Source organism: Vibrio sp. Vb1166 (assembly GCF_033338695.1).
GTDB lineage: Bacteria > Pseudomonadota > Gammaproteobacteria > Enterobacterales > Vibrionaceae > Vibrio > Vibrio alginolyticus.
Window position 1 is genome coordinate 1 of sequence record NZ_JAWOTE010000008.1, and the last position, 167369, is coordinate 167369.

The 167369-nt window shown below is 44.5% G+C and carries 149 protein-coding genes, 1 tRNA gene and 1 pseudogene; 68 read left to right on the forward strand and 83 right to left on the reverse strand.

From position 1 onward, the window contains the following. Positions 1-662: 662 nt before the first annotated feature. Positions 663-1535, reverse strand: coding sequence for a Tim44 domain-containing protein (locus R7E51_RS10385; protein ID WP_206958143.1), 873 nt, complete (start codon positions 1533-1535; stop codon positions 663-665). Positions 1536-1927: 392 nt separating this feature from the next. Here R7E51_RS10385 and R7E51_RS10390 point away from each other — a divergent pair, with 392 nt between their 5' ends. The 3 genes from R7E51_RS10390 to R7E51_RS10400 all read left to right on the forward strand — a co-directional run bounded on the left by R7E51_RS10390 (position 1928) and on the right by R7E51_RS10400 (position 5450). Further along, positions 1928-2518, forward strand: coding sequence for a TetR/AcrR family transcriptional regulator (locus tag R7E51_RS10390; protein ID WP_005382308.1), 591 nt, complete (start codon positions 1928-1930; stop codon positions 2516-2518). Positions 2519-2531: 13 nt separating this feature from the next. Next, positions 2532-4406: an MFS transporter gene (locus R7E51_RS10395; RefSeq protein WP_115385834.1), complete on the forward strand. Its 1875-nt coding sequence runs from the start codon at positions 2532-2534 to the stop codon at positions 4404-4406. A 114-nt stretch (positions 4407-4520) separates the two neighbouring features. After that, on the forward strand, positions 4521-5450 hold the full coding sequence (locus R7E51_RS10400) for a YeiH family protein (RefSeq protein WP_005384270.1): 930 nt from the start codon (positions 4521-4523) through the stop codon (positions 5448-5450). Here R7E51_RS10400 and R7E51_RS10405 read toward each other — a convergent pair. From R7E51_RS10405 to R7E51_RS10435, 7 genes are all read right to left on the reverse strand, one after another. Beyond that, complete coding sequence (locus R7E51_RS10405) at positions 5447-5635, reverse strand: hypothetical protein (RefSeq protein WP_031780888.1); 189 nt, start codon at positions 5633-5635, stop codon at positions 5447-5449. The genes R7E51_RS10400 and R7E51_RS10405 overlap by 4 nt on opposite strands. Before the next feature lie 100 nt (positions 5636-5735). Beyond that, a complete protein-coding gene (menE, locus tag R7E51_RS10410) occupies positions 5736-7163 on the reverse strand; it encodes an o-succinylbenzoate--CoA ligase (RefSeq protein WP_206958145.1) in 1428 nt (475 codons plus the stop codon). Then, the gene (gene menC, locus R7E51_RS10415; protein WP_206958147.1) at positions 7148-8137 is read right to left on the reverse strand and encodes an o-succinylbenzoate synthase; all 990 of its coding nucleotides are present in this window, start codon (positions 8135-8137) and stop codon (positions 7148-7150) included. Before menC ends, menE begins: the two co-directional genes overlap by 16 nt. A 125-nt stretch (positions 8138-8262) precedes the next feature. Next, positions 8263-9129: a 1,4-dihydroxy-2-naphthoyl-CoA synthase gene (gene menB, locus R7E51_RS10420; protein WP_005382318.1), complete on the reverse strand. Its 867-nt coding sequence runs from the start codon at positions 9127-9129 to the stop codon at positions 8263-8265. After that, positions 9122-9949: a 2-succinyl-6-hydroxy-2,4-cyclohexadiene-1-carboxylate synthase gene (gene menH / locus R7E51_RS10425; RefSeq protein ID WP_206958148.1), complete on the reverse strand. Its 828-nt coding sequence runs from the start codon at positions 9947-9949 to the stop codon at positions 9122-9124. Before menH ends, menB begins: the two co-directional genes overlap by 8 nt. After that, entirely contained in the window at positions 9936-11654 is a 1719-nt protein-coding gene (menD, locus tag R7E51_RS10430; RefSeq protein WP_206958150.1) for a 2-succinyl-5-enolpyruvyl-6-hydroxy-3-cyclohexene-1-carboxylic-acid synthase, read from the reverse strand. The genes menH and menD overlap by 14 nt, the downstream gene beginning before the upstream one ends. Then, the gene (locus R7E51_RS10435) at positions 11651-12958 is read right to left on the reverse strand and encodes an isochorismate synthase (protein ID WP_206958152.1); all 1308 of its coding nucleotides are present in this window, start codon (positions 12956-12958) and stop codon (positions 11651-11653) included. The genes menD and R7E51_RS10435 overlap by 4 nt, the downstream gene beginning before the upstream one ends. Before the next feature lie 217 nt (positions 12959-13175). On the opposite strand from R7E51_RS10435, the gene R7E51_RS10440 reads away from it, so the two are divergent. From R7E51_RS10440 to R7E51_RS10450, 3 genes are all read left to right on the forward strand, one after another. Next, on the forward strand, positions 13176-14390 hold the full coding sequence (locus R7E51_RS10440) for a pyridoxal phosphate-dependent aminotransferase (protein WP_206958154.1): 1215 nt from the start codon (positions 13176-13178) through the stop codon (positions 14388-14390). A gap of 91 nt (positions 14391-14481) precedes the next feature. Continuing rightward, positions 14482-15066, forward strand: a complete 585-nt coding sequence (yfbR, locus tag R7E51_RS10445) for a 5'-deoxynucleotidase (protein WP_021707675.1) — start codon at positions 14482-14484, stop codon at positions 15064-15066. 15 nt (positions 15067-15081) lie between these two features. Then, complete coding sequence (locus R7E51_RS10450) at positions 15082-16404, forward strand: anti-phage deoxyguanosine triphosphatase (RefSeq protein WP_017819918.1); 1323 nt, start codon at positions 15082-15084, stop codon at positions 16402-16404. 6 nt (positions 16405-16410) lie between these two features. On the opposite strand, the gene R7E51_RS10455 is transcribed toward R7E51_RS10450, so the two are convergent. Continuing rightward, positions 16411-17025 (reverse strand): tRNA-uridine aminocarboxypropyltransferase, encoded by a 615-nt coding sequence (locus R7E51_RS10455; protein ID WP_017819919.1) that lies wholly within the window; start codon positions 17023-17025, stop codon positions 16411-16413. Positions 17026-17028: 3 nt separating this feature from the next. Here R7E51_RS10455 and rrtA point away from each other — a divergent pair, with 3 nt between their 5' ends. Then, the gene (rrtA, locus tag R7E51_RS10460) at positions 17029-17580 is read left to right on the forward strand and encodes a rhombosortase (RefSeq protein WP_005382331.1); all 552 of its coding nucleotides are present in this window, start codon (positions 17029-17031) and stop codon (positions 17578-17580) included. A gap of 98 nt (positions 17581-17678) precedes the next feature. Here rrtA and R7E51_RS10465 read toward each other — a convergent pair whose 3' ends face one another. The 8 genes and pseudogenes from R7E51_RS10465 to R7E51_RS10500 form a co-directional block, all read right to left on the reverse strand. Next, positions 17679-17963, reverse strand: coding sequence for a ComEA family DNA-binding protein (locus tag R7E51_RS10465; protein WP_031777211.1), 285 nt, complete (start codon positions 17961-17963; stop codon positions 17679-17681). Between the two features lie 255 nt (positions 17964-18218). Continuing rightward, complete coding sequence (ppiD, locus tag R7E51_RS10470) at positions 18219-20078, reverse strand: peptidylprolyl isomerase (RefSeq protein ID WP_017819920.1); 1860 nt, start codon at positions 20076-20078, stop codon at positions 18219-18221. 201 nt (positions 20079-20279) lie between these two features. Continuing rightward, entirely contained in the window at positions 20280-20552 is a 273-nt protein-coding gene (locus tag R7E51_RS10475; RefSeq protein WP_005382341.1) for an HU family DNA-binding protein, read from the reverse strand. Positions 20553-20743: 191 nt separating this feature from the next. Then, positions 20744-23095 (reverse strand): endopeptidase La, encoded by a 2352-nt coding sequence (gene lon, locus R7E51_RS10480; RefSeq protein ID WP_005384300.1) that lies wholly within the window; start codon positions 23093-23095, stop codon positions 20744-20746. Between the two features lie 130 nt (positions 23096-23225). Next, positions 23226-24506: an ATP-dependent protease ATP-binding subunit ClpX gene (gene clpX, locus R7E51_RS10485; protein WP_005382345.1), complete on the reverse strand. Its 1281-nt coding sequence runs from the start codon at positions 24504-24506 to the stop codon at positions 23226-23228. Positions 24507-24576: 70 nt separating this feature from the next. Further along, positions 24577-25203 (reverse strand): ATP-dependent Clp endopeptidase proteolytic subunit ClpP, encoded by a 627-nt coding sequence (clpP, locus tag R7E51_RS10490; RefSeq protein ID WP_005382347.1) that lies wholly within the window; start codon positions 25201-25203, stop codon positions 24577-24579. 105 nt (positions 25204-25308) lie between these two features. Then, positions 25309-26616: a trigger factor gene (gene tig, locus R7E51_RS10495; RefSeq protein WP_005382251.1), complete on the reverse strand. Its 1308-nt coding sequence runs from the start codon at positions 26614-26616 to the stop codon at positions 25309-25311. A gap of 274 nt (positions 26617-26890) precedes the next feature. Beyond that, positions 26891-27103: pseudogene (locus R7E51_RS10500) on the reverse strand (hypothetical protein). Positions 27104-27142: 39 nt separating this feature from the next. On the opposite strand from R7E51_RS10500, the gene R7E51_RS10505 reads away from it, so the two are divergent. From R7E51_RS10505 to R7E51_RS10515, 3 genes are all read left to right on the forward strand, one after another. Next, positions 27143-28948 carry a sensor histidine kinase gene (locus tag R7E51_RS10505; RefSeq protein WP_017819921.1) on the forward strand — a complete coding sequence of 602 codons (1806 nt, stop codon included), beginning with the start codon at positions 27143-27145 and terminating at the stop codon, positions 28946-28948. A 4-nt stretch (positions 28949-28952) separates the two neighbouring features. Next, a complete protein-coding gene (locus tag R7E51_RS10510; RefSeq protein WP_017819922.1) occupies positions 28953-30290 on the forward strand; it encodes a sigma-54-dependent transcriptional regulator in 1338 nt (445 codons plus the stop codon). A 78-nt stretch (positions 30291-30368) separates the two neighbouring features. Beyond that, a complete protein-coding gene (locus tag R7E51_RS10515; protein ID WP_021034161.1) occupies positions 30369-30551 on the forward strand; it encodes a hypothetical protein in 183 nt (60 codons plus the stop codon). A 33-nt stretch (positions 30552-30584) separates the two neighbouring features. On the opposite strand, the gene R7E51_RS10520 is transcribed toward R7E51_RS10515, so the two are convergent. The 13 genes from R7E51_RS10520 to R7E51_RS10580 form a co-directional block, all read right to left on the reverse strand. Continuing rightward, positions 30585-31946: a TRAP transporter large permease gene (locus R7E51_RS10520; RefSeq protein WP_005382255.1), complete on the reverse strand. Its 1362-nt coding sequence runs from the start codon at positions 31944-31946 to the stop codon at positions 30585-30587. A 3-nt stretch (positions 31947-31949) separates the two neighbouring features. After that, complete coding sequence (locus tag R7E51_RS10525; RefSeq protein ID WP_206958157.1) at positions 31950-32624, reverse strand: TRAP transporter small permease; 675 nt, start codon at positions 32622-32624, stop codon at positions 31950-31952. Between the two features lie 71 nt (positions 32625-32695). Further along, positions 32696-33694 carry a TRAP transporter substrate-binding protein gene (locus R7E51_RS10530; protein WP_206958159.1) on the reverse strand — a complete coding sequence of 333 codons (999 nt, stop codon included), beginning with the start codon at positions 33692-33694 and terminating at the stop codon, positions 32696-32698. 212 nt (positions 33695-33906) lie between these two features. Next, positions 33907-35376, reverse strand: coding sequence for a protein adenylyltransferase SelO (locus R7E51_RS10535; RefSeq protein WP_206958161.1), 1470 nt, complete (start codon positions 35374-35376; stop codon positions 33907-33909). A 176-nt stretch (positions 35377-35552) separates the two neighbouring features. Continuing rightward, positions 35553-36365: a sugar transporter gene (locus tag R7E51_RS10540; protein ID WP_104975968.1), complete on the reverse strand. Its 813-nt coding sequence runs from the start codon at positions 36363-36365 to the stop codon at positions 35553-35555. Between the two features lie 172 nt (positions 36366-36537). Continuing rightward, the gene (locus R7E51_RS10545; protein ID WP_165439067.1) at positions 36538-39522 is read right to left on the reverse strand and encodes a M6 family metalloprotease domain-containing protein; all 2985 of its coding nucleotides are present in this window, start codon (positions 39520-39522) and stop codon (positions 36538-36540) included. Between the two features lie 360 nt (positions 39523-39882). Next, positions 39883-41250 carry a TrkH family potassium uptake protein gene (locus R7E51_RS10550; RefSeq protein ID WP_206958163.1) on the reverse strand — a complete coding sequence of 456 codons (1368 nt, stop codon included), beginning with the start codon at positions 41248-41250 and terminating at the stop codon, positions 39883-39885. Beyond that, positions 41247-41909 (reverse strand): potassium channel family protein, encoded by a 663-nt coding sequence (locus R7E51_RS10555; protein ID WP_005388291.1) that lies wholly within the window; start codon positions 41907-41909, stop codon positions 41247-41249. Before R7E51_RS10555 ends, R7E51_RS10550 begins: the two co-directional genes overlap by 4 nt. 253 nt (positions 41910-42162) lie before the next feature. Beyond that, positions 42163-43371 (reverse strand): DEAD/DEAH box helicase, encoded by a 1209-nt coding sequence (locus R7E51_RS10560; RefSeq protein ID WP_005382264.1) that lies wholly within the window; start codon positions 43369-43371, stop codon positions 42163-42165. Between the two features lie 99 nt (positions 43372-43470). Next, entirely contained in the window at positions 43471-44211 is a 741-nt protein-coding gene (locus R7E51_RS10565) for a transglycosylase SLT domain-containing protein (protein ID WP_081008346.1), read from the reverse strand. 210 nt (positions 44212-44421) lie between these two features. Next, on the reverse strand, positions 44422-45666 hold the full coding sequence (locus tag R7E51_RS10570; protein WP_064376288.1) for an NAD(P)/FAD-dependent oxidoreductase: 1245 nt from the start codon (positions 45664-45666) through the stop codon (positions 44422-44424). Between the two features lie 7 nt (positions 45667-45673). Next, a complete protein-coding gene (locus R7E51_RS10575) occupies positions 45674-46741 on the reverse strand; it encodes a class I SAM-dependent methyltransferase (protein WP_017634791.1) in 1068 nt (355 codons plus the stop codon). 27 nt (positions 46742-46768) lie between these two features. Beyond that, positions 46769-47167, reverse strand: coding sequence for a hypothetical protein (locus tag R7E51_RS10580; protein ID WP_005382272.1), 399 nt, complete (start codon positions 47165-47167; stop codon positions 46769-46771). Between the two features lie 76 nt (positions 47168-47243). On the opposite strand from R7E51_RS10580, the gene R7E51_RS10585 reads away from it, so the two are divergent. Genes R7E51_RS10585 through R7E51_RS10665 form a run of 17 tightly spaced genes read left to right on the forward strand, consistent with a single transcriptional unit; the run spans position 47244 to position 62458 of the window. Next, positions 47244-47972, forward strand: a complete 729-nt coding sequence (locus R7E51_RS10585) for a beta-ketoacyl synthase chain length factor (protein WP_017819930.1) — start codon at positions 47244-47246, stop codon at positions 47970-47972. After that, on the forward strand, positions 47969-48736 hold the full coding sequence (locus R7E51_RS10590) for a lysophospholipid acyltransferase family protein (RefSeq protein WP_005388305.1): 768 nt from the start codon (positions 47969-47971) through the stop codon (positions 48734-48736). Before R7E51_RS10585 ends, R7E51_RS10590 begins: the two co-directional genes overlap by 4 nt. Before the next feature lie 13 nt (positions 48737-48749). Then, the gene (locus R7E51_RS10595; protein WP_005382278.1) at positions 48750-49010 is read left to right on the forward strand and encodes a phosphopantetheine-binding protein; all 261 of its coding nucleotides are present in this window, start codon (positions 48750-48752) and stop codon (positions 49008-49010) included. Positions 49011-49025: 15 nt separating this feature from the next. Beyond that, complete coding sequence (locus R7E51_RS10600; protein WP_005382279.1) at positions 49026-49283, forward strand: acyl carrier protein; 258 nt, start codon at positions 49026-49028, stop codon at positions 49281-49283. Next, a complete protein-coding gene (locus R7E51_RS10605; protein WP_132936505.1) occupies positions 49283-49843 on the forward strand; it encodes a hypothetical protein in 561 nt (186 codons plus the stop codon). The genes R7E51_RS10600 and R7E51_RS10605 overlap by 1 nt, the downstream gene beginning before the upstream one ends. A gap of 4 nt (positions 49844-49847) precedes the next feature. After that, positions 49848-51248: an AMP-binding protein gene (locus R7E51_RS10610; RefSeq protein WP_206958165.1), complete on the forward strand. Its 1401-nt coding sequence runs from the start codon at positions 49848-49850 to the stop codon at positions 51246-51248. Between the two features lie 10 nt (positions 51249-51258). Then, on the forward strand, positions 51259-51627 hold the full coding sequence (locus R7E51_RS10615; protein ID WP_021449611.1) for an ApeI family dehydratase: 369 nt from the start codon (positions 51259-51261) through the stop codon (positions 51625-51627). After that, entirely contained in the window at positions 51620-53326 is a 1707-nt protein-coding gene (locus tag R7E51_RS10620; protein ID WP_053303279.1) for a glycosyltransferase family 2 protein, read from the forward strand. The genes R7E51_RS10615 and R7E51_RS10620 overlap by 8 nt, the downstream gene beginning before the upstream one ends. Beyond that, the gene (locus R7E51_RS10625) at positions 53310-54863 is read left to right on the forward strand and encodes an HAL/PAL/TAL family ammonia-lyase (RefSeq protein ID WP_017819934.1); all 1554 of its coding nucleotides are present in this window, start codon (positions 53310-53312) and stop codon (positions 54861-54863) included. Before R7E51_RS10620 ends, R7E51_RS10625 begins: the two co-directional genes overlap by 17 nt. Then, a complete protein-coding gene (locus R7E51_RS10630; RefSeq protein ID WP_025526424.1) occupies positions 54863-55309 on the forward strand; it encodes an acyl-CoA thioesterase in 447 nt (148 codons plus the stop codon). The genes R7E51_RS10625 and R7E51_RS10630 overlap by 1 nt, the downstream gene beginning before the upstream one ends. Continuing rightward, the gene (locus R7E51_RS10635; RefSeq protein WP_025517803.1) at positions 55309-55929 is read left to right on the forward strand and encodes a LolA family protein; all 621 of its coding nucleotides are present in this window, start codon (positions 55309-55311) and stop codon (positions 55927-55929) included. The genes R7E51_RS10630 and R7E51_RS10635 overlap by 1 nt, the downstream gene beginning before the upstream one ends. After that, complete coding sequence (locus R7E51_RS10640; protein ID WP_206958167.1) at positions 55901-58243, forward strand: MMPL family transporter; 2343 nt, start codon at positions 55901-55903, stop codon at positions 58241-58243. The genes R7E51_RS10635 and R7E51_RS10640 overlap by 29 nt, the downstream gene beginning before the upstream one ends. Continuing rightward, on the forward strand, positions 58240-58851 hold the full coding sequence (locus tag R7E51_RS10645; protein ID WP_017819937.1) for a DUF3261 domain-containing protein: 612 nt from the start codon (positions 58240-58242) through the stop codon (positions 58849-58851). The genes R7E51_RS10640 and R7E51_RS10645 overlap by 4 nt, the downstream gene beginning before the upstream one ends. A 20-nt stretch (positions 58852-58871) precedes the next feature. Further along, a complete protein-coding gene (locus tag R7E51_RS10650) occupies positions 58872-60059 on the forward strand; it encodes a beta-ketoacyl-[acyl-carrier-protein] synthase family protein (RefSeq protein ID WP_017819938.1) in 1188 nt (395 codons plus the stop codon). Then, positions 60052-60516 (forward strand): hotdog family protein, encoded by a 465-nt coding sequence (locus tag R7E51_RS10655; protein ID WP_017634799.1) that lies wholly within the window; start codon positions 60052-60054, stop codon positions 60514-60516. Before R7E51_RS10650 ends, R7E51_RS10655 begins: the two co-directional genes overlap by 8 nt. Beyond that, entirely contained in the window at positions 60513-61238 is a 726-nt protein-coding gene (fabG, locus tag R7E51_RS10660; RefSeq protein WP_017819939.1) for a 3-oxoacyl-ACP reductase FabG, read from the forward strand. The genes R7E51_RS10655 and fabG overlap by 4 nt, the downstream gene beginning before the upstream one ends. Beyond that, on the forward strand, positions 61235-62458 hold the full coding sequence (locus tag R7E51_RS10665) for a beta-ketoacyl-ACP synthase (protein WP_005382295.1): 1224 nt from the start codon (positions 61235-61237) through the stop codon (positions 62456-62458). The genes fabG and R7E51_RS10665 overlap by 4 nt, the downstream gene beginning before the upstream one ends. 185 nt (positions 62459-62643) lie before the next feature. On the opposite strand, the gene R7E51_RS10670 is transcribed toward R7E51_RS10665, so the two are convergent. Then, positions 62644-62720: transfer RNA gene (locus R7E51_RS10670), tRNA-Arg, on the reverse strand. 203 nt (positions 62721-62923) lie between these two features. Here R7E51_RS10670 and folD point away from each other — a divergent pair. Beyond that, positions 62924-63784: a bifunctional methylenetetrahydrofolate dehydrogenase/methenyltetrahydrofolate cyclohydrolase FolD gene (folD, locus tag R7E51_RS10675; RefSeq protein WP_005382297.1), complete on the forward strand. Its 861-nt coding sequence runs from the start codon at positions 62924-62926 to the stop codon at positions 63782-63784. Between the two features lie 67 nt (positions 63785-63851). Here the strand turns inward: folD and R7E51_RS10680 are convergent, their stop codons facing one another. The 4 genes from R7E51_RS10680 to R7E51_RS10695 all read right to left on the reverse strand — a co-directional run bounded on the left by R7E51_RS10680 (position 63852) and on the right by R7E51_RS10695 (position 67643). After that, positions 63852-65051 carry a NupC/NupG family nucleoside CNT transporter gene (locus R7E51_RS10680; RefSeq protein ID WP_005382298.1) on the reverse strand — a complete coding sequence of 400 codons (1200 nt, stop codon included), beginning with the start codon at positions 65049-65051 and terminating at the stop codon, positions 63852-63854. A 257-nt stretch (positions 65052-65308) separates the two neighbouring features. After that, positions 65309-66253 (reverse strand): LysR family transcriptional regulator, encoded by a 945-nt coding sequence (locus R7E51_RS10685; RefSeq protein ID WP_017634801.1) that lies wholly within the window; start codon positions 66251-66253, stop codon positions 65309-65311. Between the two features lie 88 nt (positions 66254-66341). Continuing rightward, positions 66342-67313: a lytic murein transglycosylase gene (locus R7E51_RS10690; RefSeq protein ID WP_033906907.1), complete on the reverse strand. Its 972-nt coding sequence runs from the start codon at positions 67311-67313 to the stop codon at positions 66342-66344. Positions 67314-67361: 48 nt separating this feature from the next. Next, positions 67362-67643 carry a YcgL domain-containing protein gene (locus tag R7E51_RS10695; protein WP_005382303.1) on the reverse strand — a complete coding sequence of 94 codons (282 nt, stop codon included), beginning with the start codon at positions 67641-67643 and terminating at the stop codon, positions 67362-67364. A 197-nt stretch (positions 67644-67840) separates the two neighbouring features. On the opposite strand from R7E51_RS10695, the gene minC reads away from it, so the two are divergent. From minC to minE, 3 genes are read left to right on the forward strand one after another with little or no spacing between them, the layout of a single operon-like run. Beyond that, positions 67841-68503 carry a septum site-determining protein MinC gene (gene minC, locus R7E51_RS10700; RefSeq protein ID WP_005382304.1) on the forward strand — a complete coding sequence of 221 codons (663 nt, stop codon included), beginning with the start codon at positions 67841-67843 and terminating at the stop codon, positions 68501-68503. Positions 68504-68520: 17 nt separating this feature from the next. After that, positions 68521-69333 carry a septum site-determining protein MinD gene (gene minD, locus R7E51_RS10705; RefSeq protein WP_005388331.1) on the forward strand — a complete coding sequence of 271 codons (813 nt, stop codon included), beginning with the start codon at positions 68521-68523 and terminating at the stop codon, positions 69331-69333. Between the two features lie 2 nt (positions 69334-69335). Beyond that, positions 69336-69599 (forward strand): cell division topological specificity factor MinE, encoded by a 264-nt coding sequence (gene minE / locus R7E51_RS10710; protein ID WP_005388332.1) that lies wholly within the window; start codon positions 69336-69338, stop codon positions 69597-69599. A gap of 77 nt (positions 69600-69676) precedes the next feature. Here the strand turns inward: minE and rnd are convergent, their stop codons facing one another. From rnd to R7E51_RS10745, 7 genes are all read right to left on the reverse strand, one after another. Then, positions 69677-70795 (reverse strand): ribonuclease D, encoded by a 1119-nt coding sequence (gene rnd / locus R7E51_RS10715; RefSeq protein WP_206958169.1) that lies wholly within the window; start codon positions 70793-70795, stop codon positions 69677-69679. Positions 70796-70873: 78 nt separating this feature from the next. Beyond that, complete coding sequence (gene fadD / locus R7E51_RS10720; RefSeq protein ID WP_005382216.1) at positions 70874-72565, reverse strand: long-chain-fatty-acid--CoA ligase FadD; 1692 nt, start codon at positions 72563-72565, stop codon at positions 70874-70876. Positions 72566-72671: 106 nt separating this feature from the next. Next, positions 72672-73526, reverse strand: coding sequence for an alpha/beta fold hydrolase (locus R7E51_RS10725; RefSeq protein ID WP_005382215.1), 855 nt, complete (start codon positions 73524-73526; stop codon positions 72672-72674). 6 nt (positions 73527-73532) lie between these two features. Then, on the reverse strand, positions 73533-74090 hold the full coding sequence (locus tag R7E51_RS10730; protein WP_005382214.1) for a Slp family lipoprotein: 558 nt from the start codon (positions 74088-74090) through the stop codon (positions 73533-73535). Positions 74091-74131: 41 nt separating this feature from the next. After that, positions 74132-74437: a hypothetical protein gene (locus R7E51_RS10735; RefSeq protein ID WP_005382213.1), complete on the reverse strand. Its 306-nt coding sequence runs from the start codon at positions 74435-74437 to the stop codon at positions 74132-74134. A gap of 60 nt (positions 74438-74497) precedes the next feature. Further along, positions 74498-75199 (reverse strand): tRNA (adenosine(37)-N6)-threonylcarbamoyltransferase complex dimerization subunit type 1 TsaB, encoded by a 702-nt coding sequence (gene tsaB / locus R7E51_RS10740; protein WP_033906910.1) that lies wholly within the window; start codon positions 75197-75199, stop codon positions 74498-74500. Between the two features lie 29 nt (positions 75200-75228). Next, on the reverse strand, positions 75229-77169 hold the full coding sequence (locus tag R7E51_RS10745) for an ATP-dependent DNA helicase (protein WP_053303287.1): 1941 nt from the start codon (positions 77167-77169) through the stop codon (positions 75229-75231). 218 nt (positions 77170-77387) lie between these two features. On the opposite strand from R7E51_RS10745, the gene purU reads away from it, so the two are divergent. The 3 genes from purU (at position 77388) to R7E51_RS10760 (ending at position 80420) form a co-directional block, all read left to right on the forward strand. Continuing rightward, positions 77388-78221: a formyltetrahydrofolate deformylase gene (gene purU, locus R7E51_RS10750; protein ID WP_005382206.1), complete on the forward strand. Its 834-nt coding sequence runs from the start codon at positions 77388-77390 to the stop codon at positions 78219-78221. Positions 78222-78427: 206 nt separating this feature from the next. Continuing rightward, entirely contained in the window at positions 78428-80047 is a 1620-nt protein-coding gene (locus R7E51_RS10755; protein ID WP_005382202.1) for a S1 family peptidase, read from the forward strand. Positions 80048-80051: 4 nt separating this feature from the next. Then, entirely contained in the window at positions 80052-80420 is a 369-nt protein-coding gene (locus R7E51_RS10760; protein WP_005382200.1) for a hypothetical protein, read from the forward strand. A 72-nt stretch (positions 80421-80492) separates the two neighbouring features. Here the strand turns inward: R7E51_RS10760 and R7E51_RS10765 are convergent, their stop codons facing one another. Next, the gene (locus tag R7E51_RS10765; protein WP_167415073.1) at positions 80493-81089 is read right to left on the reverse strand and encodes a VOC family protein; all 597 of its coding nucleotides are present in this window, start codon (positions 81087-81089) and stop codon (positions 80493-80495) included. A gap of 220 nt (positions 81090-81309) precedes the next feature. On the opposite strand from R7E51_RS10765, the gene argS reads away from it, so the two are divergent. The 3 genes from argS (at position 81310) to R7E51_RS10780 (ending at position 84262) form a co-directional block, all read left to right on the forward strand. Next, positions 81310-83043, forward strand: coding sequence for an arginine--tRNA ligase (gene argS, locus R7E51_RS10770; protein ID WP_005388349.1), 1734 nt, complete (start codon positions 81310-81312; stop codon positions 83041-83043). A 124-nt stretch (positions 83044-83167) separates the two neighbouring features. Continuing rightward, a complete protein-coding gene (locus R7E51_RS10775; RefSeq protein ID WP_005382194.1) occupies positions 83168-83596 on the forward strand; it encodes an HIT family protein in 429 nt (142 codons plus the stop codon). 150 nt (positions 83597-83746) lie between these two features. After that, a complete protein-coding gene (locus R7E51_RS10780) occupies positions 83747-84262 on the forward strand; it encodes a YqhA family protein (protein ID WP_206958171.1) in 516 nt (171 codons plus the stop codon). Positions 84263-84370: 108 nt separating this feature from the next. On the opposite strand, the gene R7E51_RS10785 is transcribed toward R7E51_RS10780, so the two are convergent. From R7E51_RS10785 to znuA, 5 genes are all read right to left on the reverse strand, one after another. Beyond that, positions 84371-84601: a FeoC-like transcriptional regulator gene (locus R7E51_RS10785; protein ID WP_206958173.1), complete on the reverse strand. Its 231-nt coding sequence runs from the start codon at positions 84599-84601 to the stop codon at positions 84371-84373. Continuing rightward, positions 84598-86874 carry a Fe(2+) transporter permease subunit FeoB gene (gene feoB, locus R7E51_RS10790; protein WP_206953973.1) on the reverse strand — a complete coding sequence of 759 codons (2277 nt, stop codon included), beginning with the start codon at positions 86872-86874 and terminating at the stop codon, positions 84598-84600. Before feoB ends, R7E51_RS10785 begins: the two co-directional genes overlap by 4 nt. Then, complete coding sequence (locus R7E51_RS10795; RefSeq protein WP_005382190.1) at positions 86874-87101, reverse strand: FeoA family protein; 228 nt, start codon at positions 87099-87101, stop codon at positions 86874-86876. The genes feoB and R7E51_RS10795 overlap by 1 nt, the downstream gene beginning before the upstream one ends. 832 nt (positions 87102-87933) lie before the next feature. Beyond that, positions 87934-91311: an AraC family transcriptional regulator gene (locus tag R7E51_RS10800; protein WP_206958175.1), complete on the reverse strand. Its 3378-nt coding sequence runs from the start codon at positions 91309-91311 to the stop codon at positions 87934-87936. 202 nt (positions 91312-91513) lie between these two features. Then, positions 91514-92401, reverse strand: a complete 888-nt coding sequence (gene znuA / locus R7E51_RS10805) for a zinc ABC transporter substrate-binding protein ZnuA (RefSeq protein ID WP_033906913.1) — start codon at positions 92399-92401, stop codon at positions 91514-91516. A 78-nt stretch (positions 92402-92479) separates the two neighbouring features. Here znuA and znuC point away from each other — a divergent pair, with 78 nt between their 5' ends. Continuing rightward, a complete protein-coding gene (gene znuC, locus R7E51_RS10810; RefSeq protein WP_005382185.1) occupies positions 92480-93268 on the forward strand; it encodes a zinc ABC transporter ATP-binding protein ZnuC in 789 nt (262 codons plus the stop codon). Then, positions 93261-94046, forward strand: a complete 786-nt coding sequence (gene znuB / locus R7E51_RS10815) for a zinc ABC transporter permease subunit ZnuB (RefSeq protein ID WP_005382183.1) — start codon at positions 93261-93263, stop codon at positions 94044-94046. Before znuC ends, znuB begins: the two co-directional genes overlap by 8 nt. Positions 94047-94165: 119 nt before the next feature. Here the strand turns inward: znuB and sucD are convergent, their stop codons facing one another. The 8 genes from sucD to sdhC all read right to left on the reverse strand — a co-directional run bounded on the left by sucD (position 94166) and on the right by sdhC (position 103875). Further along, entirely contained in the window at positions 94166-95038 is an 873-nt protein-coding gene (gene sucD, locus R7E51_RS10820) for a succinate--CoA ligase subunit alpha (RefSeq protein ID WP_005382181.1), read from the reverse strand. Beyond that, positions 95038-96204 (reverse strand): ADP-forming succinate--CoA ligase subunit beta, encoded by a 1167-nt coding sequence (sucC, locus tag R7E51_RS10825; protein ID WP_005382179.1) that lies wholly within the window; start codon positions 96202-96204, stop codon positions 95038-95040. The genes sucD and sucC overlap by 1 nt, the downstream gene beginning before the upstream one ends. Positions 96205-96417: 213 nt before the next feature. After that, entirely contained in the window at positions 96418-97626 is a 1209-nt protein-coding gene (odhB, locus tag R7E51_RS10830) for a 2-oxoglutarate dehydrogenase complex dihydrolipoyllysine-residue succinyltransferase (protein WP_017819950.1), read from the reverse strand. A 28-nt stretch (positions 97627-97654) separates the two neighbouring features. Next, positions 97655-100480, reverse strand: a complete 2826-nt coding sequence (gene sucA / locus R7E51_RS10835) for a 2-oxoglutarate dehydrogenase E1 component (RefSeq protein ID WP_005382176.1) — start codon at positions 100478-100480, stop codon at positions 97655-97657. 171 nt (positions 100481-100651) lie between these two features. Beyond that, a complete protein-coding gene (locus tag R7E51_RS10840; protein WP_005382174.1) occupies positions 100652-101362 on the reverse strand; it encodes a succinate dehydrogenase iron-sulfur subunit in 711 nt (236 codons plus the stop codon). A gap of 15 nt (positions 101363-101377) precedes the next feature. After that, the gene (gene sdhA / locus R7E51_RS10845; protein WP_005382172.1) at positions 101378-103144 is read right to left on the reverse strand and encodes a succinate dehydrogenase flavoprotein subunit; all 1767 of its coding nucleotides are present in this window, start codon (positions 103142-103144) and stop codon (positions 101378-101380) included. Then, the gene (gene sdhD, locus R7E51_RS10850; protein WP_005382169.1) at positions 103145-103489 is read right to left on the reverse strand and encodes a succinate dehydrogenase, hydrophobic membrane anchor protein; all 345 of its coding nucleotides are present in this window, start codon (positions 103487-103489) and stop codon (positions 103145-103147) included. Then, on the reverse strand, positions 103483-103875 hold the full coding sequence (gene sdhC, locus R7E51_RS10855) for a succinate dehydrogenase cytochrome b556 subunit (RefSeq protein WP_017634811.1): 393 nt from the start codon (positions 103873-103875) through the stop codon (positions 103483-103485). Before sdhC ends, sdhD begins: the two co-directional genes overlap by 7 nt. Before the next feature lie 396 nt (positions 103876-104271). Between sdhC and R7E51_RS10860 the strand changes: the two genes are divergently transcribed. Then, the gene (locus tag R7E51_RS10860; protein WP_017819951.1) at positions 104272-105561 is read left to right on the forward strand and encodes a citrate synthase; all 1290 of its coding nucleotides are present in this window, start codon (positions 104272-104274) and stop codon (positions 105559-105561) included. Between the two features lie 91 nt (positions 105562-105652). Here the strand turns inward: R7E51_RS10860 and R7E51_RS10865 are convergent, their stop codons facing one another. Beyond that, positions 105653-106411: a Nif3-like dinuclear metal center hexameric protein gene (locus R7E51_RS10865; protein WP_005382162.1), complete on the reverse strand. Its 759-nt coding sequence runs from the start codon at positions 106409-106411 to the stop codon at positions 105653-105655. Between the two features lie 231 nt (positions 106412-106642). On the opposite strand from R7E51_RS10865, the gene R7E51_RS10870 reads away from it, so the two are divergent. Continuing rightward, a complete protein-coding gene (locus R7E51_RS10870; RefSeq protein ID WP_017819952.1) occupies positions 106643-107416 on the forward strand; it encodes a DUF1853 family protein in 774 nt (257 codons plus the stop codon). Between the two features lie 61 nt (positions 107417-107477). Here the strand turns inward: R7E51_RS10870 and pgm are convergent, their stop codons facing one another. Both pgm and seqA read right to left on the reverse strand, forming a co-directional pair. Further along, entirely contained in the window at positions 107478-109124 is a 1647-nt protein-coding gene (pgm, locus tag R7E51_RS10875) for a phosphoglucomutase (alpha-D-glucose-1,6-bisphosphate-dependent) (protein WP_025766986.1), read from the reverse strand. A gap of 92 nt (positions 109125-109216) precedes the next feature. Continuing rightward, complete coding sequence (seqA, locus tag R7E51_RS10880) at positions 109217-109759, reverse strand: replication initiation negative regulator SeqA (RefSeq protein WP_005382149.1); 543 nt, start codon at positions 109757-109759, stop codon at positions 109217-109219. A gap of 92 nt (positions 109760-109851) precedes the next feature. Here seqA and R7E51_RS10885 point away from each other — a divergent pair, with 92 nt between their 5' ends. The 3 genes from R7E51_RS10885 (at position 109852) to fldA (ending at position 111535) form a co-directional block, all read left to right on the forward strand. Next, positions 109852-110619 (forward strand): alpha/beta fold hydrolase, encoded by a 768-nt coding sequence (locus tag R7E51_RS10885; RefSeq protein WP_206958176.1) that lies wholly within the window; start codon positions 109852-109854, stop codon positions 110617-110619. Positions 110620-110731: 112 nt separating this feature from the next. Beyond that, positions 110732-110953, forward strand: coding sequence for a DUF2788 domain-containing protein (locus R7E51_RS10890; protein ID WP_005393038.1), 222 nt, complete (start codon positions 110732-110734; stop codon positions 110951-110953). Positions 110954-111001: 48 nt separating this feature from the next. Beyond that, positions 111002-111535 (forward strand): flavodoxin FldA, encoded by a 534-nt coding sequence (fldA, locus tag R7E51_RS10895; protein ID WP_005382146.1) that lies wholly within the window; start codon positions 111002-111004, stop codon positions 111533-111535. Positions 111536-111587: 52 nt separating this feature from the next. Here fldA and R7E51_RS10900 read toward each other — a convergent pair whose 3' ends face one another. After that, positions 111588-112091, reverse strand: coding sequence for a DUF4442 domain-containing protein (locus R7E51_RS10900; RefSeq protein ID WP_182016637.1), 504 nt, complete (start codon positions 112089-112091; stop codon positions 111588-111590). A 200-nt stretch (positions 112092-112291) separates the two neighbouring features. On the opposite strand from R7E51_RS10900, the gene fcrX reads away from it, so the two are divergent. After that, a complete protein-coding gene (fcrX, locus tag R7E51_RS10905; RefSeq protein ID WP_005382141.1) occupies positions 112292-112741 on the forward strand; it encodes a ferric iron uptake transcriptional regulator FcrX in 450 nt (149 codons plus the stop codon). Between the two features lie 222 nt (positions 112742-112963). On the opposite strand, the gene glnS is transcribed toward fcrX, so the two are convergent. Together glnS and nagE are read right to left on the reverse strand one after the other, a co-directional pair. Beyond that, entirely contained in the window at positions 112964-114634 is a 1671-nt protein-coding gene (glnS, locus tag R7E51_RS10910; protein WP_005382124.1) for a glutamine--tRNA ligase, read from the reverse strand. A 276-nt stretch (positions 114635-114910) separates the two neighbouring features. Then, positions 114911-116404 (reverse strand): N-acetylglucosamine-specific PTS transporter subunit IIBC, encoded by a 1494-nt coding sequence (nagE, locus tag R7E51_RS10915; RefSeq protein ID WP_005384985.1) that lies wholly within the window; start codon positions 116402-116404, stop codon positions 114911-114913. A gap of 489 nt (positions 116405-116893) precedes the next feature. Here nagE and nagA point away from each other — a divergent pair, with 489 nt between their 5' ends. From nagA to asnB, 4 genes are all read left to right on the forward strand, one after another. Continuing rightward, positions 116894-118030 (forward strand): N-acetylglucosamine-6-phosphate deacetylase, encoded by a 1137-nt coding sequence (gene nagA, locus R7E51_RS10920; RefSeq protein WP_025766987.1) that lies wholly within the window; start codon positions 116894-116896, stop codon positions 118028-118030. A 2-nt stretch (positions 118031-118032) separates the two neighbouring features. Further along, positions 118033-119247 (forward strand): DNA-binding transcriptional regulator NagC, encoded by a 1215-nt coding sequence (nagC, locus tag R7E51_RS10925; protein WP_005382105.1) that lies wholly within the window; start codon positions 118033-118035, stop codon positions 119245-119247. An 81-nt stretch (positions 119248-119328) separates the two neighbouring features. After that, positions 119329-120918 (forward strand): cation:proton antiporter family protein, encoded by a 1590-nt coding sequence (locus tag R7E51_RS10930; RefSeq protein ID WP_203346040.1) that lies wholly within the window; start codon positions 119329-119331, stop codon positions 120916-120918. Positions 120919-121148: 230 nt separating this feature from the next. Continuing rightward, positions 121149-122813 (forward strand): asparagine synthase B, encoded by a 1665-nt coding sequence (asnB, locus tag R7E51_RS10935; RefSeq protein ID WP_005382100.1) that lies wholly within the window; start codon positions 121149-121151, stop codon positions 122811-122813. A 115-nt stretch (positions 122814-122928) separates the two neighbouring features. Here the strand turns inward: asnB and rfaH are convergent, their stop codons facing one another. Then, the gene (gene rfaH / locus R7E51_RS10940; RefSeq protein ID WP_005382098.1) at positions 122929-123429 is read right to left on the reverse strand and encodes a transcription/translation regulatory transformer protein RfaH; all 501 of its coding nucleotides are present in this window, start codon (positions 123427-123429) and stop codon (positions 122929-122931) included. A 333-nt stretch (positions 123430-123762) separates the two neighbouring features. Here rfaH and R7E51_RS10945 point away from each other — a divergent pair, with 333 nt between their 5' ends. Then, the gene (locus tag R7E51_RS10945) at positions 123763-125151 is read left to right on the forward strand and encodes a peptide MFS transporter (RefSeq protein WP_005382097.1); all 1389 of its coding nucleotides are present in this window, start codon (positions 123763-123765) and stop codon (positions 125149-125151) included. Between the two features lie 49 nt (positions 125152-125200). Here R7E51_RS10945 and hemH read toward each other — a convergent pair whose 3' ends face one another. The 3 genes from hemH to htpG form a co-directional block, all read right to left on the reverse strand. Then, positions 125201-126163, reverse strand: a complete 963-nt coding sequence (hemH, locus tag R7E51_RS10950) for a ferrochelatase (protein ID WP_158157318.1) — start codon at positions 126161-126163, stop codon at positions 125201-125203. A gap of 167 nt (positions 126164-126330) precedes the next feature. Then, entirely contained in the window at positions 126331-126975 is a 645-nt protein-coding gene (gene adk, locus R7E51_RS10955) for an adenylate kinase (protein WP_005382094.1), read from the reverse strand. A gap of 320 nt (positions 126976-127295) precedes the next feature. Beyond that, positions 127296-129200 carry a molecular chaperone HtpG gene (htpG, locus tag R7E51_RS10960; protein WP_053303298.1) on the reverse strand — a complete coding sequence of 635 codons (1905 nt, stop codon included), beginning with the start codon at positions 129198-129200 and terminating at the stop codon, positions 127296-127298. 271 nt (positions 129201-129471) lie between these two features. Between htpG and R7E51_RS10965 the strand changes: the two genes are divergently transcribed. Genes R7E51_RS10965 through R7E51_RS10980 form a run of 4 tightly spaced genes read left to right on the forward strand, consistent with a single transcriptional unit; the run spans position 129472 to position 131979 of the window. After that, positions 129472-130350 (forward strand): transcriptional regulator, encoded by an 879-nt coding sequence (locus R7E51_RS10965; RefSeq protein ID WP_017819958.1) that lies wholly within the window; start codon positions 129472-129474, stop codon positions 130348-130350. Positions 130351-130361: 11 nt separating this feature from the next. Beyond that, positions 130362-130877, forward strand: a complete 516-nt coding sequence (gene toxS / locus R7E51_RS10970; RefSeq protein ID WP_005382091.1) for a transmembrane regulator ToxS — start codon at positions 130362-130364, stop codon at positions 130875-130877. Between the two features lie 46 nt (positions 130878-130923). After that, positions 130924-131679 (forward strand): sulfite exporter TauE/SafE family protein, encoded by a 756-nt coding sequence (locus R7E51_RS10975; protein ID WP_053307523.1) that lies wholly within the window; start codon positions 130924-130926, stop codon positions 131677-131679. A 21-nt stretch (positions 131680-131700) separates the two neighbouring features. After that, on the forward strand, positions 131701-131979 hold the full coding sequence (locus R7E51_RS10980; RefSeq protein WP_005382088.1) for a SelT/SelW/SelH family protein: 279 nt from the start codon (positions 131701-131703) through the stop codon (positions 131977-131979). 39 nt (positions 131980-132018) lie between these two features. Here R7E51_RS10980 and yfcE read toward each other — a convergent pair whose 3' ends face one another. The 6 genes from yfcE to R7E51_RS11010 all read right to left on the reverse strand — a co-directional run bounded on the left by yfcE (position 132019) and on the right by R7E51_RS11010 (position 135265). After that, positions 132019-132564 (reverse strand): phosphodiesterase, encoded by a 546-nt coding sequence (gene yfcE, locus R7E51_RS10985; protein WP_017634822.1) that lies wholly within the window; start codon positions 132562-132564, stop codon positions 132019-132021. Positions 132565-132639: 75 nt separating this feature from the next. After that, on the reverse strand, positions 132640-132849 hold the full coding sequence (locus R7E51_RS10990) for a hypothetical protein (protein WP_005382086.1): 210 nt from the start codon (positions 132847-132849) through the stop codon (positions 132640-132642). Between the two features lie 149 nt (positions 132850-132998). Continuing rightward, complete coding sequence (locus R7E51_RS10995) at positions 132999-133406, reverse strand: CBS domain-containing protein (RefSeq protein ID WP_005382085.1); 408 nt, start codon at positions 133404-133406, stop codon at positions 132999-133001. Then, positions 133403-133753 (reverse strand): P-II family nitrogen regulator, encoded by a 351-nt coding sequence (locus R7E51_RS11000; RefSeq protein WP_005382084.1) that lies wholly within the window; start codon positions 133751-133753, stop codon positions 133403-133405. The genes R7E51_RS10995 and R7E51_RS11000 overlap by 4 nt, the downstream gene beginning before the upstream one ends. Further along, complete coding sequence (locus R7E51_RS11005) at positions 133743-134534, reverse strand: DUF1538 domain-containing protein (protein WP_005382078.1); 792 nt, start codon at positions 134532-134534, stop codon at positions 133743-133745. Before R7E51_RS11005 ends, R7E51_RS11000 begins: the two co-directional genes overlap by 11 nt. Then, positions 134531-135265, reverse strand: a complete 735-nt coding sequence (locus R7E51_RS11010) for a DUF1538 domain-containing protein (RefSeq protein ID WP_017634823.1) — start codon at positions 135263-135265, stop codon at positions 134531-134533. Before R7E51_RS11010 ends, R7E51_RS11005 begins: the two co-directional genes overlap by 4 nt. 255 nt (positions 135266-135520) lie before the next feature. On the opposite strand from R7E51_RS11010, the gene R7E51_RS11015 reads away from it, so the two are divergent. From R7E51_RS11015 to R7E51_RS11025, 3 genes are all read left to right on the forward strand, one after another. Continuing rightward, positions 135521-136435 (forward strand): TIGR01777 family oxidoreductase, encoded by a 915-nt coding sequence (locus R7E51_RS11015; RefSeq protein ID WP_005382076.1) that lies wholly within the window; start codon positions 135521-135523, stop codon positions 136433-136435. 44 nt (positions 136436-136479) lie between these two features. After that, the gene (locus R7E51_RS11020) at positions 136480-137307 is read left to right on the forward strand and encodes an SDR family oxidoreductase (protein WP_017634824.1); all 828 of its coding nucleotides are present in this window, start codon (positions 136480-136482) and stop codon (positions 137305-137307) included. 472 nt (positions 137308-137779) lie between these two features. Continuing rightward, entirely contained in the window at positions 137780-138634 is an 855-nt protein-coding gene (locus R7E51_RS11025) for a co-chaperone YbbN (RefSeq protein WP_005388628.1), read from the forward strand. 60 nt (positions 138635-138694) lie between these two features. Here R7E51_RS11025 and R7E51_RS11030 read toward each other — a convergent pair whose 3' ends face one another. Genes R7E51_RS11030 through R7E51_RS11055 form a run of 6 tightly spaced genes read right to left on the reverse strand, consistent with a single transcriptional unit; the run spans position 138695 to position 149447 of the window. Then, positions 138695-142459: a cellulose synthase subunit BcsC-related outer membrane protein gene (locus tag R7E51_RS11030; RefSeq protein ID WP_206958178.1), complete on the reverse strand. Its 3765-nt coding sequence runs from the start codon at positions 142457-142459 to the stop codon at positions 138695-138697. Next, positions 142450-143556 carry a cellulose synthase complex periplasmic endoglucanase BcsZ gene (gene bcsZ, locus R7E51_RS11035; protein WP_206958180.1) on the reverse strand — a complete coding sequence of 369 codons (1107 nt, stop codon included), beginning with the start codon at positions 143554-143556 and terminating at the stop codon, positions 142450-142452. The genes R7E51_RS11030 and bcsZ overlap by 10 nt, the downstream gene beginning before the upstream one ends. Then, positions 143556-145841, reverse strand: coding sequence for a cellulose biosynthesis cyclic di-GMP-binding regulatory protein BcsB (gene bcsB, locus R7E51_RS11040; RefSeq protein ID WP_017819964.1), 2286 nt, complete (start codon positions 145839-145841; stop codon positions 143556-143558). Before bcsB ends, bcsZ begins: the two co-directional genes overlap by 1 nt. Further along, positions 145831-148470: a UDP-forming cellulose synthase catalytic subunit gene (gene bcsA, locus R7E51_RS11045; RefSeq protein WP_017819965.1), complete on the reverse strand. Its 2640-nt coding sequence runs from the start codon at positions 148468-148470 to the stop codon at positions 145831-145833. The genes bcsB and bcsA overlap by 11 nt, the downstream gene beginning before the upstream one ends. A 3-nt stretch (positions 148471-148473) precedes the next feature. After that, the gene (bcsQ, locus tag R7E51_RS11050; protein WP_005382068.1) at positions 148474-149253 is read right to left on the reverse strand and encodes a cellulose biosynthesis protein BcsQ; all 780 of its coding nucleotides are present in this window, start codon (positions 149251-149253) and stop codon (positions 148474-148476) included. Further along, entirely contained in the window at positions 149250-149447 is a 198-nt protein-coding gene (locus R7E51_RS11055) for a hypothetical protein (protein ID WP_021034149.1), read from the reverse strand. Before R7E51_RS11055 ends, bcsQ begins: the two co-directional genes overlap by 4 nt. A gap of 470 nt (positions 149448-149917) precedes the next feature. Between R7E51_RS11055 and bcsE the strand changes: the two genes are divergently transcribed. The 6 genes from bcsE (at position 149918) to R7E51_RS11085 (ending at position 155339) form a co-directional block, all read left to right on the forward strand. Next, complete coding sequence (gene bcsE / locus R7E51_RS11060) at positions 149918-151501, forward strand: cellulose biosynthesis protein BcsE (protein WP_206958182.1); 1584 nt, start codon at positions 149918-149920, stop codon at positions 151499-151501. Continuing rightward, a complete protein-coding gene (locus R7E51_RS11065) occupies positions 151498-151674 on the forward strand; it encodes a hypothetical protein (protein ID WP_172797322.1) in 177 nt (58 codons plus the stop codon). Before bcsE ends, R7E51_RS11065 begins: the two co-directional genes overlap by 4 nt. Next, on the forward strand, positions 151674-153299 hold the full coding sequence (gene bcsG, locus R7E51_RS11070) for a cellulose biosynthesis protein BcsG (protein WP_054576690.1): 1626 nt from the start codon (positions 151674-151676) through the stop codon (positions 153297-153299). Before R7E51_RS11065 ends, bcsG begins: the two co-directional genes overlap by 1 nt. Positions 153300-153452: 153 nt before the next feature. Beyond that, positions 153453-154370 carry an SPFH domain-containing protein gene (locus R7E51_RS11075; protein WP_005382060.1) on the forward strand — a complete coding sequence of 306 codons (918 nt, stop codon included), beginning with the start codon at positions 153453-153455 and terminating at the stop codon, positions 154368-154370. A 3-nt stretch (positions 154371-154373) separates the two neighbouring features. Next, positions 154374-154835 carry an NfeD family protein gene (locus R7E51_RS11080; RefSeq protein WP_017634826.1) on the forward strand — a complete coding sequence of 154 codons (462 nt, stop codon included), beginning with the start codon at positions 154374-154376 and terminating at the stop codon, positions 154833-154835. Positions 154836-155159: 324 nt separating this feature from the next. After that, the gene (locus tag R7E51_RS11085) at positions 155160-155339 is read left to right on the forward strand and encodes a hypothetical protein (RefSeq protein WP_086046573.1); all 180 of its coding nucleotides are present in this window, start codon (positions 155160-155162) and stop codon (positions 155337-155339) included. A gap of 336 nt (positions 155340-155675) precedes the next feature. Here the strand turns inward: R7E51_RS11085 and R7E51_RS11090 are convergent, their stop codons facing one another. From R7E51_RS11090 to zipA, 3 genes are all read right to left on the reverse strand, one after another. Beyond that, entirely contained in the window at positions 155676-157085 is a 1410-nt protein-coding gene (locus tag R7E51_RS11090; RefSeq protein WP_005382055.1) for a hypothetical protein, read from the reverse strand. Between the two features lie 510 nt (positions 157086-157595). Continuing rightward, positions 157596-159608 (reverse strand): NAD-dependent DNA ligase LigA, encoded by a 2013-nt coding sequence (ligA, locus tag R7E51_RS11095; RefSeq protein WP_064369049.1) that lies wholly within the window; start codon positions 159606-159608, stop codon positions 157596-157598. A gap of 90 nt (positions 159609-159698) precedes the next feature. Next, positions 159699-160655 carry a cell division protein ZipA gene (zipA, locus tag R7E51_RS11100; protein WP_042523140.1) on the reverse strand — a complete coding sequence of 319 codons (957 nt, stop codon included), beginning with the start codon at positions 160653-160655 and terminating at the stop codon, positions 159699-159701. Positions 160656-160906: 251 nt separating this feature from the next. Here zipA and cysZ point away from each other — a divergent pair, with 251 nt between their 5' ends. The 5 genes from cysZ (at position 160907) to crr (ending at position 165837) form a co-directional block, all read left to right on the forward strand. Continuing rightward, positions 160907-161650: a sulfate transporter CysZ gene (gene cysZ, locus R7E51_RS11105; protein ID WP_025998633.1), complete on the forward strand. Its 744-nt coding sequence runs from the start codon at positions 160907-160909 to the stop codon at positions 161648-161650. A gap of 164 nt (positions 161651-161814) precedes the next feature. Next, a complete protein-coding gene (cysK, locus tag R7E51_RS11110) occupies positions 161815-162783 on the forward strand; it encodes a cysteine synthase A (protein WP_005382045.1) in 969 nt (322 codons plus the stop codon). Between the two features lie 300 nt (positions 162784-163083). Beyond that, positions 163084-163341 carry an HPr family phosphocarrier protein gene (locus tag R7E51_RS11115; RefSeq protein ID WP_005382043.1) on the forward strand — a complete coding sequence of 86 codons (258 nt, stop codon included), beginning with the start codon at positions 163084-163086 and terminating at the stop codon, positions 163339-163341. 140 nt (positions 163342-163481) lie between these two features. Then, the gene (ptsI, locus tag R7E51_RS11120; protein WP_005389298.1) at positions 163482-165206 is read left to right on the forward strand and encodes a phosphoenolpyruvate-protein phosphotransferase PtsI; all 1725 of its coding nucleotides are present in this window, start codon (positions 163482-163484) and stop codon (positions 165204-165206) included. Positions 165207-165327: 121 nt separating this feature from the next. Beyond that, positions 165328-165837 carry a PTS glucose transporter subunit IIA gene (gene crr / locus R7E51_RS11125; RefSeq protein ID WP_005382041.1) on the forward strand — a complete coding sequence of 170 codons (510 nt, stop codon included), beginning with the start codon at positions 165328-165330 and terminating at the stop codon, positions 165835-165837. Between the two features lie 96 nt (positions 165838-165933). Here the strand turns inward: crr and R7E51_RS11130 are convergent, their stop codons facing one another. Both R7E51_RS11130 and R7E51_RS11135 read right to left on the reverse strand, forming a co-directional pair. After that, on the reverse strand, positions 165934-167058 hold the full coding sequence (locus R7E51_RS11130) for a flagellin (RefSeq protein ID WP_005382040.1): 1125 nt from the start codon (positions 167056-167058) through the stop codon (positions 165934-165936). A gap of 116 nt (positions 167059-167174) precedes the next feature. Continuing rightward, positions 167175-167369 (reverse strand): flagellin (locus tag R7E51_RS11135; protein ID WP_031855108.1); only part of this gene is annotated, 195 nt, incomplete at its 5' end.

Consider the following 167369-nt stretch of genomic DNA (forward strand, 5'->3'; position numbering starts at 1 on the left):
GAGTGGCCAAAGGGAGCAGACTGTAAATCTGCCGGCACTGCCTTCGATGGTTCGAATCCGTCCCCCTCCACCATATTGAAGAAGCCAGCTCATTGAGCTGGCTTTTTTCGTATCAGGATCTTGATAGCATAGCCCTACTACAACGAACCTTTCACTCCTAACCGAAACTCTGCTCGATTTAATACCTATCACAGTAAATAAGTGATCAGAAATAGCGTAGGGAAAATGCTTGAGAACAAGGCGCAATTTTTTGATAAGTAGTTATTCTACAATCAAAAATTGCAACGCAGTTATCGAGTATTTTAACAAGCTAGAATGACCAGTTATTTACTACGATTGGTATAACCTATACTCAATCTCACTAAAGCAACCAACCCCATGTGAAACTCCACAAACAAAAGGCTGAGGAGCAGATCTTTACCCTACAAACAATGTACTAGCTATTTTGATTTTGTTAGTTCGTATGGCCTTAATATGAATGTTCAATATAAATAGGAAAACACTTGAGGACTTACTAGAAAAAGTGGGCTCGCAAAATTACCAAACGGACTCAATTAGTGATGTTTGTATAAAAACACGTACAAGAAATATAAATGATAGATACAAAAAATCCCGCAGGGGATGCGGGATTTTTACTAGTGACTAAATTGGTTTAAAGGTGACTAGCCTTGAATACCAACGATTAACCATGGCGCATTAGGCGCAGTCAAGTCACGCTCTAGGTGCCAGATATCTTCGATTTCTTCTTCAACACCTTCTACTGTGTCACGGTAACGACCGCTAAACTGCAGACTAAGCTGTGCTTTATTTGCATCGTAATCAGCACGGACGATCTCCGCATCAACGTACATTACGTCAGTATGCTGCTCACCGTCGAGCTTCGCGCGCTCTGCTTTTAGGTCTTCAAACAAGCTTGGAGAAACATATTCTTCAATAGTTTCTAGCTGGTTGTGATTCCACGCACCTTGCAGGATTCGATAGTGTTCACGAGAACCACTAATGAACGCTGCTTGGTCAAAACCCGGTGGGTAGTTATGTGGTACGTCTGTTTGAGCGCCAAAACCACCAAAGCCACCATTATTTGTGTTTGGTTGTTGCTCAAAGTTTTGCATGTTTGGTTGCTCAAACTTAGATGCGTTGCCACCAAATGCAGGCTGTTGACGATGCTGGTTCATACTGCCCTGCTTCGCACCTAGCATACCGCGCATTAGTTTAAAGATGACAAAGGCAATCAAACCAATAATTAGGATATCCATAAACTGGATACCTTCAAAAGCACCGCCAAAGAATGCAGCAAGTAGACCACCAGCAAGAAGTCCGCCTAGCAGACCACCCATAAGGCCTTTCTTACTTGAAGACTTTGTCGTCTGATCTTTGCCGACCGTATTGGTGTTTTGTTGCTGTTGTTTCGGTGCTGGTGCAGTTTTGTAGCTCTTACCGAAAGACTTACTGCCACCAAACTTCTTCGCTTCCGCGATAGGCGTTACAGCAACAGTAAACATCAATAAAGCAACAATAGAAAATAAACGTTTCATCGTTATCCTTAAAGTTAGCTATCTAAGATAGTGCCCCATTTTCAAGACGAAACAATCGTTGTTTCAAACAGTAGCACGCCAAAGATGATTTTTAAGTCATCATACTCTGTATACCGATTGATGAAAATAGCTTATAGAAGCTGACATGTATCAGAATATTGCCAAAAATGCAGACTGCTCACACTGCTTACAATTCAGCTGAATGCGCTTGATCAATGTAAAAAAAGTATGGAATAAGTTCACTAATACTCCAGATTGTTTTACTTGAATTAGAATCAGTGACACAGCTCAGAATCCTACACCTTGAGGACACTTGGATACATTGCCTTGTTGACGGTTAATAGGTAGCTGACTATCATATTGAACGATGTTCAATAAAGTAGTTTGAGAGTATGGCGCGCAGAAACGATCACACCCGAGAAGAGTTAGTGAATTTGACGTTAACAACGGTCAAAAACTTTTTAGATGAGAATTCTTACCACGAACTCAGTCTTCGTAAAATCGCTAACATGATTGGTTACGTGCCAAGCACATTGGTAAATGTTTTTGGTAATTATAATTTGCTACTGCTTCATGTTGTCGCTCAAACTTTAGATGAGTTATCTCAAGAAGCACGCAAAGCGACTAATGACAGCAAAGATTCCCATCAAGCGCTTTTTGAACTCGCTTATTGCTACCACGATTTTGCTCAAAAACACCCATACCGTTGGCAGTTAGTGTTCGAACACAACATGAATGGAGCAGAACTTCCGGAATGGCATGCCAAACGTATCGATGGTATGACGGGAATGCTAGAGTCACTATTGGCTCAAATCGCACCACATCGTACTGAATCCGAAGTGATTCAAGCGAGTCGAGTCCTTTGGTCTGGCGTACATGGCATTACTTTACTCAGTGTTGATGATAAGTTTTTCTCTAGTGAACCGATTGATGGCAAAGAGTTGATCAGTAATCTTCTTTCTAACTATCTCACGAACTGGTAGCAAAGGATTATCCATGTCATCCGACAGACAGCCGTCGTTACTTACGCAGAGAAAGTTCCTGCCCTATTTCATTACTCAGTTTTTTGGCGCTTTCAACGACAATATTTTTAAAAACGTTTTGCTGTTGTTTGTCGCATTCGCGGGCTCCAGTGCACTGCCTATTTCGAGCAATTTGTTCATCAACCTTGCGGCAGGCTTGTTCATTCTACCGTTCTTTCTGTTCTCTGCTTCCGCTGGCGTATTAGCCGACAAATATGAAAAGTCATGGTTTATTCGTAAGGTCAAACTATTTGAAATAGCCATTATGCTGTTGGGTGCCATCGGATTCATAACCGAAAGTTATGGTGTGCTTTTATTGCTACTGTTTTTAATGGGCACACAGTCAGCATTTTTTGGCCCAGTTAAATATGCCCTTTTGCCTCAAAAGTTAAATGCTAAAGAGTTAGTGCCCGGCAACGCTCTTGTTGAAGCTGGTACCTTTATCGCCATCCTTATTGGCACCTTAGGCGCTGGGATTATAGCCTCTGCAGACAACGCAAAATACCTTGCCGCATTTTGTGTCGTGATCTTCGCATTGTTAGGCTACTTGTCGAGCCGCTCAATCCCCTTTGCTGCAGCCAGCGCGCCCAATCTCTCTTTTCGTTGGCAACCATACAAGCAAACCAAACACACGCTCTCTATCGCCAAATCCGATCGAGTTGTTTTTCAATGCATAATGGCAATAAGCTGGTTTTGGTTTTTAGGCGCCGCATATCTAACACAATTCCCGAATTTCACTAAGATTTACCTAAATGGCACCGAGAGTGCGGTGTCTTTCTTGCTCGCTCTATTTTCCATTGGTATCGCGCTAGGGTCGCTACTTTGCAATTGGATCTCAAACCATCGTATAGAAGTCGGTATTGTGCCAATTGGTGCATTTGGCATTACGGTATTTGGGTACCTAATGGCCACTTCCATTCCCAATGATCTACCTATTTTCCATAACTTTGTAGACTTCTTTAGATATGAGCCTTTTTGGCCATTATTTTTCTACCTATTGATGATTGGCGCTTCAGGCGGTTTGTTTATCGTGCCGCTTTACGCATTAATGCAGCATCGAGCAAAGGAAACCGAACGTGCTCAAGTCATCGCAGGGCTCAACATCTTTAACTCTCTGTTTATGGTCGGCAGCGCTGTCTTAGGTATTGTGTGCCTAAGTGTAATCAAGATGACAATTCCTCAGCTGTTTGCATTGTTAGCCATTTTAAATTTCTTAGTTGCCGCTTACATCTTTTTGCAAATTCCTATTTTTGTAGTTCGCTTTGTCATGTGGATGCTTACGCACACCATCTATCGAGTTAAGCATAAGAATCTACACAACCTACCCGAGCATGGTGGGGCATTGATTGTATGTAATCATGTAAGCTACATGGATGCATTGCTACTTAGTGCGGTATGCCCAAGGTTGATTCGTTTTGTGATGGAGGAAGATTACGCCAACCTACCTCCATTAAGGCGCTTTTTACGTCGAACTGGGGTAATTCCAATTTCAGCGAGTAACAGAAGCTCTATCAGACGTGCATTTAACGATGTGGAAGCTGCGCTAAGCGAAGGTCATATCGTCTGTATTTTCCCTGAAGGAAGATTAACTTCAGATGGTGAAATGAATGAATTCATGCGAGGTATTGATATCATTCTACGTCGTAGCCCAGTACCCGTCATACCTGTTGCACTTAAAGGCTTATGGGGAAGCTATTTCAGCCGCGCAAAAGGTCGCGCATGCTGTGGCTTACCGACTCGATTTTGGTCAAAGCTAGAAATTGAGGCAGGACAACCGGTGCCACCAAATGAAGCAACGGCAAAAACAATGTTCGATAAAGTGCATCAACTTAGAGGCGACTGGCGATAAATACACTTGAACACATGTTTAGGATAACTGAACATGTGTTCAAATCATTAAGACAAACTGACCACACCCAGTGCGATATACTCTCCCTTTCATTCACAACAGCGAATAAAAACCTTGAATAGAAACTACCTCCTGTTTGGATTGGCGTTACTTTTTTGTCTAACCCCTCTTGCCTCCTCTCCCATTGCTCTAGTTATCGGTTTTCTACTCGCAAGTTTTGGTTTTGTGCCTTCCGAGCTGCCCATCGCTTCTTTTACTAAAAAGCTGCTGTCTTACTCGATTATTGGCTTAGGCTTTGGCATCAACTTTGAGCAAGCACTTGCAGTCACATCGGATGGTATCGGCCTGATCATCGCCACTATTACAGGCACACTGATCATGGGCACTCTCATTGCCAGGGTAATTAAATTGGAGCGAGTAACCGCTTACTTAATCTCATCAGGTACTGCAATTTGTGGTGGTAGCGCAATTGCTGCTGTGGCACCGGCGATTAAAGCGAAAGACGAGCAGATTGGATTAGCACTGGCAACGGTATTTGTCCTGAACTCCATTGCACTCTTTGTGTTTCCTGTGATTGGACATGCTTTAGGGCTAGATCAACACACGTTTGGCACATGGGCTGCGATTGCCATTCATGACACATCTTCTGTTGTCGGGGCTGCCTCGGCCTATGGGGAAGAAGCGCTAACTACGGCAACAACATTGAAACTCGCGCGCGCTTTATGGATCATTCCTGTTGCTTTGATCAGTGCCGTCATCTTTTCAAGAGGCCAAAAAGAGAATGGAAAGAAAAAACTAGCTATCCCTTATTTCATTTTTTGGTACTGTGCAGCTATCGCGTTTAGCGACTTCTTTCCTCAATTTGAAATGGTCTATCACGGCATTTTCATTGGAGCAAAGCAAGCGTTGGTTGTATGTCTGTTCTTGATAGGTTGCAGCATTTCAATTTCAAAACTAAAGTCAGCTGGAGCTAAGCCGCTGTTGTTTGGTGTGACTCTGTGGGTGCTAATTTCTACCACTTCTCTAAGTTGGTTACTGTTTTAGATATTGGTGGTCTGCTTATCGCGTTGAGGGGGCGGTATTTCCCGTTTGCTATTTTTGTATATAACGACCAACGCAATAGCGATCAAAAATGCCGTCAGCTCTGCAAGAGAGCGGGCTAGCCCTTCACTACTTATCGCGATACCAATTTGTAGTGCTACTGCCGCAATTAAAACTAGCTTTGCCATCCTGAACCTTATGCATTTTCTCTCCACTAAGAAGCATAATTATGATTCAGAGTTATAAGGATACGAAATTCTCTTTATGACTAATACATAGCAAAATTGACTAATGCTGAAGTGATGACAACAGCCACTCTTTCACGGCCTTACGTGAAATTTTGATCCCACCTTCTAGTAGAGTTTCTGGCATTACATGGTATTCCACTGGCCATTTAAACTTCTCTAACTTTGATTGCAAGTGCTGGTCATACTCCGACTTGCTGCGCAATCCATTGGTCTGAATCACAGCTACTGGTCTATGACCAAACTCCGCGTCTTCGACTGGAACCACTATACTCTGCACTACACCATCAATTTGGTTCAAAGCGGCTTCAATCTCTTCACAATGGATATTCTCACCACCAGAGATAAACTGATTGTCGGCACGGCCGATTATCTTTAATTCATCACCTTGCCACTCGCCAAGATCCTTGCTGTCAAACCAGCCTTTCTCATCCAGAAATGGGGTAACATGTCCTTGATGGAAATACCCTGCCGCTAATGTCTTACCGCCAATAAAAATGCGTTGGTCAACTAATTTTATCTTACGGTGCTTCAATACATGTCCAGCATTACTGGTGCTGTCAATTCTCTTTGCGGTAACGGTAGAGGCCGCCTCCGTCATCCCATAACCTAACCATGTCTCAATGCCTTGCCCTGTTGCTCGTAGTGCCAACTCGTGATCAACGTGGCTGCCGCCCAGTAGCACATGTGTCAATGACAAATGTGCATCATCATCCAATAACCGTTTGAGCTGAGTCGCAACCAAAGAAGCGTGTGATACGCCCTGAATATCATCAACAAGTTTCCCTGAACCGACTTTTAGTGTTGCTCCGACATATAGCCAACGATAGACAATCGCTAATCCAGAGACGTGATACAGCGGAAGCGATAATAGCCAAGCATCTTGCTGAGTGAAAATGAACTCCTGCAACAAGCCCTCTGCAGACGCAAGATGCTGTCGATGTGTATGAACCACAGCTTTAGGCTCCCCTGTAGAGCCAGAAGTAAATACTACTGAAGCGAGCCGGTCATGATGATAGCTATCTTCAGTCAACGAATCACTCTCTTGCTGTGATACTGCAGGCGGTGAAAGCAATGTTGCCTTGAGTTTTTGTATATCATGTTCAGAAAAGGTCGAAGCGCACTCCTGAGAAAACCAGATAAACCGAGTTTGATCAGGCCTGTAAAGTGTAGCAAGCTTACCCTGCAACTTATCTAGTGGTTGTTCCATGGTCAGCGCAGCGAGCGCACCCAACTGTTTGGAGGCAAGATAAAACAACAGTGTTTCTACTTGGTTCTTGCCAACCAAAGTCAGCACATCCCCCCGAGTTACACCCAAGTCATTCAAATAGTGAGTGTATTGGTCAATACGCTTCGAGAGTTGTTGCCAGTTTAATACTTCTGTTGATGTCTTGAGTGCAATAGAAAAAGGGCTCGTTTGAGCCCAATATTTCCATGGTGCCTTCGCAATATTGTCTACGCAGAATGCCACACAATCTCCTGGTCTTTTAGAGGAAGAACGGGAAGTTCACACTTAGGCCAGCCCTGCTCTAGCTGAGCTTTGAATAAGCCAAACGTATCCAAACCTGGAACTTCATCAGGCAGCTGCCATTGGGCAAAGCGCGCTAATTGAGTTAAACCGAGACTGGATTCAATGCTAGAGCTAATCACTGCTTTCATCCCCAGTGACTTCGCTTTCTCTATCAGTGTAATACAAAAATCCACTGAACCAATGAGTGTGGGTTTGATGATGATCGTTTTCACACCAGTTAGATCTTCAAGACGGAAATCTTCACGACGAACCGCATCTTGCAATGTTTCATCCCAAGCGATAGCAATACCAGTATTAATCGCAAAAGAGAGACTATCGCCAGGAGAGCGGCACGGCTCTTCTAGAAACGTGATTCGTTGACGCAGAGACGGGGCAATGTACTTAGCGAACTGCTGCGCTTTTTCTGGTGTCCAAGCGCGATTGGCATCGAGTCGAAGTGTTAATTGAGGGATTGATTCAAGAAAAAGGTTCACAAGCATGCCATCGCGAATTGGCTCATAAAGTCCAACTTTCACCTTAGCGACTTTCTCACCTTCCATTTCGTTCAGCTTTGGAATGAGCTCATCTGGGTCGCCAGTGCATAGTGGCGCTGTTTGGTATTTACCTTGTTGTGGTAAGCCACCAGCTAATTCAAGCTGTGCCATCGATAAACCAAACGCAACCGACGGGTACATATTGGCATAATCCACATCCAACTCTGCTACCCAACGCTCCGCCTGTTCTTGTAGCTGAACACCCGCATCTTCGGTGCTCTCTAAGCTAAAACCAGGAAGAGGAGCGACTTCTCCAAGCCCTGTTTTACCATCTTCGGAAAGCGCAACAACATAACCAACACGTTCGGTTAGCTTATTGTCACGTAGGATGACACCACTATCCATGGGCAAGCTATAACGATAAATTTTCGCTTCACGCATAATTCAAGTCCTATGTAATGCCGTATATTTGAGCGTTCTGACGAGCAATCCCACCAGCCTCCCAGAGGGCGAGGCGCTCAAGAAAAAAGGAACAGAGGAGCTAACACGCTCCTCATTTAGACGGATTATGGGTTGCGAGGGAATTTATCGAAGTCTGGGCGACGCTTCTCGTTAAAGGCGTTACGACCTTCTTGGCCTTCATCTGTCATGTAGAACATCATCGTTGCGTTACCCGCTAACTCTTGCAGACCCGCTTGACCATCACAATCTGCGTTTAATGCAGCTTTCAGGCAGCGCAATGCCATTGGGCTGTGCTGTAGTACTTCACGACACCAACGAACGGTTTCTTTCTCTAGATCCGCTAGTGGTACAACTGTGTTTACTAGGCCCATGTCTACTGCTTCTTGAGCATTGTAGAAACGACATAGGAACCAAATTTCGCGAGCTTTCTTTTGGCCTACGATGCGAGCCATGTAAGATGCGCCCCAACCTCCGTCAAATGAACCCACTTTAGGGCCTGTTTGACCAAATTGAGCGTTGTCAGCTGCAATCGTTAGGTCACACATCATGTGCAGAACATGACCACCGCCCACAGCCCAACCAGCTACAGATGCGATCACTGGTTTGGGACAAGTACGAATATCACGTTGGAAGTCCAATACGTTTAGGTGGTGTGTACCTTGGTCGTCTTTATAGCCGCCGTAGTCGCCACGGATCTTCTGGTCGCCACCAGAACAGAATGCGTCTTCACCTAGACCTGTCAGAATGATCACGCCAACACCAGAGTCGTAGCGTGCATCTGCCAACGCATCAATCATCTCTTTTACCGTTTGAGGACGAAACGCGTTACGCACTTGAGGACGCGCAATGGTGATTTTCGCGATACCATCTTCAGACTTATGGTAATGAATGTCCTCGTATTTCTCGCCGCAATCTTTCCATTGAACCGGAGCGTAAAGTTCTTCTTCAGAAATGCCTACTGTTTTAGCCATGGTGATTCCCATTGTTCTCGTTACTCTCACCAAAGTGAGACTGAATTATTTGCTTGGTATGTATCGCAAACTGTTTGGGCTGCTCTTGATGGACGTTATGACCAGCGCCTTCAACTTGTCGATACGCCAACCCGCTATGTTGTGCCAGTTGGCTAAATTTTTGGTCTTTCTCACCACACAAGTAATACACTGGTATGTTCTGCTTTTGCAGTGAGGGCAACAAATATGCCTGTTTGGCTAACGATGTCGCCATCAACATATTCGCCACCGCTGAGCCAAGATTATCACTTCGCTTCGCAATGAATGTTTGTCTTTGCTCATGGTTTAGTGAAGAAAACACCGCTTGTTGGTACCAATCGTTCAAAACACGTTCAAGTGGTTCAGTTTTGAAACGCATTGCCCAACGAGCATCATTCTCTAATCTCACCTGTTTCTCTGACTCAGTTTGAAGCCCGAAGTTTCCCCCTTCAACAATCGCGCCCGCAATATTGAGATCTGGAAAGCATTGATGGGCAATACCATGCATCGCAATGCGGCCGCCCATAGAGTAACCAATCAAAATAAGTGGTTGTTGTGAGGGAAATAATAAAGATAGTGTGGAACCAAGAAGTTTGCAGCAATCATTCAGATCGCTGCAAGAAATAGATTGGCTATGCCCATGACCAGGGAGGTCAACCGTAACACGTTCATACTCGGGTAACGCGTTGATACACGATTGCCAATCTTCACCGCTACCAAGTAAACCATGCAAAAACACCAGAGTAGGCAAAGTAATACTTTGGTGCTTTTCTAATACAGGGAAACGTTCAAAGTAAAGCATTCAGACTCTTATTAAATGCCTTGAGTGTCTCAGCAGCTTGGTTAGGTGGGGTTTGAACCTCGACCAGCAACGTTCCTTGGCCGTGACATAAATGCTCTTTTACAGATGATTGGAATTGCTCCAGTGTAGAAACATGCAAATACGCCAAACCAAACTGCTTTGCCGCGTGTTCAAACTGATAACCATGAGGCATTTGATAATATGTCGTCCTGCGCTCTGGTGGTACTGGCAACATATCAAAAATCGCACCGCCGTCATTATTAGTAACAACAAGTACCGCCGGCAGTTTATTGTGAGAAAATAGCGCCAGAGAATTGAGATCATAAAGTGCTGCTGTGTCACCGATATACATCAGTAACGGATTACCTCTTGCCCGTTGCACGCCTGATGCCGCAGCAAACAAACCGTCAATCCCTGACGCGCCTCGATTAGTGAAAACCTCTACACCATCCAATTTTCCGTACATATCAACAAGCCGAACAAACAAGCTATTACCCAAGAAAACATCTACGTTCTTTGTGCGCTCGTTGATGTCTGCTGCCAACGCAATTTCGTCAATGACAGACGCTGAATCAGATAGGAAGGCTTCTTCGATACGTTGATGAACTCTCTTAACGTCATTCGCTAACCTATCAGCCCACCCAGCAAATATTGACTTCTCAAAACTAATGCGAGAAACCCACGTTTTAGGAGGCTCAACCCAGTGCATTTGCGCCAGATGATTTTGGTTATTCCGGTCCATACAAGGTGAGACATACCAATACTGAACGTCTTTACTTTGTTGATTTTTCGATACTTGTTTATCAATCCATTGGTTCAAACGTTTGGAAATGATTCGGCTACCAAATTGGATAATAAGTTCACAAGATTCAAGCTCGTTTGCGAACTCGGGAAGTTGAAGCCATACATCGTAATACGCCCAATCCGAACTCAAACCACTTTGCGGGTCTGCAAGTACTGGCCATCCCATCTTTTGTGCAAATGCCTGCGCCGACTTCGCTTGTTCAAGCGGTAAGCTGCCAATCACAACCAAGCCTTTTTTGTCCGAAAAAGGCGGGATGTTCGCCTGTGACAAATGGCTAAAACGCTGAGTATAAGTGCCGCTTCCTTTTCGCCATCCGGCGACCGAATCTAAGTAGGTTTGATAATCCGCTTTTGCGCCGTTGGAATACAAAGGCTCTGGAAATGCACAATTAATGTGAACAGCACTACCCTGCAATTGCTGAGTAAATATCACTTCGTCAACAGAGGTCAGCAACCAGTTAAGCGACGTTGCTAAATTTGGGCTTGGTAAATTCAAACTGGCCGAAACATGATGTGAAAAAATACCCAATTGATTTATCGCTTGGTTTGCACCACAGCCGACAAGTTCTACTGGACGATCTGCTGTCAGCAGCACCAGTTTTTCACCAGTAAGTTTGGCTTCGGCAACCGACGGTAATAAGTTCGCCACTGCCGTACCAGAGGTAACGATAATTGCCACGGGTTCCTGAGTAGCTTTCGCTAAACCAAGAGCCATAAAGCCCAATCCACGCTCATCAAAATGAGTATGAATGGAAAAGTCGGACTGTTCTGCCGCTTCTAAAGTTAAAGGCGTAGAACGAGATCCGGGAGCGATACAAACATGCTTAACGCCAAATCGCTGAAGCTCAATCAATATGGTTTCTGACCAAACTCGATTGAGCACCGCTTGGTCATGACTCATGATGCGACTCCCAATGGCGGATGATCAGAAATCAGCGTAAGTAACGTCGACATTTTCTTATCAAGTTCTGCCCACTCATGTTCTGCAATGGAGCCTGGAACAATCCCTGCGCCCGCAAACAGTTGTACTTGCTCACCGAGCACAAGCGCACTTCTGATTGCGACACAAAACTCTGCACGCTCATGGCTAATGTAACCCATAGAGCCTGCATACCAGCCGCGTGCAAACGGCTCATTATCAAGAATAAACTGCATGGACTCTTGTCGGGGTAAGCCAGCAACCGCCGCTGTTGGCTGAAGCGCCGATAACAACTGAACACCATTTATCCCCGCTCTTAGACTAGCGTGAATATTTCGCTTAAGGTGCTGCACTTTTCGTAGTCTGACCAAACTCGGTTCAGCTTCCACTTCAACCATTTCAGAATGCGGTGATAGACGGTCAATGATGTCGTCCACCACATACTGGTTTTCGTTGAGGTTCTTTTGGTCTTGGGATAACCAATTCGCCAACTCCATATCTTGAGTGGCATTGTCCCCCCGACCAATCGTACCTGCTAACGCTTCGGTATGTAGCTCATGCCCTACGCGAGAATACAAACGTTCTGGCGTAGACCCCATAAAACTGTGCTTACTGTCTAAGCTCAGCATGAAATGGAAGCTATGATGGTTATTTAAGTAACTTGCTTTAAGTAGCTGTGCAGCACTTAATGTGTTATCAAGCTGCACGGTAGAGCGACGCGCTAAAACCACTTTCTTAAAATCATCATTCTCTATACCAGTCAGAACCTTATGAACTAACTCATTCCATTGAGGCTGACTTGGCGTATGAACAATAGAGCGGATGTGAGACGAAATTGGAGCTAAGGTCGCGACCTCACAAACCAGTTTATTCAACCCAGCTAGAGTTCGCGATTTGTCTTCTGAAATATTAACTGCGAGAGACCACTGTTGGTCAAAACGAATTAACTCAATTTGAGGCAAAAAGAAAAAAGAAGGCATACAGCGGCGATTCTTCTCATGCTGTCCATCAAAAGAGCGCCCGCCCCAGACTCTTTGCCCTTCACCTAGAATGGTATAAGCAGGACCTGGCTCAACAAAAGCGTGCAATTGCCCTAGTGCAACGACCTCTTCACGTGTATCGCGGGACTGCCAATAAAACTTAGGGAAAAGTGGTTGTGCATCAAGCCAATCAATAAATGAGAAATTAGGTTTCTCACTAAGGGGCTCGACCAGACGTGTTTGATTGCCTTCCGATTGCTGAACTCGCTCGATAATTCTCTTTACGGCTTGATGGAACTGTGACAAATCAACCTCGTTGTATGTGAGGATAAATGGTAACTGACGGCTACTCTAAGTTTAGACCCAAAGCAAATCAAGGTCGTATGCGATCTTTTGCAAAATCCTGTGATAGCAAGCGAGCAAAACTTAACCAGCAGAAAGATTATTTACAGATATATATTCTAATAAAAAACAAATTATTGTATTTTAATAAAGAAATTAACGAATTTTTAGGAATTAAACAATGCAAAATATCGGGATGTCGTCAAAACTCGACAATGTCTGCTACGACATTAGGGGTCCTGTACTCAAACATGCTAAGCGCATGGAGGAAGAAGGGCATAAAATCCTAAAGCTAAACATTGGTAACCCTGCCCCATTTGGTTTTGACGCCCCTGATGAGATTTTAGTCGACGTGATTCGTAATCTGCCGACTTCTCAAGGCTATTGTGATTCCAAAGGTATTTACTCTGCTCGTAAAGCTGTGGTCCAACACTATCAGCGTAAAGGTATACGCTCGCTAGATGTCGAAGATGTGTATGTAGGTAACGGCGTGTCTGAGTTGATCGTAATGGCCATGCAAGCGCTATTAAACAATGGCGACGAAATGCTGATCCCAGCACCAGACTATCCGTTATGGACAGCTTCAGTTGCACTATCTGGTGGTAAGCCGGTTCATTATCTATGTGATGAAGAGGCTGACTGGTACCCAGACCTTGAAGACATCAAAAAGAAAATCACACCAAAGACACGTGGCATTGTTCTGATCAACCCGAACAACCCGACAGGTGCGGTATACAGCCGTGACTTCCTACTTGAAGTGATTGAGATAGCACGCCAGCACAAACTGATCATTTTCGCAGATGAGATCTACGACAAAGTGTTGTACGACGGTGCAACACATACCTCAGTCGCCACACTCACTGAAGACGTGCTAGTCATGACATTCAATGGCCTTTCAAAAGCCTACCGTGTTTGTGGTTTCCGTGGTGGCTGGATGTTCCTAACGGGGCCTAAACATCTGGCTCAAGGGTACGTGAATGGCTTGGAGCTGCTTTCATCGATGCGTTTATGTGCAAACGTACCAATGCAACATGCCATTCAAACCGCGTTAGGTGGATACCAGAGTATCAATGAACTGATTTTACCTGGCGGACGCTTATTAGAGCAGCGCAACCGAGCGTATGAATTGATCAATCAGATTCCTGGTGTTTCTTGTGTCAAACCTAAGGGTGCGATGTACCTCTTCCCGAAAATCGACACTAAAATGTACAACATCAAGAACGATCAGCAGATGGTTTTAGATTTCTTAAAACAAGAGAAGGTCTTACTGGTGCAAGGTTCCGGTTTTAACTGGCCAAAATCAGACCACTTCCGCATCGTGACACTACCGCACGTTGAAGATCTAGAAATCGCTATTGGACGTTTTGAAAGATTCCTATCAACCTACAGCCAGTAATGAATCACTGGTAGTAATTAGTGCTGATCTCTCATATGCTTAGAGGAACTCCTAGTGAGTTCCTTTTTTTACACCAGAAACGGAGAAAGCCATGAAAGAAAGCCATTTTTTCGCCCACCTGGCTCGAATGAAGCTGATCCAACGCTGGCCTTTAATGCGGTCCGTCTCACCAGAAAACGTTTCAGAGCATAGCTTACAAGTTGCTTTTGTCGCTCATGCCCTTGCCCTAATTAAAAACAAAAAGTTCGGCGGCAACCTTAATCCAGAACGCATCGCGATTCTTGCCATGTACCATGACTCCAGTGAAGTATTAACGGGTGATCTTCCGACTCCAGTGAAGTATTACAACCCTGAAATTGCCAAAGAATATAAGAAGATAGAATCGGCAGCGGAGCAAAAATTACTCTCAATGTTACCGGAAGAGTTCCGAGATGATTTTGCCCCCTATCTTCTTTCTCACTCTGCACATGAAGAGGACGCAAAAATCGTTAAGCAAGCCGATTCCATCTGTGCCTATTTAAAATGTCTCGAAGAACTAAGCGCCGGCAACCATGAGTTCGCTCTGGCAAAAAAACGCTTAGACGTCACTTTGCAAGAACGCAGAACGCCTGAAATGGATTACTTTCTCAATACCTTTGCCCCAAGTTTCGAATTATCGTTAGATGAAATCAGTTAGCTTACGGAGATAATCGTGTCGTTTGAATTACACCCGCAATGGCAAGAGCGCCATGATGATGAGCATAAAATCCGTCGAGACGACCATCGGAGCCCGTACCAACGAGACCGAGCGCGCATTCTTCACTCGGCTGCATTTCGACGCCTACAAGCAAAAACCCAAGTACACGGCAATAGCTTGGAAGACTTTCACCGCAGTCGGTTAACGCACTCCTTAGAAGCGTCGCAACTCGGGACCGGTATCGTCGCCCAGTTAAAGAAAAAACAACCAGAGTTCCGTGAACTATTACCATCAGACAGCTTAATTGATTCATTATGTTTGGCTCACGACATCGGGCATCCTCCATACGGTCATGGGGGAGAAGTCGCTCTAAACTACGTAATGCGCGAACATGGCGGCTTCGAGGGGAACGCCCAAACCTTTCGTATCGTCACTAAGTTAGAGCCTTATACCGAGCATTTCGGAATGAATTTATCACGCCGCACACTGCTTGGTTTGATTAAGTACCCTGCCCTCATTAGTCAAACACGCTCCGTCAAGTTGCCTCAACCAGCCGAGCATCAACGTAAACTAAAAGCAAAAGATTGGAGCCCAGCTAAAGGCATTTATGATTGTGATAAAGACTTATTTGATTGGGTAATTGCACCGCTTTCTGACAACGACAAGGCATTGCTTAGTCTGATGCGTTCAACGCCAGAATCGGAGTTTGAGCACAGTAAAACGCGTTTTAAATCACTCGATTGCTCAATCATGGAGTTAGCAGATGATATCGCCTACGGTGTTCATGATTTAGAAGATGCAATCGTACTTGGTATGGTGACACGTCAGCAATGGCAAGAAGGCGCAGCAAGTCAATTAGTGGACTGTGGCGACCCGTGGTTTGAAGCTCATATCGATTCCATCGGACAGATGCTATTTAGCGGTAAGCACCATGAGCGGAAAGATGCCATCGGTGGTATGGTTAACGCGCTACTGACCAGCATTTCAATCAAAGCGGTGGATGAGCCGTTTAATAACCCGTTACTGTCTTGGAATGCGTGTTTAGAACCACAGATGGCACGTGCACTTGACGTACTCAAGCACTTTGTCAGCACCTTCGTTATCCAAGTCCCGCAGGTCCAGATCGTTGAGTATAAGGGTCAGCAAATTATTATGGATATTTTTGAAGCGTTAACAGCAGACCCAGAGCGATTACTACCCGTTCATACAAAAGATCTGTGGTGTCAGGCGAAGAGCGAGAGCAATAAGATGAGGGTCATCGCCGATTATATTTCTGCAATGACCGATGGTCACGCGCAAAAGCTACACCGCCAACTTTTCTCTTCCATCGTTCTTTAGTAACACTCAACCTTTCAAGTAATTCTTTTCAAAAACGCCCGGAGGCATCTGGGCGATTTGGAATTCGATCATCTTTTCAAAGGCACGCATCAGCGGTGTAAAGTCTCGCTCGGGTTCAAGCAAGCGAAGCGAATGATAACCAGCCTCGACTGTCGATAAGCTATTCTCAGAGGGCGCCTTACGAATGGTGTAGTGCCCTTGTAGTTGCTTAGGCAACTGCACGGTTGGGAATGAATGTAAGTTGCTTGAGAGTTGCCACATTTTGTACGCTTTTTTCCACGTACCATCGAGCAAAATCAAACGTATTTTCTTAGATACACTATGACTCGCTTGAGTGATTTCAGAAATGCATCGTGACTCTTCTGATGGGTAAAGAACAAAATGTTGATATGACTTATCCGCTAATAAGTGATTTAAGACATCATCACAAGAAAAGTCCTCTCCTATCAAACAAATACAGTTATCTAAACTCAAATTGAGAATCCGTGCCGTACCAAGCGGACGATGTTCTTCACTCGTGTGCTGAAGAATGATAAGTTCTACCTCGCTTGCCAGCGGTACAATCCATTGGCAAATACACGCTTTTTGCGATTTTCCACAACGAGAACAATAACGAGACATAGAGTGAACCTTTATACCTTGCTGAGTATTATCAGCGTGATCTGTTTGATACTTCAATTTGAACCAATGGCAAGCCTAACCGAGTGGCACAGCTACAATATACGCCATGGTGAATGGTGGCGAATCGTAACAGGAAATCTCACACATACCAACTTTGCGCACTTAGGAATGAACCTCGCCGGATTGTGGATCATTACTTTTATTTTTCGCCCAAGCACTCGTAACTTCCTTATCGTTTTTTCAATCTTATGTGCATGTGTTGGTGCGCTGAATTTGTTTACCAACATGTCGGTATACGTGGGTTTATCCGGCGTATTACACGGATTGTTTGGATTTTGGGCGCTCAGAGAAGTCTTTGAAAGCAGAAGAAGCAGTGTGTTGTTAGTCGGAGGGCTAATCGCCAAAGTAGCATGGGAGCAGGTCTATGGCCCATCCAGCAGTACTGCTGAGCTTATCGGTGCAAACGTTGCTATTGATGCTCATATGTTTGGCGCACTCGGTGGGTTAGTAATGGCTTTACTGGAAAAAGGCCTTCGCCGTCGTTTATTCGGATAAAAAATCCCGAACCACGAAAGAGGGGCTGGTTCGGGAAAGCAGTAATAGGGAAACAGATATTGTTCTGAATTCAGACTCAATATCTGCAATACATCAAGCTACAGTAAAATGCGGTCTTCGTTTTTCTTAACTGTCGCTTCACCTATGCCTTTTACGCTCTTCAAATCTGCTGCCGTTTTAAAAGGGCCATGTTCCTCGCGGTAGTCCACTATACTCTGCGCTTTCTTCTCACCTATACCTTTCAACATGGTCGCAATTTCTTCAGCAGTGGCCGTGTTGATATTTACAGTAATTTCAATTCCTTCATATTTGTCAGTGGCTGAATCCGCAGCCATGCTAAAAGGTGCAAAAACAAATAAGCACAATGTCAAAATCCATTTCATATTGAACATACAATCTCCAAAATAGTAGGCTAAAAACAGTCGTCGAGAGCGAGTCACTATCAAGTTTGCAATGGAAAGCAATATGGTTATGCATTTAACAAACTGAGATGACCCGGAATTCACAACGGCCGCTATCACTTAAACGCGCACTAATTTAAGTAATGCCTATTGATGATTGAAGTTCATAAAGACAAAAATAAAACGGACCGCTTATGCGGTCCGTTTTATTCAACATACAAATTACACTAATTGTGCTTAGTTGCTCACAACAAAGTACTCAATGTCAGTATTTGCACGCAGTACGGCTAGTACAGATGATAAATCTTGCTGAGAAGATGCACGCTGCATTTGCATCGCAACTTGATCTTCTAACTCACTATCTAGCTCTGCGTTTACAGCATCAAGCTCGATGATAATGATGTTACCTTCAAGATCTTTAGACTGACCGTATACTGGTTTACCATCGACTGGTTTTGACATCGCGAATACCGTTGTTGCCAACGGAGAACGACGATCTACTGTCTCTTGTTCACCAAAGGCAAGATTGTTTTCAGCAAGCACGTTCGTCTTACCTTCTTTCAATGCCGCAACGACTTGTGTTCCAAGTTCCATCGCTTCTTGCTCACCTTTAACACGAGATAGCTCTGCAACAACCTGATCTTTCACTTCTTCTAATGGAAGAACTGTCTCGTCACGCGCATCTTCAACACGAACAACGATAATATGCTCAGGCGCAACTTCGATAGCTTCAGAGTTTAGGCCATCTTCTTTAACTTCAGGACTTAGGATAGCTTGCATTACCGCAGGGCTACGAAGCACTTCAGGTGCATCAACCTGAGAAATAAAGTCCGTTGTCTTCACTTCTTGGTTAACCGCTTGAGAAGCATCATACAATGAGTCTGGGTATTCAAACGCTACGCGCTCAAGCTCATTTTGCAACTCGTAGAATTGATCGATCGCTTGTTGGTCAACCATCTCTTGTTTGATTTCAGCAGCGACTTCTTCAAATGGCTTCGCCACAGAATCTTTTAGCTCTTCAAGCTTGATAATGTGATAGCCAAAGTCCGACTTTACTAGACCCGACGTATCGCCAGGATTCTTCAGTGCGAATGCCGCTTCTTCAAAAGCAGGGTCCATCACATCACGCTCAATCCAACCTAGGTCACCACCGTTTTCAGCGCTGCCAAAATCGTCAGATTTCTCTTGAGCAAGCGTCGCAAAATCTGCACCCGCGTTTAGCTCACCTAGGATAGCTTGCGCTTTTGCTTCATCGTCCCCTTCTACAAGAATGTGAGCGACACGGCGTTGCTCTTCTGAAGAGTATTTGTTTAAGTGCTCGTCGTAGTACTTTTTCACCTCAGCATCAGAAACATTAACTTGTTCCTTTAGCGCTTCAGCTGACAGTTCGATGTAAGAGACTTTAACCTGCTCTGGGCGTGTAAAGTTGTCTGGGTTTGCTTTGTAGTACTCTTGAATTTCTTCGTCGGTCAATTCAATATTTTTCGCAAACTCCGCTAAGTCGATCTGAATCGTGCGAATATCACGAGTTTGAGTGAACAGCTTGCCTTCTGCTTGTACTTCACCCGGCAGAATAAATTCACTGTTTTGTAGCGCATTCAGCAGTTGCTCACGAACCAATTCACGACGCATGTACTCAGCAAAAGAGTCTGGCGAAAAGCCTGCACGACGCAAAGAGGCTTGATAGATCTCTTGATCAAACTGACCATTAGATTGGAACTGAGGCATGTCTAGAATCATGCTACGCACTTGAGTGTCGCTGATTCGCAGACCCAAAGCTTCAGCTTGTTGGTCAAGCAACACGTCATTGATCATTCGATCTAAAACGGATTTGCGGAAAGATTCAACATATGCAGGGTCAGCCAGCATTTGAGAGAAGTAGTCACCCAACTGAGCTTGCATACGGTTACGCTCATTTTGGTATGCCATCTCGAACTCACCACGAGGAATCTCAGTGTTACCGACTTTCGCTGCAGAGTTGTTGCTACCACCAACGATGTAGCTACCTACACCTGCAAATACGAAAGACAGGATGATAAGTCCAAGGATAATTTTGACCGCGATGCTATTCACGCCTTCGCGTAGTCGATCCATCATAATTTAACTGCTCTCCACAATTGAAGCCTACTGCTTCTATCTAATAGAAATAATGGCGCAATAATATCAGAAAAAGAAATGCGCATCAGTATGATGCGCATAATTTAAGAAAGTTCGGCTCGAAGTTTGTAAATTTTTGTTCGAAACTTATTGTTTGAGCAAAAGTTAAGCAAATGGCCGGTTACAGAAAAAACGCCGTGATTAGTTACAAGCGTCTTTCAGTGCTTTACCAGCTTTGAAAGCTGGTACTTTTGCTTCTGCGATTTGGATTTCTTCACCAGTTTTTGGGTTACGACCAGTACGTGCAGCACGAGTGCGAACGCTGAATGTACCAAAGCCAACTAGAGCGACTTGATCACCAGATTGAAGAGTTCCGCTTACTGCTTCGATGAATGCATCTAGAGCACGACCCGCTGACGCTTTAGAAATATCTGCATTTTCTGCGATTTGTTCTACTAACTGAGTTTTATTCACTGTAATTTCCCCTTTGTGTCATCTGTGATTATTTTTGTGATGACTTTCGTTCCATTGTTAAGAAAATATGCTCCACCCCTTATTCATCAAGGGCTGGCAGCTATCGAAACTAACTTAGCGCCCAAAAAAAACGCTGACAAGCCTTTTTGGGCTTATCAGCGTAAACTTTTACTTATTTTTGCTACACATCACTATTTTTGAGACTCAAACTCAACGCCCGTCGGGTCTCGCTCTAGTGCGACTTTCAGTACTTCATCAATCCACTGTACAGGGATAACTTTCAGATCAGCGATAACATTATCAGGAATCTCTTCCAAATCACGCTCGTTATCTTTTGGAATTAGCACTGTCTTAATGCCACCACGGTGTGCCGCAAGTAACTTCTCTTTTAGGCCGCCGATAGGTAGAACCTCACCACGCAGTGTGATTTCACCCGTCATCGCTACTTCTGCTTTCACAGGGTTGCCTGTCAGAGAAGAAACCAATGCCGTACACATTGCTGTACCCGCACTTGGGCCATCTTTTGGTGTCGCGCCTTCCGGTACGTGTACGTGAATATCTTTCTTCTCGTAGAAGTCAGTATTGATACCTAGCTTTTCTGCACGAGAGCGAACCACTGTCATTGCTGCTTGGATAGACTCTTGCATCACATCACCAAGAGAACCCGTTTGTGTCAGCTTACCTTTACCTGGCATTGATTGAGTTTCAATCGTTAATAGATCGCCACCCACCTCTGTCCAAGCTAGACCAGTTACTTGACCAATTCGGTTACTTTCATCCGCTTTACCGTAATCGAAACGTTGAACACCTAAGTACTCTTTTAGGTTGTCCATCGTTACCGTTACTGACTTGATGTCCTTATCCAGCAAGATATTCTTCACTGCTTTACGGCAGATCTTAGAAATCTCACGCTCTAAGTTACGGACACCCGCTTCACGCGTGTAGTAACGAATGATGCCAATAATCGCAGAATCTTCAATGACGATCTCATCCGCTTTCAAGCCATTACGCTTCACTTGTTTATCAACAAGGTGACGTTTTGCAATGTTCAGCTTCTCGTCTTCGGTGTAACCAGATAAACGAATAACTTCCATACGGTCTAACAATGGGCCCGGGATGTTCATCGAGTTCGATGTCGCAACAAACATAACGTCAGAGAGATCGTAATCCACTTCTAGGTAGTGATCGTTGAACGAGTTATTCTGTTCAGGATCAAGCACTTCTAGTAGAGCCGATGCCGGATCACCACGCATATCTGAAGACATTTTGTCGATTTCGTCCAATAAGAACAGCGGGTTCTTCACACCAACCTTCGACATCTTCTGGATCAATTTGCCTGGTAATGAGCCGATGTAAGTACGACGGTGACCACGAATTTCCGCTTCATCACGCACACCACCCAACGCCATACGAACATACTTACGGCCTGTAGCTGAAGCAATTGAACGACCAAGAGACGTTTTACCTACACCAGGAGGACCAACAAGACAAAGGATAGGACCTTTTAGCTTGTTGATACGGTTTTGAACAGCCAGGTATTCAAGGATACGTTCTTTGACGCGTTCTAGACCGTAGTGATCTTCATTAAGAACCTCTTCTGCTTTCGCTAAGTTTTTCTTAACTTTTGAGCGCTTAGCCCAAGGAACGCTGACCATCCAATCGATGTAGCTACGAACCACTGTTGCTTCAGCAGACATTGGAGACATCATCTTAAGCTTTTGCAGCTCTTGCTCTGTCTTTTCACGTGCCTCTTGAGGCATTTTTGATTCGTCAATCTTCTTCTGTAGCGTTTCGAACTCGTCTGGTGCGTCTTCCATCTCACCAAGTTCTTTCTGAATCGCTTTCATTTGCTCATTCAGATAGTACTCACGCTGAGATTTTTCCATTTGCTTTTTAACGCGACCACGAATTCGTTTTTCAACTTGCAGCAAGTCGATCTCTGATTCCATCTGGCCCATCAGGAATTCCAGACGCTCAGTGACGTCAACAATTTCAAGTACTTGCTGCTTATCTACCAACTTTAACGGCATATGAGCCGCAATGGTATCCGCTAAGCGTGCGGCTTCGTCGATACCATTAAGTGATGTTAGCACTTCTGGTGGAATCTTCTTGTTTAGCTTAATGAACCCTTCAAACTGATTAATCGCGCTGCGAACAATCACTTCTTGCTCACGCTCATCCAATTCTGGCGTAACAACAAATTCAGCTTCCGCTAGGAAGAAGTCACTCTCTTTAAAGTGATTGATTTTTGCTCGCTGCTGGCCTTCGACCAATACTTTTACTGTGCCATCCGGAAGCTTCAAGAGCTGGAGAATGGTGGCTACCGTACCTACGTCAAATAGGTCGTCAACCGTAGGCTCGTCAGTATCCGCTTGCTTTTGTGCCACAAGAAGAACTTGTTTGTTGGTTTCCATCGCCGTTTCTAGACAGCTAATCGATTTCTCACGACCAACAAACAATGGAATAACCATGTGTGGGTAGACCACTACGTCACGTAGAGGTAGTACCGGGATCTCGATACGCTCGGAACGTTCCAAGTTCATATAATTCTCTCTTCCGCTTTCACGTTTAACGTATTACTTAAGGCAGTATATGGGGGCTAATTGTTTGGATTCAATAAGAGAAATAAAAAAAGGAGGTAATTACTTACCTCCTTTTTCATTATGGCTGAATTTACTCTGCTCCAGCTGCCTGATTGTCTGCGTTACTGTAAATAAGCAGTGGCTCTGACTCGCCATTAATGACGGACTCATCAATCACGACTTTACTAACGTCTGTTGCAGATGGTAATTCGTACATGGTTTCAAGTAGCACGCCTTCAAGAATCGAGCGTAAGCCACGAGCACCTGTTTTACGCTCCATTGCTTTTTTCGCGATAGCGCGCAGCGCATCTTCACGGAATTCAAGTTCAGCGTTTTCTAGCTCAAACAATGCTGCATATTGCTTGGTCAGTGCGTTCTTCGGTTCACATAGGATCTGAATCAACGCTTCTTCATCAAGCTCAGTCAGTGTTGTTGTTACAGGTAGACGACCAATGAATTCTGGAATGAGGCCATACTTCACTAAGTCTTCAGGTTCAACTTGAGTAAATAGCTCACCTACCGTCTTCGATTCATTCTTCGAACGAACTTCAGCACCAAAGCCAATACCTGTACCTGTTGCAACACGCTGCTCAATCACTTTGTCTAAGCCAGCAAAAGCACCACCACAGATGAACAGGATCTTAGATGTGTCCACTTGTAGGAATTCTTGCTGAGGATGCTTACGACCACCTTGAGGTGGAACCGATGCAACCGTACCTTCGATAAGTTTTAGTAGCGCCTGCTGAACACCTTCACCAGATACGTCACGCGTAATAGATGGGTTTTCAGCTTTGCGTGAAATCTTATCAATTTCATCAATGTAAACGATGCCGCGTTCCGCTTTAGCTACATCGTAATCACATTTTTGCAGAAGCTTTTGGATGATGTTTTCAACGTCTTCACCTACGTAACCGGCTTCGGTTAGTGTCGTCGCGTCTGCCATTGTAAATGGCACATCCAAGAATCGAGCTAATGTCTCCGCAAGTAGTGTTTTACCGCTACCTGTAGGACCAATTAGAAGGATGTTACTCTTACCAAGCTCCACACCTTCGCTCGTTGTATCACCATTGCGTAAACGCTTGTAGTGGTTATATACCGCAACTGCGAGCACTTTTTTCGCGTAATCTTGCCCGATCACATAGTCATCAAGGTGTTCACGGATCTGTTTTGGCGTTGGTAACGCTTCAGATTCTTTCTTAGGGAGAACATCCTTGATTTCTTCGCGAATAATATCGTTACATAAGTCGACACATTCGTCGCAAATGTACACTGACGGACCTGCGATTAGCTTGCGAACTTCGTGCTGACTTTTGCCGCAGAAAGAACAGTACAGCAATTTACCGCTGCCACTTTCTTTGCTTTTATCTGTCATTCGCTAACCTCTTAGCCTTTACTCTTCATGAATGAGTGTATATCAATTTTTGCCAAAATGCGCTGGCTAATTACTCGCCACGGTGGCTTAACACTGCATCCACGATACCGTATTCCACAGCCTGCTCTGATGACATGAAGTTATCACGATCAGTATCGCGCTCAATGACTTCAAGAGGTTGGCCTGTATGTTCTGCTAACAACTTGTTTAGCTTCTGTTTAATCGTCAGGATTTCCTGAGCATGGATTTGGATATCAGAAGCTTGACCCTGGAAACCACCCAATGGTTGGTGGATCATTACACGAGAGTTAGGCAGTACGTAACGCTTACCTGGCGCACCACCTGCAAGCAGGAAGGCACCCATTGAACATGCTTGACCCATACACACAGTGCTGACATTTGGCTTAATGAACTGCATGGTATCGTAAATAGACATACCAGCTGTTACGCTGCCGCCTGGCGAGTTGATGTATAGGAAAATATCTTTATCTGGATTTTCAGATTCTAGGAAAAGTAGCTGAGCCACGACAAGGTTTGCCATGTGGTCTTCCACTTGACCCGTTAAAAAAATCACGCGCTCTTTAAGCAGACGTGAGTAGATGTCGTAAGAGCGTTCGCCTCGGGAAGTTTGTTCAACCACCATTGGTACTAGCGCGTCCATAATTGGCGACATTGCATTTTTTTCTTGGTAGCTCATATTCTTATGTCCCTAAAATAAATGGCCCGGATGATGACTATCATACGGACCATTGTTAGCAGAATAGTTAACGTTAAGTCAACCTTCTACGCAAGATATTGCTTATTAAGCAGCAGGTTGTTGTTGGTTAAGTAGCTCGTTGAAGCCTACTTCTTTCTCAGAAACCTGTGCTTTAGCGATGATCGCGTCGATTGCTTGCTCTTCTAGAGCTACGTTGCGCATGTTGTTCATCATTTCTTCGTTTTGCTCGTAGTAAGCAATAACTTCTGATGGATCTTCGTATGCAGTAGCCATTTCTTCGATTAGAGCTTTAACTTTCTCGTCGTCCGCTTTTAGCTCTTCAGATTTGATTACTTCACCTAGTAGAAGACCAACAACTACGCGACGTTTAGCTTGTTCTTCGAACAGTTCACGTGGAAGCTGAGCAGCAGCTTCTGGGTTACCACCGAAGCGTTGTGCAGCTTGTTGACGTAGAACTTGGATTTCTTGCTCGATAAGCGCTGATGGTACGTTGATGTCGTTTTGCTCAACTAGACCGTCAATCGCTTGCTCTTTGATGCGGTTCTTAACAGCTTGCTTAAGTTCGCGTTCCATGTTCTTACGAACTTCAGCTTTAAGTGCTTCAACACCACCTTCAACAACACCGAACTTAGCAACGAACTCGTCGTTTAGTTCTGGTAGTTCACGAGCTTCAACTTTGTTCACTTTGATTGCGAACTTAGCTGCTTTACCTTTTAGGTTTTCAGCGTGGTAATCTTCTGGGAAAGTCACGTCGATGTCGAATTCCATACCAGCAGTTTTACCTGCGATACCGTCTTCGAAACCAGGGATCATGCGACCAGCACCCATTTCTAGAGGGAAGTTCTCAGCTTTACCACCTTCGAACTCTTCACCGTCGATAGAACCAACGAAGTCGATGCTTACGCGTTTGCCATCTTCTGCTGCTTCTTCAACTTCAACCCAAGTTGCTTGTTGCTTACGTAGAGTATCGATCATCTCTTCTACGTCTGCATCTTTAACTTCTGTTAGTGGTTTTTCAACAGTGATGCTCTCTAGGCCTTTAAGCTCAACTTCTGGGTAAACTTCAAAAGTTGCAGTGAAAACTAGGTCTGAACCTTCTTTGTTCTCTACAGGAGCGAAAGTTGGAGCGCCAGCTGGGTTGATTTTCTCTTTAACGATAGCTTCGATGAAGTGGCGTTGCATTACTTCACCAAGAACGTCTTGACGTACTGCTTTGCCGTACATCTTAGCAACCATTTTTAGAGGCACTTTACCCTTACGGAAACCATCGAAACGACGGTTTTTAGCGATGTTGCGTAGTTCAGCTGTTACAGCGTCTTCGATGTTTGCAGCTGGAACAGTAATGTTTAGACGGCGCTCTAGGCCCTCTAGCGTTTCAACAGTAACTTGCATTATATATAAACCTCTAAAGTGGCTCGGTTTTCCGAGCGTATGAGCGAAACTCAGAGGAGCTTACGCTTCATCCTTGTGTAGTGTTCTGTCCGAACACCTAATTTAAAATCGAGTATCGATACTGGTTGTCAGTACCGGACTAATCAGTGATATCTTCGATAAAATAACCAAAGGTATCTCCTATTAGCCTCAGGACAGAATTTTTAGACGCGACATTCTAGCGATCTGTCGCAACCCTGTCGAGCCAATAGCCACTATGTGGACATTGTCTGCGCTAAATTCTCGAATGCTGACCCATTTTTTCTTCAAAAATGCGATTCAGACACCGTCTAAGCATCGCCAGCATATCTAGAATGGGGACAATAGCGACTTTTTCAAGAGAATCGACCGGTTTTTTTATCGAAAAGCCTAAAAAGAGATCTTGCTCTTGTTTTACTCCACAGAGTTGAAAACTAAATCCCTAATCCTTCCTACAAACTATTAACATTTTCTTACGTGACCAAAGGAAGTTGTAAGGAGTGTAAGGATGTCGCAAAAAAAACGGATTCTGCTGACATTTTTTGCTTTCTATTTCCTGTGCGCAATTATCGGTGGCCATTGGGTTTGGCAGACCAGTTATCAATCTCTACTTGATAAACACCAATCACAGCTTGAGCAATTTTCTGGCCATATAAAAAATAAACTCGATAAGTACGCCCATATCCCAAATCTTCTCGCTAAAGATGATCCACTTTATCAAGCGCTTCTGCACCCCAACAACAGTGCGCAACTGGAAATCACTAATCGGTATTTAGAATCCGTTAATGGCGTGATTGAAGCAGCGGATACGTACTTAATCGATCAATGGGGTACAACGATCGCGGCCAGCAACTGGCGTAAACAGCGCTCCTTTATCGGGCGAAATTTTGCATTTCGCCCTTATTTCAAACAAGCCATTGTAGGCAAAAGAAGCCAATACTACGCACTGGGCTCAACATCTGGTAAACGTGGCTACTACTATTCTTATCCCATCATATACGCTGGCGGTGTACTTGGTGTCGTCGTGGTGAAGATGGACCTAAGTAAGATAGAGGACAACTGGCAGCAACCAAACAGTGTTTTTGTCGCCAGCGACCCATACGGAATTGTTTTCATGAGTAGCCGAAGTGAATGGCTACTCAAAAGCTTACAACCACTGACAAAAAAAGAGAAAAAGCAAGTTTGGGCAAGCCAACAATATCTTGATGCGCCAATTGAAACGCTTGGATTAGTGGGTAGTTTGGACGAGGTGCATTCTGAGCTTAAACAGGGTTACCCATACAATAAAGGAACCTTGGTGGTCTCTTCGCTGCCCCTTCCCGAACTCAAACTGACAATTCGTGTGCTGTCTCCTAAACAGTCGATCGTTTGGTTCACCATGGGTTACATCTTTGTACTCACTCTAGCATTCATGGTTTTGTTTTTAATTGGTCAGCTTATCTATCACCGTCAACAGCGTCACTTGCAACTTGAACGAATTCAACAAGAAGCAAATCAAAAGTTGGAATATCAAGTCATGGCACGGACTGCCGAGTTGCAAGCGGAGATCGCACAGCGTATCGATACCGAGCAAACTTTACGCGTTACTCAAGATGAATTGGTGCAAGCAGCGAAACTCGCGGTGTTAGGACAAATGTCGGCCAGTATCAGCCATGAACTGAATAATCCACTTGCAGCAATTCGTAGCTTTGCGGAGAACGGCAAGCTGTTTCTAAAAAAAGAAAAATATGAGCGAGTGGAAGATAATCTCACTCGCATTTCTGCTCTCACTGACCGTATGGCAAATATCAGTCAGCAACTTCGCTCTTTCGCCAAAAAAACCAGTGGTGACGAGTTGGCTCAATCTCGATTGTTCCCTGTGATAGCCTCTGTAAAAGAACTGATGAAGCCCGCATTTAAATCAGGGCGCGTCACGTTAGAAACAAATTTGCCAGAGCATGATGTTGAAGTGCAGATCAATATTATTCAACTGGAGCAAGTGTTGGTCAATTTACTGACTAATGCGATAGAAGCACTCAAAGAACAACAAGACAAACAGGTAGAATTATCTGTAGAACACGATGAGCACACTGATTTAGTTTGGATTCATGTTGATGATAATGGCCCAGGACTTGGCTCTTTCTCACTTTCTGATTTATGTGAGCCGTTTCTAACCACTAAACTGAACGGTTTAGGTTTGGGTCTCTCTATCTCGCAACAAATCTTAGCCAGTATGAATGGAAAATTATGTGCCCATAATCGAGAACAAGGCGGCGCTCGATTCTCATTGTGTTTACCTATCACTTCTTACAACACTGAACCATCAAAAGGATAAGATCATGTGTCAGGTGTTTTTTATTGATGATGAGGCCGATCTCAGACTCGCTATAGAACAGACCTTTGAACTTGCGGATATCGACGCCAAGTTTTTTGTGGATGCAGAATCGGCTTTAATAGCGATGCAGCAAGGAGAAGAAGCTGGCGTCGTGGTCACTGATATCTGTTTACCGGGCATTTCTGGTATGGATATGCTAACAACTTTGACTCAACGCGATGCAAACTTACCCGTCATCATGATCACTGGACACGGTGATATTTCCATGGCAGTGCAAGCCCTTCATCAAGGCGCTTACGACTTTATTGAGAAACCTTTTGCGCCAGAGCATTTGGTTGAAACGGTTAAGCGGGCGATTGAGAAGCGCAAACTAACCAATGAAAATGAAAAACTGCGCCTGTCACTTAAAGCCAGTAAAACCCTTGGTCCACGAGTTATTGGTGAAACCTCTAGCATCCAAATATTACGAGAGACCATCACCCAAATCGCCGATACCGACGCCGATATTTTATTGTTTGGTGAAACCGGTACAGGGAAAGAGTTAATCGCTCGTTCTTTACATGAGCAAAGCTCTCGCCGGAACCAAAACTTTGTCGCCGTAAATTGTGGAGCGGTTCCAGAGAACTTAATTGAGAGTGAACTCTACGGCCATGAAAAAGGCGCATTCACTGGCGCCGAAAGCCGTCGTATCGGTAAATTTGAGTTTGCACAAGGCGGCACACTTTTCTTGGATGAGATCGAGTCGATGCCTATCCAAGCCCAAATTCGTTTATTGAGGGTATTACAAGAGCGCGTGATTGAGCGTGTCGGTTCAAATGAATTATTGCCTTTAGATATTCGAGTGATTGCAGCAACAAAGGTCGATTTAAAACACGCAGCTGAAGAAGGTACTTTCCGTCAGGATCTCTATTATCGGCTCAATGTCGTGACCTTGGATCTCCCGCCACTACGCGAACGAAAAGAAGACATTCCAGCCCTCTTTCACCACTTTCTGTTGGTAGCAGCTTCACGTTATGGCAAAAGCTCTCCTAGCTTGTCACCCCAAGATCTAGCGCAACTGATGAGCCATGACTGGCCTGGCAATGTTCGAGAACTCAGAAATGCTGCAGAGCGTTTTGTGCTATTGGGTAAGTTAATTCAGTTGGGAGAATCAAACCCAGTCGCTAAGTCTTCCTCAAGCCTTGCAGAGCAAGTGGCGGAGTTTGAGAGAGCAGCCATTGAAGGCGCTTTATTAGAAAACAACGGTAGTATTAAACAGACAATGTGCCAATTGAATGTGCCAAGAAAAACCCTTTACGACAAGATGCAGCGCTACCAAATAAATAAAGACCTTTACAAATAAAACACGTTCAAATAGCTGGCATTATATTCAACTTGAATCATAATTTTTAACAACGGGTTTATCATGGTTGTTATAGATATGAACGAAAAAGTGAGAATACCGATTGTTACAGATACCGTGCTCGTAGACGGTTGCTATCAAGAAGAGAGAAGATTCGGTGAAGAGCGTCGTAAAAATAAAAAGAGGTGGCGACACTATGAACGTCGAATTAATTCAGACCCGCGCAAAACTTGTTACAAGTCAATAGACGAAGAGGTGTGAATTCTCACACCTCTTTCTACTTTCTGGCTTCCATTACTTGGTAATGATCTCCGGCCCCATCAAGGTAGTAGGCAACCAAGTCGAAACCCATGGTACATATGTGACGATAATTAGGAACAAGAACATCACTCCAACCCAGGGTAATGCTGCCTTCACTACGTTCATCATCGACATTTTGGCAACACCAGCGGTCACAAATAAGTTAAGACCCACGGGCGGCGTTATCATTCCTATCTCCATATTCACCACCATCATTATGCCCAAGTGAATTGGGTCTATGCCTAATGCAATCGCAATTGGGAACACGAGCGGCGCAACAATGATCAACAAGCCTGATGGCTCCATAAACTGACCACCAATCAACAACAAGACGTTCACCACAATCAAGAAAGTGATGGGTCCGAGACCAGCCGAGAGCATCGACTCGGTGATCATTTGCGGGATGCGTTCTTCCGTTAAAACATGCTTCAAAATTAAGGCATTAGCAATGATGAACAGCAGCATGATGGTGAGTTTACCCGCTTCATACAGGGTGTGTTTGGTGTCTTTATGAACAAAGGTTTGGAAGATTTTAACGAGCGCAGGTTTAGTGTTTTTCTTGTCTGCAAATGGCCCCATGTCTTTGTATACAAAGTTAGCAATAAAGAATGAGTACACAGCAGCAACCGCAGCGGCTTCTGTCGGCGTAAAGATACCGCCATAGATACCACCAAGAATGATGACGACCAACAATAAGCCCCAGCTTGCATCCTTGGCGGCATCGAAGGTTTCTTTCCAACCGACAAAAGGTTGTTTTGGAAGGTTCTTGATTCTCGCAGCAATGTAAATCGCGATCATCAACATGACACCCGCCAGCAAACCGGGAATCACACCACCAAGGAACATACGTCCAACTGACACATCCGTTGCGGCTGCATACACCACCATCACAATCGAAGGTGGGATCAAAATCCCTAGCGTACCTGCGTTACAAATTACCCCAGAGGCAAACTCTTTTGAGTAACCGTTTTTGATCATACCTGCGATAACAATACTACCTATGGCAACAACCGTTGCAGGTGAGGAACCTGACAACGCGGCAAACATCATACACGCTACAACCGAAGCCATCGCCAAACCGCCGCGGAACCAGCCTACAATGGCAATGGCGAAACGAATGATCCGCTTTGCTACGCCACCCGTCGACATAAAGCTTGAAGCCAATATAAAAAATGGAATAGCCAATAGCGTGTAGTGGCCCGCGAACGCATTAAACAGCGTTTGAGCAACTGACGCTAAAGAGGCATCCGAATGCATTAAAAGGAAAAGAACACTGGAAAGGCCCAGCGAAATAGCAATTGGCACGCCAACCAGCATAAAGCCAATTACCATCAAAAATAGAAATAAGATATCCATGGCTTATTGCCCCTTGTTTTTAGCGTCTTGCGAGGCCTTTGGAGCCATTACGTCTTCAGCGTCGCTCATCTCAGCTTTAAGAGATTCGAGCTCTTCCTCCGCTTCATGTCCTGCAATCAAGCGATCGAGCTTACCAGTAGCGATTTGCCACGTGACTTGAACAAATCTAAACGTTAGTAGCGCCATTCCAAGTGGCAAAGCGAAGTAAGGAATAAAACGTGGCAGCTTTTCATAACGCTCTCCCTCATTTAACCAATCGGCCATGAACTGGAGTATTTCAGGCATCGGAATATCGTCCGTTTCATACCACGCTCGGTCAGTAGCGAACGGATACCAGTAGTTCCAAGCGCCAATTAACAGCAAAATAGAGAAGGCTAAGCAACACATTGCTGCAAAAAGCGCCAGGGCTTTTCGTTTACCTTCCGGAACGATGTTAATAATGACATCGACACCAATATGAAAGTGTTTTTTCACACCATAAGATGCGCCAACCAACACCATCCATGCGAACATGAAAACGGTGAGCTCAAGCGCCCAAAGAATATTGTCGTTAAAGACATAACGAAAGATGACATTGGCAAAGGTCAGCAAGGTCATGGCACCCAAGAAGAAAGCAATCAAAGTCTCTTCAATGGCATCGGTGATTCGTCCAGCCTTGGCAAAAAAAGTCTGTTCCATAATTACATCACGTCGTCTGTAGGGGGGAAAGAGCCCCCTCTGTTTGAGAGGGCTAAATGTGCTAGGTGTTATTATTTTTGGTTAGACGCCAAAGCGGCTTCGATTAGGTCAGAACCAATGTCTTTTTCGAACTTCTTCCATACTGGTTGAAGTGCAGTGATCCATTCTTGACGCTGTTCTGGCGTTAGAGTACGAACCACACCACCTGCTTCGATGATATTGTTCTTATTCGCAAGGTTTACTTTGGTTGACTCAGCATTACGCTGCGCAGTTACCTCTTGAATAATGGTATTTAACTGCTCGCGCTGATCATCTGGTAGGTTTTTCCAGAAGTCGTTTGACGTCACAACTAAGTAATCCAGAATTCCGTGGTTCGTTTCCGTAATGCCATCTTGAACTTCGAAGAATTTTTTGCCGTAAATGTTTGACCAAGTATTTTCTTGACCATCAATAACCTTAGTTTGCAAGCCTCCGTAAACTTCTTTGAACGACATTTTTTGGGGGTTAGCACCTAGCTGCTCAAACTGAGCAACGAGTACATCAGAGGCTTGAACACGGAACTTAAGTCCTTCAGCATCAGTTGGAGAAATGAGCGGCTTGTTGGCTGACATTTGCTTCATGCCGTTATGCCAAAACGCAATACCTTGCAGACCACGACGTTTCATTGAATTTTTCAGCTTTTCACCCGCTTCCGAGTTTTGGAAACGGTCAACCGCGTCGACATCATCGAACAAGAAAGGAAGATCGAAAAGGCGGTACTTCTTGGTGAATTTCTCAAACTTAGAAAGAGAAGGAGCAGCGAGTTGAACATCACCATTCAGTAGCGCTTCCAACACTTTGTCATCATCATAAAGTGTTGAGTTAGGAAACACCTGCATACAGACTTTACCGTTCATCTCTTCGTTGACGCGCTTTTCAAGTAACGAAGCCGCGATGCCTTTAGGGTGTTTGTCCGCGTTCGTTACATGGCTAAACTTGATGACCGTTTCACCCGGGTCACAATTTGCGGCAGCATTAAAACTGGTAACAGCAAGTGCAGAGACAGATAGTAGAGTTAGAGGCTTAAACATTATTATTCTCCTTGTTGAATCACATCCCATCCCGTCCATGAGTAACTAGGTGTTAGGCGATGGGTACGGATGTTCAACAAAGAGCAATTAATGGACCATGTTAAAATTTATATGTATTTCAATAAATTAACATGGCCCATTAACATGAATCCGAAGTGTAACGAGTGAATTCCACCCAAGAAAAAGATAAAAATGGGTGGAAAATGACCCATTTATGAAGAACAGCTTATCTCCATTTTCTTCCCCCATTCCGGCGGCAATTTCGCGTAATCATCAAACTCGGGTTGCTCATCAAATGGGCGTTTTAACAGTTCGGCCAATCGGTGTAATTCGCTAAGGTCCCCTTCTTCCGCTTTATCAATCGCCAACTGAGCCAAGTAGTTACGCAAGATGTATTTGGGATTGGCTTGACGCATCTGTTTGCAACGCTGTTCGGTTGAAATCAGGCCCCCTAGTTCATCAACCTCTAGCTCACACCGAGCTAAGTACAGATCAAGCCAAGCTCGCGCAGCTTCTTGGTCGAGAAATAAATCGATTACGGCTTGGGAAGGCGCATTATCAAGGTTTGAAAGTGTTCTGAAGAAGCGAGTGTAGTCCGTTTTGTTCTGGTGAAGAAGCTCAAACATAGCTTCAAACAAACGCCCGTCTTCCGCTATCTTAGTTTTTAAGCCCAACTTCTCACGCATGAGGCGGCTGAACTGCTGGCTTAAATGAACTTCAAATTGACTCAACGACGATTCTAAATCTTCTCGTTCAACGAGTGGCGATAGCGCATGCGCCAATGCTGACAAGTTCCAAAGCGCAATTCTAGGCTGTTGATCAAATGCGTAACGACCCTGGTAGTCTGAATGATTACAAATGTATCCCGGCTCATAATCATCAAGAAAGCCAAACGGACCATAATCAAAAGTTTGCCCAAGAATTGACATGTTATCGGTATTCATCACACCATGCGCAAAACCAAAAGCTTGCCAATATGCGATCATCTCGGCTGTTTTAGTCACGATGGCGTCAAACATCGCGGCATATGGTTTCTCCGCCGATGCACAATCAGCAAAGTGCCACTCAATCACCTTATCCGCCAACAGCTTCTGCTCTGCTAACTGGTTGGTGTAAAAGAAATGCTCAAAGTGACCAAATCGAACATGGGTTTCAGCCATTCGAAGTAACAAAGCGCCCGATTCCGTTTTTTCTCGATAAACAGGTGTATCACTGACCATCATACCGAGAGCACGTGTCGTCGGAACCCCAAGGCCCGCCATGGCTTCACTGCACAGGTACTCACGGATAGTTGAGCGTAATACCGCTCGCCCATCTCCCATTCGCGAGTAAGGCGTTAGCCCTGCACCTTTGAGGTGAAGATCAAACCAAGTACCATTCTGATGCTCAATTTCTGCCAACAGTAATCCACGTCCATCGCCCAAATCTGGGTTGTAAACGCCAAACTGATGGCCTGCATATTTCATCGCAAGAGGACGAAATTGTTCGAATTCACTTAGCCCGGAAAAAACCGCCAATAACTCATCGTTTTGCTCTTCTGGTAAACCAAACTGCTGTGCAAACTCACCATTCCAAGCGACCCAGCGAGTGTTGTCCAAGGGTTGTGGCTCGACCAACGTATAGAACGCTGACGGTAATTGACTAAAGCGATGGGTGAAATTGACCCGTTGCCAAATGGACATGTAGGGTTCCTTAATAAAAAGAAGTACTGTTGTGAGTATACGTGTGAATGTCCCTGTCATTCAGCCATGAAATGGGCATGGGTATTTTGCGTGAATAACGCGAAGGCGGCAGGAAGGTATCAACCTGCCGCAGACCGTCTCCTAAACGGAGGTTGCATGTAAAAACGATCAAAGGGTTAAGCGGAAAATTCTTCACCCGTTTTTGGTGGCTGTGATGGCGTATCAAAACGAGCGCGTTCGATATCCACTACCGTTTTATAGCTCAACGATAACAATGCCAGCTGGTACGCGCCAAAAATACCATAGGCCACACCGACGAGGCTCAACATAAAGAGATTCGTAAAGTGGCTAAAGATCAGCTGACTGAGCAAGCCCGCACCCAATGGAATTAGTCCCATCAAAATGAATACTTGTTTGTTGTATGCTCTGCTCTGGTTCCACGAACGACGCAAACTGCGCGGCTGATGATCCATTGCTGTCGCTGGCAACACAAATGACCATCGCGCCATTACCCAATAGCCAGGAATGCTTGCAATCGTTGTGATAATAGCCATAGCAACAAAGTCGGCTTCACCACTTTCTGCAATGTAGATAAACGACAACACAAAGATCGGGATACCAATAACGAGCATCATCATCAGTCCAAACAGTATCCACCAGCCTATGAAACGGAATTCTCGAGCTGACAAACGAAATACATCCAACGCAGAGTGCATGTAATCGCCGGCTAAATAAATTCGATGCACACGCACAGCCGCCATAGCGGCAACAAGTGGGTACAAAATAATTGTGACGAAATAAAATCCTGCGACATTGCCTTCTTGAACGTTCGCTTGATCTTGCCCCGTCATTTCAGGATACATAAAAGCAAAAATTGAGTGCACGATAATCAACGGAATACAAGCAATAACAATTGCGAGTAGATTCCTTCTGACCATCACTGCCGCTTCTCGGCATATTTCCGAAACAGAAAAGCCCTCGGTAGACATATAACATCCTTAGTTCATAAAAATCGGCCCCTAGGGTAACCGCAGAGTAGAAAAATCGCTTTAAAAATAATGAGAAACACATCTCATAAGATAATGAGAACGAAACCAAAATAGATCAGATAAAAAATAAGCCACTCAATGTGAGTGGCTTATACCGCAATTCAATACCGTTTTAGACGCGACGTCGCCAGCCTAATGTTGCAAGTAACATCAAAGCCCAATAAGAAACACTGCCGCTACCTTCAGAGTTCTTGAATGTCGTTGTCTTCAAAGAAGCAACAACCGTCACGATAACTTCCCCCGTAGCAGTGGCACCATGACCATCTGAAACCGTATATTGCAGCTTGATGCCGTCAGTAGGGCTATCCGGTGCTTGAAAACGGATTTTGCCATTCTCTACACTCGCACTTCCCACACCCGTTACGTTCTGTACGCTTTCTACAACCAGTTTATCGCCGTTCACATCCGAATCATTGCTCGCTGCATCAATCAGAATACTTTCACCAACGGCAACGGTCGCCGTATCTGCAAGCGTAAGTGGCGCTGCGTTTTTCATGGTTAAATCGACGGTAGCACTGGACGTTTCATTACTAGGATCAGTCACGGTTAAACGGAATGTCAGAACCTCACCCGCTTTTGCACCTTGAGGCACCGTAAAGCTTGTGCTAACACTGGTTGCATTGCCAAGAGAAACTGAAGTGCCAGCCAACTGCTCCCATTTATAACTCAACACATCACCATCAGCATCCGTACTATTTAACGCAGACAACGTGACTCGCTGCCCAACCGTCATGTCTTTATTATCAACATCAATCACGGCCACTGGCGCTTCGTTGCTGCCAAGCACTTCCACCTGCACATTCACGATTGAAGATGAGTACGCACCATCAACCGACAACAAACGATATTGGAAAGTGTCCAGACCAACGAAGTTAGCTTCAGGTTGGTACTGGTTGCCAGAGATGGTGCCGTGCTCAGGCTTCTGCACAATGTCCACATTGAACTGATACCCTACCGCCATGAAATCATTGTCCATCAGGTTCAGTTTGATTGGCGTATTTTTATTGGTTTGTAACAAATCAGATTTCGCTTCAACCAAGTTGCTCGCATCCACATTTAATAATGCTGCAAACGGAATATAAGAGAACCCGGCTTTTTCTAGACCAAACGTGCCAATCTCACTGTAATCACCAGTCCACATTACAGGTAGGGAGGCTTTTTCAGTTTTTAGCAAGCGGCCGAAGTCAAAGTTTGCATCAAATTGACCGCCTTCCAATTCAACGACCAATAAGTGCTGACCCGCACTCAATTGGCTTGATTGGGGGAATAAAATTCGAGATGACTTTTGGAAGTTACCTTGCTGTAAAAGCTCAGCGTTGTTTTGATTCAATATTAATCGATAGCCAATGTTTCCAGAAAATGGGAATCGCCAAACTCGATAAGTCATGTCACTTTGAGCGCTATCTCTTTGCGCATAAAGTTGAAGGCCATCAAGCTCTGTATCACTATTCAAGTCCAGTGACACCGCCAGAGTGTTACTCCCACTCGCGTACACATAACCTTGATGAAGAGAGTTCAGCCATGCTGATTTATTTGGTTCGTTTGTATGCTCAAGAGAAAAGCTACCGCCGTTGGTGTTGCTGGCAATGTTGGAAATACGAACCCCAGTATCAAACCCTGTGATCGCTCTCAGACCCGGGGTCGATGTATCTGAAATGACATCGCCACCATTAGGGTACAAATCGTCAGCGTCACTCCTACCATCATTTTCTAACTCATTCAGACCATCAGCCTGCATGATTTGAACCTGCATCGCGCCAACATCATTAAAGCGGTTCTGGACATTGACCGACGTCGCCAGGATACCTTCAGCCGCCAATGCTCGGTCGTAACCGCTAAAGGTGCGATTTTCCAAGTAAACACGTGGACCAAACTCTTTCAAGTACGGGTCGAGATACACCAGCTTGACATCGTCGTTGTTCACAGAAATAGGCGCTGGACTTTCATGAGTTACCGTTGGTACAACAAAACCAGCAGCGTGTTTGCTCCATGCACTCATGTTAACCGGAGTGTCACCAGCGTATGAATCTCCCGGTTTCTGCGCCCATGAACCGCCACCCATCACGCCCCAAGAGCCAATCGAGGCATCACTGTTCCTTGCGTACAAATCCGGTAAGCCAAGCATTAAGTGGCCAAGCTCGTGTACGATCACGCCCAACGTCGCTTGATGATCAACTTGATAGTCAGCGAACACACAATAGTCTGTGATCTTTTTACCATCTAGTGTGACATCATCGTGAGAGAATTTGTGCGGCCAAATCGCAGGACGGTTGAGAACCCCTGTTGAACGATCTCCCCCCGCAAAAATAAACATGACAGAGAGTTCTGACGGTTCTACGGTACCATTTTGATTGCTGTCGTAGGCCGAAAGATTAAAGTATGGATCCAGTTTTTGATAAGCCTCGGTGAAAACCGCATTCAACTTGGCGGTGCATGTCTTATCAGTCGAACTAGAGTGACAGTTAGGGTGGCTTTGTGCCACAGTCACATCTATCACACCGTCATTGGCGGTGCCGTAACTCTCAAGTGCAGGAACAACTTTGAATTTACCTTGAGAGTTTTTATCAAAGTAATCCACAACGCTTTGACCATTGGTATTAAATACGCGTTGCTCAAAATCATGCACCATTGCTTGGTCATCAAACGAAACTTGCACAACCAATAGGGGCTGCTGCTTCACCGTTGAACTGCTCATCGCCTGGTAACCTTGCGCCGAGCGCAGTAGGTTTTTTCGTGCCATCGGTTCAATGGTTTTTAGAGAAGATAATTGCGGTTTAACTTGTAAATCCGGTCGAAACCTCGCCGACTCAGGTGGCTCACTCGACTGCGTTTTCACCACACCTGTCGAGATCAATATTGGCGTGTCTGACTCGCGCTGAATCTGCGCGAAAAACCAAACGCCGTCTTCCTGAAGTAAGGCATTGCCCTGCTTATCTTCAAACCAGTGGAAATCTGCCGTTCCACGTAGAATTGCCTCACTGGAGCTACCATCGCTCAACGCAATAGTATGCCAAACCGGTGATGGCGGAGTAGTTGCCATGCTCTTCCCTGCAAGAAGCGCAGTTAACATAGCCATGGCGAGTGTGTTGAATTTCAAAGTACGACTCCATCTTTTCGATTCGTTCATTCATACCAAGCACAACAAACACAAAGTAACCCTATGGGCATAGAGTAAGACTGAGTGACTATTGACGAAGGCTGGTATCAATTCGCTCAGATAACACGACGTAGTTTGGTGTCACACTACAAAAGCGTCGGATTCCAAAACGCTGTTATGAGCGTAGCTTCTGAGAATATAAATTGAGTGAATGAATAGTATCGAAACGAAAGGAAGAAGAAATGAACTTCTACGAATTTGTAGGTAAAATTGGGCAACATTCCACATATTCTATAAATGTACGAGCACTGCTATTAATCAATGCTCGTAATGGTCGCGCGGCCATTGTTTAACGCTATATTAACCTGTAAGAACGGCGTCTTCTGGGTATTTGACCAAGGTAGGTTCAGGACGTGCCAACATGTAGGCAAGCGTGAGCGGCCCAATACGACCAATGATCATCACCACGATCATAATGTATTTACCAGGTTCAGAAAGTTCCGCAGTCAAACCTGCGGTGAGCCCCACTGTGGCAAATGCGGAAATGGTTTCAAACATAACTTTATCAAAGCTGGCCTTCTCGGTAAGCATCAATAAAAACATTGCGCTTGTCAGGATGGCTCCGCTCACAACGATAATTGCCAATGACTTAGTCACAGTTTGCCAATTTATGGTTCGCTTAAACATAACCACATGTTTCTTTTGGCGTAAAAAGGTCCACGTAGCCATAAACGCAACAGCAAATGTGGAAACTTTAATACCGCCCCCCGTTGAGGTGGAACCCGCTCCAACTAACATCAGAACAATCATGACCAGTAAGGCTGGCTGAGTAAACAGCGCCAAGTCAACACTATTAAACCCTGCCGTTCGAGCACTCGCAGATTGAAAGAATGCCGCCAACCATTGCCCTGTTGCAGGTAAAGACGCCATTGTGTTTGGGTTGCTTCGCTCAAGTAACCAAAACAGCATCGTTCCGACTAAGAGCAATATCGGTGTCGCAATCAGCATGATTTTGGTGTGAAGATGCAAAAAGTGGAAACCTTTGCGCCAGTTTAGCCAGATGTCACCCACAACAGTAAAACCAAGCCCGCCAAAAATGAATAGCCCCGCCAGTGTAAAGATAACCAACGGATCATTCACAAAGCTCATCATACTGTCAGAAAACAGCGCGAACCCAGCGTTGTTAAATGCAGAAATTGCATGAAACAAGGCGTAAAACATACCAGTCTGCCAGCCCATTTCAGGGACCCAGCGGATAGAGAGAAAAATAAACCCGACCGTTTCTGCAACAAGCGCGAAAACAACAATCCGCTTTACTAGTCGGTTTAGATTGACTTGCCGATCTTGCCCTAATGCTTCTTTCGCCAGCGCTTGTTGACGCAAACTCAAACGCACGCCGAACATATAGAGTAAGACCGCCGACAACGTCATCTGCCCCAACCCACCGATTTGCATTAAAAACATCAGCAAGATTTTACCCGCAAGCGTAAAGTGTTGCCCAGTATCGACAACACCAAGCCCTGTCACACTAATAGCGGACGTTGCGGTAAACAAAGCATCCGTTATCGACAGGCCCGTAACAGAAAATACTGGCAAGGTTAGCAATACCGCAGAAGGCAGTAAAACACCGAGAAAACTGAGCAATATAATTCGCGGTTCATTGCCTTTCGCTTTCTCTTGTTTACCATCTGGTGCGTAAAAAACACCTTTCTGATGAAAATACGTCATAGCGATTTTAATTTATTTGCGAGCGCATCTTGAGGGCCGACCACAATAATTAGGTCACCAATTTCTAGTGTGGTATTAAGGTCAGGTGCCTTGGTAATTTCTGGGCCCCGTTTAAACCCTAGCACTTGCACGCCATCGACTTTGCACAGAGCCAAATCACTTAGTGTCTTACCCATCCAACGAGAGCCAATCACAAACTCCGTCATAGCTAAGCCACTGCCTAATGGGTGGAACTCAAGAACCCGTTTATCGAGCATTTTACGCGCGACACGTATCCCCATGTCACGCTCAGGCATGATAATGTGGTCTGCGCCAATTTTTTGCAGAACACGAGCTTGGAAGCGGTCGTTGGCTTTAACCCATACTGACTTTACTCCCGCCTCTTTAGCAATCAATGTCGCAAGAATACTGGCATTGACATCCGCTCCGATGGCAATCATCACCATGTCGTAATCATCAAGTTTGAGCTCAGCAACCGTCTCTTCGTGAGTACAGTTAGCCACAACCGCCTGACTAACAAAACTGGCGGCTTCTTTAACTCTGTCTTCGTTGATGTCAACGGCTAAAACTTGAGCGCCTGAATCTTGTAACTCTTTACACACTGCCAAACCAAATCGGCCAAGACCAATAACGGCGAATTGCTTATCACCTGTTTTCATTTGTGCCCCATCTTATTATGCATTCATTAGCAAGCAAAAAAGTTTGCGCCCATTCCTTACCTTGTGCAAACCTGCGGACAGATAATTGACAAAAGCTTAACGCACCTTGATTCACTTTACGTGTTAAGCGTATGACACTGATTAACTTTTTTCCTCATTACCGAATAGAAACCGTCGCGATGGCTACATAATTGGATGCCTTAAAACGCAAAAAGCCGCAAGAATGCGGCTTTTAGATCATGGGATAAACTGGCTATTTTGATTCGCGCTTATCGTGCGGTTTACGTTTATTCTTAGGCACGTAATTTAAAATTGAAATTGGTACTGGCTTTCTTGGCGCAAAACCTTCAATTTCCACTCGCTCTAGCAAGTGCCCTAAACGACTTTCAATCATGCAGAGGTTCTTAAAGTCGTCTTTTGAAACCAGTGATATCGCCTCACCTTTCGCGCCAGCACGACCTGTACGACCAATACGATGTACATACTCATCCGCTGGGTAAGGTAAATCGTAGTTGATGACAACTGGCAGATTATCAATATCAATACCGCGCGCAGCAACGCCGGTTGCGACTAAGTACTGGATTTCACCCGCTTTAAACTTTTCTATTAATTCCTGGCGAACACGCTGATTACGGCCACTGTGGAATGCTTCTGCCACAATGCCACGTTTCTCAAGTTGGCTTACCAGTTTGGCTGCGCCGTGTTTAGTTTCAATAAATACCAGTACTTGCGACCAGTCATTTTCTTTAAGCAAGTGACTTAACAGCGACGACTTCATGTCTTTATCGACGGTCGTGATCCACTGTTTAATATTTGATTTTGAGGCACTGTGCTTTGCAATCGTGATCTCTTCAGGATCAATAATCGCATTTTTCGCCAAGTCACGAACAGGGTTAGATAACGTCGCTGAGAACAGCAAACTTTGCACATGTTCTGGCATACAGTCGACGATTTTGTCGATCGCATCGATGAATCCCATATCCAACATTTTGTCGGCTTCATCAAGCACTAGCATTTCCACTTCATCAAAGTGAATCGCGCGTTGACCGTACAGATCAATCAAGCGCCCAGGCGTGCTTACCACAATATCGACCCCCTCGATCAAGGCTTGTTTTTGTGGTGCATAATCCACACCACCAAACATCGCCATTGAGCGTAATGGTAAGTTTTTACCATAAGCTTCAATACTTTGATGAACCTGAAGCGCAAGTTCGCGTGTTGGCGTTAGGATAATCGCACGAGCGCGTTTTTTACGTTGCGTTTCGCCTCGACTAAGCTTTTCTAAGATTGGCAGAACAAAACTGGCCGTTTTACCTGTGCCCGTTTGCGCTGCTGCAATTAAATTGCGGCCACGCAATACGATTGGAATGGCTTTTTGTTGGATAGAAGTGGGTTTTTCATAACCTAGCGCTTTTACTGCATCAGCAATCGATGCGCTTAAACCAAGCTTAGAAAATGGCATAGAAAGGTCTCAACAGAGGAAATGGGCGCGTAGTGTATCAGAATCCCCGTGAAGTAACAGAAGGATTCATGCGCGAAAAACTAGGAACATGACACAATCTTAGCCCATGAAATTGGGCTGCAAACCTTTTTCTAATTTTTTCCTCACTTTGTAGGAAACATCATTAAGCGTGATTTTCCCCGTGTTGTGGCGATCGATACCTGCATTCTGTCGATAGGCAATTGAGCCTTGTCTGAACAAAACGAAAGACGGCGGTTTACCAATCGCAGCAGGGTAGAGAATGGCCATGTAAGCATCTTCTAAGCTATTAATTTTATTTCGATAGGGCCAATAGTACGCTTTCACATAGTCAAGTTGTTCAAGCGCGCTCATTCTCGCAAGAGTCTTTGTGTTCACTCCTAATGACTCTGCGGTAGAGGGCATAAATTGAATTAACCCTGTAGCCCCGCTTCCGGAACCATTTTTGATGCTTGGACTGAAAGTTTCAGCAGTTTCAAATGCCATGCACGCCATAAGATGATTAGGATTGATCTTTAGCTCTTTACTAATACGAATGACTTTAGATTTGAACTCTGGAGAAACTTTACCTCCCCACGCGACCGCGTTCTCGGGATCTGCAATCGAAGAGACCGTTGATGCGTCATGTTCTTCAACAATTTTAGAAAGTAGAGGAAGCGTTTGGCGTAGTCGATGGCTCGAACTCACCAAGCGAATTGATTTGGTAAGAAACTTGTCTTTTTTTTGATGTAGTTTTTGGAACTTTACTAACTTATACAGTTGCTTATAAACCGTTTTCACAACGAAGCCGGATGTAGGGAACACTCCCAGAATGTAATCCATTTCCTACAAATTTAATATAAATATCAGCAACAGGAATCCTGGATGTGATCAATGTCACCATAAAAATTCTCAAATTCGATACACACCAATGTAAGTGGTCAATGTGTCTCCAACACGCTAGAAGTAAAAGTAAAGAGGCATTAAAAAGGTCTTACCAATTTTTTGGTAAGACCTAAGTTTACTGATTCTCGGATAAGCGAATGTATATTCTTACAGTTCAGCTTCCCGAACCAGTTCTGCAAGCGTCGACAAACGCTGCTCACTTTGTTTAACGTAAGGATTATTCGTATCCCAAGCATATCCAGCCAAAATCGCACTAATCATCTGTTTAATACGTGGGTTCGGGTTTTGATAGAAAATCACATCTTGCAACGTGCCGTTGTACCAGCCTTCCACATAAGTGCGGAATGTGTTCACTCCCACCATTAAGCGTTGCGAGTACTCTTCTTGCCAATCAACCTTTTCACCATTCAGCTGACGAACCAAGCAGTCCGCTGCAAACTCTGCCGATTTCATGGCGATAGTGACACCCGATGAAAATACAGGATCAAGAAACTCACCAGCATTACCAAGCAACGCGTAGTGCTCTGTCGCTAAACGTTTGACGTTAGCAGAATAGCCACCCAACTCGCCTGCTGGATTCGGGTAATTCGCGTTTCGCAATAAAGCAGCCAAACCCGGCTCTTCATTGGCTAACTGCTGCAACGCTGCAATCTTATCTTCTGGGTATTTTTCGAAAAATTCTGGCTCACCCACCACACCAAACGAACAGGTACCATTAGAGAATGGGATTAGCCAGTACCATACGTCGTGATTTTCAGGATGAACTGAAATTAAAATTTTGTTGCGATCGTATTCCGGCTCTTGGGGAGAGATATGATCTTCGATATGGGTAAAGATCGCTTTTCTAGGCGGAAGACAAGAAGGTTCTTCTAGCTCCAACAAGCGTGGTAAAACACGCCCAAAGCCACTTGCATCCAGCACAAAATCTGCTTCGATTTGATAAGCCTTCTTATTTGAGTCGAGCACTTCTAATCGAGACTTTTTCCCTTCAAACACTAGGTTGAGCAGCTCATGCTGATAACGAATCTCTACGCCTTGCTCTTCAGCGCTATCTGCCAATACTTTATCAAAGTTGGCACGTTGAACCTGAAACGTCGTGCCCGGTCCTGGTGTGTATTTGTTTGTAAAGTCGAACTGGGTGTATACGCCATTACGACGAAATGCAGCACCATCTTTATACTGGAAACCAAACTGCTTTACTGCATGAGTCATTCCTGCTTGTTCAACAACTTCCATACATGCAGGGAGTAGGCTTTCTCCTATGGAAAAACGTGGAAAAGTCGCTTTTTCTAAGACAACAACATCTATGCCACGCGATTTTAATAACGCAGAAACGGTTGAACCTGATGGCCCCGCTCCTACGACAACAACTTGCTTGAGCTCTGTTTTCATTCTGAATTTAGTTTGCTTGTAGTTTTAATAAGGTATGACCAAGGCCAATATTGTCGGTTCTTTCAACGACAGATAAACCTGCCGCTTCGACAATTTCTAAGAAATCATCACTGCGATAAAAGCGACTATTACCGTTAGCTAAACAGGTAAAATAAAGAGAAGTGGCATTAAGGCTATAGGAAGCTCCCGCGTATTTTTGAGCATCCCAAAACAGCTCCAATACGTAAATAGTATCTCCCTTCGTTAACTGGGCTTTAACTTTTTTAAGGATATTGAGGATCTCAATTGGGGAAAAGCAATCCAAGAACTGGCTCATCCACCATACGTCAGCATGCTCAGGCAATGTTTGTGCTTTATCAAGCATGTTTGCAGGGTATGGACGTACACGCTCGACGAACTGGTTTTCTGAAACATTCTTCATCGCTACTTCTAATTGCTGCGGTAAATCAACAATCGTCACTTGAACGTCAGGGTCATGTTTACAACACTGAATCGCCCATTTTCCCGTATTTCCGCCAATATCCACAAGATGCTTTGGCTTCCTTGCAAATACCTCTTTAAGCAGAAGTGGGAACGAGCGATCCGAATAGAAATGATCGAACTTAAACCAGCTCTGTTTGGCTTGTTCTGGTAACGTCGATAGACCTTGATAAATGGTCTCCCAATTGCCCAACTCTTTCAAACCTGACGGTTTACCTTCTTGAATTGCTTCCGTCAAATGCATCATCGCGGCGTAACAAACATCTGCCGTAAAATCCATGTTTGCATTCGTCATACCATCATGAAGAAGGTAAAAACCAAGGTTTGCAAGCGAATAGTTAGGTCGTTCCCATAAAACAATATGCGCACTAATCGCCATATCCAACAGTACTTTAACACCATATTCTGATACTCCCGTTTTCTCGGCAATATCTGTGGCACTCATGCCTTGAGCGCCAGCGCTGTCTAAAGCGGCTAAAATACCTAAATCTCGAAGCGTTTTGGCGGTCTGGAACACGATTGGTGCAAAAGATAACTTCTGAGCTTCTGTCTTCGCTTCAAAAGCATTAAAAGGGTCATTATTTTGATTTAACACGGAAAAACCTAACTGCAATTAATAGTTTTATTGTTGAGATTGATTGCCCAACAATGCAATAGCTCGCTGAATATCAACATTCAAGTTGTTTACCCAACGATTGTAATTGCGGTGGATTTTGCCATCACTTGCTTTGAGATTTACTGAGTTGAGATAAATAATTGAGTAATATTTATTATTGTATGGGATTTTTACTTCTGCAGAGTGTTTACGAACGTGGATTTTTGCAATAAGAACACCAGGGCTTACTTCTTCGATCGTCCAGCCTCGGTTAGTTGCTGATTGCACTATGGCCATTTTTACTTGTTTATTTTGAAGATCATAAGCAACTGGAGTATCCTCCACATTCATTACAGGTTGTACTCGTCCACAACCAACAAGAAGCAAAGTTAATAATAACGAGACATACAGCTTAAAACGCGACATGATAATTTCCTTTTTATTGTGAATTTGGGTCAACCCCAATTTGTATCGAGCTGTAAAATAAACAATTTAACCCAATATGCCAAACTCGAAGATCAACATTTCGTTCAATATTGATGCGTGGACAGCGAATTCATTCGGTTTATCCGAATCCAATGAATGGAAACAATGGGCAACAGAGATAAAATGGCCAGAAGATGGCAAAATCAATGTTGCAAATATTCCTGCGATGATGCGCAGAAGAATGAGCCCACTCAGTAAACTGGCGGTACAAACTGCAATCGAAATGCTTAATCAACATCAAGTTGATTACCTTGTATTTTCAAGCCGTCATGGTGAACTGCATCGCAGCGTCGCACTAGTTGAAGATATAATTAATGGAGAAGAGGCGTCTCCGATGGCTTTTTCTCAATCGGTGCACAATACCGCCGCAGGGCTTGCCACTATCGCAACTAAACAACCCATTCCCCTAACTTCTATCGCTGCGGCAGAAAACACATTCCAAAGCGCAATATTAGAAGCATGGCTGTTTTTGTCCGACAATCCTGACAAAAAAGTACTGCTTGTTGATTTTGATGAGCCTATGCCTGACTCTTATTTAGAATATGAAAACCAACAATACCAAGGGTTTGGACTTGGCTTAATACTTTCTCATGGAGACAAGTTCGCGATACAAAGCTCCATAAACGCAGAACGTTCCGGTCATCCTCTTCCTCAAGGTTTAGTATTTTTGCAACAATACTTGTTAGATAAAAGCCAGTGGACTATTTTCGCTCCGCAACAAGCTTGGGAATGGCACAAAAAATGACTCGCTTAAATCAGTATTGGCGTGTGCTAGCAACAGGCTTTTGTTTTTCAGTATTTGGGTTAGGTGGTTTAGTACTGAGTTTCATTGTTATTCCGACCATTCGTATTTTTGTTTCAGACCAAACGGAACGCGAATATAAAGTTCAAGGTGCGATTCGATATTCATTCAACACATTTTGTAAATTGATGAAGTTGAGTGGCGCAATCGATTATCAAATTATTGGTGCCGATATTCTTCAACAAGATCGTAATTGTTTAATTGTTGCCAATCACCCTAGTTTAATCGATTACGTTCTCATTGCTTCACAATTAAATCGCTGCGACTGTTTAGTAAAATCGGCAATATGGTCGAATCCTTTTATGAAGCACATCGTAAAAGCAGCCGGATATATTCCCAATGAAGCACCGGATGATTTATTAGCACTTTGTGATGAACGATTTAACAAAGGCAACGTGTTGCTTATATTTCCTGAAGGAACAAGAACAACACCAGGTGTAGAGCCGAAATTACAACGCGGTGCAGCACAAATTGCGGTAAGAACAGAACGAGATTTAAGAGTTGTCCATATTACGGTAACGCCAAGTTTCCTCACAAAAGAGAAAAAATGGTATCAAGTACCGGCAACAAAGCCCTTTTTCAGGGTTGAAGTTAAGGATAAAGTTGAGATTACCCCCTTTATAAAGCAAACTACGTCGCCGACAATAGCGGCGCGACGCTTACAACAGCACCTAGCTGAAAACATTTTTCCAGAAAACTTTTATTAATAAGCAGGTCCCAGTGGAACAGTTACACAACGACATTAAGCAACTTATTATTGATGCTTTAAACCTTGAAGATTTAACCGTAGATGATATTGAAACGGATGCACCACTTTTTGGTGATGGACTTGGCTTAGATTCTATCGACGCGCTTGAGCTTGGACTCGCAATAAAAAAACAATACAACATCGTTATTGATGCCGACGACTCAAATACGCGCGAACACTTTGCGTCTGTAGCAAATCTAGCGAAATACGTTTCTTCTCAAACTAATGAATAAGTTGTAGGTATATTCATGACTGATGTAAATAAAGATCAAGTATTTGAACAAGTTAAAGATGCGCTTGTTGAGCTGTTCGAAATTGACGCAGCCGACATTCAATCAGATGCGCACTTATACCAAGATCTCGATCTTGATAGCATTGACGCCGTTGATTTGGTCGTACACCTACAGAATGTCACTGGCAAAAAAATCAAGCCAGCAGAGTTTAGTGCAGTAAGAACCGTCGACGATGTGGTTAACGCTGTTACTGAGTTATTGAAGGAAAGTTAATGCGCCAATTGCTGACTGGTCTGTCTGCAATTGTACTGTTTGCCTACCCCTTCGCCGTCTATTTCGGTATAGATAAATTTGGCTTGAACTTAGTTGGGGGCTTGTTAATTGCTGCGTTACTTTTGCGTGTTTTCGTCGCAAATAAGACCCCACTAAAAGAGTTTAAGTTCTTGGCGCTCGTTACGGGCGCTGTTGGCATTGTCCTAATTACGCTTGGCATGGTGTTTAAACAACATGGGTGGCTTCAGTTTTACCCTGTCGTTGTCAATGTATGTATGCTGTGTGTATTTGGACTGAGCTTAAAACAGCCGCAATCGATCATAGAGAGGCTTGCTCGCTTGCAAGAACCCGACCTTCCGGCTAGTGGCGTGACTTACACTCGCAAAGTGACGATGGTTTGGTGCGCCTTTTTTACGCTCAACGCTGCTGTTGCACTCTATACCTGTTTCCTACCAGTAAAAATATGGACGCTTTATAACGGCCTCATCAGCTACTTACTTGCTGGTGGCTTGTTCGCTGGAGAATGGATCGTGCGTCAATTTGTTCGAAAGGAACACTAATCGTATGAATACAACGTATTCGAGCTTTACCTCCCTAGCGACCTTGTTCATCGCAGAGAGGTCTGAGCAATCCCCAGTCTCTTACGAGCGCGACACGGTTATCACGTGGGGTGATTTCCAGCAGCACGTCGCAACACTTGCTCAGCAGTTAGAAACCCAACCAACGCAAAACATTGCGTTGTGTTTTGGCAACAGCTACCTGTTTGCCGTTGGCTTTTTTGCTTGTTGTTATGCAGGAAAATCCATGGTATTACCTGGTAATTACCAACCAGAAGCACTCAAAGAGCTCAGTGAGCACTACGATTTGTTGCTGCATGATGCCGATGTCTCGGTTCCAGAACTGGTGAGCTCGCTTTTGATCGAAGCTCAATCATTGCTAGAAACCACCGTGATTAACGAGCCAGAGGCCAAACAACCTTATTTTTGGCGAGAATTAAACCTAGCGGAAATACCGGTAGCGCTATTCACTTCGGGTTCAAGCGGCACACCAAAAGCCATTGCAAAAACGCTTAAACAGCTCGATATCGAAGTTTCTATTCTAGATAACCTATGGGGCGACACAGTTGCCAACACACGCGTTGAAAGCACCGTTTCTCATCAACACATTTACGGCTTGCTGTTCCGCGTATTGTGGCCTTTGTGCTCTGCACGTCCATTTTCAGCACACAACCTAGAGTTCCCAGAGCAAATTGTCCATCACGCCGATGCTGACACCACGCTAGTAAGTAGCCCTGCGTTACTTAAACGACTCAGTGAAGAGCACGATCCGGTTGCGATTCGGTGTGTATTTTCTTCTGGTGGCCCCTTGCCAAACCAAGCGGCGCAGCACAGCCAGCAGTTGTTTGGGTCACTTCCTATTGAAGTTTTTGGCAGCACAGAAACCGGCGGCATTGCTTACCGTCAGCAGCACGAAGCCAGTACTCCCTGGACGTTATTCCCTGGTGTTGAAGCCGAGCTTAACCATGAAAATTGTTTAAAGCTCCGCTCGCCACACATTGATGAAAACACTTGGTACCAAACTGCGGATGAATGCTATTTCCATGATAGTATTTCTTTTGAATTGCGTGGACGCACTGACCGAATCGTCAAAGTCGAAGAAAAGCGTATTTCCCTTGTCGAAGTGGAAAAACGTTTAGAGCAATTGCCGTGGGTTCAAGAAAGCGTGGTGATCCCAATGGAAGAATCTGGTCGCCTCACGTTAGTCTCAATCATCGTACTTAACGATAAAGGCGGTGATGTGCTTGATGAACTTGGTAAAGGCAAGTTTTGGCTTGAACTTCGCAAGGCACTGCGCAATTGGTTAGAACCGATCGCTATCCCGAGAAAATTCCGAGTGGTCGACGAAATTCCATTGAACAGCCAAGGCAAACGCCAAGTTGCTGAAATTGAAAAACTATTCCAATAAAGCTAGTAACATGGATAAAAGAAAACCAACCATTCAGAATATTGAAGTGAGTGACCACACCGCGGAGCTTTCGCTGCGTGTGGATGCTGACATCTTAGATTTCCAAGGTCATTTCAGTCACTTTCCTCTTTTACCCGGCGTCACTCAAATTGACTGGGCGTTGTTCTACGCCGTTCAATATTTGAACACTCCCAAGGTATTTAAAGGAATGGAAGTCATCAAATTTCAAGAGCCGATTCTGCCAAACGCCGACGTTTGTCTCTCACTCTCTTGGGACAATGAGCGCGAGAAATTGACCTTTAAGTACACATCGAAAAACGGTGAAACCTTGGTGACTCACTCTTCAGGCAAAATGAAACTGGGTGAGTCACGTGAGTGATTATCGCCCCTGCTTTTTAATTCCTTGCTACAACCACGGCAGCACAATTGCAGACGTGGTTGCGTCGTTATCCTCTTTCGCTTTGCCAGTGCTGGCCGTTGACGACGGCAGCAATGAAGACACCAAACAAGCGCTTTCTGCTTTGAGCAAGCAAGGACTGATAAAACTGATTAGTTTGAGAGAAAACCAAGGCAAAGGTGGCGCTGTGATGGCAGGCCTACATCAAGCTCACCAACTTGGTTTTACGCACGCCATTCAAATCGACGCAGACGGTCAACACGACCTAGAAGCATTGCCGAAATTGCTCAGCGCCAGCGAAACAAAACCAGATAACCTGATTTCGGGCCAACCGATATACGACGAGAGCGTACCTAAATCCCGTTTGTATGGTCGCTACGCTACGCACGTGTGGGTGTGGATAGAAACCTTGTCACTATCTATCAAAGACAGCATGTGCGGTTTTCGCGCCTACCCAGTGGCGAAAACGGTCGCCGTGTTGAACAAGTACAGCATCGGCAAACGCATGGATTTTGATATCGAAATTCTGGTGCGAATGTACTGGGAAGGCGTCGATATTGATTTTGTTCCAACGCGCGTGATCTACCCTGAAGGTGGCATTTCCCACTTCGACGCATTGTGGGATAACGTCAAGATAAGCTGGATGCACACTCGCCTATTTTTTGGCATGTTGCCGCGCATTCCTTCGCTACTCGCCAGAAAGCACAGTCACACAGACGACAGCAATGCCCACTGGTCGAAACGAAAAGAACAAGGCACGATTTTAGGCATCAAAACCTTGCTCGCGGTTTACCGCTTGTTCGGTAGAAAAGCGTTCGACCTGATTTTAAAGCTAGTCATGCGCTACTACCACTTCACGGGTAAATCTGCCCGTGAAGCGTCTGAGGTTTACCTGAACAACTTACAGCACTACGCAGCGCAGCAAAACATCGCACTGCCAAAGCAGTTGGACAGCTATCATCATCTGCTTTCCTTTGGGCGTACCATGCTCGACAAACTGGCAGCATGGCAAGGTGACTTTAACGTCGATAACCTAACCATTCACGGCCAGCATCATTTCGAAGAGATGGCGCAGAAAAAACAAGGCGTGCTCATTTTAGGCTCGCACCTTGGCAATATCGAACTCTGCCGTGCGCTTGGTCGTCGACACTCTCATGTCAAAATCAATGCCTTGGTATTTACCCAACACGCTGAACAATTTAATGCGGTAATGAAGGCGGTAAACCCAAATTCGGAACTGAATCTGATTCAAGTCAGCTCAATGGGACCAGACACCGCGATTTTGCTTCAACAAAAAATCGAGCAAGGCGAATGGGTGGTGATCGTTGGCGATCGCACTTCCACCAGCAAAGAAAATCGTGTCGTTTGGGCAGATTTTCTTGGTAAACCTGCCCCATTCCCGCAAGGCCCATTCATGCTAGCCTCGGTATTAAAAGCGCCGGTCTATCTACTCTTCGGCCTACGCGACGATGAAGCGAACACTCCGCATTTTAATGTGTACTTTGAACACTTTAGTGACCAAATCACGCTACCGCGCAAGGAGCGTCAGCAGGCACTAGAACGCGTTGTTCAACAGTACGCACACAGATTAGAACACCACACACTGCAAGCGCCGTTACAGTGGTACAACTTTTTTAACTTCTGGACTTTAAGTAATCAGCCACATGACAAACAACAATAATCACAACATCACTTTTGGTGCCCAATCTTTAACCATCGAAGATGTCGTTGCCATTGCTCAAGGTGCAAAGGCAAGCATGAACACCTCGCCAGAATTTACCGCGAAAATCGATCGTGGCGTGGCGTTTCTGGAACGATTACTGAAGGAAGAAGGCGTTATTTACGGCGTGACCACGGGTTACGGCGATTCATGTACAGTGGCGATTCCACCCGCTCTTGTGGATGAACTTCCGTTGCACCTTACGCGCTTCCATGGCTGTGGCTTAGGTCAAATCCTTTCTCATGAGCAAGCTCGTGCGGTGTTGGCAACACGTTTATGTTCATTGTCGCAGGGCGTATCTGGCGTGTCTCACGATCTGTTGACCCAAATCGTTACGCTTATCAACCACGACATTGCGCCGCGTATTCCACAAGAAGGCTCGGTGGGCGCAAGCGGCGATTTAACGCCTCTTTCTTACCTAGCGGCGACCTTGATTGGCGAGCGTGAAGTGCTTTACAAAGGCGATGTGCGACCAACACAAGAAGTGTTCGCAGAGCTGGGCATTGAGCCAATTCGCCTAAAACCAAAAGAAGGTTTGGCGTTAATGAACGGTACATCCGTGATGACGGCCCTCGCCTGTCTTGCCTACAAACGTGCAGAATACCTAGCGCAGCTTTGCACCAAGATTACCGCAATGGTCTCTGTAGGTATGCAAGGTAACGATTTCCACTTTGATGAAGCGTTGTTTGCGGTAAAACCTCACCCTGGTCAACAGCAAGTTGCAGCTTGGCTGCGTGATGATCTCAATGCTGAACGTCCGCCACGCAATAGCGACCGACTGCAAGATCGTTACTCGCTGCGTTGTGCGCCACACGTAATTGGCATGGTGCAAGACTCACTGCCTTGGCTACGTCAATTGATTGAGAATGAACTAAATAGTGCCAACGACAATCCAATTATCGATGGCGACAACGAGCGCGTTCTGCACGGCGGTCACTTCTACGGTGGTCATATCGCAATGGCGATGGATACGTTGAAAGTGAACATTGCCAACTTAGCTGATTTGCTGGACCGTCAGATGGCGCAACTGATGGATTACAAGTTCAATAACGGCCTGCCGTTTAACTTAACCGGTGCAGAAGGCGAGCGTAAACCGATCAACCACGGCTTTAAAGCGGTTCAGATTGGTATCTCAGCTTGGACGGCAGAAGCGTTGAAAAACACCATGCCAGCGAGCGTTTTTTCTCGCTCAACCGAATGTCACAACCAAGACAAAGTGAGCATGGGCACCATTGCGGCTCGTGATTGCTTACGCGTACTTGAGTTAACAGAGCAAGTTGCTGCGGCTTCACTCCTAGCAAGCGTTCAAGCGGTTGAGATTCGTCGCCGTCATAACGAATTGGACGAACACCACATGAGTCAGAGTTTGCGAGTAATTCGTGACGCCGTACTGAGCGAGTTTGAATTTGTGATTGAAGATCGCCCATTGGAACAAGATTTGCGTCATTTCATTGAACGCATTCAGCAACGTCATTGGCCACTCTACGCGGAGGTATAATGCAAGAGCAGGTTCTCTACCCATTAGAAGCGGAGGTGACAATGGTCACCTCATTCCAAGATGCTGACCCGATGGGCGTGATATATCACGGCAACTTCTTTCGGTATTTTGAAGAAGCGCGTCGTGTGCTGATGGAGAAGCTCCAATACAGCTATCGCGATATGCAAGACTCTGGGTACATGTGGCCGATCATCGACACGCGCGTTAAATACGTCAAGGCGATTCCGTTTAATCACACCATTCGTATTACCGCGCAACTCACTGAGTGGGAAAACCGCTTGCGTGTGGATTACGTGATTTACGACGCCGAAACGAATCAACGTATGTGCAAAGCGCATACAACGCAAGTCGCCGTATCCATTGAAAAGCAAGAGATGTGCTTTGTGTCTCCAGCAGTCTTTTTAGATAAAGTAGAGCAATGGCACAACCATGGGAGCCTGAACTAATGCAAAAGTGGTTACTCTCTTTTTTGTTGATATTTTCTGTTCCAGCACTGGCCACACCGACCGCAAACGTAACGGATTTGGCATCGCTTCAACAGCAGTTGTCTCAGCATGAAATCGTACGCGGAGATTTTACGCAGCAGCGTCATCTGGAAATGTTTAGTCAACCTTTAACCTCTAAAGGTCAGTTCACACTGAGCAAAACACATGGCTTGTTGTGGCAACAAACAGAACCTTTCGCAGTCAATTTGGTATTGACGGAAAACAAACTTCGTCAAACTTTTGCCGACCAAGCACCGAAAACGATCTCTGCACAAGAAAACCCAATGGCGTTCTACTTTAGTCATGTGTTTTTATCCGTGTTCCACGGGGATACTTCTGCACTGCAAGAACAATTCACACTCGATTTTTCAGTTGAGAACAATCAATGGCAGCTCGTTTTAGTGCCAAAACAGTCGCCATTAAATGCGGTGTTTCAATCCATCACTCTTTCCGGTAAAACGCACATTGATCGCCTAACCCTACAAGAGCTGCGTGGCGATAAGACCGAAATCACGTTTACAAACCAGACCTCTCTACCTCAGGAACTCACGGATGCCGAAGACGCTCAATTCCGTTTCTAAACTCAGTCTCGGCACTCATACCTTTGCTCTGGTTTGGCTCAATCTCGTTGTTTTAGCGGGCGCGTTGCTACTCAAACAATGGGTTTGGAGTGCAGAATCTCCGATTGAGACCAACATTTTAAAACTGCTGCCGAAGAACCAACAAAACCCGGTGGCTGAGCAAGCCTTTGAGTCGGTCTCGGCAAGTATGAGCGACAAAGTCATTTTCGTGATCACAGCGCCGGACAAAAATGCCCTTTTTGCAGCGGCCGCTGAATTTGATAAGGGGTTACGCCAAAGTAATCATTTTCGCGATGTGGTAGGAAAAATCTCACCTCAAGAACAGCAAGCTTGGGCGAGTTACTACTTTAAGCACCGCTTCCAATTGCTGACGCCTGAACAACGAGAGCGTTTAAGCCAAAATCCAGAACAGCAAGTGCAGCATGTGATTCAGTCTCTGTACAACCCGTTTTCTGGGGTGACTGGGCAAGAGTTACAAAATGATCCTTTCTTGCTATTTCGTGATTATTTAAGCCAAGTTACCCAGCAATCGTCCTCTTTCCGATTGGATAACGGCTATCTGTCCGTCGAAAAAGACGATGCTCAATACTTGCTTATTACTGCCGAACTAAAAGACTCGCCTTATAGCCTAACTGGGCAGCTTGCAGTCCCTGATATTCAAGCGCTAGAACAAAGCGTCGCGCAGAAATATGGCGCTGAAGTCTCACATACAGGCGTTCTATTTTACGCCGACTTTGGTACGCAAAGTGCCAAATCGGAGATCAGTACCATCGGTGTGTTCTCTCTGCTCGGTATCATTGCATTGTTCGTGTTGGTCTTTCGTAGTGTGATGCCACTGTCTCTCGCACTGCTTTCCATCACCATTGGTTTGCTCGTTGCGTTGTCCGTTACGACGTGGATTTTTGGAAAAGTCCATCTGTTCAGCTTAGTGTTTGGCGCAAGTTTAATCGGCGTGTCTATCGACTACGCATTCCACTACCTAACCGAACGCCTTGCGGCGGGAAATGAATGGGATAGCGAGCAAGGGTTAAAGCATATTTTCATAGCGATCACACTTGGCTTAATCACCAGTTTGATCGGCTATTTGGGCATGTTAGTGGCACCGTTTCCTGGTTTGCAGCAGCTTGCGCTGTTTTCATCCATTGGTCTGATTGCCGCTTACATCACCGTGGTGGCTTGGTATCCGATACTGGCTCGTAACCCATCGCGCTCCATTTCGAATTTACCGGGACAATCACTGTTGGCGAAATGGTTAACGCTTTGGAATCAACCTCGAATTAAAGTCGGATTACCGATGTTATGTGTGGTTGCGAGTGGCTTTTTCTTGCTGCAATTGAACTACGATGACGACATTCGTCTGCTGCAAACGATGCCGAAAGATCTCAAGCAGCAAGAAACCTTGATTACGACGCTCAGTGGCATGCAATCTTCGCAGCAAATGTTGGTCGTTACCGCCGACGATGACGAAAACCTAATGAAAAAACTGGAGTCTTTGACGCCAACATTAGAAGCGTGGAAAGCGGACAGCACCATCGAAAGCTACCAGAGTCTGAGCCGCTACTTGAGCTCTGTGGAACGTCAGCAACAAGACTATCAATTGATTCGCGATCTTTACGCAACACAATCCAGCCCACTTGCATCCGGACTGGGCTTAAATAAAAAGCCGAAAATGGACGCCGACTTTATCCCTGTCACGGTTGATCAGTACTTGCAAAACCCAGTATCAGCGCCTGTGCGTTTTCTCCATTTGGGTAAAATTAAAGGAAAATCGGCAACGGTAGTGGTGTTAAACCAATTGCAAGACTCCGCCGTTGTTAAGTCTTTTGCCAAATCGCAGCCTGACGTTGTCTACCTAAACAAAGCAGAAGAAATTTCCGCCCTATTTGGTGAATACCGAATCAAAATCATGGAGCTATTGGCAGCCGCCAGTACTGTGATCTTTCTGGTGTTAATCAAGCGGTACGGTCTGCAACACAGTTGGCGAGTTTTACTGCCATCATTGATTGCTTGCGCGTGCGGTCTGGCAACTGCTGTCGCGATGGGAACAACATTAAACCTGTTCAACTTGCTTGGCTTAGTACTCATTCTTGGTATCGGGATCGATTACACTCTTTTCTTTGCCGAGAAAGCGCGCAGCGTGAGCACACTATTGGCGATCACCCTTTCGGCAATAACCACTCTGCTGTCATTTGGGTTGCTGTCACTAAGCCAAACTCACGCGATTCACAGTTTCGGCATTACGGTGTTAAGTGGTATTTTTGTTGCTTGGCTGCTCTCTCCGATTGCGATTAAAACAGAGGGAACGACGTCATGATTTTTAACCATGCTTTTCGCTGCGCGACGTTAATCGTACTGAGTCTGTTTTTAAGTGCATGCAGCTTGGTACCTCACCAATCGACACCTCAAGTCGATATTGCTGAGAACACCCAAGTTAACTTACCGACTCCAGCCAGCTTGGGCTATCAGTTGACGGCCAGCCAATTGATTACGGCCTCTTGGGTAATTGACGACAAACCCACATCTGAGCAACTTCCGGTGCAACTGCAAGTGACTAGCAACGAAGTGGTACTGGCAGGCTTCTCATCTTGGGGGACGCGAGTGCTCTCGTTGTCTTACGATGGAGAACAAATCCAAACCGAAGTACTCAACGGTTTGCAAGGTACGCTACCGCAGCCAGAACAGGTATTATTTAACCTGATGATCACGCTCTGGCCGAGTTCCGCTTGGGAAGGATCGTTAAATGAGGTAAGGTGGCAAATGATTGATAAAAATAATTCTCGCGCCATCTTTGATAGCGACGGTGAAAAGATCATTGAGATTCAATACAGTTCTTCTAACAAATTAGAGGGTAAGATTGATTTTCACCACCTCAAACATCAGTTTTCAATTTCTATTCAAACACTGCAACATCAGATTAATTAAGAACAATTTAGAATAACAATATGCCTATTCGCTCTTCTCAACCTTTGTATATTCAGGCCTGTGGCTTTCACTCTGCCATGGGACAAGATGATGCGCTCATCCACCAGTGTTTATCAGGAGCGAAGCCATCCAACATGGTGGTTGACCAAGATATTTTAAATTCAGGCCGCCAAACAGTAATCGGTCGAATCGCACAGGCGTTACCGCAATTACCACCCGCACTCAGCCAGTTTGATACGAGAAACAACCGCCTCGCACTTTCGGCTTTGCAGCAAATCGAAGGCGACGTGCGTGACGCCATTGCTAAATATGGTCGTGACCGTATCGCGGTCGTGATCGGCACCAGCACATCTGGCATTTCAGATGGCGAAATCGCGTTTGGAGATAAGCTGGCAAACGGCGAGTTTCCTGCCGATTACCATTACACCAAACAAGAGCTTGGCAACTGCAGCGATTTTATTGCCGCCTACTTTGATTTGAGCGGCCCACATTACTCAGTTTCAACCGCCTGTTCTTCTAGTGGTCGTGTCTTTTTAACCGCGCAACGCCTGATTCGCTCGGGCATTGTTGATGCCGTCATTGTGGGTGGCGTGGATACCATTTGTCGCCTCACACTAAACGGCTTTAACGGTTTAGAAGCCCTATCCGATACTCTTTGTAAACCGTTTGACCAACATCGTAACGGCATCAATATCGGCGAAGCCGCAGCATTAATGTTGCTAAGCAAAACACCCGCGCCCGTTGCTCTTCTCGGAGCTGGCGATAGCTCAGACGCGCACCACATTTCCGCACCACATCCAGAAGGGTTAGGCGCAGAAGAAGCGATGAAGAAAGCGTTGGCCAATGCAGGACTAACAGCACAAGACATTGGTTACATCAACGCGCATGGCACAGCAACGCCGTTAAACGATGCGATGGAAAGCAAAGCCATTCACCGCTGCTTTGGTGACTCCGTCCCTGTGAGCTCTACAAAGCCACTTACCGGACACACATTAGGCGCTGCAAGTGCAACGGAAGCCGCGATCGCTTGGCATATTCTCAAGTACAACCTTGATTTGCCAATACAACACTGCGAAACCAAAGCAGACGATATCCATATATCGTTAGTTGAGACGCCAACCAAACTGGGTAACAAAGCGATTCTCAGCAACTCTTTTGCTTTTGGTGGCAATAATATTAGTCTTATTTTTGGTTACGCTCATGACTAAACTTCCTCCCATCGAACAACTTTTGCCACACGACAAACCAATGATTTTGGTCGATCGTGCCTTGGATGTTCAACAAGATACGATTCACTGCCAGGTTGATATCGCAGAACACAATCCGTTCTTCGACTCGGCCTCTCAAACTGTGCCAGCTTACGTTGGCATTGAGTTTATGGCGCAATCTGTCGCGGCGTGGTCTGGTTACCACGCATTAATGAAAGAACAAGCGCCACCGATTGGCTTTTTGCTTGGTAGCCGTCGATACACGTCTGAATGCGATACGTTTTCTCGCGGACAGGTGCTCGATGTGTATGCTGAAAAAGTTATGGAAGATAACGGTATGGCGGTTTTTTCAGCCCGTATTGAGCTACAAGGAACTGTTGTAGCGACTTGCCAATTGAACGTTTACGTTCCATCAGAAGAAAAATTACAAGAAATGAAAATCAGGAGTCAACAATGACCCGACAAGTCCTCGTTACAGGTGCCAGCAAAGGCATCGGTAAAGCCATTGCCGTTCAATTAGCCAAAGATGGTTTCCAAATCATCGTCCATTACATGGGCGATCAACAAGGCGCACAAAATACCCTAGACACCATCGAACAACATGGTGGTAGCTGTCGTCTTATCCAATTCGACATCAGTGATCGTGCAGATTGTCGTGAGAAGCTAGAAGCCGATATCGCCGAACACGGCGCTTACTATGGCGTCGTGAACAACGCTGGCATCACAAAAGATACCGCTTTCCCTGCGATGACCGAAGAAGAATGGGATGGTGTGATTCATACCAACTTAGACAGCTTCTACAACGTTCTTCACCCTTGTGTTATGCCAATGGTGCAAAAGCGCAAAGGCGGCCGAATTGTTACGCTTGCATCAGTCTCTGGCCTAATGGGGAATCGTGGTCAAACTAACTACAGCGCAGCGAAAGCGGGCGTAATTGGTGCAACAAAATCACTCGCGCTTGAACTGGCAAAACGCAAAATCACCGTCAACTGCGTTGCTCCAGGACTTATCGACACAGGCATGGTAGACGAACACGTGAAAGAACATGCGATGCCACAAATTCCTTTGCGCCGCATGGGAGAGCCAGAAGAAGTTGCTGGTTTAGTCAGTTACCTTATGTCTGACATCGCAGGCTATGTAACTCGCCAAGTCATTTCGGTAAACGGAGGCCTAGTATGAGCCGTCGAGTTGTTGTAACCGGAATGTCAGGCGTGACTGCGTTTGGTAACGATTGGCAATCTGTCGAACCAAAACTGCGTGACTGCCAGAACGCGACGCAATACATGCCTTCTTACGAACAGTATGATGGTTTGAACACCAAGCTCGCGGCACCAATTTTAGATTTTGAACTGCCAAAGCACTACAAGCGCAAGCAAGTACGCGGCATGGGGCGTGTTTCCAAATTGGCGACCGTCGCAACAGAAAACGCACTAAGCCAAGCAGGTTTGATTGGTAACGACGTACTCACCAATGGTCAAACGGGTATCGCATACGGCTCATCAACAGGCAGTACTGATGCAATCGGTGCATTTGGTGTCATGCTGAATGAGAAAACCACCAAAGCGATCACCGCAACGACTTACGTGCAAATGATGCCGCATACCACGGCAGTGAACGTTGGTCTATTTTTCGGTTTGAAAGGCCGAGTGATCCCAACCAGCAGTGCATGTACCTCTGGCAGCCAAGCAATCGGCTACGCCTACGAAGCGATCAAGCACGGCTACCAAACGGTCATGGTTGCTGGTGGCGCTGAAGAATTGTGCCCAACGGAATCCGCGGTCTTCGATACCCTTTTTGCCACCAGTCTGAAGAATGAAGACCCGAAAAGCACACCAAGACCTTATGACTCCGATCGCGATGGTTTGGTGATTGGTGAAGGTGCGGGAACGCTAGTTCTGGAAGAGTACGAACACGCCGTCGCTCGTGGCGCGAAAATCTATGCAGAAATCATCGGTTTTGCCAGCAACTGTGATGCCGCACACGTCACTCAACCACAGATGGAAACCATGCAAATCTGTATGGAAATGGCTTTGCAAAACGCGGGCATTCCTGCTGAGAAGATCGACTATGTATCTGCTCACGGCACTGCCACCGACCGCGGCGATATTGCGGAAAGCAACGCAACAGCGAATGCTCTGGGCAAAGTGCCAATCAGTTCACTCAAGAGCTACTTTGGCCACACACTAGGCGCCTGTGGCGCGATTGAAGCGTGGCTAGGTTTAGAAATGATGCACACAGGCTGGTTCAACCCAACGCTCAACCTAAAAAACCTCGACGAGCAATGTGGTGATTTAGACTACATCGCCGGACAAGGCCGAGAGCTGGACGTGAAATATTTGATGAGTAACAACTTCGCCTTTGGCGGCATCAACACCTCCATCATCTTTAAAAAGATGTAATGCCCTTAGTAAATGCAAAAGCGCTGGTTAACCAGCGCTTTTTTGTTGGTGGCTATCCAGATTGCTAGAAATTGCAATGGCTAGAATGCCATTCAAAAGTTGTAGATAGAGTGGCAATTACAGCCAAAAACCTAAAAACGACAAAGCCCCGACAACTCAAAGAGTTATCGAGGCTTTTGAATAAATGGCACGCCCTATTGGATTCGAACCAATGACCACATCCTTAGAAGGGACGTGCTCTATCCAGCTGAGCTAAGGGCGCGCTACAGGGACAGGATTATACGAGTTCAAACGGGTAAATCAACGGGTTTTCATAACATTCTGATCTGAATGCCTAAAAAAAGTCCATTAAAACGCTTAATGTTCAAAAACACCACAAAGCAAACGTTTGCGTATGGATGTTAATAAGAAATTCTGCGACAATGCGCCGTAGATAATCTGCCTTCTTAATTTATAAGGAAAGTCATGACTGCTCAAAATATAGACGGAACTCTCATTTCCCAAACTGTTCGATCCGAAGTGGCTGCACGTGTTAAAGCACGTGTTGAAGCTGGGCTACGTGCTCCTGGTTTAGCAGTGGTTCTAGTTGGTGAAGATCCTGCTTCTCAGGTTTATGTTGGTAGCAAACGCCGCGCATGTGAAGAAGTTGGGTTTGTTTCTAAGTCTTTTGACCTTCCTGCGTCTAGCTCAGAAGAAGAGTTACTAGCGCTGATTGATGAATTAAACAATGATGATGAAATTGACGGCATTCTAGTGCAATTACCCCTTCCTGCGGGCATAGACACAACACATGTTTTAGAGCGCATTCACCCAGAGAAGGACGTGGATGGCTTCCACCCTTATAACGTTGGCCGTCTTGCGCAACGTATTCCAAAGCTTCGCTCTTGCACGCCAAAGGGCATCATTACCCTACTCGACCGTTACAACATTGAGCTACGTGGTAAGCATGCGGTTGTGGTTGGCGCATCAAACATTGTTGGTCGTCCAATGACACTTGAGCTGCTGCTTGCGGGCTGCACAACAACAACATGTCACCGTTTTACCAAAGACCTAGAGAGTCATGTGCGTCAAGCTGACGTTGTCGTGGTTGCGGTTGGTAAACCTAACTTCATCCCTGGTGAGTGGATTAAAAAAGGCGCAGTGGTGGTCGATGTCGGTATTAACCGTCTTGATTCAGGCAAACTAGTTGGCGACGTGGAATACGACAAAGCACGTGAAAGTGCGAGCTTTATTACTCCTGTTCCTGGTGGCGTTGGCCCAATGACCGTCGCAAGTTTAATTGAGAACACGATGCTCGCTTGCGAACAGTTCCACACAGACAAATAACGTAAATTTCAGATACGAAAAAGGCTCCGCAAGGAGCCTTTTTGCTAATTGTTGATATCTATTTCAATTACAGACTTAAAATCACGCCCGCAATAGAAGCGCTCATTAAGTTCGCCATGACACCAGCGATAATCGCACGGAAACCATGCTTAGAAACAAATGCACGCTTTTCTGGTACCAAAGAGCCCAACCCACCAATCAGCATCGCCATGCTTGAGATATTTGCAAAGCCACACAAAGCAAACGTCACGATTGCTTGTGAGTGTTCACTAAGTTGAGACTTCACTTCTGCAAGCTGGATGAAAGCGACGAACTCATTCACCACAATCTTGTTACCAATCAGCGAGCCTGCTGTGGTTGCTTCTTGCCATGGTATACCCAACAACCAAGCGACTGGCGCAAACACAAAACCTAGGATGAGCTCAAAACTTAATGGTGTCCCAATCAGATCACCTATCCAGCCTAACATGCCGTTTAGCATTGCAATGACACTAATAAACGCCAGTAACGTACCACCGACCGATACAGCAATGCGTACACCCGCCATGGCACCATCGGCTAATGCTTCTACTACGTTGGTTGCACGTGGAATTTCAACTTGGCTAATGTCGATATCTGCTGCTTTATCCGTATCTTCTGGCATTAAAATTTTTGCCATCAACAAGCCGGCAGGTGCCGACATAAATGCAGCAGCAATAAGATAGTTGAGGTCGACACCCAGTGATGCGTAACCAACCAACGTTCCGCCAGCAACTGACGCTAAACCACCTGTCATAACTGCAAAGAACTGCGAGTCAGTCATGTGTTTTAGGTAAGGCTTTACCATTAATGGTGCTTCAATGGTGCCAACAAAGATATTCGCCGTAGCAGACAAAGACTCAGCACGACCGATACCCAGCAGCTTTTGAATACCACCACCGATAAAGTTAATGATTTTTGGCATCACACCAATGTGATAAAGACCTGAGATAAGAGAGGAGAAGAAAACGATGATACCCAGAACATTGATCGCAAAGGTGAAGCCCCCTGTCGCCAAATTACCGAATAAAAACGCAATGCCCTCTTGACCATAGTTGATCAAATTCGACACAACACTGCTCACTGAATTCAGCGCATCTCGTCCTGCTGGTACATATAAAACCAACAACGCAAACAGTACCTGCAAAGCAAACGCAAACGACACCGTTCTCAGCTTTATATTTTTTCTATTTGTAGAAAGTAGCCATGCTAGGAATAGTATGGCTACGATACCAATAATTGAGTTCATAAAATGAATCCGACAGAAGGGGGATATAGAAGGCACCGGATTGTATAGCGGACTCAAAATGCTGCAAGTTGAGGATGTTAACAGTGTGAAAAGTTTAAGCGACCAATAACTGACCAACAAAATAACCAATTGAATTTATTGAAGATAAACGTTTGCTTATTTTAATTGTTTCCATATGGAAAATATGTTTCTGATTCAGGAAAAATTTTTGTGAAGTGAATCACCTTATGTGTCGTTCTACAACGTCATTGATCCTGTTATTTAGGAATAGAGATGTAAGGCGCCAAACGTTGGTCCCAATGACAAGGGTTGCCGATCTTCTGTTTGATAAAGTTAATCACTGCGGATATTTTTTTTGGCATATGCTGGCGGCTTGGGTATACCGCATAAAACGGCATCGACTGGCTGGCTTTCCAATCAGGTAACAGCTGTATTAACTTACCCGTTCTGAACTCATCACCCAGCAAGTAAGTGGCAAGGTAGGCAATACCCCAACCTGCAATAGCCGCATCCCGAACGGCTTCTGCCAGATCTACTGAATAGTTACCCGAGACTTTTACGTTCAATTCTTGCTGATCTTTGGTAAACGCCCACCCCGTATAGTCACGCTCCCAGCTTCTGTATATGAGGCAGTTGTGAGCAGATAGGTCATCCGGTTCTGTTGGCGTGTCATGTTTCAATAAGTAATCTGGCGATGCCGCAACAACAAACTGGCAATCCGTCAAACGCTGCGCAATGTAACCTTCAGGCAAATGCTCGTTGTTGGTTACCCATAAATCGAGCCCTTCGGCTAACATATCGACCTTATAGTCAAACAGATGTACTTCCACTTGAAGTTGAGGATACAGTTCGCGTAACTCTTGAATCGCTGGAATAATGTGTAAGGTACCAAATGATTGCGACAACCCAAGACGTACCAAACCTGCCACTTCATCCCGCTGGGTTTCCATCTCTAATGTGGCGCTGCTCACCGCTTGTACCACTTGCTCACAGTGATGAAAAAAGGTTTTCCCTGCCTCAGTCGGCGTAAAGCTTCGCGTAGTGCGTTGAACAAGCTTGATACCAAGAGACGCTTCTAACTGACTCAACTGTTTACTCACATGAGACACCGACACGCCTAAGCTCTTTGCAGCAGCTGTGAAGCTTTTGTGTTTAAGAAGAGCGGAGAAAATCACCATTTGTGCGGCACGTTCAGATAACACGCTTTACCTCGATTTGGTTATAGAAAAAACAAAGGGCTCCGAAGAGCCCTTGTATTGAAGACTGAATGCCAAATTGTTTGATGGCAGATCAGTATTTAATGCGGTCAGCCAAGTGACTCACAGCAAGTGCGAAGTAGTAAGAGCGGTTCCACTTCATCAATACGTTGTAGTTATTGTAAACCAGATACGTACGACCATTCTCGTCGTCCGGCATGATCAACCATGCTTTGATGTCTTCATCCAGTTTTGGCAACGGGCTACCGTCATATTTTGTGATACCTAATTGGCTCCACTCTTGAAGGTATTTGCCTTTTTCAGCCGTGCGCCCTTCTAGGCTGCGATCAATATTTTTAGGAACCTTAACTTGGCGACCCCAAGTATATTTATCATCCCAACCAGACTTGCTCAAATAGTTAGCGGTTGATGCAAACACGTCCGCTTCAGATTGCCATATGTCTTTTTTACCATCACCGTTGCCGTCAGCAGCAAAACGAAGGAAAGAGCTTGGCATAAACTGGCATTGACCCATCGCACCAGCCCATGAGCCTTTAAAGTTCTCTAGCTCAATATGGCCTTGATCGAGGATCTGAAGTGCCGACATAGTCTCTTTACGGAAAAACTCTTCACGACGGCCTTCAAATGCCATTGTGGATAGTGCATCAATCACTTTAAAGTTGCCGGTAAACTTACCAAAGTTACTTTCAACTCCCCAAAGTGCCACAATAAAGCGCGGGTGGACACCGTACTCATCGCCTATACGCTTTAGCTCGGTGTAATGCTCTTTGTAGAGTTGTCTGGCTTGCTTCACCTTCCATTCAGGCACCGCGCGAGGAATGTACTCATCCAATGTCAGTTTCTTTTCTGGTTGGTTTCGGTCCGCTTTTACTGCTCGGGGCTTGTACTCAACATTAGCAAAAGCAGCACTAATGACCTGCTCTGAGATACCTTTATCACGAGCTTCAGCACGCAGCTTATTCAAGTATTCATCAAAACCCTCGCTACTTGCAAAAACCGAGGTACACATACCAACGCTAAGCATGGTAGCCAGTATCTTTTTCATATTGCCCTCCTTGAGCAAGGCAGAAATCCCAGATGAAAAACGATGACGTTATTCGCCTTTCTGCTGGGCTTTTTGTTCTTTGTACTTTTCTAATAGGTTCTCCGGCGGCGGTGGAACCTGAAGAAAGAAGCCATCATTTTGTAATGAAGCCTTCACTTTTTCGATATCAACTTGTGCCAATTTACGGCCATCAAGTTTAATCGTCATGACAGCGATAGGCTTACCGAACATCTGCATTAAGGTGTCAGGAACCTGTGAAAAGTCATCCTTTTTCGGAATATAGAGATAAGTACCTTCTTTTTTCGAGCTTTTATAAATAGAACAAAGCATGACACGCCTTTTATGCTGATTTAGCCGCGTTGAGTGCGGATTAGGTTGAAAACGTCAAATTCTCGCAAACTTAATAGCAAATTTGAGATTAATTCACCTATTTACCCACGAGAGAACTTGCTGCGTCAAAGGATGAAATATAACATGACATACCTAGTTTAAGGCAACGCTCTTTCAATAAAGGCAAGAAGTCCACGATGACCCATTCACCAGACCTTAAAGGTAGCAGTTTTACATTGTCAGTTTTACACCTTTCTGACAATGAGATCGCAAAGACTGTCGAATTTTTGCAAGAAAAAGTTTCTCAAGCACCTTCTTTTTTTGCATCCGCGCCTTTGGTAATCAATATAGCAAAAGTACAAGGCGACATTGATTTCCCTAAGCTTAAACAAGGCATCTCAGATGCTGGTTTTATTCCGGTCGGTGTAACGGGCTGTAAAGACAAGCGTGTACAAAACCTTGCTTCCGAAGCTGGCTTCGCCATTATGTCGGCGAGCAAATCGCCAAGCCAAGCACCTGCCAAAATGGCACCAACGAAAGTAGTTCGTACGCCTGTCCGCTCAGGACAACAGATCTACGCAAAAGATGGTGATTTGGTGGTGCTAGCGCACGTAAGTGCAGGTGCTGAAGTCATTGCTGACGGCTCTATTCATATCCATGGCACACTTCGAGGTCGTGCGATTGCAGGAGCAAGTGGTCAGCAGGAAGCGCGTATTATTTGCCACGATTTACAAGCAGAACTGGTATCCATTGCGGGTGACTACTGGTTAAGCGATCAAATTGAAAGCGAGTACTGGCAAAAGAAAGTAATGATCAGTAAAGCCGATGAATCATTACATTTAGAAGTTCTCGCGATTTAATCTAAAAAGGAAAAAAAATGGCACGCATTATTGTAGTAACGTCTGGTAAAGGTGGCGTTGGTAAAACCACTTCAAGCGCAGCCATCGCCTCTGGTCTAGCTCTTAAGGGAAAAAAGACCGCGGTGATCGATTTTGACATCGGTTTGCGTAACCTCGATCTAATCATGGGCTGTGAGCGCCGCGTCGTGTATGACTTTGTGAACGTCATTAACGGCGAAGCGACATTAAACCAAGCGCTGATCAAAGATAAGCGCACGGACAACCTATTTATTCTTCCTGCTTCTCAAACTCGTGATAAAGACGCACTGACAAAAGATGGTGTTCAGCGCGTATTCGGCGAACTTGATGAAATGGGCTTTGATTTCATTATTTGTGATTCACCAGCAGGTATCGAGCAAGGCGCGTTAATGGCCTTGTACTATGCCGATGAAGCCATTGTCACAACGAACCCAGAAGTCTCTTCTGTACGTGACTCTGACCGCATTCTCGGTATTTTAGATTCTAAGTCACTGCGTGCAGAGCAAGGGCTAGAGCCAGTAAAACAGCACCTGTTACTGACTCGCTACAACCCATCTCGCGTCACTCAAGGCGAAATGCTAAGCGTTGAAGACGTAGAGGAGATCTTACATATTCCACTACTGGGCGTGATTCCAGAAAGCCAAGCCGTGCTTAACGCGTCAAACAAAGGTGTGCCAGTCACTTTTGACGATAACACCGATGCGGGTATGGCTTATTCTGACACCGTTGATCGCTTATTAGGCAATCAGGTTGAATTTCGTTTCCTTACTGAGGAGAAGAAAGGACTCTTTAAACGACTCTTTGGAGGCTAGACATGTCATTATTAGAATTTTTCCGTCCACAGAAGAAAACTTCTGCGAATCTAGCTAAAGAGCGTTTGCAAATCATTGTCGCAGAGCGCCGCAGCCAAAATGATCCTGCGCCGTCTTACTTGCCTCAATTAAAAGAAGACATCTTGAAGGTGATCAGCAAGTACGTGGCAATTGATCCAAATATGGTTGACTTAACATTTGAGCACAAAGACGACGATATCTCAGTTCTTGAGCTGAATGTGAAGCTACCAGACGAAGAAAAGTAATCAGTTTCTCTCGCCAGACGAATGCTCTAATTAGAACGAAAAAGGTTGGCATCGAGGCCAACCTTTTTCATCTTTCATTACTTTAATGCTTTATTCATCTTGTCGCCGAGTAAATCCAAACGCCACCCTTGCATCAAATCAGGCAATACTTCTGGGTCACGATCTTTTTTCCAAACCCAACTGATCAACTGATTGATCTGCTTTTTAGAGGCAAGGAACTCCGTGGCTAAACCTGACTTCTGCGAAGCCGATTTCACCAAGTCTTTCATATTTTTGAAGACCTGCTTGTAACCCGGATAGTCCATTAAACGCTCAATTTTCGCAGGATACTCTTCAGAAGGTGTTTGCTTCGCTTGCTTAACAATCGCGGCAATCTTCGCGCCATGGCGGTTAATCGCTCGGATATCAATATCTTCTGCTTCCATCTTCTTAAAGTTCGTTAAACCAAGACGAGCGACCGTTAATAGATCACCTTCTTTGAAGATAAAGTTCAGCGCTAAATCTCGTTTGATTGCTTCACGATAACGCCACGTCGCCAATGGCTTTAAAATAGCCAGCTCAGAAGGTTTTAATTGCCAAGCGCCCTTAATATCAAGGTAGGCATTCTCTTCATTGGTTACGCGAATACGTTTCGAAACGAGTAAATCACTTTCTTGCTGTACAGCTTCCCACCAACCTGCTTGCATCACCTTATCGAACAGCTTTTCGTATAACGGTAACAAGTAATGAACATCTGCGGCAGCATAATCTAATTGCTTTTGTGTCAGTGGACGAGCCATCCAGTCGGTACGTGATTCACTTTTGTCGAGCTCTACGCCTAAATATTCTTCCACCAGCGATGCGAAGCCTGTCGATAGGCCGTGACCGAGAAAAGCGGCCATCAGCTGCGTATCCACCATAGGGAATGGTGTACAACCAAAAGCGTTTTGGAAAACTTCTAAATCTTCACCACATGCGTGCAGCACTTTTAGCACAGAAGTATCTTTTAATAGCGCTACAAACGGCGTCATATCCGTTAATTCAGTCGGATCAATCAGCGAGAGGCGATTACCATCGAAAAGCTGAATCAGACCTAACTGCGGGTAGAAAGTGCGAATACGAACGAATTCGGTATCCAGCATCACTACGTCTGCCTCTCGGGCATGAGTGCAAACCTCTTCTAGGTCTTTGTTTTTAGTAATAATTTGATAGTTCACATACTTCTCGCTATAAAAATGCCAGCAAAACGCTGGCATTCTATCATTTTTTAAATCTCTCGACTCGACGAAATCGGCTTATGCGCTTTTCTTCGCAAGTTCAGCGTCATTCTCTTCGCGTAAAACACGACGCAAGATCTTACCGACATTGGTTTTAGGTAAGTCTTCGCGGAACTCAACCAACTTCGGAACTTTGTAGCCAGTTAAGTGTTCTCGACAATGCGCGATCACTTCGTCTTTGGTCAAGCTCGGATCACGTTTCACGACATAAATCTTCACTAATTCACCAGACACTTCATGCGGCTGACCAATAGCAGCAACTTCAAGTACTTTGCCGTGTAGTGCTACAACGTCTTCAATTTCGTTCGGGTAAACATTAAAGCCTGATACTAAGATCATGTCTTTCTTACGGTCAACGATATGCAGGAAGCCTTCGTCATCGAACTTAACGATGTCGCCAGTTGATAGCCAGCCGTCTTCGTTAATCGTATCTTTCGTTGCTTCAGGTCGTTGCCAGTAACCTTGCATAACCTGAGGACCACGAACTTGAAGTTCACCAGTTTCAGTATTCGCAAGAGCGTTGCCTTCTTCGTCCACGATACGAACTTCTGTTGATGGTACCGGCAGACCAATAGAGCCATTGTATTCAACAAGATCATGCGGATATGCCGCCACCAACGGAGAACACTCTGTTAGACCGTAACCTTCGAGCAAATAGCAACCCGTGGTCTTTTGCCATCTTTCTGCCACTGAGCGCTGCACTGCCATGCCGCCGCCAACGGCTAAACGTAGATTACTGAAATCCAACTCGTGGAAATCTTCATTATTGACCAATGCATTAAATAAGGTATTCACGCCCGTAATCGCAGTAAACGGATGCTTTTGTAGCTCTTTCACGAACCCTGGAATATCTCTAGGGTTGGTAATAAGTAAGTTACGACCACCCATTTCAACAAACAGCAGACAGTTTACGGTAAGAGCAAATACGTGATACAGCGGTAATGCTGTCACGACTAATTCACGCCCCGGAGATAAAACCGGTCCGTACGCGCCTTTTGCCTGTAGAACGTTCGCAATCATGTTGCGGTGAGTCAGAATCGCGCCTTTCGCGACACCTGTCGTCCCCCCCGTATATTGCAGGAATGCAATGTCATCCCCAGACATAAACGGTTTAACGTATTGTAGACGACGACCTTTACGTAGAGCCTGACGCATTGAGATTGCACCAGGTAAATCGTACTTAGGCACCATGCCCTTAACGTACTTCACGACAAAATCGACAATCGTACCTTTCGCTCGTGGCAGCATTTGACCAAGACTGGTTAACACTACGTGTTTGACTGGTGTTTTATCGACGATTTGTTCTAGCGTATTCGCAAAGTTAGACACAATCACAATCGTCGTCGCACCTGAGTCATTCAATTGGTGTTCAAGTTCACGAGGAGTGTAAAGTGGGTTAACGTTTACGGCGATACAACCTGCACGCAAAATACCAAACAACGCCACTGGGTATTGCAGTAGGTTTGGCATCATCAGAGCAACACGGTCACCCTTTTGCAGTTTTAACTCGTTTTGCAGATACGCTGCGAATGCGCGACTACGCTCTTCCAATTTACGGAAGGTCATAACCGAGCCCATGTTCATGAATGCTGGTTGGTCTGCATATTTTTGTACAGACTGTTCAAACATTTCTACCAAAGACTCATATTGCTCTGGATTAATGGTTTCAGGTACGTCACTTGGATAACGTGAAAGCCATGGTTTATCCACGATGTTACTCCTCGTTTATAACTGGCTAAAAAATAGCGTCCTTTTTATTTTGAAAGCTATTACAGCACAGCGAACGTGCTTGAGCACGCAACTCTCAAACACTTGTTTAAATTTTGTTAACTACACCAAGAATTCGCGTTGCGACCTCGAGTATTTGCTCTAAATGACAGTGATGACCACCCTTGACAGAAACCACTTGCGGTGGGTTCTCTCCCCAATCAGCTTGGTTAGATGGTAAATTCTGAAATCCTTGATCGCCTAATACAATCAAATGAGGACAACGTATTTGGCTGGTAATCGAGTTAGCATGCGCTTGCGCCATTCGGTAAAGCGACGCACATTTTAACTTGGCGTCATGCCGCCAATACCATTTATCTCCTCGCTGCTCTGTTCCACGCTCTACTATCGGTAGAAGCTGCTCAGCGGTTAATTGGTTGGCTTGCATGCGTAATTTTAACGCCAGATCGAAGGAGGCAATGGCTCGCTCTGGCTTGTTTTGCTGTCTTATTCGACTTAAAACGCCATCGCGAAGACGAGGCAAACTGTTAGTAGGATCCTCATGAAGAGGTCCTGCTCCCTCAATTTGCACAAGAGCTTCGACCTGCTCTGGAAACGCTGCACTATAGCAACTTGCGATTAAAGCACCAAGTGAATGCCCTACTAATATCAGTCTGTTTGGTGATAATTCGTCCAAAAACTGATACAAATCGGCAATATAGTCGTGAAAGGGGTAATAATTATCGTGAGATTTATGACTCGATAAACCGTGACCAAAATGATCGATGGCTAGGAGGTGTAAGTGAGGATTAAGTTGATTCAACTGCTCCATGAGCGCTTTAAAGCTGCCCGCATTATCTAACCACCCATGAAGAAAAACGACTGACAAGTCAGCCGTTTTCTCGTTCCCTATCTCAAGGGCTGCCATTTTGCCGGCAGGAAGCTCGAATTGACGCTCATGCATCGCAGATTATTTGACCTGTTTTATCACTTTACCGTCTTGTGGGAAATCATTACGCCACATGCGGCAGTTAATCGAGTAACATGGGTAAAAGTAGGTTGGCGAGTCATACATGCGTACACGTTCTTCAATTTTCCATAAACGGTACCCTTCCCCCTTTATTACCGGGAAGATGTAACCGTGCTCACCGATCTTTCCTTCTTCTTCCCCTGCTCCTTTGCCTACAACCGTCACCAAACGGCCTTCACTAAAGGCGACAGGCTCTAAATAGCCATCAAAATAGGCGACAAAACGCCCCGTAGGCTCTTCATCGATATCAGGTTTACCAGACTTACTGATAGGAAGGTTTACAATCTCTAGACGCGTTTTATCTTTAAAGTTATCCACTTTAGCGATGATTCCACCAAGGCGAACATCTTCACTCACTTGCCCCTGAGACTCAGCAAAAGCTTTATAGTCTGTAACGACCAATTCTGTGCTTGCATTTAGCTCCTCAGGCAACGAGCTACACGCAGACAAACCAACCGTAGCAAATAATGCGAGAAAAAACCGTCCAAAAACCTTCATAAACCACCTTTCAATATTAGTAACCCCAAGCTGGGGAGATCTCACACGTAAATATCGACACCAAGTAATTGAGCCAGTTCCTCTTTTTTAGCTCGATTCATGACATCCATGTACTGCTCCATTGCTTTACGTGCGCCCCCTTCAGGAAGGTCATATTGCACTTGAGCTCGGTGAATTTGGGACTCATCCACGTGTTTTATGGAGTGCGCCACGGCGTTAGCAACCTTTGAAGGCTGACCTACAGGCTGCTTTGTTTGTGATTTATTTACCGGCTTCTTTTGACTGGCTTTATTAGTGCGATTTGCACCGGGAATCAAAGAAGGAGGCAAGCCATTAATCGACGCCATAGCACTCCATAAAAATACAGGGCAAACGCCCTGCTTTTTGTCAGGTTAATGAAAAACGGACTATTCGCGACCAGGAAGTTTTTTCCATGTCACATTATCACGTAAATAAACAGGGCTCGAATCTTCGACCGGCACGGTATTACCCTTTTTAAATTCTTGTTCAGCAAGAATCACAATGTCTTGTGAATCAGGGTACAGAACGTCACCATGCGTCAAATTAAACGGTAGGTCTGCTAATACTTCTTGGTAAGCATCCCAACCAGTACCTGCTGTCGTCCACGTTTTGTCGTCTGCTTGTGCTTCTTCAACGAGACGTGCTGGTGGAATTACGCACTCTGCATCCATCTCTGCCCACTCACCGTTTGCTTGGCGAGTGTAACGTGCCCAGTAAACTTCACCCATACGTGCGTCAATGGCCACAGCGACATCGGTCACACCATGTAAGCGATAGCTACCTTGAGCCATTGCAGCCAGCGTTGAAACGCCGATCATAGGTAAGTCAGCACCGAACGCCAAACCTTGTGCGATACCAATACCGATACGAACGCCAGTAAAGCTACCTGGACCACGTCCAAACGCTAACGCATCCAGCTCTTGTAGAGTCAGGCCAGCTTCTTTGAGTACTTCATCAACCATTGGCAGTACTTTTTTGGTGTGATCGCGTGGTGCAACCGCGCTACGTGAAATCACTTGATCATTAGCCAACAACGCAACTGAACAGTTTTCAGTCGCTGTATCGATAGCAAGAATTTTTGCGCTCATTTAACTCTCTACAACTTTCATTTATTGGGTTATGCCTCAGCACTTGCGTCTGTGACAGATTGTTCTGCTTTCAGGAATGCTTTGATTCCATCTAAGTCTCGCGTCCTTGGGATAGGTGGTAGGCTTCCGAGGAAAATACCACCATAGTCTCGCGTGACGAGGCGATTATCACAAATGATCAACGCACCGTGATCCTTCTGATCTCGAATTAATCGCCCTACTCCCTGCTTTAACGTAATCACTGCATCCGGGATTTGTACTTCAGCAAATGGTTCACCGCCACGTAATCGACAATCCTCGATACGGGCTTTGAGTAACGGATCGTCAGGGGCGGTAAACGGTAATTTGTCGATAATAACACAGCTCAGCGCATCACCTCTAACATCAATCCCTTCCCAGAAAGCGCCCGTCGCCACGAGTAAAGCGTTACCCAGTTCCATAAACTCCGCCAAGGTTTTCTGCTTACTCATCTCCCCTTGCATTAACACAGGCAGCTCAAGTACTTCTCGGAACTTCTCACCTAGTTCACGCATCATGCTGTGCGAGGTACATAAAAAGAAGCAGCGACCATCATTTTCTTCAATCACCGGAGCAAGCATTCGGACTAACTTATCCGCTAAGCCGTTACTGTTTGGCTCTGGCAAATACCTTGGCACACAAAGGCGCGCTTGCTTTTGATAATCAAAGGGGGACGGCAGAGAAAATTGCTTTGTAGGCTTGAGGCCAAGGCGCTCAGTAAAGTGCTTGAAATCGCCCGATACGGCTAGGGTTGCTGACGTGAAAATCCAAGCGCCTTGTTTAATCTCTATTTGCTCATGGAACTTGTCCGCGACAGAAAGAGGCGTAATGTGCAGAGCGAAATGACGAGGCGAGGTATCGTACCAGTATGAGTAACCGGTAATATCGACATCACATACCCGGTCGATACGGCCTTTGATCAAATTGGCTCGTTCAAAAGCGGTATCCAGTAATTGACTGCGCCCTAAAGCTATTTTGAGTACATCAATCGCCAATTCGAGGCTGTCAGTTAAGCGCAATAATTCTCGCTTAATAGAACCTGATTGCAACGCCTCACGCCAGTTGCCACGAAAGCCTGGCTCACCCAATACAATCCGCATGTCCATTGCGCTTTGCATGAGTTTGTCGCCCACTTTTTGCAATTGACGCATATCTTTGGCTTCGGTGCGGTAGGCTATTTCAATGTCTTTGGCAAGATCGTGAATTTGGCGGCTTGAAACTGACTGGCCGAAATATTCGCTCGCAATATCTGGCAACTGATGAGCTTCATCAAAAACAAACACATCGGCTTCTGGAATCAGTTCACCGAATCCTGTTTCTTTGATCGCTAAATCAGCAAGAAACAAGTGATGGTTCACTACAACAATGTCGGAATCCATGGCTCGCTTACGCGCTTTCAATACAAAGCAATCGGTGTAGCTCGGACACTCTTTACCTAAACAGTTATCATTGGTTGAGGTGATGGTCGGAATGATCATGCTGTCTTCTGGCAGATCATCACAATCACCAAGGTCACCTGTTTTGGTTTCTGATGACCAAGCACGCACTTTAACCAGTTGAGTTAATAACGTCGGGTCAGATTCATTAGTGTGGCTTTCGACCATTTGGCGGCTCAAACGATCCAAACACAGATAATTAGAACGCCCTTTTAATAATGCCACTTGACCATAAAAACCAAGCGCATTGACCATGAGCGGTAAGTCCCGATGGTACAACTGCTCTTGCAAGTTTTTCGAGCCTGTACTGATAATCACTTTTTTACCGCTCAACAGCGCAGGGACTAGGTATGCGAAGGTCTTACCGGTTCCGGTTCCTGCCTCCACCACCAACTGGGTTTGATCTTTGATCGCACTGCTGACGGCTTCCGCCATATCGATTTGTGGCTGACGAGCTTGAAAGCCAGGAATGGCCTTACCTAACGCGCCATCAGAGGAAAAAGTTTTTGCGATCATGCTTGGTATTGAGTTTGAAAAATTATCGAGAGTATATCAGAGGAATAGGAGTGACATCAGCCCACAATCTGACCAGCTTGCGGCGACACAAGGATATTTTGTTGAAACCAACGTAAGAATAGATTATTTATGGTGAAACATGGCAGTACAGTTACACCCGCCAGGGAATAATAACAAATTCGTACGCTAAAATATTAATGCATGGAAGTACCTGATTTATGGAAAAGAAAACACTGTTGACCCACTGTTCTGACGCCCCGGGTCTCATCTCGAAAATTACTAATATCTGTTACAAGCACCAACTCAACATCGTTCACAATAACGAATTTGTTGATAATACCAGTGGCCACTTTTTCATGAGAACGGAGTTGGAGGGGTACTTCAACGATCAAACGTTTCTTGCCGACTTGGACCAAGCTCTCCCGCAAGGTGCTAAGCGTAAATTGGTTGGCTCTCGCCGTAAGCGCATCGTCATTCTCGTCACAAAAGAAGCGCATTGTTTAGGCGATATTCTGATGAAAACCTACGATGGAAGCCTAGATGTTGAGATCGCCGCTGTGGTGGGGAATTACGACAAACTGCAAACTCTCACTGAACGCTTCGACATTCCTTACCACCATGTGACCCATGAAAACCTTAGCCGTGAAGAACACGAGCAGAAGATGCTAGAAGTGATCGATCAATACGATGCTGACTTTTTGGTGCTAGCTAAATACATGCGCGTATTAACGCCGACGTTTGTTGAGAAATATCACCACAAAATCATTAATATTCATCACAGCTTCTTACCTGCTTTTATTGGCGCGAAGCCATATCAACAAGCTTACGATCGCGGTGTGAAAATCATCGGTGCAACAGCACACTTCGTGACTAATGATTTAGATGAAGGGCCGATCATCAAGCAAGACGTAATTCCTGTCGACCATACATTCAATGCCCAAGATATGGCGCAAGCGGGACGCGATGTAGAGAAGAACGTATTGAGTAAGGCTTTGAATAAAGTGATCAATGACCACGTCTTTGTTTATGGGAATAAGACAGTGATCCTGTAATCCCTCCGTACTAGTTACAACGATAGTGAAACCCGTCCAACTTGGCGGGTTTCATCTTTTCAGAAGATCCCCCCTCCAATTCTAACCATCAAAGTTAAACCGATACGTTATAATTTTTCATTTCTCCACAACTATTTACTGAGAGAATGATTCCGTTTATCATTTGCCCTCCTTATAATAAACCACGTTAATATTACGGAATTAAAATGAAAAAAACGTTAGTGGCTTTTCTGATTGGGCTGACTTTACCAGCAACCACAATCGCAGATACTCTTGAGCCTGTTCAGAATGATGTATCCACTCGCATTATCGGCGGCGAACCTGCCAACACTTCCGACTGGAAATTTATTGCTTCACTGGTACGTAAAGGACAACCTACATCTATTGGTCACTTTTGTGGTGGCAGTTTCCTAGGTGGAAAATACGTATTAACTGCTGCGCACTGTGTGGAAGGTCTTAATGCGGACGATCTGGATATCGTTCTTGGTCTTTATGACAAAAACAGAGAGTCTCAAGCACAGCGCATCGCCATTAAAAATATCTATTCACATGATGAATATAACAACATAACAACGAACAATGACATCGCTCTTATTGAATTAGAACGCAATATCGATAGCGCAACTATTGACCTGGCAACGCCAGAACTTTTAGATAGCGTACGCGTAGGAGACAAGTTGCACGTGGCTGGATGGGGAAATACGTCCACGACAGACCGAATATACCCAACCGTTTTACAACAAGTAGATTTGGAATACGTAGATCGAGCTACCTGCCAAAACCTACCAGGAAACTACTCTAATGTATCAGATGACGGTATTTGCGCCGGATACTATTGGGGAGGTAAAGATAGCTGCCAAGGAGATAGCGGCGGTCCACTCATCGTTGATGATAACGGTATCAACAAATTGCTAGGCGTGGTCAGCTGGGGGGATGGATGTGCTCAACCAAACGCTTATGGTGTTTACGCCAACGTCGCTCATTTTCAACACAATGGATGGATAGATAGCCATCGCAATACTATCAGCTTCACTAAGTACCGAGATCTTCGTTTCGTTGAGCGAAAAGCGCAGCAAGAGACCTTTACTATTCGTAATGACGATACTATCCCATTCAACATCTACCAAAGCACAATATCATACGGAAGTACCATCGAGAAAAGCACTTGTACTGGTACCTTAAAGCCTTCGCAAAGCTGTCAAATTACCGTCGGCTACCAACCTAGCTATTCGGGATCAGAAACAACGATAGAGCTCTTTACCGATCATCCGAAACTGTCCAGACTCACAACAACTTTCGAGTATTCAGGTGTAGATAAAGCAAGCAGATCAGTGCGTAATGCCATTCCGCTAGCAGACGCAAATGTTTATACCGGTCAAAACGCTTGGACGGCTGAAAATGGTGAACTGCAATCAGCGGATATGGGAGCTTATCCTGGTGTATCTGAGCTGGTTTTGACCGATCTTCCGAAGGGCAAACTTACCATGGATCTCAAAGTAATGTCCGATGGTTTTGATTACTTGTTCATCTTAGTTAATGGTGAAATTTACGATAGCACCAACCAACTCCTCGATTATAAAGAGATCCAGATCGATCTTTACAAAGCATCTAATACGATAACGTTTGAATACGTCCAACACCCGTTTTCAAGTGGCATTTACAGCGCGCAAGCATTTGTTCGCAACATAAATATGTCAGTCAGCACAGATAATACGGGCGATGCTGGTAACGACGTTAATAAAAAGTCTAGTTCAGGCGGCAGTTTATCTATTGGCCTACTGGTGTTAATGGCTGCAGGTTCATTCGTACGACGCAAAAAAAGGTAACGAGATGAAACATAGACTCAAGATATTCCTACTTGGTTTGGGCACTATCAGTTTAACTGCATGTTCAGCAAACGCAGGACTGCAAACAAACCAGACGTCTGAGCACCAAGCAATGATGGTAGAGACTTATAGGACAAGTGAGAGTCAAATTTCATTTATCACAGAGTCTAACGGCTGCAGTAAGAACGATGATTTTAGCCTAAAAATAGAGCAAAGCTCACAGACAGAAGCTCTTATTACTATCGTTAGAGACAAGGCGGATCATTGTAAACGAATGCCGTTTGCCAAAACTTTTACACTGCCTTTAGATGAAGAGTTGAAAGGCAAAAAACTTTCCATTACCAACCCAAAAAGCAAGTCACTGGCTAAATAGTGATTCGCTTACGAAAGGGAGCCTCGGCTCCCTTTTTGCCTATCGCAACTCAGCAATTCTCACCCTAGCGTTTTACGCCTGCTCGGACTCCACAATACGCTTAAGTGAATGCGGGTGCAGTTTGATACAAATGCCTTGGTACTTAAACGCCACTGTTGGGTTATTCAAGCGTTCGCCATCCCCTTTCGGGCTCGACAGTTTGATCTTCACACCCAGCTCTTCTAACTCATTAAAGCGTGCGCCAAACGCTGGGTAAGTGTGTTTCAAATCAGCAAGAAACTCGTCTGCAGTTTCGGTATGAGACGGAATAACAAACTCCACATGTTCCCAGCTTTCAGTTGGGTAGATTTTGCCTTCCGCAGGGTATGGCAGTTCCAGACACTCTATCTTCCAGCCACGGCTTTCTAACGCTTTGTCGAATTCAATAACAATAATCGGGCGACCGTTGATTTTCGCTTGTGAAATCACCTTACCGTATTGATTCCATGCTTCATGCGCGGCTTTTGCTGTTTCAGTATCATTAATTCGCAGCGCAATATGGTCAGCTTGAGCAAAGCTCAGATCCAGTTTTAACAGGGATGCAAGCTCTTCAATCTTCGCCATAAATGCATCCAGATCTTGGATCATCAATTTAGGCGCTAGGCGTTTTTCAACTAGTTGAGTCGTCATTGTGGCTCTCTTTTGGGGCGATTTATCTCATTACTCTGAGCGCAATAGTAAACGCAAACCAAACCACATTTCCATTCAATCGAAAAAGTATAAATTTCCCCAATTCCTCTCTGTATGAAAAGCAATAAAGTTGTTATCATTAGCCCCATTTTTGTGAACTCCAACAGAACTCGGCACTTACTTCGCCGAGTTCTTCGTCCTTGAATTGAAGGAAACGCGTGTGAATATCCAAGCACTTATTAATGACAAAGTATCTCAGGCTCTAGAAGCCGCTGGCGCACCTGCAGGCAGTCCTGCGGCAGTACGCCAATCAGCAAAGCCACAATTTGGTGACTACCAAGCAAACGGCGTAATGGGCGTTGCTAAAAAACTGGGTACTAACCCACGAGAATTTGCACAGAAAGTACTGGATGTTCTAGACCTAGATGGTATTGCGAGCAAGACAGAAATCGCTGGTCCTGGTTTCATCAACATTTTCCTAAGCGAAGAGTTCCTAGCAAAACAAGCGGAAGCAGCACTGGCTGACTCACGTCTTGGCGTTGCAGCAGACGAAGCTCAAACTATCGTTGCTGACTACTCTGCACCAAACGTAGCTAAAGAAATGCACGTTGGTCACCTACGTTCAACCATCATCGGTGATGCGGTGGTACGTACTCTTGAGTTCCTAGGTCACAAAGTGATCCGTGCGAACCACATCGGCGACTGGGGTACTCAGTTCGGTATGCTTATCGCAAACCTTGAACGTGTACAACAAGAGTCTGGCGAAGTTTCTATGGAGCTTGCGGACCTTGAAGGCTTCTACCGCGAATCGAAAAAGCTGTACGATGAAGATGAAGACTTCGCAGTAAAGGCGCGAAACTACGTTGTGAAACTGCAAAGCGGTGACGAGTACTGTGCAGAAATGTGGAAAAAACTCGTTGATGTAACCATGATCCAAAACCAGCGCAACTACGACCGTCTAAACGTGTCACTGACTCGTGACGACGTGATGGGCGAGAGCATGTACAACGACATGCTTCCTAAGATCGTTGCAGACCTAAAAGAACAAGGTCTTGCCGTTGAAGATGATGGCGCGCAAGTTGTATTCCTAGATGAATACAAGAACAAAGATGGCGAACCAATGGGCGTTATCGTTCAAAAACGCGATGGCGGTTTCCTATACACAACAACAGACATCGCATGTGCAAAATATCGTTATGAAGAGCTAAGCGCAGACCGTGTGCTTTACTTCATCGACTCACGTCAACACCAGCACCTAATGCAAGCTTGGACAATTGTTCGTAAGGCAGGCTACGTACCTGAGTCAGTATCTCTTGAGCACCACGCGTTCGGCATGATGCTTGGTAAAGATGGTAAGCCATTCAAGACTCGTGCGGGTGGTACCGTTCGCCTTGCCGACCTTCTAGATGAAGCAGAAGTTCGTGCAGCACAACTGATCGAATCTAAAAACCCTGAGCTAGATGCGGAAGAAAAAGAGAAGATCTCTAAAACAGTTGCAATGGCAGCGGTTAAATACTCTGACTTATCTAAACACCGTACGACTGACTACGTGTTCGATTGGGACAACATGTTAGCGTTTGAAGGTAACACAGCACCATACATGCAATATGCATACACTCGCGTAGCTTCTATTTTCGCTAAAGCTGGTGTTGCTATGGACGCTCTCCAAGGCGACATCAAAATCACTGATGAGAAAGAGAAAGCACTTATTGCTAAACTTATGCAGTTCGAAGAAGCGGTTCAATCTGTCGCTCGCGAAGGCCAACCGCACATCATGTGTAGCTACCTATTCGAACTAGCAGGTCAGTTCTCTAGTTTCTACGAAGCGTGCCCTATCCTAGTTGCTGAAGACGAAGCTGTGAAACAAAGCCGTCTGAAACTAGCTGCGCTAACAGCGAAGACCATCAAGCAAGGTCTGTCTCTACTAGGTATTGATACTCTAGAGCGTATGTAATCCGCTTTTACGTAGGTAGCTTAAGTAGCACAAGCTAAATGATGACAAAGGTTGACGTGAAAGCGTCAACCTTTTGTTTTATCTGGCGTATACTGATGTCATTCAATTCAAATCGGACAACATAATGAGTTTTGAACTGCACCCTCAACTGGCAAAAGACACCACCGTTATCGGCCACTTCCCACTGTGTGTGGCGCTTCTGCATAAAGATAACGCCGTGCCATGGGTTATCTTGGTCCCTAAACGTGCAAACCTAAAAGAGCTTCACCACTTGCCAATGCAAGAACAGCAACAGTTTTTGCTAGAGTCTCAAGCGGTAAGCCAAGCACTGGAAGCAACATTCCGTCCAGACAAGCTAAACCTTGGTGCGCTAGGTAATATGGTGCCACAGCTGCACATTCACCATATTGCTCGCTTCAAAGATGACGTAGCATGGCCGGGACCGGTTTGGGGTAACACCAAAGGTGAATTCCGTACAGAAGAAGAGCAAAACGAATTGCTTGGTCGCATTAAAAATGTGCTGTCACTGAGTTCTATTTTCCAAAAAGCATAAGCACTGCTAGCGAAAATAATTCGCCTTTGAATACGGCTGAAATAGACAGAGAAAGATTAATACGTATTTGTAACAATCTTTCTCATTTTTCTGGGATTATCACTAAAATAAAACTTGTTTAGACTACCAGCTCAGTTAGAGAGGGTCATCATGAAACAAGTCTTCAACACATTCCGATACGTCAGCTGGATCGCCATTATCTGTTCTATGGCTGCTTCATTCTTGCTTTTTCTTATGGGTGCAGCAAAAACCTATTCGGCATTTGCGGTCTTCATTCTCAATCAAACACCTCCAGAAGCACTCGCACATTTAGATAAAGCAGACATCGCTTATTTGATCAAGTCACTGGATACGTTTCTTGTCGCACTAGTTTTGTTCATCTTTGCTCACGGCATCTACACACTATTTATTTCCAACAAAGCTAAAGCGAAAACACAAGAGCAGTCGGTTTTGCATTGGATCAGAACCCCAAACATCGGCCATCTAAAAAACATTTTGGCTGAAGTCATCATCGTGATCTTGTTTGTGAAGTTCTTAGAGCTCGTGCTGATTAACTTCGACAGCTTAGATTGGACGATCTTAACATTACCTATTTCGATTTTAGTTTTAAGTCTTGGTTTAAAGTTCCTAGAGTTAGGCGCGACTAAACACTCTGAAGAACATTAATTTCGCTGTATTCACAAACAATAACCAGCAAAATAAAAGCCGCATCATTGCTGATGCGGCTTTGTCGTTTTTACGTGATAATTTTTAGGTGACTAATTTTGATAGTCGCTACATGGTGACTGTCAGAGACAAACCATCTTGTTTAGTCACTGAGTAGCGAACACGAGTCACGTCATGAGCTTTATTAGTGTCGACTAGGCGGCTAATTTTGCCCTTCTTAATCCACACGTTTAACATCGCGTCGGCGCCATCTTCACTCATCCCAAACTGTTTAGCCAGATCTGACTGGGAGACGGTTCCTTTGTCTACAATGTATTGATAAAGCTCTTTTAAAATCATGCTACTTGCGCCTCTAATGCACCGTTTTGTTTCTTACCAACTTGTTTGAACACACGGTATGTGCCAAAGAAGATAGCTACGATCACAGCCATCCAAATACCACTTGTTACTGGGCTATCTGCGAAATGCGTCAATTGGTTGTAGAACGTCGCACATAGGTAAGCCAAGCCCATTGTCCAAACCGCGATAAAGCGTGCGAACTTATGACCAAACTCACGTACGTAAGCACCCATCGCCGCCACACAAGGAGTGTACAGTAGGATAAAGATTAGGTAAGCAAATGCGGCATTGCCAGAAGCAAACTGCGATTTAATGTTACCGAAGATAGAAGCATCGACTTCTTGTTCTTCGGCAACGGCATTTGAGTCAGTTAAGTCACCCACTTCAATGCCTAGTGGATCTGAGTAGCTCAAACCGGCTAAGTTTTCAGGGATACTCATTACTGCCTCTTCTAGGCTGCCCATTAGATCAAATTCTGCGTCTTCACCGTCACTTGGCGTGGTGTATAGACTGTTAAGCGTACCAACTACCGCCTCTTTTGCGAAGATACCGGTAATGATACCAACCGTCGCTGGCCAGTTATCTTCTTGAACACCGATTGGCGCGAATACTGGAGTTACAACTTGCGCAGCTTTAGAAAGCACCGAGTTTTCGCTGTCTTCATTACCAAAACTGCCATCAGTCCCCAATGAGTTGAAGAAACTCAGAATAGCAACAACGATAACGATGGTTTTACCTGCACCAAGTACAAAGCGCTTTAGCTTTTGCCAAGTTTTGATCACCACGTTTTGTAGCGTCGGAAGCTCATAGTCTGGCATTTCCATTACTAGGCTATCACTGCTACCTGGGTAAAGCGTGTGCTTAAGGAAAAGACCTGTGAAGATCGCTGCCACAATACCAAGTAGGTAAAGTGCGAATACAATGTTCTGGCCAGAACCTGGGAAAAATGCCGCAGCAAATAGCGCGTATACAGGCAGACGAGCACCGCATGACATAAATGGCGCCATAGATGCAGCCAGTTTACGCTCACGTTCTTGGTCTAGAGTACGAGTTGCCATGATTGACGGTACGTTACAGCCAAAACCAAGAACCAATGGTACAAATGCTTTGCCCGGTAGGCCGATCTTCTGCATCACTTTATCTAGTACGAATGCTGCACGAGCCATGTAACCTGAGCTCTCAAGTACCGCTAGGAACAGGTACAAACACGCGATAACCGGAATGAAGGTTGCAACCGTCTGGATACCACCACCGATACCATCAGCAAGAACCGTCACTAACCACACAGGCAAATGACCGTCTAACAAGTGATGCCCACCATCAACCAACAATGCGCCCACACCAATGTCAAAAAAGTCGATAAATGCACTACCGATGTTAATCGAGAACATAAACATCAGGTACATAACAACAAAGAAGAAAGGAATTCCAATCCACTTGTTCAAAATAAACTGGTCGAGTCTTTCAGTCACACTACGACTTAACTTGCCTTCGCTTCGGCGAACTTTTTTACACTGTTCATGCAGATGCGTGTACTTAGTATCCGCGACATGCAAATCGATATCCAAATCTAACGTCGTAATGACTTCCAAGACTTTGCTTCTATCAATATCAGAAAGACTATTGAGCACCATTGTGTCTTTTTCAAGCGCACGAATCGCTAGTGCACGATGAGCGACGTTTTGGTCGTTAAAAAGTGCGGAAACCGTTTGAATTGCCGACTCCATCTTCTCACCGTAATGCAAAGACAATTCTTTAAGTGGCACTCCTTGAACGATGGATTTATGGAGCTTTTCTCTAAATTCTGCCACTTGAGTTTTATTGGTTGCAGATAAACTGACAACCGGACAACCTAACGTTTTCTCAAGCTCTGCAACGTTAATCATCTGACGTTCACGCTTTAGCGCATCCATCTTGTTGAGGACAACAATCATAGGGCGACCAAGTTCGCGAAGTTGCAGCGTCATATATAAGCTGCGCTCTAAACTTGTAGCATCCACCACGTTAATAATGAGATCAGCAGGATGAGTTAGAACCGCACGCGATGCGATGGATTCATCAATACTATTACTATCATTACCACTGTCTAATGAGTAAATACCCGGAAGGTCAGTGAGCAAAAACTCATCCCCAGCATGCTTGAATTGTCCCGTTTTCTTTTCAACCGTGACGCCTGCCCAGTTACCAACTTGCTGTTTTGCGCCAGTTAAACCATTAAATAGCGTCGTTTTACCACTATTAGGGTTACCTACGGTTAGCACTTGATATTGCATTACACTCGCTCCACTTCAATTTTCTGAGCAATTGTTTCTCGCAATGCGACAGACACACCACGGACTTCGACTTGTAAAGGATCGCCCATTGGCGCACGTCGAATCACTTTGACTTCTGTATTGGGAAGCAGCCCCATTACCATGAGTTTCTTTCTGATATCTGATGAAAGACCATCTAACAACCGAATCGTCACCGTATCGCCAGGATTAATCTCTGATAACTTCATAGTGGCCCTTAAGAGTATTGCTAATGAGAAATATTATTATTTAATAAGTTTAGGTTGCCAATATTACTCCCCTATACCCCTTCAATCCTTGTGTGAAATCAAAGATTCCGTAAATGTTTTCACGCTTTCAAACGTTAACTTCGTAAATTTCCTCTCGTTATTTACGTCAAAATTAACAATTAAAAATGACACCTAACGAAACAAAAATGTCACAAACCAAGATAGAAAACAAAAAATGCAAATTAAAACAGTGGGTTAATTAAAAAACAAAACGTTGTCGCTTTTCTCATATAAACATGGCGTTATTTTTATAAGAAAAATAAGTAACCTCTCGTATAGTTACTCCATCGAGAGGGCAACCTCTCTAATAAATTCCAGAGGTGGCATGGCAACATGTCACTCCGGCAGCAAGCGAAGGTGTCCTTGACACCCGTGGTATAGTCCCCCCGGCTATACCACGATATTTTTTTCACCTCTTTCAAAACTTCTTTACCTTATCCATCTTTTCAACACAGTTTTCGTTTTCACGAATGTCGCATGCCATCACTCCCCCAAATGAACAACGCTCTTTTGATACAGCAATACAACTGTCATTTATTTGTTGCAACTATCAGTAAATCATTCTCTTGAAGCCATTTATGCTTATTGCTATGAACATCGCGACTAACAGATAGAACGTGATCGTGCTTACGTGTTGAGAATGGATTTGTAGGCTAGATGTGATGAAGAAACAATGAAACTTACTGCGTTAGCAACTGCAGCAATAATAGAGCACTGTATGCAGCTCCCCAGCATCTTAACTATTAATTAGGGAGCGTATAATGAAGGTTTTCTAGTTAATTTCTTGGCTTTCTTGAGTCAAAGCAAACTTGGAAGGGGGCAAACCAAAATGCAGCTTAAACTTTTGGCTAAAGTAAGATGGATCATTAAAGCCACAGTTAAAGGCGACTTCACTGATTTTCTCACCCGCCAATAACTTTTCACACGCCGTTTCCAAACGAACCTCTGTGACATAGTCTTTTAACGTTCTTGACGAGGCAGATTTAAAACGTCTCTGTAAAGAGCGTTCAGACATATACAGCATTTTAGCGGCTGACGCAGTGCCAAATTCAGGATCATGGTAATGCTCTGCCACTAATTGATAGACTTTTTGCAACCACTCTTTCTCTGGTGTGACTTGATCTTCTGCAATAGTTACAGGATTGAGTTCTTGCTGCGGTTCATCCAGATAACTCCTTTCCTTCGCAGATGGCCATGTAATCTCGACTTTGTTTTGAGCATCAGAAGAGAAGACAGCCAAATAACCACCACTCGTTGTCACTAGTTGGGCAAGGTGGTCAATACTCAACTCAGAGTGATTTAAGTTAGATGGAAGCCCAGTCGCGACTTTATTAGGTAATTGCGTCCCGTAATCAAGAAAGCTCAATGACACAATATCATGTCCCTCTTCTAGCATAATTCTAACCGTTTGACCTCGGAAAGAGCGCTTGATGATATTGGCAAAAATGCTATTGAAAATAACATCAAGATTAAAACTTTCCAGAGCAACCCGGCTCTGCTTGCTCTCATCTTCTAGCTCTACCAAAATACCCGCTTTTGCAAAGTCATCTTGCCATACATCAACCACTGACTGAGTTATCTGACTCAAGTTGTAGTTCTGACTCCCACCACTTACATCACTTGGAACACTTTTGAGTTCATTTAACTGCCAATTCGTTTTAGCCAAATGATCCTCTGTCGCAGTATCCAGAGGCATAGGTAGTTTCGCCACAATAAAGTCGACGCTTGATTTTATGGATAGAGCTACATGGTCTACGAGTAGGTTTCTAACTTGAATCTGTTTACGTAATTGCTGGTTGCTCGTAAGCAACACTCTACTTTGATGTCTTAACTGATTCGTTTTGAGAGTCACTTGAGCTGCTAGATCACGGTTAGCCTGTACAACGTAGCGAGAGCGCCAGAAAACAAGTAATGCGACGACCGCAATACTAGCTACGACAAAGCCTAAAATAGCAAATCGCGATAGATACCAAGGATGAAGGACGATAAAGTGAGATTCTAAACCAACGACTCCAGTGGCAACTTGAGACTCATTACTGACCTGCAAGTGATATTCACCGGAACTAAGGTGCTCGAGTGTCAGTTGGCCCCCCTCTAACGTTTGCCATGGGTCATCGTTGTTCAATCGATAGTACAAATTTTGACTGTCTGGTTTTGGCATCACACCGAATAAAAAACTCAGCGAAGATCCATATGGCAGTGTGAGCCCATTCAGATCGGCACTACCAACTTGCAGAACTTCATTTTCAAGCACTACTTGGCTAACAATAAACTTAGACTCTGGGGGATTAGATACAAGCAGCTTGGATGCTTCTGCTTTTACGAGTCCGTACTTCGACCCCAGAACAAGCTCTCGCTCACCAATTTCTGTCTGCTGTATAACGCTACAAATACCAGGGAGGAACTCATTGTTCATTAAGCCTGATGACGATGAGTAATGTTTCACTAACTCACCCGAAAGGTGGTAATAGCTTAAACCGACAGAGGAAGCTAACCATACACCTTGCCTGTCTCTGATCAAGCAAGCAGGTCTGGCGTTGGGCTCACTCATTTCAACAACACGTTTTTCATCGCTTCGTGTATCAGTTTTAAACACACCATAAGATGAAGCAAACCACTGGCTGCCATCAACCGCCGTGGTCATGTCTAATGATTCACCAAACTTTTCTGAAAAACGGATAAACTGGATGTTGTCATTACTGTATTGGTATACGCCATGATCGGTGCCTATTAATAGGGCATCTTCAATATCATATAGGCGCGTAACCTTAGCAGGCAAATACTGACTTACTAGCCACTCACTTCCAAAGTTTCGTACGCTTTGTGCAGCAGTATCAACATTGTAAAGATGGTATCCGCTTGATACCCAAAGACGGTCATCACCATCAACGGTCACATGCTCTACGGCATGTCCAGCCATAACCTGTAAATAAGGAAATGTAATCTTGTTGAGACCATTTAGCTCAAATATTTCCAGCCCTTTTGAGGTTGCAAGCCAAAGCATGCCGTTTTGAAACGCAAATTCATTGATCTGCGACTCCAACTCTAAGACTTGGTTAATCCCACTCTTTCCTGAACGATAAATCTTTCGGTCATCAGCAAACCAAAGCGCACCATCAGGACCTTCAATAGTTTGCCGAATTCGTCCTGATAGGGTGTGTGAGTCATAACTACTAAAGGTCACTCGTTCAAATTTTTTACTAAATAGCGAGTAATAACGAATACCTTGGTTAGTCGCAATCCACATCCCTCCCATATTGTCGCTCAACAACGAATAAATCTTCGTGTTATCTAACTCTAACTCAAGAAAGCTTGCAGGCGCGACTTCGGTGACCTCACCTGAAAAAAATGAGTACAAATAAAGGCCATGCTCTGTCCCCACCCAATACTCTTGATTTGTCTCTGCGAATGTCAAAACATGTGAGCCGCCAATTCTAATCACTTCTTTATCAGGCTGGTAAATGTTGAAAATTAAAGCGCCACGCAATGTACCTATCAAAATTTCTCTTCGCGTGTGTGAATAATAGACTTTCTCAATGTAGTTTTGACCTGAGGCAGCGACATGGTCAAACTTATCACCTTCAGAAAGATAGAAGCCGGAAGTCGTTGCTAGTGCCCACTTCGTTTCAACTAGCACCGCATCATTAATGTAAACGTAGCTATTATTACTATGTTGATAGAGCTGCAATAGAGAGAAAGAGTTTAACTCGCTAGTGTCGATATTGTAGGTATAGAAATGCGCGCCATCACTCACCCAAATATAGTTCTTTGAAGACCCTATTTTTCTTATTTGTGAGCCTGGATTTAAACTAAAGACTAAACGTCGCTCCTGATTTGGATAAGTTCGATAGACCTCATTTTCAATAAAGGTCCAAAAAGCACCTTTATGATAAGCCAACTGCTTGGCCGACGTTTGTAGGAAGCTACCTGATTTAGGCAATATAGTTTGACCATCGTAAAACAGGACTCTCCCGTGTACGTCATGAATCCACAAACCGCCCTTTTCACCCAAGAACAACTTTTTAGCCGCGATAAAAGTACCCTTTGCCTGAGTTGGCAAAGGGTAAAAGATTGCATTTGCATTATGAAGCGCAAATGCTTGGTAGGATAAGATAAAGCCCAACAGAGCAAGGGCTAATTGGCGTAGCAAGACGAAAACCTTTTGTATCAATTTGTGCTCTGAAAGTGACCGTTCATCGTTTGTAAAACATGGATTTATACGGTTATTTTGAGCTGATAATTATTGGTAATGATATCTCAATTACTTTCTGAGAAAAGGCTCGCCTTACCAAAGGTTGTAATTCTTACTACTGGATCACGTTAAAAAGACTACTCCTACATTACGACAGCACTTAATCTGACTTTTTGTTCAAGCATTGCTCAAAACTATTCGCCATATTGTTGAGAAAAGTAAAGTAACTGCCAGGTTTTGCTTCAATTGTACTCCCTAACGGGTCAAGCTCGCCTTTAGCGACATCACTGCCTCTCATTACGCTCTGAACGACAGCCGGGGTAAACTGAGGTTCAGAAAATACACAAGCCACATCTCCACCACTTAGCTTTTGACGAATTTGAATTAAGGTCTTCGCTCCTGGCTTGCGTTCTGGGCTCACAGTAAAATGCCCCATTTGATTTAGTTCATAACGATCTTCGAAATAACCGTAAGCATCATGGAATACAAAGTAACCTTTGTTTTTTACTGGTGCCAGCTTCTGCTTTATCTGTTGGTCAGTGTCTTTTAGCTCGAGTTCAAACTTTTTGAGGTTCGCTTGATATTGAGCTGCATTTTCCGGATCAAGTGATACAAGTTGATTCACAACAGCCTTGGCCACTTGTTGTGCTTGGCTTACACCTAGCCAAAAGTGCGGATCATGTGAGCCATGATCGTGCCCATCATGGTCATGGTTGTGCTCACTATCAAATTCACGCAATTCTAGATTTGGAATTTGACTAATAGTCAAAGTATTCGATCTATCCGAAACAACTTTCTCTAGAAACGGTTCAAGATCATGTCCGTACCAGATAACCAAATCAGCCGAAGCGACCTTTTTAACATCCGATGGACGCAAAGCATAGTCATGGGGTGATGTGTTAGACTGCAATAGCACGTCTGGTGAAGTTACTCCTTGAGTAAGCTCTGTTACTAACAACTGAATAGGTTTGATACTCGTCAGTACCGTTACCGCCTGTGCTGGCAGTGTTAACATTGCTGAGGCAGCAAGAATTAATGCTCTTTTCATAGTTTTACTTGGGATATGGCGTGGAAAGTGAGATAATGTTACATTATAACATTATTGATTTGCAAATGAGTTTCATTCATGTCTTCCTTAGTCCATCTTGAGCAGTTATGCGTCGAGTTCGATGGCCGCAGAGTTCTCGATAACATTAGTATGGAATTAGAAAAGGGCAAAATAACTACCCTAATTGGTCCCAATGGAGCGGGAAAATCAACGTTAGTCAAAGTTATCTTAGGTCTTCAAAAGCCAACTAGCGGCAAGTTGAACCGACAAAGAAAACTGAAAATTGGTTACGTTCCTCAAAAGTTGAAGCTCAATGACTCCCTTCCATTGAATGTAACCCGCTTTCTAAATTTAGCAGGAAAATACAGTAAGCAGGAGTGCATTGATGCATTAAGGCTTGTTGGCGCTGAACATTTACTTAATAGTAATATGCATCGCTTATCCGGTGGTGAAAACCAACGAGTGTTACTGGCTCGCGCTCTGCTTCAGCGTCCTCAGCTGTTGGTATTAGACGAACCAGCTCAGGGTGTGGATATCCAAGGTCAAATCGATCTCTATGACTTAATTGAGAGCATTCGTCACCGCTTTGATTGTGGCGTATTTATGGTGTCGCATGACTTACATTTAGTGATGGCGAAAACGGACGATGTTATTTGTCTGCATCACCATGTTTGCTGCTCAGGTTCACCTGCCACTATTACTCAGCACCCTTCTTACATCGCGCTATTTGGCAATGCAGCGAGAGAATCTCTCGCGTTTTATCATCACGACCATGAGCACCATCATCACGATTTATCCGGAACGCCAGTAAGCGGTGATGCGACATCATGCTCCCACCATAAACACGGACATCACCATCATGATTGAGTTTCTCCTACCTTCTATTCTTGCTGGTATTGGTATCGCGATCATTGCCGGTCCACTTGGGTCATTTGTCGTTTGGCGTAAAATGGCTTACTTCGGAGATACCCTAGCTCATGCATCGTTAATGGGCCTAGCGCTGGGCTTCTTGCTCAACGTAAATCTCTACCTTGCGCTACTCGTCTGCTGTTTAGCTCTGGCCGTTTTGCTTGTCACTCTGCAAAAGCAACAACTTGTGGCTACAGACACGTTGTTAGGTATCTTGGCACACAGTGCACTCTCTATCGGTTTAGTATCGGTTAGCTTTTTGGAAAACGTGCGCGTCGATTTAATGAGCTACCTATTTGGGGACTTACTTGCCGTCTCTCCACAAGATCTGATGTTTATTTACGCAGGTGTTGTTGCGGTAAGTGCGTGTTTGTACGTCTTCTGGCGCCCACTGCTTTCTAGCACTGTTAGTGAAGAACTTGCCGCTGTTGAGGGCGTGAATACAGACTTAGTTAGATTGGTGTTAATGCTAATGGTGGGTGTAGTAATCGCAGTAGGTATGAAGTTCGTTGGCGCGTTGATCATGACTTCGCTCCTAATTATCCCAGCAGCAACAGCACGTAAAGTCTCTTCATCACCAGAGCAAATGGCATTGTTCGCATCCATTATTGGCTCAGTGGCAGTACTGATGGGGCTTAGCCTATCATGGCACTTCGATACACCGGCCGGCCCTTCCGTAGTGATCAGCGCAACATCCTTATTCATGCTGAGCCAGCTGATTAAAAGCAAAGCATAATCGCATTGAGTATTAAACGCGAAAGACCTTGCTAACAACAAACATAAACCCACGGAAACGGAAAAAGAAAAGCCTGCGAAATCGCAGGCTTTTTAATACTTATTAAGTAGTGTGGTCGATTACCAACCCGTCACTTCACGTAGACCTTGGCCAATCTCTGCTAGAGATTTCACAGTTTTAACGCCAGCCGCTTCTAGTGCAGCAAATTTGTCTTCAGCAGTACCTTTACCACCAGAGATAATCGCACCAGCATGGCCCATACGCTTACCAGGAGGTGCAGTTACACCAGCAATGTAAGAAACCACTGGCTTCGTTACATTTTCTTTAATGTATGCTGCTGCTTCTTCTTCTGCAGTACCACCGATCTCACCGATCATAACGATCGCTTCTGTCTCAGGGTCTTCTTGGAACAGTTTTAGGATATCAATGAAGTTTGAACCCGGGATTGGGTCACCACCGATACCAACACAAGTAGACTGGCCGAAACCTTCGTCAGTGGTTTGTTTAACTGCTTCGTAAGTTAGAGTACCGCTACGAGATACAATACCTACTTTGCCTTTCTTGTGGATGTGACCAGGCATGATACCGATCTTACACTCATCAGGAGTGATAACGCCCGGACAGTTAGGACCAATCATGCGAACGCCAGTTTCTTCTAGCTTCACTTTCACGTCGATCATATCTGTAGTAGGGATACCTTCAGTAATCGTTACGATTAGCTCGATACCCGCGTCAATCGCTTCTAGGATTGCATCTTTACAGAAAGGAGCTGGTACGTAGATGACTGTCGCTGTTGCACCAGTCGCTTCTACTGCTTCACGAACTGTGTTGAATACAGGAAGACCTAGGTGAGTTTGGCCACCTTTACCTGGAGACACACCGCCAACCATTTGCGTACCGTATGCGATAGCTTGCTCTGAGTGGAAAGTACCTTGACCACCAGTGAACCCCTGACAGATTACTTTAGTGTCTTTGTTAATTAATACAGACATTATTTAGCCTCCGCAGCAGCAACAACTTTCTGAGCAGCATCAGTTAGCGACTCAGCAGCAATGATATCAACATCAGAATTAGCAAGAACTTCGCGACCTAGGTCAGCGTTAGTGCCTTCAAGACGAACAACAACAGGTACGCTTACGCCTACCTCTTTAACCGCGCCGATAATACCTTCTGCGATCATGTCACAACGTACAATACCACCGAAGATGTTAACAAGTACCGCTTTCACATTGTCATCAGATAGGATGATCTTGAATGCTTCAGCAACACGCTCTTTCGTCGCGCCGCCACCTACATCTAAGAAGTTAGCTGGTTTGCCGCCGTGTAGGTTTACGATATCCATCGTACCCATTGCTAGGCCTGCACCGTTAACCATACAGCCAACGTTACCGTCTAGTGCTACGTAGTTCAGCTCCCACTGAGCTGCGTGTGCTTCACGCTCATCTTCTTGTGAAGGATCGTGCATTTCACGAAGCTTAGGCTGACGGTACAGTGCGTTTGAGTCGATGTTGATCTTACCGTCAAGACATAGCAAGTTGCCTTCACCAGTAATCACAAGTGGGTTGATCTCTAGCAGAGCAAGATCGTACTGAGAAAACATAGTGCCAAGGCCCATAAAGATCTTAACGAATTGTTTGATTTGGTCGCCTTCAAGACCAAGTTTGAACGCTAGCTCACGACCTTGGTAAGCTTGTGGACCTACTAGTGGGTCAATTGCTGCTTTGTGGATGAGTTCCGGCGTTTCTTCCGCAACTTTTTCAATTTCCACACCACCTTCGGTAGAAGCCATGAAAACGATCTTACGGCTAGCACGGTCAACTACCGCACCTAGGTATAGTTCGTTCGCAATATTTGAAGCTTCTTCAACAAGGATTTTTGTTACTGGCTGACCATTTGCGTCTGTTTGGTAAGTTACTAGGTTTTTACCTAACCACTTCTGTGCAAACTCTTTAACGCCTTCTTTTGTATCGTGTAGCTCTACGCCACCCGCTTTACCACGGCCACCAGCGTGAACCTGACATTTAACTACTTTCTTGGCTGTACTGATACGGCCTGCGGCTTCAAAAGCTTCTTGTGGTGTATCACACGCGTAGCCTTCTGGCACAGGCAAACCGAATTCTGCAAACAGCTGTTTGGCTTGGTATTCATGCAAATTCATTTCGATATTCCGTTTGTTTTTCCCTTAAGGGATTTATTATTTCCATAACGCTGCAGTCTTGGCTGCTTGTACGTCTGTAGGGTCTTCTCAAATCAATCCTTCATCATGAGTTCTCATACTGAAGGATTCAAATGAAGGCCAAACGTTGAGCTAGTCTAGCCATTGAAATTTTTAACGTCTAGCTACCTACGATAACTAGACGTTTTAGCGATATTAAACGTCTAATAGGAGACGTGCTGGGTCCTCTAGTAACTCTTTAATCGTTACTAGGAAACCAACTGATTCACGACCGTCAATTAGGCGGTGATCGTAAGATAACGCTAGGTACATCATCGGCAAGATTTCAACTTTGCCATCCACTGCCATCGGACGCTCTTGGATCTTATGCATACCAAGAATCGCTGATTGAGGTGGGTTGATGATTGGTGTAGACATTAGTGAACCGAACACACCACCGTTTGTGATAGTGAAGTTACCGCCCATTAGCTCGTCTACCGTTAGCTTGCCATCACGACCTTTGATAGCCAGTTCTTTGATGCCTTTTTCAACATCAGCGAAACCAAGCTTGTCACAGTCTTTTAGGACAGGTGTAACTAGACCACGTGGCGTTGATACCGCCATGCTAATGTCGAAATAGTTGTGGTAAACAATGTCATCGCCATCAATCGAAGCATTTACTTCTGGGTAACGCTTAAGCGCTTCTGTTACTGCTTTCACGTAGAAAGACATGAAGCCCAAACGAATACCGTGACGCTCTTCGAACTGATCTTTGTACTGCTTACGAAGGTCCATGATTGGTTTCATGTTCACTTCGTTAAACGTCGTTAGCATTGCCGTGTTGTTCTTCGCTTCTAGCAAACGGTTAGCAACTGTCTTACGAAGGCGAGTCATTGGAACACGCTTCTGACTGCGAGCCGCTGCCGGCACGTCTACCACTGCTGGCGAGTCTTCTTTTGACGCAGATTTAGCGTTCGCAAGATGCGCTTCAATATCTTCGCGCGTAATACGACCACCAACACCAGTGCCTTTCACTTGGCTTGCTTCTAAGCCATGTTCAGCCAATAAACGGCGCACTGCTGGGCTTAATGCGTCATTACTTTCTTCGTTAAGCGCAGCTTTGTGGCGCTTATCAGGAGATGCTTCAGTACCTTCTGTTTTGTCTGCAGTTGGTTCACCTGCAACTGCGCCTGGCTTCAATTTAGCAATGATTTGTTTAGAAAGTACTGTCGCACCTTCTGCTTCAACAATAGCTTCTAAAACGCCAGCTTCCGGAGCTGGAACTTCTAGCACAACTTTGTCTGTTTCGATGTCAACCAAAACCTCGTCACGCTCTACTGCGTCGCCTGGTTGTTTGTGCCATGTCGCTACGGTTGCATCAGCAACTGATTCAGGTAAATCTGGAACCAGAATTTCAATTGTCATATCTGTTTCTTCCTTTAACTTCTAGTTCTTAATTCGAAGTTTTTGAGTTCACGTTCAGAGCGTCTTCAACCAACGCTTTTTGTTGTTTCAAGTGCACCGACATGTAGCCAACTGCTGGCGAAGCAGAAGCTGGGCGACCTGCGTATTTAAGATTTGCACCTGCAGGAATAGCGGCACGGAAGTTATGTTGGCTACAGTACCAAGCACCTTGGTTCTGAGGTTCTTCCTGACACCACACGAAGTCTTCAACGTTAGTGTATTGAGCAATTGCTGCTTGTACTTCTTCCATTGGGAATGGGTAAAGCTGTTCAATACGCACGATAGCAACATCGTCTTGCTCGTTGTTACGGCGCTGCTCTAGTAGGTCAAAGTAAACCTTACCAGCACAGAACACGACACGTTTCACTTTGCTTGGTTCTAAATCATCTACTTCTGGAATTGCAGATTGGAATGTACCATCCGCCAAGTCTTCAATCGTTGAAGTACATAGAGGGTGGCGCAGCAAAGATTTCGGCGACATAACAATGAGAGGTCGACGCATTGGGCGTACAACCTGACGACGAATCATGTGGTACACCTGAGCCGGTGTTGAAGGAACCACAACCTGCATATTTTGCTCAGCACAAAGCTGAAGGTAACGCTCTAAACGTGCAGATGAGTGCTCAGGGCCTTGACCTTCATAACCATGAGGTAGAAGCATAGTAAGACCGCACAAACGCGCCCACTTTTGCTCGCCTGACGAGATAAACTGGTCGATAACAACTTGTGCACCGTTGGCAAAATCACCAAACTGTGCTTCCCAGATAGTTAAACCACCTGGTTCGGCTGTTGCGTAACCGTATTCAAACGCCAACACAGCTTCTTCTGACAATACTGAGTCAAAGACTTGGAATGGCCCTTGGTTGTCATGAATATTCGCTAATGGAATGTAAGTGCTTGCATCGGTTTGGTTATGAAGAACCGAGTGACGGTGGAAGAAAGTACCACGACCCGAGTCCTGACCAGAAAGACGAATACGCTTGCCATCGTCAACCAATGTAGCATACGCCAATGTTTCAGCCATACCCCAGTCAATGGCTTTTTCACCGGTCATCATTGCTAGACGGTCGTTGTATAGCTTATTAACACGGCTTTGCAGTTTATGGCTTTCTGGGTACTGACACAGACGATTGCCTAGCTCAATAAGGCGTGTCTTGTCGTATTTTGAATCCCACTCCATATCCCATTCGTGCCCTAAGTAAGGGGACCAGTCTACAGAGTGCAACGCCATTGGACGCCATTCTTTAACAACCACTTCACCGCGATCTAATGCATCGCGATACTCATTGACTAACTGAGTCGCTGTCTCGATATCTGATTCATTTTTATCGATCAGAACATCTGCATACAATTTGCGTGGTGTAGGATGCTTTTTGATTTTCTGGTACATCAAAGGCTGAGTCGCATTTGGCTCATCCGCCTCATTGTGGCCGTGGCGACGGTAACATACAAGATCGATCACGACATCGCGCTTGAACTCGTTACGGTAATCCAATGCAATGCGAGTAACAAAAGCAACTGCTTCTGGGTCATCTGCATTTACATGGAAAATTGGCGCCTGCACCATCTTCGCGATATCGGTACAGTACATCGTAGAACGCGTGTCACGAGGATTAGACGTCGTAAAGCCTACTTGGTTGTTGATGACGATACGTACCGTACCACCAACTTGGAACCCACGAGCAAGAGACATGTTGAACGTTTCGGCAACCACACCCTGACCAGCGATTGCAGAATCACCGTGGATGGTGATAGGAAGCACTTTGCTACCTTGATTATCACCCAAGCGATCTTGACGTGCTCGAACTGAGCCCATGACTACTGGGTTTACGATTTCTAGGTGCGACGGGTTAAATGCAAGTGCTAAGTGAACATCACCGCCAGGAGTCGCAAAATCAGCAGAGAAACCTTGGTGATATTTCACATCACCCGTACCCCAAGTTTCGTCGTGTTTACCGGCGAACTCATCAAACAGGTCTTGAGGTTTCTTACCAAGTACGTTCACCAGCATGTTCAAACGACCGCGGTGAGCCATACCGATAACCACTTCACGCATTCCACTTGTACCCGCATGACGGATCAACTCTTTCGTCATCGGAATCAGCGCATCACCACCTTCTAAAGAGAAACGTTTTGCACCTGGGAATTTCGCCCCGAGGTAACGCTCCAAGCCTTCAGCGGCTGTTAGCTCTTCTAGGAATGTGCGCTTCTCATCTTTGTTGAATGATGGCTGGCCTACGACAGACTCAAGGCGTTGCTGAATCCAACGCTTTTGCTCTGTGTCAGTCATGTGCATGTATTCAGCACCGATGGAACCGCAATAAGTTTTGTTGAGGGCTTCATAGATATCTTTCAACTTCATGGTTTCTTGCCCAACAGCAAAAGAACCTACGTTGAAAGTTTCTTCGAAGTCATCTTCGGTAAGATTATGAAAAGCAGGGTCTAACTCCGCCACTGTTGGGCGTTGCCATAGACCTAGTGGGTCTAATTCTGCAGCTTCATGCCCGCGGAAACGGTATGCGTTGATTAGCTGTAGAACTTTTACTTGTTTTGCATCGACATCTGGGTCACTAACTTGGACATTGTAATGCTTTGTTTCTCTAGCGAGTCGTCGGAAGTAGTCACGGACACGTGAATGTGGTTGTTCTGCCACTTCTTCTGATGGCTTAGGCAAGCCTTCAAAAACACGTTTCCACTCCTCACTTACCAGATCGGGATCACTTAGATACAGTTCGTAGAGGTCCTCTACATACGTTGCATTGGCGCCAGCCAAGTGTGAAGACTCGAGCCATGCCTTCATCACGCCGTTGTGCATATTTTCCCTTAACCAGTAGTTTTCACGTTTGCTTCGGTCTTTGCCGAGCTATAAGAGCCGACTAAAAATACGGTCGGCAATTTTTGTATTCTTTACTCGAATATTACTGAAGCAGTGAAGCGGTCATATCGGGTGATCCGCAACACTGCGACATTCCTAAGAGCGAGTAAATTAAACCGAACGATTAACCAACATCGACTTAATGTGACCGATGGCTTTCGTCGGATTTAATCCCTTAGGACAAACACTTACACAATTCATGATGCCATGGCAACGAAAAACGCTAAATGCATCATCAAGATCAGACAAACGTTCATCTGTTGCCGTATCGCGGCTATCAATTAGCCAACGGTACGCTGCGAGAAGACCAGCTGGGCCGATGAATTTATCAGGGTTCCACCAGAATGATGGGCAAGACGTTGTACAACATGCACACATGATACATTCGTACAATCCATCTAAATGCGCACGGTCATCAGGCGATTGTAGATTCTCACGTGATGGTGGTAATGCACCATCATCAATCAAGAACGGTTTAACTTTCGCATAGTTATCATAGAACTGCGTCATGTCAACGATAAGATCGCGCACGACAGGTAACCCTGGTAGTGGACGAATAACTATCTTATCGCCTTGTAGAGCAGATAACGGTGTGATACACGCTAGGCCGTTTTTACCATTCATATTCAAACCATCAGAACCACATACCCCTTCACGGCATGAGCGACGGAACGCGATGCTTGGATCTTGCTCTTTTAGCAGAATCAATGCATCAAGCACCATCATGTCTGAGCCTTCGTCTACCTCAAGGGTATACTCTTTCATGTAAGGCTTAGTATCCACATCCGGATTGTAACGGTATAAAGAGAAGTTTAATTTCATAGTCGTATCCTCCCTTTAGTATGTACGTACTTTCGGCGGGAAAGCTTCACGATGCGTTGGCGTCATGTTCACATCACGCTTAGTCATCGCTTCTGTTTCCGGATTGTAGATAGAGTGGCATAGCCAGTTCTCATCATCACGCTCAGGGAAATCGAAACGAGCATGTGCGCCACGACTCTCTGTACGGTAGTTTGCTGCAACGGCAGTTGAAAACGCGGTTTCCATCAGGTTATCAAGTTCTAGACACTCAATACGCTGCGTGTTGAACTCTGAAGACTTGTCCGCTAGATGTGCATCTTTCAAACGTTCGCGAATCACTTTCAACTCTTCTAGACCGGTTGCCATCGCATCGCCTTCACGGAATACCGAGAAGCTGTTTTGCATGCATGCTTGTAGGTCTTTACGAATCTGAACTGGATCTTCACCACCAGTGCTGTTTTCCCAACGCATAGTACGCGCTAGAGACGCTTCAATATCAGATTCTGTTGCAGGACGAGCTTCCGCTTGCGCTGCTAGCGTTTCGCCAAGGTGCAAGCCAGTGGCACGACCAAATACGACCAAGTCTAGTAATGAGTTGCCGCCAAGACGGTTAGCACCGTGTACCGATACAGAAGCAATCTCACCACATGCGTAAAGGCCTTGAACTTCCATCTCGCTACCGTCGGCCTTCTGCTTAATTGCTTGGCCAGAGACTTGAGTAGGTACACCACCCATCATGTAGTGACAAGTTGGAATTACTGGAATTGGCTCTTTCACTGGGTCAACGTGTGCAAATGTACGAGACAGTTCACAGATACCTGGTAGACGTGATTCAAGTACTTCTTTACCAAGGTGATCAAGTTTCAACTTGATATGTGGACCCCAAGGGCCATCACAACCGCGGCCTTCACGGATTTCAATCATCATTGAACGAGCAACCACGTCACGACCAGCAAGGTCTTTCGCGTTTGGAGCATAACGTTCCATGAAGCGTTCACCATCTTTATTTAGAAGGTAACCACCTTCACCACGACAACCTTCCGTCACTAGAACACCCGCGCCAGCAATACCTGTTGGGTGGAACTGCCACATTTCCATATCTTGCATTGGAACGCCTGCGCGAAGCGCCATACCAACGCCATCACCCGTGTTGATGTGCGCGTTAGTGGTCGATGCGTAAATACGACCTGCACCACCTGTAGCTAGAATGGTCGCTTTCGATTTGAAGTAACAGATTTCACCCGTTTCCATACAAATCGCAGTACAACCCATGATTGCGCCGTCTTGGTTTTTCACAAGATCCAAAGCGTACCACTCCGAGAAGATGGTTGTTTTGTGTTTTACGTTTTGCTGGTAAAGCGTGTGAAGAAGTGCGTGACCAGTACGGTCTGCAGCAGCGGCTGTACGAGCAGCCTGCTCACCACCAAACTCTTTAGATTGACCACCGAATGGACGTTGGTAGATGGTACCGTTATCGAAACGAGAGAATGGAAGACCCATTTTTTCAAGCTCGATAACTGACTCAGGACCATTTTTACACATGTATTCAATCGCGTTCTGGTCACCGATGTAGTCGGAACCTTTAACGGTATCGTACATGTGCCATTGCCAATCGTCTTTGTGCGAGTTACCCAGAGCAACAGTAATGCCACCCTGTGCAGACACAGTATGAGAACGTGTTGGAAATACTTTTGACAACAAAGCACATGATAGGCCTTGTTCTGAAATTTGTAGTGCAGCGCGCATACCTGCACCACCAGCGCCGATTACTACGGCATCAAACTCACGAACTGGAATAGACACTTACGCACCCCACAGAATAAATAGACCAGAGAAGACATAGCCGAATAGAACGGCAATAACACCAAGTTGTAGTGCGCCACGTAGTTTCGCGCACTTAATGTAATCAGTTAATACCTGCCACAAACCAACCCAAGCGTGAATCAGGATCGAGACAAGTGCCAACATGGTGAATACTTTAGTGAAGGTACCACCAAAGAATTGGGTCCAAGATGCGTAAGAGATATCTGAAAATGCACAGAAGCTAATCAGATAAATCGTGTATAGCGTCATAATGATTGCAGTTGCACGAATTAGTAGGAAATCGTGTACACCATTACGACCAAATGAAGATACGTGTTTTACCATACCAAGATCCCCGCCAATAATGATAATACTGCTGTTGCACCAAACGCGACTTTAGCGCTCATCGTGCCTGAATCTAGTTCTTCAAAGTGACCCAGATCCATCAATAAGTGACGGATACCACCTGCGATGTGGTAGGCAAGTGCAGTAAGAATTCCCCACAGGATGAATTTTACGAAGAAGCTATCGACGATGTCAGCGGCTTCCATAAAACCCATTGGGGATGACAGAGAAATGGATAGTAACCACAGTAATATACCCACCGCAACAAACGTAATTACCCCAGACACACGGTGTAGGATGGATGCGATTGCTGTGATAGGAAAGTGGATGGTCTGTAAATCTAAATTAACAGGTCTTGACTTTCTTTCTTTCACGGGCTTGCTCACTCAGCTCCATTGAGCATTTATTGTTATAACCAATTTCAGCTTCCAAACGTACAAAAGTTAACATCTACTTAACAAATATCGCGAGTAACCACCCAGATAATTGTAAACGATTTGTTAACAAACGGAATCCAGCAACAAACCTCACTCTTTGTTTCTAGCCCCGAATTTATAAGGATTTAACTAAAATTTTCTTTGCCAATATACGGCGAGCAACATTCTAATACAATTGGTGTAACAAATTATGCTACATAGAACAGATTTTTAACGATTTTCATGAGAAAAATCATAACAAGTGCACACAAAGATGGAGAAAAATTGACTTTAAGCTTTAACAACAGTACAAAAATGGCACATAAACATCCTGGACGGATTAAATAATAAACAAAGGAGATTGTTATGGCGGATAAGAAAGCGACCCTTCATGTTGAAGGTCAAGCGCCAATCGAACTGCCAATTATGGACGGTACGCTAGGTACACCTGTAATTGACGTTCGTAAGCTGGGAGCCAATGGTTACTTTACTTTTGACCCAGGTTTTCTTGCCACTGCATCTTGTGAATCATCAATCACGTACATCGATGGCGGCAAAGGTATTCTTTTGCACCGCGGTTTCCCGATTGATCAATTAGCCAATAACGCAGATTACTTAGAAGTATGTTACATCCTTCTTTATGGTGAAGCCCCTACCCGAGAACAATACGAGCAATTCAAAACGACCGTTACTCGTCACACAATGGTACACGAGCAAATCGCAAGCTTTTTCCATGGCTTCCGACGCGATGCTCACCCAATGGCGGTAATGTGTGGTGTAGTTGGAGCACTTGCAGCCTTCTATCACGACTCTCTTGACATTAACAACGACGAACACCGCGAAATTGCAGCGTACCGCCTGCTGTCAAAAATGCCAACACTGGCGGCGATGTGTTACAAATATTCTATCGGTCAGCCATTTATTTACCCTCGTAACGACCTTAGCTACGCAGAGAACTTCTTGCATATGATGTTCGCAAACCCTTGCGAAGAGTATGAAGTAAATCCTGTGGTTGCCCGTGCGATGGATAAGATTTTCACTCTACACGCGGATCACGAACAGAATGCGTCGACATCAACTGTACGTCTAGCTGGCTCTTCTGGTGCGAACCCATTTGCATGTATTGCCGCTGGTATTGCATCCCTTTGGGGACCTGCTCACGGTGGTGCGAACGAAGCCTGCTTGAGAATGCTAGAAGAGATTGGCAGCGTCGATAAGATCCCTGAATATGTAGACCGCGCGAAAGACAAAGATGACCCATTCCGCTTAATGGGCTTTGGTCACCGCGTTTACAAGAACTACGACCCACGTGCGACAGTAATGCGCGAAACGTGTCATGAAGTTCTCAAAGAGCTAAACATTCAAGACCCTCTGCTAGACGTTGCAATGGAACTTGAGCGCATTGCGCTTTCTGATGAGTACTTCGTGTCTAAGAAGCTGTACCCGAACGTAGACTTCTACTCAGGTATCATTCTTAAAGCGATTGGTATTCCAGTTTCTATGTTTACGGTTATCTTCGCGATTTCTCGTACCATCGGCTGGATTGCTCACTGGAACGAAATGCATAGCGATCCACTGAACCGCATTGGTCGTCCTCGTCAGCTATACACTGGCGAAACACAACGTGAGTTTTCTCCACTTCACGAACGTGAATGATCTTTTAGTACGAAGATAGACAAACAAAAGGGTTGAGATTTTCGTCTCAACCCTTTTTCTTTTCAGCACTTAACGTTACGAATAGCGAACGTTAAACCGGATTATCTATATCGATAAACTCCACATGTAGGCCGTATTCATCCGCTAGCCATTTGCCTAAGGCCTGAACACCATAACGCTCAGTAGCATGATGACCTGCAGCAAAGTAATGAATGTCCATTTCACGAGCGGTATAAGTGGTGCGCTCTGAAATTTCTCCAGAGATAAATGCATCCAGCCCGTGCTGTACAGCAAGTTCAATGAAATCCTGCCCTCCACCAGTGCACCAGCCGACTGTCTCAATCATCTTATCAGTATTCTCTGGAGCGATATGCAGAGGCTCTCTTTCAAGAACTTGGTTGATCTTACTCGCAAATTCAACACCAGACATCGGCTTTTTCAAGCGCCCAAACATAGCAACTGACTGAGGGTGCCCTTCAAGCCCACCTTCTACTTCGATTTCAAGTAAGCGAGCTAATTCAGCGTTGTTGCCTAGCTCTGGATGAATATCTAGAGGAAGGTGATAACCATATAAGTTGATATCATTTTTGATCAGGCTACGAATTCGTTTACCTTTCATGCCACGAATTGGCTCAGGCTCACCTTTCCAAAAATAGCCATGATGAACAAGCAATGCGTCTGCATTAAGCTCAATCGCTTTATCGATTAAGGCTTGAGAGGCGGTTACGCCAGTGATAACACGCTTTACCGCTGATTTCCCTTCTACCTGTAACCCATTTGGTGCGTAATCTTTAATTAACTGCGGTGACAGTTTGTCATTAAGAATCTGTTCTAACTTTAAGTTATTCATTATTACTTCCAATTTCTAGCGCATGTAAACCTAAATAACCTCTCGATGGAATCAGACGAAAGAGTGCAACCTAGTTGATACAACAACGTTTTGACATCTGGCACCTTGATATCATTTAGGTCTTTAAAGTGTATCTCGAACCCTAATATCGATGCTAGCCACCCTACCCTCAAAAGCAAATTTAGTTACAATAACAAAGCTTGTCGCCTCACCATAAATTTAGGGATACGGATGAACCAACTGCAACGCTTTTACCAATGGATCGCCACTTCACCTCCGCTTTTCAAGTTAACCCCTCCGTTTGCAACCTTAGAAGATGTCTCGGTCAAACCTTTGAATAGCTCAGAACAATACAATGGTAATCCGAGGCTGGGTTTTTTATATCAGCACCTATGCACTGCGGCTCTTTCTAATTCAGAACGATATCAGATTATTGCCGAAGAAATTCAGTTAAACGACGCGGAAGGTAAGACCATTGGTGCTGTCGATTTGGTGTTGCGGAATACAGAATCAAATCAAATAGAACACTGGGAAGTGGCGATTAAGTTTTATCTTCTTTATAACGGCGTTTGGTATGGTCCGAATGCTCACGACCAGCTGCATACAAAACTGAATAGAATGCTTACTCATCAATTGAAAATGAGCGATCGCCCGGAATTTCAAAAAATAATTCCGTTAAACGACGCCCCACAAGAGCGCCTAATGATGCAAGGACGACTCTATATCAATCCGTTTACTCCAGAGCCACCCCCTAAGGAGTGCTTGGGTTATGAATTAAATCCAAGTCAGATTAGTGGTTACTGGTGCTATCAAAGTCAATGGGATTTAATTGGTAAACCCCTTTATCATTTACATAAACCATGCTGGGCGATCGGTACAGACGATTTCTCTCAACCTATTGAAAAGCCTTTAGATCGATTCATACACGCACAAACGGAGGACGGTCAATTCTGGTTTGTGGTACCAGATTCATGGCCCGGAGATAAAGCGGTTCGAGGCACTTAAACATGAAAGGGTTGATGTTTTCACATCAACCCTTTGCTAGATACATTGACCATTGGATGTTTTACAAACCAGCGGCTGCAAACACTTGATTAACGATCTCTTGTGCTTCAGCTTCGATTTGTTTCAGATGTTCTTCACCTTTGAAGCTTTCACAGTAAATCTTGTAGATGTCCTCTGTGCCTGATGGACGAGCAGCGAACCAACCGTTAGCTGTCGTTACTTTAAGGCCGCCAATCGCAGCACCATTGCCTGGTGCATGCGTTAGACGAGCAGTGATCGCATCACCTGCTAGAGTTTCAGCCGCAACCATTTCTGGTGACAACTTCTTCAATACGTCTTTTTGTGGGCCATTTGCTACAGCTTGAATACGGTTGTACTTCGACTCACCGTGCTTCGCCGCTAGCTCTTCATAGTAATCTTGAGGGTTCTTACCCGTTACCGCAGTGATCTCTGCTGCTAGAAGGCATAGCAAGATGCCATCTTTGTCTGTTGACCAAGGCGTGCCATCTTTACGAAGGAAAGACGCACCAGCACTTTCTTCGCCGCCGAAACCAAACTTACCAGTGTACAGACCGTCTACAAACCATTTGAAACCAACAGGCACTTCACATAGCTCACGACCTAGATCCGCAACAACACGGTCAATCAGCGCACTTGAAACTAGTGTTTTACCAACAGCGACGTCTTTACCCCACGCGTCACGATGACGGTACAAGTAGTCAATACAAACGGCTAAGAAGTGGTTCGGGTTCATCAAACCTTTTGGCGTAACGATACCGTGACGGTCGTAGTCAGGATCGTTACCAAATGCTAAATCGTATTCGTCTTTCAGTGCCAATAGACCCGCCATTGCGTAAGGAGAAGAACAGTCCATACGCACAACGCCGTCTTTATCTAGCGACATGAATTGGAAAGAAGGATCGATCGATTCACTTACTAGCGTTAGGTCTAGGTTGTATGCCTGACCAATTTGACGCCAGTAATCGATACCGCTGCCACCCAATGGATCTACACCAATCTTCAGGTTCGCCTTTTGGATTGCTTCCATATCGATAACGTTCACCAGGTCATCGATGTATGGCTTCACCAAGTCCATCTCTACAAACAGATCCGATGCTTTTGCTTCTGCTAGTGGTAGGCGTTTAACACCTTGTAAACCTTCAGCAATCAATTCGTTCGCACGATCTTCGATAGCTTGAGTCAACTCAGCTTCAGCAGGACCACCATGTGTCGGATTGTATTTGATACCGCCGTCTTGTGGTGGGTTATGTGATGGGGTAATAACGATACCGTCTGCTTTTTCATCGTGTTTGATGTTGTAAGTCAGAATCGCGTGTGAAATACCCGGTGTTGGCGTGTAACCGTTGTCTTGCTGGACAATCACTTTCACACCATTTGCAATCAATACTTCAATCACACTTGAGAAAGCAGGCTCAGATAGCGCATGCGTGTCTTTACCCACAAACAACGGGCCGGTTGTGCCTTGCTCAGCACGAACTTCTGCTACCGCTTGAGCGATCGCTAAAATGTGGTTTTCGTTAAAAGTGTGCTTGTCTGCAGTACCGCGGTGGCCAGAAGTACCAAATTGAACTTTGTGTTCTGCGTTTGCCGCGTCTGGTTGAAGTAAGAAGTAGTTAGCAACGAGTGCTGGGATATTGTGAAGATCTTCCTGCTGCGCTTTTTGCCCAGCACGAGGGTGCATAGCCATGTTTGACATCCTTTCTTTAAATACAAATAAAATTAAAAAAGCCTCATAATATCCGCTCACTGCGACGCATTATGAGGCTTCTATCAGGTTTCTTAGATTGAACCTGTTACTTTTTCTATTAAGTCAGGTTGGAACCCCATGTGTGCCATCACTTGTTCAACCATCTGTCTTTTACGACTTGTATTGTTATTCGTGATAACCCAAAACGGTGTGCCAGGAATGGCTTTTGGCTTGGTCGTATTACCGTTTGCTAGCAAGGTTTCTTCATTATCTGCAAAGTACACGCGTTTGCGTCCTTTTACATTCGTAGCCTGGGCGAAACCTTCTGGATTCAATTTATGTAAGGTCGATAATACTAACATAAAGCGATCAATCGCTTTTTTTAGACCGGCAAACTCATCAGAAATAAGCAGCGAACGCATTTCTTTCACTACATCAACAGATTCCGTTTTACCCGCATCTTTACTTACTACAATCCCTTGTGGCTTCTCTACTACAGGCGCGGCTTTAGCTTCCTGCAACTGACCATCAAGGTTTAAAAGGCGTCGCAAAATATCCGAGGCGCTTTCACCGATATGCTTAGTTTGACTAGCTATATAACGGTATAGATCCTCATCAACCTCAATTGTTTTCATTCGCTTTTCACATTCTCAATGTTTAAACTCTGGGGGATTATAACGAGATCCACGCGGATACTCCACGTTAAACCCATCACGAATAAGATAAAATGTCAGCATTACTCAACTATAAGCAGGAAGGCCAAGGCCAAACAGTTGTTTTGATTCACGGATTGTTTGGTAGTTTAAGTAATCTGGGTCTACTCGCCCGCGATCTTATTAAAGATCACACGGTGATCAGTATTGATCTGAGAAATCACGGCCTCTCTTTCCACTCCGAAGTCCATAACTATACCGATATGGCAAAAGATGTGGCTCAGCTCCTTCAGCACTTAAACGTTGAGCCATCTATTGTTATTGGTCACTCCATGGGCGGAAAAGTCGCGATGGCTCTTGTGGACATTGCGCCAAATGTAGTCAAGCAGTTAGTCGTTCTCGACATGGCGCCTGTTGCCTACACTACGAACCGTCACGATAATGTTTTTAACGGCTTACATGCTGTTATTAATGAAAAACCAGCAAATCGACAGCAAGCCATGGATATCCTAGCTCAACATATTGAACTCGATGGTGTAAGACAATTTCTCTCTAAATCACTGTACAAAAATGGCGATAAGATGGATTGGCGGTTTAACGTACCGAGCCTTTTTGAGAATTATGACCAAATTATTGGCTGGCAAGAAATCACACCAACAGATATCCCAACTTTATTTATCAAAGGCGGGGACTCTAACTACTTAATGCCAGAACATCAGCCGGCAGTGAAGCGACAATTTAACCATGCTAAAGCACACATTATCGCTGGCACTGGTCACTGGTTACACGCCGAGAAACCGACAGAAGTAATGAGAGTCATTCGAAAATACATTTCGAGTTAACAAATTCGAAAAGCAACACTAGATTATTGAAATAACCCTTCTTGTAGTGCATTAACTTTACCGTTTAACAGTGGTATAGTGCGCCCAAGATTTTTCGGCATGAAGGGCTAAAATGCTTTACGACTATATGGATATGCTCGAGTCTATTGGGCTCGATCTTCTTTTTGCTGCTATCTTTTTTTTCATCGGGATGGCGATAAAAGATGTGCTAAAGCAAGGCAATGTACCTGTTTTTGGTCGTCGTATTGTGTGGTTAGTCCTTTTCCTAGGCTGTGCTGGCTTTATTGCAAAAGGTGTAATTCAGCTAACTTGGGAAGGCTCAGGGTTAGGTTAAACCCTTAGTAGCATCGCCAATAACAAACAATGTAAAGGTATAGACTCTATGGCAAGTGTAGGTATCTTCTTCGGTAGCGACACAGGTAATACTGAAGCCGTTGCAAAGATGATTCAAAAGCAACTAGGTAAACATCTAGTTCACGTTCAAGACATCGCGAAAAGCAGCAAAGAAGACATTGATAACTTCGATCTTCTTCTTCTAGGTATCCCAACTTGGTACTACGGCGAAGCACAATGTGATTGGGATGACTTCTTCCCTGAACTTGAGCAAATCGACTTCTCTACTAAGCTAGTGGCTATCTTTGGCTGTGGCGACCAAGAAGACTACGCAGAATACTTCTGTGACGCGATGGGCACAGTCCGTGATATCGTTGAGTCTAAAGGCGGCACAATTCTTGGCCATACCTCGACAGAAGGCTACGAATTTGAAGCGTCTAAAGCACTTGTTGAAGGTGACGAAAGCCAATTCGTAGGTCTATGTATTGATGAAGACCGCCAACCAGAATTGACTGACGAGCGTGTTGAAAGCTGGGTTAAACAGATCTATGAAGAGATGTGTTTAGCTGAGCTAGAAGGCTAATCAAATTGAATGATGCAAAGACCTCCACTTGGAGGTCTTTTTGTATGTATTGTCACACAGCATCGGTAAGTACTTCCTCTTCGCGATACTGAGGTTTCTTTCTTACATAAAGCTTGCGTTGAACCTCTGAAACCACATTCCCCTGTTTATCTTTTACATGAGTAATAAACTCAGGAAAACACTTTTCTCCATTCCGTGTCATTTGATAAATGTTTTCCAGCATCCCTTCAGTGACCTCAAATTCTGCAAACAAATCACTTTGCCCCGGCTTAATAAAGTTAATGCTTGCCTCTTTATCCCACACATAATATTCCTCTCGTAGAATCCCCATCAGCATCAACGAGTAAATAGGATCAGTTAAAGAGAAAATACTGCCGCCATATTGGGTGCGATTGGCATTTTTATTCCACCAGCGAAGCTTTAAACGTACCTTTACAGTACGGAAGTCTTGAGAAATATGTAAGATTTTAATACCCGCCCCCCAAAAAGGAGGCCAAACATTGAGTGCGAACTTTACAATTCCTGGTTTGTATATCTTCGCTAGTCGCCTATTCATCGCTATCCCTGCCCTCTCCAAGCTTAATGTTACACAATTGTAACTGGTCAGAGCTGTAATATAATGGACCTGTTTCTAATTTACAAAAAGATTCTATTAACCCTTTGAAGTTCGTGGTTTAATGTTCCGAACGCTTATCCTATAATGGTAGGAAGATTGAATTCTGTTAAATCGCTGCAGATGATCCAACGGGAAAGTATATGTCAGATAATAATCAGGCGCTGAAGGATGCGGGTTTAAAAGTAACCCTTCCGAGGCTAAAAATTCTAGAAGTACTTCAGCAGCCAGACTGCCAGCACATCAGTGCTGAAGATTTGTACAAAAAGTTGATTGATCTAGGTGAAGAAATTGGCCTAGCAACTGTTTACCGAGTTCTAAACCAGTTCGACGATGCTGGTATTGTAACTCGTCACCACTTTGAAGGTGGAAAGTCAGTCTTCGAATTATCGACTCAACATCACCACGACCACCTAGTGTGCCTAGACTGTGGTGAGGTAATTGAATTTTCTGACGATCTTATTGAAGAACGTCAAAAAGAGATTGCAGCTAAGTACAATGTCACACTAACAAACCACAGCTTATACTTGTACGGCAAGTGTAGCGATGGTGGTTGTAAAGACAATCCAGATGCACACAAACCGAAAAAATAAGGGTTTGTTAATTTAAAAAGTAAACGTCAGCACATGCTGGCGTTTTTTGTTTCTAGAAGTCAGTACCTTAGACGTCAGTACTTTGGTTACAGAACAAAAGCTACTAAACACCCATCTTTTTTCTCCACAGTTTTGCACATCTATATAGCACTCTGTGGGATTAGGTATAAAAAATGCCAGCGTTTGCTGGCATTTTTTCATCGTTCTCAGCATTAATTGAGATTATTGATTCTCAATTTTTGCCCAGGTATCACGTAGACCAACCGTGCGGTTGAATACTAGATTATCTGCTGAAGAGTCTTTCGAGTCTGCACAGAAGTAACCCATACGTTCAAACTGGTAACCTTTTTCTGCTTCTGCAGAAGCTAGGCTAGGCTCGACGAAGCCATTGATCACAACTAATGATTCAGGATTGATAGTAGAAGCAAAATCTTCCGCTGCGCCTGGGTTTGGCACCGTAAATAAACGATCGTACAGGCGAATTTCCGCTGGAAGAGCTTTATCAGCTGACACCCAATGAATAACGCCTTTCACTTTACGACCATCTGCTGGGTTTTTACCTAGCGTATCTGCATCGTAAGAACAGAAGATCGTTGTGATGTTGCCTTCGGCATCTTTCTCAACGCGCTCAGCTTTGATCACGTAAGCACCACGTAAACGAACTTCTTTACCTAGCACTAAACGCTTGTACTTTTTGTTCGCTTCTTCACGGAAGTCTTCACGCTCAATCCACAATTCACGCGTGAATGGCACTTCACGCACGCCCATTTCTGGTTTATTTGGGTGGTTGGCAACTGTCAAGTTTTCTACTGCGCCTGCTTCAAAGTTTTCGATAACAACTTTAACAGGATCCAGTACAGCCATTGCACGCGGAGCGTTCTCGTTTAGGTCATCACGAATACAAGATTCTAATGAACTAAACTCGATCATATTTTCTTGCTTCGTTACACCAATACGCTTACAAAACTCACGAATAGATGCAGGTGTGAAGCCACGACGACGCAGACCTGAGACAGTCGGCATACGTGGATCATCCCAACCATTAACCAGTTTTTCAGTAACTAGCTGGTTAAGCTTACGCTTAGACATCACTGTATATTCAAGGTTTAAACGACTGAACTCGTATTGATGTGGACGGCTTTCGATCGTGATGTTGTCTAGAACCCAATCGTACAGACGACGGTTATCCATGAATTCAAGCGTACAAATAGAGTGCGTAATGCCTTCTAATGCATCAGAAATACAGTGCGTAAAGTCGTACATTGGGTAAATGCACCACTTATCACCAGTTTGGTGGTGCGTAGCAAAACGCACACGGTATAAAACTGGATCGCGCATGACCATGAATGAAGAACCCATGTCGATTTTAGCACGAAGACACGCTTTACCTTCTTCAAATTCACCAGCGCGCATTTTTTCAAACAACGCCAAGTTCTCTTCAACAGAACGGTCACGGTATGGACTTGGTTTACCTGGCGCCTTTAGTGTGCCGCGGTATTCACGAATTTGCTCTGGACTTAGCTCATCTACGTACGCTAAGCCTTTGTTAATCAATTCAATTGCATATTCGTAAAGCTTATCGAAGTAGTTTGATGAGTAACATACTTCACCACTCCACTCAAAGCCCAACCAGTTTACATCTTTCTTGATAGACTCAACGTATTCGATGTCTTCTTTTTCAGGGTTTGTATCGTCGAAACGCAGATTACATTGACCCTGGTAGTCCTGAGCAATACCGAAGTTCAAACAGATAGACTTAGCATGACCGATATGCAGGTAGCCATTTGGCTCCGGCGGGAATCGAGTATGCACGCTAGTGTGTTTACCATCCGCTAGATCTTTATCAATGATCTGGCGAATAAAGTTTGATGGACGAGCATCAGCTTCACTCATCTATAGCACCTCAAAAATATTAGTATTGTCAGAGAAAACGGAACCCTGTATCCAAGTATGGTTTCACAGAGTACATTGTTCCTAATGATCCACAATTCTAAGCAATTAGACAACAAGAACTCGCTCTAAAACGACAATATTTATCGAGTTAGCGTGAAAGCAAAGCAGATTCAAAGGGCCTAAACGAAAAAAGGCCTCCTGCGGAGGCCTTTTGCGATGTTGTAGTATCAATTGTTTGCAATACCAATAACAAACAATCACACCACTATTAAACAGTTAAGCTGGTAGCTGAACACCACTTAAGTCTTCATCTTTAGATACATTCTTCATCTCACCAGCAACAATCTCTGCTAGTGGACCAAGAATAACTTGTAGGTTGTTTGTACCTAGCTTCACAACTCCCATAGCTCCAAGATCTTTCAGAGTTTTCTCATTGATAACGCTCATATCTTTCACAGAAAGGCGCAAACGAGTAATACAGGCATCGATAGAACTTAGGTTGTCATGACCGCCAAGTGCTTTCAAGTACTGACGAGCAAGCTCTGAAGAATTGCTTGATCCAGCCACGTTAGATGAAGCTTCTTCATCATCTTCACGTCCCGGTGTTTTAAGGCCAAACTTAACAATCACGGTACGGAACACGAAGTAGTAAACCGCAAAGAAACCAAGACCTTGTACAATGAGCATGTACCAGTTTACCGCTAGCGGGTTACGAGTCGACAATACTAAGTCGACTAAACCAGCAGAGAAACCGAAACCTGCAATCCACTGCATTGATGCCGCGATATAAACTGATAGACCAGTCAGCGCTGCGTGAAGAACGTACAGTCCTGGAGCAAGGAACATGAATGCAAATTCAAGTGGTTCTGTTACACCTGTAAAGAATGAAGCAAACGCAGCTGCAATCATGATAGATGCCACTTTCTCTTTATTCTTTGATTTCGCAGTATGGTACATCGCTAGAGCAGCGCCTGGTAAACCAAACATCATGATTGGGAAGAAGCCCGCTTGGTACATCCCCGTAACACCTACCGTTGCCGTGCCTTCAGCTAATGATTTCGCACCGCCAAGGAAGTTTGGAATGTCATTAATACCAGCGACATCAAACCAGAACACTGAGTTTAGTGCATGGTGCAGACCAACAGGAATTAGAAGACGGTTGAAGAATGCGTAAACACCTGCACCTGCTTCACCCATACCTTGAATGCTTTCACCAAAACTTACCAGACCGCCGTAAACTGATGGCCAAACGTACATCAGGATGAACGCAATAACGATACCAGCAAAAGACGTTAGGATAGGTACAAGACGCTTGCCAGAGAAAAACGCCAGTGCTTTGTGCAGCTCTACGTGAGAAAAACGGTTGTACAACTCAGCAGAAACAATACCAACCAAGATACCGACGAACTGGTTATTGATTTTACCAAATGCAGCAGGTACTTCACTTGGGTCAATGCCTTGAATTTGTGATACTGCACCAGGGGCCAAAAGCGTTGTGACAACTAAGAAGCCCACGAAGCCTGAAAGTGCAGCGGCGCCATCTTTGTCTTTAGACATTCCATAAGCAACACCAACAGCGAACAATACTGACATGTTGTCAATGATCGCTGCACCAGCTTTAATAAGAAATGCAGCAAGTGCACTGTTTGCGCCCCAGCCATTTGGGTCGATCCAGTAGCCAATACCCATGAGTATTGCTGCTGCAGGAAGTGTGGCAACCGGCACCATAAGCGCCTTACCCACCTTCTGGAAGTATCCGAGAATGTTCACCTTAAGTTCCCCCTATAGGATTAGATGTTATGTTGAATGACTTATTTCAGCCGTCCAATTTAGTCATCCTAAGTTTATGATATTAATTTTGCTCCGCAAATTAAAAGCTCACCGTTTGTGATCATAATCACCACAATTTGCCCTTTCGGAAGGTTTTTGCTAGCGAGATCATAAAACTTATTTTATTATACGAAAAAATGGCGTTTTAAAGATAATATTCTCGCACTTTATGCAAGGCAGAATCAGTGTTATTTTGGTATCTAGGCGGGTAAATCACTGTAACTTTGCTCTGAAAAAGAATCATAAAAAACCATACAATTATTACTTTTCAGTTAGTTACTATGACAATAACATCGATAAAACGCGACTTGCTGTATGTGACTCGTTATCTAATTCAGTGATACAAACTAAGTACCCATATGACTGAAGCAGTCTCTACTTAGATAACGATATAGAAATTGAATTCTCATCTATAAGGACTAGCTGACTATGTACGCGCTAAGTAACTGTAAAATTTATACCGGTAGTGATGTTCTTACCGATCATGCGGTCATCATCGAAAACGATCTTATTCAATCTATTGTGCCGGTTTCTGAGCTACCTCAAAGCATCGAACTAAAAGACCTTGCAGGCGCTAATCTAAGTCCAGGCTTTATCGATCTGCAGTTGAACGGTTGTGGCGGTGTAATGCTAAACGATGCAATTACCCCTGAAACCATGCAAATCATGCACCAGGCAAACCTCAAATCTGGCTGTACTAGCTTCCTGCCAACACTCATTACGTCATCTGATGAAGATATGCGAACTGCAATTGCCGCAGCTCGTGAGTACCACAACAAGTATCAAAATCAATCGCTTGGTTTACACCTCGAAGGTCCTTACCTTAACGTCGCGAAAAAAGGCATCCATAACGTAGATTTTATTCGCCCATCAGACGAAAGCATGATCGACCTTATCTGCACAAACGCCGATATCGTAGCGAAAGTAACACTAGCACCTGAGCATAACGACCCAGAGCATATTGCGCGATTAAAGGCTGCTGGCATCGTAGTTTCAATTGGCCACACAAATGCAACCTACGCCGAAGCACGTAAAAGCTTTGAAGCAGGCATTACTTTTGCTACACACCTCTTTAATGCAATGACACCAATGGTTGGTCGTGAACCAGGAGTTGTTGGTGCAATTTACGATACTCCTGACGTATATGCTGGCATTATTGCTGATGGTTTTCACGTCGACTACGCAAACATCCGAATTGCTCATAAAATCAAAGGTGAAAAGCTTGTTTTGGTGACGGATGCCACAGCTCCAGCAGGTGCTAACATTGATCACTTTATTTTTGTCGGTAAGAAAGTATATTACCGAGATGGTAAGTGTGTTGATGAAAATGGCACGCTAGGCGGCTCAGCTTTGACAATGATTGAAGCAGTTCAGAATTCAGTTGAGCACGCGGGGATCGCTTTAGACGAAGCTCTACGAATGGCCACGTTATACCCAGCAACAGCAATTGGTGTTGAGGATCGCCTTGGCCGAGTTCGAAAAGGGATGGTTGCAAACCTGACTATTTTCGATCGTGACTTTAAAGTAAAAGCGACGGTTGTTAACGGACAATACGAGCAAAATTAAGCATGAATGGCGGACAGATTGGTAATGTAGATTTAGTAAAACAGCTTAACAGCGCTGCGGTATATAGGCTGATTGATCAGCAAGGTCCTATCTCCCGTATTCAAGTCGCGGACGTGAGTCAGCTCGCGCCTGCTAGTGTTACCAAAATAACCCGCCAACTTTTAGAGCGCGGCCTTATTAAGGAGGTCGCCCAACAAGCTTCAACTGGTGGTCGTCGTGCGATCTCTTTGACTACTGAAGTCAAACCTTTTCATTCGATTGCCGTTCGCTTAGGTCGAGATTACGTACAGTTCAGTTTATACGATTTAGGTGGCACCGCGCTTGCAGAAGATCAGCATGAATTGCACTACACTAACCAAGCAGACTTAATCGCAGGGCTTATCGATTTATTAAAAGATTTCGTAAGCCGTTGCGAAGACAAAATTGATCAACTCATCGCTATCGGCATCACTTTACCCGGCCTTGTTAACCCAACAACTGGCGTGGTCGAATACATGCCTAATACCGATATCGATAATCTTGCTCTCGGTGAAATTGTTGGAGAGAAGTTTAATACAGCATGCTTTGTTGGCAACGACGTACGTGGCATGGCGTTGGCTGAGCACTACTTTGGAGCAAGCCAAGACTGCCAGGATTCTATTTTGGTTAGCGTCCACCGCGGTACTGGCGCAGGTATTATCGTTAACGGCCAGGTTTTTCTTGGTTTTAACCGCAACGTCGGTGAAATTGGTCATATCCAAATTGACCCGCTTGGTGAGCAATGCCAATGTGGAAACTTTGGCTGTTTAGAAACCGTAGCTGCAAACCCAGCGATTATTCAACGAGTGAAGCAACTGATTACTCAAGGATACGAATCAAGCTTAACCGACCTTGAAAACATCACAATTGAAGCGGTATGTCAGCACGCAATGAATGGTGATGAACTTGCGAAACAGAGTTTAGTGCGAGTGGGCAACCAGCTAGGTAAAGCGATTGCGATTACGGTTAACTTATTTAATCCACAGAAAATTGTAATTGCTGGCGATATTACTGCAGCACAAGATATTGTTTTCCCTGCAATTCAACGCAACGTAGAGAATCAATCTCTTAAAACTTTCCATAACGACCTCCCTATCGTGGCTTCTCACATTGATAAGCAGCCAACGATGGGCGCATTTGCGATGATTAAACGCGCTATGCTAAACGGAGTTTTGTTACAAAAGTTACTGGAAGACTAAGTTTATACAACCAATTGAGTTACAATCTCGGGCTGTGTTTTCACAGCCCGTTTTTGTATATCAGGAATACAGCTCAACAGTATGGAAATTATTCTAATTACAGCCGCTTTTTTAGCTGGTTTTATTGCGCTTAAATGCAGCCTCCCTCCCCTCGTTGGTTTTCTACTAGCTGGATTTGGCTTGCATGCATTTGGTTACCAAAGCAATGACGTTATTGTCACTCTCGCAGATCTTGGTGTTACTCTTCTTCTGTTTACTATTGGACTCAAACTCGATGTAAAAACCCTGCTGTCCAAAGAAATATGGGGAGGGGCAACCGCCCACAACATACTCTCTACCGCTTTTTTTGCCCTAGCGTTATCCGGCTTAAAACTACTGGGCTTGACTTCGCTAGCCAGTATGGACGGCAGCCAAATCCTGCTTTTAGCTTTTGCACTATCGTTCTCTAGTACCGTTTTTGCCGTAAAAGCATTGCAAGAAAAAGGCGAAATGAACGCGACCTACGGCACACTCGCGATCGGTATCTTGGTTATGCAAGATATTTTTGCCGTAGTATTCCTGACTGCTTCAACCGGAAAAGTCCCAGAATGGTATGCCATCGGTTTGTTCGCACTGCCTTTCCTTCGTTCCCTATTCTATAAGCTGCTCGATAAAGTTGGCCACGGCGAAATGCTGGTGCTATTCGGTATTTTCTTCGCGCTTGTTGTCGGTGCTGGGCTATTCGAGTTGGTCGGGATGAAACCAGACTTGGGCGCGCTAATTTTAGGCATGCTACTCGCAGGTCACCCAAAAGCCTCAGAACTATCCAAGTCATTATTCAATATGAAGGAGCTCTTTTTAGTCTGCTTCTTTTTGAACATTGGTTTATCCGCCTCATTGAGCGTGAATGGCGTCGTTCTCGCCCTGCTATTTATCTTACTGCTACCAATCAAAGGACTCTTGTACTTCGTCACTATTAATCATTTTAAGTTTCGAGTACGTACCTCTTTGCTCGCCTCTTTATCACTATTTAACTACAGTGAGTTTGGTCTTATTGTTGCTGGGTTGGCCTATAAAATGGGCTGGATGCCAAGTGATATGCTTGCTGCGATTGCGGTTGCGGTGTCGGTATCCTTTGTAATTTCCGCGCCACTTAACCGCCTTAGCCATAAAATTTATCAACATTCAGGTAAGTGGCTGCAAGAGACAGCGGTAGAAAAGCTCAATCAACGCGACCAACTCATCAACCCAGGTCATGCCCAAGTATTGATCTTAGGTATGGGGCGTATTGGAACGGGCGCTTATGATGAGCTACGTTCACGCTATGGCAAAATTTCATTGGGTATAGAAATTCGTGAAGACGCTGCACATCATCATCGTTCAGAAGGAAGAAATGTGATTTCTGGTGATGCCACCGACCCGGATTTCTGGGAGCGAATTTTAGATACAGGTCATGTAAAACTGGTTCTGCTTGCAATGCCACATCATCAAGGTAACCAAACAGCACTTGAACAGCTTAAACGCAGAAAATATAAGGGGCAAATTGCCGCTATCGCCGAATACCCAGATCAATTGGAAGGCTTACTTGAAAATGGCGTTGACGCAGCATTCAATATATATAGTGAAGCTGGTAGCGGTTTTGCTCGACACGTCTGTAAACAACTTCAGCCTAAATTCACACCAATTAAATAAGCAACAGCACTGATATTTTTTGAAAGGCTTTCTATTGATAGAAAGCCTTTTTTGTATAGTTTTTATACCAAACCTTGATCTCATTCACCAAAACAACGGTTGAGTTAAATATTTTCCATACAACAAGGCCTTTTATCATTTTTTTAATCACAAAACGTTGCTTTTTTTATTAGTAATGGCAAATTTAAACCATACCGATTAGAAATTGTTTAGTTTAGTAAGGATGTAGTATGTGTTCAGTATTTGGCATTTTAGACATTAAAAGCGATGCAGCCGCATTGCGCCCTATCGCATTAGAGATGTCGAAAAAACTTCGTCACCGTGGCCCAGACTGGTCTGGGATTTACTCTTCAGAGCGTGCTATTTTAGCGCACGAGCGCTTGGCGATTGTTGGTCTAAATAGTGGTGCACAGCCGCTATACAGCCCTGATAAGAAGCTCATCCTTGCCGTCAATGGTGAAATCTACAACCATAAAGAAATTCGTGCTCGTTACGAAGGAAAGTACGAATTTCAAACCGATTCAGACTGTGAAGTCATTCTTGCACTTTACCAAGATATGGGTGCAGATCTCCTTGAAGAACTAAACGGTATTTTCGCTTTTGTGCTCTACGACGAAGAAAAAGATGAGTATTTAGTCGGCCGTGACCATATTGGTATTATCCCTCTTTATCAAGGTCACGATGAGCATGGTAACTACTATGTGGCATCAGAGATGAAGGCTCTTGTTCCAGTATGTAAAACAGTAAGTGAATTCCCTCCTGGTAGCTACTACAGCTCTAAAGATACTCAGCCAACACGTTACTATGTTCGTGACTGGAACGAGTACGCAGCAGTACAAGGTAACAGCACTAGCAAAGAAGAATTGACGGAAGCGCTAGAAGCGGCTGTTAAACGCCAACTAATGACTGACGTGCCTTACGGTGTGCTTCTTTCAGGTGGTCTAGATTCTTCTATTACATCTGCGGTAGCAAAACGCTTTGCAGCGATGCGTATTGAAGATGATGAAAAGTCTGAAGCTTGGTGGCCTCAACTGCACTCTTTTGCTGTTGGCCTAGAAGGCGCGCCTGACCTGAAAGCAGCTCGCGAAGTTGCCGACCAAATTGGTACCGTTCACCACGAAATGACGTACACGATTCAAGAAGGTTTGGACGCGATTCGTGACGTGATTTACCACATTGAAACGTATGACGTGACGACTATCCGCGCATCAACACCTATGTTCTTAATGGGTCGTAAGATCAAAGCGATGGGTATCAAGATGGTATTGTCTGGTGAGGGCGCTGACGAAATCTTTGGTGGCTACCTTTACTTCCACAAGGCGCCAAACGCGAAAGAGTTCCACGAGGAGACAGTGCGTAAACTGCTTGCTCTGAACATGTTCGACTGTGCTCGTGCTAACAAGTCGCTGGCAGCATGGGGAGTTGAAGGACGCGTACCTTTCCTAGATAAAGAGTTCATAGATGTAGCAATGCGCTTGAACCCAGCAGACAAGATGTGTGGCAACGGTAAAATGGAGAAACACATCCTTCGTGAGTGCTTCGAGCACTACCTGCCAGAATCGATCGCATGGCGTCAAAAAGAGCAGTTCTCTGATGGCGTTGGCTACAGCTGGATCGATACGCTGAAAGAAGTAGCAGAACAGAAAGTGACAGACCAGCAGATGGAAACAGCTCAATATCGATTCCCATACAATACGCCAACGACAAAAGAAGGCTACGTGTACCGTGAAATCTTTGAAGAGTTATTCCCACTTCCATCAGCAGCAGAGTGTGTACCAGGAGGCCCTTCAGTAGCGTGTTCTTCAGCGAAGGCGATTGAATGGGATGAATCGTTCCAAAACTGTGTTGACCCATCAGGTCGTGCAGTACAGACCGTTCACAACGACTCATACTAATTCTCTACGATAAAGATAAGGGTTGGTTCGTCCAACCCTTTTAAAACAGACAAAAAATTAGATACGATCAAAAAGAGGTGCTTTTGCACCTCTTTTTATGTTTGATGGAATTAGGCTATTTTAAATCTAAATCACTATTGTCTATGCTGACAGGCACACGCTTGGTAATCATCTGAACTAGCATAATTGAGCGTTTCTCACCATCTTGTTCTTGGAAGATGGCATCTATGCCCGCAAATTGACCGCTTTTAACTCTAATTTGATCGCCTGGTTTTGGCATACATTCAGAAACGGTATTGTCATTACAACACTTTTCTAGCTGCATCAATTCGAAGACCAAGTCACCTTGAACTTCTTTCGGTTGAGCACCAAAACGCACAAAGTCAACAACACCTCGAGTAGAGCGGACTGAGGTGAAGTTTGGCCCTTGCTCATAATCAAAGTAAGCGAATACGTAACAAGGAAACAGCGGTTCCTCGACTTTTTGTCTTTTACCGCGCAAAATCTTCTCAACTTCTACAGTTGGATAAAAGCACTCTACACCTTGATTTTCAAGGTGTTGTTTCGCCCTAACCTGCTCCCCACGTTTACAATAAAGTAGATACCAACGTTTCATCTTTTTACTAGCCAATTCTATTTTGTTTTTATCCTAGCATTAAGCCAAAGTTGAGTCATTGATATTCAGTTTATCTATAAAAGTATGATTATACATCGCTCGCATTAACGACATTTTTCAGCAACTTACGATAAAGAAGTCCATAGGCAAAAATGGAAATTAAGTTTGTAACACAACCAATACACCATCATATAATCTGCAAATCCAATCAAAAACAGCCACTTAACAAACAAAAATAGTTGAATGGCAAAATTTTATTATTTGTCACTCGTTGAATTGCATTGTATACGTAGAAGTCGTTAAAAAATGTAATAACTATTATTAGAAGAGCTTATGTCAAACCAACATCAATATTTTGGTCATCCACGTGGCCTGTTCTTATTGTTCGGTACAGAACTGTGGGAACGCTTTTCTTACTACGCAATGCGTGCCATTCTCGTGCTTTACCTTACTGATACAACAATGAATGGCGGCCTTGGCTGGTCAACCAAAGACGCATTAGACCTATACGGCATATACACAGGGCTTGTGTATATCACGCCTCTTATCGGTGGTTACCTAGCAGATAACTATTTAGGTCAACGTCGCTCAATTTTGCTTGGTGGCGCGTTAATGGCCATCGGCCAGTTTACTCTTGCACTTCCTGCTGATGCTTTAGGTATTGGTTCGCTACACAGTTTCTATTTAGGTCTTGGCCTACTTATCACTGGTAACGGTCTCTTTAAGCCAAATATCTCAACCATGGTTGGCGACCTTTATCAAGAAGGTGACAACCGTCGTGACGGCGCATTCACTATCTTTTATATGGGTATCAACTTAGGTGCATTACTTGCCGGCGTCGTTTCTGGCTCTGTGACAACCTCTTACGGTTGGAAAGCTGGCTTTGTTGCCGCTGGTGTGGGTATGCTGGTTAGCCTAGTGATGCAAATGGTACTGGCTCAATCATGGCTTGGTGATATTGGTCGCGAACCAGCGGCGAAACGAGATCTAAACAACAAAAACGCCACCACGAAGCAGCCACTCACCAAAGAAGAAGTGAATCGACTAAAAGTAATTCTGGTCATGAGCTTATTCACTATTGTCTTCTGGGCAGGCTTTGAACAAGCTGGTGGTCTGATGAACATCTACACTCAACAATATACTGATCGCATGATTGGTGGTTTCGAAGTTCCTGCTGCGTGGTTCCAATCACTAAACCCATTTTTCATTATTACTCTAGCGCCAGTTCTGGCTGTCCTTTGGGTAAAATTGGGTAAACGTGAACCCACTTCGCCAGTGAAATTTGCAATGGCACTATTTTTCTTAGCGATTGGTTTCCTTTGTATGGTTGGCGCAGTGCTAGAACAAGGTGGAGATACAACAGTAAAAACATCGATGTTATGGTTGGTCGGCGCTTTCTTCTTCCACACATTAGGCGAGCTGTGTTTATCTCCAATTGGTCTTTCATTGGTGACTAAATTAGCACCGCTTCGCTTAGCTTCACTTATGATGGGTGCATGGTTTGGCTGTAATGCGATTGCTAACTATGTTGCGGGCTATGTGGGTTCTCACGTAGGCGAGTTAGGCGCTATGGCTATCTTTAGTGGTATTGCGGTCAGCGCAACCGTAAGTGGCGTAATTTTGCTCCTATTCTCTAATACACTCGTTCGCTGGATGCATGGCGCTGAAAATACGCACAGTACGGCAGAGCAAGTAGAAGAGCAGCAAGTACAAGTTGCTTGATCGCTCAACTAAACGTAGAAAGGGTCGCTATTGCGACCCTTTTTTGTATCTAAAGTTTAGATTGAACTAACTCAACCATCATCTCGATATGAAGTTCACTATCGTTCAAACAAGGGATGTAGGTAAAGTTTTCGCCACCAGCTTCAAGGAAAATCTCTTTACACTCTTCCGAGATCTCTTCCAACGTCTCTAAACAATCTGACGAAAATGCAGGGGTCACAACATTAATATTTTTCACACCCTTTGCAGGAAGTGCCTCTAGGGTCTTATCGGTATAAGGTTGAAGCCACTCTTCTCTCCCAAATCGGGACTGATACGTCATGCCAATTTGTTGGTCGCTTAAACCTAACGCTTCCCCAAGCAAGCGAGTCGTCTCTTCACAATGCTGTGGGTAAACATCACCATTGTCAGCATAGCGTTTTGGAATACCATGATAAGAACACAGCAGGTAATCTCCCTGACCATTCTTTTGCCAATGTTCACGAACTGAATGCGCTAACGCTTCAATATATTTCGGGTGATTGTAATAATCACGAATAAAGCTAAAGCCTGGCATCACCGGCAGGTTTTTAAATGCTTTAGTGATTCCGTCAGAAACCGCTGCCGTTGTTGTGCCCGAGTATTGCGGATACAAAGGTAAAACAATGACTTCATCAACGCCTTGCGCCAATAGGGCTTCAAAGCCTGATTGCAAACTTGGGCTACCATACGTCATACCAAGCTCTACAGGTATATCAAGCTTTTGTGCTAACTTTTCCGTTTGGCGTTTAGAGTACACCATCAACGGCGAGCCCTCTTCCATCCATACTGATTGATAGAGTTTGGCAACTTTAGGAGCTCGGATAGGAAGGATAACGCCGTGCAATAGTGGACACCAAAGCCATCGAGTCATGTCTACCACTCGGTGATCATGAAGAAACTGACTTAAAAAGCGCTTTACGGCAGGAGCGGTTGGTGCGTCAGGAGTTCCCAGGTTAACTAGGAGTACACCCTGTTTATTATTCTCTTTCATAACATCCTATTCATGGTAAACGGCTTGGTTCATATATTTAAGTAACCTCGAAGTAACGAATAGCCGAGCTGAAGTTAATTAGATATATGTTTACGAGTAAACTAAAAAAAGCGACCACTTGGGCCGCTTTCAATATATCAAAATATTAAATTTTTGACTTCAGCAAATTAAGATAGTGCTTTCTCGATATCCGCACTAACTTCAGCTACTTGCTTAGTACCATCAAACTTAAGGTACTTAGTCTTGCCTGCTTCAGCTTCTTTGCCGTAGTAGTTGATTAGCGGCGCAGTTTGCTCGTGGTAAACACCTAGACGAGCACGTACTGTTTCTTCTTTGTCGTCATCACGAACAACAAGATCTTCACCAGTTACATCATCTTTACCTTCCACTTTAGGCGGGTTGTAAACCACGTGGTAAGTACGACCAGAAGGAAGGTGAGCACGACGACCAGCCATACGCTCAACAATTACATCGTCTGCAACGTCAAATTCGATAACGTAGTCTACGTCTACGCCCATTTCTTTTAGGCCGTCAGCTTGAGGGATAGTACGTGGGAAACCATCTAGTAGGAAACCGTTTGCACAGTCTTCTTGAGCGATGCGCTCTTTGATAAGACCAAGGATGATTTCATCAGAAACTAGCTGACCAGCGTCAATAACAGCTTTAGCTTGTTTACCAAGCTCTGTACCTGCTTTGATAGCAGCACGAAGCATATCACCAGTAGAGATTTGTGGAATACCGTATTTTTCCATGATGAAGTTTGCTTGTGTGCCTTTACCTGCACCTGGAGCACCTAGAAGAATGATGCGCATGATTTATCCTCTTTAATATTTAAGATTTATACCGAAGCTCACAATAGCTGACCTCTTAGACATCAAACCTGAGAAGCACCTGCAACGATAAGTTTCGGTATAACGTATATAGGCGAGCAAAAATACACGCCTTATTACTCACATTCAAGTCGCAGATTCTATCACAGGTTCTCTGAGCAAAGAGTGTATTAAGACTAAAGAATGTTAACAGTACCCTCTTTCACGCCCTATTGATTATTAACTCAGCACTTGAGATGCAAAATTTTGCGACAACAAACAAAAAGCTCGCGAAATGCGAGCTTTTTGATTTGCAGAGGTTATTACACCTTAGTCAAAAGTTGATTAACGGCTCCTAAGAACTCTGTTGGATCCTCAATAGAGCCTCGCTCCGCTAGCATTGCCTGACCAAGCAGAACTTCAACCCAGCGACCAAACGCTTCTTCATCGGCTTCGTCAGCCATACGCTTAACCAATTTGTGCTCAGGGTTTAGCTCAAAGATGTATTTCACTTCCGGCACAGCTTGACCAGCTGCCGCAAGAAGCTTCGCCATTTGAGTACCCATTTCGTAATCGTCCGTTACCACAACAGCAGGCGTAGATGCGAGTTTGAAGGTGGTACGAACTTCTTTCACACGATCGCCTAGGTAAGACTTCGTGCGCTCTACAACCGACTTAAACTCTTCTTCGGTTTCTTTTTGCTTCTCTTTTTCTGCTTCATCTTCAAACTGACTTAGATCAAGCCCAGCTTTAGTGATTGACTGGAACTGTTTACCATCAAACTCAGTTAAGTAGTTCATCAGCCACTCATCAATGCGGTCGTACATCAAGATAACTTCAATGCCTTTCGCTTTGAACTGTTCTAAGTGAGGGCTGTTTTTCGCAGCTGCATAGCTGTCTGCCGTCAAGTAGTAGATCTTATCTTGACCTTCTTTCATGCGCTCAACGTAAGACGCCAAGCCCACAGTTTGCTCAGAAGAATCCACTTCAGTTGAAGCAAAGCGCAATAAACCTGCGACTTTCTCTTTGTTTGCAAAGTCCTCCGCAGGGCCCTCTTTCATCACAAGACCAAACTCTTTCCAGAATGATTGGTATTTCTCTTCGTCATTCTTGGCCATACGCTCGAGCATCGTTAGCACGCGCTTAGTACAAGCATTACGTAGAGACTGAGTCACTTTATTGTCTTGTAAGATCTCACGCGATACGTTTAGCGGTAAATCGTTTGAGTCTATTAAACCACGTACGAAGCGTAAGTATGACGGCATAAATTGCTCTGCATCGTCCATAATGAATACGCGCTGTACGTACAGTTTCAAGCCTGATTTGTGGTCGCGGTTCATCATATCCCAAGGTGCTTTCGATGGGATGTATAGTAAGCTCGTGTAGTCGTTTTTACCTTCTACACGGTTATGACTCCAGACCAATGGATCGGCAAAGTCATGTGATACGTGCTTGTAGAACTCTTGATACTCTTCTTCTGAAATATCAGATTTGTTACGCGTCCACAGTGCTTGGGCTTTGTTGATTTGCTCCCACTTTTTCTCATCTGTTTCCTTGCCTTCGTCATCACGAACGACAGTTTGGATTGAAACAGGAATGCCGATGTGATCAGAGTACTTACTGATAACGTCACGTAGACGCCACTCATTCAAAAACTCTTTACCCTCTTCACGCATATGAAGAATGATGTCGGTACCACGTGACTCTTTGGTAATGTTTTCGATGGTGTACTCACCTTCACCCGCTGAGTGCCATTGTACCGCTTCATCAGCGGCTAGACCCGCAGCGCGAGTGCGCACGGTAACGGCGTCAGCAACGATAAATGCCGAGTAGAAACCAACACCAAACTGACCAATAAGCTGAGAGTCTTTGCTCTGCTCTTCAGATAGCTTTGAGAAAAACTCGGCTGTTCCAGATTTTGCGATTGTTCCTAAGTGCTCAATCACATCATCACGGCTCATACCGATACCGTTATCAGAAATGGTTAAGGTATTTGCGCTTTCATCAAACGACAGTTTCACGCAAAGGTCTGCATTACCTTCGTATAGATCTGGGTTAGATAACGCCTGAAAGCGCAGTTTGTCTGATGCATCTGATGCGTTAGAGATCAGCTCGCGCAAAAAGATCTCTTTATTTGAATAAAGAGAATGGATCATTAAATGCAGTAGTTGTTTTACTTCTGATTGAAAACCACGAGTTTCTTTATTTTGAGATACGGTTTCGCTCATGTGTGCTCCATAACATCTAAACTAATTGGCTTTTTCATAGGGACAAGTTTGTGACTTTCCCCTTGAAATCACCTTACCGAGATGTCATTTAACATGTGGCTGACAAATGTAAATTCAAGGTCAATATTGCTAAAAACGGTGTTTTTTTAGAAAATTTTAATTATCCTACCCGTCTAAAAGCATCTAAAATGTCGTGCGCACTCCAAGCGCCCCGGTAATTTTGTGACATAAATCACCATAATTACAACATCATCCATCTAAGAAGAACTAAATGACTAACATTGGCACCAAATTTCTACTTGCTCAAAGGTTCACCTTTGATCCAAATAGTAATTCGCTCGCTGACCAACAAAACGGCAACGACGTTGTACGATTAGGAAGCAACGAAAGCCGTATACTTCTGATGTTGGCAGAGAGACCAAACGAAGTTTTAACCCGTAACGAGCTTCACGAGTTTGTTTGGCGTGAGCAAGGTTTTGAGGTGGATGACTCAAGCCTGACTCAAGCGATTTCTACTCTGCGTAAGATGTTGAAGGATTCAACAAAATCTCCAGAGTTTGTTAAAACGGTACCTAAACGTGGCTACCAACTCATTTGTTCAGTGGAACGCTTGAGCCCATTTTCTACTGACTCTAACACTGACGTTGAAGAAACCGCTTCTGAACACGAAGCGCCAGCAGTGGAGTTAGAAGCGAGCGATACACCACCAACAGAGATAGTGACCGATACTACTGCTGATCTTGAGCCTCAAGTAGAGCCGACTAAAACTCAGCCGAAGCCAGCATCTAACACGATTAACTGGCTACCGCGTGTCATTATCTTTTTGTCTCTGCTGCTTCCTGTTTGCGTATTGTTATTCACGAACCCTGCGGAATCCCAATTCCGTCAGATTGGTGAGTATCAAAATGTACCAGTGATGACACCTGTAAATCACCCTCAAATCAACAACTGGTTGCCTTCAATAGAGCAATGCATTGAGCGCTACGTGAAGCACCATGCAGAAGACTCGTTGCCAGTGGAAGTGATTGCCACTGGTGGACAAAATAACCAGCTGATTCTGAACTATATTCATGACAGTAACCACTCTTACGAGAACGTAACACTGCGTATTTTCGCAGGTCAAAACGATCCAACAGACATCTGCAAATAAAGGAGGCCAATATGAAGATTAAATTAGCATCTGCGGTTTTGGCCGTATCCGTTCTTTTCAGCAGTTGGTTGTATTGGGGAAGTGACCTAAAAGTGGAGCAGCTCCTCACAGCAAACGAATGGCAGTCGACCATGGTGACAGTCATTACAGACAGCTTGCCTGACGATACTGTCGGCCCACTACGCCGAGTTAATGTTGAATCAAACGTGAAATATCTCCCTAATGGTGACTATATTCGCGTAGCAAATATAAAACTATTTGCTCAAGGTTCAACCGCAGAATCAACGATAAATATCTCGGAAAAAGGCCGCTGGGAAGTAAGTGACAACTATTTGTTGGTCTCGCCTTCGGAGTTTAAAGATATTTCATCTTCTCAATCAAAAGACTTTTCCGAAGCACAGCTACGTTTGATTACTCAAATTTTTAAGCTAGATGCGGAGCAAAGTCGTCGTATTGACGTCGTGAACGAAAAAACACTATTGCTCACTAGCTTGAACCACGGTTCTTCGGTACTGTTTAAAAACTAATTTTGATTGGATGATAAGGGGGCAAGACGCCCCCTTTGTTTTGCTTATGGATTGGCTAGATACCACTACTCTCTTTTTCGGTTCACTAATCGCCAACACGCTGGCTTCACTTTCCGGTGGCGGAGCAGGCTTGCTTCAATTCCCTTTACTCATCTTTCTCGGCTTACCGTTCTCCGTTGCGCTAGGCACACATAAAGTGGCTTCGGTCGCTTTAGGCTTAGGCGCAGCAAGCACGCATTTAAGATCAGGCACTATTAAATGGAAAGTCGCGCTCTACCTTATCTTGTCCGGCAGTATTGGCGTGATTTTAGGGGCTAACTTAATTGTACAGATCCCTGATGGTATCGCGGAAAAGATGCTCGGCACGATGATCCTAGCGCTGGGTATCTACTCGCGATTTAAGACATCGCTAGGCCAAGCTGAAGTAATACGCAACCGTCATCCTATTGGTTGGGTTATTGGTGGAATTGGCTTGCTGTTCATCGGCATCATTAACGGATCTCTTACCGCAGGTTCTGGTTTGCTCGTGACACTATTTTTGGTGCGCTGGTTTGGTTACGACTACAAACAAGCCGTTGCTTACACCATGATTTGTGTCGGCCTGTTTTGGAATGGCATTGGAGGCATTGCCGTCGTACAGGCAGGGGCGCCTATTCACTGGGCTTGGTTACCTGTTTTATTGTTAAGCTCTTTTCTAGGCGGCAGTTTAGGCGCATGGGCCGCGACTCGATACAGTAACAGAGTGATTAAAGTTGCATTCGAAATTCTCACGTTTGCGGTGGGCATCAAGTTGCTGGTTTAAAAAGATTAAAAGGAAAGTTTCATGGATAAAGCAATCATTGATATTTATTACTGCCGCCAGTGCAACTGGATGTTGCGTTCAACTTGGCTATCGCAAGAATTACTGCATACTTTTAGTGAAGAAATAGAAACAATCAGCTTACACCCAGACACAGGTGGTCGCTTCGAAATTTTCTGTAATGGCCAGCAAATTTGGGAACGGAAAAAAGACAGCGGCTTTCCTGAAGCCAAGGTGCTAAAACAGCGCGTTAGAGACATTATCGACCCAGAACGCGATTTAGGACATTCAGACACAAAATAGGGAGCAATTCGCTCCCTATTTTTTTACTTAGTAAAACCGTTAAATCATGGTTTGTGCTAATACTTCGCCTTCTGGCGTTTTTACCGTTAGCTTATTGTCTTCTAGAGTACCAAAGCTTCTCGGTAAGCCATTACGTGGGAATGTCATCGAGCCTGGGTTGAATATAATGGCTCCATCTTGCATCTCTGCGACGGGAACATGTGTATGCCCGTGGGCGATGATATCACCTTCGCGCAGTGGCGGCCGTTTTTCAGAGTTGTACAAGTGACCATGAGTCAAAAAGATTCTCTTGCCAGATTCAAGTAGCACCCATGAGTAATCCATCATCATTGGAAACTTCAATAGCATTTGGTCCACTTCACTATCACAGTTGCCACGTACAGAAATAATTTGATCACTGTATTGGTTCAATAAGTCTGCTACCTGTGGAGGGTTGTAGCCTTCCGGAATAGGGTTTCGCGGCCCATGGTTTAGCGTATCTCCTAGCAAAATCAGGTGGTGCGCACCAGAGGCCAGAAATAGCTCAATGGTTTCTTTAGTTGCTGGCAAAGAGCCATGCAGGTCTGAGGCAAAAAATAGTTTCACGACATTGTCTCCTCAAAAAGTATGAGGTCATTCTACGGCATTTTTTTAGCAGCTCAACCTACGACGGTTTGAATACTACTGATAGCGCAATGATTCAATGACCATAGGCAAAACATAGAACCATGCTGCATACGCTGTTCCAACCAACACCAGTATCCAAAACACCATCGACATAAATTTTGATTTGGCTAGATGGTGCAGCGGATCGGGCTCTCCGCATCCTGGACATGCATGAGCGCGTTTTGAGATTTGTTTCTCACACACGGGGCAAGAGACTAAAGGCATGATACAGATTCCTCGACATTAGGCTTAGGGCGCAAAGAATAATGGTGAATTAACACATATGCAACCTAACATATATTAAATATTTTAGTTCTTTGTAACAGTCGCTGACTTGAGAAAAAATTCGTTGATTTTTCATTTATATCAACCGATTATACTTCTTCTCGCACCATACCATTGATGACAATATTGTTATAACTCACCATCCCAATGACCTCGCCACTTTCAATGACCGGCGCTCTGCTTATGCCAAATCGCTCAAACAAACGGGCACAATATTTTACGTTCATATCTGGTTCGACACACAAAGCGGGCTTGGTCATGATTTCATAAATATTTGTGCGCTGAGGAGAACGATTATTCGCCAGCACCTTTTTGGCGATATCATTCATCAACACGATGCCATATTCATCATTATCATCTCGCTTTTTCACCACCAGCGCTTTGACTTGGTATTTTTTCGCTAGCGTTATGCCTTCGTATACGGTCATCAGTCCATCAACCATTACATACGTTGCCGCCATAACATCTCGAACTCTAATTATCGTTTGATCACTCATAATTCATCCTCGACTACTTTGGTCAATGTCTCGACTTGATGCGCGACACCGACTGCATCTTCAATATCGATCTGAATAGCAATCCCCTGTCCCGACTCTCTGTCAAATTCACCAACCTCATTAATGGTCTCTAATATGTGTCGAGATAGATGTTCCTCGACCACAAACAGCAGCACATCTTTTTGCACTTCTAGCGTTAAACCAAAAAACGTTCGCTTTTGATTTAAACCTTGCCCGCGAGCATTGTTAATCACTGTTGCACCGGTCGCACCAGCATCGCGTGCAGCGTCCAACACCTTGTCTGTTTTGCTGTCTTCCACAAACGCAAGTATCAATTTAAAGCGCATTTTCTTCTTCCTCCGAGACGTTTTTATTCAGCCACTGGGTTATTTGCGCATAGCCCATCACAGAGATCATAGGAAATAGACTGGCAAACGCGATCAAGCCAAAGCCATCAATCATTGGGTTTCTTCCAGGGACGGTCGAAGCAAGCCCTAACCCTAATGCAGTTACAAGTGGGACAGTGACGGTAGAAGTTGTTACGCCTCCAGAATCGTAGGCGAGTGGAACAATAAGCTTAGGAGCGTAAAACGTTTGAATCACAACGACGATGTAACCCGCGATGATGTAATAATGAATGGGATCGCCCACGACAATCCGGTAACTCCCTAATGCAATACCAATTGCCACCCCAAACGCAACGGCTACGCGCAAGCCGTTAATACTGATACTGCCTCCAGAGACTTGGTTTGCTTTTATCGCTACAGCGATTAAAGAAGGCTCTGCAATCGTGGTACTAAAGCCTATAAAAAAGGCGAAGGTGTAAACCCAATAATAGTCGACCCACATTAAGGCTTTCCCTACCGATACTTTGAACTCTTGTAAAAACTCCGGCGCCGTTAATTGCACAGCCATCGTCTCCCCAAGTGGAAACAACGCCATTTCTAATCCAAGTAAAAAAAGAGCTAACCCGAAAATCACATAAACGAACCCAAGCAAAACTTTCTTAAGGTTGCTAACAGGACGCCTTAACACCGCTAACTGAAAACCAAAAATAATGCTGGCGATGGGAACGACGTCTCGAACGGTCGATAACAAAGTGTCTAGGAAATGATCAATTGAAATCATGTTACGACCATTCCGTAAACCATCACAAACATCATCGGTAACAGCGAGGCAAAAGCGATTAAACCAAAGCCATCCACCATAGGGTTACGCCCTTTAATAGAAGACGCTAAACCGACACCCAGTGCAGTGACCAAAGGTACTGTTATGGTGGACGTGGTTACACCTCCGGAATCGTAAGCAACGCCAATAATGGCTTCAGGTGCAAACCACGTCAGTATTACAACGCCGACGTAGCCGCCGATGATCATGTAATGAATTGGCCACCCTTTTAAGATGCGCAGAACGCCAATAACGATAGCGATCCCCACAGAAAGTGCCACCGTTACTCGTAGCCCTTGTCCATAATCCTGCATGGATTGCTCTGAGTTTGTGATCATCCCTCCTTCTGCCGCAACTTCTGATGCTTCTTCTGCTACGGCCGTTAATGCAGGCTCGGCGATCGTGGTGCCAAAGCCTAGACAAAACGCAAAAACTAACAACCAGAATACGCTGCCTTTTTTTGCAAAGGCTTGAGCCATACTCTCTCCGATAGGAAAAAGACCAAGTTCTAGGCCAAAGATAAAAAAGGTTAATCCTAAAACGACAAGCAACAAGCCAAAAAGAATGGAGACCAGGTTGGGCAGCGGCTCTTGCAAAACGACTAATTGAAAAAAAGTGATAACAATGATGATGGGTAATAAGTCACGAGCACTATTGAGGAGCGCTCGAAAAAGCGCAACAAATGCTTCCATGCCTATCCTCCTTGATTATGCAAACTGATTACGCTCGTTCCAATGAGCGATAACTTTTAGTCTGGCATAGATTTCACTCTTCTACCGTGAATGCACTAGCGCCATCTATAACATTTAGTTACATATTTTCTAATATGTGAAGTTAATAGCCTCTCTGTCAGCTTGTCACTATCCCAGAAATAATGGTGTTGAGATGATCAAGCTAAGCACAAAACGACTATAATGTTCTAATACGTGTACATTCAAAGAGATAACATGAAGATATTACTCACAGGTGGCACTGGGTTTATTGGCTCGGAGTTGCTCAAGCTGCTATCAACTCACCAGGTTATGCTACTTACACGCTCTCCAGAGCGAGCAAAACAACGCCTACAGCATGCTGATCTGGGTAATATCGAATACCTTGACTCGCTCGAGTCGTTCGCCGATCTCAATCACGTTGATGCCGTCATTAATCTTGCAGGTGAGCCTATTGCGGATAAAAGGTGGACCAGCGAGCAAAAAGAAAAAATCTGCAAAAGTCGTTGGAAAATTACCGAGCAAATTGTTGAGCTGATCCACGCAAGTACCGAACCTCCCTCTGTTTTTATTAGTGGCTCGGCAGTTGGCTACTATGGTGATCAACAAGACCATCCGTTTGATGAGTGCTTACATGTTAATAGCGACGACTTTCCTCACGAGGTTTGTGCAAAGTGGGAGCAAATAGCCAAGCGCGCAGAGTCGGAACAAACACGGGTTTGTCTACTGAGAACTGGCGTGGTACTCGGCCTTAATGGTGGTGCGTTGGCAAAAATGCTATTACCTTACAAGCTTGGCGTAGGCGGCCCACTTGGGAACGGTAATCAGTACATGCCTTGGATTCACATCCTAGATATGGTCCGCGCCATCATGTACTTGCTTGAAACACCACATGCCCACGGTGCATTCAATATGTGCGCCCCCCATCCTGTGACTAATCGTATATTCAGCGGCACACTAGCTAAAACGCTAAAACGTCCGCATATCTTGTTCACGCCTAAATGGGCGATGGAACTCCTAATGGGAGAATCTTCCTGCTTATTGTTTGATAGCATGAGAGCCAAACCCAAAAAACTCACCGAACTGGGCTTTAAATTTAGCTACTCCAGAATAGAGCCAGCACTCAAGCACTTGCTTCATGACCGGAGCTGATGAATGATGGCTCTAATCAAGGTTTCTGAGTCTTAAATTAAATTATGAAAAAGTCGATTCTTATTACGGGTTGTTCAACCGGCATCGGTTACGTGTGCGCTCACGCCCTACAAAACAAGGGATTTAATGTCATTGCATCTTGTAGGAAAGAACAAGATGTCCAGCGCCTAATTAATGAAGGGCTAACCTGCATCAATCTAGACCTAAATAGCCCAGAAAGCATTTCTTCGGGCGTGAAGCAAGCGCTAGAGTTAGCAGAAGGTAAGCTTTACGCAGTGTTCAATAATGGTGCCTATGGTCAGCCCGGAGCACTGGAAGACTTACCCACCGAGGCTCTTCAAGATCAATTTCAGACCAACTTTTTTGGTTGGCACCAGTTGGTCAGAGAGGTGCTTCCTCATATGCGCCAGCAAGGCGAAGGACGCATCATACAAAACAGCTCTGTTCTTGGTTTTGCCGCAATGAAATACCGTGGTGCCTATAATGCATCAAAATTTGCCTTAGAAGGCTGGACAGATACGCTCAGGCTAGAGCTTGCGGATACGAATATCAAAGTGGCATTGATAGAACCAGGGCCGATCGAAACTCAATTTAGAAACAATGCATTACGAGCCTTTGAGAAGTGGGTTGATATTGAATCTAGCCCCCATCGTCATGCTTATGAAGGACAAAGAGAGCGACTCAACAACGACAAGTCTAATAATCGATTTGTTTTACCTGCAGAGTCTTGCATCGCACCAGTTCTTCATGCATTAACTAGCGTTTCACCGAAAATTCGTTATCGAATTACTACTCCGACTAAATTATTCGCAGTCTTGAAAAGACTATTACCAACCCGTGCACTTGATAAAATTTTGCGACAGGCTGCATAAAAAAGTTTTGTCGAAATGTAATTTCATCGTAACAATGTGATGTCATTATGAACATGTAGGTTAAAAAAACCTCAACTAAACGAATCAATTTCTACGCAATTCAGCGGGGATTCTTTCGCCCAAAGTGATTGAGTTGCTTAGATTTGGTATCGCCACCCATTACGTTTTGTAGCAATGTTTATACTACTGCGAGGCAACAATGACATTAAATCAGCTTAACTGGCTTAGTGTGGGTGTAGTGTTGACCATGTTCATCCTATTTTGATACCGCACTAACAAATAGCATTAGAATTGCGCTGCTTCGGCAGCGTTTTCTTTTTATCTAACACCTGAGCAGCAATAACCTCACTCTGTTACCTCACGTTTTCTCAAAATAGAATGATTCATTATTGATGGTGAATGTCGCTTGAATTTCACCTAAATCAACTCCATATCTAATATCAACGACAAGACACAAGGCAAGGATACTCTGATGCAATCCCCATTTATCGTTGAGATAACAGAACAGAACTTTCGCGAAACGCTTGAAGGTTCAATGAACACGCCCGTTTTGATCCACTTTTGGGCCAACGCTCAGCCAGAAAGCGCACAGATACTCCCTGAGTTGCAATCTCTTGCTCAACAGTACAACGGTGCATTTACGCTTGCTCTACTAAATTGTGAAGATCAGCCCGCTTTAGCGTCTCAATTTGGCGTGCAAGTATTGCCAACTATCGCGCTGTTTATAAATGGTCAAGCCGTCGATGGTCTGGGAGGCCCCCAGCCAATTGATGCCATTGCTACCATGCTACAAAAGCATTTGCCAAGCCCAGATGAACAACTATTAAAACAAGTCAGTGAACTTCTTCAGCAAGGTGAGCATGCTCAGGCTTTGAGCATCATCCACACTTTGCCGCCAGAGCTGCAAGAGCGTGGTGATGTGAAACTCGCGATGGCTGATTGTTTGCTAGAAACCAAACAATTTGATATTGCCCAAGAACTACTGAACGCTATCCCTCTCGAGTATCAAGATAACTACTACAAGAGCCTAATAGCCAAGCTCGAGCTGCATTTGCAGGCTGCAGATAGCCCTGAGTTACAGCGACTAGAACAAGCATACGCAGCAGACATGGCAAACTTCGAACTCGCTTGTGAATTGGCGGTACAATACAACCAAGTTGGTCGGGATGAAGAAGCGTTGGAACTGCTGTGGAATATTCTTAAAAAAGACTTGGGCGCCCAAGACGGTGACGTGAAGAAGACTTTTATGGATATTCTCAGTGCACTAGGTCAAGGTAACGCATTAGCAAGCAAATATCGTCGCCAGCTTTACTCAATTTTGTACTAAGCGCCGCATTCTTCTAAGAATAAGACAACAAAGGCCGGGATTTCCGGCCTTTGTTTTTTGTTAGAAGTCGCTATACAACGTTGGTGCTGCTGGCGGATACTCTATTGGTTGCCAACGATCATTAAAGGTGTACTTGGCATAAAGCATGAAATGGTTTGGTGTATAAAACTCAGAACGTTGTACATCGACTAACGCACCAAGATACCAACGTTTGCTGACTCGCTTTTCCACCGCCGCTTGCAACGACGTACCAAAACCACCACCCTTGTCTGACTCCGCTACTGTCGATAAGTATGGCGCGTCTTCCTTAGTCCAAGAGTTAGAGACGGATGCACTCAATTGATATGACCAAGAACTGTTGTATCGGCCATAAAAGTTGATAGGTAAAGACACCGAGAAGTAACTTTGCGGGCTGTAGTAGCCACCGTGACCTAGCGTGTACTCACCCAGATTTTTGTCGTAATCAAGGTACATTAAGTTCGTACCTATACTTAAACGCTGGTCATCCGTTGCAATTAACTTGTAGTACGCTCCACCTAGCACGCCTAAACGAGTGTTGTCCTCAACCTTTTCACCAGTCAAAACATGATACTGCAAGCTACTCCAAAAACCGTAAGGGCCACCAATGTCCCAACTTGAGCTCAACTTCACACCAGTACGAGCAACTCCGCCCCATTTAGTCCCTTGAGGGTCAGTCGTGCCGCTAGGGACAGACATTCCAGCATAAGAAAGCGCGCTACTGGTCTCAGGGCGACGCGAAGCTTCTGCCGTCCAACCGAACTCACCCAGGTCCCCATTGATGCGCACACCACCAACCCATGTGGTATGGTCGAAACCAATTGGTGTCGTGCCGATATCGACCAACCAATCTTCAGCCTGCCAGCCCACTCCAAATGCCATACCTGATGCGTCATTTTGGAACGAAGTGCTGTCAGAATCGGTGGTTTTTTCATAATAGTCCAACTGACCTGAATCGATAGAAACATAATCGGCTTTTAGCAACAGGTGCCCATCCCAGCTCTCTATCGGGATTCGGGCTTCTATGGGCACTTGATTCGAAGTATTACGGCCATCTCGTGCACTGTAATCCCAGCCAATCATGACATGCCCATCACTCCGATCATGCAGTTTATCGATGTCCGATTTGACGTTACGAGTCAACCAGTAGTCGTCAGCAGTATCATATAGCTCGCGTAAGCTTAGGGGTTCTTTTTTCGCCTCTTCAGGTTCACGATTTCTATCCATTCGGTCACGATTTAAGGCTTGATAGGCGCGTGTTTCAGCTAACGCCCACTGTTGATTTTCCATTGCTATAGACATGCTATTGCGAAATGCTAATGCGTCAGCATCAGGCATCGCATCCAACAACTGATTTAGCGCATTAGCGTCATTTCGATAGCCTTGTTGATTAAACACCGCGGCCACTGTCATCAACTGTGCCGCAGTTAAGCTATCGCGCTTTTTATTCAAAATGAGGTGCATGTCGTGATACGTCGCTTCATACCCAGTCAAAGCACTAGCTTGCAACATGCCAATTTCTGCTTGAGTTTTAAATGGCTCAGGCTTTAAAGAAACTTGTTCATACAAATCCAACGCAAGCTTAGGCTGTTGATTAACCAGCATCAGATCCGCTTGACTCAACAGTCGACGGGTTTTGAGTTCATCAAGCTGTAATGCTTCCGAAGCACTTAAATCTTGTGTTGCGGAATTTAATGCTAAGTCCACGTACCAACGATCAAAATCTTCAAAGTGATTCAAGCTTACCATCATGCTGCCGTAAGCCAGTTTGTCATCGGTTGACCAATCTTCTGAAAGCGAAATGTTTTGGAAAATCCTCTCAGCTTCCTTAACTTCATCAATGTCTAACCACGCACTCACTAGACGAGCGAGCGGTTGAATTTGACCTTGATAATCCGACTCTAGCGCACGTAATGTCGCCATTACTGATTCGGGAGAAGCTAAGTAACGCGTTTGAATGTCTCTCAACTGAGCATCAAGCTTCAAGCGGGTTAAATTGCGCTGCATTGCGTCTGTCATGTCATGTTGTGCGATACTCTCTAGCTCAGCGATGGCCTCATTCACGTTGAAGTCCTGCGCGAGATAAAGCGCGTAAGCAAATTTCATTTCAGGGTCATTACTAGATGTAGCCCAATCGGACATCAGCGTATCCGCGCGTACTTTGTCGCCCATTGAATGAACCACGTCAGCAATATCAAGCCTTAACCATGGGGAGGTTGGCTGTAGCGCAATCAATTCCTCTACGGACGCTTTCATCGTTGCCTGATCATTTTGAGCGATTGCGATCCGCAGACGAGTCAAAATAACTTCCGACTTGATGCTCGCTATTTTTTCAGCGACCACTTTCTGCTGTGGGGCTGAGTAACTGCGCGCGAGTGCTTCCGCGCCAGACCAATCTTGCTGCTGAATACGAACATCTAAGCGACCACGCAATGCAGAGCTATTGCTGCTATCCAGTTGCAAAGCTTGTTTGAAAACCTTCTCTGCCGCGGCATAATTTTCTTGTACCAGATACAAAGAGCCTAATGATGAATAAGCATAAGGTTGGGATTTATCTACTTGAATCGCTTTTTGATAAGCGCTTTCTGCTTGCTTAAACTGGCCTTTTTCGACCAAGGCATCACCTTGATCAAGATACGCCCAATATTGAGAAGTCTCGATTAGCGCTGCCCATTTTGAGGCCGAGTCAGGATTATGATCTAAGTGCTGAGCCTGTTTAAAGTATCCGAGCGCTTTTTGTTGCTGCCCTCTACGTAGATAAACCTTACCCATAGCACCAAGCAATTCAGGATCTTGCGGACGAGTCGTCAACGCATAACGCAGCTGAGCTTCTGCTTGGTCGGTTTTATCTTCCTCGAGCAACGCTAACCCTTTGAGCTTGGCGAGATAGGTGGGGTCTTTGCGTAGTTCCTTTTCCTTTTTCCAGCGATCTTTCGCGCTTTGATTCGCTCTTTGTATCTCCATGTCAGACGGGTAGTAGCTAGCTAAGATGGCATATTGCTGAACAACTTGATCTGAAATAGGCAATTGATCCAATGCACGCAACCACGACGTTGCCGCATTTGTTCCAACCGAAGGAGCAAGCGCTAACTTTTTATAGGTATCGAGAATCCATGGATCAGCAGGATTCTCTTTGCGAATATGGTTGGCTAACGCGAGTTGAAAAGACGGAACACTAGGATAATTTGCATTTAAACGTTCCAGTCCCTGTTTCACCGAGATCCAACTGCCAGGCAAATTACTTTGCAACTGTAGGAGTTCAAGTTGTAACGCTGGTGATGGCATTCCATTTGGGAAAAGGGCTTTGTAAGCTTGAATCGCTTCATCGTAACGACCAGATTTTGCAAGCAACTGAGCGCGCTGATAATCCGCTCTTTTCTCTCCCTGAATAGCCATAATCGATGACAAGTTTTTCGCTTGAGTCGAATGAGGCGCCTGTCTGATTAAGCGCTCAAATACCGGTTTTGCTAATTCTGGCTGCTTACGTTTCAGATACATATTCGCTTGATAGAAAAGCCCCGTTGGATTGCTTTCTTCAATCGCGAACAGCCTCTCCAGAGTACTCTCGACAATATCATCTCGGCCAATCGCATCCGCCAGTTTTAGCTGCTCAACCAACCACTCAACCGAGTCAACTCGTGCTAATGATGTGGAAAATTGAACCAGCTCGATAGGCTTGTAGACCTGTGCGAGCTGCGACTTTGTCAGAGGTTTTGAGCTAAAGCTTTCTGCATGCACAGTGCCGACGCCACCAGCCGCCAAAGCAACCAGTGGAATCCACCATAACACGTATCCTGTTACTGACATCTCTCGCTCCATACAGGAAGCAATTCACCTTGCACACCAAAACGGTAACGTTCTTCATGCCAACCAAGCCCAAATAGACTTAATACGTTGTCGTAATAATGATCGTTTTTGTCCACCACAAGTTCATTTTGAGCACGACGAAACTGCGTCTCCAACAGCGCAGATTCACCAGAAGCCGCGAGTAACGGAAGAGCCGCAGCAGAAAAACCTGCGCTTCCTGCTTGGGTATATTTACCCGTTTCAGTATTTACTTCTCTCGCTGGCGCACCAACGGCTTTGGTTGCCGCGACAAACGGCTGCATTTTTTGCACTAATACTGCTTTTTCTGAAACTTGGTCATTTAGCATACCCGCCCAAAGATAAGTGCGGATCGCGTTGTAACTGCCCATCGGCCCTGTAACCACATCTGAGCTATAACGACCATTTCTCAATGTTGCCCAGTCTGGGCTAAAGCCTGCTGGCATCGTTTTCTCTAGCATGTGAACACTTGCCTTATACATTGAGTCCCAGTTGTATTGCGGGTACAGCGACTGCATACGAGCAATCAGTTGTAACGGAACATAACTCGGATTCACACGGTACTGGCCGTCGGCATCAAAGCCCGTTGGAGCTGGCAACAATACCGTTCCAACTCCCGCTATGTTGACGGTTTCTTCACGTAAAATACGACTCGCGATCAGATGTCCAAGGGTCTGATAGTAGTAGTTATTCCATAATCTCCCCGCCTCAACAAGGGAGTAAGCTATCCACAAATCAGAATCTGACGCTGGGTTAGAATCCAAGACTCCGAACTGACCATTTTCTTTTCTTCCCCACAACCAAGCAGGAAGCCTTGCCGTCAAATCCCCACCAGCCAAATGTGATTGAGTCCATTTTAAAACCTGATCGAAGGTTTTAGGGTCATTGGCAACCAAGGCAAAGAACAATGCGTAAGATTGGCCTTCCGAGGTTGTAATCATACGCTCGTCACTGCCATCAACGACTCGGCCTTGCTCCATGTATACCGACTTAAATGTTTCCCATTGTGGCCACTCGCAGGTGTTAGCCCACAAGTAAGGAGACACGAACAACATAAGGAACGAGATGAGTTTTTTCATTATTCCTCTTCCTCAGTTTTTTCTAAACGTCTAGACGCGACTTGACGTAATACGCGCCAAAGCACAATGGTTACGATCACCACTAGCAAGGCGGCAAAGCACGCAACGATGACTGGGTGATTAGAGAAGTGATACCAAACGAGCTGCCACACAGGAAGCTTACCGACATAGTAGTGCGAACCCACGTTGTAGCTTGCTACTTCGTTATTTCTCAACGTCACCACCGAGCCAAACATGTGCTCCACTTTACCGGAGTCAGCCAACGCGCGATCAACCGACGAAAAATCTGACGGGTGAGCCGCCATAATAGAAATGACGCTGCGTTTTTTCGTAAATGGCGATTCTGCACCATAAATAGCAGCAAAAGAGCCTTCTGCCTCGACAGAAACATAATCTGCGGCGGCTTGACGAGCATCACTTGGACTCATCCAGTTCATTCCGAGCTGCTTTTCATTTTTGCTTGGTAGGCGAATTTGTCTCTGACCCTCTTTAACCACTAAGTTAACTTGGTCAGGATTATTAGCGGCTTCTTCTAATGCATCCACAACACCAATCGTCAGGATATCTTTATTTTTTAGTTGCTCAGCATTCCATTTATCTGTCAAAAGCACCTGAATACCTGGGTACCCAGAGTCACGTCCCAATGACCCCATGACGTTTAAGAAGGTTTGCAACACTTCTTTTGGAGCACTCTCTGGAACAACAATAGCAGTTTCTGACAAATCAGCCATGCGAGTGTAAGGAAAACCGGATGTAGCAAAAGCGCGCATATTTGGCATTTCGATGTAGTGGGGGAAACCACTAAAATCAATAGTAGAATCACCATCAATAACCGCGTATTGCTTACTTGGCTGCGTTACCTGGCACTGCCCATCGGTCACCGAAGCAAAGCCAAATTCGAACTCGATTCGGTTTTGACTACCCACCTTAAAAGCCGGAATGCGAACAAACGTATCACCACTTAGAATGCCATCATCTAACAAAGGAACACGTATACGGTTAGATTCTCCACCTTGACCTTTTGTGGTTAGGTTGAACGCCTCAATGAATTGGTCATTAATACTCAAAGTCAGACGAGAGCCGGAATGATCCGCAGCAGGCGGTGAATAACGATAGTTAAGATCCATCGGTATACCACGGCTTTGCCAAGTAAAGAGATCGGGTGGTAAACGCAAACTTACGTTGATTGGTGGAGGCGTTCGGCCTTCCACTTGCAGCATGCTTTTTTGTTCGACTAACTCAGACAATGCAACAGGACGAGCCGTACTCACCCAGTTTGGCGCATCGTACGGGACTCGTGGTTTGATTTGTTTGACTTCATTAATCTTCGCGATTGGTCCAGTAAGAAGTTGGTTTCCCAACGCCAAACCTTGCACCGCAATGTTAAGATCCTTACTGTCACGGCCTGTCACCAGAAGAAACTTCACGTACGGGTCTGTTGGATGAGTGATGACTTGAAGACGAGGGCCATCCGTGTCTGGAAAATCTCTCAGAAACTCAGGTTTGTTGTCATTGGTAACAAAGACAATGGCGTTGCGCTTAGGTAACGTGTCGACACTAAAAGGGAATTGAGCACCACGCCAACCCGCAAGAGCACCAAAGTAAGAGCTCAAGACACCGGCAGCCTTGACATCATCTAAATCGTATTTGCTACCCATCACGACAGGCAGATTTAACTGGCTGAAATCACGGACATCAAAAAAAGGAGCCGGTAACAAACTCAAGTCACTTTCCAGCACTGTCTTTTGAGCAAGCATCTCAATTCGACTACTTTGGCTAATCTCAGCCCAAATGCTCGAGTCATTGGGGTTAGCACAGTCTTTCTGAGTATTCCCTATTAACTCAAAGCGAATTTGGTTGTAATTACTAAAGTAACGAGTGTCCAGCGGCATAGATAAGCTCAACTTTTTGCCTTGCTGGCCATCGACGATTGACGCTACTCCCATAAGTTCGTTGTTCAAATACACTTTGACGTGAGAAACCAAAGAGAGCAACGCTGGCGAAGGTGTGATATCAAAGTGCAACGTTGCTTTAGATACCACCTCATCGAGTCGCGAACCGAAACCAATATAAGCACTGGCCTCACTACCTTGGATAGCAATTGAACCACTGTAACCTAATTGACTAAATGGGATGACGCGCTTAAACACGGTCGAATCTTCAGCATCTTGCTGTGCCAAAGGCATTGCTTGTTGCTGACTTACTTCTTGTGCCGCGAGACTGCACGACATACACATGAGAGTGATAGCCGTTGTCAACGCTGTTAGTTTTTTATTATTTAGCATGACTTGAGGTCCTGATTGGGACATAACGAGGTCTTAGTGACCAAATAAATTCGATACAAAATAAAAGTGCATCCACACTGACCTGAACAAACTTAGGACAATGTTGCAGCAAGCGTTTGTATCCATTAAAGCCGACTTGCAGTACAGCCTGCATACTCGATAGAGGTTTATCTGATTGATAACCTTGTTGCCATTTCGCCCATGTATCTGCACGTGCAAATGTACATTGGACGTATTGGATTTGTTGTTGATGAGACAATTCGTTGAGTTGTAAACCAAATATCCCCTTATGAGCATAGGCAACCGTCATAGGGAACACGAATTCTTGGCCACCTCGATTGAGGATCACTTCTAAGGTTTGACCGAGTAAGTAAGCACAGGTTGGTTCATCGACCCCGTCAATTTCTATGCGCACGCCCCCCAAAGAGAAATCCTTCATCTGCGCTTGTATTAAATGCCCAGAATTAAGCCTAACCGCGACAGGAATCGCCACCTCTACTCGGTGATCTTTTCGCACTTGTTTAGCTTCTACTGCAACCGCAACGGCAGCACCTAAAATCAACAGGTTGTACATCGTCCATACGAGATTCACGATAACTGTACCGATTTCATTTTGAGGCCCCCACCCCATTCGGTAAATCCCTACAGCGAAGCCCAAAATGTTGAGTGCAACCAAAACCAAATATGGTCGAGAGATCACCCAATCGTAGTGAGACTTTTCAACCAAACCGCCTTTTGCCGTTACGTTGAATGTCCCTTTATGGGGCGCAAACAAAGCCACCGTTGTTGGCCTTGCGATATACCAAGCAAGCACGGTTTCGTATACCTCACCCCAAAACGAATAACGGTAGTCACCCTGCATACGAGAGTTGGTCATGCTGGCGTGAATCATGTGGGGTAATACGTACAAAATGATCGCCAGCGCTGGCGCATAAATCACGTAGGAATGCAGCAACAAATAAGCCAAGGGTGCGATCAGGAATACAATCCTCGGGATACCAGATAGAAAGTGCAGCATGGCATTGACGTAACAAAGCCGTTGAGAGAGCTTAAGCCCCTTTCCAGTCAATGGATTATCGACCCTAAATATCTGCGCCATCCCGCGAGCCCAACGAATGCGTTGCCCAACGTGTGCAGACAATGTTTCTGTCGCCAAACCAGCAGAAATCGGCTGCTTAAGATATGCAGAACGATAGCCTAAACGGTGCATGCGCAGAGACGTGTGCGCATCTTCCGTCACGGTTTCGACTGCAATACCACCGACTTCCTCTAAAGGCTCTCGACGTAAAATAGCGCACGAGCCACAGAAGAAAGTCGCATCCCATAAGTCGTTACCATCTTGAATCAGGCCGTAAAACAAGTTGCCTTCGTTTGGCACGTTACGAAAGTTCGATAAGTTACGCTCAAAAGGATCCGGTGAGAAAAAATGGTGCGGCGTCTGAATAAGCGCCAACTTTGGATCTTTCAGGAACATCCCCATTGTGAGCTGAAAAAATGCTCGTGTAGGAATATGGTCACAGTCAAAAATCGCAACAAACTCACCGCTGGTCTGCTTCAACGCATAGTTAATGTTACCGGCTTTCGCATGTTCATTCGTTGGGCGGCGGATGTAGTTCACCCCTACACTTTTGGCGAAATCTCGGAAGCTATCACGCTTGCCGTCATCCAGAATGTGGATGTTAAGTTTGTCTTTCGGCCAATCGACACCTAACGAGGCATAAACCGTCGCTTTCACAACATCGAGATCTTCGTTGTAAGTAGGGATCATCAAGTCAATGGTTGGCCAAGTTGACTGATCCGGTGGCATCGATACTGGTTTGCGATTCAATGGCCAGATATTTTGGAAATAGCCAAGCATCAGCACAATCCAAGAATACGTCTCAGCTAGAAGTAAAACGCCCCCTAGAAACAAAGCAACAGGATCGTCCCAGTTCAGGGTAGACGAATAACGCCACCACAAGTATCGACATGAGGCCGTAACCGACAAGATGATCAAAAGCATGGTAGGAAAACGACCCGGCATGCGACGGACCATCATCGCTAATGCCCAGAGTAACAGCACAAAGACAGTCTGAGCCTGATAACCAAATGGCACCGTAAAACAAAGCAAAGCGATTAACACCACGAAAAACAACAAGGTGTAGTTCAACGCCATCGCTGACTTACTTGCTTTAATACGCTCTCGAACTTGTGGATCTTTGATGTTGTTCGCTGTCTGTTCTAACCAGCGGACGCCTTTTGCAACCAATTCAAATGGCAAGTAGAACGCATTGCGAATTTGCTCGGCTAAAGTCATCGCTAAGCTGCTGGTTTTTTTGGACCATGCTGTATTTACATTTACGTTTTGCCTGAAGCAAAGCAACCACACGCTTTGGATAATAAAACGTACAGGTTCAAACCATCTTGGCGCAGCAAAATTAACGTTTGGATAGTAAACCAAAGGCAGTTTCCATGAGGGAACACCCGAAATAACCGGCTTTAAAAATACAAAACTCAATGAAAACCAAAAAGACAAAGCACACTCACCAACCCAGTTTGTTTTACAATTCCAGGCTTGCTCGTAAGCGTTCTTCTGCAGTCTGAATTGGTCCACTACCCAACGTTGGAAAATCAGATTAAGACTTCGCATAAATTAGCTTTGGTCCTGAGCGCTTGATAACGCTGATACACACCAAAAAGCAAAAGACTGAAAATCTTTTGCGGCTTGGCTCGATGGCGAATAGTGTTGAACGGTCGTCAGGTTTGCCACACATTCAAGCAATGCCGTATCTCGATGAATCGAAACAGGAATCAAGGATTCGCTAAGTTCCTTTTTCAGCACCAACATGAAATCACGACCAATTTCGGTTTCTGGCTGATATTTATTCACCAAAAAACGTAATTTATCAGAGCGAAGCAATCTCGATAGCTCTTCATGTTGTAGCCAAGATTGAAGAGTGAGATAACTCAGGGCGTCTGCCGTTACCACCACCACAATCATATCCATTGAGTCGACAAAAGATCGCACTTCAGGATCAGTAAGCTCTGCTAAGTCGGCGTGAAAAAGCAGCCACTGCTCACCACGGTTTTCGCTCACTTGCAACGTCATTTCACCTAGCATTGATAGATAGTGAGAACGCTCATTAAAAAACGCTTTTAACTGCTCAGAATTCAGATGGCCAAACGGTAAAAAAAGTGCACCTTGTGGGCTTTCATAACCAGCCTGGGTCCAAGGCTTATCTAAAAGAAGTTGTTTCGCCCAGCCTCCTTGCTCTTCCCTCGGCAAGCCAAGATGAGCTTGCAGTAAACTATTAGGCACCACCTCAATGGCCAGTACCTGTTTATTTATCTTAACTAACGCTTGTGCCAAATTCGCAGCGACGGTCGTTGAGCCACAGCCGCCTTTTAAACTAACAAATAGAAGGCGCTTCATATCGCTTCCGTTTCTGAATTTTTCTGCGTATTACGTACCAAAGATAGAACATTACGAGCACCGTTGGCTTTGAAGACTTGCCACTTATTTTTAACTTGTACGTAAGACTCGTTTTCTGTTGTTTCAATATACGTGTATTGAGTTAAGTTATAAGAAGAGTAGATCGAATTAATATCTTTTGCAGACTCAGTCATAGAATTTTTCACAATGTAACGGAGCTTAAACTGAGATAACAGCAATCCCGCCACTATCATTTTCAGTATAAATTCCATTGTTAAAAAATTGACGCATCGACCTATGCGTCTCATATTTATAGAACGATGATGAATGTGAATAAGTTTATTTATAGCCCATATAAATAACAAAGGCCTAAATAATATTTAACTTCAGAAAAAAGGATTACAATAATGAATTGTTACCATCCATTTAATACACATAAGAAATTTAAATATTTTAAATGAGAATCATAGACTTAGAGACTATTGATTTTAAACTCATAAACATCATGTGAAGCACATGCTATAACTATTTTAATTTCTGATCAATTTCGTTTAATATCTTAGCGTCATTTTCTTGTCACTAAGAAAATCAAAATTGTAACGATTAGCATACAACGGATTGTGAGCTTCACAAAACACATTAAGTTATTGATTTAAGGCTCTTTATGTCATCACTCTCTGAATCATCTGCTATTAAAAACGAACGAGAGATAAACTCTGTTTATGTAAACTTATTTACTCATAAACAGATGCTTATTGATTATTTGTTCAGTACACTACCGGAAAATGACAACACTTCACTTACAAGCTTTACAGACAAAGAAACTTTTTTGTCCACATTGAATGATGAAGCCTTAATGAAATTCAATGACTTATCTAAAACCCACCTTGAACAGTGTTTTTTTCTTAGTCATAAATTCACAAAAAAAACACCCAAAGCTATAAATCTTGCTAAAGACATTCACCAAACGAACATAAAGAAGTTTTCTACATGTCTATTAGTTGTTCCAGACTCGCTACTATCATCAACTAATGATGATTTTATAAGTGTCTTTCTACAAAGCTTAAATGAGCTGGCAAATAATAAAAAAATCACTATTAGTGTTTATATATATGGGCATCTGACGACTTCACTATTAAAGCCCATTCTTATTTCTCATAATAGACACATTGCAGGTTTGGCGACCATGACATCATTAGATGACGCTCGCTACTGCTATCTTGTGGATTTTTGGTCCAATAAACACGGTGTAATTACCCAACACGAATACATTCTCACTAAAACTAAAGATAAAACACTAAAAGCAACGTCTTACGAAACGCATCAATCTCATGTCATGCCAGAAGACAAATCGGATAGCGATAGAATCTATGTCAGCAGAAGAGCTTTCAGAGAAAGCGTGAAAGCCCCAAAAGGGATGCGTGTGGCAGAGAGCAATCAAGGACTCATAGCGATGCTAGACAACCCTCGCTCTTCAACTATTGTTTTCAGCTGTGATAACCAAAGCGAAGTTCAACAGATCGCGTTAGATTGCTACCGTTTAAGGTCCGCGTATGGCCGTCAGCTAAAGATTATTGTCAGGGAGACCCAACAATGTCTGAGATATGCAGATGAAAAGTTCTTACTTCGCTCGGGGGCAAACTTCATTTCTCACGCGCAAATCCCCCCAATGCGCTTTATGACTCAGGTTGAAGCAATTCAAGGCCAGATGCTTACACGCCCAATTCCTGACAGTTTAGAGGCGCTCTTAAAGTATGACCTTAAGTTTGGTAGCAAAGGCTACTTACAAAACCAGGACTTTAGCCAATACTGTATTGACGTCATTTCCCACTCAACACACTCAAATGTGAACTTTGCGCTTATCAAGCTGAACTTATTACCAGGTATGACGGCAGAGGAATGTTTACGTCTTTGCCATATTCGAAGAGATGGCGACGTTGTGACAGCCTGCAACAAAGCTCTATATGTCTTATTCAGTGCTATTCGACATAGCGATATTGATATTGCACTCAACAATATATTTGAGTTCCCAGTGAGAGACTTATTTCATTCAACTCACACGTTTGATACTCAATTAGATATCGAAACAGAGTTAAAATTCATCGTTCAAGATGAAGCCGTCATATCCGACGACGTTTCAGCTCTGGCGACAGAGAGGAAAATATTCCATACCGCCACTAACTCCATTACTGATGTTCCTCCTTTGTTTGCTGTGAAAAAAACCATTGATCTCAAGGAACGTTCATGAATATTAACGATTTTTTACTGACCGTGTGTATCAGTTCAGGTATTGGCCTACTCCTAGGATACTTTCTACGTGACCTAGTAAACGCTACCCGACGCTTTTACCACAAACACTTAAAACGCTCGCGCTATTTTGAGCTAGATACATCAGCCACTAACACCAAGAAGCTTAAGTAATGACATCGCATTCTCATGACTCTACCCCCCTCACTATAGGATTGGGCTGGTGGAACATTTACTTTATCGCAAAAACAGCGCTCTATTTTCAAGGAATCATCGATTTCCATCCAATGGAAAACTTTGCGCTGTTGATCTTCATCCTGCTTCCTATCTCGATGAAAAGCCTAAATGCGGTGCGCCATATCGTTTCATTTGTCGCCGCAGCGTGGCTCTTGCATTACGATTCTTACCTACCTCCTCTAAACCGTCTTTGGGCTCAAGCGGGACAGTTAATGCAGTTTGAATCGAGTTATCTGGTCGAGCTTTTGGGACGATTTTTATCATTCCAAGCAATACTCGGATTGCTCGCTTTGTGTGGTGCGTACTTTATTTTGAGCAAGTTTGTTAGGGTTTCAGTCTTTGTGGTTATTGCGATGATCTATATAAGTATTCCTATGACGACTGAACCTCAGACAACAGTGGCTGCAGAAGTAGCCCAACAACAGCCAACAACCGAGGTTACTGCTAGCAAACAACCTCAAATAACGGAAATTAATGATGCCAGTCTCAACACGTTAACTGCAGATTTCTTTTCTAAAGAAGCTTCCCGACATGTAACATTCGATACCAACAGCGCAATGGATGCTCCTTTTGATTTGCTGTTCTTGAGTATTTGTTCGGTCGCGTGGGATGACATCGAAATTGCAGGACTGGCTGATCATCCTCTGTTCAAAGAGTTTGACATCATGTTCGACAATTTTAGCTCCGCTACGTCATACAGTGGGCCTGCTGTCATTCGTCTGCTACGAGCCAATTGTGGTCAACAAGAACACAGTCAACTGTTCCAGCCAGCACCATCAAAGCAGTGCTACTTGTTCGAAAGTTTGAAAGAACTAGGCTTCACAGAAAATTTACTGATGAACCACAATGGTGTCTTTGATAGCTTCCTTGAATTGATCAAAAAAGACGGCGACTTACAAGCGGCTCTTATGTCTCAAGAAGACTTAACTCCTTACCAAAAATCTTTTGATGGCTCTTCGATCTTCCGCGATAAGCAAGTATTGGATAACTGGTGGCAGCAAAGACTTAACAGTAGTGATGACAAAGTCGTGGCACTCTACAACTCAATTTCACTACATGATGGCAACAGGATCATCAATGCGAACTCAAGCACATCTATTGCTAGCTACAAAATGCGCCTTAAGAATTTGCTTGATGACCTCCACGCGTTCTTTAAAACCTTAAAGTCCTCAAAACGCAACATCGTTGTCGCTTTGGTACCAGAACATGGTGGTGGTATGCGAGGAGACCGCATGCAAATTTCAGGTATGCGAGAAATTCCTGCACCGACAATCATTCATACACCGGTAGGAATTAAAATCTTCGGAGAAGGAATTCAGCGTCAGGGCGACACCGAACACGTAAGCGAGCCATCTAGCTATCTGGCATTGTCGCAGCTCGTTTCGAATATCCTGGATAAAAACATTTATCAAAGTAAGACGTTTAGCCCTTCAATATTGACAGAGAACCTACCAGAAACACGAGTTGTCGCGCAGAACTCAGGCTCTACTGTGATTGAAGTACAAGGGAAGTATTATGTTTCTCTTGATGGTTCAAGTTGGATTGAATACCCCGCAAAATAGCGAGAGTAAAACCATGCCATGACAAAGGCCGGTGTTTCCGGCCTTTGTCATATAAAAAACCAATAACCTCTCAAAGGTCTCAGAACTTCAATTGTCTATTGTCTATAAATAGGTAAAAATGGATCGAACATTATGCACTTAAGGGAATAACTCATGCCAATTGATTCACTGATCACCATCGGTATTTTCGTCGTTCTTGCTGTCGTTATCTTATCTTCAGCCATTAAAACGGTTCCGCAAGGAAACAACTGGACAGTTGAACGCTTCGGACGCTACACCCACACATTAAAGCCGGGTTTAAACTTGATCATTCCATTCGTTGATAAAGTTGGTCAAAAAGTAAATATGATGGAGCGCGTTCTCGATATTCCTGCGCAAGAGGTCATTTCAAAAGATAACGCTAACGTGGTTATTGACGCTGTCGGATTTGTTCAAGTGATCGATGCTGCCAAAGCGGCTTATGAAGTCAACGATTTAGAACACGCTATTAGAAACTTGACCCTTACCAACATTCGTACCGTTTTAGGTTCAATGGAACTGGACGAAATGCTGAGCCAACGCGACATGATCAACTCTAAGCTGTTGGCGATTGTTGACCAAGCAACAAACCCTTGGGGCGTAAAAGTCACACGAATTGAGATTAAAGATGTCCAGCCACCAGCCGATCTGACCGCTGCAATGAATGCGCAAATGAAAGCCGAGCGTAATAAGCGTGCGGAAATTCTTGAAGCAGAAGGGGTTCGCCAAGCTGAGATATTAAAGGCCGAAGGTCATAAACAATCAGAGATATTAAAAGCTGAAGGCGAAAAGCAGTCTGCTATTCTCCATGCAGAAGCACGTGAGCGTGCCGCGCAAGCAGAAGCAAAAGCGACTTACATGGTTTCCGAAGCCATTGCAAAAGGTGACATGCAAGCCGTCAATTACTTCATTGCACAGGGTTATACCGAAGCGATCAAAAGCATTGGTCAAGCCGAAAATGGTAAAATCATTATGCTTCCATTAGAAGCAACCGGACTAATGGGCTCGGTTGCAGGGATAGCAGAAATGTTTAAACAGCAAGATAAAGAATAATTTATGGACTTTTTTAGTTTGTTGGAAGGTATCTCTTTCTGGCATTGGCTAGCGTTTGGCTTTGCTCTTTTAGCAGTTGAGCTACTTGGTACCGCAGGGTATTTTCTCTGGCTCGGGATGTCTGCACTTATCGTTGGAGCACTCATGACCGTTTTGCCAATGAGCTGGCAATTGCAATGGCTTTGCTTTGCAAGCTTCAGCTTAATCACCACCTGGCTTTGGTGGCGACGACAATGGTCTAAAGACAAGCAAGAAGACCAAGAAAGAGATCTGAACCAAAAGTACAAGCAGTTAATTGGGCGTACTCTTATCCTTGAAGAAGACTTTTCCGTCGGGCTCAATCGCATCAAGGTAGCCGATACCACATGGTCCGCACAATCGGATCAAGCACTTCCAGCCGGTACCCGCGTAAGAATCACCGATGTTGAAGGTATTATTTTAATCATTGAGCCTGATTCAAATTAATTTATGCCAAAGTAATGGGGCAAATCATGCTCCATTACTTTAATCTAAACAACTGCTTTCATTTCATTACCTTAATTAAAATCGAGAAAAAAATAAGTATTAGTAATATTATTAATACCCTACCTACCATTTCCTATTATTTAATTATTCAACACACGACAATCAATAAGATAGAAATATATCTAGGTAAATTATCGATCTAAATTTATTTTAAAAAATAAAACTTTATTGAATTATTTTTTGATCTTTTTATCCTCGGATACATACTTAACGCATAAGCATTTAAGTTGAGTGCTTTTTATTTGGTAAGTAAGAGGATGTACTATGAATAAGCTTCTCTTTTTAATGATGTGCGGTATTTTTTCTTTTTCTTCCTTTGCCTACAACAACGGAAACGGCGGTACAACTAATTTGGGACCTATAGTCGAATGTAAGATGCCAAGTGGCGACGTTACGAATATTCCAAGTGAAATGTGTCGATTTAGAGGTGGGGAATGGGAATAGTAAAGAAGTAAGAGCTTAGTTTGATATAAGAGCCCTTTTCAACCTTACCTTTCTGCGTAGTCACGGTTTATACAAGTACGTAGATATTTAAAGTTTATATTGAGGTGATGATTATGAGATTTTTATCTGGTCTATTAGTAATATCTTTTGCCATAATTCCGTTAACCACTCATGCTAATGGTGCATCCGGTGGTCGTACGATAGGCCCAGAGATAAAGTGTGAGTTGCCAAACGGTAATGTACATATGTTGCCACCGTTATATTGCAAAATATACGACGGCCGAGAAGTGAAATAGAAAAGGAGCCTAGCGGCTCCTTTTATTATTTCACTAAGTATTAGTGGAAGCTGTAAGGGATAAGAACTTGTAGACGTAAGTCTGTTTCATCCGCATCGCCAGCACCTGCGTACTCATCACGTTCTAGGATTGTACCGTGTAAACGAATGGTAGAACCTTTAAGCGCGCCACTTTGTAGTGAGTAAGATACTGTTGCGTTAACTGCGTATTCGCTTTCGTAATCCCAGTCACCTGATGCTCCGCTTGCTGCAGAGTCAGCGCCAGTACCGTAACCAAAGCCTAGGTAGTAGTTCCAGCCGTTACCTTGGTTGTAAGATAGACGGTTGTACCATGCTAGCTCACCCGCTTTGTTCCAGTCAGATAGCGCGTCCCACCACTGAGACCAAGTACCATTGTTCATACCATATGTATGAATAGTACGAGGAACGAAGTCCGCACGGTTATCTGTGTCTGTGTAGCGCAACTCAGACATCCAAGCTAGCTTGCCGAAAGATTGATTCAAAGATAGACCAGTGTGGAAACCTAGACCATCGTATTTCACATCATCGTCAACACCGTAGAAATCAAATGCTAGAGTTGTACGGTCACTAACAGTGTACTTCAAGTAAGCCTTGTAAGAAGTGTTGTCAGTTTCGTTGTGGTAGCTAGTTACTTGACCTGCACCCCAGTCAACACCATTTGCATATTGAACGCCAGTAGCTTGACCCAAACCAAGTTGCATAAACAAGCTGTCAGTTAGGTTACCGTTTAGGCCTAGAGAGTGTAGGTAGCTCCATGAAGTGTCAGACCAAAGCGCTGGTGCGTAATCATCTTCGTGAAGCAGCCAAGGTGCTGTAAATTGGTCTGCGCCAAAGTAGCTTAGGTTGAAATCACCAAGTTTAGCGTTCAGTTCGAAACCACGGTAAGTACCAGGTACAAAGCTCCAAACGTTACCGATTGTACCGTTACCACCAGCCTGTAACATACCAAAACGAGCATTAAAGTTTTCGTTTGCTTTGAATTTCAGCGCTGCTTTGTAAACTTTAAGCTGCTGACCATCACCTGCACCCCAGTCTAGGTTGTTACAAGTTGAGATTTCGTTACATAGGTAGCCTTCGTTTGAATTGTAAAGACTATCGTTGTAAAGATCGCCAGAGTAGTAAGCCGCAACATCTGCGCCCACCCAACCATCGTGGTAGCCAGAAGTGAAGTCTAAAATTGCGTTGTAAGAAGAGTAGTTTAGACGACTCCAACGGTCACCATTTTCACCGCCGGGCTTACCTGTTGTACGAGTTCGTGAACGAGTATCAACTATGAATAATGCATTCAGACTTGAGTCTTGCATAAATTCGTTCACTTTCTCTACGTACTCGCCACCTGCTGCACTTTCAGTAGACGCTGTAGCTGGAGCGACAGCAACAACACCAAACATTGCTGCGGTTAACGCTGAAACCTTAAAAAATTTGTCCATGGAAAAACTCCTAAAAATGGATATAGCTGTATTTTTCTATCTCACCTTTAGTTGGCCGCCGAAGGAGAGAAGTAAATTCCTGATCAAACCTCATTATTTCTAATTTGGCTTTTTTTAGTTCCTGCATACACACCGTGTATCCACGTGATTAAGACTAACTTCGCAACTAAAAACATCCAAATGGAACTTATTTTTTTTCTAAAAAAATATGAGCCACTCCAAAGTTCCATATAACTTATTGATCCAGATCTTATTTTTAACAACAGCAACACAACACAACAAATTGTTATTTAAAATCAAACACTTAAATTGAACTTGAAAGTATCAACTTGAAGTCACTCGCAGACTAAAAAAGCCAAAAAAACCAATAACCCAAGGTTCGATCTTGATCACTGAAAAGAACAAAGGCATCAATTACTCAATAAAAAAACACTTAATTATGAACAAGAAAAAGCCCCGCATGCTTAGCATACGGGGCTTTTAGTTATTTTTTAGCTTTTTTGAGGAGACTTAATTCATCAGTTCGAGTAAGTCTTGTTCTGTTTTAATTTCGATACCCAGTTCTTGTGCCTTTGCGAGCTTCGAACCTGCATTTTCACCAGCAAACAAAATATCGGTTTTCTTAGAAACACTACCCGTCACTTTAGCCCCCAGTGCTTGGAGGGCTTCTTTGGCTTCTGTACGCCCCAGTTGAGAAAGTGTTCCCGTTAATACTACTGTTTTACCTTCTAATGGTAATTCCCCCACCTGCTCAGTAGTATTAATCTCTGGCCAATGAATTCCTTGTTCAAGCAAATCTTTAACCACCGCTTGGTTCTGTTCTTCACTAAAGAAAGTCGTAATATGTTGAGCAACCACAGCACCGATGTCTTGCACTTCAATCAACTGCTCTTCGGTAGCATTTTGGATCGCTCCCAACGTTTTAAAGTGCATTGCTAAGTTTGCTGCGGTTGCCTCGCCAACTTCACGGATCCCCAGTGAATACAAAAACCGAGGTAAAGTTGTTTCTTTGGATTTTTCTAACGCATTCACAATATTCTGCGCAGACTTTGGCCCCATGCGATCTAGTACGGTTAAAATCCCCGCTGATAACTTAAATAAGTCAGCAGGAGTTTTCACCATCTCACGATCAACAAGCTGCTCGATCACTTTATCGCCTAAACCGTCAACGTCTAACGCTTTACGAGAAACAAAGTGTTTTAGCGCTTGTTTGCGTTGGGCTTGGCAAACTAAGCCCCCCATACAACGTGTTACCGCTTCTCCTTCGATCCGCTCAACATGCGAACCACAAACAGGACACTGAGTTGGGAAAACAATATCTCGAGCTGTTTCTGGTCGACGCTCTTTGATGACAGATACGACTTGCGGAATAACATCGCCAGCACGGCGGATCACAACGTGATCACCAATCTTGACCTGCAGACGTTCTATCTCATCTGCGTTATGAAGCGTCGCATTACTTACCGTTACCCCGCCAACAAATACAGGCTCTAGTTTAGCAACAGGTGTAATCGCACCAGTGCGACCGACTTGGAACTCCACTTCATTCAGTGTCGTCATTTCTTCCTGTGCTGGGAACTTGTAGGCAATCGCCCAACGTGGAGCGCGAGCAACAAACCCCAGACGCTCTTGCACGGCAATATCGTCAATTTTAATAACGACACCATCGATCTCATAAGGGAGGGCATCACGACGCTGCAATATATCTTGGTAGTAAGCTTTTACATCCGCCAAGCTTTCAACTCGCTTAGTTTCCGGACACATTGGCAGTCCCCAAGATTTGATTTGCAAAAAGCGTTCGTAATGACTTGCTGCCAATTCTGCGCCTTGCACCACGCCTACACTGTATGCATAGAAGCTAAGCGGACGAGAAGCCGTAATACGTGAATCCAATTGTCGTAAGCTACCTGCCGCAGCGTTACGTGGATTAACAAAGATTTTCTCGCCTTTCTTCCTTGCTAATTCATTGAGCTTTTCAAACCCAGCTTTCGGCATAAAGACTTCACCACGAACTTCAAGACGATTTGGCCAGTCATTACCTCTGAGTTTTAAAGGAATGGCTTTAATCGTACGCACATTCTCTGTGATGTTTTCACCCGTAGTACCATCGCCTCGAGTGGCCGCCTGAACTAATACGCCACTCTCATATAACAAACTTACGGCGAGTCCATCCAATTTAGGCTCACAACAGTATTCTTTCACACTCTGGCTGCCCACGCGCTCTTGTGCGCGCTTGTGGAAACTATCAAGTTCACTATCATCAAACGCGTTATCAAGCGAAAGCATCGGTACTTCATGTGTCACTTGGCTAAACGCAGAGAGAGGTTGTCCACCGACACGTTGGCTTGGCGAGTCTACGGTTATTAAGTCAGGGTTCTCAGCTTCAATATCCAGTAACTCTCGCATTAAACGGTCGTACTCGGCATCAGGGATCTCTGGGTTATCTTCCACGTAGTAACGCACAGCGTGGTAATGCAACGACTCTTTTAGTTCTTCTAGTCGCTGAAGTACTGATTCAGACATAGTAAAGCCCCGTGTATTTTCAATCGGTGAGGTTGGGAAATCCAAGAAAAAGGGCTCCATCCGGAGCCCTATTATTATTTGCTGTTAAGATTATGCGTTAGCGGCATTAAACTCAACTATTTGACGTCGATAAGATGCTAAACGATCTGGCGTCATTAAGTTGCGCTGGTCATCAAGTACGTTACCACCTAAGTCATCAGCAATTTGCTGCGCAGTTCGGAGCATTAAGTTGAAGTTCTGTTCAGCCTCGCCATAACAAGGCAATGTCATGAAGAATGAAATACCCTTCGTTGTAAACTCAGCAGGATCAGCATGCTCAAACGTACCAGGGTGCATCATATTAGCGACGCTAAACAGCACTTTGCCGTTACCGGACAAGTCAACATGACGATGGAAAATATCCATCTCGCCATAAATTAGACCGTTTTGTTGCATACTTTCAAATAAAGCAGTACCAACAAATGGCTCTTCACCAGCACAGTGCACATTCAATACAATCACTTGCATTTCAGGTTCTGGCTTTGGCTCTTCCTTAGGCTCTGCAACGACAGGCTCACTAACCGTTTCGACTTGCTGTTCTTTCTCCGTAATATCAAACGCGGCGGGAATAACGTCTTCTTCCACAGCAGGCTGGAATGGCTCTTCAGCTACTGTTGCTTGAACAACAGGCTCAACGTCCTCTTCTTTATCTTTTTCTGCAACAAATGAAGGGATGTCATCCGGCTCCTGCTGCGTCTGTTTGACTTCAGATGGACCACCGAATAACGGGTCAGATTCAAACTTGTTGTCGAAAGAGCTCGCCATCCCAAAATCTGGTTCTTTGCGATCTTTGCGAATGATCTCAAAGTCATCTTCAGGAGCGGGAGCGAAGTCTCGTTCTTTCTCAACAAGATCATTTTTGTCTTCTTGGTCAACATCCAGCTTACCAAGTGGCTTGTTACCAAACTTTGCTTTGCCTTCTTTTTTACTGCTCCATAAACCATGAAACAGTAATGCCGCGATGGCTAATGCGCCAACAACAATGAGTACGAATCGCAATTCCTGCATTATTTACTCTCAATATACTTGTTTTTACTACTCGCAGTTCCTTGAGCAGCAACCCAAGTGCAATAAATCTGAATGATACGTTTACTTTACCAAAACTATATGTAGATTTAGAACAACTTAATGCAAGAAGTTCCGTTTTTTGTTGTGATTCTTGCCACGATTCCACTTAACAAGACGTCATTTGTCAGGGCATTGAAAGAAAAGTCCTCACAGGTACAATGAGTTTTCATTTACACGAAGCCAAAATAGACATGAAGCAAAACAATCAGCAGAGAACCGGGTTCGGTTATTTTCTATACGGGATACAATTGGCACTTGCCCCTAAAATCAGGCGCTTTGTCATCTTACCTCTACTTGCAAATATCTTGCTTGTAGGTGGTGCCATCTTCTATCTATTTTCAAACCTTAATATATGGATAGAAGGCTGGATTGGGCAGCTGCCTGAGTTTTTATCCTGGTTAACTTACATTCTTTGGCCTTTACTCGCTCTGACGATACTCGCTACCTTCTCCTATTTTTTCAGCACGCTCGCGAACTTTATCGCCGCGCCATTCAATGGCCTCTTGGCTGAAAAAGTGGAAGAGTACTTAACGGGACAAAAGGTAAATGATGATGGTTTCACTGCCGTCCTGAAAGATGTTCCTCGCGTTTTAGCTCGTGAGTGGAGAAAGCTCCTTTACATTTTACCTAAAGCAATAGGCCTATTCCTGTTATTGCTCATCCCTGCCCTTGGACAAACAGTAGGCCCATTTTTATGGTTTATCTTTACCGCCTGGATGCTCGCGATTCAATATTGTGACTACCCGTTTGATAACCATAAAATCCCATTTAACGACATGCGTTACAAATTGAAACAAAAGCAAGGTAAGGCCTATGGCTTTGGGGTATTGGTGTCTGTGTTTACGACGATCCCAATTTTGAACCTCATTGTCATGCCTGTAGCAATATGTGGTGCAACCGCTATGTGGGTCGCGGAGTTTAAGCACCAACGATAGTCGATTAGAGATTAAGGAAAGGGATCAGCGCCAGCTTTTCCCTTTTATTTTATCAAGTTCTGGGCCAACCTAATAAGATATAACTTTTTAATCCTTTTCCCTTTTTTTCATACCGCATATTCTTCTATCCATATTCACACAACGTGTAATGAAGGAACATCACTATGAGCAAAATCTACGAAGATAACTCTCTTACTATTGGTAATACACCTCTCGTTCGTCTAAACAAAGTAAGTAAAGGCAAAGTTCTCGCGAAAATTGAAGCGCGTAACCCTAGCTTCAGTGTTAAGTGCCGTATCGGTGCAAACATGATTTGGGAAGCAGAGAAAGCGGGCCTTCTTAAGCCAGGTGTAGAGCTTGTAGAACCTACCAGTGGTAACACAGGTGTTGCTCTAGCATTCGTAGCGGCTGCTCGCGGTTACAAGCTAACATTGACCATGCCTGAATCAATGAGCCTAGAACGCCGTAAGCTACTAAAAGCACTAGGCGCGAACCTTGAGCTGACTGAAGCGGCGAAAGGCATGAAAGGGGCGATTGCTAAAGCAGAAGAAATCGTAGCAAGCAACCCTGAGAAGTACCTACTTCTTCAACAATTTGACAACCCAGCGAACCCAGAAATCCACGAAAAGACTACGGGCCCTGAGATTTGGGAAGCGACAGACGGTGAAATCGACGTATTCGTTGCTGGTGTTGGTACGGGCGGTACTATCACAGGTACAAGCCGTTACATCAAAGGTGAAAAAGGCAAAGCCATCACTTCTGTTGCAGTTGAGCCAGCAGAGTCTCCGGTTATTGCACAAGCACTTGCTGGCGAAGAAATCCAACCTGCCCCACACAAAATTCAAGGTATCGGTGCTGGTTTCATCCCTGGTAACCTCGATTTAGACATTATTGACCGTGTTGAGCAAGTTACCTCAGAAGAAGCGATTGAGATGGCTCGTCGCCTAATGGAAGAGGAAGGTATCCTAGCTGGTATCTCATCTGGCGCAGCGGTTGTTGCAGCGAACCGACTTGCGGAACTACCTGAATTTGAAGGAAAAACAATTGTAACTGTCTTGCCAAGTTCCGGTGAGCGTTACCTAAGTACAGCACTCTTTGCAGGTATCTTTACCGAAAAAGAGAACCAACAATAATATGTGTTCAAATCAATTTTTAGTTTAAAAAAGCCCCGTTTAGGGGCTTTTTTGTTGATCCCTGCCCTACCTTTGGTAATATCAGGGTGTTTTATTTCTAGCTTCAAAATAAAGAAGCAGAACACAAAAAGGTTTCAAAGTGATTACGCACGCAAACAGTTGCGTAGTTACCAAACTTTTGACTAGTATCAGAACTGACGCGCTTTGAACTCTTCCCGTGCTAGCGCACAAGATGTAAAGCAGTTAAGCTAAAATCTGGTCACAAACTAACAAAAAAATACATTTATTGGGGTATATCACATGTACGAGAAGCAAGTAGAAATCACAGCAGAAAACGGCCTTCACACTCGTCCAGCTGCACAGTTTGTTAAAGAAGCAAAAGCATTCGACGCAGACATCACTGTGACTTCTAACGGTAAAAGCGCTAGCGCTAAGAGCCTGTTCAAACTACAAACACTAGGCCTAGTAAAAGGTACTCAAGTTACTATTTCTGCTGAAGGCCCACAAGCTCAGCAAGCAGTTGACCACCTAGTTGCTCTAATGGACCAACTACACTAATCCGGTCTCCTACTCCAGAAGCCATTTTGTGAAAGCAAAATGGCTTCGTTGGAAATAGGCTCAAAACTAAGCTAAAACTATTCGTTAGCGCACCCATTATTCTCCCGTTTTATAAAGTTGACCAAACTTAAGGTAAGGCTATGATTTCAGGCATCCTAGCATCTCCTGGTATTGCAATCGGTAAAGCACTACTACTTCAAGAAGATGAAATTGTCCTAAACACAAACACTATTTCTGACGATCAAGTAGAAGCTGAAGTTCAGCGTTTCTTTGACGCTCGTAACAAATCTGCAGCTCAGCTAGAAACTATCAAGCAAAAAGCGCTTGAAACGTTTGGCGAAGAAAAAGAAGCGATCTTTGAAGGTCACATCATGCTTCTTGAAGACGAAGAGCTAGAAGAGGAAATCCTAGCACTTATCAAAAACGACAAGATGACTGCTGATCACGCTATCCACTCAGTGATCGAAGAGCAAGCATGTGCTCTTGAGTCTCTAGACGACGAATACTTAAAAGAGCGTGCAACTGACATCCGCGATATCGGTTCTCGTTTTGTTAAGAACGCACTAGGCATCAACATTGTTTCGCTTAGCGATATCAACGAAGAAGTAATTCTTGTTGCTTACGACCTAACGCCATCTGAAACTGCACAAATCAACCTAGACTACGTGCTTGGTTTTGCTTGTGATATCGGCGGTCGTACATCTCACACTTCAATCATGGCTCGCTCACTTGAGCTTCCAGCTATCGTTGGTACTAACGACATCACGAAGAAAGTTAAGAATGGCGACATGCTGATTCTTGACGCAATGAACAACAAGATTGTTGTTAACCCATCAGAAGCTGAGCTAGAAGAAGCGAAAGCGGTTAAAGCAGCATTCCTAGCTGAAAAAGAAGAGCTAGCGAAACTGAAAGACCTACACGCAGAAACGACTGACGGTCACCGTGTAGAAGTTTGCGGTAACATCGGTACAGTGAAAGACTGTGACGGTATCCTTCGTAACGGCGGTGAAGGTGTTGGTCTGTACCGTACTGAATTCCTATTTATGGACCGTACTGCGCTACCAACTGAAGAAGAACAGTACCAAGCGTACAAAGAAGTTGCGGAAGCAATGAACGGTCAAGCTGTGATCATCCGTACTATGGATATCGGCGGCGATAAAGATCTCCCATACATGGATCTTCCAAAAGAGATGAACCCATTCCTAGGTTGGCGTGCTGTACGTATCAGTCTAGATCGTCGTGAAATCCTTCGTGATCAGCTACGTGGCATCCTACGTGCTTCTGCACACGGCAAACTGCGTATCATGTTCCCAATGATCATCTCTGTCGAAGAAATCCGTGAGCTTAAGAAAGCGATCGAAGAGTACAAAGAAGAGCTACGCGCTGAAGGCCACGCGTTCGACGAAAACATCGAAATCGGTGTTATGGTTGAAACTCCTGCTGCTGCTGCGATCGCACACCACTTAGCGAAGGAAGTGTCTTTCTTCTCTATCGGTACAAACGACCTAACTCAGTACACGCTAGCGGTTGACCGTGGTAACGAGATGATTTCTCACCTATACAACCCACTATCACCAGCTGTACTTACAGTGATCAAGCAAGTTATCGACGCTTCTCACGCAGAAGGTAAATGGACTGGTATGTGTGGTGAACTTGCAGGTGACGAGCGTGCAACACTTCTACTTCTAGGTATGGGTCTGGACGAGTTCTCAATGAGCGGCATTTCAATCCCTAAAGTGAAGAAAGTTGTTCGTAACTCTAACTTCGCAGAAGTGAAAGCAATGGCTGAAGAAGCCCTTTCTCTACCGACAGCAGAAGAAATCGAAGCCGTGGTAGAAAAGTTTATTGCTGAGAAAGCTCAGTAATCGGTAGTACCAAGTAATTCAATACTTAATGGCCATTAGACGGCGAAAAAAGTCGTCTAATGAGCTATATTGGTATACTATAATTCGACAGAATAAAACCAAACCTTAGGAGCATGACACAATGGGTCTGTTTGACAAACTTAAGAAGCTTGTATCTGATGACAGCGCTGACGCTGGTGCTATCGAAATCATCGCGCCACTTTCTGGTGAGATTGTAAACATCGAAGACGTGCCAGATGTTGTTTTCGCTGAGAAAATCGTTGGTGACGGTATTGCTATCAAGCCAGCAGGCAACAAAATGGTAGCTCCTGTAAACGGTACTATCGGTAAGATCTTCGAAACTAACCATGCGTTCTCTATCGAGTCTGACGACGGTGTTGAGCTTTTCGTTCACTTCGGTATCGACACAGTTGAACTAAAAGGCGAAGGCTTCACGCGTATCGCTGAAGAAGGTCAAACTGTTAAAGCTGGCGACACTGTAATTGAATTCGATCTAGCTCTTCTAGAAGAGAAAGCGAAGTCAACGCTAACTCCAGTTGTTATCTCTAACATGGACGAAATCAAAGAGCTAAACAAGCTTTCTGGTTCTGTAACTGTTGGTGAAACTCCAGTTCTACGTGTAACTAAGTAATTTTTACTTAATCGAACACGAAAAAACGCTGCCATTGGCAGCGTTTTTTATTCCCTGAAATTTTGTTTCTAATCGACTTACATCAATGAAACACGTTCAACTGAGCAAGCCTAGTGCTGAGCTCGGCCTTTGCTTCGCTTGAGCGAGTAATGCAGTTGTCGCATCTTGGAGCACTTGAGAACGCACCATTTCCGTAGATTCTCTTGCGAAGTCTGTATCTCTTATTCGACTCTTGGATTCTGTAACACTCCGATTCACAGTATTTAAGTTATCCATCGAGCCGTTTACACGGTTCTGAAAGCTGCCAATTTCACTCCGGTGCGAATCAACATACTTAATTGCTGCATCAATCACCCCAATTGAAAGCTGCGCCTTACCTGCCGTCGACATATCGATGTCATCCATTGTGACTAATTGACCAGCGCTCACATCAAGCTCATCCGCTAAACTCCCATCGAGAACCACACCCTCTGGCGCCTTCATCGTAGAAGCGAAGAATTGCAGTTCGTTGTTTTCCGTTACTGAAGCATTCACTATCGATTGTTGAGCATTGATGTAAGTGGCGACCTGTTCTATACGGTCACCCAATTTGAGTCCAATGGATTCCGTTTGGGTTTGCCCTTTACTGTCTTGGTATTCGACTTTTAGGGTTTGGTTATCTTTAGTGACTCGCCAATCTTTATCGACCGCATCACCAACATAATGCTGCCCTCCCATCTCTGGGATATGGCTACGCATGTTACGTAACGTCAAAGAGATTGAATTAGCGTTCGCGCCAATATGGAAACTTTGTGAACCGTAAGATCCATCAAACAGGTTTTTATCCGCAAATGTTGTCGTGATCGCGACACGATCAAGCTCATCTTGCAGCGCTACGACCTCATATTGAATACTTTGCCGATCACTTGAGTCATAACTGCCGTTTGCTGCTTGAAGCCCCAGAGAGCGTAAGCGTTGCAATATGTCACTGCTTTCGTGCAATGCTCCCTCCGCTGTTTGAGCAACAGAAAAAGCGTCGTGCGCATTTCTTAAGGCGACATCAAGCCCTCTCGTTTGTACATGGAGAGTATTCGATATCTGTAAACCTGCCGCATCATCGCTCGCCGAGTTGATTCGAAACCCCGAAGTTAGGTTGCGTTGTGACTCAACATTTTGCGCAGCTGCTTGACTCAGGTGTCTCTGCGCCACCATCGCAGAAACATTGGAATTTAAAGAGATCATCTAATCGATATGAATGCCTTATCGAACATACTGTCAGGACACATCTGAATCGTTATAGCCAATAAGCAAAAAGCCAGGGATGAGCCTGGCTTTGGTTTCTTGCTTTGTTAAATTGATTAACCTAGCAGACTTAGCGCTGAGTTAGGCGCTTGTTTCGCTTGCGCAAGGATTGAGCTTGACGCTTGCGATAGAATTTGTGATTTGGTCATTGCCGTCGTTTCTTTCGCGAAATCTGTATCTTTGATACGGCTCTTCGACGCATTCACGTTCTCGTTAATGTTGTCCAAGTTGCTGATTGCGTGGTTGAAACG

Bases quoted from the DNA above. Each gene is read 5' to 3' on its own strand.
- R7E51_RS10385 (WP_206958143.1), bottom strand. From the start codon at position 1,535: ATGAAACGTTTATTTTCTATTGTTGCTTTATTGATGTTTACTGTTGCT.
- R7E51_RS10390 (WP_005382308.1), top strand. From the start codon at position 1,928: ATGGCGCGCAGAAACGATCACACCCGAGAAGAGTTAGTGAATTTGACG.
- R7E51_RS10395 (WP_115385834.1), top strand. From the start codon at position 2,532: ATGTCATCCGACAGACAGCCGTCGTTACTTACGCAGAGAAAGTTCCTG.
- R7E51_RS10405 (WP_031780888.1), bottom strand. From the start codon at position 5,635: ATGGCAAAGCTAGTTTTAATTGCGGCAGTAGCACTACAAATTGGTATC.
- menC (WP_206958147.1), bottom strand. From the start codon at position 8,137: ATGCGTGAAGCGAAAATTTATCGTTATAGCTTGCCCATGGATAGTGGT.
- menB (WP_005382318.1), bottom strand. From the start codon at position 9,129: ATGGCTAAAACAGTAGGCATTTCTGAAGAAGAACTTTACGCTCCGGTT.
- menH (WP_206958148.1), bottom strand. From the start codon at position 9,949: ATGCTTTACTTTGAACGTTTCCCTGTATTAGAAAAGCACCAAAGTATT.
- menD (WP_206958150.1), bottom strand. From the start codon at position 11,654: ATGAGTCATGACCAAGCGGTGCTCAATCGAGTTTGGTCAGAAACCATA.
- R7E51_RS10440 (WP_206958154.1), top strand. From the start codon at position 13,176: ATGCAAAATATCGGGATGTCGTCAAAACTCGACAATGTCTGCTACGAC.
- yfbR (WP_021707675.1), top strand. From the start codon at position 14,482: ATGAAAGAAAGCCATTTTTTCGCCCACCTGGCTCGAATGAAGCTGATC.
- R7E51_RS10455 (WP_017819919.1), bottom strand. From the start codon at position 17,025: ATGTCTCGTTATTGTTCTCGTTGTGGAAAATCGCAAAAAGCGTGTATT.
- R7E51_RS10465 (WP_031777211.1), bottom strand. From the start codon at position 17,963: ATGAAATGGATTTTGACATTGTGCTTATTTGTTTTTGCACCTTTTAGC.
- ppiD (WP_017819920.1), bottom strand. From the start codon at position 20,078: ATGATGGATCGACTACGCGAAGGCGTGAATAGCATCGCGGTCAAAATT.
- lon (WP_005384300.1), bottom strand. From the start codon at position 23,095: ATGAACTTGGAACGTTCCGAGCGTATCGAGATCCCGGTACTACCTCTA.
- clpX (WP_005382345.1), bottom strand. From the start codon at position 24,506: ATGACAGATAAAAGCAAAGAAAGTGGCAGCGGTAAATTGCTGTACTGT.
- clpP (WP_005382347.1), bottom strand. From the start codon at position 25,203: ATGAGCTACCAAGAAAAAAATGCAATGTCGCCAATTATGGACGCGCTA.
- tig (WP_005382251.1), bottom strand. From the start codon at position 26,616: ATGCAAGTTACTGTTGAAACGCTAGAGGGCCTAGAGCGCCGTCTAAAC.
- R7E51_RS10505 (WP_017819921.1), top strand. From the start codon at position 27,143: ATGTCGCAAAAAAAACGGATTCTGCTGACATTTTTTGCTTTCTATTTC.
- R7E51_RS10510 (WP_017819922.1), top strand. From the start codon at position 28,953: ATGTGTCAGGTGTTTTTTATTGATGATGAGGCCGATCTCAGACTCGCT.
- R7E51_RS10515 (WP_021034161.1), top strand. From the start codon at position 30,369: ATGAACGAAAAAGTGAGAATACCGATTGTTACAGATACCGTGCTCGTA.
- R7E51_RS10520 (WP_005382255.1), bottom strand. From the start codon at position 31,946: ATGGATATCTTATTTCTATTTTTGATGGTAATTGGCTTTATGCTGGTT.
- R7E51_RS10525 (WP_206958157.1), bottom strand. From the start codon at position 32,624: ATGGAACAGACTTTTTTTGCCAAGGCTGGACGAATCACCGATGCCATT.
- R7E51_RS10530 (WP_206958159.1), bottom strand. From the start codon at position 33,694: ATGTTTAAGCCTCTAACTCTACTATCTGTCTCTGCACTTGCTGTTACC.
- R7E51_RS10535 (WP_206958161.1), bottom strand. From the start codon at position 35,376: ATGTCCATTTGGCAACGGGTCAATTTCACCCATCGCTTTAGTCAATTA.
- R7E51_RS10540 (WP_104975968.1), bottom strand. From the start codon at position 36,365: ATGTCTACCGAGGGCTTTTCTGTTTCGGAAATATGCCGAGAAGCGGCA.
- R7E51_RS10550 (WP_206958163.1), bottom strand. From the start codon at position 41,250: ATGACGTATTTTCATCAGAAAGGTGTTTTTTACGCACCAGATGGTAAA.
- R7E51_RS10555 (WP_005388291.1), bottom strand. From the start codon at position 41,909: ATGAAAACAGGTGATAAGCAATTCGCCGTTATTGGTCTTGGCCGATTT.
- R7E51_RS10560 (WP_005382264.1), bottom strand. From the start codon at position 43,371: ATGCCATTTTCTAAGCTTGGTTTAAGCGCATCGATTGCTGATGCAGTA.
- R7E51_RS10565 (WP_081008346.1), bottom strand. From the start codon at position 44,211: ATGGATTACATTCTGGGAGTGTTCCCTACATCCGGCTTCGTTGTGAAA.
- R7E51_RS10570 (WP_064376288.1), bottom strand. From the start codon at position 45,666: ATGAAAACAGAGCTCAAGCAAGTTGTTGTCGTAGGAGCGGGGCCATCA.
- R7E51_RS10580 (WP_005382272.1), bottom strand. From the start codon at position 47,167: ATGTCGCGTTTTAAGCTGTATGTCTCGTTATTATTAACTTTGCTTCTT.
- R7E51_RS10585 (WP_017819930.1), top strand. From the start codon at position 47,244: ATGCCAAACTCGAAGATCAACATTTCGTTCAATATTGATGCGTGGACA.
- R7E51_RS10590 (WP_005388305.1), top strand. From the start codon at position 47,969: ATGACTCGCTTAAATCAGTATTGGCGTGTGCTAGCAACAGGCTTTTGT.
- R7E51_RS10600 (WP_005382279.1), top strand. From the start codon at position 49,026: ATGACTGATGTAAATAAAGATCAAGTATTTGAACAAGTTAAAGATGCG.
- R7E51_RS10605 (WP_132936505.1), top strand. From the start codon at position 49,283: ATGCGCCAATTGCTGACTGGTCTGTCTGCAATTGTACTGTTTGCCTAC.
- R7E51_RS10610 (WP_206958165.1), top strand. From the start codon at position 49,848: ATGAATACAACGTATTCGAGCTTTACCTCCCTAGCGACCTTGTTCATC.
- R7E51_RS10615 (WP_021449611.1), top strand. From the start codon at position 51,259: ATGGATAAAAGAAAACCAACCATTCAGAATATTGAAGTGAGTGACCAC.
- R7E51_RS10625 (WP_017819934.1), top strand. From the start codon at position 53,310: ATGACAAACAACAATAATCACAACATCACTTTTGGTGCCCAATCTTTA.
- R7E51_RS10630 (WP_025526424.1), top strand. From the start codon at position 54,863: ATGCAAGAGCAGGTTCTCTACCCATTAGAAGCGGAGGTGACAATGGTC.
- R7E51_RS10635 (WP_025517803.1), top strand. From the start codon at position 55,309: ATGCAAAAGTGGTTACTCTCTTTTTTGTTGATATTTTCTGTTCCAGCA.
- R7E51_RS10640 (WP_206958167.1), top strand. From the start codon at position 55,901: ATGCCGAAGACGCTCAATTCCGTTTCTAAACTCAGTCTCGGCACTCAT.
- R7E51_RS10645 (WP_017819937.1), top strand. From the start codon at position 58,240: ATGATTTTTAACCATGCTTTTCGCTGCGCGACGTTAATCGTACTGAGT.
- R7E51_RS10650 (WP_017819938.1), top strand. From the start codon at position 58,872: ATGCCTATTCGCTCTTCTCAACCTTTGTATATTCAGGCCTGTGGCTTT.
- R7E51_RS10655 (WP_017634799.1), top strand. From the start codon at position 60,052: ATGACTAAACTTCCTCCCATCGAACAACTTTTGCCACACGACAAACCA.
- fabG (WP_017819939.1), top strand. From the start codon at position 60,513: ATGACCCGACAAGTCCTCGTTACAGGTGCCAGCAAAGGCATCGGTAAA.
- R7E51_RS10665 (WP_005382295.1), top strand. From the start codon at position 61,235: ATGAGCCGTCGAGTTGTTGTAACCGGAATGTCAGGCGTGACTGCGTTT.
- folD (WP_005382297.1), top strand. From the start codon at position 62,924: ATGACTGCTCAAAATATAGACGGAACTCTCATTTCCCAAACTGTTCGA.
- R7E51_RS10680 (WP_005382298.1), bottom strand. From the start codon at position 65,051: ATGAACTCAATTATTGGTATCGTAGCCATACTATTCCTAGCATGGCTA.
- R7E51_RS10690 (WP_033906907.1), bottom strand. From the start codon at position 67,313: ATGAAAAAGATACTGGCTACCATGCTTAGCGTTGGTATGTGTACCTCG.
- R7E51_RS10695 (WP_005382303.1), bottom strand. From the start codon at position 67,643: ATGCTTTGTTCTATTTATAAAAGCTCGAAAAAAGAAGGTACTTATCTC.
- minC (WP_005382304.1), top strand. From the start codon at position 67,841: ATGACCCATTCACCAGACCTTAAAGGTAGCAGTTTTACATTGTCAGTT.
- minD (WP_005388331.1), top strand. From the start codon at position 68,521: ATGGCACGCATTATTGTAGTAACGTCTGGTAAAGGTGGCGTTGGTAAA.
- minE (WP_005388332.1), top strand. From the start codon at position 69,336: ATGTCATTATTAGAATTTTTCCGTCCACAGAAGAAAACTTCTGCGAAT.
- R7E51_RS10725 (WP_005382215.1), bottom strand. From the start codon at position 73,526: ATGCATGAGCGTCAATTCGAGCTTCCTGCCGGCAAAATGGCAGCCCTT.
- R7E51_RS10730 (WP_005382214.1), bottom strand. From the start codon at position 74,090: ATGAAGGTTTTTGGACGGTTTTTTCTCGCATTATTTGCTACGGTTGGT.
- R7E51_RS10735 (WP_005382213.1), bottom strand. From the start codon at position 74,437: ATGGCGTCGATTAATGGCTTGCCTCCTTCTTTGATTCCCGGTGCAAAT.
- tsaB (WP_033906910.1), bottom strand. From the start codon at position 75,199: ATGAGCGCAAAAATTCTTGCTATCGATACAGCGACTGAAAACTGTTCA.
- R7E51_RS10745 (WP_053303287.1), bottom strand. From the start codon at position 77,169: ATGATCGCAAAAACTTTTTCCTCTGATGGCGCGTTAGGTAAGGCCATT.
- purU (WP_005382206.1), top strand. From the start codon at position 77,388: ATGGAAAAGAAAACACTGTTGACCCACTGTTCTGACGCCCCGGGTCTC.
- R7E51_RS10755 (WP_005382202.1), top strand. From the start codon at position 78,428: ATGAAAAAAACGTTAGTGGCTTTTCTGATTGGGCTGACTTTACCAGCA.
- R7E51_RS10760 (WP_005382200.1), top strand. From the start codon at position 80,052: ATGAAACATAGACTCAAGATATTCCTACTTGGTTTGGGCACTATCAGT.
- R7E51_RS10765 (WP_167415073.1), bottom strand. From the start codon at position 81,089: ATGACGACTCAACTAGTTGAAAAACGCCTAGCGCCTAAATTGATGATC.
- R7E51_RS10775 (WP_005382194.1), top strand. From the start codon at position 83,168: ATGAGTTTTGAACTGCACCCTCAACTGGCAAAAGACACCACCGTTATC.
- R7E51_RS10780 (WP_206958171.1), top strand. From the start codon at position 83,747: ATGAAACAAGTCTTCAACACATTCCGATACGTCAGCTGGATCGCCATT.
- R7E51_RS10785 (WP_206958173.1), bottom strand. From the start codon at position 84,601: ATGATTTTAAAAGAGCTTTATCAATACATTGTAGACAAAGGAACCGTC.
- feoB (WP_206953973.1), bottom strand. From the start codon at position 86,874: ATGCAATATCAAGTGCTAACCGTAGGTAACCCTAATAGTGGTAAAACG.
- R7E51_RS10795 (WP_005382190.1), bottom strand. From the start codon at position 87,101: ATGAAGTTATCAGAGATTAATCCTGGCGATACGGTGACGATTCGGTTG.
- znuA (WP_033906913.1), bottom strand. From the start codon at position 92,401: ATGAAAAGAGCATTAATTCTTGCTGCCTCAGCAATGTTAACACTGCCA.
- znuC (WP_005382185.1), top strand. From the start codon at position 92,480: ATGTCTTCCTTAGTCCATCTTGAGCAGTTATGCGTCGAGTTCGATGGC.
- znuB (WP_005382183.1), top strand. From the start codon at position 93,261: ATGATTGAGTTTCTCCTACCTTCTATTCTTGCTGGTATTGGTATCGCG.
- sucD (WP_005382181.1), bottom strand. From the start codon at position 95,038: ATGTCTGTATTAATTAACAAAGACACTAAAGTAATCTGTCAGGGGTTC.
- sucC (WP_005382179.1), bottom strand. From the start codon at position 96,204: ATGAATTTGCATGAATACCAAGCCAAACAGCTGTTTGCAGAATTCGGT.
- odhB (WP_017819950.1), bottom strand. From the start codon at position 97,626: ATGACAATTGAAATTCTGGTTCCAGATTTACCTGAATCAGTTGCTGAT.
- sucA (WP_005382176.1), bottom strand. From the start codon at position 100,480: ATGCACAACGGCGTGATGAAGGCATGGCTCGAGTCTTCACACTTGGCT.
- R7E51_RS10840 (WP_005382174.1), bottom strand. From the start codon at position 101,362: ATGAAATTAAACTTCTCTTTATACCGTTACAATCCGGATGTGGATACT.
- sdhD (WP_005382169.1), bottom strand. From the start codon at position 103,489: ATGGTAAAACACGTATCTTCATTTGGTCGTAATGGTGTACACGATTTC.
- R7E51_RS10860 (WP_017819951.1), top strand. From the start codon at position 104,272: ATGGCGGATAAGAAAGCGACCCTTCATGTTGAAGGTCAAGCGCCAATC.
- R7E51_RS10865 (WP_005382162.1), bottom strand. From the start codon at position 106,411: ATGAATAACTTAAAGTTAGAACAGATTCTTAATGACAAACTGTCACCG.
- R7E51_RS10870 (WP_017819952.1), top strand. From the start codon at position 106,643: ATGAACCAACTGCAACGCTTTTACCAATGGATCGCCACTTCACCTCCG.
- pgm (WP_025766986.1), bottom strand. From the start codon at position 109,124: ATGGCTATGCACCCTCGTGCTGGGCAAAAAGCGCAGCAGGAAGATCTT.
- seqA (WP_005382149.1), bottom strand. From the start codon at position 109,759: ATGAAAACAATTGAGGTTGATGAGGATCTATACCGTTATATAGCTAGT.
- R7E51_RS10885 (WP_206958176.1), top strand. From the start codon at position 109,852: ATGTCAGCATTACTCAACTATAAGCAGGAAGGCCAAGGCCAAACAGTT.
- R7E51_RS10890 (WP_005393038.1), top strand. From the start codon at position 110,732: ATGCTTTACGACTATATGGATATGCTCGAGTCTATTGGGCTCGATCTT.
- fldA (WP_005382146.1), top strand. From the start codon at position 111,002: ATGGCAAGTGTAGGTATCTTCTTCGGTAGCGACACAGGTAATACTGAA.
- R7E51_RS10900 (WP_182016637.1), bottom strand. From the start codon at position 112,091: ATGAATAGGCGACTAGCGAAGATATACAAACCAGGAATTGTAAAGTTC.
- fcrX (WP_005382141.1), top strand. From the start codon at position 112,292: ATGTCAGATAATAATCAGGCGCTGAAGGATGCGGGTTTAAAAGTAACC.
- glnS (WP_005382124.1), bottom strand. From the start codon at position 114,634: ATGAGTGAAGCTGATGCTCGTCCATCAAACTTTATTCGCCAGATCATT.
- nagA (WP_025766987.1), top strand. From the start codon at position 116,894: ATGTACGCGCTAAGTAACTGTAAAATTTATACCGGTAGTGATGTTCTT.
- nagC (WP_005382105.1), top strand. From the start codon at position 118,033: ATGAATGGCGGACAGATTGGTAATGTAGATTTAGTAAAACAGCTTAAC.
- R7E51_RS10930 (WP_203346040.1), top strand. From the start codon at position 119,329: ATGGAAATTATTCTAATTACAGCCGCTTTTTTAGCTGGTTTTATTGCG.
- asnB (WP_005382100.1), top strand. From the start codon at position 121,149: ATGTGTTCAGTATTTGGCATTTTAGACATTAAAAGCGATGCAGCCGCA.
- rfaH (WP_005382098.1), bottom strand. From the start codon at position 123,429: ATGAAACGTTGGTATCTACTTTATTGTAAACGTGGGGAGCAGGTTAGG.
- R7E51_RS10945 (WP_005382097.1), top strand. From the start codon at position 123,763: ATGTCAAACCAACATCAATATTTTGGTCATCCACGTGGCCTGTTCTTA.
- hemH (WP_158157318.1), bottom strand. From the start codon at position 126,163: ATGAAAGAGAATAATAAACAGGGTGTACTCCTAGTTAACCTGGGAACT.
- adk (WP_005382094.1), bottom strand. From the start codon at position 126,975: ATGCGCATCATTCTTCTAGGTGCTCCAGGTGCAGGTAAAGGCACACAA.
- htpG (WP_053303298.1), bottom strand. From the start codon at position 129,200: ATGAGCGAAACCGTATCTCAAAATAAAGAAACTCGTGGTTTTCAATCA.
- R7E51_RS10965 (WP_017819958.1), top strand. From the start codon at position 129,472: ATGACTAACATTGGCACCAAATTTCTACTTGCTCAAAGGTTCACCTTT.
- toxS (WP_005382091.1), top strand. From the start codon at position 130,362: ATGAAGATTAAATTAGCATCTGCGGTTTTGGCCGTATCCGTTCTTTTC.
- R7E51_RS10975 (WP_053307523.1), top strand. From the start codon at position 130,924: ATGGATTGGCTAGATACCACTACTCTCTTTTTCGGTTCACTAATCGCC.
- R7E51_RS10980 (WP_005382088.1), top strand. From the start codon at position 131,701: ATGGATAAAGCAATCATTGATATTTATTACTGCCGCCAGTGCAACTGG.
- R7E51_RS10990 (WP_005382086.1), bottom strand. From the start codon at position 132,849: ATGCCTTTAGTCTCTTGCCCCGTGTGTGAGAAACAAATCTCAAAACGC.
- R7E51_RS10995 (WP_005382085.1), bottom strand. From the start codon at position 133,406: ATGAGTGATCAAACGATAATTAGAGTTCGAGATGTTATGGCGGCAACG.
- R7E51_RS11000 (WP_005382084.1), bottom strand. From the start codon at position 133,753: ATGCGCTTTAAATTGATACTTGCGTTTGTGGAAGACAGCAAAACAGAC.
- R7E51_RS11005 (WP_005382078.1), bottom strand. From the start codon at position 134,534: ATGATTTCAATTGATCATTTCCTAGACACTTTGTTATCGACCGTTCGA.
- R7E51_RS11010 (WP_017634823.1), bottom strand. From the start codon at position 135,265: ATGGAAGCATTTGTTGCGCTTTTTCGAGCGCTCCTCAATAGTGCTCGT.
- R7E51_RS11015 (WP_005382076.1), top strand. From the start codon at position 135,521: ATGAAGATATTACTCACAGGTGGCACTGGGTTTATTGGCTCGGAGTTG.
- R7E51_RS11020 (WP_017634824.1), top strand. From the start codon at position 136,480: ATGAAAAAGTCGATTCTTATTACGGGTTGTTCAACCGGCATCGGTTAC.
- R7E51_RS11025 (WP_005388628.1), top strand. From the start codon at position 137,780: ATGCAATCCCCATTTATCGTTGAGATAACAGAACAGAACTTTCGCGAA.
- R7E51_RS11030 (WP_206958178.1), bottom strand. From the start codon at position 142,459: ATGTCAGTAACAGGATACGTGTTATGGTGGATTCCACTGGTTGCTTTG.
- bcsZ (WP_206958180.1), bottom strand. From the start codon at position 143,556: ATGAAAAAACTCATCTCGTTCCTTATGTTGTTCGTGTCTCCTTACTTG.
- bcsB (WP_017819964.1), bottom strand. From the start codon at position 145,841: ATGCTAAATAATAAAAAACTAACAGCGTTGACAACGGCTATCACTCTC.
- bcsA (WP_017819965.1), bottom strand. From the start codon at position 148,470: ATGCGAAGTCTTAATCTGATTTTCCAACGTTGGGTAGTGGACCAATTC.
- bcsQ (WP_005382068.1), bottom strand. From the start codon at position 149,253: ATGAAGCGCCTTCTATTTGTTAGTTTAAAAGGCGGCTGTGGCTCAACG.
- R7E51_RS11055 (WP_021034149.1), bottom strand. From the start codon at position 149,447: ATGACTGAGTCTGCAAAAGATATTAATTCGATCTACTCTTCTTATAAC.
- bcsE (WP_206958182.1), top strand. From the start codon at position 149,918: ATGTCATCACTCTCTGAATCATCTGCTATTAAAAACGAACGAGAGATA.
- R7E51_RS11065 (WP_172797322.1), top strand. From the start codon at position 151,498: ATGAATATTAACGATTTTTTACTGACCGTGTGTATCAGTTCAGGTATT.
- bcsG (WP_054576690.1), top strand. From the start codon at position 151,674: ATGACATCGCATTCTCATGACTCTACCCCCCTCACTATAGGATTGGGC.
- R7E51_RS11075 (WP_005382060.1), top strand. From the start codon at position 153,453: ATGCCAATTGATTCACTGATCACCATCGGTATTTTCGTCGTTCTTGCT.
- R7E51_RS11080 (WP_017634826.1), top strand. From the start codon at position 154,374: ATGGACTTTTTTAGTTTGTTGGAAGGTATCTCTTTCTGGCATTGGCTA.
- R7E51_RS11085 (WP_086046573.1), top strand. From the start codon at position 155,160: ATGAATAAGCTTCTCTTTTTAATGATGTGCGGTATTTTTTCTTTTTCT.
- R7E51_RS11090 (WP_005382055.1), bottom strand. From the start codon at position 157,085: ATGGACAAATTTTTTAAGGTTTCAGCGTTAACCGCAGCAATGTTTGGT.
- ligA (WP_064369049.1), bottom strand. From the start codon at position 159,608: ATGTCTGAATCAGTACTTCAGCGACTAGAAGAACTAAAAGAGTCGTTG.
- zipA (WP_042523140.1), bottom strand. From the start codon at position 160,655: ATGCAGGAATTGCGATTCGTACTCATTGTTGTTGGCGCATTAGCCATC.
- cysZ (WP_025998633.1), top strand. From the start codon at position 160,907: ATGAAGCAAAACAATCAGCAGAGAACCGGGTTCGGTTATTTTCTATAC.
- cysK (WP_005382045.1), top strand. From the start codon at position 161,815: ATGAGCAAAATCTACGAAGATAACTCTCTTACTATTGGTAATACACCT.
- R7E51_RS11115 (WP_005382043.1), top strand. From the start codon at position 163,084: ATGTACGAGAAGCAAGTAGAAATCACAGCAGAAAACGGCCTTCACACT.
- ptsI (WP_005389298.1), top strand. From the start codon at position 163,482: ATGATTTCAGGCATCCTAGCATCTCCTGGTATTGCAATCGGTAAAGCA.
- crr (WP_005382041.1), top strand. From the start codon at position 165,328: ATGGGTCTGTTTGACAAACTTAAGAAGCTTGTATCTGATGACAGCGCT.
- R7E51_RS11130 (WP_005382040.1), bottom strand. From the start codon at position 167,058: ATGATCTCTTTAAATTCCAATGTTTCTGCGATGGTGGCGCAGAGACAC.